Source organism: Paenibacillus sp. FSL R5-0912, assembly GCF_000758605.1.
Taxonomy (GTDB): domain Bacteria; phylum Bacillota; class Bacilli; order Paenibacillales; family Paenibacillaceae; genus Paenibacillus_AQ.
On record NZ_CP009282.1, the window covers coordinates 5,765,635 to 5,996,320 of the forward strand.

The 230,686-nt window shown below is 52.4% G+C and carries 176 protein-coding genes, 1 other RNA gene and 1 pseudogene (2 of these 178 running past the window's edge); 33 read left to right on the forward strand and 145 right to left on the reverse strand.

Going from position 1 to position 230,686, the window contains the following annotated elements; all coding sequences use genetic code 11:
• From murD to R50912_RS24555, 20 genes are all read right to left on the reverse strand, one after another.
• Positions 1-1,160 carry the 5' portion of a UDP-N-acetylmuramoyl-L-alanine--D-glutamate ligase gene (murD, locus tag R50912_RS24460; RefSeq protein ID WP_042238531.1) on the reverse strand. Its footprint begins 262 nt before the window's first position, so 1,160 of the gene's 1,422 nt are visible here — the first part of the coding sequence; it begins with the start codon at positions 1,158-1,160; its stop codon lies beyond the left edge, outside the window.
• A 3-nt stretch (positions 1,161-1,163) separates the two neighbouring features.
• Positions 1,164-2,129: a phospho-N-acetylmuramoyl-pentapeptide-transferase gene (gene mraY / locus R50912_RS24465; protein ID WP_039304257.1), complete on the reverse strand. Its 966-nt coding sequence runs from the start codon at positions 2,127-2,129 to the stop codon at positions 1,164-1,166.
• Between the two features lie 16 nt (positions 2,130-2,145).
• Entirely contained in the window at positions 2,146-3,558 is a 1,413-nt protein-coding gene (locus R50912_RS24470) for a UDP-N-acetylmuramoyl-tripeptide--D-alanyl-D-alanine ligase (RefSeq protein WP_042238532.1), read from the reverse strand.
• The gene (locus tag R50912_RS24475; RefSeq protein WP_042238533.1) at positions 3,555-5,042 is read right to left on the reverse strand and encodes a UDP-N-acetylmuramoyl-L-alanyl-D-glutamate--2,6-diaminopimelate ligase; all 1,488 of its coding nucleotides are present in this window, start codon (positions 5,040-5,042) and stop codon (positions 3,555-3,557) included. The genes R50912_RS24470 and R50912_RS24475 overlap by 4 nt, the downstream gene beginning before the upstream one ends.
• 36 nt (positions 5,043-5,078) lie before the next feature.
• Positions 5,079-7,004, reverse strand: coding sequence for a stage V sporulation protein D (locus R50912_RS24480; RefSeq protein WP_039304248.1), 1,926 nt, complete (start codon positions 7,002-7,004; stop codon positions 5,079-5,081).
• A gap of 92 nt (positions 7,005-7,096) precedes the next feature.
• On the reverse strand, positions 7,097-9,241 hold the full coding sequence (locus R50912_RS24485) for a PASTA domain-containing penicillin-binding protein (protein WP_231637708.1): 2,145 nt from the start codon (positions 9,239-9,241) through the stop codon (positions 7,097-7,099).
• Positions 9,242-9,383: 142 nt separating this feature from the next.
• Positions 9,384-9,779, reverse strand: coding sequence for a hypothetical protein (locus R50912_RS24490; RefSeq protein ID WP_042238535.1), 396 nt, complete (start codon positions 9,777-9,779; stop codon positions 9,384-9,386).
• 23 nt (positions 9,780-9,802) lie between these two features.
• On the reverse strand, positions 9,803-10,756 hold the full coding sequence (gene rsmH / locus R50912_RS24495; protein ID WP_042238536.1) for a 16S rRNA (cytosine(1402)-N(4))-methyltransferase RsmH: 954 nt from the start codon (positions 10,754-10,756) through the stop codon (positions 9,803-9,805).
• A 38-nt stretch (positions 10,757-10,794) separates the two neighbouring features.
• A complete protein-coding gene (gene mraZ, locus R50912_RS24500; RefSeq protein ID WP_039304237.1) occupies positions 10,795-11,232 on the reverse strand; it encodes a division/cell wall cluster transcriptional repressor MraZ in 438 nt (145 codons plus the stop codon).
• Between the two features lie 203 nt (positions 11,233-11,435).
• Positions 11,436-12,707 carry an adenosylhomocysteinase gene (locus R50912_RS24505; RefSeq protein ID WP_042238537.1) on the reverse strand — a complete coding sequence of 424 codons (1,272 nt, stop codon included), beginning with the start codon at positions 12,705-12,707 and terminating at the stop codon, positions 11,436-11,438.
• 403 nt (positions 12,708-13,110) lie between these two features.
• Positions 13,111-14,406: an IS110 family RNA-guided transposase gene (locus R50912_RS24510; protein ID WP_042234001.1), complete on the reverse strand. Its 1,296-nt coding sequence runs from the start codon at positions 14,404-14,406 to the stop codon at positions 13,111-13,113.
• Positions 14,407-14,526: 120 nt separating this feature from the next.
• The gene (bshC, locus tag R50912_RS24515; RefSeq protein ID WP_042238538.1) at positions 14,527-16,158 is read right to left on the reverse strand and encodes a bacillithiol biosynthesis cysteine-adding enzyme BshC; all 1,632 of its coding nucleotides are present in this window, start codon (positions 16,156-16,158) and stop codon (positions 14,527-14,529) included.
• Positions 16,159-16,345: 187 nt separating this feature from the next.
• Positions 16,346-17,266: an ABC transporter ATP-binding protein gene (locus R50912_RS24520; protein WP_042238539.1), complete on the reverse strand. Its 921-nt coding sequence runs from the start codon at positions 17,264-17,266 to the stop codon at positions 16,346-16,348.
• The gene (locus R50912_RS24525) at positions 17,263-18,258 is read right to left on the reverse strand and encodes an ABC transporter ATP-binding protein (protein ID WP_042243196.1); all 996 of its coding nucleotides are present in this window, start codon (positions 18,256-18,258) and stop codon (positions 17,263-17,265) included. Before R50912_RS24525 ends, R50912_RS24520 begins: the two co-directional genes overlap by 4 nt.
• Positions 18,259-18,271: 13 nt before the next feature.
• On the reverse strand, positions 18,272-19,219 hold the full coding sequence (locus R50912_RS24530; RefSeq protein WP_039304225.1) for an ABC transporter permease: 948 nt from the start codon (positions 19,217-19,219) through the stop codon (positions 18,272-18,274).
• Positions 19,220-19,221: 2 nt separating this feature from the next.
• A complete protein-coding gene (locus R50912_RS24535; RefSeq protein ID WP_039304450.1) occupies positions 19,222-20,154 on the reverse strand; it encodes an ABC transporter permease in 933 nt (310 codons plus the stop codon).
• Positions 20,155-20,382: 228 nt separating this feature from the next.
• A complete protein-coding gene (locus R50912_RS24540) occupies positions 20,383-22,107 on the reverse strand; it encodes a peptide ABC transporter substrate-binding protein (RefSeq protein ID WP_042238540.1) in 1,725 nt (574 codons plus the stop codon).
• 150 nt (positions 22,108-22,257) lie between these two features.
• On the reverse strand, positions 22,258-22,644 hold the full coding sequence (locus R50912_RS24545) for a DUF3397 domain-containing protein (RefSeq protein WP_042238541.1): 387 nt from the start codon (positions 22,642-22,644) through the stop codon (positions 22,258-22,260).
• Positions 22,645-22,650: 6 nt separating this feature from the next.
• Positions 22,651-23,631 (reverse strand): ketopantoate reductase family protein, encoded by a 981-nt coding sequence (locus R50912_RS24550; RefSeq protein ID WP_042238542.1) that lies wholly within the window; start codon positions 23,629-23,631, stop codon positions 22,651-22,653.
• A gap of 131 nt (positions 23,632-23,762) precedes the next feature.
• On the reverse strand, positions 23,763-24,410 hold the full coding sequence (locus R50912_RS24555) for an RsfA family transcriptional regulator (protein ID WP_039304213.1): 648 nt from the start codon (positions 24,408-24,410) through the stop codon (positions 23,763-23,765).
• 345 nt (positions 24,411-24,755) lie between these two features.
• Between R50912_RS24555 and R50912_RS24560 the strand changes: the two genes are divergently transcribed.
• Both R50912_RS24560 and R50912_RS24565 read left to right on the forward strand, forming a co-directional pair.
• Positions 24,756-24,992: a DUF2626 domain-containing protein gene (locus R50912_RS24560; protein WP_042238543.1), complete on the forward strand. Its 237-nt coding sequence runs from the start codon at positions 24,756-24,758 to the stop codon at positions 24,990-24,992.
• 247 nt (positions 24,993-25,239) lie between these two features.
• Entirely contained in the window at positions 25,240-26,370 is a 1,131-nt protein-coding gene (locus tag R50912_RS24565) for a coiled-coil domain-containing protein (RefSeq protein WP_052416666.1), read from the forward strand.
• Here R50912_RS24565 and R50912_RS24570 read toward each other — a convergent pair.
• Both R50912_RS24570 and R50912_RS24575 read right to left on the reverse strand, forming a co-directional pair.
• Positions 26,362-27,594: an extracellular solute-binding protein gene (locus R50912_RS24570; RefSeq protein WP_042238544.1), complete on the reverse strand. Its 1,233-nt coding sequence runs from the start codon at positions 27,592-27,594 to the stop codon at positions 26,362-26,364. The genes R50912_RS24565 and R50912_RS24570 overlap by 9 nt on opposite strands.
• Positions 27,595-28,071: 477 nt before the next feature.
• Positions 28,072-29,403, reverse strand: a complete 1,332-nt coding sequence (locus tag R50912_RS24575; protein ID WP_039304201.1) for a PhoH family protein — start codon at positions 29,401-29,403, stop codon at positions 28,072-28,074.
• Between the two features lie 105 nt (positions 29,404-29,508).
• Between R50912_RS24575 and R50912_RS24580 the strand changes: the two genes are divergently transcribed.
• Positions 29,509-30,081 (forward strand): YhcN/YlaJ family sporulation lipoprotein, encoded by a 573-nt coding sequence (locus tag R50912_RS24580; protein WP_042238546.1) that lies wholly within the window; start codon positions 29,509-29,511, stop codon positions 30,079-30,081.
• 61 nt (positions 30,082-30,142) lie between these two features.
• Here R50912_RS24580 and R50912_RS24585 read toward each other — a convergent pair whose 3' ends face one another.
• From R50912_RS24585 to R50912_RS24610, 6 genes are all read right to left on the reverse strand, one after another.
• Complete coding sequence (locus R50912_RS24585) at positions 30,143-30,595, reverse strand: PNPOx family protein (RefSeq protein ID WP_042139404.1); 453 nt, start codon at positions 30,593-30,595, stop codon at positions 30,143-30,145.
• A 99-nt stretch (positions 30,596-30,694) separates the two neighbouring features.
• Positions 30,695-31,816 (reverse strand): LCP family protein, encoded by a 1,122-nt coding sequence (locus R50912_RS24590; protein WP_042238547.1) that lies wholly within the window; start codon positions 31,814-31,816, stop codon positions 30,695-30,697.
• Positions 31,817-31,898: 82 nt separating this feature from the next.
• Positions 31,899-32,195, reverse strand: a complete 297-nt coding sequence (locus tag R50912_RS24595) for a YlaH-like family protein (protein ID WP_042139406.1) — start codon at positions 32,193-32,195, stop codon at positions 31,899-31,901.
• A gap of 160 nt (positions 32,196-32,355) precedes the next feature.
• Complete coding sequence (gene typA / locus R50912_RS24600; protein WP_039304185.1) at positions 32,356-34,200, reverse strand: translational GTPase TypA; 1,845 nt, start codon at positions 34,198-34,200, stop codon at positions 32,356-32,358.
• A 255-nt stretch (positions 34,201-34,455) separates the two neighbouring features.
• Positions 34,456-34,968, reverse strand: a complete 513-nt coding sequence (locus tag R50912_RS24605; protein ID WP_042238548.1) for a hypothetical protein — start codon at positions 34,966-34,968, stop codon at positions 34,456-34,458.
• Between the two features lie 171 nt (positions 34,969-35,139).
• Positions 35,140-35,799, reverse strand: coding sequence for a TerC family protein (locus R50912_RS24610; RefSeq protein WP_042238550.1), 660 nt, complete (start codon positions 35,797-35,799; stop codon positions 35,140-35,142).
• 189 nt (positions 35,800-35,988) lie between these two features.
• On the opposite strand from R50912_RS24610, the gene R50912_RS24615 reads away from it, so the two are divergent.
• Positions 35,989-36,690, forward strand: a complete 702-nt coding sequence (locus R50912_RS24615) for a TerC family protein (RefSeq protein WP_042238551.1) — start codon at positions 35,989-35,991, stop codon at positions 36,688-36,690.
• Between the two features lie 86 nt (positions 36,691-36,776).
• On the opposite strand, the gene thiI is transcribed toward R50912_RS24615, so the two are convergent.
• The 6 genes from thiI to R50912_RS24645 form a co-directional block, all read right to left on the reverse strand.
• Positions 36,777-38,003: a tRNA uracil 4-sulfurtransferase ThiI gene (gene thiI, locus R50912_RS24620; RefSeq protein ID WP_442950531.1), complete on the reverse strand. Its 1,227-nt coding sequence runs from the start codon at positions 38,001-38,003 to the stop codon at positions 36,777-36,779.
• A 72-nt stretch (positions 38,004-38,075) separates the two neighbouring features.
• Complete coding sequence (locus tag R50912_RS24625; RefSeq protein WP_042238552.1) at positions 38,076-39,227, reverse strand: cysteine desulfurase family protein; 1,152 nt, start codon at positions 39,225-39,227, stop codon at positions 38,076-38,078.
• A 204-nt stretch (positions 39,228-39,431) separates the two neighbouring features.
• Positions 39,432-40,145, reverse strand: coding sequence for a lytic transglycosylase domain-containing protein (locus R50912_RS24630; RefSeq protein ID WP_042238553.1), 714 nt, complete (start codon positions 40,143-40,145; stop codon positions 39,432-39,434).
• A 191-nt stretch (positions 40,146-40,336) separates the two neighbouring features.
• On the reverse strand, positions 40,337-40,738 hold the full coding sequence (locus R50912_RS24635; RefSeq protein ID WP_042238554.1) for a hypothetical protein: 402 nt from the start codon (positions 40,736-40,738) through the stop codon (positions 40,337-40,339).
• A gap of 11 nt (positions 40,739-40,749) precedes the next feature.
• The gene (locus R50912_RS24640; protein ID WP_042216770.1) at positions 40,750-40,971 is read right to left on the reverse strand and encodes a DUF1540 domain-containing protein; all 222 of its coding nucleotides are present in this window, start codon (positions 40,969-40,971) and stop codon (positions 40,750-40,752) included.
• Positions 40,972-41,150: 179 nt separating this feature from the next.
• The gene (locus tag R50912_RS24645) at positions 41,151-41,648 is read right to left on the reverse strand and encodes a YpuI family protein (RefSeq protein WP_042238555.1); all 498 of its coding nucleotides are present in this window, start codon (positions 41,646-41,648) and stop codon (positions 41,151-41,153) included.
• A gap of 281 nt (positions 41,649-41,929) precedes the next feature.
• Here R50912_RS24645 and R50912_RS24650 point away from each other — a divergent pair, with 281 nt between their 5' ends.
• The gene (locus R50912_RS24650) at positions 41,930-43,807 is read left to right on the forward strand and encodes a S8 family peptidase (protein ID WP_042238556.1); all 1,878 of its coding nucleotides are present in this window, start codon (positions 41,930-41,932) and stop codon (positions 43,805-43,807) included.
• A gap of 36 nt (positions 43,808-43,843) precedes the next feature.
• Here R50912_RS24650 and pdxR read toward each other — a convergent pair whose 3' ends face one another.
• Complete coding sequence (pdxR, locus tag R50912_RS24655; protein WP_042238557.1) at positions 43,844-45,286, reverse strand: MocR-like pyridoxine biosynthesis transcription factor PdxR; 1,443 nt, start codon at positions 45,284-45,286, stop codon at positions 43,844-43,846.
• A gap of 96 nt (positions 45,287-45,382) precedes the next feature.
• Between pdxR and R50912_RS24660 the strand changes: the two genes are divergently transcribed.
• On the forward strand, positions 45,383-46,597 hold the full coding sequence (locus tag R50912_RS24660; protein WP_042238558.1) for an aminotransferase-like domain-containing protein: 1,215 nt from the start codon (positions 45,383-45,385) through the stop codon (positions 46,595-46,597).
• Between the two features lie 115 nt (positions 46,598-46,712).
• On the opposite strand, the gene rnpB is transcribed toward R50912_RS24660, so the two are convergent.
• The 31 genes from rnpB to R50912_RS24805 form a co-directional block, all read right to left on the reverse strand.
• Positions 46,713-47,129, reverse strand: an RNA gene (rnpB, locus tag R50912_RS33785) — RNase P RNA component class A.
• Between the two features lie 72 nt (positions 47,130-47,201).
• Entirely contained in the window at positions 47,202-48,317 is a 1,116-nt protein-coding gene (locus R50912_RS24665) for a Nif3-like dinuclear metal center hexameric protein (RefSeq protein ID WP_042238559.1), read from the reverse strand.
• Positions 48,293-49,063: a tRNA (adenine(22)-N(1))-methyltransferase gene (locus R50912_RS24670; RefSeq protein WP_042243205.1), complete on the reverse strand. Its 771-nt coding sequence runs from the start codon at positions 49,061-49,063 to the stop codon at positions 48,293-48,295. Before R50912_RS24670 ends, R50912_RS24665 begins: the two co-directional genes overlap by 25 nt.
• A 5-nt stretch (positions 49,064-49,068) precedes the next feature.
• Positions 49,069-49,893, reverse strand: coding sequence for a hypothetical protein (locus R50912_RS24675; RefSeq protein WP_042238560.1), 825 nt, complete (start codon positions 49,891-49,893; stop codon positions 49,069-49,071).
• Positions 49,894-50,052: 159 nt separating this feature from the next.
• The gene (rpoD, locus tag R50912_RS24680; RefSeq protein ID WP_039304147.1) at positions 50,053-51,186 is read right to left on the reverse strand and encodes an RNA polymerase sigma factor RpoD; all 1,134 of its coding nucleotides are present in this window, start codon (positions 51,184-51,186) and stop codon (positions 50,053-50,055) included.
• 40 nt (positions 51,187-51,226) lie between these two features.
• Positions 51,227-53,062, reverse strand: a complete 1,836-nt coding sequence (gene dnaG, locus R50912_RS24685) for a DNA primase (RefSeq protein WP_231637709.1) — start codon at positions 53,060-53,062, stop codon at positions 51,227-51,229.
• Positions 53,063-53,086: 24 nt separating this feature from the next.
• The gene (locus R50912_RS24690; RefSeq protein ID WP_039304144.1) at positions 53,087-53,560 is read right to left on the reverse strand and encodes a YaiI/YqxD family protein; all 474 of its coding nucleotides are present in this window, start codon (positions 53,558-53,560) and stop codon (positions 53,087-53,089) included.
• Between the two features lie 178 nt (positions 53,561-53,738).
• Positions 53,739-55,820 (reverse strand): glycine--tRNA ligase subunit beta, encoded by a 2,082-nt coding sequence (gene glyS, locus R50912_RS24695; protein ID WP_042238561.1) that lies wholly within the window; start codon positions 55,818-55,820, stop codon positions 53,739-53,741.
• Entirely contained in the window at positions 55,813-56,700 is an 888-nt protein-coding gene (glyQ, locus tag R50912_RS24700; RefSeq protein ID WP_042238562.1) for a glycine--tRNA ligase subunit alpha, read from the reverse strand. The genes glyS and glyQ overlap by 8 nt, the downstream gene beginning before the upstream one ends.
• A 458-nt stretch (positions 56,701-57,158) precedes the next feature.
• Positions 57,159-57,914: a DNA repair protein RecO gene (gene recO, locus R50912_RS24705; RefSeq protein WP_042238563.1), complete on the reverse strand. Its 756-nt coding sequence runs from the start codon at positions 57,912-57,914 to the stop codon at positions 57,159-57,161.
• 36 nt (positions 57,915-57,950) lie between these two features.
• Positions 57,951-58,094, reverse strand: a complete 144-nt coding sequence (locus R50912_RS36045; RefSeq protein ID WP_076244089.1) for a YqzL family protein — start codon at positions 58,092-58,094, stop codon at positions 57,951-57,953.
• Between the two features lie 205 nt (positions 58,095-58,299).
• On the reverse strand, positions 58,300-59,193 hold the full coding sequence (era, locus tag R50912_RS24710; protein WP_039304132.1) for a GTPase Era: 894 nt from the start codon (positions 59,191-59,193) through the stop codon (positions 58,300-58,302).
• A 391-nt stretch (positions 59,194-59,584) separates the two neighbouring features.
• Positions 59,585-60,004, reverse strand: coding sequence for a cytidine deaminase (locus tag R50912_RS24715; protein WP_039304130.1), 420 nt, complete (start codon positions 60,002-60,004; stop codon positions 59,585-59,587).
• 331 nt (positions 60,005-60,335) lie between these two features.
• A complete protein-coding gene (locus R50912_RS24720; RefSeq protein ID WP_042238564.1) occupies positions 60,336-60,731 on the reverse strand; it encodes a diacylglycerol kinase family protein in 396 nt (131 codons plus the stop codon).
• On the reverse strand, positions 60,731-61,234 hold the full coding sequence (gene ybeY / locus R50912_RS24725) for an rRNA maturation RNase YbeY (protein WP_042238565.1): 504 nt from the start codon (positions 61,232-61,234) through the stop codon (positions 60,731-60,733). Before ybeY ends, R50912_RS24720 begins: the two co-directional genes overlap by 1 nt.
• Positions 61,206-63,485 (reverse strand): HD family phosphohydrolase, encoded by a 2,280-nt coding sequence (locus R50912_RS24730; RefSeq protein WP_042238567.1) that lies wholly within the window; start codon positions 63,483-63,485, stop codon positions 61,206-61,208. The genes ybeY and R50912_RS24730 overlap by 29 nt, the downstream gene beginning before the upstream one ends.
• Positions 63,486-63,502: 17 nt before the next feature.
• Positions 63,503-64,474 (reverse strand): PhoH family protein, encoded by a 972-nt coding sequence (locus R50912_RS24735; protein WP_042216800.1) that lies wholly within the window; start codon positions 64,472-64,474, stop codon positions 63,503-63,505.
• A 15-nt stretch (positions 64,475-64,489) separates the two neighbouring features.
• On the reverse strand, positions 64,490-65,671 hold the full coding sequence (gene yqfD, locus R50912_RS24740) for a sporulation protein YqfD (RefSeq protein ID WP_042238568.1): 1,182 nt from the start codon (positions 65,669-65,671) through the stop codon (positions 64,490-64,492).
• Positions 65,668-65,961, reverse strand: coding sequence for a sporulation protein YqfC (gene yqfC / locus R50912_RS24745; protein ID WP_039304110.1), 294 nt, complete (start codon positions 65,959-65,961; stop codon positions 65,668-65,670). Before yqfC ends, yqfD begins: the two co-directional genes overlap by 4 nt.
• 263 nt (positions 65,962-66,224) lie before the next feature.
• Positions 66,225-66,839, reverse strand: coding sequence for a YqfB family membrane protein (locus tag R50912_RS24750; protein WP_042238569.1), 615 nt, complete (start codon positions 66,837-66,839; stop codon positions 66,225-66,227).
• A 16-nt stretch (positions 66,840-66,855) separates the two neighbouring features.
• Positions 66,856-67,857: a flotillin-like protein FloA gene (floA, locus tag R50912_RS24755; protein ID WP_042238570.1), complete on the reverse strand. Its 1,002-nt coding sequence runs from the start codon at positions 67,855-67,857 to the stop codon at positions 66,856-66,858.
• An 85-nt stretch (positions 67,858-67,942) separates the two neighbouring features.
• A complete protein-coding gene (locus R50912_RS24760; protein WP_063840119.1) occupies positions 67,943-69,283 on the reverse strand; it encodes an NfeD family protein in 1,341 nt (446 codons plus the stop codon).
• Positions 69,284-69,657: 374 nt separating this feature from the next.
• A complete protein-coding gene (locus tag R50912_RS24765; RefSeq protein WP_039310385.1) occupies positions 69,658-70,101 on the reverse strand; it encodes a GatB/YqeY domain-containing protein in 444 nt (147 codons plus the stop codon).
• A gap of 15 nt (positions 70,102-70,116) precedes the next feature.
• Positions 70,117-70,290 carry a 30S ribosomal protein S21 gene (rpsU, locus tag R50912_RS24770; protein ID WP_005547957.1) on the reverse strand — a complete coding sequence of 58 codons (174 nt, stop codon included), beginning with the start codon at positions 70,288-70,290 and terminating at the stop codon, positions 70,117-70,119.
• Between the two features lie 138 nt (positions 70,291-70,428).
• Positions 70,429-70,788 carry a histidine triad nucleotide-binding protein gene (locus tag R50912_RS24775; RefSeq protein WP_042139435.1) on the reverse strand — a complete coding sequence of 120 codons (360 nt, stop codon included), beginning with the start codon at positions 70,786-70,788 and terminating at the stop codon, positions 70,429-70,431.
• 607 nt (positions 70,789-71,395) lie between these two features.
• Positions 71,396-74,905 (reverse strand): AAA family ATPase, encoded by a 3,510-nt coding sequence (locus R50912_RS24780; protein ID WP_042238572.1) that lies wholly within the window; start codon positions 74,903-74,905, stop codon positions 71,396-71,398.
• Entirely contained in the window at positions 74,902-76,089 is a 1,188-nt protein-coding gene (locus R50912_RS24785) for an exonuclease SbcCD subunit D (protein WP_042238573.1), read from the reverse strand. The genes R50912_RS24780 and R50912_RS24785 overlap by 4 nt, the downstream gene beginning before the upstream one ends.
• 368 nt (positions 76,090-76,457) lie before the next feature.
• Positions 76,458-78,023 (reverse strand): transposase, encoded by a 1,566-nt coding sequence (locus R50912_RS24790; RefSeq protein ID WP_052416668.1) that lies wholly within the window; start codon positions 78,021-78,023, stop codon positions 76,458-76,460.
• A 467-nt stretch (positions 78,024-78,490) separates the two neighbouring features.
• On the reverse strand, positions 78,491-82,681 hold the full coding sequence (locus R50912_RS24795; RefSeq protein WP_042238575.1) for a UvrD-helicase domain-containing protein: 4,191 nt from the start codon (positions 82,679-82,681) through the stop codon (positions 78,491-78,493).
• Complete coding sequence (addB, locus tag R50912_RS24800) at positions 82,678-86,214, reverse strand: helicase-exonuclease AddAB subunit AddB (protein ID WP_042238577.1); 3,537 nt, start codon at positions 86,212-86,214, stop codon at positions 82,678-82,680. The genes R50912_RS24795 and addB overlap by 4 nt, the downstream gene beginning before the upstream one ends.
• Before the next feature lie 745 nt (positions 86,215-86,959).
• A complete protein-coding gene (locus R50912_RS24805) occupies positions 86,960-88,360 on the reverse strand; it encodes a class I SAM-dependent rRNA methyltransferase (protein ID WP_042238578.1) in 1,401 nt (466 codons plus the stop codon).
• Positions 88,361-88,462: 102 nt separating this feature from the next.
• Here R50912_RS24805 and R50912_RS24810 point away from each other — a divergent pair, with 102 nt between their 5' ends.
• The gene (locus R50912_RS24810; protein WP_042238579.1) at positions 88,463-89,452 is read left to right on the forward strand and encodes a Na/Pi cotransporter family protein; all 990 of its coding nucleotides are present in this window, start codon (positions 88,463-88,465) and stop codon (positions 89,450-89,452) included.
• An 88-nt stretch (positions 89,453-89,540) separates the two neighbouring features.
• On the opposite strand, the gene R50912_RS24815 is transcribed toward R50912_RS24810, so the two are convergent.
• From R50912_RS24815 to R50912_RS24890, 16 genes are all read right to left on the reverse strand, one after another.
• Positions 89,541-90,368, reverse strand: a complete 828-nt coding sequence (locus R50912_RS24815) for an energy-coupling factor transporter transmembrane component T family protein (RefSeq protein WP_042238580.1) — start codon at positions 90,366-90,368, stop codon at positions 89,541-89,543.
• Positions 90,365-92,071 carry an ABC transporter ATP-binding protein gene (locus R50912_RS24820; protein ID WP_042238582.1) on the reverse strand — a complete coding sequence of 569 codons (1,707 nt, stop codon included), beginning with the start codon at positions 92,069-92,071 and terminating at the stop codon, positions 90,365-90,367. Before R50912_RS24820 ends, R50912_RS24815 begins: the two co-directional genes overlap by 4 nt.
• 97 nt (positions 92,072-92,168) lie before the next feature.
• On the reverse strand, positions 92,169-92,729 hold the full coding sequence (locus R50912_RS24825; protein WP_042238584.1) for an ECF-type riboflavin transporter substrate-binding protein: 561 nt from the start codon (positions 92,727-92,729) through the stop codon (positions 92,169-92,171).
• 183 nt (positions 92,730-92,912) lie between these two features.
• Entirely contained in the window at positions 92,913-95,165 is a 2,253-nt protein-coding gene (locus R50912_RS24830) for an Ig-like domain-containing protein (RefSeq protein ID WP_042238586.1), read from the reverse strand.
• A gap of 311 nt (positions 95,166-95,476) precedes the next feature.
• Positions 95,477-96,820 carry a tRNA (N(6)-L-threonylcarbamoyladenosine(37)-C(2))-methylthiotransferase MtaB gene (gene mtaB, locus R50912_RS24835; RefSeq protein WP_042238588.1) on the reverse strand — a complete coding sequence of 448 codons (1,344 nt, stop codon included), beginning with the start codon at positions 96,818-96,820 and terminating at the stop codon, positions 95,477-95,479.
• A gap of 3 nt (positions 96,821-96,823) precedes the next feature.
• Positions 96,824-97,588: an RsmE family RNA methyltransferase gene (locus R50912_RS24840; RefSeq protein ID WP_042238589.1), complete on the reverse strand. Its 765-nt coding sequence runs from the start codon at positions 97,586-97,588 to the stop codon at positions 96,824-96,826.
• A gap of 157 nt (positions 97,589-97,745) precedes the next feature.
• On the reverse strand, positions 97,746-98,429 hold the full coding sequence (locus R50912_RS24845; RefSeq protein ID WP_042139450.1) for a site-2 protease family protein: 684 nt from the start codon (positions 98,427-98,429) through the stop codon (positions 97,746-97,748).
• 2 nt (positions 98,430-98,431) lie between these two features.
• A complete protein-coding gene (gene prmA / locus R50912_RS24850) occupies positions 98,432-99,508 on the reverse strand; it encodes a 50S ribosomal protein L11 methyltransferase (protein ID WP_042238590.1) in 1,077 nt (358 codons plus the stop codon).
• 215 nt (positions 99,509-99,723) lie between these two features.
• A complete protein-coding gene (locus R50912_RS24855; protein WP_442950532.1) occupies positions 99,724-100,287 on the reverse strand; it encodes a DNA-3-methyladenine glycosylase I in 564 nt (187 codons plus the stop codon).
• 408 nt (positions 100,288-100,695) lie between these two features.
• Complete coding sequence (locus R50912_RS33525) at positions 100,696-105,234, reverse strand: S-layer homology domain-containing protein (RefSeq protein ID WP_052416669.1); 4,539 nt, start codon at positions 105,232-105,234, stop codon at positions 100,696-100,698.
• Between the two features lie 213 nt (positions 105,235-105,447).
• Positions 105,448-105,834 (reverse strand): hypothetical protein, encoded by a 387-nt coding sequence (locus R50912_RS24865; RefSeq protein WP_042238593.1) that lies wholly within the window; start codon positions 105,832-105,834, stop codon positions 105,448-105,450.
• A gap of 19 nt (positions 105,835-105,853) precedes the next feature.
• Positions 105,854-106,036 carry a hypothetical protein gene (locus tag R50912_RS35285; RefSeq protein WP_156123311.1) on the reverse strand — a complete coding sequence of 61 codons (183 nt, stop codon included), beginning with the start codon at positions 106,034-106,036 and terminating at the stop codon, positions 105,854-105,856.
• A gap of 169 nt (positions 106,037-106,205) precedes the next feature.
• A complete protein-coding gene (locus tag R50912_RS24875; RefSeq protein WP_042238597.1) occupies positions 106,206-107,117 on the reverse strand; it encodes a methyl-accepting chemotaxis protein in 912 nt (303 codons plus the stop codon).
• A gap of 304 nt (positions 107,118-107,421) precedes the next feature.
• Positions 107,422-107,796, reverse strand: coding sequence for a hypothetical protein (locus R50912_RS24880; RefSeq protein ID WP_042238598.1), 375 nt, complete (start codon positions 107,794-107,796; stop codon positions 107,422-107,424).
• Between the two features lie 175 nt (positions 107,797-107,971).
• The gene (locus tag R50912_RS24885) at positions 107,972-108,151 is read right to left on the reverse strand and encodes a YfhD family protein (RefSeq protein WP_042238599.1); all 180 of its coding nucleotides are present in this window, start codon (positions 108,149-108,151) and stop codon (positions 107,972-107,974) included.
• Positions 108,152-108,186: 35 nt separating this feature from the next.
• Complete coding sequence (locus tag R50912_RS24890) at positions 108,187-108,543, reverse strand: hypothetical protein (protein WP_042238600.1); 357 nt, start codon at positions 108,541-108,543, stop codon at positions 108,187-108,189.
• Positions 108,544-108,845: 302 nt separating this feature from the next.
• Here R50912_RS24890 and R50912_RS33530 point away from each other — a divergent pair, with 302 nt between their 5' ends.
• Positions 108,846-113,384, forward strand: coding sequence for a S8 family serine peptidase (locus tag R50912_RS33530; RefSeq protein ID WP_052416670.1), 4,539 nt, complete (start codon positions 108,846-108,848; stop codon positions 113,382-113,384).
• Positions 113,385-113,824: 440 nt separating this feature from the next.
• On the forward strand, positions 113,825-114,205 hold the full coding sequence (locus R50912_RS24900) for a GNAT family N-acetyltransferase (protein ID WP_269322119.1): 381 nt from the start codon (positions 113,825-113,827) through the stop codon (positions 114,203-114,205).
• 95 nt (positions 114,206-114,300) lie between these two features.
• Here R50912_RS24900 and dnaJ read toward each other — a convergent pair whose 3' ends face one another.
• The 4 genes from dnaJ to hrcA form a co-directional block, all read right to left on the reverse strand.
• Positions 114,301-115,425 carry a molecular chaperone DnaJ gene (gene dnaJ / locus R50912_RS24905; RefSeq protein WP_042139464.1) on the reverse strand — a complete coding sequence of 375 codons (1,125 nt, stop codon included), beginning with the start codon at positions 115,423-115,425 and terminating at the stop codon, positions 114,301-114,303.
• Between the two features lie 217 nt (positions 115,426-115,642).
• The gene (dnaK, locus tag R50912_RS24910) at positions 115,643-117,490 is read right to left on the reverse strand and encodes a molecular chaperone DnaK (RefSeq protein ID WP_042238604.1); all 1,848 of its coding nucleotides are present in this window, start codon (positions 117,488-117,490) and stop codon (positions 115,643-115,645) included.
• A gap of 111 nt (positions 117,491-117,601) precedes the next feature.
• Positions 117,602-118,192, reverse strand: coding sequence for a nucleotide exchange factor GrpE (grpE, locus tag R50912_RS24915; protein WP_042238606.1), 591 nt, complete (start codon positions 118,190-118,192; stop codon positions 117,602-117,604).
• A gap of 49 nt (positions 118,193-118,241) precedes the next feature.
• Positions 118,242-119,273 (reverse strand): heat-inducible transcriptional repressor HrcA, encoded by a 1,032-nt coding sequence (hrcA, locus tag R50912_RS24920; RefSeq protein WP_039309603.1) that lies wholly within the window; start codon positions 119,271-119,273, stop codon positions 118,242-118,244.
• 224 nt (positions 119,274-119,497) lie between these two features.
• Here hrcA and R50912_RS24925 point away from each other — a divergent pair, with 224 nt between their 5' ends.
• On the forward strand, positions 119,498-120,211 hold the full coding sequence (locus tag R50912_RS24925) for a hypothetical protein (protein ID WP_042238607.1): 714 nt from the start codon (positions 119,498-119,500) through the stop codon (positions 120,209-120,211).
• A 299-nt stretch (positions 120,212-120,510) separates the two neighbouring features.
• On the opposite strand, the gene R50912_RS24930 is transcribed toward R50912_RS24925, so the two are convergent.
• From R50912_RS24930 to gpr, 6 genes are all read right to left on the reverse strand, one after another.
• Complete coding sequence (locus tag R50912_RS24930) at positions 120,511-121,002, reverse strand: N-acetyltransferase (protein ID WP_042243219.1); 492 nt, start codon at positions 121,000-121,002, stop codon at positions 120,511-120,513.
• A gap of 92 nt (positions 121,003-121,094) precedes the next feature.
• Positions 121,095-122,267: a radical SAM family heme chaperone HemW gene (gene hemW / locus R50912_RS24935; protein ID WP_042238608.1), complete on the reverse strand. Its 1,173-nt coding sequence runs from the start codon at positions 122,265-122,267 to the stop codon at positions 121,095-121,097.
• Positions 122,268-122,643: 376 nt separating this feature from the next.
• On the reverse strand, positions 122,644-124,455 hold the full coding sequence (gene lepA / locus R50912_RS24940) for a translation elongation factor 4 (RefSeq protein WP_042216867.1): 1,812 nt from the start codon (positions 124,453-124,455) through the stop codon (positions 122,644-122,646).
• A gap of 225 nt (positions 124,456-124,680) precedes the next feature.
• Positions 124,681-125,196, reverse strand: a complete 516-nt coding sequence (locus tag R50912_RS24945; RefSeq protein WP_042238609.1) for a hypothetical protein — start codon at positions 125,194-125,196, stop codon at positions 124,681-124,683.
• A 33-nt stretch (positions 125,197-125,229) separates the two neighbouring features.
• Positions 125,230-126,642: a stage II sporulation protein P gene (locus R50912_RS24950; protein WP_042238610.1), complete on the reverse strand. Its 1,413-nt coding sequence runs from the start codon at positions 126,640-126,642 to the stop codon at positions 125,230-125,232.
• Between the two features lie 160 nt (positions 126,643-126,802).
• A complete protein-coding gene (gpr, locus tag R50912_RS24955) occupies positions 126,803-127,813 on the reverse strand; it encodes a GPR endopeptidase (RefSeq protein WP_042238611.1) in 1,011 nt (336 codons plus the stop codon).
• A 180-nt stretch (positions 127,814-127,993) separates the two neighbouring features.
• On the opposite strand from gpr, the gene rpsT reads away from it, so the two are divergent.
• Positions 127,994-128,266, forward strand: coding sequence for a 30S ribosomal protein S20 (gene rpsT, locus R50912_RS24960; protein ID WP_039309591.1), 273 nt, complete (start codon positions 127,994-127,996; stop codon positions 128,264-128,266).
• Between the two features lie 166 nt (positions 128,267-128,432).
• Here rpsT and holA read toward each other — a convergent pair whose 3' ends face one another.
• The 5 genes from holA to R50912_RS24985 all read right to left on the reverse strand — a co-directional run bounded on the left by holA (position 128,433) and on the right by R50912_RS24985 (position 132,909).
• Entirely contained in the window at positions 128,433-129,452 is a 1,020-nt protein-coding gene (holA, locus tag R50912_RS24965; RefSeq protein WP_042238613.1) for a DNA polymerase III subunit delta, read from the reverse strand.
• A gap of 319 nt (positions 129,453-129,771) precedes the next feature.
• Positions 129,772-130,998, reverse strand: coding sequence for an anti-sigma factor (locus tag R50912_RS24970; RefSeq protein WP_042238616.1), 1,227 nt, complete (start codon positions 130,996-130,998; stop codon positions 129,772-129,774).
• The gene (locus tag R50912_RS24975) at positions 130,995-131,546 is read right to left on the reverse strand and encodes an RNA polymerase sigma factor (RefSeq protein WP_039309588.1); all 552 of its coding nucleotides are present in this window, start codon (positions 131,544-131,546) and stop codon (positions 130,995-130,997) included. Before R50912_RS24975 ends, R50912_RS24970 begins: the two co-directional genes overlap by 4 nt.
• Positions 131,547-131,824: 278 nt before the next feature.
• Complete coding sequence (locus R50912_RS24980; RefSeq protein ID WP_042238617.1) at positions 131,825-132,067, reverse strand: hypothetical protein; 243 nt, start codon at positions 132,065-132,067, stop codon at positions 131,825-131,827.
• A gap of 200 nt (positions 132,068-132,267) precedes the next feature.
• A complete protein-coding gene (locus R50912_RS24985; protein WP_042238620.1) occupies positions 132,268-132,909 on the reverse strand; it encodes a bifunctional 2-keto-4-hydroxyglutarate aldolase/2-keto-3-deoxy-6-phosphogluconate aldolase in 642 nt (213 codons plus the stop codon).
• Positions 132,910-133,251: 342 nt separating this feature from the next.
• On the opposite strand from R50912_RS24985, the gene R50912_RS24990 reads away from it, so the two are divergent.
• From R50912_RS24990 to R50912_RS25000, 4 genes are all read left to right on the forward strand, one after another.
• The gene (locus tag R50912_RS24990) at positions 133,252-134,205 is read left to right on the forward strand and encodes a sugar kinase (RefSeq protein ID WP_042238622.1); all 954 of its coding nucleotides are present in this window, start codon (positions 133,252-133,254) and stop codon (positions 134,203-134,205) included.
• Positions 134,206-134,307: 102 nt separating this feature from the next.
• On the forward strand, positions 134,308-134,430 hold the full coding sequence (locus R50912_RS36270; RefSeq protein ID WP_269322077.1) for a hypothetical protein: 123 nt from the start codon (positions 134,308-134,310) through the stop codon (positions 134,428-134,430).
• 109 nt (positions 134,431-134,539) lie between these two features.
• A complete protein-coding gene (locus R50912_RS24995; RefSeq protein WP_042238624.1) occupies positions 134,540-134,968 on the forward strand; it encodes a hypothetical protein in 429 nt (142 codons plus the stop codon).
• A 127-nt stretch (positions 134,969-135,095) separates the two neighbouring features.
• Positions 135,096-135,320 (forward strand): hypothetical protein, encoded by a 225-nt coding sequence (locus R50912_RS25000; RefSeq protein WP_156123315.1) that lies wholly within the window; start codon positions 135,096-135,098, stop codon positions 135,318-135,320.
• 284 nt (positions 135,321-135,604) lie between these two features.
• Here R50912_RS25000 and R50912_RS25005 read toward each other — a convergent pair whose 3' ends face one another.
• From R50912_RS25005 to R50912_RS25020, 4 genes are all read right to left on the reverse strand, one after another.
• Positions 135,605-136,126, reverse strand: coding sequence for a phosphotransferase-like protein (locus R50912_RS25005; RefSeq protein WP_042238627.1), 522 nt, complete (start codon positions 136,124-136,126; stop codon positions 135,605-135,607).
• 348 nt (positions 136,127-136,474) lie between these two features.
• A complete protein-coding gene (locus R50912_RS25010; protein ID WP_042238628.1) occupies positions 136,475-137,500 on the reverse strand; it encodes a LacI family DNA-binding transcriptional regulator in 1,026 nt (341 codons plus the stop codon).
• A gap of 907 nt (positions 137,501-138,407) precedes the next feature.
• On the reverse strand, positions 138,408-139,523 hold the full coding sequence (locus R50912_RS25015; RefSeq protein WP_042238630.1) for a hypothetical protein: 1,116 nt from the start codon (positions 139,521-139,523) through the stop codon (positions 138,408-138,410).
• Positions 139,520-140,056, reverse strand: coding sequence for an RNA polymerase sigma factor (locus R50912_RS25020; RefSeq protein WP_052416673.1), 537 nt, complete (start codon positions 140,054-140,056; stop codon positions 139,520-139,522). Before R50912_RS25020 ends, R50912_RS25015 begins: the two co-directional genes overlap by 4 nt.
• Before the next feature lie 249 nt (positions 140,057-140,305).
• Between R50912_RS25020 and R50912_RS25025 the strand changes: the two genes are divergently transcribed.
• The 7 genes from R50912_RS25025 to R50912_RS25055 all read left to right on the forward strand — a co-directional run bounded on the left by R50912_RS25025 (position 140,306) and on the right by R50912_RS25055 (position 150,095).
• The gene (locus R50912_RS25025; protein WP_042238632.1) at positions 140,306-141,295 is read left to right on the forward strand and encodes a LacI family DNA-binding transcriptional regulator; all 990 of its coding nucleotides are present in this window, start codon (positions 140,306-140,308) and stop codon (positions 141,293-141,295) included.
• 72 nt (positions 141,296-141,367) lie between these two features.
• Entirely contained in the window at positions 141,368-143,104 is a 1,737-nt protein-coding gene (locus R50912_RS25030; RefSeq protein WP_042238633.1) for an ABC transporter ATP-binding protein, read from the forward strand.
• Positions 143,061-144,863: an ABC transporter ATP-binding protein gene (locus R50912_RS25035; RefSeq protein WP_042238634.1), complete on the forward strand. Its 1,803-nt coding sequence runs from the start codon at positions 143,061-143,063 to the stop codon at positions 144,861-144,863. The genes R50912_RS25030 and R50912_RS25035 overlap by 44 nt, the downstream gene beginning before the upstream one ends.
• A gap of 662 nt (positions 144,864-145,525) precedes the next feature.
• Positions 145,526-145,885 carry a class Ib ribonucleoside-diphosphate reductase assembly flavoprotein NrdI gene (gene nrdI, locus R50912_RS25040; protein ID WP_039309577.1) on the forward strand — a complete coding sequence of 120 codons (360 nt, stop codon included), beginning with the start codon at positions 145,526-145,528 and terminating at the stop codon, positions 145,883-145,885.
• Entirely contained in the window at positions 145,872-147,956 is a 2,085-nt protein-coding gene (nrdE, locus tag R50912_RS25045; RefSeq protein WP_042238635.1) for a class 1b ribonucleoside-diphosphate reductase subunit alpha, read from the forward strand. Before nrdI ends, nrdE begins: the two co-directional genes overlap by 14 nt.
• A 35-nt stretch (positions 147,957-147,991) precedes the next feature.
• Positions 147,992-148,951 carry a class 1b ribonucleoside-diphosphate reductase subunit beta gene (gene nrdF, locus R50912_RS25050; protein WP_042238636.1) on the forward strand — a complete coding sequence of 320 codons (960 nt, stop codon included), beginning with the start codon at positions 147,992-147,994 and terminating at the stop codon, positions 148,949-148,951.
• 307 nt (positions 148,952-149,258) lie between these two features.
• On the forward strand, positions 149,259-150,095 hold the full coding sequence (locus R50912_RS25055) for an alpha/beta fold hydrolase (protein WP_331281882.1): 837 nt from the start codon (positions 149,259-149,261) through the stop codon (positions 150,093-150,095).
• A 28-nt stretch (positions 150,096-150,123) separates the two neighbouring features.
• On the opposite strand, the gene R50912_RS25060 is transcribed toward R50912_RS25055, so the two are convergent.
• From R50912_RS25060 to R50912_RS36275, 3 genes are all read right to left on the reverse strand, one after another.
• Positions 150,124-153,021, reverse strand: coding sequence for a ComEC/Rec2 family competence protein (locus R50912_RS25060; RefSeq protein WP_042243228.1), 2,898 nt, complete (start codon positions 153,019-153,021; stop codon positions 150,124-150,126).
• 210 nt (positions 153,022-153,231) lie between these two features.
• Entirely contained in the window at positions 153,232-153,750 is a 519-nt protein-coding gene (locus R50912_RS25065) for a deoxycytidylate deaminase (protein ID WP_039300969.1), read from the reverse strand.
• Between the two features lie 573 nt (positions 153,751-154,323).
• A complete protein-coding gene (locus tag R50912_RS36275; protein WP_052416675.1) occupies positions 154,324-155,031 on the reverse strand; it encodes a helix-hairpin-helix domain-containing protein in 708 nt (235 codons plus the stop codon).
• A 147-nt stretch (positions 155,032-155,178) separates the two neighbouring features.
• Between R50912_RS36275 and comER the strand changes: the two genes are divergently transcribed.
• Positions 155,179-156,030, forward strand: a complete 852-nt coding sequence (comER, locus tag R50912_RS25075) for a late competence protein ComER (protein WP_042238640.1) — start codon at positions 155,179-155,181, stop codon at positions 156,028-156,030.
• Between the two features lie 209 nt (positions 156,031-156,239).
• Here comER and leuS read toward each other — a convergent pair whose 3' ends face one another.
• Positions 156,240-158,687: a leucine--tRNA ligase gene (gene leuS / locus R50912_RS25080; protein ID WP_042238641.1), complete on the reverse strand. Its 2,448-nt coding sequence runs from the start codon at positions 158,685-158,687 to the stop codon at positions 156,240-156,242.
• An 802-nt stretch (positions 158,688-159,489) separates the two neighbouring features.
• Positions 159,490-160,557 carry an AI-2E family transporter gene (locus tag R50912_RS25090; RefSeq protein WP_042238644.1) on the reverse strand — a complete coding sequence of 356 codons (1,068 nt, stop codon included), beginning with the start codon at positions 160,555-160,557 and terminating at the stop codon, positions 159,490-159,492.
• Between the two features lie 229 nt (positions 160,558-160,786).
• Between R50912_RS25090 and bglS (R50912_RS25095) the strand changes: the two genes are divergently transcribed.
• Positions 160,787-161,476, forward strand: coding sequence for a beta-glucanase (bglS, locus tag R50912_RS25095; protein WP_156123496.1), 690 nt, complete (start codon positions 160,787-160,789; stop codon positions 161,474-161,476).
• A gap of 191 nt (positions 161,477-161,667) precedes the next feature.
• Complete coding sequence (bglS, locus tag R50912_RS25100; RefSeq protein ID WP_042243232.1) at positions 161,668-162,396, forward strand: beta-glucanase; 729 nt, start codon at positions 161,668-161,670, stop codon at positions 162,394-162,396.
• A gap of 64 nt (positions 162,397-162,460) precedes the next feature.
• On the opposite strand, the gene R50912_RS25105 is transcribed toward bglS (R50912_RS25100), so the two are convergent.
• The gene (locus tag R50912_RS25105) at positions 162,461-164,041 is read right to left on the reverse strand and encodes an extracellular solute-binding protein (protein ID WP_042238646.1); all 1,581 of its coding nucleotides are present in this window, start codon (positions 164,039-164,041) and stop codon (positions 162,461-162,463) included.
• 125 nt (positions 164,042-164,166) lie between these two features.
• Between R50912_RS25105 and R50912_RS25110 the strand changes: the two genes are divergently transcribed.
• A complete protein-coding gene (locus R50912_RS25110) occupies positions 164,167-165,912 on the forward strand; it encodes a sensor histidine kinase (RefSeq protein ID WP_052416676.1) in 1,746 nt (581 codons plus the stop codon).
• Positions 165,890-167,497, forward strand: a complete 1,608-nt coding sequence (locus R50912_RS25115) for a response regulator (RefSeq protein WP_042238648.1) — start codon at positions 165,890-165,892, stop codon at positions 167,495-167,497. The genes R50912_RS25110 and R50912_RS25115 overlap by 23 nt, the downstream gene beginning before the upstream one ends.
• 5 nt (positions 167,498-167,502) lie before the next feature.
• Here the strand turns inward: R50912_RS25115 and R50912_RS25120 are convergent, their stop codons facing one another.
• The 8 genes from R50912_RS25120 to R50912_RS25155 form a co-directional block, all read right to left on the reverse strand.
• Complete coding sequence (locus R50912_RS25120; protein WP_156123320.1) at positions 167,503-170,472, reverse strand: GH36-type glycosyl hydrolase domain-containing protein; 2,970 nt, start codon at positions 170,470-170,472, stop codon at positions 167,503-167,505.
• A gap of 32 nt (positions 170,473-170,504) precedes the next feature.
• Positions 170,505-171,362 (reverse strand): carbohydrate ABC transporter permease, encoded by an 858-nt coding sequence (locus R50912_RS25125; protein ID WP_042238649.1) that lies wholly within the window; start codon positions 171,360-171,362, stop codon positions 170,505-170,507.
• Positions 171,359-172,339: a carbohydrate ABC transporter permease gene (locus tag R50912_RS25130; RefSeq protein ID WP_081956639.1), complete on the reverse strand. Its 981-nt coding sequence runs from the start codon at positions 172,337-172,339 to the stop codon at positions 171,359-171,361. The genes R50912_RS25125 and R50912_RS25130 overlap by 4 nt, the downstream gene beginning before the upstream one ends.
• Positions 172,340-172,413: 74 nt before the next feature.
• Positions 172,414-173,811 (reverse strand): sugar ABC transporter substrate-binding protein, encoded by a 1,398-nt coding sequence (locus R50912_RS25135; RefSeq protein WP_052416677.1) that lies wholly within the window; start codon positions 173,809-173,811, stop codon positions 172,414-172,416.
• A gap of 132 nt (positions 173,812-173,943) precedes the next feature.
• Positions 173,944-178,482 (reverse strand): carbohydrate binding domain-containing protein, encoded by a 4,539-nt coding sequence (locus R50912_RS25140; RefSeq protein WP_052416678.1) that lies wholly within the window; start codon positions 178,480-178,482, stop codon positions 173,944-173,946.
• Positions 178,483-178,867: 385 nt separating this feature from the next.
• Positions 178,868-179,077, reverse strand: coding sequence for a hypothetical protein (locus R50912_RS25145; protein WP_039300906.1), 210 nt, complete (start codon positions 179,075-179,077; stop codon positions 178,868-178,870).
• A 14-nt stretch (positions 179,078-179,091) separates the two neighbouring features.
• The gene (locus R50912_RS25150) at positions 179,092-179,613 is read right to left on the reverse strand and encodes a PRC-barrel domain-containing protein (RefSeq protein ID WP_042238653.1); all 522 of its coding nucleotides are present in this window, start codon (positions 179,611-179,613) and stop codon (positions 179,092-179,094) included.
• 88 nt (positions 179,614-179,701) lie between these two features.
• Positions 179,702-180,853 (reverse strand): cysteine desulfurase family protein, encoded by a 1,152-nt coding sequence (locus tag R50912_RS25155; protein ID WP_042238654.1) that lies wholly within the window; start codon positions 180,851-180,853, stop codon positions 179,702-179,704.
• Positions 180,854-181,092: 239 nt separating this feature from the next.
• Between R50912_RS25155 and R50912_RS25160 the strand changes: the two genes are divergently transcribed.
• On the forward strand, positions 181,093-181,950 hold the full coding sequence (locus tag R50912_RS25160; RefSeq protein ID WP_042238655.1) for a hypothetical protein: 858 nt from the start codon (positions 181,093-181,095) through the stop codon (positions 181,948-181,950).
• A gap of 104 nt (positions 181,951-182,054) precedes the next feature.
• Here R50912_RS25160 and R50912_RS25165 read toward each other — a convergent pair whose 3' ends face one another.
• Positions 182,055-182,534 carry a 2-thiouracil desulfurase family protein gene (locus R50912_RS25165; protein ID WP_042238656.1) on the reverse strand — a complete coding sequence of 160 codons (480 nt, stop codon included), beginning with the start codon at positions 182,532-182,534 and terminating at the stop codon, positions 182,055-182,057.
• A gap of 148 nt (positions 182,535-182,682) precedes the next feature.
• Here R50912_RS25165 and R50912_RS25170 point away from each other — a divergent pair, with 148 nt between their 5' ends.
• Positions 182,683-183,366 carry an SOS response-associated peptidase gene (locus R50912_RS25170; protein ID WP_042238657.1) on the forward strand — a complete coding sequence of 228 codons (684 nt, stop codon included), beginning with the start codon at positions 182,683-182,685 and terminating at the stop codon, positions 183,364-183,366.
• 7 nt (positions 183,367-183,373) lie between these two features.
• On the opposite strand, the gene R50912_RS25175 is transcribed toward R50912_RS25170, so the two are convergent.
• Positions 183,374-184,243 (reverse strand): hypothetical protein, encoded by an 870-nt coding sequence (locus R50912_RS25175; RefSeq protein ID WP_042238659.1) that lies wholly within the window; start codon positions 184,241-184,243, stop codon positions 183,374-183,376.
• A 551-nt stretch (positions 184,244-184,794) separates the two neighbouring features.
• On the opposite strand from R50912_RS25175, the gene R50912_RS25185 reads away from it, so the two are divergent.
• Positions 184,795-186,621: an alpha-glycosidase gene (locus tag R50912_RS25185; protein ID WP_081956640.1), complete on the forward strand. Its 1,827-nt coding sequence runs from the start codon at positions 184,795-184,797 to the stop codon at positions 186,619-186,621.
• A 488-nt stretch (positions 186,622-187,109) separates the two neighbouring features.
• Here the strand turns inward: R50912_RS25185 and R50912_RS25190 are convergent, their stop codons facing one another.
• The 18 genes and pseudogenes from R50912_RS25190 to R50912_RS25270 all read right to left on the reverse strand — a co-directional run bounded on the left by R50912_RS25190 (position 187,110) and on the right by R50912_RS25270 (position 207,744).
• Positions 187,110-187,385 (reverse strand): GNAT family N-acetyltransferase, encoded by a 276-nt coding sequence (locus tag R50912_RS25190; RefSeq protein WP_052416679.1) that lies wholly within the window; start codon positions 187,383-187,385, stop codon positions 187,110-187,112.
• Positions 187,386-187,694: 309 nt separating this feature from the next.
• On the reverse strand, positions 187,695-187,874 hold the full coding sequence (locus tag R50912_RS25195) for a hypothetical protein (protein WP_042238662.1): 180 nt from the start codon (positions 187,872-187,874) through the stop codon (positions 187,695-187,697).
• A gap of 121 nt (positions 187,875-187,995) precedes the next feature.
• A pseudogene (locus tag R50912_RS36510) lies at positions 187,996-188,091 on the reverse strand (hypothetical protein); the annotation flags it as partial.
• A gap of 200 nt (positions 188,092-188,291) precedes the next feature.
• Positions 188,292-189,131 (reverse strand): carbohydrate ABC transporter permease, encoded by an 840-nt coding sequence (locus R50912_RS25200; RefSeq protein WP_042238663.1) that lies wholly within the window; start codon positions 189,129-189,131, stop codon positions 188,292-188,294.
• 81 nt (positions 189,132-189,212) lie between these two features.
• Positions 189,213-190,148 carry a carbohydrate ABC transporter permease gene (locus tag R50912_RS25205; protein WP_081956642.1) on the reverse strand — a complete coding sequence of 312 codons (936 nt, stop codon included), beginning with the start codon at positions 190,146-190,148 and terminating at the stop codon, positions 189,213-189,215.
• Between the two features lie 17 nt (positions 190,149-190,165).
• Positions 190,166-192,079 carry a glycoside hydrolase family 32 protein gene (locus R50912_RS25210; protein WP_052416680.1) on the reverse strand — a complete coding sequence of 638 codons (1,914 nt, stop codon included), beginning with the start codon at positions 192,077-192,079 and terminating at the stop codon, positions 190,166-190,168.
• Between the two features lie 95 nt (positions 192,080-192,174).
• The gene (locus R50912_RS25215; protein WP_042238664.1) at positions 192,175-193,794 is read right to left on the reverse strand and encodes a response regulator transcription factor; all 1,620 of its coding nucleotides are present in this window, start codon (positions 193,792-193,794) and stop codon (positions 192,175-192,177) included.
• Positions 193,795-193,799: 5 nt separating this feature from the next.
• Positions 193,800-195,581, reverse strand: coding sequence for a sensor histidine kinase (locus R50912_RS25220; RefSeq protein ID WP_231637710.1), 1,782 nt, complete (start codon positions 195,579-195,581; stop codon positions 193,800-193,802).
• Between the two features lie 158 nt (positions 195,582-195,739).
• The gene (locus tag R50912_RS25225; protein ID WP_042238665.1) at positions 195,740-197,068 is read right to left on the reverse strand and encodes an ABC transporter substrate-binding protein; all 1,329 of its coding nucleotides are present in this window, start codon (positions 197,066-197,068) and stop codon (positions 195,740-195,742) included.
• A 268-nt stretch (positions 197,069-197,336) separates the two neighbouring features.
• Complete coding sequence (locus R50912_RS25230; RefSeq protein ID WP_042238666.1) at positions 197,337-198,905, reverse strand: response regulator; 1,569 nt, start codon at positions 198,903-198,905, stop codon at positions 197,337-197,339.
• A gap of 30 nt (positions 198,906-198,935) precedes the next feature.
• Positions 198,936-200,675, reverse strand: a complete 1,740-nt coding sequence (locus R50912_RS25235) for a cache domain-containing sensor histidine kinase (protein ID WP_042238668.1) — start codon at positions 200,673-200,675, stop codon at positions 198,936-198,938.
• Positions 200,676-200,747: 72 nt separating this feature from the next.
• Complete coding sequence (locus R50912_RS25240) at positions 200,748-201,584, reverse strand: carbohydrate ABC transporter permease (protein ID WP_081956643.1); 837 nt, start codon at positions 201,582-201,584, stop codon at positions 200,748-200,750.
• The gene (locus R50912_RS25245; protein ID WP_042238672.1) at positions 201,584-202,465 is read right to left on the reverse strand and encodes a carbohydrate ABC transporter permease; all 882 of its coding nucleotides are present in this window, start codon (positions 202,463-202,465) and stop codon (positions 201,584-201,586) included. The genes R50912_RS25240 and R50912_RS25245 overlap by 1 nt, the downstream gene beginning before the upstream one ends.
• An 85-nt stretch (positions 202,466-202,550) precedes the next feature.
• Complete coding sequence (locus R50912_RS25250; protein WP_042139513.1) at positions 202,551-203,900, reverse strand: ABC transporter substrate-binding protein; 1,350 nt, start codon at positions 203,898-203,900, stop codon at positions 202,551-202,553.
• A 15-nt stretch (positions 203,901-203,915) separates the two neighbouring features.
• Positions 203,916-205,376 carry a glycoside hydrolase domain-containing protein gene (locus R50912_RS25255; protein ID WP_042238674.1) on the reverse strand — a complete coding sequence of 487 codons (1,461 nt, stop codon included), beginning with the start codon at positions 205,374-205,376 and terminating at the stop codon, positions 203,916-203,918.
• A gap of 445 nt (positions 205,377-205,821) precedes the next feature.
• Positions 205,822-206,298, reverse strand: a complete 477-nt coding sequence (locus R50912_RS25260; protein ID WP_042238675.1) for a YhjD family protein — start codon at positions 206,296-206,298, stop codon at positions 205,822-205,824.
• Entirely contained in the window at positions 206,295-207,554 is a 1,260-nt protein-coding gene (locus tag R50912_RS25265; RefSeq protein WP_042238677.1) for a DNA polymerase IV, read from the reverse strand. The genes R50912_RS25260 and R50912_RS25265 overlap by 4 nt, the downstream gene beginning before the upstream one ends.
• Positions 207,547-207,744: a hypothetical protein gene (locus tag R50912_RS25270; RefSeq protein WP_081956645.1), complete on the reverse strand. Its 198-nt coding sequence runs from the start codon at positions 207,742-207,744 to the stop codon at positions 207,547-207,549. The genes R50912_RS25265 and R50912_RS25270 overlap by 8 nt, the downstream gene beginning before the upstream one ends.
• A 335-nt stretch (positions 207,745-208,079) precedes the next feature.
• On the opposite strand from R50912_RS25270, the gene R50912_RS33540 reads away from it, so the two are divergent.
• Positions 208,080-209,081, forward strand: a complete 1,002-nt coding sequence (locus R50912_RS33540) for a VanZ family protein (RefSeq protein ID WP_052416681.1) — start codon at positions 208,080-208,082, stop codon at positions 209,079-209,081.
• Positions 209,082-209,572: 491 nt separating this feature from the next.
• Here the strand turns inward: R50912_RS33540 and cymR are convergent, their stop codons facing one another.
• Positions 209,573-209,992 (reverse strand): cysteine metabolism transcriptional regulator CymR, encoded by a 420-nt coding sequence (gene cymR, locus R50912_RS25280; protein WP_042238682.1) that lies wholly within the window; start codon positions 209,990-209,992, stop codon positions 209,573-209,575.
• A 319-nt stretch (positions 209,993-210,311) separates the two neighbouring features.
• Between cymR and mnmA the strand changes: the two genes are divergently transcribed.
• The gene (gene mnmA / locus R50912_RS25285; RefSeq protein WP_042238684.1) at positions 210,312-211,433 is read left to right on the forward strand and encodes a tRNA 2-thiouridine(34) synthase MnmA; all 1,122 of its coding nucleotides are present in this window, start codon (positions 210,312-210,314) and stop codon (positions 211,431-211,433) included.
• A gap of 147 nt (positions 211,434-211,580) precedes the next feature.
• On the opposite strand, the gene R50912_RS25290 is transcribed toward mnmA, so the two are convergent.
• The 4 genes from R50912_RS25290 to R50912_RS25305 all read right to left on the reverse strand — a co-directional run bounded on the left by R50912_RS25290 (position 211,581) and on the right by R50912_RS25305 (position 219,421).
• Positions 211,581-214,469, reverse strand: coding sequence for a glycoside hydrolase family 48 protein (locus tag R50912_RS25290; RefSeq protein ID WP_042238685.1), 2,889 nt, complete (start codon positions 214,467-214,469; stop codon positions 211,581-211,583).
• 27 nt (positions 214,470-214,496) lie between these two features.
• Positions 214,497-217,187 carry a glycoside hydrolase family 9 protein gene (locus R50912_RS25295; protein ID WP_042243253.1) on the reverse strand — a complete coding sequence of 897 codons (2,691 nt, stop codon included), beginning with the start codon at positions 217,185-217,187 and terminating at the stop codon, positions 214,497-214,499.
• Between the two features lie 454 nt (positions 217,188-217,641).
• On the reverse strand, positions 217,642-218,952 hold the full coding sequence (locus R50912_RS25300) for a replication-associated recombination protein A (RefSeq protein ID WP_042238687.1): 1,311 nt from the start codon (positions 218,950-218,952) through the stop codon (positions 217,642-217,644).
• A gap of 187 nt (positions 218,953-219,139) precedes the next feature.
• Positions 219,140-219,421, reverse strand: a complete 282-nt coding sequence (locus R50912_RS25305; protein WP_039294537.1) for a CD3324 family protein — start codon at positions 219,419-219,421, stop codon at positions 219,140-219,142.
• 601 nt (positions 219,422-220,022) lie between these two features.
• On the opposite strand from R50912_RS25305, the gene R50912_RS25310 reads away from it, so the two are divergent.
• Positions 220,023-222,038 carry a methyl-accepting chemotaxis protein gene (locus R50912_RS25310; protein ID WP_042238689.1) on the forward strand — a complete coding sequence of 672 codons (2,016 nt, stop codon included), beginning with the start codon at positions 220,023-220,025 and terminating at the stop codon, positions 222,036-222,038.
• Between the two features lie 1,014 nt (positions 222,039-223,052).
• Here the strand turns inward: R50912_RS25310 and R50912_RS25320 are convergent.
• The 5 genes from R50912_RS25320 to hisS all read right to left on the reverse strand — a co-directional run.
• Positions 223,053-225,254: a HelD family protein gene (locus R50912_RS25320; protein WP_042238694.1), complete on the reverse strand. Its 2,202-nt coding sequence runs from the start codon at positions 225,252-225,254 to the stop codon at positions 223,053-223,055.
• 116 nt (positions 225,255-225,370) lie between these two features.
• The gene (locus tag R50912_RS25325) at positions 225,371-226,672 is read right to left on the reverse strand and encodes an NCS2 family permease (RefSeq protein WP_042238696.1); all 1,302 of its coding nucleotides are present in this window, start codon (positions 226,670-226,672) and stop codon (positions 225,371-225,373) included.
• A 253-nt stretch (positions 226,673-226,925) separates the two neighbouring features.
• Entirely contained in the window at positions 226,926-227,684 is a 759-nt protein-coding gene (locus R50912_RS25330; RefSeq protein WP_042238698.1) for a tRNA threonylcarbamoyladenosine dehydratase, read from the reverse strand.
• A gap of 76 nt (positions 227,685-227,760) precedes the next feature.
• Positions 227,761-229,539: an aspartate--tRNA ligase gene (gene aspS / locus R50912_RS25335; RefSeq protein WP_042238700.1), complete on the reverse strand. Its 1,779-nt coding sequence runs from the start codon at positions 229,537-229,539 to the stop codon at positions 227,761-227,763.
• A gap of 78 nt (positions 229,540-229,617) precedes the next feature.
• Positions 229,618-230,686, reverse strand: partial view of a histidine--tRNA ligase gene (gene hisS / locus R50912_RS25340; RefSeq protein ID WP_042238702.1) — the 3' portion only. It continues 185 nt past the right edge of the window; 1,069 of the gene's 1,254 nt are visible here — the last part of the coding sequence; its start codon lies off the right edge, out of view; it ends in the stop codon at positions 229,618-229,620.

A 230,686-nucleotide genomic window follows, 5' to 3' on the forward strand; every position in this document is an offset into this window, starting at 1 on the left:
CCTCCGAGGACAGGCAGCAGCTCCATATAATCAGAACCGCGGTCCAGACCTCCGGCAACGAGGATGACCGGCTTCTTGAAGGACCCCAGCGCCATGGCTGTAGCTTTGGAATTGGTAGCCTTAGAATTGTTATAGTAGGCGGCCCCCGCCTTGTCTGTCACATATTCCAGCCGGTGCTCCACACCGCGGAAGGAAGCCAGCACTCCGCCAAGCACAGCCGGGTCCGCGCCTGCGGCAATGGCAATGCCGCAGGCGGCCAGCGCATTCTCCACATTGAAGCGGCCCGGAAGGCCAATCGAATCCACATCGGCTATTTCAGTCTCGCTCTCCGTATAATCCCGGTAGATGATGACCCGCTTCAGATCATCTTCTGTCTCCGGCAGATAGGATGGACGGACAAAGATGCCCTGAACCAGCTCTTCGGTCATGGAGAAGGGCAGGATGCCTGCTTTGATATAAGGAACCAGCTCGCGGCAGACCGGATCATCCCAATTCAGTACAGCAGTGTCGCCCGGCCCCTGATTCGCGAACAGCTTGGATTTGGAGGCCACATAATCCTCCATCCCCCCATGATAATCCAGATGGGTCTCGGCAACATTCAACAGGGCAGCGACCTTGGGCCGGAAGGCCTCCGTCCCCTTGAGCTGGAAGCTGCTGAGCTCGACAACCATCCAGTTGTCCACGTCAGCCTCCTGAGCGGCCTGACAGAGCGGCGTACCGATGTTCCCGGCAACTATAGGACTCATCCCCGCTGCCTCCAGCATACGGCCAACCCAGGTCGTTGTAGTCGTCTTCCCGTTGGAGCCCGTAATACCGATCATAGGTGCGGCGCAGAGATGGTAAGCCACCTCTACCTCCGTTACGACTTCGATGCCAAGCTCAAGAGCCTGCTGCACCGGAGCCACGGAATAGGGAATCCCCGGATTCTTGACAACAAGTGCAACACCCTCATGAATCAGCCCCTCCGGATGCCCGCCGCATATAACATAAATTCCCAAAGATTCCAGTTCGGAAGCTTCGGGACTTTGATCTCTTTCCTTTTTATCATTGACCGTCACAACCGCGCCGCGCTCATGCAGCACCTTGGCCACCTGGACGCCGCTTTTGGCGAGCCCCAGGACGACCACTTCTTCACCACGGTACAAATCCGGATGCTTCATATGTTACAACCCCTTGATGAGATATAGTCCAACAGCCGCAAGCACCAGGCTCACCGCCCAGAAGGAGACAACCACACGCCACTCCGACCAGCCGCCCAGCTCAAAGTGATGATGGATCGGGCTCATTCGGAACACCCGTTTGCCGCGTGTTTTGAACGAAGCGACCTGAATAATTACGGACAGCATTTCGACTACGAAGACACCGCCGATCACCACGAAGAGCAGCTCGGTCTTCGTTACAATGGCAATCGCGCCAATGGCACCGCCGATCCCGAAGGAGCCGAAATCACCCATGAACACTTTGGCCGGATGGGCATTGAATACCAGAAAGCCAAGTACTGCACCAATCATCGCCGCAGCGCAGACACCGGCAGCAATGGAGGTTGCCTGCATGGCAACTACAGCAAAAGCAGCGAGCGCGATCGCACTGACACCGGACAGCAGTCCGTCCACACCATCCGTGAAGTTAACCGCATTGGTTACCGCCATCATCATCAGGACAATAAACGGATAGTAGAACCAGCCGCCCCAGTCAAAGCTCACCGATGTTCCCGGAATGCTGATGTTTGTATGATGTCCGCCGGAAATGAGCAATGCACAGAGAACGATACCGACCAGCAGCTGGCCGGCAAGCTTCTGGCGTGCCGTCAGTCCGAGTGAACGTTTGAAGGCAATCTTAATATAGTCATCCAGGAAACCGATCAGACCGTAACCCAGCGTAGCTACCAGAAGGACGTAGAAATCCGAATTAATCACTGAAAATTTCAGAAAAGACAATGTGAACGCCACCATGATGATAATTCCGCCCATCGTAGGCGTTCCCGCCTTCTTCAGATGGGTCTGAGGCCCGTCATCGCGAACCTGTTGTCCGAACTTCATCCGGCGCAGTAGCGGGATAATCAGCGGAGCGGCAATGACCGCAAGGATAAAGGATACAGCAATAGTCAGTAGAAGTAATTGATAATCCATGGGTACACCCCCTCCATTAGTTTAAGTCAGCTTCAGAATATTCTTTCAGGCGGTGAAGCACTTCCTCCAGACGCATCCCCCGGGACGCTTTGAAGAGTACTACATCCCTGGAACCACATTTGGTGTTCAAGGCCGTGATCAATGCTTCTTTGTCTTCAAAAGCAAATACATGTCCGGCCCCGAATCTCTCCGCCGCAGCCGCAGCAATATGAGCAGCGAGCGGTCCGTAAGTGTATACCGCATCCGTCAGTGCAGGATCGAGATAGCTGCCGATCTGCTGGTGGAACTGAACTTCATCAGGCCCAAGTTCCAGCATGTCCCCCAGCACCGCGATTCTGCTCCCGCTGCACTTCATGGACTGCAGCACATCTATCGCTGCTCTCATGGACGTAGGGCTGGCATTGTAAGCATCGTTCAGCAGCGTCAGCCCGTTCGCCGCCTGTATCACTTCAATCCGCATGCCGGTCAGCTTAAGCCCGGCTAATCCGGTCTCAATATTCTCATCAGTCACAAGGAAGTGGCGTGCAACCGCCAGTGCGGCGAGTGCGTTAATGACATTGTGACGCCCCGGCAGAGGCAACGTGAAGGCACGCTCGGCATGAAGATGCGAAGTGAAGGACATTCCTGCTCCATGAGTCATGAGACCTGTAGGATAGTCATCATTGTCTCCGGACTGCCCGAAACGGAAGCTGAGCATCCCTTCCGGCGGATTAAACCCCGGCTCTGCCATAACTTCTGCGAGCAGCGGTTCATCCCCGTTATAGATGAGCAGGCCGCCCGGCTTAAGTCCGTCCACAATCTCCAGCTTGGCCCGGGCAATTTCCTTGCGGGACCCGAGCTGCAGCAGATGGGATTCACCCACGTTGGTAATCATAGCCACATCAGGGGTAGCTATCCTTGACAGCAGGGATATCTCCCCGCGCGAGCTCATGCCCATCTCCAGCACAGCAATCTCAACATCACTGTCCATGGAGAGAATCGTAAGCGGCAGACCGATGTGGTTATTGAAATTCCCCTGTGTTTTGTGTACCTTGTACTGCACTTCAAGAAGAGCGGTAACCATATCTTTGGTCGTTGTCTTGCCGTTGCTGCCTGTCACGGCGACTACACGCGGTGCGAGCTCGCCCAGATATGCCGAGGACAGTCTCTGCAAAGCGGCCAGTGTATCCTCCACCAGAATGACAGGACCGCCTTCAGGCGCAGGCTCCTTATCCCGCTGCCAGAGCGTAGCGGCTGCTCCTGCCGCCAGAGAAGCAGCAGCGTAATCATGGCCGTCAAAGTTATCTCCGACCAGAGGAACGAACAGGCAGGCAGGCGTAATTTTGCGGGAATCGGTTACGACCCCCGCAATTTCGATATTGTTATCTTCAGCAGAGGACAGCTTTCCTCCGCACATTTGCGCGATAGTATACAGCGTTCTTGTAATCAATAGCTTCGGCCCCTTATCACTTCTTTGGCTACAATGCGGTCATCAAAATCATGAACGACTCCGCCGATTAGCTGATAGGTCTCATGACCTTTCCCCGCAATCAATACTACATCGCCGGGGCTTGCCATTTCAATAGCTTTTCTGATCGCTTCCCGCCGGTCGGGAATCATCTCATACCGTTCCTGTGACACGCCGTCCTCAAGAAGGCCCGCTTCAATATCGCGCAGAATCAGCAGCGGATCCTCTGTCCGGGGATTGTCGGAAGTAACCATGACATGATCACTGTATTTGGCAGCTATCTTGCCCATCAGCGGCCGTTTGGTCGTATCCCGGTCTCCCCCACAGCCAAAGACGGTAATGACCTTGCCGGCAGCGAATTCACAGACAGCCTTCAGCACATTCTCCAGACCATCCGGCGTATGCGCGTAGTCTACGATGACCGCGAAATCCTGTCCGGCATCCACAGACTCGACACGTCCGTCCACACCGGCTACGGACTCCAGACTGGCTTTGATTTCTTCCAGCGGCACATCCTCCAGCAGCGCAGCAGTAATGGCCGCTAGTGCATTATAGACATTGAACTTACCGACCATCCGGAGCGAAATATCTGTCTTCCCCTTAAACGTATCCACATGGAAAAAAGTTCCTTTGGACGTGATCGAAATTTGAGTGGCCCGGACATTTGCAGGGGTGTCGATACCATATGTAATCACTTCCGCAGCGGTCTGGTCAGCAAAATAGCTGCTTGCTGCATCATCCGTGTTGAGAACTGCATATTTACGTTCTTCCTTCCACGGAGAGATCACATTGCCAAGCCGCGAGAAGAATAGTGCCTTAGCCGCGCGGTACTCCTCCATCGTATGGTGATAATCCAGATGATCCTGAGTCAGGTTAGTAAATATTGCCGTGCGGTAATCCGTTCCCTTCACCCGTCCCTGCTGAAGTGCATGGGAGGATACCTCCATCACACAGCACTGCACGCCTTTGGACGCCATATCGTTCAAAGTACGCTGAAGCTCAAGCGATTCCTGCGTAGTACCGGACATCGGATAGCTTTGTCCGTCATAACGCATCTGAATCGTCCCGATCAGCCCCGTTTTCACGCCATGGTCCTGCATGATTTTCTCAATCAGATACGTAGTCGTGGTTTTGCCGTTGGTCCCGGTAATCCCAATCATCTTCATCCGGCTGCTGGGTGAGCCGAAGAACGCATTCGACAGCACGGACATCGCAAACCGGCAGTCATCTACCACGATCTGCGGCAGATCGATCTCCAGCTTCCGCTCACAGACTAGGGCAGCCGCACCGCCTGCGGCTGCCTGCGGTGCATAATCATGTCCGTCCACTGTATGACCGGGCAGGCAAATGAACAAATCGCCCGGCTTAACCTTGCGGGAATCCACCTGCAAATCCATAATCTCGGTCCCACCCTCCCCGTATAGACGCGAAGCGGCAAGACAGGATGACAATTCATTAATTTTCATAGTAATCCCTCACTCTACATTTGTCAGACTACCCTATTATTCACTGGAAGTTCCCATATAAATCCGGATGGTTGAACCCTGCTCCACTCTTGCCCCCGCTTTGGGTGCCTGATTAATCACTGTATTGCCTGATCCGGAGCGGGCCAGCATGAAATTCATGTTCAAATCCTCATAGATATCCTGAACAGTAGCTCCTGTTAAATCGGGAACTGTCACAATCGGAGTCTCCCCATATTTATAGGTCTTCGGCAGCTGATCCTTGCGCTGCGGAACCTTCAGATAATGAAGCGAATCCTCAAGAATATTCTGGACGATCGGAGCCGCTACCACACCCCCAAACTGAATTCCCTTGGGATTGTCAACTGCGGTGTAGACCACGATCTGCGGATCATCCGCTGGTGCAAATCCGATAAAAGAGACGATATGCTCCGTAGGAGAATATCGGCCGTTAATAACCTTCTGTGCCGTCCCAGTCTTGCCGCCCACACGGTAGCCGTCAATAAACGCCGGCCGGCCTGTGCCTTTGGCAACTACGCTCTCAAGGGCGGCCCGCACCTTCTTCGAAGTCTCCTCAGAAATCACCTGCCGCACTTCTTCCGGCTCTACCTCGGATACGACATTACCGGTATCCGGATTAATCCAGGCTTTGGCAACATGCGGAGTATACAGCTTGCCGCCATTAATCGCTGCAGACACCGCAGCAATCTGCTGGATCGGTGTTACGGATACCCCTTGGCCAAAGGCCGTGGTGGCAAGTTCGACCGGCCCTACCTGCGCCGGCTTAAACAGAATTCCGTTCGCTTCACCGTTGAGGTCGATCCCTGTCTTCGTGCCAAACCCGAAATCACGGATATACTTAAAAAGGGTATCCTTGCCAAGACGCTGGCCCAGGGCAACAAACCCGGGGTTGCAGGAATTCTCCACCACTTCAAGGAACGTCTGGCTTCCGTGTCCGCCTTTTTTCCAGCAGCGCAGCTTGGCCCCGCCCACTTCAATATATCCCGGATCGAAAAAATGCTCATGCTGCAGATCAACCTTCCCCTCCTGCAAAGCAGCAGCCAGGGTAATGATCTTGAAGGTGGAGCCCGGTTCATACGTCATCCAGATCGGAAGATTCCGGTTATATACTTCGGCATCGTATTCCTTATAGGAGCCCGGCTCATAACCCGGCCGGCTCGCCATGGCCAGTATCTCACCATTGCGGGGGTCCATCGCAATCGACCAGGCACCTTGCGCCTGATACTTCACCATGGCCTGATCGAGCTCGCGTTCCATGATTGACTGAATCTGCTTATCAATCGTCAGCTGCAGACTCAGCCCGTCCTGCGGCTCTGTATACTTCTCCGAGGAGCCCGGCATCAGCCGTCCTCCGGCATCGGACAGATACGATATATTGCCTGCGCTGCCCTGAAGCAGCTTATCGTAGATGCTCTCTATCCCGGTGATTCCTTGATTGTCGATGCCCGTGAAGCCGAGAATATGTGCGGCTAAATCACCAAAGGGATAATACCGTTTGTTATCCTCAGCCACAACGATGCCCGGCAGCTGCAAATCACGGATGCTCGCGGCAAGCTCCATCGTAATTTTGCGGCCGCCGGGCTGCAGTTTCACCGAGGCTTTCTTTTGGGTCAGCAGAGTGACCAGCTTCTCCTCGGTCATACCGAGCAGCGGAGCCAGCTGCTTCGCGGTCTGTTCCTTTTCCTTCACCTGCACAGGAATGGCATAGATCGTTGGCGAGCTGATATTATATGCCAGGGCAACGCCCTCTCTGTCCAGAATCTCGCCGCGTTTGGCGGTGAAGGGAATATTCCGCCGCCAGGATTCCTCAGCCTTGGCGCTCAGCTTCTCCCCTTGTGATAGCTGTACATAGGCAAGACGCACGGCCAGCGAACCGAACAACACGGCCAGTCCCAGCAGCGTCCACAGCATTCTCCGCCGAGTTACGACTTTCGAAACCTTCATTCCGTTCTCCCCGCTTTCGCTCGTATAGACATGATCTCTTATCTTCATGACTATTCGGGACAAACAGGGGTTAGAACAAGCCTGTATACGCGCTACTCCGCAGTCTCCTCTGCATCGGGGTCAACGTTGACGGCCACAGGGATATTCTCCCCGTATTCATTCAGGGGACTGAGCTTCAGAGAAATATGCGTTTTGCTGTTATTCTTGGTCTGCGTCTGCTCTGTGACATAACCTTCGCCCTCAACCGTAATCCCTACTTTGAGCAGATTGAGAATTTCCAGAGCATCGCGCAAAGATTCTCCCTTCAAATCGGGAATGGTCATTGCTTCATCCTGTTGGGTAAGCAGATAAATCCGCTGTCCGGCGGCAAGTTTTGTGCTCTTATCCGGATATTGGCTGATTACCTTTGCCCCTGTACCGACAATCTCGAAGTCAAAGCCTTGATTAAGGAGCAGCTGTCTGGATTCCTTAACCGTTTTGTTCACGAGATCAGGTGTACTGCGCAGCTCTGAGGAGTCTGCCGCCAGCTTGACTGACGTTTTGCTTCCCACTGCGTTATCTGATTCAACTGTTTTGGGTACGCCCATATATTGCAGGGACTGCGAGACAATCTCTTTGAAAATAGGTCCCGCTGCGGCTCCCCCGCCGGCAGCATCCGCAGGCTCATCAATTACGACGAATACCGCGATCTTCGGATTATTGGCCGGAGCGTAACCGAGGAAGGATGCTAGTACTTTATCCCGGTCATACCCGCCCTTGCCGTCAGGCTTAATCGCCGTCCCGGTCTTGCCGGCTACGCGGTACCCTTCGATATAGGCATGCCGTCCGGTTCCGATTACCTGGTCTGCCACGACCTGCTCGAGGTAGCTGCCGGTTTCGCGGGCGCTTTCCTCTGAAATCACCTGCCGTACAACCTCCGGCTGAGTCACCGTAGTCTTGCCTGTATTAGGATCGGTAACTTCCTTCACTACATGCGGTACCATCAGCTTGCCGCCGTTCGCAATCGCAGCCATCGCCGTGAGCTGCTGAATCGGTGTAACCAGCAGCTTGCCATGGCCATAGGCCAAGGTAGCATTCTCTATCGGCCTGTTCGGATTCGGGTTGACAATACCGGTGGTTTCGCCCGGGAGGTCAATACCCGTCTTTTCCGTAAAGCCGAAATCCTTGATATATTTCAGCAGCTTTTCCTGGCCCAGCAGCTCATAGCCAATCTTGACAAAGGCTACGTTACTTGAACGTTTAACCCCTTGAAGCAGGGTGATATCTCCATAACCGGCTCTATTCATATCATAGATCGGTTTGCTGTACCCTTTGATCCGGATAGAGCCCGAATGGACGGTCTCTTCCGGATTAAACAGCTTCTCCTGAACGGCTCCGGCCAGCGGTACAATCTTGAACGTGGAGCCCGGCTCAAACCTCGACATGATCGCGTGGTTATAGAAGCCAGCCGCATCCTGATTAAGGTCATAATATTCATTTGGATTGAAGGTCGGCATATTTGCCAGTCCCAGAATTTCCATCGTATTCGGATCGGCAGCAATGACGCTTATCGACTTCGGTTTGTACTCGGCATAAGCCTTCTTCATCGCCTCTTCGATATAATGCTGAATGGTGCTGTCGATGGTCAGCTTGTAATTGCTTCCGTTCACTACAGGCTGGTAGCTATCCTGTGAATCGGGCAGCTTGATTCCCTTGCCGTCACTCTGATAATTCAGCTTGCCATCCGTACCGGAGAGCTGTTTGTCGAAGTACTTTTCCAGACCCATGACCGCATTGCCGTCCCTGTCGGTGTAGCCCAGAATATGCGCAGCCAGCGAATCCTTCGGATAATAACGCTTCTGCTCTCTCACGAGGCCTACGCCCGTTTCCAGGGTATCATGCTCTTTCTTGAGTTTGTCCACAAAAGCCGTAACCTTATCGGCCAGCTCCTGATTAATCTTCCAGCCTTCGTTGCGGATCTCCCGGTTCTTGTAGTAATTGCCCTTATCGTCTTTGGCCTCTACCAGCTTCTTCAACTGATCTACAGGCTTGCCAAGCAGTTCATGCAGTCCCTGGATGACCTCTTGGCCGATCCCCTTCTCCGCAATGACCTCGGGGTCAACCACAACGGTATAGGCAGGAACGTCACTGGCCAGAACACTGCCGTTACGGTCTTCAATCACGCCGCGGACCGCCTTGATGGTTGAAGTATGTGCCCACTGCGTAGCTGCTTCCTTCTGCCACTTCTCACTCTGCATTACCTGAATCCAGAAAACTCTGCCGACTAAAACAAGAAAAAAGAGGGTAATACACCCTCCTATAAACAGCGTGCGAAGTTTTATTCTTTTTACCATAGCAAACCTCACAGATTCTATTATTGCGATTGAAGTCAATCGCTGATTATTTTCCAGCTTTGTCAGTGACCTGGTTGCTAAGCAGTACATGGATTGTTGAATCTACAGGAGGAGTCTTATATCCCATCTCTTCTGCCCGCTTGACCACCGTCTGTTCAAGCGTCTGCTTCTCCATCTGATAAATTGCAATTTGCTTCTTGCTCTTCGCGATCTCGCTGTCCAGCTTCTGTGCCTGCAAGTTCAAATCATAAATATGGACGTAACGCCAGATCAGGGCGGCAGATACCAGGATAAAGGCTCCCAGCGTCATCATATACAAAAGCTTCTCCTTCAGCGGAAGCACTCTCCGCCTGGTGACGACTTTTGTCTTCTCACGGTAAAGCGGGTTTACCTCTTCTTTTCTCTTGGGTTGAACTGCTAAATTGCCGCGGGTATAGGCCATCTCTGACTCTCCTTTATCGTCATTTACAATTTCTCTGCAATGCGCAGTTTGGCTGAACGGGCACGTGAATTCAGCTCCAGTTCTTCTTCTCCGGGTACGATGGGCTTGCGGTTAATCAGTTTCAGGGTTCCTTTGGCGCCGCACACGCAGTAGGGCAGATCAGGCGGACAGGTACATCTGCTTAAATAGCTGCTGAAAATCTGTTTGCAAATCCGGTCCTCCAGCGAATGGAAGGTAATTACGGATACTCTTCCCTCAGGTGCAAGGCAGCGTACTGCAGCATGCAGTCCATCCTCAAAAGCTCCCAGCTCATCATTGACAGCAATCCGCAGACCCTGGAAACTGCGTTTGGCAGGATGTCCTCCTGTCCTCCGCGCAGCCGCTGGAATGCCCTCTTTAATCAGCTCAGCCAGTTCTCCGGTACCTTCCACCGGGCGTTCTTCCCGGCGCTCCACAATTTTGCGGGCAATCCGCCGTGAGAACTTCTCTTCTCCATACTGAAAAAGCACACGGGCTATTTCCTGTTCGCTCCAGGTATTGACGATATCGGCCGCAGTCAGCTGTGCCGACTGGTCCATCCGCATATCCAGCGGAGCATCGTGATTGTAGCTGAACCCCCGCTCCCCTTCGTCAAACTGCGGAGAAGATACCCCCAGATCGAACAGAATCCCGTCCACTTGGGGAACTCCGTCCTTTTGCGGAACAAAAGGCAGTTCCTTCAGTACTTGCTCGAGGTCACGGAAGTTGGTCTTAACCGTAACCACTTTGTCTCCGTACTCGGCCATTCTCTCTTTGGCATTGTTCAATGCCCAGTCATCCTGGTCCAGACAGATCAGCCGGCCTTCGCCGCTAAGCTTGGATGCAATAAGCGAACTGTGCCCGGCTCCTCCGAGCGTACAGTCCACATATATACCATCCTTCTTGATGTGCAGCCCTTCTGTCGCTTCTTCCTTAAGCACCGTGATGTGGTGAAACAAGCTGCATCCCTCCAAGGCAGTAATTCGAATTGTATGTTTTATAGATCAAAATTGAAATCAACCAATTTCTCGGCAATCTCGTTGAACGATTCCTCTGACTGTTCGAAGTACTGCTCCCATAGCTCCTTGTTCCAGATCTCCACCCGGTTCGAAACGCCCAGAATAACACAGTCCTTGTCCAGCTTGGCATATTGCCGCAGATTCCCCGGCAGATTCACCCTGCCTTGCTTGTCCCATACACATTCGGTCGCTCCCGAGAAAAAAAAGCGGCTGAAGGCACGGGCATCCGATTTCATCAGTGATAGGCTTTTAAGCTTTTGCTCCATGATTCCCCATTCTTCCATGGGATAAACAAACAGGCAGGAGTCGAGGCCACGGGTCGCCACGAAGGAGGTTCCGAGCAATTCACGGAATTTAGCCGGGATAATGATCCGGCCTTTGTCGTCAATGCTATGCTGGTATTCCCCCATAAACATGATCTTTCCCCACCCTTAAGTACCGATTCCCCACTTTGCCCCACTTTTCACCACTTAAGCATAATAGATTCGCCATTAAAAATCAAAAACCTTTTTCCTAAGCAAGGTAATTTTTTCTTGTTTGTCAAGTGTCTCTGCAATATTCCGTAAAAAATAAAAACCCGGGCCAGTTGATTGGCTCCGGGCTATTGCAGATCCATTCCTTAGTCGTTCAGATTCCAGCTGTCCAGGTAGTCCACCTGTGCCTGCGTCAGGCTGTCAATGGCGATTCCCAGACTCTCCAGCTTATAACGCGCAACCTGCTCATCAAGCTCATACGGAACATTCTCCACCTTGACGCCGATATCTTTATAATTGTCATTCACATATTTGAGGGATAAGGCCTGCAGCGCAAAGGTGGTATCCATAATTTCTGCCGGATGGCCATCGGCTGCCCCCAGGTTCACCAGACGTCCTTCCGCCAGCAGGTACAGCTTGCGGCCATCCTTCAGCAGATACTCTTCAATATTCTTCCGCACCGTCCGCTGGGAGGTGGAGCGTTCAGCCAGTTCCGGCTTGTTCACTTCAACATCGAAGTGTCCGGCATTGCAGAGGATCGCACCATCCTTCATGACATCATAATGCTCGCCGCGGATAACATACCGATTTCCGGTTACGGTTACGAAGAAGTCGCCGCGCTTCGCTGCTTCCAGCATTGGCATCACATGGAATCCGTCCATGTGGGCTTCTACAGCCTTAATCGCATCCACTTCAGTAACAATCACGTTCGCTCCGAGACCCTTGGCCCGCATCGCTACACCTTTACCGCACCAGCCGTAGCCCACCACAACCACTGTCTTGCCGGCTACAATCAGGTTGGTTGTGCGAACAATGCCGTCCCATGCCGATTGGCCTGTGCCATAGCGGTTATCGAACAAATATTTACAATAGGCGTCATTTACAGCCACCATCGGGAACTTCAGCATGCCTTGCTTCTGCAGCGCCTTCAGCCGGATAATTCCTGTAGTTGTTTCTTCAGCACCGCCGCGGATATTCTCCATCAGGTCAGGACGCTCGGAATGCAGCAGGGTGGCGAAATCTCCTCCGTCATCGATAATCAGATCCGGCTTGCTCTCCAGCGCCTTGATGTTAAGCGCCTTGAATTCTTCAGGAGACGGATTATATTTGGCGAACACGGTGATGCCGTCCTCAACTAACGCGGCACACACATCGTCCTGTGTAGACAGAGGGTTCGAGCCGGTTATCGTAACTTCGGCCCCGCCCGCCTGTACTACCTTGGCCAGATAAGCGGTCTTGGCTTCCAGGTGAAGCGTGATCGATACCTTAAGGCCCTTGAACGGCTGCTGCGCTTCGAACTGCTCGCGGATACGGTTCAGTACCGGCATGTGCTGGCGAACCCAGTCGATTTTGAGATGCCCCTCGGGCGCGAGAGACATATCGGTTACGATACTATTTTCCTTGGACAATGAACTCATGTTATAACCTCCCACTATAAATTAATATTTTCTCTTGTTTGCTCACTCGTTCTTAGGTTTTCAGCCATGGACAGGTTGAGAGTTGGAGAAGTCATGTAAGGATGACATTATTTTCTTGCAGAGCCGGTGGCGGGAATAGAGGTTGGGGGGATTGTCCCCAGCCCATGGATCGTTCCTGTGATCGCACTTTGGATATCCACACCTGTCTCTTGACGGCTTACCCTCCCATGTCACGCGGGGTCTTTGCCCTTACATTCCTTCGTTCTGCCTCTCAAGAGGTGGACGCCGTTTCTTGCTCCTTTACAGGGTCGTTGCCCTTATGGAATTAGTTCCTGCGGCTGCTCCGTGCTTCTTTTGTCTTTGGTGAAACCTACTTCAATGAGCAAAATGAGTTTGGTTTTTCTTAGGCTGCCATCTGTAGCTGGGCCTGACGGACCGGCCCTAACACGCTGTTTGCATCGTATGGAATGTGCTTCGTCCCGAGCGTATGAAGCACGCGAATAAGTTTCCCGCACAACGCCACAAGGGATTGCTTTTTCTTCAGTGGATTCTGACTTCGTGTCGTAAAATACTGGTGCAGTGCCTTGAATTCGGCGTTCTTTGCTACCATGGGCATGACCGCCCGGAACAGCAGGGCCCTCAGCTTTGCACGTCCACGTTTGGTAATACTGGACTTGCCCTTTTTCTTTCCCGAACTATTCTCTTTGAGATTCAGTCCGGCCAGCCGAATAATCTGCTGTCCATGCTCGTAACCACTCAGATCGCCCACTTCCGCCAGGAATCCCGCTAACGTCACTACAGCCACACCGGGCACGGTAAGCATCTCTTTCGTGCCTGGAATTTGCCCTAGTAGACGTTCTACTTCGGACAGAATCTCTTCAAGCTGTCTGGCGAACATGTCATACTGCTCCAGAAGTGTTTTAATCTCGATCTTTGCTGCAGGAAGACCTTCGGTCAGACCGATAGAGCCTCTCGCCGTTTCGACCAGCAATTGGGCTCGCTTCGTTCCCACCGCTCGTTTCACGTCTTTCTTCCACCGCTGAGCGATGGCTTCTGCACCGAGTCCTACGATCTCACCTGGCGTCGGAAACTCGTCTAGAGTAATAAGCGAGGCTTTTCCTTCCCAGTCTTTAAACACCTCAGTGTATTCCGGGAAAAAGCGATCCTGCCAGTTCTGCACCCGCCTTTGCACCTGCCCGAGGTTCACCATGATCTTCTCCCGAAGATTCATGAGAATTCGCAGATCTGCGTAGATACGCGTTGGCAATTTAGGTTCGCTGTATTTCCCATTCCGCACTAAATCGGCAATGACTTTAGCGTCTTTATAGTCGTTTTTCGTGGGTGAGTTATCTTCCAGTTCTTTGCTTTTGTGTACATGATGCGGATTGACAATGACCAAAGGAATGCCGTGCTGTCCCAAATACTCGGCCAGGTTAAACCAATAGTGTCCGGTAGGCTCAATGCCAAAGAGGACGTCGCTCTTGGCATGCTCCCGCTGAAGCTCCTTCATCCACTGAACCAGTTGCTCCAGTCCGGTACGGGTATTTGAGAACACACAATCCTTTCCGAGTTCAATCCCCCGGTAGTCGATAGCGCGAGCCACATGGGTTTCTTTCGCAATGTCTGCGCCTACGACAAGGGTCTTGTCGGAAATTCGTGTAATCCGTTGATTCTGCTTCTTCGATTGTTTATACTTCATGTTGAGTGCCTCCTGTGCTGCAATTGTTCTTTGGCGGAACGTTTCCCAGTATACAGTTGGCGCTTTTTTCATTCAAACCTCAAATTAATTCATTACAGGAATGGCTCCTATAATATATTCCTACATATAAATAATGCGGTGTGTTCCGCTGTAATCGGCTGGTACAGCCATTAGTTCCTCCAGCCAGCCAAGGCCGTAACGGTTCAGATAATACATCATATTATATACTCTCTCCTGCAGTTTACCCAGAGGCATAACGGACAGCTCAATCCGTTCCCACTGACGCAGCGCCGCCTCATTCTGCTTCTCCATCGCATCCAGTGCTTTGCCCTGCAGGAAGGAAATCTGATCTATAATCTTGTCCTTATTGCTGTTCCCCAGCTTCAGCAGACCTGCCTGAATTCCGCCAAGCTGCTCAATCAGCGGCTCGTACATCGCGGAGAATGCGGCTTTGGTCTGTTCAAACCGTTCTTCAATCTTCAGCTCATCCTGTGCAGTTAACCACTCTTTGCGTTTATCATCCAGACCAAGACGCACATCCGTGAAGGACAGTCCGTATTTATCCATATGCTTGTTAAGCGTTCCCTCTATGACTGTAAAAGACATGCGCGGAATAATCAGCGGCATTTGTCCGCCCATTACCTTAAAGGCCTGATGCGGAATCGCCCAGTAAGCCATTTCTCCTTGTCCCAGCACCGTAGCCAGCACAGGCAGTATATAGTCCTGCATCAAGGGACGCGTCAGCACGTTGTTGCTGAACCGCTCAGGATGGCTCTCCAGCAGCTCCAGCAGCTCTGTACGGGAAAAAGATACCACGGATTTCCGGTCTGCGAATCTGTCCCCCTCCTTATGAAGCAGAAGCCGTGCGCCTTCATGTATATAAAAGAGGTTAGCATTCCCGGGTGTCACATCCGCCTGCAGCACGTAACCGCCCGCAGCAATACGATCAGCCGCTGCGGTGTAGGCAGCCTCGAGCTCGTCATTACGCTCGATCATTGCAGCAAACATTGGCATTTCAAGTCTGCGCAGCGCGGAATCGGCAGAATCCAGCAGAATCAGCCCGTATTGACCAAATAGAGAACCCATCAGCTTGGCAAAAGCGGCAGTCATATTGTCCGCACCCAGCGAAGCTGCTGTGACAAACTCCATCACCTGCGGCTTGAATTCGCTATCCTGCAGCAGTCCGTCCAGCTGCCCTACAGCCTGAAGCCAGCTCTCTGCTTCCACCTTGATTTCACTGACAGAAGAACGCGGACCTTCGCCTTTATCCAGCTTAATCCGCGTAATTTCGCCCGTCCGGTTCAGTACATACGTATGATTGACTTCATCCCAGTCATGATCTTCACCGGCAATCCAGAACAGCGGAACAACGTGGCGCCCAAGCTGGGCTGCTGCTTCCCGCGCAGCCTGAATTGTAGTAATTGCCTTATATACTACAAAGAGCGGACCTGTGAACAAACCGCTCTGCTGGCCGCCTGTGACCACCAGCGTATCCGGCTGCTCCAATAAGTCAAGGGAGCGCATTACCGCTCCATGGGCATTATGCTCTGCGTTATAACTGCGTAAGTATGAAACAACCGCGGTACGGTCTGCACGGAGGCTTGCCGTTCCATCAAGCCATTCCGCGCGCTTAACCCGGCTCTCCAGGTTGCGGAAATCCCCGCCGTACAAATGTCCTACAGTTTCATATTGATGTATATAGTCACTGGCGAGCGCAGATCCGCCCGGAAGTGGTTCCGGTACAACATTCATATGCATTTGCCTCCTGTTCTACTATAACCTGCTGTATGTAATCATAAATCGGTAAACCCTTTATGATTGTATCCAAAGTTAGGTGCGGCGTCAAAGAAGAAGCGCCGGCATGGAACTATACAAGCATATATTGAAAGAATAGACGAGAGCTAAACGCTCCCGCCTACGGTGATAATGCTGTTAAATTTTAAGCGAACTGTTTAGCAACAAAATGTCCCTTGGACACTTCGACCAGCTCATAATCGCTATCATTGGTTTTTTCATTTGCACTATAAATTGGGCTGCCCAGCTCATCATGCAGATGAATGCGTTTCTTGTTCGCTTCCACTTCCGGATCCGGAACCGGAATCGCCGAGAGCAGCGACTTGGTGTACGGATGGATCGGGTTAGCGTACAATTCTTCGCTTTCCGCAAGTTCAACCATTTTACCCAGGTACATAACAGCTACACGGTCACTGATATGCTTAACCATGGACAGGTCATGCGCAATGAAGAGATAAGTAAGTCCGAGACGATCCTGAAGTTCTTTGAGCAGGTTGACTACCTGTGCCTGAATGGACACGTCCAGTGCCGAGATCGGCTCATCGCAGACGATGAACTTAGGGTTAACCGCAAGGGAACGGGCAATACCGATACGCTGGCGTTGTCCGCCGGAGAACTCATGCGGATAGCGGGTGGCATGATCATGGTTAAGTCCAACCATATCCAGCAGCTCTTCAATCCGCTTCTTGCGTTCCTGCCGGCTTCCGGCCAGACCATGAATGTCCAGGGCTTCACCGATAATGTCCGATACCGTGAACCGCGGGTTAAGCGATGCATACGGATCCTGGAAGATCATTTGCATATCACGGCGCATCGCCTTCATTTTGCTGCCGGACAATTTGTAGATATCTACACCATTGTATTTCACGCTTCCTGCAGTCGGCTCGTACAAGCGGAGAACCGTACGGCCTGCAGTAGTCTTACCGCAACCGGACTCCCCTACCATACCCAGGGTTTCGCCTTCGCGAATCGAGAAATTAATATTATCAACAGCCTTAAGAACTCTTCCTTTACCTACATTGAAATACTTCTTAAGACCTTCTACTTCAATCAGATTCTTACTCAAACGAACTGCACCTCCTTGGCCATCGAATGCAGATTCCAGCAGCGCGCCATATGCGTTTCGCTGAACTCTGTGGCGCCGGGATCGATCTGTTCGCAAACATGCATTGCTTCGCTGCAACGCGCTGTGAACGGGCAACCGACCGGCGGCTTAATCAGATCCGGGGGAGTACCGATGATCGGAATCAGCGGCTCACCCTTCTTTTGGTCAAGACGCGGCATCGACCGCAAAAGACCTTTGGTGTAAGGGTGCTGGGGATTCTTGAAAATCTCCCAGCGTGTCCCTGTTTCGACCACTTCACCAGCATACATTACGATGACCCGGTCACACATGCCGGCAACCACGCCGAGATCATGTGTAATCAGGATGATGGAGGTCCCTAGTCTTTGCTGCATCTCTTTCATAACTTCCATGATTTGCGCCTGAATGGTTACGTCAAGCGCCGTTGTCGGCTCATCCGCAATCAGGAGAGCCGGGCGGCAGGCCAGAGCAATGGCAATCATTACGCGTTGGCGCATCCCGCCGGAGAATTCGTGGGGATATTGGTTAAAGCGAGCCTCCGCATTTTTAATGCCTACTAATTGCAGCATTTCAATACCTTGCTGTTTCGCTTCGGCCGCTGACATATTCTGATGTTTGATCAAAACTTCGGTTATCTGTTTGCCCACTTTGATAGTTGGGTTCAAAGAAGTCATCGGGTCTTGAAATATCATGCCAATATCTTTGCCGCGAATCGATTCCATTTGTTTCATGCTTAGGTCCAGCAGATTCTTTCCTTGAAAAACAATCTCGCCTTGCTTCACTTTGGAGAGCGGGGCAGGAAGCAGCCGCATAATCGACTGTGCAGTGACACTTTTGCCGCTGCCGGATTCACCGACAATAGCAACGGTCTCGCCTTTGCCTACTTCAAAGTTCAACCCGCGTACAGCCTGAACTTCTCCGCCTTTTACAAAAAAGGAAACTTGCAAATCCTTGACTTGCAGAATGGGTTCCATCATTGTTCACCTCCTATTTCTTCAGCTTGGGATCCAGTGCATCACGGAGACCGTCACCAAAAATATTAAAGGAAAGCATCGTTAAGCTGATCAGGATAGCCGGGAACAGGAAACGCCACGGATAATAAAGCCAGCCAGTCAGTGAATCATTAATCATCGATCCGAGGGAAGCTACAGGAGCCTGTACACCAAGTCCGAGGAAACTCAGGAACGCTTCAGCAAAGATGGCATTTGGTACAGACAGTGTAATGGTTACGATAATCGGACCAACCGCATTCGGCAAAAGGTGTTTGAACAACAGTCTTTTTGACCCTGCACCCATCGAACGCGAAGCCAGAACGAACTCACGGTTCTTCAGCTGCATAATCTCTCCGCGGACAATCCAGGACATCGTAATCCAGCCCGTTATCGTCAGCGCCAGGATGATCGTCCCAAGGCTTGGTTCAAGCACAACCAGGAGAAGGATAACAACCAGCAGGTAAGGAATGGAGTAGAGAATTTCAGATACTTTGTTCATGATATTGTCTACACGTCCACCGAAATAACCCATGATTCCGCCGTAGATAACCCCGATCAAAAGGTCAATGGCAGCGGCAGCCAGGCCGACAATCAGTGAGATACGTGCACCGTACCAGGTACGGACAAAGATATCGCGACCCAGATCATCTGTACCAAACCAGTGCTCGGATGAAGGAGGCTTGTTGGTACTGAGCAAATCATTGGAGTAGTAATTGTACTTTGAGAACAACGGAGCGATAAGCGCCGCAAGGATAATTAGTCCGAGAATACCCAGTGCTGTCATTGCCATTTTGTTCTGGCGCAGACGTTCCCAGGAATCCCGCCAGGCAGACAGACTTTCGCGCTGAATGACTTCAGCTTGCCGTTCATCAATTCCGATTTTACGGAAATCTTCCGGTTTCAGGTTCGCATCCTGCGATACCACATTTTTGTCAGAAGCCAATTTTAGCCCTCCTTTCCACCACTTAGTTTGATACGCGGATCTACAAACACATAAGCTATATCCGTGATAAAGCGTGCTAGCATGAGCAATACGCCATAGAAGATCGTAATCCCCATAATAACGGTATAATCACGCACGCCAATCGCTTCGACGAATTGCTTACCGATACCGCCGACTCCGAAGATCTGCTCGATAACTACAGAACCGGTTACGATGTTAGCCGTCATAGGTCCCATGTAGGTTACAACCGGCAGAATTCCGTTCCGCAGTACGTGACGGCTTAGGATTGCTGCCCAGCTTAGGCCTTTGGCCTTAGCCGTCTTGATGTAATCTGCATGCAGCACTTCCAGCATACTTGAGCGCGTTAGCCTCGCTATAAAGGCTATCGGCTGTGCCGAGAGTGCGGTTACAGGTAAGACATAATACAGGGGACCCTTAAATCCGGAAACCGGGAACATGTGGAACTTATAGGCGAACACATATTGAAGCAGCGAGGCGACTACAAAGCTCGGAACTGCAATCCCCAGCACCGCCAGCACCATGGCCGCGCTGTCAATAAACTTGCGGTGATAGAGTGCCGCCATCATGCCGAGAAAGACTCCGACAATAACCGACACTATAATTGCGATAACCCCCAGCTTTAGAGACGCCGAGAACGTTTGTCCGATCAAGTGAGTTACATCCTGATTCAGACGCTTCATAGATACACCCAGATCACCCTGGACAATTTCACCCAAATACTTGAAATACTGATGATAGAGCGGCTTGTCCAATCCATATTGCTCGTATAAACGCGCTTTTATTTCCGGCGGAACTTTCTTTTCAGAAGTAAACGGGTCCCCCGGAATGGCTTTCATCAGAAAAAAGGTCGCTGAAATTAGCACAAACAGCGAGACAAGCATATAGAAGAACTTATTGGCAACATAACGAACCATCCCCATCAACACCTCCTTCGACATTTTTTTTGAGACACATAATTAGATTTTATGAAAAAAATGGCCATTTGTCTAATTTCTTATTTTGTAAGTTCGTGAAATCTTTAACAAAAAGCCTGAAATGCAAAAAAAAGGGATATATATGGAATTCCACATATATATCCCGAAGTATATTGCTACCTTCAGACAACCACTATTCAGTTAAGCTAACCGAAGGTTCTACAATTCTTAGTGCTCAAGCAGGTAAGCACGAGTGAAGTCGATTGCACCGCTGAAGTCAAGAGTTACACCTTTGAGGTACTCTTTAGTCAGGGAGTTGTTTGTGTAGTAGTAGAACGGAATCAGAATCATATCATCTTCAATGATCATTTTTTCAGCTTTAGCAAACATTTCTTGGCGTGCTGCCAGGTCGGAGCTTGCTTTAGCGTCATTGATCAGCTTGTCGTATTCAGGGTTAGCGTAACCAGTATCATTGTTACCGCCGCCTGTTACCCACATATCCAGGAAGGTCATTGGATCATTGTAATCCGCAGTCCAGCCGGCACGTGCGATCTGGTAGTTCAGGTTTTGACGGTTGTCGATAAATACTGCCCATTCCTGGTTAACAGTGTTTACAGTGATACCCAGGGCTTGTTTCCACATATCAGCTACAGCCAAAGCGATTTTCTTGTGGCCTTCACTTGTGTTGTAAGACAATTCAACCGGTGGCAGTTCAGTCAGACCTTCTTCAGCTAGACCTTCAGCCAGCAATTTCTTAGCGGCTTCTGTATCTTCTGTGAAGTAGCTGTCTTTAACTGCTGTACGGAATTCACCGTCAGCGCCAGCGATACCCGGAGGTACAAAGCCGAATGCTGGAAGTTGTCCACCCAGTGTTACGTTGTCGATCAGCGCTTGACGGTTAACAGTCATCGCCAGGGCTTTACGGATTTTAACGTTGTCGAAAGGTTTTTCAGTGATGTTGAATTCATAGTAGTAGGTACTTGCGATACCTTTTCTCTGGAATTCGTTAGGAAGCTCTTTTTGTACAATTGGAATCTGTTCTTGCGGGATTTCACCGTGTGGTGCACCAGCACGGTCAAGCTCACCGTTCTTGTAGCTGAGCAGTTCAGTTGCGCCGCTGTTTACCAGGGAGAAGTCAATTTTAGCAAGCTTGATGTTAGCAGCATCCCAATATTTATCGTTCTTGCTTACTTGCAGGGATTGGCCGGTAGTCCACTCAGTCAATGTGAACGCACCGTTAGTGATCATAGTATCTTTGTTTGTTGCCCATTTAGTATTACCCTCAACGGATTTGTGTACAGGGTAATAAGTATAGAAGGACAGAAGGCCAAGGAAGTATGGAGTTGGTGCTTTCAGCGTAACTTCAAGAGTTTTCGCATCAACAGCTTTTACGCCCACTTCGTTGAAATCTGTAACTTTCTTTCCATAATATTCTTCAGCGTTCTTCAGGTAGTACAATTGGTAAGCATAAGGTGCAGTTGGATCTGTGTTAGGATCCAGCACGATTTTCCAGGCGCGAACGAAGTCAGCAGCTTCTACAGGGTCGCCGTTGCTCCATTGTGCATCACGCAGTTTGAATGTATATACCAGACCGTCAGGGGAAATTTCCCAAGATTCGGCAATTCCCGGCTCAGCTTGGCCAGTTTCGTCATTCATGCGGGTCAAACCTTCATACATAGTTTTCAGGACGGTATTCGCTTGGCTGTCCTGAGCTTGAGCAGGGTCAAAAGTAGGTGGTTCTGCAGTCAGGTTGACTCTAAGTGTCTGGTCAGCAGCCAGTTTCTCGTCACCGGTTGTTCCTGTGTTCGTGCTACCTTCATTACCGGCTGCATTTGTTGCTGCAGCATTGGTGCCGCTGTTAGCATTGTTATTGTTTCCGCCGCAGCCAGCAAGCACTGTGCCGATAACCAAAACTAATGCGAACATGAGCAATAGACTTTTACTCTTCTTCATCTAGCAGTTCCCCCTAAATAGAATGTGGTATATGGTTTATGATTATACAACCAGTGGTCAAAAAAATCTAGAGCAATATTTTCTGAAAACGACTTTTTTTTAATTCTTTAAAATTTTGTGACGTTGACGCTTCACCGGAGCAGTGGAACATTACATCGCTTGTGATATGTATCGTATGAGGCCTACAATCATAAATATTACGTAACTGGTCCCCATAAAAAAGAACGAAAGCCGCCAAACTGCCCGTAATAACCGTTTTCCGTCGACCGATCCCTTAAGCCGGTTTTGCGCGCCTCCAATCAGTCCAGCGGATATTAATACAATAAGTAGTATAAGAAAGAACCCGAAATTCGAATGAAAGATCGTATTAAATAATCCTGAAACTGACAGCAGTAAAAATAAAGTAGTCACGTCCATCGCCAGCAGAAAAGTTTTCCTCTTCTCTTGCTTAAGACCGATGCCCGCGAAATATACGATTAAAAAAGGAACAATCGGAATAACGCTTAATACGCCGAACGAATTCCGCAAAAATTCCAAACAGCCTCACCTCTCCCTCACAGTCATGCCCTCTACCAGTCCGCAGATCCAGCGGTGCAGCGGAACCTCCACCCCGTGCTGCAGCCCCATATTCACAATGCTTCCGTTAATCCAGCGGATTTCCGTTTCCCTTGAAGCAAGCACATCGGCCAGCATGGATGAAATATTGCCCGATGTAGCCCGGCAAACTTCAAGAATGGCCTCCCAGACATGCTTCTCATAGGTAATCCCGCAGGCATCATAGGTCTGTACAGCCTCTGTGTACAGTTCCTTCATGATCTGTACACGCTCAGGTGAAGCCAACAGCCCGCCGTTTGGGACCCGCCATATTGCGGTTAGAGGATTAATTACAGCATTGATCAAGAGCTTCCGGTAAATGATGGTATCCACTTCTTTCGACAGAGAGGCGTTGAATCCTGCTGTTGCAAGGGCCTTAGCAAAACTTATTGTGCCGCCATTACCCCAATCCTGTGCGTTTGATTCATTGTGATGTAGAGATTGATTGCTTTTCCCTATACAGATTTCCCCTCTACCTGCATGAATAACCTCTGTTAATGTTTTCCTCTTGGCAGCCTCAGTGGTTACCGCCACCCAGAGGGAGGATTCCGGCAGAAGCTCCTGCAGCAGCTCTAAGTGTCCACAGCCGTTCTGGAAACATATCATTGTAAGATTCCGTTCTTGAAGCGGCCGCAGAATCTCCGGAAGCTCATGATGCAGCACCGTTTGTTTGACCGTTATCAGCGTAACCTCTCCCGGATCAGCCAGCTGCCGTTGCGTATACTTACTCACTGGTTCAGCCGAGAAGCGGTCACCCTTAACGAATATTGCCTCTCCGCCGTCCTCATAGCTGACTGTTAGACCACTGCTTGCTAATTCTCTGCACTGCTGCTCACTCCGGCACCACAGTCTGACTTCGCTCCCCGCACTGATGAGCTTGCCGGCAAGCAGGAGGCCGAGCGCCCCCGCCCCTATGATATCAATCTTCATGCATACGCCTCCTCCTGCCGCCGGTAATTTTCCTAATTATATCCTGCACCTCCGCTCAAAGCAAAACACAAAAAATCCTGCAATGCCGGTGCCGTGAGGCACTGGGATGCAGGATTTGCGGGATTCATGTTCTATTCGATCCGTTCCAGGTTTCCATTCGCGTCCATTTTGAAGCGGGTTTTTTCCTCTTCTTCTTCATTTAGAAATGCGAGTCTGCGGGCCCGGTCCATAATCTGGATCAGCGCTTTGTAATCATCATTGACTACACGGTAATCGCTCTGGGCTAGATTAACTTCCTTGGATAAGCGTTCATTCTCTGCTCTCAGCTCCGTCAGTTCATCTTCCTTCTCTCGCAAATCCCGCTCCAGCATCTTCAGCTGCCGCCCAGCCTCCTGGAACGTGCCTTTCCATTGTCTCAGAAACCGGATTACCGCATCAATCGATAAGCTGTTCTCGCTTAACCCTTCGCTTCGTCCGTAATCCTCTTCAATGTCTCCGAGAATCAGTCCTGCTACCTGCGCACCTCTGGAAGCCGGCTGTTTCTTCAAATAACTTCGTTTCTGACGCTGGCCTTTTGCAATCCCGATAGCATCCTCGTAACTTTTGCGTACGCAGCTGTTCCAGCGGAAACCGCAGGCAGCCGAGGTTCTGCCGATTTTTTCACCCACCTCTTCAAAAGCAGCAAGCTGTGTGCTGCCCTCACGGATATGACGCAGCGTTATTTCTGCCAATATCAGATCATCTTCCGCACTCCAAGCATCCTGTCTAACGGCTGTCATAAAGCCTAACCCTCCTAACAACATCATGAAATAACCATCTTCAGAACCGGCAGCTCCGCCGGGTAGTGAATAGGGATAAAAGCTGCTTACTCCATTTCTATGCCTCTATTAGAGTTCATAGAATCTATTTGATACTAAATTGTATTGCCATTTTGGCTGAACATCATACTTACAATGCTATAAATTCTTTAATTCCACGAGAAAAGCTTGTGTCAATTATAAAAATCATAAATATTATGATTTCCTGCTTTTTTTTCAATGAATTCGTTTACAGTGTTTTGCCGAGCCGTTATAATGAAAGGTAAGCAGCAGTAGCCGGATTCATACTGGAAGGGGGACTCTCTCTTGGACCGCATGTTTCGCGTATTGGGATTTTTCACACTCGTTATCGGACTTATGGCTTTCGCCGGTGATCTTACAGAAATGGCCCTGCTATTCTTTTTACAAACCGCTTTTTTTGTGATCCTTGGCTACATGAAATTCACGGAAAAGACCTACATTCTGCTTTTCTGGGGTTATATGATCCTGACCTTCTCGGGCTTCAGCTATTGGACAGTCTTTCAGATGGGTCTGCCGCTGTAACGAATATACAGTACTGAAACGGATAGTGTTCCTTTATCTCAAGGAGCATACTCCGTTTTTTTATTTTGAGAATTGGGGTCCCCGCAAAGTACCTGAGTAATCCCCGAAGCTAGGCCCCACTTTGTGGGGTAATTTTGTTTGTCCGAATGTAGTTCCCGGATGCCGAAACAGGGTATGATATTTTAACAGGCAGAAACATATTATTAGTACATACCTATTACTCAACTCTGTTCAAGGTGGTGATGTGGTGTTATTCCGCAGTTCCTTACGCCGGTTATTTGCAGCTCTACTCCTTCTCACCTGCACACTTCTGCCGCTGGCTTCACCGGTATATCTGTCCGCCGACCCAGGTTCCGGCCTCAGTGCTTCAGCACCTGCCGTTCCGGATAATGAAGAAACCCGCAAGCTGCTCGAACAGACTCTGTCCTCAGGGGAAATTGAACGGGAGATTGTCCGGATTACGGCAGAACAACAAGCACTTGAAAGTGAAGTCGCCACGCTGACCCGGCAGTCGGCCGCCAAACAAACGGCCATTGCAGATCAGCAGGAACGCGCAGGCGCAGTTGTGCGGGCTTATTATATGGGGGAACGCGATGGATTGCTTGCAGCCTTACTGTCCGCCAAAAGCATCAGCAGAGTACTCGCTCTTTATGATTATTATGAGATTATTATGGGGCAGGACCGGGACACGCTGTCGCAGTATGAAACACAATACAAGGATTTGAAAAAAACAATTGCGGCCGTACAGCGCAGCTCTGAAGAGCTTGCCGGGCTCAAAACAGCACTCCAGGAGCAGCAAAAGCGTGTGCTTGCTTTGAATGAAGAAATTGAGGGCGGTATTCAGGCCAGTACAGATCCTGAGCGCATGGGGGTACTGCTGGAGGAATTCAGTAAATATTGGGAGAATATCGGAATACATGAGGTTAAGACTTATTTCAAGGCGTTATCCTCGGCGATGAAGCATCTGCCGCAGTTCGTCCAGGACCGGGACGGTGTGCTGGTACGTAAGGGGATGACTTATAATCTTGCGCTGAAGGAAAAGGATTTGAACGAATTCCTGGTCACGCAGAATACGCTGTTCAAGGATTTCGCTTTTCATTTCAAGGATAACGAGATTACAGCCACGGGCAAGAGCGGCGGGCTGTCACTGACATTGACCGGTCATTACACCATTCAGGAGGAACCGGTCAACGGATTAATGTTCCATGTGGACCATGTGGTCTTCAATGGACTGGAGCTGCCGGATACCACCCGTCAGGCGCTGGAGGAAGAGTTCGATCTGGGATTCTATCCGTCAAAAATCGTCTCATTCCTGCATGCCACGGAAGTATTCAGCTCGGACGGCGTGCTCCATGTCAAGCTGTCCCTCTCATTCTGAGGCTGCGGCCGCGGCTTGGTATCCCGCCGCATCCAGCTTGCCGGTCAAGAGCAGGATTGCCGCTTCCGCCTTGCGGCTCCACTCGCCCTCAGAGTCTGACTCGGGGGCATTGTCATCGGTGAGGAATAATTTGGAGTCGAACGGAAGCCGGGAGATTTCAGGCAATCCGGAGCGGTACAACTCATCCAGTGCAGGCAGATGGTCGGTATTCTCCAGCCATTCCAGCTGAGCCGAGCTTGAAGTCACATAAGCCAGCCATTTGACCGCTGCTTCAGGGCTGCCGGATTGTGCCGGGAGCGCAAAAAAGCGGCTATGGATTGCCTCGTAGATGTTGTAGCCCGTCTGTTCCAGCGGCGCTTGGACCGCCAGTGTGGAGTTTCCATATTTTTTCCATTCGGAGAGCGGCACTACGGCCACCGCAAGCTTACCATCCTGCAGCATATCCCAGATATTCTGATTAAACCGGCTGGTCAGAAAAAAATATCCTCGGGCAGCTTCGGTCCACGCCGCTTGCGCTTCACTCATAGACAGCAGTCTCCCTCCCATGCTATGCAGTACAGCAGCATAACCATAAGGATTCCGCGTATCCATTGCCAGCAGATAATGTTCCTTCGTCTCTTCCCCGTTCAGCCGGCCTAGCAGTCCATTCCATTCTTCCAGACTTGAAGGTGCCCCGGAAAGACCCCACTCCGCAAGCCGCTGCGGAGAATATACCAATACATAGGGATCAATATCGAGCGGAACGCCCCAGTCGTATCCGTTCCACTGCATTTGCTGGATCAGCATGGTAAGAGGGGTGCTCCCGGGAACACTCTGGTATATATCTACAGGCAGCAAATATCCGCGGGAAGCCAGATCAAAAATACTGTGGCCGTCCAGCATCACAATATCCGGACTATCCCCGACCGTCAGTTCCTCGCGTACCTGAGCTGCCCCGTCTTCTTCAGCATCCACATTGGTCAGCTGTACGCTGACCCCGCTCGAAAGGCTGTAATTTTGGCTGATCCGCTGCAGTACACTAAATTCCAAACTGCTGAGTGATACGCGGATGGTCAAGCTCTGCTCGTCCCCAAGTTCACCTGAAGGGGGGCGCTTCGATTGGTCCAGCGGCTGTCTGGGCGGATAGCTTCCCTCATCCGTGTCCAGCTCCATGCCGGGTGACAGGCTTGTCAGCGACAGCAGCAGAACAGCAAACAGCAGCCAATAGTTTTTGCGTCTCAGCACGTGCTTCTCTCTCCTCCCGCGATCCTCGTCTTCCTCATTTTAGCAGACATATACGTGCTTGTCTGCGTTTGTGAAAACGTTCTCTTTCTATTATATAGGTGTGAACGGCGTGAGGGGGTGAGTCTGATGAACCGGTCGCCGGTTGGGCGGTATTCGCACCTGCGGTGAATATTTGGACTTCCGGCCGCTGTTGTCTCCAGATTTCTTCGATTAGTCCGCTGTGCGCGGTTGAAATCCGGAGACAAAGGCGGACGCTCCCGCTCCTACAGTTCCAAAATCCCCCTCCGGTGCTCCCGCCATATCGGCTCAGCTCTTACAGCCTGACCCCCCACCGTTCCGGGGGCGGGGCAGACAAAAGCCGGGAGTGGTCATCTCCCGGCCGTGATTGTGCTTATCAACCGGCGGACTGCCGGCTAATGAAGCTGATAGAGCTGTAGTGCATAAAACCATAGTGCATAAAGAGTTAAAACTAAGCAGCTACAGCAAATCCGCAGCCAGCTGAGCCAGATGCGAACGCTCACCCTTCTCAAGCGTGATATGGCCGCTAATGCCCTGCTGCTTAAATTTCTCAACGATATAGCTGAGCCCGTTGCTCGCGGCATCCAGATAAGGATGGTCGATTTGCTCCGGATCTCCCATCAGAATCACCTTGCTGCCTTCACCGGCGCGGGAGACGATCGTCTTCACTTCATGCCGGGACAGGTTCTGCGCCTCATCAATGATGATGAACTGCGACGGAATCGAACGTCCGCGGATATAAGTGAGCGCCTCTACCTGGATGCTGCCCAGGCCCATCAATATTTTATCGATATCTCCGGCTTTTTTGGTATCAAACAGGAACTCGAGGTTATCATAGATCGGCTGCATCCAGGGACGGAGCTTCTCGTCCTTCTCCCCCGGCAAATATCCGATATCCTTACCCATCGGGACTACAGGACGCGCGATCAGGAGCTTCTTGTATTTATGTTCGTCCTCCACCTTGAACAGTCCGGCGGCAAGCGCCAGCAGCGTCTTCCCTGTACCCGCTTTACCGGTAATGGTCACCAGCGGAATATCATCATTCAGCAGGAGCTCAAGCGCCATCCGCTGCTGGGCATTCCGGGCGCTGATGCCCCACACCGCATCATTGCCGAGGTACAGCGGTTCGAGCCGGCTGGCATCACTGTTCACCTTGAGCAGTGCCGATTTGCCGCTGCCAATCTCATCCTTCAGAATGACAAATTCATGAGGGTAGAGCGGGTAGGACAACGACAGCTGCTTGATAGACAAGAAACGGTGACTATAATATTCATCGATCAGCGAAGGATGCACCATCAGCGACTGGCAGCCGGAATACAGCTCATTCAAATCTCCGGTTCGGTCGGATAAATAATCCTCCGGTGTTATGCCAAGCACATCCGCTTTGATGCGGACGAGTACATCTTTACTTACGAGTACCACAGGGCTGGGGTCAGCCTTTTCATTCTCCTCATGGAGATAATTGAGGGCAACAGCCAATATGCGGTTATCGTTCGAGACCTCCCCGAACATCTCCTGTACCTTTACGAAGCTGCGGTGGTTAAGCTCTACCTTCAGCGTGCCTCCATGTTCCAGTACCACACCACTGTGCAGGTGGCCCAGTTCCCGGAGTCCGTCTAACAAACGTGACACGGTGCGGGCGTTGCGGCCGATTTCATCGGCATTACGCTTCTTGGAGTCGATTTCTTCCAGGACTACAGCGGGAATGACAACTTCATTCGCCTTGAAAGCAAAAATCGAATTGGGGTCGTGCAGTAGCACGTTAGTGTCTAGTACGAATATCTTTTTCATGGTATCCCCTCCACAGCGCCTGGTTTGATTGATCATACATAACTCTATTCAGCAAGGGCAAGATAAAGTAAACCACTGAACTATGGCTGAAAGGAGTAAGCACATATGAGAAAATCAATGTGTCTGTTGCTGGTACTGCTGCTGCTGACAAGCTGCGGTATCGCTAATAAAGAGACATCACCCTCTCCTCAGGATAAACAATCGTCAAAGGCCTTGAGCAGCCAGGGGAATCGCGGAGTACGGACATTGTCCGAAGATGGTACAGCACTTGAACCTACAGCAGAGAACGGACAGCCTTCTAACGTTAAGGGCGAAAGCAATGTTGCACTTAAGGATTATTTTGAACAGTTAGCCAAAAGAGTTCCCGGTGTAAACGGAGCCCACTGTGTCGTAATGAACAACATTGCCGTTGTCGGCATTGATGTCGACGGATCGCTTACCCGCTCACGGGTCGGAAGCGTGAAATACACGGTAGCGGAAGCTATCCGCAAAGACCCGAGGGGTGTAAGAACGCTCGTTACTGCCGATATGGACCTCACCAGCAGGTTAGCCGAGATGGGAAAGCATATTACTAAGGGAAACCCGGTATCCGGCTTCGCCTCAGAAATGGCCGACATTATCGGCCGGATCATCCCGCAACTGCCAGAGGATATCAAACCGCAAGGTAACGGACAATAAGCTTGAACATTCCTGTACAAAGCACTGGATCTGGAGACAAAAAAAGCCTAGTGACGGCACACTAGGCTTTTTGCATGGCGGCAAATACTTGTCCGTCCAGCTTCTCAGCCGCACGCGCATCGTATACCTTCGCATATTTCGGAGCAGATTCCAGATGAGCGCCGTAGAACAGCGCATTGCGGACCGCTTCAATCTCAACATCAAAACAGCACATCTTAAAAGGAACATCCGGCAGAGGGTCCTGCTTCACAGAAGCACGCCCGTTGATGGCATGAACCGTTCCCTCACCAAACACAGTAATGGTTACCAGCGGATTGACCTTCATGTTGTTCACAAGTCTGGAACGGTGATCTACCGATAAGCGCACAATAGAAGGGCTCACTGCATAGATCCAGGAAATCGCAGTAGAGGTAGGGCCACCGGATTCAGCATCCACAGTGTTTAGAAGAACAAAGGTTTCCGACTGCAGCATAGCTAGCAGTGTTTCGCCCAGCTGAGCAACGGCTTCGGACATAAGTACAGACCCCCTATGCGGCGTGAGTGCATTCAATTTATTATATTATAGCACAGGATGAAACTTGCATTCAATTTGTAGATTCTTTCCTGCTGCTGCTTATGGACTGTCTGCGGCTGCAGAAGCAGCGGTGCCAGAGAGGCCGGATATCTGGTCCTGAAGGCTTTTCTTGGCTGCGTCCAGCTCTTTATCGTCAATATATACATAGGGACTGCGCCAGGTTCCTGTCACCGGCACAAATTCTACATTCTCCTTAGATATATTCCAGTAAGTAGCTATCATGCTTTTGATCTGGGCATTCTCAATATCGCTTGCCAGATTATCGTCCACGGCATCCAGCACCTTGCCGATTTTGAGCACCCCTCCGAGTGATTGCATCTGTGCGATCAGCGAATTAAGCACTTCATTCTGGCGTTTATTGCGGTCAAAATCGTCAGAAGGCTTCGTTGCCGGACTGCAATTGGATTTACGGTAACGTACATAATCAAGCGCCTTATCCCCGTTTAGCTGGGCTTGGCCTTTCTTGAGATTAATATCGGTTCCGTCCACACTGTCCGTGTAGCACATATTCTCGCTGATATTGACATCTACACCGCCGAATTCATCCACGATATCCCGGAAGCCCTGGAAATCAAGCACAGTGACATAATCGACCTGAATATCGAGATATTTGCTCATCATGGTCTTCATTTCATCCCCGGCCAGAATCCCTGAGGTCTTCTCCTTGCTCTTGAAGCGGGAGTAGAACGCATTGATTTTGGTTTTCTTATAGCCACTAAGCTCTACGTAAGTATCGCGCGGCAGTGAAACTACGGTTGCCGATTGGGTCTCCGGGTTCAGCGCCGCAACCATGATGACATCCGTCAGATTGGACGGGTGCTTCGGACGGTTGTCAGTGCCTAGCAGCAGCATTGTCAGCGGCTTCTCTGAAGCAGACTGCCCGGCCTGAACCGGCTGGTCCACGCCGAACCCTCCCTGATCAAACTTCCAGTACAAGTACCCTGCGTAGCCCAGCGCCGCAATTACGGCAACCAGGAGGAGGATCAGCAGCAGTCTCATCAGCCGGGCGAAAAACCCGCGTTTCTTAGGCTTCTTCTTACTAGATTTCGTAGATTTGGTTGATTTCGTTGATTTGGTTAAGGCAGCGGGTCTAGACTGCTGTCTGTTGGTTCCTTGCTGGCCATTCGATCTGGGTGGCAGACTGCCCTTGCTTGTATTCATAATTGAATTAGGTCCTTTTCATTCAGGTAGAATTAGATAACTTTATAATAACTTAGACGATCCGGAGCACTAAAAGTTGCGCCTAGTGCCGTTTCGCAGCAGCTGCAGCTTTCCGCTTCTGCCGGGCCTCTACCAGGTAGCGGACCCGCACGAGCAGCATTAACCCTACCGCCACCAGCAGGCACTGGATGATCGGAAGTTTATCATGCTGGAAGATGAGCAGCATCCCCGAGCCTATAGCCATCATAATATATAGTACGATCTCTTTGCCGATGGGCAGCTTCTGGTTGACGCGAAATACACGGTTATACACATAGGTCAGTAGAATAAAGATGACAATGTAAGCGACAATTGGATGCTCAGCGAACCAGCTCTGCACAGCTCGTCACTCCTCCCGGATATAAGTATCGTTTACATTATATCATCCTCAGCAGTTTTATACTTCTTTTAATCCCTGCAATTTGAACGATCTTCTGTCCGGGAAAATAAACAAGAAAAGCCGCCGGATTGTTCATCCGGCGGCTTGAATGGGTTACAGCTTACGCTTGGCTGGCTTGCGCCGCTTTACGCTGCTTCTCTACACGTTCGCGCTCACCCTTGTTCAGGATCTTTTTGCGCAGACGAACGGATTTAGGTGTAATTTCGCAATATTCATCATCATTCAGGTATTCAAGCGCGCCTTCCAGAGAGAACATACGCGGAGTCTTCATTTTAACAGTCTCATCCTTCGTTGCAGAACGAACGTTGGTCAGCTGTTTTTCTTTGCAGATATTTACAATGATGTCATTATCGCGGGTGTGCTCACCTACGATCATGCCTTCATAAATTTCAGTTCCCGGTTCCAGGAAGAGAATACCGCGGTCTTCTACGCCCATCATGCCATATAGAGTCGTATTGCCGGTTTCACTGGATACGAGTACGCCTTGGTGACGTCCGCCAACCTGTCCGCCAATCAGTGGAGCATAGCTGTCAAACGCATGGTTCATAACGCCATAACCGCGGGTCAGGGTCAGGAAGTAGGTGTTGTAACCAATCAGACCACGTGCAGGAATCAGGAACTCCAGTCGAACCTGGCCCGTACCATGATTAATCATGTTGACCATTTCTGCTTTGCGTGTTCCCAGACTTTCCATAACAGCGCCCATGCTTTCTTCCGGAACATCAATCATCAGGCGTTCAAGCGGCTCCATTTTGGCTCCGTCGATTTCCTTGACGATAACTTCAGGCTTGGAAACCTGCATTTCGTAACCTTCGCGGCGCATGTTCTCGATCAGGATACCCAGGTGAAGCTCACCACGGCCGGATACGACAAATGCATCAGGGGAATCCGTTTCATCTACACGCAAGCTGACATCCGTTTCCAGCTCTTTGAACAGACGTTCGCGCAGCTTACGGGAAGTTACCCACTTGCCTTCTTTACCGGCAAACGGACTGTTGTTCACGAGGAACGTCATTTGCATTGTAGGCTCGTCGATCTTCAGAACAGGCAGCGCTTCTGGATGCTGCGGATCGGCAATGGTCTCACCGATGTTGATGTCCTTGATACCGGCAATCGCTACGATGTCGCCTGCACCCGCTTCTTCAGTCTCAACACGCTTCAGGCCCTGGAAACCAAACAGCTTCTCGATACGCGCTGTTTTGCTCTTGCCGTCACGCATAATAACAGTTACGGACTGTCCCTGCTTGATTACACCGCGGTTAACACGGCCAATGGCAATACGGCCAAGGTATTCATTGTAATCCATCAGAGTTACCAGGAACTGCAGGGGCTCTTCAACTTTTTCAGTTGGAGCCGGGATATGTTCAACAATGGTTTCGTAAAGGGCAAGCATCGTTTCATCCTGCTTCTCAGGGTCCATGCTCGATGTGCCGTTAAGCGCTGAAGCATAAACAACCGGGAATTCAAGCTGATCGTCACTGGCTTCAAGCTCAATGAACAGATCCAGAACTTCATCAATAACTTCCTTTGGACGTGCAGCCGGACGGTCAATTTTGTTCACGACAACGATAGGTGTAAGGTGCTGCTCCAGTGCTTTGCGCAGAACGAACTTAGTCTGCGGCATGCAGCCTTCATAAGCATCCACAACCAGCAGTACGCCGTCAACCATCTTCATGATACGTTCTACTTCACCGCCGAAGTCGGCGTGTCCAGGGGTATCTACGATGTTGATCAGGAACTCTTTATAGGTAATTGCTGTATTTTTGGCTAGGATAGTGATTCCGCGTTCCCGCTCCAGGTCGTTCGAGTCCATGGCCCGTTCTTGCAGGTGCTCGTGAGCGCTGAAAATTCCTGATTGCTGCAGAAGCTGATCGACGAGTGTTGTTTTACCATGGTCAACGTGGGCAATGATCGCAATATTGCGAATATCTTTTCTTGAATGCATGATTTGTATCCAAATCCTCTCATTTATCAAATTAAAAATGTTTAAATTTATAGCATGTCACGGCAGTCTCACAAAAGAAGCGCCAGGCAGAAACCCGACGCTCCAACATATCCTTAATAGTATCGTGAAAGCACCATGAAAAGCAAGTCTTTTTCTGAAAAAAACGTTACCAACTTCGTTTAATTTTTCTAATTTTGCCTTAAGTCAAATTCTGCGGTGTCCATTCCCTCAATCGGTGCCGTATGCCCGGCTGTCTTACCAGCCGCCGTTCCACTTCTTGCGCCCGCCCGGTCTGCCCCGGCCCAGCATCAGCCATAGGCCTGCGGCAACCAGAACGGCACCCAGCAGATACAAGGCTCCGGTCCCGAGCAGGGTGAAGATGAACAACACAATGCTTAGCAGCCCCAGGATAACAGCGGTTGTTGTTAGTCCTCTGGTTCTGGCTGAAGAATACAGCGAATATTCATAAAGTCCAACCGCAATGCCCAGCAGCAGGATAGGCCATAAATGCCTCATCAGGTCCCAGCCCCATGTATTACATAATCCAAAGAGCAGACCGTATACCGTTAATATGCCCGCAGGTATTAATACAGATGCAGAAGCACGGCGGGTGAAGAATAGCACATGCAGGAACAGGCCCGGAACCAGAATTACGAGCGGCCACAAGGCATGTCCAAGAAATCCGAACACCCCCAGCTTCCCGAGCAGAATCACAATGCCGGCGGCGGCGATGAACACACCCAGTTTCATGTCGTTTTTGGAAGACATCTTTCACCCATCCCTTCAAAATTCGCGTCTTTTCTCTGGCCCTCGTCATTTTATATTTTATCTGAAATATAATTAAAACACCATCATTCTTCGTGCATTCGGGGGAACTGCACAAAAAAAGCTGAACCAAAGCTTTCCAGCTTTTGGCACAGCCTCTAGTATTGCCGCTTCTTATCCCGCAGATACCATCCTCCGCTTAAGCATACCTGTTGCTACGACAATAATCCCCAGCACCATCGGAAGCATGGAGTGGAATGTAGGCAGCATGAAGGAAATGACCGCACCAAACTTGGCATCCTGCAGCAGCATATTACCGGCCGTATACGCCAGAATATAGGCTCCAATGAAGACCAGCACAGGGAAGCGGTGCAGCCAGCCCACGATGATGCCGCTTCCCCAGACTACAATCGGAATGCTGATGGCAATCCCGATTACGATAAGTGCCAGATCTCCTTTGGCCAAGCCTGCAATCGCCAGCACATTGTCCAGACTCATGATGAAGTCCGCGAGCAGAATGGTGCGCACCGACTTCCATACGCTGGAGCTCCCCTCAATCCTAAGTTCCTCCTCCTCCTCCAGCAGCAGCTTAAAGGAGATCCAGAGCAGCAGTATCGCGCCTCCGGCTTCTATATAAGGAATTTTGAGCAGCAGCACTGCAGCAAAAGTCAGGATGCAGCGCAGACCCACTGCCCCGGCAGCTCCCCACCATACCGCTTGCCTGCGGTGCTTCTCCGGGAGATTCTTGCTGGCCATCGCAATGACCATCGCGTTGTCTCCGCTCAGCACCAGATTGATCATCAGTATTTCACCCAGCAGCAATAAAGAATCCATTCTCTTCAACCTCCCTGAACTCCATGTAAATACATGTATGCCTCAGGGTGACAAGCTATGCATTCTGTCCGGCTTTTTCAGAAACTACGCATGAGCGGGGCTGTTCCAGCGTATACAAAATTATAGCCTGCCTGCCGCATGTCAACAAAGCCCGTATATCTTTCCAACAAATTCGAGGAGTGACCCCTATTGAATCCATCCGTTACGGATTTCATATTATCCCTGCTGAATATTGTCTTCCTCGATCTGATTCTGGCCGGTGATAATGCCATTGTGATCGGCCTGGCCGCGCGGAACCTGCAGGGAAGTTCACAGAAGAAGGCGATCCTGCTGGGCACTGGCGGCGCCGTGGTGTTGCGGATTATCGCAACGATTCTTGTCGTGTGGCTGCTCAAAGTGCCCTGGCTGCTGCTATTCGGCGGATTGCTGCTTATTATGATCGCCTATAGGCTGCTGACGGGGGGAAATACGGAGGACACGGACATACAGGCCGGAGGAACACTGTGGTCGGCCGTACGGACGATCATTGTCGCAGATGCGGCGATGGGGCTGGATAATGTAATCGCGATCGCCGGGGCAGCCAAGCACAATATTACGCTTGTGGTGCTCGGGCTGCTGATCAGCGTGCCGATTGTGGTCTGGGGCAGCACGCTGTTCATCAAGCTGATCAACAGATATTCCTGGATTATCTATATCGGCTCAGCCGTGCTCGGTTTCACCGCAGCAAGTATGATTACCAGTGAGAAGCGGATTGCCCCCTTCTTCGAACAGCAGCCGCTGCTCCACTATCTGTTTATTGCTCTGGTGATTGCAGGCATCCTTACCGCCGGCCTCTGGCAGCGCCACCGCGCTCAGGGCAGAATTCCGCATAGCGGCAACTCTACCCGGTAATGCAATGCATATATCCCCATATATTAGAAAGAGGTGCCCCGGCCAACCATTATTACTGGCTGCAGGGCACCTCATCTATAGCTATTCTAGAACCATTCTTCCTGTAAACCTGCCTGTGCAGGGATCACATCACTCGGCTTCTCATCACCGTATGGTGTAATCGATACCGTCTCTGTTCCGGCAACCGCCGCTTCCAGGAGTGCCTGATACCCGGGCAGTGTAGCTTCAATCTTGTCCACAATCCGGATGTTCGGATTCGTCGTCGGCGACTTGGGCACGAACAGCGTGCAGCAATCTTCATAAGGAAGGATGGACAGGTCATAGGTGCCGATGCTCTGTGAGATTCCGACAATCTCACTCTTATCCATCATCACCAGCGGACGCAGCAGCGGCAACTCAGTGGCCCGGCCAATGACATTCATGCTTGGCAGCGTCTGACTGGCGACTTGCCCCAGACTATCACCGGTGATCAGGGCCAGCGCCCCTTCGCGTTCAGCAAGAGCGGTAGCAATCCGCAGCATGGCCCGGCGCATTAGTGTAATAATCAGATTATCCTGACCAATTCCGGTAAAAGACGTCTGGACCTCCGTGAACGGAACCAGGTGGAGCTTAATCACTCCGGCATAACGCGACAGTACCCGCGTCAGATCTACAACCTTCTGCCGGGCAAGCTCGCTGGTATACGGGTAGCTGTAGAAATGCACACATTCCACTTCAAGCCCTCTGCGCATGGATGACCAGCCCGCAACCGGGCTGTCAATGCCGCCGGACAGCAGCAGCATTGCTTTGCCGTTCGTACCGAGCGGGAACCCGCCGACACCGGCAATATTCTCACAGAAAATATAGGTATGCCCTTCACGAATCTCAATTCTCAGCTCCATCTGCGGAGATTTCACATCCACAAGCAGCCCGGGATACCCCTGCAGCAGAGGAGTGGCAATCAGCTTGCCCATCTCAATGGAGCCATACGGAAAGTCCTTCCATACCCGGCGGGCACTAACCTTGAAGGTTGTTCCTGCCGCCGGGGCAATAATATTCAGGAATATTCTGCTGGCTGCAAGAATCTCTTCAAATTCCGACCTGGATACCTTCACCGGGCTAATTGAAGCGATGCCGAATACATTCTTCAGTGCATCCGTTAACTCTCCCGCCGGCTCACCGTTCAGTTCTACATATATCCGCCCGAATTCTTTGCTCAGCACCACGCCGGGATAGGGTTTAACCATCTCCTTCACATGACGGAGCACTGTTTTTTCGAACCGGCTGCGGTTTTTTCCTTTTAAGATAAATTCTCCAAAGCGCAGCAGTAGCATATCCGCATATTCAATGCTGCTTCCAATTCCCGCAGCCTTAGCTCCGTTGTCAGACTCTATAATTGTCATTTATTATTTCACGCCTCCTTCAGCAATCTTCAAAGACTGGACAGCGGCAAGCAGCGCCTGCTCCAGCTGCTGCACCTCCTGCTTCGTATGGCTGTCACCCAGACTGATACGGATGCCGCCAAGCGCAGCAGCCCTGTCCCTCCCGATGGACAGCAGAACCCGGCTCGGTTCGGCCAGCCGTGACGAACAGGCGGAGCGGGTGGCAACGGCCATTCCCAGTTCCTCCAGCTTCCGGGCCATAACCTCCCCCTTCATTCCGGGGTAAGAGAAATGGACAATATGAGGCGCCCCGTCTCCGCTGCTATTCAGCACAAGCTCCGGAATTCCTGATATATAATCCTCCAGCTGTTTTTTTAGCGGTGTAATACGGCGGGTGAATTCCTGCCGCCGTTCGCCGCTCATGCGCACCGCCTTGGCTGTGGCTACAATATTCGGCACATTCTCTGTTCCGGCGCGGTTTCCCATTTCCTGAGAGCCCCCGGTAAGCAGAGGGAACAAGGTTACGCCTTCCCGTACATACAGGATTCCTGTTCCGCGCGGGCCGCGGATTTTGTGCGCTGACAAGCTGTACAGATCCGCCTGCCATTCCTTCAGCCGGGTCTCCAGCTTGCCATAGCCCTGCACCCCATCGACATGAAACAGTGTCCGGCGGTTCACAGCCTTGACCTGCGGTCCGATCTCTTGCAGCGGCTGCACCGTGCCAATCTCATTATTCACATGCATTACACTGACCAGCACGGTATCCGGCCGGACCGCAGCGGCAACCCGCGAGGGTTCGAGGACTCCGGAGCTGTCCGGTGCAATAAAGGTAATCTCCCAGCCCAACTGCTGCAGCTGAAGACAGCTCTCATAGACTGAAGGATGCTCCAGCTCGGTAGTTATTATATGGCGCCCTCTGCCCTGATATTGCAGCGCAGCTCCTTTGATGGCCAGATTATTGCTCTCCGTAGCTCCCGAAGTGAACACAATCTCCTGCGGCTGCACGCCAAGCGCTGCCGCACACACTTCCCGCGCACGCTTGATCAGCTTATCCGCCTCCGCCCCTGCACGGTGCAGAGAGGAGGGATTGGCAAAGTGCTGCCTCATGACTTGTTCCATAGTCTGAACTACCTCCTCATACGGCGGAGCAGCAGCGGCATAATCCCAATACAGCATATATCGGCGTTCTCCTTTGCTTATCGTTTCAGCATTCCCATTCTGCCAGGCATATACGGCTACGCCGTTCTTGGTGGACGGTAGCCTTTCAGCGAGAAAGAATAAGTATAGCAAAATTCATACTTTATTTATATGTTGCAAAAAGGATCAAACGGGCTGCTGCCGCCGGAGCGGCTTGATGCAGATTCCGTTTGATCCTTTATATTATACCGCGTATTGCGCACGGGCGCGTTCTATTTTGGCAATATAGGCCTGAGTTTCCTTCGGAAGCCCTGAGAGATTCGCCATAAGCTCTGCGTCGTTATTGACGCCCAGCTTGTTAACCCGGCCCGGTCCGGCATTATAAGCGGCCAGTGCCATATTCTCCTCACCATTGTAACGTTTGAGCTGATATGAGAGGTAACGCACGCCTCCGTCAATATTCTGGGCGGGATCAAACGGATCGGAGACCCCCAGCCCGTTCGCCGTTCCATCCATTAATTGCATCAGCCCTTTGGCCCCAGCAGAAGAAACAACATTAGGATTAAACGAGGATTCCGTATCAATTACAGCCTTGATCAAATCAACAGGAACGCCATATTTCGCACTGGCCGTCTGGATCAGCTCTTCGTAATCCGTCGGCACTGTGTGCGTTATTTCCCCGGAAATGCTGTCGTACGTTTCAGCTGTTCCACCGAGCTGCTGCCAGAGCAGATTACTTAGTGAAGAAGTATCCGTGAGTGAGGTTAAAGTGCTTCCGCTGCCGCCGCCGGTTGCGGATTGCAGGGCCGCCTGCTGTAGTAAAGCGGCGAATTCCGCTGCCGAAGAACCTGTTACCCCGGATGAAACCTTGCCGCTTCCGCCTTTCATGCTTGAACTCCTCAGATCAACCCATTTCAGTTGCCCGGTTCCGCTTGCTGCAGCGGGGTCGATTGCCATGCTCCCATTCCCTCTTCCATAATAAATCTATATAAATAAAATAAAGCATTCTATTTAAATTTGAAATACGGCTTTATTTTACAATTTATTTGCAGTAATTACTATATGCCAAACAGAAAAAACAGACCTCAGACCCGCATAGTTAGGTCTGAAAGCCTGTTTTGAAACCAAATTTCTGCATGCATTTTACTCTAACGGGCAAAAGGAATTAAGACAAAATAACTTAAGGTAGAGACAATTCCCAGTCCCATGGACCAGGCGCCAGCAGTTTTTTGTCCCCTGGCATAGGCATAATACCCGAGCACTGCAGCAATAGGCCCCATAATTATTGACCAGATAAATAAGGAAACCACACCAAAACCGAGGCCAATATAACCGATTGTCCGTTCATCACTTTCCTTTACACTGCCGGTTGTACGTTCTGTTTCCCTGTTGGCGGTACTGTGGACCTGCACGGGAAGCGGACTGATTTCAGCAGCATATTCCTCGTTGTGACTTCTGTCCCGCCGGGGGTAATCCACTCTGCGCGGACGCAAAATAATTTTCCTGCGTTCCGAACGGTCCACTTTGGGTTCATCATTCTGATTGTCCATAAGGGCCTCCTCTAAGCGTTCGGCTTGAACGTCAGACAACAGGTTGCAGACGAAGTTCCGGCATGATCATGATGATTGTTCGCCGTAAGCTCTTCAGCATATTCTTCTTTGAAGTGGCTGCCTGCATGCTTGTCAATTTCAATTACAATTTCCTCGGCACGGCACAGGTTCTGTTCTCCCCAATAATGACAGTTGCTCACACTGCATTTCACAAGCGGTTTTGCGTTTGTCATAATGATCACCTCGGCTTCATTATGTCCTCTCCGCTTTACTGCTATGCGGCTGAATGGTTTCCAGCTGATGAAACGGCGCCGTTCATATAGGCACACGCAAATGTGCACGCAAAAAAAGACCAGGCTGCCATGTTCCTCATGACAAACCCGGTCTTTACCAGAAACCTGCTGCTCCAGTCTTACACCTGATTCTGCATCCGTTTCTCCGTTAAATAATCGTTCTCATAATAAGCCAGATCATCGCGCAGCTCTTCATAGACCTTAGTAATCTCCATAATAATATCGCGCGCCGGACGAACCGGCTTCTTGCGGAAACGGATCGCATCCTGACCTGTGTAGGCATAGCGTCCATCTTCGGAGTAGCTTTCATTCTTAGGATAGAAGAAGTTGTTCACTCCAAAATGATATACATTATATAGCGCTTTTTGCGCGAAGGCTTCATCAAAAGTGGCGCGGCGCAGAGCAACCCCAAGCTTCTCATAAGACATCTCCGAGAACACCAGCAGATGGCGGAGATCGGACAAGAACCCTTGATAGAAATGCAGTGTTTCTTCACCCTCTTCGGCAACCAGTTGCGGCAGCGCATGCTCGTTCAGGAACAGTTCCATTTTTCCGATTACGGATTTAAGTTTTTCTCTCGTCGATACACACAATTTCTGCACATTAGCTGCTGACATGGCGATTGCTCCCCCTTATTAGTCCTTGCTTTGTAGTCGTTACGACATAATCATTTCGAATAGTTCTATCTTGATAGTATCACAAAACTTCACCGGTCTCCACCCACCGCAGGTGAGGAGAGTCATCCCGGTCCAGCAGACCGGATACAAGCCCCGGAAAGCGCTTATTTTCTGATATTAACATAAAACCCTGTACGGCGGTATCCTTTTCTCCGATGCATAAAACCAGCCCTCTCTTCTAAACCTAACAGGTATTACAATGCCAGGAAGGAGCGGAAACCATGTCACGAAAAAACTTAACCGTCGCCGGTCTGGTCACTGCTGCGCTGACGGTGGTGCTGCTTACTTTTGCCCTGCGGCCGGAAGACAGCGCCATAAGCAGTACCCTCAGACAAGCCTCTGTGCCGAATCCCTCTCAGGAGAAAATCATCAAGAAAACAGCCCTGGTACAGGATGTGAGTGCTACTGACCGCCTGAACCGCGTGGATGTAAGCAAACATCTTAGAACTATGCTATCGGATACCCACGGCGCTTCGCCTGAGGATATCTCAGCATATGCCAGGAACTTACAGCAGGGACACGGTCATATCACCATGCTGATGCTGATTGATTTCCGCACGCAGAAGACAACTACCTATAAATCCTCTCTTCCGGAAGGAACGGACCAGGAGAACAAGCAGCTGCTCAAATACCTGAACACAGCCAAGTCGGCCATCAAGGGGCATCAAGCCTATGAGTCCCCGTCTTTTGTAATCGGCAGCAAGAAATATTATTTCGTGGCACAGCGTGACCAGGAGGGCCAGCTCGGCGTCATTGCCCTGATCAATCAGAAGATTCTTGACCGGGTAGCCCAGCACCAGCTGAAGAATCTCCGTCTGATCCCTTACCCTAAGGAAGGCAAGTACCGCGTAGAATCCGTTCATGCCGATACGCTGCAGGATCTCACTGTCAAGACAGGCCATGACAATGAGAATGCCAGCCATTACTACGAGAGCGAGATCGTCGTCCGCTTCCCTAACGGGCATCCTACAGCAGGCCAGCTTCAGACCATTGCCGCAGATATTCAGTGCAAGGAGCCGCGTAAGCTGGGGTATGCCTATATTTTCCGCTCAGAGAAGATGAACTATTCCCAGCTCAAAACCTACTTCGCTTATAAATGGCACCCGCAATACTCCGAGCCTCACTATATGTATTTAACCAATGATACAGTGAGCGAAAATACAGGTGCCAATGTTATAACGCCTAATGATCTGCTCTTCTCCACCTATCAGTGGAATCTGCCGGCCATTGAAACAGAATTGGGCTGGAATCTGTCCAAAGGCAGCAAGGAAGTCGTTGTAGCCGTGGTGGATACCGGAGTTCAGGCGGACCATCCCGATCTGCAGGGCCAGCTGCTGGCCGGATATAATGCGATAACTAACGGTGGAGCGCCGGATGATGATGTCGGGCACGGCACGCATGTCTCAGGCATCATCGGAGCGTTGACCAATAATGAGGAAGGTGTGGCCGGCATCAGCTGGTATAACAAGATCCTTCCGGTAAAAGCGCTCGACAACTCCGGGGCTGGCACCACTTATTCTGTTGCCGAAGGCATTATCTGGGCTGCCGACCATGGCGCCAAAGTGATTAATCTCAGCCTGGGCAATTATGCCGACTCCCAGTTCCTGCATGATGCCATTAAATATGCCTATGACCGCGACGTTGTCATTGTCTCCGCTTCCGGCAATGACAATACCGAGCGGCCGGGCTACCCGGCGGCCTATGAGGAGGTAATTGCCGTGGCCGCAACCAATTCCACCGGAGAGAGAGCGTCTTTCTCCAATTACGGGGATTATATCGATGTGGCCGCCCCCGGGGAAAGTATCGCCAGCACCTATCCTGATAATCAGTATGCGGCATTATCCGGTACCTCGATGGCCAGCCCCCATGTGGCAGCGCTCGCCGGGCTGGTACGCTCGCTGAACCCCGGGCTGACCAATAAGGAAGTAACCGAGCTACTGACCTCAAATGCGGTGGATCTGGGTGATGCCGGACATGATAAATACTTTGGCTGGGGTCAGGTAGATATCTACCAGACCCTTCAGGCTGCCGGCGGAGGCCAAGTTCCCCTGCAGTTATTCCCTCAGAATGTCGGTAAACAGCTGAAATCTATGCAATGAGTTACACGCTTGTCCGCCCGGCCAGACGCGTGAGGCTTATTGGCGGATTGAACGCAGATGCCGGTCCAGCAGGCGCAGGAACTGTCTGAGCCCGCGCTCCATGTCTTCTTGCGTAAGCTGCGAATAACAGAGCCGGATATGGCGGGAAGGCGTGTCTCCGGCATAGCAGACATCTCCGGGCAGGAAGGATATCCCTTCCTGATCAGCCAGCGCATGCAGCTTGTCTATCCCGGGGGATTCGGGCAGCTGCAGCCATAAGTTCAGGCCGCCCTCAGGCAGCGTCCAGCTGACTCCGGCCGGGGCATACTGCTTCAGAAGCATCGCCGCCGCTTCCTTGCGAAGGCGCAGGGCGGTCCGCAGCTTCGCCGCGTAGGCCTCATACCTGCGGTCGATGAACGGCAATACTGCCCGCTGGGTCAGCAGCGGACTGCCCAGGTCACTCGACGACTTGGCGGCAATCAGCCTGGACAGGATATTGCCTTCAGCGGCAACGCAGGCGATCCGGCATCCGGGCGCGAGCACTTTGCTGAAGCTCTTCATATAGACTACATGCCCGGCGCCATCCATCGATTTGATCGACGGCGGAGGCGGCTGATGGAAATACAGATCACTGAACGGATCATCCTCCACAATGAGACAGCGGTAACTGCGGGCAAGCTCCAGCAGCCGCTGTCTTCTTGTTATGCTCATCGTAGCGCCGCTGGGATTCTGAAAGGTAGGGTTCGTATAGATGAGCTTCGGCGGTCTGCGGTCACACATTGCAGTAAGCCGGTCCACCCGCATCCCTTGCTCATCCATCGGAACGAAGATCATCTCTGCCCCCCGTCCGGCAAAAACATCAATGGCACCCGTATAGCTAGGCGCCTCCAGATATACGGTATCCCCGGGACCGACGAAGGTCCGGGCCACCAGATCGATTCCCTGCTGTGAACCGCTGGTAATCATTAAGTCATTGGACCCAATCGCTATGCCCCGGCTCTGCAGATGCCTGCGCATCACCTCCCGCAGCTCCTGATCGCCCTGGAAATTCCCGTAGGAGGCCATCAGCTCTGGCTCTTCTTGTACCAGAGCCGCCATAGTGGCACCAATCGGTTCAAGCGGAAGGAGGCTGCTGTGTATCGCTGCCAGATGGAAGGGATACTGCACTTCCGAATAATTGAAGTTGCGCCACAGCTGTGCCCGCGGCAGGTAGTCGTCATAAGCGTCCTGCCATCCGGCTGAAGTATCGGGCACATTCCGCTGCCGCTCCGCTACATAACAGCCTTTGCCCTGGCTGCAGATAATATGACCGCGGGTTTCCAGATCAGCATAAGCCTTGCTGACGGTTACCTGGCTTACCTTCAAGGAGGAGGCCAGACCTCTTACGGAGGGCAGCTTACTCCCCGGCTGGAGCAGTCCGGAAGTGATCCGCTGGGCTATGGTCTCACTGATCTGCTGTGGCAGAGATTTAGTGCCGCTGCGGAGTAAATCAATACGCATCCCGTTTCCCCCTTGACTGTTATATTTAGCGCTTTACTGTTATACTGCTATACCGTTATGATACAACAAAATTCAGATTAGCGGGGAGCATGAACCATGAAGATTAATTATGCTGAGATGACGAATCACCTGGGGTCCTCAGCTGTCCGTGACATTCTCAAAATTACGCAGGGCAAAGATATTATCTCGCTGGCGGGCGGCTTGCCTGCTGAGGAGCTGTTCCCTGTAGAGGCTGTCCGCGATGCCTATAACCGTGTACTCGCCAGTGATGTTTCAGCGCTGCAATACGGCTTAACCGAGGGATACCTTCCGCTGCGTGAAGCGGTCGCTGCAAGATTGGGACAGCAGGGCATTCCGGTGTCCGCACAGGAAATGCTCCTCACCACCGGTTCCCAGCAGGCTATAGATCTGCTCTGCAGAATACTTATTGATCCGGGTGATGCCGTACTGGTGGAAGCTCCTACTTATCTGGCTGCCCTGCAGGTGCTGGGAACTTACCGCGCAGACATCCGCGTGGTGGACAGCGATGAACAAGGTATGCTGCCTGAGCATCTCGAAGAACAGCTCCGTAAGCACCGGCCTAAGCTCCTGTATGCCGTCCCTACGTTCAACAATCCTTCAGGTGCGACCTGGAGCAAAGAACGCCGCGAACAGGTTGTAGGGCTATGCCGGAAATACGGCGTGCTGATATTGGAAGACAATCCGTACGGGGAGATTACCTTCGATGAAATTCCTGGAGCTTATCCGCCCACACTTGCCTCCATCGACAGAAATCTGGATGGTAGTTCCTGTGTGGTCTATACAGGCACCTTCTCCAAAATCGTGGCACCAGGGCTGCGCACAGGCTGGATCATCGGCCCTTCAGAGCTGATCCGCATCATCGCTAAAGCCAAGCAGGCTGCTGATCTGCATTCCAGCGCCATTGATCAGCGCGCCCTGCATGAACTTCTGCAGAGGTTTGACCTAGAAGAACATATCCGCCTGATCTCCCGTGAATATCAGTCACGGATGAAGCTGCTCTCGGCCGAGCTCTCCTCACGGAACTGGGAGGGGGCCAGCTTCCTTGAGCCGCGCGGCGGCATGTTCCTATGGCTGACCCTGTCCGGCCGCATTAATACTGCTGAGCTGCTGCCGCTTGCCGTAGAGCAGGGCGTCGCCTTCGTTCCCGGCGAGGTATTCTACTCCGCCGGGCCGCTGAAGAATGCGATGCGCCTCAACTTCACCCATACGCGGCCGGAGCTGCTGCCCCTTGCGGTGCAGCGGCTGGAAGTAGCCATGTCCCGGTATGAGGAACGTCTGCTTCCTATGTAGCCATTGCTCCGAAAGTTACCTATAACTATATACAAAAGGCGGCCCCCTGAGGAGGCCGCCGTCTTAATGTCTGTAAGTGTATTGAGTTACCGCACAGTGCTTATTCGTTGTCAGTTAGGAAAGTTTGCCGTAAGCCGGGTTCTGTGCTCGTTGTGGTTCAAACGGGAACTACCCTCCCACCATAAGCGACAATCATCTATCTAGGCCATACATTACTGCACAGCTCCAGCGACCAACCTAGACACGCCTCAGGCGAAGGCTGCTTCTCCCGGTTAGGGAAGATGCTGCGTCTCATTAGGTCTTGCTCCAGATGGGGTTTACCAGGAACGAAGTCACCAGCGTTCCTCGGGGTCTCTTACACCTCGGTTCCATCCTTGCCTGTGCTGCCCGAAAGCAGCCATCGGCGGTCCATTTCTGTGGCACTATCCTTCGGCTCGCGCCGACTGGACGTTATCCAGCATCCTGCCTTATGGAGCCCGGACTTTCCTCCCGCGGCGTTCTCACGCACACCGGCGATTGTCTGTCAAACTTTCCGGAACAACATTGTATATTATACAGACTTGCACCAGCGGACACAAGTGTTAATAATTTCAATTACAGCCGCTTAGAGGAAATTGAAAGGCTCGGTGTCCAGCTTGGAGGCATACACCACAGTACTGCACTTATGCTCTGTCAGCTTGCCGGTAAGAAACTCCGCAACTTTCTCCTTCATGATCTTCTCTGCATTATGCCCCGGGTCAATCAGTGCGATGCCTGCCAGGTGTGCATCCTGCGCCGTATGGTAATCGATATCACCAGTCACCAGCACATCCGCTCCTTTGAAGATGGCACTGCTGTAATACTTGGCACCGGACCCGCCCATAACAGCTGCCTTGCGGATAGGCCGGTTCAAATCACCAACGACACGCACATGGTCAACATCCAGACCGCTCTTCACGGTCTCCACGAACTCTCCCAGCGTAGTTGGCTCCTTAAGCTTACCCACTCTTCCAAGGCCGAGGCTGCGTCCCTTGAGGTCCATGGAATAGAGATCATAAGCCACCTCTTCATACGGATGAGCCTTCAGCATAGCCTGCACAACCTTATTGCGGATCGGATGCGGCACAATGGTCTCAATGCGGATCTCTTCAGCCCGTTCCAGCTTGCCTTGCTTGCCGATATAAGGGTCTGTTCCCTCCTGAGGAATGAAGGTGCCATAACCTTCGATGTTGAAGCTGCAATGGCTATAATTGCCGATCCAGCCCGCACCGGCATTCAGAATCGCATCCAGCACCTTCTGATGGTGATCCTTCGGCACAAAAACAACGAGCTTGGACAATTGCTCCGTATGAATATCCTTGATCGGTGCACCGTTCTCAATACCCAGCGCTTCCGCCATCCAGTCGTTCATTCCGCCTTCCGCCACATCCAGATTGGTATGGCTGATATAGACGGCAATGTCGTTTTTGATCAGCTTCTCATACAGCCGGCCCATGGGAGTGTCTGTGAGAATGCCTTTGACCGGCCGGAAAATAATCGCGTGATGGGCGATAATCAGATTACAGCCTTGGGCAATCGCTTCGTCCACGACACTGTCATTGACATCCAGTGCCACCAGTACGCCGATAATCTCCTTCTGCAGGCTGCCCAGCTGAAGCCCGACATTATCCCATTCCTCCGCCAGATGCTTCGGGGCAAGCTGCTCCATATATCCAATTACAGTCTGTCCTTTGGCAAACATTCCAGCACCTCCGCTATCCGCTTGATTTGTGCATTGATCTTGCTGCGCTTCTCTTCTGCCGCCTCCTGCTCAGAACGCGACAGTGAGGCCAGAATTCCTTCCAGCTTGGAGATTTCCCCCCGCCACTTCGCCGTGAACACTTCATTCGGCGCTTGCAGCAGCCAAGGCCCCATCTGCAGGAGCAGGGACTGATCAAGGACCACCCCGCCGCCGGCGAGCGCTTGTTCCCGGTATAGCTGTTCATTCGTCCGGCCAGCTTCACTGCCTTCAGGGACCGCTGTCAGGATCTCATAAGTTTTGCCGTCTTCCTCCAAAATATGCTCCGAGATCAGCACCCAGCCGTTACCAAGCAACCAGCGGCGCAGAATATCCTCGCCCACATTCGGCTGCAGCGCAAGTGTCTTCACCCCGGCCAGCTTCCCCTGCTTCTGACCGCGATCAAGAATAGCGGCGATTAGCGATCCGCCCATACCGGCAATCGTGATGCAGTCTGCTTCTCCCGGCTCCAGCACCTCCAACCCGTCCCCGCGCCGCACGGCAATCTTCCGGCTGAGGCCAGCTTCAGCTACGCCTCTGCCTGCTGCTTCATACGGTCCCAGGTTTACTTCCCCCGCAATTGCCGAAGGCACACGCCCGCTCTCCACTGCGGCTACAGGGAGCAAGGCATGATCCGAACCGATATCGGCAAGCCTGCTTCCTTCCGGTACCTGCTCCAGCAGAAGCTGAAGCCGGTCTGATAATTTTATATTGTTCATGAGGCCACCCACGTTATCCATTTTTTTCTGAAGATGAACAGCAGCGCTAAGCCAACAGCGATCTTCAGTATTAATACAAGCGAAGTCCATTCCGGGAATCCCGATCTGAGCCATAGCGCATCGATTTCCGGCATCAGCCAGAGTGAAGCGCCGACGCCCAGGTATACACCTGAGACCCCGCTAACCCGATGATACAAAAGCCAGCTTAGCCAGATCATCAGCACACAGAGCGGAAGCCAGAGCAGCTCCAGCATGAGAATGGAAGCATCCGGCCTCGCCTGGCCAAAGAATCCGGCATACAGCAGCGCCCAAAAAGCAAAACCGCAAAAATGAAGGAGTCCGATACGCAGAAAGAATCCAAGTACACACCATAGGAGACCGCAGGCTGCAATCAGCAAAGGTCTCCAAAAATCGGGATCCAGATCATGCAGTGCAATTAGCCACAACCCGAACCCAAGGGTTAACACGCTGCCGATTCCCGCCAGTACCAGACTAATCATCTTGTTACGGTCCAGATAAATAGCCGAATAGCCATAACAAACAATTAATACACAGAGCGCCGTGGCAAGTTGCAAAGGCCAGGGAAAAACGCTAAAATAAAGACTAATCAAGAAAATCAAGGAAATTATTCCAAAACCAAACAGCCATATTTTGATGCTTCCCTGCTGGAGATTCCGCAGCGACACCGGATTGCTATCCTTAATTTCTGCTTGATCATCATACAGGTTGGTCAGGAAATCACAATATTGCTCCGGCAGCAGCTTGCTTCTTCTCCAGTACTGAATTTCTCTTAAAATAGTGTCACGTTTCTCCAAATTCAACGGCTCATCCCTCTTTCCAGATCTTGCCTCCGGCCTGTTACAAAACTCCCCGCAAAGTGGGGCTTTAGCTTCGATGATGACTCAGGTACTTTGCGGGGACCCAGAATATACACAAAGGACCTCCTGCCACCGTGCAGCAGAAGGTCCGGCCCTATACGTCTATTCGAGGAAATCCTTCAACCGCTTACTGCGGCTCGGGTGACGCAGCTTGCGCAGTGCTTTGGCTTCAATCTGGCGGATACGCTCGCGGGTAACGCCGAACACCTTACCCACTTCTTCAAGCGTTCTCGTCCGTCCGTCATCCAGTCCGAAGCGCAGGCGAAGTACATTCTCTTCACGCTCGGTGAGCGTGTCCAGCACATCCTCCAGCTGTTCCTTCAGCAGCTCATATGCCGCTGCATCCGCAGGCGCAAGCGCCTCCTGATCCTCAATGAAATCTCCCAGATGCGAATCATCTTCCTCACCGATTGGTGTTTCCAGTGATACCGGCTCCTGGGCAATCTTCATGATTTCCCGAACCTTCTCTACGGTCAGTTCCATCTCAGCCGCAATCTCTTCCGGCGAAGGCTCACGTCCCAGTTCCTGCAGCAATTGGCGGGAAACCCGGATTAATTTGTTGATGGTCTCCACCATGTGCACGGGAATACGGATCGTCCGTGCCTGGTCGGCAATCGCGCGGGTAATCGCCTGACGAATCCACCAGGTTGCATAGGTACTGAATTTGAAGCCTTTATTGTGGTCAAATTTCTCAACGGCCTTGATCAGACCCATGTTGCCTTCCTGAATCAAATCCAGGAACAGCATGCCGCGTCCGACATAACGTTTGGCGATACTGACTACGAGACGCAGGTTTGCTTCTGCAAGTCTCCGCTTCGCTTCCTCGTCACCATTCTTGATTCTCATTGCCAGTTCCACTTCATCGTCAGCCGATAACAGCGGAACACGCCCGATTTCCTTCAGATACATCCGGACGGGGTCGTTGATCTTGATGCCCGGAGGCAGCGACAGATCGTCGTCGAAGCTGAAATCATCACTGTCTTTGTCCTCATTATCCTCACTGGGCCGGAGGCTGTTGACCTCTTCATCATTCTCATTGACAACTTCGATCCCCAGATCGCTCAGCTGCTCGTAGAATTCCTCCATCTGCTCGGGGTCTTGATCAAACGGCGATAATTTCTCCATAATATCTTTGTAGTTGAGTGATGATCTTTTCTTACCATGATCAATAAGCTGATCCTTAACCTGATCCAGAGTAAATTCCGCTTCCAGTTCAGTATGCTGATCGTTCGCCATAATTCGACTCCCTCCTCCCTAGGTACATCCTGTCAATGTCTCATTGTCTCTCTAGGGCTAAAATTTCACTTGCTATTTGTGCTGCACGCAAAAAGTCACCGGATTTTTCCGCCTGAATCATCTCTTCACGCTTGGGTTCGATTTTGCGCTGCAGAGGATACTTCTGCACTTCACGAATGCAATCGTCCAGAACCTGGGTATTCCAGTCCGGAGGGGTATCCATCATGGAGATCGCCGTAGCAGTCTTCTCCAGACGGTCATCCTGAAGCGATGATAGAAACCGGCTGATGCCGGGTGGTTTGCCTTGCGCATAATAGGCATATAGATAAGCAGCAATTGCCGCATGATCATCAATATTGAACTCTTCCCCGAGGCGTTCGCCCACATAGGCCGCCGCCTCCGGATCTTGAATCATCAGTGATAAAAGGCGCCGTTCCGCAACATGGTAAGCAGGCAGCAGCGTAGGTGTCTGCACCTGCCCTTTTTTATGCCTACCATTATTCCACCTTTTGTCGTTATTATCCCCTTCGGGAATGTTTTTTTGCATGGACGCCCGAAGTAAATTGCAATCCTGCTTCAAGCTGTCATAGGACAGCTCCAGCTCGGAGGCGATTTCCCTCAGATATACCTCACGCTCCGTCGAAGAATGGAGTCCGGCAATAATCTCCAGAGCCTCCTTGACATAGGCAATTTTGCCGTCTTCCTCTAGGAGTATATGGTTTTTTTTCAGATATATAAGCTTAAATTTTATGGAGGATACGGCGGAGTCAATCACCTGCTCCCTGAATCTGTCCCCGCCATGCCGGTTGATGAATTCATCGGGGTCCAGGCCGCTCGGGAGCAGCGCAACCTTAACTCTCAGCCCGCTTTCTTCGAGCAGCGGAATGGCCTTGAGTGCGGCAGCTTGTCCCGCCTTATCTCCGTCATAGGAGAGAACTATCTCATCCCCCAGGCTTTTCATCAGCGCCACATGGCCCTCGGTGAGCGATGTACCCATGGTTGCCACCCCGTTATGCACACCTGCATCCCAAGCCGAAATGACATCACCGTATCCCTCGAACAGGACGATTTGCCGCGTTTTGCGGATGGATGCTTTGGCCTGGTGCAAATTGTACAGGATCCGGCTTTTGTTGAATAACCGGCTCTCTGGGGAATTCAGATATTTCGGCTGCCCTTCACCGAATATTCTTCCGGCAAAGGCGATGGTCTTGCCCATGCGGTTAGCAATCGGAAAAATGACCCGGCCGCGGAAACGGTCCAGATAACCCTTGCCTTCCCCCCGGGCAGACAGCAGTCCGCCCTTCTCCATTTCGGCGAGATCAAAGCTCCGTTTCTCCAGAAACTGCAGCAGTGTATCCCAACGGTCCGGCGCATAGCCAATTTGAAACTGGTCAATCATTTTATCGCTGAACCCCCGGGTTCTTAAATAATCCATGGCGGCTGTGCCGTATTCCGTGTTCTTCAGCAGATAATGATAATACTTCGCCGATAAATCATACGCCTGAATCAGCCGATCCCGCTCTGGATCGGGTGGAGCGAGCGCTCCACCTCTGCCCTCGGGCACGGGTATATCACTTTCTTCCGCCATTATTCTGACTGCTTCGGGAAAGGATAATCCTTCGATCTCCATCCTGAACTTGATGGCATTTCCACCCATACCGCAGCCAAAGCAATGAAATACTCCCCGGTCAGGGGTGACGGTGAAGGAAGGGGATTTCTCCGAATGGAACGGGCAGAGGCCCCATAAATATTTCCCCTGCTTGGACAAATGGACAACCTTACCGACTGTATCGACAATATCATGCCGCGCCAGCACGCTTTCGATAACCTCTTCCGGAATATTACCGTGTCCGCTAGCCACATTAGCCACCTTCATCTCTTAACAAATAAATATAATTCGCTATAGCTGTACATTCTCCTGCAAAAAAGTTAAAAGTTTTGTCAGTTTATGTTGAAAATAAATTTTTTCCTCTGCGGTAATCGCTTTTGGACCCTTGGAATAGTGGCCGCGCCTGCGCTCTACCGCCCGGGCATGCCTGCCCTCCAGCATAAAATCCATTTTGGAATCCTCATACTCCTGCCCCCGGTTCGAGAGCACCCTGCAGCGTTTGCCCAGCGCCAGCGCCGCAAGTCCATAATCCTGCGTAATTACGACATCTCCCGCAGAAATATGATTGGCGATATACAAATCGGCACTGTCAGCTCCGCGGTCCACCTGGACAACCGTGACACCTTCTTCAGCTTTGAGCACATGGTCGTAAGAAGAAACCATCAGCACCGGTATGCCAAAGCTGCGGGCCACGGTATTAATCTCCTGTTTGACCGGACAAGCATCCCCATCAACGACGATCTTTCTTTCCTGGGACCTTACCATGATTCTCACCAAATTCCCGTGTAATATATATACGCTCCGCTTGGCAGAAATCCTTCTTTGTAAAGCATAAATACGGAACGAGTGTCAACTTACACATTGGCACCGTTCCGTATATTTATACCCTAAACCCTCGATCTATACCATAAGTTACAAACAATAATTGAATTTCAACCCTTGATTACCACACCAGCTTGCCGAAATCGGCAAATAATCTGGAATCTACGTTAATCGCAGACAAGAGTGCCAGACGGTTAGCGCGAACCGCCTCGTCTTCAGCCATAACCATAACGGAATCGAAGAATCCGGTAACGGCATCCTTCAGCCCCGACAGAATCTGCAGTGCTTCTGCGGCATGCAAGGCAGCCAGAGCTTCGCGGTAAGGATCATGAATACTCTGCCAAGTCTGATACAGCTTCTGTTCGGCTTCTTCTTTGAGCAGAGAAGGGGCGATTACCGTTCCCTCGGCTGCTTTGGCCGCCAGATTGCTGACGCGGGTCAGGGAATCCACAGTGATTTTGAAATCAGCTACGTCTGTTACTGCATTCATAAGCGCAAGACTTCTGCCTACCACATCAACGATATCATCGAAACCGGCAGCAGTAGCTGCATCCACAACATCATAGCGGACATTGTTGTCGGATAATAGGCGTTTGACGCGCAGACCAAAGAACTCGTAAAGGTTTATACGCAGCTCAGGGGTGAAATGTTTCTCTGAACGTAAACTTTCATGAACTTCCAGCGCTGCAGCAAAAATTTCCTGCAAACTGAGGCTGAGCTGATGCTCCAGCACCATCTGTACAATTCCTGCCGCCTGCCGGCGCAGCGCATAAGGGTCCTGGGAACCGGTCGGGATGATCCCGATCGAGAAACAGCCTACAATTGTATCGATTTTATCGGCAAGGCTGACTACCAGACCTGCCTCCGTTGAAGGAACGGCATCCCCTGCAAAACGCGGCTGATAGTGCTCGAAGATCCCTTTAGATACATTATCAGCTTCACCGGCCTTGCGGGCATAATCTTCACCCATTGTACCTTGCAGCTCAGGGAATTCACCCACCATTTGCGTTACCAGGTCGAATTTGCAGATATCCGCTGTCCGGCTGACTTCAGCGGCAGCACTTGCCGGCAGCGCAAGCTTCACTGCCAGGCGGTCGGCAATCGCGCGGATACGGCGTACTTTATCCCCTACGCTGCCCAGTTCTTCGTGATACACGATATTCTCGAGCTTGGCCAGCGCATCGTTAATCTGCAGCTTCTGATCCTCTTCATAAAAGAACTTGGCATCCTGAAGCCGGGCACGCAGCACCTTCTCGTTACCCTTGGCGATTACATCCAGCGATACGGCATTCCCGTTACGGACAGTTACGAAGAACGGAAGAAGCTTGCCGCCCTCCCCGAACACCGGGAAGTAACGCTGATGCTCGCGCATGGAAGTGATCAGTACATCCTGTGGAATATTCAGGAAAGCTGGGTCGAATGTTCCGAACAGGACGGTCGGTGTTTCTACCAGGAACAATACCTCTTCGAGCAGATCTTCCTTGATCGCAATCTTCCAGCTGTTCTCTTCTGCGAGCTTATTGATTCCGCTCAGAATCAGCTCTTCGCGTTCCTTCACATCTACCAGCACATGCTGGCTGCGCAGAGCTTCCACGTACCCGGCAGGCTCAGCAATCATAGCTTCCTCGCCCAGGAAACGGTGGCCGCGGCTCACGTTGCCGGCTTTGACTCCGGTAATCGTAAGGTCAATAATCTCCTGGCCGAAGAGCGCGACCATCCAGCGGATCGGACGGACAAATTTGAAATCATAAGCACCCCAGCGCATATTTTTCGGGAAAGTCATTGCACTGACAATACCTGTTAGCCCTTCAGAGAGCAGGGAGGCCGTTTCGATTCCGGTACTGCTCTTGGTTACATAGATATATTCTACGCCGGCCAGTTCCTTGAACGTAAATTGCTCCGGTGCTACGCCTTGGCTGCGGGCAAAACCAAGTGCCGCCTTGCTCCACTCACCGCTTGCGTCCACTGCGATTTTGCGGGACGGGCCTTTGACTTCTTCACTCACATCTTCCTGCCGCTCAGCAGCATCCTTCACCAGTACAGCAAGACGGCGCGGTGTTGCATATGCGGTAACGCCATTGTGGCTAATCCGCGAGGCTTCGAGCCACTTGGCTGTTCTATCCTTCAACTGTTCCATGGCGGCGCGGATGAAGCGGGCCGGTATTTCCTCGAGACCGATCTCGAACAAAATGTCTTTAGACAAGGTCAGCACCTTCTTTCTTCAGCAGCGGGAAGCCGAGCTTCTCGCGTTCCTCCAGATATGTTGCCGCTACGGTGCGGGCAAGATTGCGCACTCTTGTGATGAAACCCGTACGTTCGGTTACACTGATCGCTCCGCGCGCATCCAGAAGGTTGAAGGTATGCGAGCATTTCAGCACATAGTCATAGGCGGGGAAAACCAAATGGTTGTCCATCGCTCTGCGCGCTTCCTCTTCGTAGGTGTTGAACAGGGTGAACAGCATTTTGACATCCGAAACTTCAAAAGTATACGTGGAATGCTCCACCTCCGGCTGATGGAACACATCACCGTAAGTCATTCCGTCTACCCATTCCAGGTCGAATACATTTTCCTTATCCTGAATGTAGGAGGCAAGACGCTCCATACCGTAAGTAATCTCAACCGCTACCGGGCTGGCTTCAATTCCGCCTACCTGCTGGAAGTAGGTAAATTGCGTGATTTCCATTCCGTCCAGCCACACTTCCCAGCCGAGGCCCGCACAGCCCAGAGAAGGATTCTCCCAGTTGTCTTCGACAAACCGCACGTCATGCAGCAGGGGATCTACGCCCAGTGCCTTCAAGCTATCCAGATACAGCTCCTGAATATTGTCCGGGGACGGCTTGATGATGACCTGGAACTGGTGATGCTGGTACAAGCGGTTCGGGTTCTCCCCGTAACGGCCGTCTGACGGACGGCGTGAAGGCTCGACATAAGCGACCTTCCAGGGCTCCGGACCGAGTGACCGCAAAAAGGTCATGGGATTCATCGTGCCCGCCCCTTTTTCCGTATCGTACGGTTGGACGAGAATACAGTTCTGGGCTGCCCAGAACTGCTGCAGGGTCAGAATCATCTGCTGAAAGTTCATACTACCGACTCCTTCGCTTTACAAGTGTGTACTGCCTCTTTACTTATGACTGGCTCTTGCTGCTGCGCGATGGAGGCGGCATCAGCTTTATGTATCCCTGTAGCAGATTATGGAGAGTATATCCTTCATAAGTCCGCCGCAAGTCAAAAAAGCTCCCGCCCCCATGCCTGATTAACAGACATAGGGACGAGAGCCTATAATTCTTCTCCCGCGGTTCCACCCTACTTGATTACGCTACGCGAAATCCACTTTTCATACTGCCGCTTCCGTACTCCCGGGCGCCATGTTCATGAACGTTGTCCTGCCAGGCTTCCACTACCCCCGGCTCGCTGAAGCGACAACTCGATTCATTACTTTCCCGATCACTGCACTCTCTCCATGTCTGGAGCAATCACGGCATTCCTATAAATTGATGTAAAAAGAAACTGAACTTATAGTAACGGATAATTCGCATTTCGTCAAATATTGTATTTATCAAGCTGATCGAGGAAACTCTGCGATTTCAGCCGGAGCCCCAACTGCATATCCATAAATGCCCGCATAATGGCCTTGAGCTCTGCGCGTGTCTCTGGCTTCACATCCACATTGCCAAGTCTGGTCAGATCAAGTAGCGCGAATAGACGCAGCAGCTTCAGTGCACGCGGAGAAATCTCCATCGCGGGAGGATCATTATGCCGGCAGCTGCGGCAGATTACACCGCCAAGACGCGGACTGATTCTAAGCTCCTCATCCGGCTTGTCCATATCGCAGACTACACAGGTATCAAGCTGCGGGCCATAGCCTGCCGCCTGCAGCACTTTCATTTCAAAAACATTTATGATGATGCCGGGCTCTTTGTCTTCTTCAAGTGCATTCAGGCAGGCATTTAGTTGACGGAACCAAAAGCTTCCCGTTTCTTCATCATGCAGTACCCGGTCAAGCAGCTCGCAGGCATAGGATGCATACGCCGCTTTGACAAGATCCTCACGCAGCGGATGATGGGACTTCGTAATCTCCCCGGCATTCAGTGTTCCCAGTCCGCCGTTGTTGCGGAAAAACACAAACTCTCCTGTTGTGAACAACTGGATCAGGGCAGCATGGCGGCTTTTCACCTTCTTGGCGCCCCGTACCAGAACCCCTACTTTACCGGCGTTCTCGGTGCAAAGCGTAACAATTGCGTTCCCTTCGCCGTAGTCCATGCTGCGGATGACGATCCCTTCCACCCTGTATAGCATGCCTCTTCTCCCAACCACTCGGCAAGCAACCAGTCCTTATTGTGCTTCTTCATCAGTGACCATCTCTTCCTCCGCCGGCAGCGGTCCGCTGCTCTCCGGCGAATCCCCAGCTTCTCTGTACAGCAAATAAGCATCGACATCTCCAGTCATTGCAAAATACTTCCACGAAAAGTTCCGCATTCGTATTCATCCTTTCTTCGGAAACACGATGTCTCTTCAGAAGTAGGATGTACGAAGCTCAGGGATCTATCCTTGCAATTCCTGCCAAGTACAAGAGGCTTTGCTGTCCAGTTCAAGGACAGTACCGTTTCAGCGAGAAATATAAGGTTAACGTATAGTAAAACATATACTTTCTTATATTTCAATGCAGCAGCGGAGGGAAGGTTTATTGGTCTTTATGGAAGCCCAAATCCCGCAGTACGCGGTCCTGATTGCGCCAGTCTTTTTTCACTTTTACCCATAGTTCCAGGAAAATCTTCGAACCCAGCAGGTTCTCAATATCCGTCCGCGCACGCCGTCCGACTTCCTTCAGCAGGGCACCCTGCTTGCCGATAATGATCCCCTTCTGGGAATCGCGCTCCACAAAAATAACCGCTGAAATATGCACTACGCCATTCGGTTCAACGCTCATGTCCTCAATCGCCACCGCAATGGAATGCGGCACCTCTTCGCGGGTCAGATGCAGAATCTTCTCGCGGATCAGCTCCGCACAGACGAACTGCTCCGGGTGATCGGTAATCTGGTCGTCCGGATAATACTGCGGGCCTTCCGGCAGATACTTCTGCACCTGCTCCAGCAGCGTATTGACATTGCTGCCCATTTTGGCAGAAATCGGCACGATCTCGGCGAACTCATGCAGCTTGTTGTATTCGGTAATCATCGGAAGCAGCGCTTCCGGCTCGATCTTGTCAATCTTGTTCATCACGAGAATGACCGGTGTCTTGATGGAGTTCAGCTGTTCCGCGATATAACGGTCACCGCCGCCCATGCCCTCAGAAGCATCCACCAGGAACAACACAGCCTCCACTTCATGCAGGGTGCTCATCGCCGTCTGGTTCATGTAATCGCCCAGCTTCGACTGTCTTTTATGGATGCCCGGTGTGTCCAGGAATACGATCTGTGAATTATTAGCGGTATATACCCCGTGAATTTTGTTTCTGGTGGTCTGCGGCTTGTCCGACATAATGGCGATCTTTTGGCCAATCACCTGGTTCATCAGTGTCGATTTGCCTACGTTCGGTCTGCCGATAATGGCGACAAACCCTGATTTGAATTTCATATAATCCTCCTATTTATCTTACAACTTGGTCAAGCTGGAAACCTTGATACTAGGTCAAAAGCGCTTCGATCCCCCTAATTCCCCCTTCGCCAAGGGGGACCCCAAGGGCCCCGGCCCTCTGGACACCCGGAACTGGCGTGGGCACAGTGTTGGCACGGAGAAAGCGGGGTTGGAGCATGAGCGCTTACGTTCCCTGCGGGAACACGCTTGACTGCGGCGCTGGAAAGACTGGTTACTTGGACACCTAAACCTCGAAAACAAACTTAATTGTATTTTGTGCACTTATTCTGTTTAGACTCAGAACCATTACAGGTTTAATTGTACAAAATACAATTAAACTATGAATACAGGCATAATTAACCCCAACTAAATACTTCACCTGTCTTGCTGCCTACTCCGGAGCCTGGCCCTGCTCCAGGTCCGCGGGACCGAAAGCGCCGGGCAGCAGGTCACGCACGGTAGTCTCCACGATGTCGCCCTTCAGGTTGCCGAGAATGACCGGCATATCAGGGCCGCACAGCTCAACCATTACCTGGCGGCAGACGCCGCAAGGCGATACAGGCCCGTCCGTATCCGCGACTACAGCGATAGCCCGGAAGGTACCCGGCTTATGCCCGTCGGCAATCGCGCGGAACATAGCAGTCCGTTCCCCGCAATTGGTCGGGCCGTAGGCAGCATTCTCAATATTACAGCCGTGGTGAACATTCCCGTCCTGGTCCAGCAGTGCAGCGCCGACCCCGAAACGGGAATAAGGTATATATGCATTGGCTCTTGCCTTGATCGCTTCCTGAAGAAGTAGGGCTGAATCCATAGTTGTCCTCCTAAAAAGTTTTGTGAGCATATACTGCTTTGATTATTCTCCGTACAAAACTTGCTTCGTAAGCATAACCTTAGTTTTGTGAGTATACACTGCTTCGATTGTCCTCCGTACAAAACTTGCTTCGTAAGCATAACCTTAGTTTTGTGAGCATACACCGCTTCGGTTATTCTTCGTATAAAACCCGCTTTATAAGCATGCACCGCATCCATTATTCTTCGTACACTACCGGCGCTTAAGCATGGCCTGGTATTGTGGTTCTAAGTAAAGATGACGGAGCGCACAAAGCGGATCCGCCTCTCCCTAAGCTGAAGTTGTAAACTGATTATGACATAAGACTTGTGATCCAGTCCATCACGGGATGATAAAAAACATAGATTCCCGTAATAACAGCAAACACCGCCGTAAGCAGTACAGCTCCTGCGGCGGTATCTTTGGCCTTCTTGGCCAAGGGATGAATCTCCGGCGACACCAGATCAATCGTCGCTTCAATCGCCGTATTCAGCAGCTCGGCGGTCAGCACCAGCGTAATCGCCAGAAGCAGCAGCATCCAGCTTGACACAGGGAGCCTGAATGCAGCGGCGGCGGCCAGCACTATAACAGCAAGGCCGCTGTGCACCTTCATATTCAGCTCCGACCGGAAAGCCGCAGCAATGCCATGAGCCGCAAAGCGAAAGGAATGCCAGAATTTTTTGTGGCCGACCGCCGTGTTCTTGACCATTAGCGTGTCAACCCGACCTGAGCCAGAACATTCTCCTGCTTAGACATCATCTCGGCCTCAGATTCCGGATCCTGATGGTCATATCCCAGCAAATGCAGGAATCCGTGAACGAACAGGAAGCCCAGCTCGCGCTCCAGCGAATGACCGTACTCCAGCGCCTGCTCTTGCGCACGCGTTACGGAGATTATAATATCTCCGAGCACGTTAGGTACTTCCTCCAGTTCCTCCCCCTCACCATCGGGCACAGCATATATAATTTCCGGCTCATCTTCTCCGGTCTCATTCATCGCGAAGGACAGCACGTCCGTTGGACGGTCGATTCCCCGGTACTCCAGATTCAGCTCATGGATGCGTTCGTTATTAACGAAGGTAAGATCCACTTCCCCCTCATCGATCCCTTCAGCTTCACCCGCTTTCTGCAGAATAATCTCCAGCAGGGCGATCAGATCGCTGTTAATCTCATGCTCTTCCTGTTCATTGCTCCAAACGACGCTCAGGCTCATTTTTGATGGCCCCTTCCTCTTTTTTGGGCTTGCGCACATCCTCGGGATACTCAATCCGGGAATGGAAAATACCCATTACAGTCTCTTTAAGTGTCCGTGCAATAATGTCCAGCTCTTTGATGGTCAGGTCGCATTCATCGAACTGATGGTCATCCAGCCGGCTTTTGATAATCTTCTCGATCATCGTTTCTACCTGCACAACGGTAGGCTTGCGGAGGGAGCGGACCGCGGCCTCCACACTGTCGGCGATACCGACCACTGCAGATTCCTTCGACTGTGCCTTCGGCCCCGGATAACGGAAATCCTCCTCCGTGAAGTCAGGCTCTACACCCTTCTCCTCCGCAATCTTCAGTGCTTTATGATAAAAATAATGCAGGAATGTCGTACCGTGATGCTGCTCCGCGATATCCCGGATCGGCTTCGGCAGCTTGTACTCCTTCTGCATCTCCACCCCGTCTCGGGCGTGGGCCACAATGATGGATTTGCTCAGCTTCGGCTCAATCGAATCATGAGGGTTCTCCATATTGTTCTGGTTCTCAATGAAATAGAACGGCCGTTTTGTCTTGCCGATATCATGATAATACGAACCCACCCGGCACAGCAGGCCGTCCGCCCCGATCGCTTCAGCCGCAGCCTCAGACAGATTCCCGACCATAACACTGTGATGGTATGTTCCCGGTGTCTCCGTAAGCAGCTTGCGCAGCAGCGGATGGTTCGGGTTAGATAACTCGACGAGCTTCAGCGCAGACAGGATGCCGAAGGTAGCCTCGAAGAAAGGCATCAGCCCAATGACCAATACAGCGGTCAGCAGACCGCTTGCAAACGAGAAGCCAAGAGCGTACAACGTCTGGGTCTCATTCCAGACTCCCCCTCCCAGCATGGTCAGTATAGCTACCGTGAGAGTGCCAAACAGGGAAACCATAATTCCGCCTTTGAGGAGCGTAGAGCGCTGACCAGCACGGTGGGTGGCGAATATAGCAACATAGCATACGATCAGTGCAAAGAACCCGAAGGTGAAATCAAATAGGGTATTCTGCTGCACATTCAGAATAATACTGGCAAGAACACTGAATAAAATAGAACAGAAATAGGCCAAAGTCATATCCAGGAGCATGGTGATCAGCATCGCACCTATAGCTACCGGGGCCAGATAACCGATATATGAACGGACATCCGTCTGCAGGAACGCCGCCAACTTCATTGTAAGTATGGTAATTATAAATACCAGCACCAGCATAAGCAGCTGGGAGTTATTATACTTGAATCCCGAGGTACCGCCATTATAGCGGATGAATGTCATCAGCCCGAAGGACAGCAGCACTGAGAGCAGCAGCAGTCCAAATTGCGGCCAGTAGTTGACTTCCTTGCTCAAGAGACCATTCTCGTCCAGAAGAGCATACAGCTCTGGAGTAATCTCCTGATTCTTGGCAACCAGCACGTCCCCCTGCTCAATGAACACATCCGGTGTATTCTGGCGGGCCTGCACCTTCGCTTCTTTGGTCGCATCCTCGTCATAGAATTTGTTGGCGGTAATGACCAGCCGCACCAGCTCCTGCACCACCTCACGGGCGGTCCGCTGGCTCAGCGAACTGACGCTGACCTGCTCAGCCACCTTGGCGCGGGCGGTCTGGGCATCGGTTATCTGATCATTCATCAGCTTGGTGACAATATCCCGGGCAACCGGCTTCATTTCAATGATATCCTGAGAGGTCAGCCGCGGAATCTTAATATACGTCTCTTCCGGAATCACATACGTCTGATCCTTGATGACCGACTGCATTTCAGTCAGCAAATGCTCTGAATACGTTCCCGCTTTACTGCTGGCAGCAACAAAATTAAGTATAAAATCATTGGCACGCCGTGGAATCTCCTCGCGGTATATCTCCGTCTTATCGCTTTGGGATATCGTATCATCCTGATTCAGCCGGTCGATCCGGTCGAGCAGCAGGGTTACGAGATTCTCAGCCCGCATAGGAATAATTGCATACCGGTTGGCTACGTTCTCAGCCGCTTCTTCCTGGGCTTTCAGCTTGGCATTGGTGTCCAGGATTTGCTTGGGTGCTGTGATTTCCTTGGCACTGCGTGTTCCCTCTTTGATATCATACTTTTTGGGCAGCAGATCAGAAGACAGGCTGAAGTAGAAAACAAGCCCCAATAACAGGAAAAGAGCATAGCGCGAAACCGCGCTATACTTCCATCCGCTGGAGCTATATACAAATCCGCTTAATTTCGATGGTTGCTTTGAGGCCATGAAGACAATCCCCTTTTTTATTGGAGGTTTTCGGCAGAGCGGTCATAGGCAACGATAATTTTCTGCACCAGGGAATGCCGGACTACGTCCTGTTCTGCAAAATAGACAAAGCCGAGCTCCTCAATACCGGATAATATCGTTTTGGCTTCAATCAGCCCTGACTTCTTGCCGCGCGGCAGATCGATCTGGGTAACATCGCCCGTAATGACCATCTTGGAGCCGAAGCCCAGCCGGGTGAGGAACATTTTCATTTGTTCAGGTGTGGTATTCTGGGCCTCGTCGAGGATAATAAAAGCATCCTCCAGCGTACGCCCGCGCATATAGGCAAGCGGCGCGATCTCGATCAGTCCGCGCTCCAGCGCCTTGGCTACCTGATCAGGCCCCATAACGTCGTACAGGGCGTCATAGAGCGGCCGCAGATAAGGATCTACCTTCTCCTGCAAATCTCCGGGAAGGAAGCCCAGGTTCTCGCCTGCCTCCACTGCCGGACGTGTCAGCACAATTCGTTTGACAGAGCCTTCCTTGAGCGCCGTGACAGCAAGCACAACAGCGAGATAAGTCTTACCCGTTCCTGCCGGCCCGATGCCAAAGACGATATCACGCTTTTTGATCGTTGTCACATAATGTTTCTGGCCAATGGTTTTGACGCGGATCGGTTTACCGCGGAAAGTTGTTGTAATCTCACCTTTGAACAGGTCAAGCAGCTGATCGGCACGGAAATCCTTCGCCAGCTCTACAGCATACTGCACATCGCGTTCACTTAGTATGTAACCGCCCCGTACCAGGGACAGCAGCACATTGAACAACTGGCCCAGCATGTCCACTTCACGCTCTGCTCCGCGTATAGTAACCTCAGCTTCACGCGAGTCGATCACCGCCGGAATTTCTTTCTCGATAATTTTCAGGAATCCGTCCTGCGGGCCGAACAGGGATTGAGCTTCTCCCGCATTTTGCAAAGATATACGAATGCTTGCAGTCTGTTCTGACAAGTAGCCTCATTCTCCTCAATTGTTTACTATCGGAAGTTCTTCCGCGATTCTCTCTTCCACTTCAAACAGCACTTTCATATAAACTTTACCATTCTCTTTCTTCTCATGCAAAATTTTTTGACTTTTGATGACGCTGTCAGTGCCGTAACGTGCGAATATATCACGCTTGGCCCGGCTCAGTCCTTCCTCCCGCGCGGCCTCCGGAGTCAGCATTTCAGTGGTATATTTAATTTCCATTTCCTTCTCGGTCATCAGGCCCAGCGGCAGCTTAAAGGACCGCCAGGACAGCATATCGGGCTCCGTAAGCGTGCGTGACTTCTCAAAGCCGGAATCCCCGTACCCCCATAGCTGCACCGCCCATTTGCCGAGAACGAGATACGTGCGGTCTTTGCGTTCTCCTGTATAGGAACTGCCCGTTCTTTTGAGGGGCACCTCAAGATTATATTCATGCCATACCAGGCCTTTAACATCGCCTTTTGCTACTACAAACTCTATATTCTCCTCGTCCCCCAGTGCTCCGGAGATGAGGATGTCCCCTTTTTTGACGCGGGAGTTTCGGCTCACCACAGGTCTGCCCTGCTCCGCATAGATTTCGGTGACAACCGCATCCGTCCTGCTGATCAGATGGCGCTTGCTGAGTAGCGGCTTAGTCTCCGGGCGGTCGGCTTCGACAACCTGGATCGTAATGCTCGTCCCCGTCCGGTGAAACCCTGCCCACGTCAGCCCCGGAACAAGGGTGGTCAGCTCCCTGGAGAGCTTGTCCGACTCTTCCATCCGCCAAATCCACTGAAAAGGGTACACCCCCTCCTTGCGTGCGGCTTCGAGAATGTCCTCGGTGGGAATGCGGGTATTCCCTTCAACCTTGATGCTCCACACCATAGAGGACAGCAGCAGCAGCCCGACACCAAAGACCAGCAGTCCTGCGGCAAAAAACTTCCGCTTCCATAAGCGGGCCGCCCGGAAAGGAATTCCGTTACGGGCCGTAACATGCATGCGGCAGCCTGTCTTCTTAAGGAGCGGACGGAGTCTGAAAAAATCATCCAGTAGCAGGTTCAGCGAAGCGCCGTCCCCGGCAGGCCTCACATCCCAGATGACGATGCCTGCTCCGGTTACAGCGTTGATAAAGATCTCCACCTGCGGTCCCGTCACATGCAGTGTAACGAACCCCCGCAGCGATGACAGAGGCGGCTCTTTCATGGATTCTCCCCACTTTCCTTATACCTGATTTCACCGATAATACCTTCAACGGCAAGCTCCTGGCCCAGAATATTGCGGATGACCAGCCCTTCACCGGAAATCTCTAAATATCCTTTGGCCAACGCCAGCCTGAGCTGCTCCGATGAGAAATGCAGCACGCCGCGGTGGTTCTCAATATACAGTTCCTTATTGCCGATCAGGGTGATCCGGGGCATCTCCTGCAATACATCCTGCGGAAGATCCAGTACCCCGTTTGTCCATCCCCGCAGCCTGCGGCCAATACGGGTCATATATAGACGCTCCCCCTTCCTGCCTTCTGTACACCTTATGCGGAAGGGCGTTTTTTTATGAGAAGAACTCACATCATTTGTGCCGGGACACACCTGCGGCTCCAACCGCCCGGCAGCGGTAGATGCAGCAGATTCTGCAGGATAAGTCCACGGAACCACGCGGCAAAAAGCCCGGATCTGCTCCTCTTAAAGAGCAAATCCGGGCTTTCAGGCAGAGCATAGATATAACCGCAGTGCAGAGTAACCGCTCATCTGCCGGGGGTTCAGCCTTCCTTGCGGACAGAGGCATGCGGTTGCCGGGAACGGGGCGGTCCCAGAATCTCCGCCCATATCAGGCCGCTGCGCAGCGCCTCACGGTCCTGCGCCAGCGGATGCTGTCCTATACCCGTCTGAGACGGGCTGGCACCCTTTGCGTCACTCATTGCGCCTGTGGACGGCACTGCAGCCGCCACGCCGTCAAAAGCCGTCTGCAGCCGCTCCAGCTCCCGCTGCATGCGTTCTGTCCGCGCCTGCACACCGTCCATACTGCCGGTCTGCTCCAGAGACACCCCTTCGCCTGTCTCATAGTCAGGCGAAGGCAGCTCTGCCGGCTCCGGCCAAGCCGGCGAAGCGTCGTACTCCCGCTCTTCCGACGCGGAGTCAGGCCGACCCGAAGCCCCCCGGCGCCCGCCGGGCTCCGGAAATCCGCTGCCCGGGCGTTCAGGGCGTCCGCTATCCGCTGCCTCGGCGGGAACACGGGGGCGGCGCAGCGGATTGCCTTCGCCCCCGCCGCCAAAGGTAGGCATGCCGCCGCGCGTGGAGGACTTGCCTTTATTTTTGTTCCAGTTGGTGAATATCGCAATTACCGCAATGACCACAATGTAGATTATGCTGCTCATGGGGAATCACATCCCTTTATTTGTGGGGCGGACGGCTGTTGTCGTCCCCGTCGTTTAATTTACCGAGGGAGCCGCGCATCTGCGTATCGGCCTCAATATTTTTGAGGTTCATGTAGTCCATTACACCAAGCTTCCCGGAGCGCAGCGCCTCCGCCATAGCCAGCGGAACCTGGGATTCGGATTCAACCACCAGCGCCTTCATCTCCACCACCCGGGCCTTCATTTCCTGCTCATGGGCGACAGCCATGGCTCTGCGTTCCTCCGCTTTGGCCTGGGCGATGCGTTTATCCGCCTCTGCCTGCTCGGTTTGGAGGTACGCGCCAATATTCTTCCCAACATCAATATCCGCAATATCTATAGACAGAATCTCAAAAGCCGTACCGGAGTCCAGACCTTTGGACAATACCGTCCGCGAGATAGAGTCGGGATTCTCCAGCACATCCTTATGTGAATCACTGGAGCCCACTGTAGTTACGATCCCCTCGCCGACTCGGGCAATAATCGTTTCTTCACCGGCACCGCCGACGAGACGGTCGATATTGGCCCGGACGGTTACCCGCGCTTTGACCTTGACCTCAATCCCGTTCTTAGCCACAGCCGCAACAATCGGAGTTTCGATCACCCTTGGGTTAACGCTCATCTGAACCGCCAGCAGCACATCGCGTCCCGCCAGATCGATGGCTGCAGCACGGGTGAATTCCAGCGGAATATCCGCTCTCTGTGCCGCTATCAGCGCATTAACTACCCGGTCTACGTTCCCTCCGGCAAGGTAGTGGCTCTCCAACTGGTTGATATTCAGCCCCAGCCCTGCCTTGGTAGCCTTAATCAGCGGATTGACAATCCGGCTTGGCGTTACCCGGCGCAGCCGCATCGCTACCAGTGTAATAATGCTGATTCGAACGCCCGATGCCCAGGCCGATACCCACAGCATGACCGGGAAGAAGCTGAAGAAGACGCTTAGTACAATGATCACGACAACCGCGATCAGCAAAAAAGTAATCATAGATGCTTCCATCATACGCTTTACAACCTCCGTTATTTTTGGGATTAACCTTATTCCATACAGTATTACACGTTGCTGCCAGCTCATAACAGAGGTACAGCTATTTCACGGATTCCTTCACGACCACCCGGCCGCCTTCGACCTTTACCACCGAAATAGCGGTTTGCGCGTCGATGAATCCGCCCTCTGTCACCACATCAATCCGCTCGCCGCCAATGGCGGCAGTTCCGGCCGGGCGCAGCGGAGTTACGCTGATTCCGGAAGCTCCGATCAAACTCAGCTTCTCTGCCACAGGCACAAACCCCTGCTCCTTGGTGAGGCTATCCTGGAGAATGAACCTGTTCCAGATCCCCCGCTCCTTGAAGGCCACCGCCACAATCACAATCACCACTGCCGCTGCTGAAAAAGCAATCCCCAGACTGAACATCGCATGTGTAAAGCTGTAAGCAGCTCTTACAACACCAGCCACAAGGCTGACGGAGCCCAACAGCCCCAGAATACCAAAGCTGGGCACAAACAGCTCGAGCACCAGCATTACGAGTCCCAGAATGAACAGCAGCAACGTCTCCGCCCCAGCAAAGCCAGCCACATAGTTCCCGAAGAAATAGAGAGCGAACGCCAGCGTCCCAATAATTCCGGGCACCCCAAAGCCGGGTACCAGCAGTTCAATGAACACCCCGGCGATGCCGACGAAGAGCAGAATCGTCATAATAACCGGATTCGTCAGAAAATGCGACATTTTCTCCGCACCGGTATGCTCTACGCGAAAAATGTCATCTGTGGAATAACCCAGCCAAGTAATGGCCTCATTGGCTGTACCCGCAATACGGTCGGCATAACCTGCCTGGAGCGCTTCCTCACTGCTCAGAGCGATGATCTCCCCCTGCTCCTTGGACACGCCAAGCTCGGGCTTGTTCACCACCAGGTTGATGTCCATCATCCCTGCAGCCACTTCCGGATCACGCCCGTTCAGCGATGCGGCTCCTACCATCTTGGATTTCCAGTAGGATACCATTTTTGCGTCATCTACGCTCTTGCCATTCCTGTCTACCAGTGAAGCGGCACCGATCATACTGCCCGGCTTCATGATAATGGCGCCAGCATTAAGCGCTATGTAACTGCCGGCGGAAGCGGCGTCGCCTTTGATATAGGCCGCGGTAGGAATTTTGCTGTCCCTGACCATATTGCCGATTTGTTCAGCAGAATCCACCCGGCCGCCCGGTGTGTCAATCTCCAGCACAATCAGAACCGCGCCGTAATTGGCAGCCTCCTGAAACCCGCGTTCCAGAAAGCTCTGCAACCCGCGCTCAATCTCCTGATCCACCGGAATGATGAACACAGGCCCGCCCACAACCGTACCCGCAGCCGCAGCCGGCGCGCGGACCGCTTCATTATCTGCATGGACCCTGCCCGCTAACGGCAGAACCAGCAGAATCATCATCGCGGCAATGCAGGACAAGACCCCTATGCGTAACTTTTTCAAGCTTGCTGCCTCCCTTCTGCACGAATTAAAACCACCTGCATCCTTATCATATAATAAAACGCAGCATATAATCCTTAGTACGCCAGTTTCTGCACAGGCGTTTCAACAGCCTGTTGTACAACTATATTCTGCCGGCAAACCGTACAGGTAATTTAGGATGATAAATAGCGATGGCAAAAAGCGAAGAATTAAATGTATTTTGCTTTGATGAGGGAAGATAGGAGGGGTGATAGATATTGAGAGGCTGATATTTTCGAAGCTATTACTACGTGGAGTCGGCAACTCTCCACATAACGAAAAACACCCCTAATTAAAGGGGTGCTAGCGTTATATTATTGCAGAAATTGCTGAACCGCCTGGTTCACGAGTTTACCATCGGCGCGACCTTTGACCTTAGGCATCAGTGCGCTCATCACCTTACCCATTTCACTTTTCGAAGAAGCACCGGTTTCCTGGATGGTCTGCTGTACAATTACTTTAATTTCTTCTTCGGAAAGCTGTTCGGGAAGATATTGAATGATAATCTCGATTTCTGCCTTAGTACTCGCGGCAAGCTCTTCGCGACCCGCTGCTTCAAATTCTTGGAGGGCATCTTTGCGCTGTTTGATTTCACGACTAAGGATATCAAGCACTTCGTTGTCGTCTAATGTTCTCTTCAAATCTATTTCAAGATACTTTATTGTAGAACGAACCATTCGAATGGTGGAGAGTCTGAACTTGTCCTTACTCTTCATCGCTTGCTTCATATCTTCGTTTAATCGTTCGCTAAGATTCATGCGTGGGTAATCCTCCTAAAACTTTCTCTTACGAGCAGCCTCAGACTTCTTCTTGCGCTTTACGCTTGGCTTCTCATAATGCTTGCGTTTCTTCACCTCAGCCAAGACACCATCTTTAGCAATGGAACGTTTAAAGCGACGAAGTGCAGCATCAATTGTCTCGTTTTTGCGAACTTTCGTTTCAGACACCAGTTTTCCCTCCCTCCGACCAGACCGTCCAAGAGCATAACAACACGGTTCATCAAATTTCATTATAGGTCAAACCTAAATAAGGTGTCAACCTTCGTGCTATTATTTTTTAGCAGGTCTGTTATATTGAATTCCTGATTATGCGTGGGAAGCAGAATTCCCGACGAGGGCACCGAGTTTGGCTCCGCCCAGCAGATGATAATGCAGATGAGGCACCGCTTGTCCGCTGTCCGGTCCGCAGTTGTTAATCAGCCGGTATCCGGAATCAGCGATTCCCAGTTCTACCGCAATTTGCTGTGCTACAGCATGGATTTCGCCGATCAGCGGCAGATCTTCGGGCGTGACATCATTCATCGAAGCAATGAACTTCTTCGGGATGATCAGCACATGCACAGGGGCTGCAGGCTCAATATCGTAAAACGCCAGAATCCGTTCATTCTCGAATACTTTGCTCGCCGGGATAGAACCTTCGATAATTTTGCTGAACACAGTTTCCATACAACGCTTCCTCCCCAAAATTTGTAATGCAGAAGCTTGCATCCGGCACTTTCCGCGGTAAAACCTGTAGCACCGACAGTTCTTATGTTGTAAAAACAGGCGTATTCACGGCCATTTCCCTCCATAAAAATCCACCGCTCACAGGGGCATACCCTGTAATCATTAGCTCAGCTTTTGGCCGGCGGGGCACATTAGCCTGAATCTGTTGGTTATTCCGGCCTGATCCGCTTCGCGACAAATATTGTTTATGACTCTAATCATACAGGAAATTGAACGATAACGAAAGGCGGAGTCCAAGCATACAGGCTGCTCCAGGGAGAAGAAAATGAAATAAGGACAAGGAGGACAAGTCTGTATTATAACAGGCAGCATAATTCTGGTGCGGTGGAGTGAGGGTGTAACGCATAGGAATTTTCATTCAAAAAAAGACAAAAAAAAAGAAACACCCTTCACAGCTCATATGAGCTGCTTCGGCGGCGGACGTATGAGAAGGAACAAATTCCCTGTCATACGTCCGCCGAGGTGTTTCAAATGATGTCGGCTTAGCTGTATTATAACAGGGGGTTGAAAGTGTATCTGTGATCGTTGTCACATTCAACCCCGACTTTCACATTTTTTCCAAAAGAATGGTTGAACCCCCGCCGCCCTGCTCTGCCGGTACTACAATCAGCTTGCGCGGCAGACGGGCACGAAGCTCCGGAACATGGCTGATGATGCCTACGGACAGCTGGTCATTGTGCAATCTTTCCAGTGAGGTTATCACGGTATCGAGCAGATCCGGGTCCAAGGTACCGAAGCCCTCATCCAGGAAAAAGAATTGCAGCGGGTATTGTCCGCGCAGCTGAATCTGGGCTGACAGAGCTAACGCCAGCGCAAGAGAGGTCAGGAAAGTCTCTCCTCCGGAAAGCGTGGATACCGGCCGTTTCATCCCCCCATTCCCATCATCACGGATGACAAAACCTCCGCCGGAGTCCACTTCCAGCGCATAACGCTGCTTGCTCAGGAAACGCAGGCGCTGTGAGGCAGCCTGACATACCTGCATCAGCTGTTCTTCCGCTATATATTCCACAAAGGCGTTGCCGCGCAGCACCGTCTGCAGCTTGGACAAGCGATCCTGCATAGCAGCATGTCCTGCCCGCTGGCCTTCAAGCTCCATCCAGCGGATGTGCCGCTGCTGCAGATCCTCCAGATCACGCTCCGCACGTGCGCGGGCCTGAAGTGAACTCTCATCCTCTTCCCTGCACTTCTGCAGTGACTCCTGGCTCTCCTGCCACGCCTCACCGCTAAGCACAGCACCACCCAGCTTCTCCTCTATGCTCCTCAGCTGCAATGCACACTCCGCTTCCTCCTCGCGGTGAGCCCGCACCCGTTCAGCCGCCTGAGCCCGCTCAGAGGTCTCCAGCGACGCAGCTTCAACCTCAGCGGCTGAAGTAAACGCCGAAGTCTGCAGCGCCTCCTTCCACTGGGAATCGGCTGCCGTATAATGCTCATGGGCAGACTCTGCAGCCTGACGGGCAACCGCCGCTTCCCGGGTCTGCTGCTGGGCGTTGTCCGCCGCCTGGCGGTGCTCCTGCCGGCTGCGTTCAAGCGCAGTCTGAAGCTCCAGCAGCCTGCGCTCGCAGTCCGCCAGCAGCGCCGCCGGCGGACGTCCGCCGGTCCATTCCCGGAGCAGCTGCTCTTTGTCACGTGCGAGCGCTTCTTTGCCTTCAAGCTGGGCGTCCCACTGCGCGAGTTCCTTGTCGAGTCCGGCCAGTTGCTCCTGCAGCGTCTGTACAGCTAAACTCTTCTCGTCCAGGAACTTGACGCTGATCTCCAGCCGGCTTCGGATCTCCTCGGCCCGCTCATCCTTGGCGAGCAGCTCCTGATAGGCTTTCTCCGCCTCCTCAGACGCAAGCTCCGGAAAGAGCCCGTTCCATTCTTTCCTAAGCTTATTCGCCGAGGCAGCAAGTTCCTCCGCCTTGGCGGCCAGTCCCTGCACCCAGGTCTGCTCGGCTTCGGCACCGGCCGCTTCCTTGTGATACAGCTGCTCCAGCTCCTGCATGGAGCGCTGCCAGTCTGCGGCCGCACGCCGCAATTCTCCGGAGCGCGCCTTCAGCGAGGACAGCCGGGCATTCAGTCCGGATAATGCTGCCTCATCCGGAATGTCTGCGGCTGCAAGAGACTGATGGGCTCCAGGTGACTCGAGCGGTGCAAGCGAGTCACACACGGCTGAGGACTCGAGAGATGCAAGAGAGTCGCGGGCAGCTGTGGACTCGAGCGGTGCAAGAGAGTCGCGGGCAGCAGTGGCAGCAGACTGGTTCATCGCCTCTTCAGACGCTGCTCCGCCCAGTTGGGCAAGCCATGATCCGTCCTGCTCCAGCAGGCTGCGGAACAGATGGCGCGTCTCCAGCGCCTGTCGGGCCAGAACGCGGACATGGCGGAGCCGTTGGTCCAGCTCCTCATGTTCCCCCTGCTCCTGCTTAAGCGCAGGGGAGGGATGGTGCTGGCTGCCGCACACCGGGCAAGGCACACCCTCCTGGAGTTCACGGGCGAGCGCCAGCGAGAGCCTGTGAACCTCCTGCTCCTTCAGCGCAGCTTCAAGCGCGCTGGTGTGCTGCTCCAGGCGGCCGGCAGCGGCTCCCGCTGCACCTTCGGCCGCCCGCAGCTCTTCCTGGTGCAGGGCAGCGGCGGCCAGCAGCTCCCCGCGCCCTGCCCCAAGCGCCTGCCGCTGCGAAGAAGCAGCGGCCAGCCGAGCCTGCGCCGCAGCGAGCACCGCTGCGCGCTCGCGGTGCTCGCGAGCTGCCGACTCCCGCTGGAGCTCGGCAGAACGCAGTCCCTGAAGTCTCTGCATGGCTTCCTGCAGAGACTGCCGCTCCTGGGAGCGGACCGCGAGCGGCTGCAGGCTCTGCTGCAGCTCGTGCTGTTTCTTTTGGCCACGGGCCAAAAGCTCACGCTCCCGGGCCAGGCTCTCCCGCCCGGCGGCAAGGCCCCGGGCGGCTTCGTCCCCCCGCGCCTGCAGCGCCGCGCGCTCCCGGCGCAGCCCGCCGAGCTCGGCTTCCAGCTCGAGCGCGCGGCGGAACAGGCCCTCCTCCTGACGGAGGGCCGGCTCCCCGGCGGTAAGCGCGGCCTGTGCCGCTGCTTCCGCCTCCGCCTTTACCGCCGCCTCCTGTCCGGCGGCGGATGCCAGAGCCTCCAGGCCCTCCGCGCGGGCATGACGGCTCTTCCAGGCCTCTTCCGCGCTTCGCCAGGCCTTCAGCGCGGGCAGTCTTTTCTCGGCATCGTCAGCCTTGCCGAGCTTCTGCTCCAGGAGGAGAATCTGCTCCTCCTGGGCCTGTAGAGCCTGCCGCTGCTGGCCCCGGCGGGCTTGCTCCTCCTGCAGCTCACGGATGCGGGCGAAGCGCTCTGCGCGCGCCGCCGCTTCCGTGAGCCGCTTGCGGCATTCCTCCGCATGCCGGACTGCCTCCTGCACCCGGACAGCTGCCGCTTCCACGTCTGCCTGGCCCGCGCTGCCCAGTCCCTGCTGCTCGGCCTCCAGCGCGCGCAGTGCCGCCTCGTTCTCTTTGACGCGGCGGCTGAGCTTAAGGGCCAGCCCGTCCCCGTATTGCTCCAGATGGAACAGCCGCTGAAGCATCTGCCTGCGATCTACACCGCGCAGGGACAGGAACTCGGCGAATTTGCCCTGCGGCAGCACCACCGCCCGGGTGAAGTCATCCATCTTCAGCCCGATATGCTCCTCCACACAGCGGGTAACATCCGCAAGCTTATCGGCCATCACAACATAGCCATCATCCTTAACCTCGATGAACCGGCTGATGGTATTACTGACCGATTGCTCTCCGGTCCGCTTAAATTTGCGTTCCACCCGGTAACGCCGCACTCCGGAAGAAGAGGTCAGCTCGAAGGTGAAGGCTACACTGAGCTGGTCCTCAGAATGGTTCATAATGCCTTGAGTCCCGTTTACTGCGCGCTCCACTTTCCCGTACATTGCCAGCGTGATCGCATCCAGCAGACTGGATTTGCCGCTGCCGGTCGGACCAAAGATCCCGAACAGCCCGGTCTCGGTAAGACTGGTAAAATCTATTTCCTGCTGCTCTCTATAGCTTTGCAGTCCAGATAGTTTCAGTAGTATCGGCTTCACTTCAGCATCTCCTCCCCTTCCGCAGATTCCTGCTGTTCTTCTTCAGCGAGCTCCAGGAACAGCTCAATCAGGCTGTCGTCCGGTTCCGCACCGCCCGTCTGGCGCTGGTAGAACTTGCGGAACAATTCCTGCACAGGCATGCGTGAACGTGCCATCTCTTCCAGCTCCTGCTCCATCTGCGGATAAACCGGACGGATATGTACGATGCCTTCCCGTGACTTGCGCAGCCGCTGGATATCGTTCATCGACATCGCTTCCGTCAGACGTAGCTCCAGATCGATGAAGGCCCCCGCATCCCTGCCTTCATCCAGCCAGCTGTAGACCTCCTGCAATCCGCCGGTTGACTTCCAATTAACCAGCGGACGGCCGCAGCTCAGATAGATTTCTTCGAAGACCGGCTCCCCGCCGGGCGCAACATCTATCAGGGCAACAGACTTTGCCTGCCCTGCCTCAGAGAAGCTGTAGGCGAGCGGCGATCCGCTGTAGCGGATCATTCCGTCGCCCTTGACCCGCTGGGCCCGGTGAAGATGCCCGAGTGCCGTATACTGTGCACCGCAGGAGAGCGCCGAAGGATCTACGGTATAGGCACCGCCTACCTGGATCGGGCGTTCAGAGTCGCTCTCCACCCCGCCCAGCACATAAATATGGCTCATCGCCAGATTGACGGTCTGCGGCGTAAACTCCCGGCCGAGCAGATTCATCAGCCTGCCGACTCGTGCGCTGTAAGCCAGCCGCAGTTCAGCCTCTCCTCCGTCACCGGCGAGCAGCTCGCCAAGCCGGGCTTCGGAGGGGTAAGGGAGCGCAGCGATTTTGGCAATCTCACCAGTCCTTGCAGCATGCACCGTCACCGGCTCTGAGGTCGGCATCCCTACAAGTGTAATCCCCTGGCTGCGGACAAGCGGAGACACGGAAGCTACACGCTCCGGCTGATCATGATTGCCCGAAATGACAACCAGCGGCCTGCCGCCTGCCGTCAGTCTGGCCGCAGCCTCGTAGAACAGCTGCTCCGCCGCAGCTGGAGGATTGACCGAATCATAGACATCTCCCGCCATCAGAATCAGATCCGCCCCGGAGGAATCTGCAATCTCCACCAGTTCATCCACGAACTGCTCCTGCTCCTTCTGCCGACTTCTGCCCTCCAGCGTCCGCCCCAGATGCCAGTCCCCCGTGTGCAATATGCGCATTTCCGCCCTCTTTTCCCCGCCTATCCGCGGCAATCATAGATTTAGATATAGATGTTTGGATTGCCTGCTGCTGTAGCCAGAGCAATTTCGGATAATCTGCCGTTTGTGTTGACCATCCGCGTATTTTGTTGAAATCCTGCACGAAATACAACATTTTCCTCATAATATCGATCCTAATCCGGAATTGTTGTATTAAAGACAATTCTGCTTCTCCAAGCGGATCAGCAGGACAATTCTTGTATTACGTACAACAATCTTTCGAATAGTTGTGAATATAAGAATTCAAGTTGTATAACGGAGTCAATTTCATAATTCAGTTTGCTGAATAGTTAGACTCGGCCCCAAATCTGAGGTCATTTTTTAGAAAATTAGGCTACTTGCTGGGATTTGCTCAACTGTTTGTTCAACTTGTCCAATGCAAACTTACTAAGATTGTAAGCTAGTGTACTGAGCTGGAAATCGACACTTGCCCGTACGCCGCGGTGACGTGTGCGTTTCATGCCGAAATACTCTTTGAGATAGGCAAAAACACGCTCCACTGCCGTACGCTTTTTGTACAGCTCTGTAAAGCTTTCGCTCCCTCTTGCGGGATAGGTATGCTTACGCAAATCCGTTTGGATGCGGATTTTAAACACCTTTTGGCATCCGGAACCCAGTAGTGGGCAGCCTTTGCACTCGCTCGGCTGGGTATACTTCAGCGTTTCGTACTTGGCATCAAAACTGTCGTAGCGGTAGGCATGTCCTTGGGAGCATACCGGCGTGTAGTCCACGTTCATTCCCTCGGGCGGATCTTTGCGGTGAATCATGGGAATCGCCGGATAGGCACCTAACGAATGAATCAACTGGTAGATAGACGCGCAGTCGTACCCTTTGTCGCCCAAGATATGCTTTACCTTCAGTGTGGGAAACTTCAGGGGCAGGCCTTTGAGAAGAATAACGGCCATGCGCTGGTCATTCGGATTCGCCGAACTAAAGAGGCCGCTCAAGATATACTGGCAGTCCGTATCGACGAGCAGATTCGCCTTGAACCCGTAGTAGCTCGTCATTCGACCCTTCGTATTTTTCTTGTCACAACGCGCGGCATGCCGGGGCAGCGCGGCCAGCAGTTCGTCATACGTGTAAGGTAACATCGCTTCAATGGTTTTCTGAAACGGTCCGAGACTTTGGTCATACGCTTCCTGTTCCTGACGCCGGCGTTCCCTTTCCGCATTCGTTGGACGTCCACGCTTGTCGTAGACGGGTTTCTTCGGTGGTTCGTTCACAGCCGCCTCAGGCTCAGGCTCGGGAAGTTTGAACTGAAGTTGCTGGACTCCTGGAGCCTCGTTTGGCTTTTGCCCTCGGCGAGCCGCACGGCGCTTGGCGGCCGATTCGCTAAATTGGCAATCCCAAGCCTCGACCATGGAGGAATCCACGGCAAGATGTGTGCCGGTTACAAAGCCTTCTTCTAGGGCAGAGGTCACCAAGGTATCCTGCAGTTTTTCAAGCATCCCCGTTTGCTCCAGCGCATGAATCAAACGGGAATACGAAGATTCGCTCGGGATATTATCGGAGCCGGTAAATCGGCACTGCGCCCGAAACTCTTCGCTATGGGTAAGACGCCAGACCAGGGAAGAAACAAACTCGATGTTCTCCATTTTAGCGATGAGCAAGGAATAGATCATGGCAGGTACATTCAGTTGTTCGGGCCGGCCCCGGTTGTTCTTTTTCCGAAGAACGTGCAGAACCTTGGCGAGATCTAAGTGTTCAAAGATTTGGCTGTATTTATCTTCCGGGCGCATCAGGAACAATTCCTTGAAGGAAAACAGTTCTTCTTGTCGAATGGAATAGATAGGGATTACCTCTTTTCGTTCTCGGGTGTTGGTTTGGTCGCCTATATCTTCGAGAACTTGGGGAGGTACTCCTTTTTTTATGCCTAAAAAAAACAGTCCCAGCAAGGGTTTGGAATTATGAAATTGACTCTAACGTACAACATTTGCTTGTGTGTAGCGTAAATATAAAGATCTCATTGCTGCCACCTGCAAATCAAGTATAAGAATTGAAAGATTCGGGGTGACAGATCATCGGTGGCCGGTTACTTGTTTGTTTACAGACTAAGCGTTGGTTATATAGATACTCTTTGTCAGTCTATCAGGTCAGTCTATATCGTGACTCCAGAGAACCCTTGGCTCTCCGGCCGTTACCCGTCTGCAGATTTCTTGAATTAAACCGCTTTTCACGGTGGAAATCCGCAGACAAGCCATACGCTGACACTTCTATGTTCTCAAAATTGTCCCTGCCACGTTTGCCTCTATCTATATATTTTCAGGTTCAAACTATATAGGTTCTTAATCTCTTAATCTCTTAATTTCTTAGTCTCTTAGTCTAATTTCATTCTTAGCCTCTTAGCCTCTAATCCATATTCTCACAGCCTCACAGCATGTCCGCCATCGAAAAAGTACAACCAGACCTCGCTGACCGGCTCGCCCAGAATATCAAGCAGCGCCTTGCTGTACAGCTCCAGCTGGAAGCGGTATTTCTCAGTCAGCGTTTCGAGCCCTCCCTCTTGCACCGGGACGAAATCTGTTTTGTAATCAAGCAGAATCAGGCGCCCTTCCTCACGGAACAGACAGTCGATTACCCCTTGAATCAGAACGGTCTCATTGAAGGCTCCGCTGGCGCCGTCAGCCGGGAGTCCCGCTGCCGCTTCGTCCAGGTATGCAAGTCCCTGGTAAGCCTCGTCTGCAGGAACGCTATAACTGAAAGGCTGCTCTCTGGTCTTCCAGGAAGACTTAAAGAGTCTGCGGCCCAGTTCACTAGTACAGAAATCCTCTACTTCGCCCAGTTCAACCGCGTCTGCCTGCTCCTTGCTGAGTATGGCAAGCCGTTCAAGTCGTGCAAGCGTGGCCTCGAGAACAGACCGGTCCACCGGCTCATCCAGCGGAATATGCTGCATAACGGTATGATACGCGGTTCCGCGCTCAGCAGAGGTAAGTCCCCGCTTTTCCATAAATTTCGGGCGCTGCAGATGCAGGCTGTCACCATATCCGACACCGCCGCTTCTTGCGTTCTGCTCCCCATGAATATAGGTATCTTCCAGCAGATCAAGGGAGGGCTGTTCCTGCATGGACAGCAGTGCCTTCAGCTCGGTCACTGATGTTTTGGCGGGAATGCCTGAAGCAGCCGCATACGGATAGGTCCACTGCAGCCTGTCTGCAATCTCCCCTGCTGAGGCAGTTCCCAGCGAAGGCACAGTCCTGCCCCGGCGGAGCGCCTCAAGCGCCATACGGCGTTCTTCATTCTTGTCACTGTCACCGTCTGCTGCCAGAAAAGCTCCGGAGCCAAGCTCCGCAGCGCCGAGCACCGAAATGCTCCAGTTGGACTCATCGCCGTGAAGTACCGTAGACACCGTGCCCTCACTTCCCGCAACCTTGCGCAGAATAGCTGCTGCGGGATGGCGGATCAGCGCCGGTCCCACCCAGTCCAGATAGCTGCGGCCCCGGGCCAGCAGATGGTCTGCCAGGAGCAGCTCCTCCCGGCCTTGCATAGCAGTCCAGCCAGATACTGTGCGCGGCAAATCGCGGACCGTGCCTACCAGGATCATTTTGTCGCGCGGACGGGTCAGTCCGACATAGAGCACGCGCATCTCCTCAGCCAGCAGCTCCAGCCGTGAACGGCGGTTAATGGCCAGGTATGGCAGCGTCGGGTAGCTGACCCGTGTCTCCCTCTCCACGAAGCGGGGGCCGAAGCCGAGTTCCTTATGCATCAGGAACGGGGAATGCAGATCCTGCCGGTTGAACATTTTGGCCATGCCTGCCAGGAATACAACCGGGAACTCCAGACCCTTGGACTTGTGGATCGTCATAATCCGGACGCCGCCAGCCTCCTCGCTGCTGCCCCCGGCAACGCCCAGATCCCCGCCGTTCTCTCTCAGCCGTGAGATAAACACAAGGAAGCGGAACAATCCTCTGGCTGAGGTCTCATTCTCGAACTGAACAGCCCGGTCATACAATGCCTTCAAATTGTTCTGGCGCTGAAATCCGCCGGGAAGTCCGCCAACCCATTCCAGATATCCGCTTTCCCGATAAATACGCCAGATTAGTTCGCTTAAGCTTCCCTGCCGGGCGGCGTTTCTCCAGTCCTCCAGCATGTCCCGGAAGGTCTTCAGCTTCATCCGTAGCTGCGGATGAATAGCCGTCAGCGCTGCAGAGGCTTCTGTCTCGGCAGCCCTGTCTTCAAGCAGAGTCTCTTGCTCTGATGTTGTGACAAGATCATACGCTGCAGCAGTCTCTGCCGTTAAATCACCGCCTGCATCGCCTGCTTGCTCCACCCGCAGGGCAGCACCCGCTGAACCCATCGCCGGAGGATTGTCCCCCGGTATATCCGCAGCTTCTGATGCCGCAACCAGCGCATCATAGAACGTTCCGGTGCTGCATAGGCGCACCTTAGCCAGTTCCTCCTCGCGCAGATTCACCACCGGCGAGCGCAGTACACCGGCCAGCGGAATATCCTGGCGGGGATTATCGACAATCTGCAGCAGCGAAAGGGCGATCTCCACCTCGGTAGCCTGGAAGTACCCCTTGTTCTGGTCGCCGTATGCTGGAATGCCTTCATTCCGCAGCTCTTCAATCATCAGCGGCGTCCACACACGGGCGGAACGCAGCAGAATAACGATATCGCCGTATACTACCGGACGCATGATGCGCAGCGCCTTATCATAGATCATCAGCGGTTCCCCACCGGTCATTCCTGTCATCTGCGAGATGCGCCGGGCAATGGCCCGTGCTTCCAGCTGTGCAGTCTCACTCTCTACTGCCTCATTCTCCTGCTGGGGCAGCTCATCGTCCTCCCCGGCTTCCTCGGGCTGTCCGGATGCAGAGGTCCCCTTATCGATCAGCAGCAGCTCCGGCGCAAAATAAGTATCCGGCCCTTTCTCCGCCGTTCCCGGGAAGTTGGCTCCATAGACCAGCTCTGCACGCTCGTCATAGCTTATCTCCGCAACATTGCTGTCCATGATCTGCCGGAAAATCATATTTACGGCATTCACGACTTCCAGCCGGCTGCGGAAATTGCGGGCCAGATCGATGACTGAGCCGCCGGCATTATAGCTCTGCCCGGGACTTGCTTCAGTCCGGGCATCCGCTTCACCGGCAAGCAGGCTACTGCCGTTACCTTCAGCAGACGGCCCAGCGTTGAACCTGCGGTATTTGTCCAGGAACAACCCCGGTTCAGCCAGGCGGAAGCGGTAGATACTCTGCTTCATATCCCCGACCATGAAGCGGTTGCCGGGGAACTCACGGGAGATCAGCCGGACGATCTCCTCCTGTACGCTGTTGGTATCCTGATATTCATCCAGCAGCACCTCATCGAACTGGCTGCGGTATTCCATCGCCGCATCCGAGGGCAGGGAATGTCCCGGATGCGAGTCCGGATGGCGCAGGATCTGCAGGCAGTAATGCTCCAGATCACTGAAATCCACCAGCCCCCGGCCCGCCTTCTCCAGCCGGTAACGTTCACCGAACCCGATAACCGTCTCCGCCAGCTCGTGCATCAGCGGTGCCGCTTCATGGAGTTCACCCAGGAAAGATTCCGCCGGGCGCCCGAATAAGGATTTCTGCAACTCCAGCAAGCTCTTCTTCACTTGATCACGGGTTGCCTTAACACTCTCCTGCAGGCCGGGATCAGTGGAATCCTTCTTGCAGGGCTTCAGCTTGCCGAAAGAGATTTCCATGAAAATATCATAGAGATCAGCCCATGGCTGCGATTCTACCGCATCCCGTAACCCCTGTGCCATATCCAGATCGGCCGTCAGGTTATCCGCATAAGGAGCCGGTCCGCCGGGTTGAAGCGCGATCTCGCGGGCCTGCAGCAGCTGGCTAATGGCACCATCCAGCGTCAGCCTGGCTTCGGCAAGAATGCTCTGCACCCATGGCGTATGGCTCAAGGCCTCCGCATCCGGCAAAGAGAAGTCGGCAGCGGTATCCCGCAGCCACTGCGCCGGCCAGGGATGGCTGCGCGCGAAATCATGCAGCCGCTGAATCAGCGAATGCACCGCATCATCACTGCGCTCACCGCTGAACCAGTCCACAAGCCGGACAAATACGCTATCGTCCCCGTCTTCAGTGACCTCACCGTATTTCTCCTCCATCAGCTCTTCCAGCAGCTCCTGGCGCATCATTTCCGCCTCATGCTCATTGAGTATACGGAAGCCCGGATCAATCGGAATCAGCTGATAATACCGGCGGATCACTTCAAGACAGAAGGAATGCAGCGTAGTAATAGAGGCTCTGCCCAGCAGAGCAAGCTGGCGGCGCAGATATTCGTTCTCACCGCTTGTGTCCTCTTCCAGCTTGCGCTCCAGCGCCTCCCGGATCCGCTGCCGCATCTCGGAGGCTGCAGCCTTGGTGAAGGTCGCTACCAGCAGCCGGTCCACGCTGAAGCCTGCTTCCTCATTGCTGATTTTGCGGATAATGCGCTCTACGAGTACAGCTGTTTTACCGGAACCTGCTGCTGCCGCGACGAGAATATCGCTGCCGCTCTCGGCAATGGCGCGCCACTGGTCGTCACTCCACAGACTCCCTTCCGGCTTCGCTTCCGTTACAGGATGTATGCTCACAATTTCTCTCCTCCTTTGCGGGACAGCAGATCCCAGATTACTTCTTTGCCAGGCTTACTCAGATTATTGTAGCCATTGCCCTCCACAGCCTCGTCGAACTGGCAGACCGGGCGGAAGGAGCAGAAGGTACAGGCGGTCTCCTGCTGGATGCGGTAAGGCTGAATGGCCACATCGCCTTCCGTAATACGCGTACCGATATCCGAAATCGTGCTGCGCACTGAAGACAGCAGCTGACCCCATTGCTCGGGGGTAGCTACAGACGCGCTGCTGTAAAAGCTGCCGTCGCTCTTTAGCGCTACCGGAACAATTGAGGAATACCCTTTGTCGAGTGTGGTATCCATCAGTGAGACCACTTCACGGTCTGCCGTCAGCAGACCCTTCATCTTGAAGCGCTTCATCAGTTCCTGCTCCGCCTGCTCCCGGTTCATCCCGTTGGCCGAGGTCAGCAGCGGATCATGAACATGGAAATAGAGCGCGCCTGCCGGGAGTGCAGCCTGACCAAGCCATTGCTCGGAATAGGTGAGCAGCACATCAAGATAGGTCAGCATTTGCAGCGACAATCCATAGTAGACCTCATGCAGCTTGAGATCCTTCTGGCTTGATTTGTAGTCGATGACCCGCAGAAGTATACCCTGCTCGCCTTCAGCCATATCCACACGGTCAATCCGGCCGACCACCTCCATTACGCAGCCATTCGGCAGTGTAATTCTCAGTGGAGGCAGATCCTTTCCCGGGCCAAAATCCAGCTCCAGCCCGATTGGCTCGAAGCTCCCCCTGCGCGAATGCTCGCCGAGGATCACTGAAGCGCGGCCGACAATATTCTTCAGCTTGCGTGAGATATAGCTGTAACGCTTGCTGCTCATCAGAATTTCGCCCTGCAGCAGCGGGGACAGACGGTCTACCGTCTCGCCCGCCTCACGGCGGCATTCTTCGGCCGTCATACTGCCCCAGCTGCGGCCCTCCTTCTGCAGCCGCTGCGCCATTTGGCTTAGAGCCGCATGGAACAGCTGCCCGATATCCGGGGCCTGGAGCTTATAGAGCTGGCGTTCCTTCAGCCTTAGCCCGTAAGAAGCGAAATGAGAGAAGGAGCAGGCGACAAATTTCTCCATGCGCGACACGCTGCCGCGCAGTGTGGAGCCGCCATACAGCCGCAGACTGGTCTCCCGCTTCAGCCTGATCCCTTCGTTGCGGTAGAACAGCGAGCCCAGCAGCCGTTCAAGCTGCAGCTTCATTGAGACTTCCTCCTGCTCATCGGCCGCAAACCAGTTATAGACATCCCACCACAGGCGGGGAATCTCCACCCCCTGGCGCCACTGCCGGAGCTGAAGCATCAGCATGCGGAGGGTTTGCTCAGGATGGCCGATAAATTTCATGTGGACCGCTTCCGCAGACGCGCATTCATCAGCTGCCTCCCCTCCCTGGGGGAACCCTGACAGATACTTCTCATCCAGCCCTTCAGGGAACATGCCCTGCAGCTGGCGGATAATCTCCGAGGGCAGCAGCGCTTTGCCTTCATCATCAGCCGTTGCGTAACTAATCCACAGTTTCCTGCTGGCAGTTGTAAGCGCATTGTAGATCAGGAAGCGCTCATCCAGCAGCTTGCGGGATGAACCGGGGGCGAGCTCCATACCGGCATTCTCCAGCAGCAGACGCTCTCCCTCGGACAAGATCCCGTCTTCCTTGAACTGTGCCGGAACCACACCTTCATTGAAGCCCAGCAGGAAGGCATACTTCACTCCAGACACCCGCGTACGGTCCATCGTTCCCACCAGCACCTGATCAAGGGCAGGCGGGACTAGCCCCATCTTGAGCTCAGCCAGCCCTGTTTCCAGCACGCCGGAGAACAGTTCAAATTCCATTTTTTCCCTGCCCATCATCTCGGCAATCTGATCGAGCAGGTCCAGCACAGCACCCCACAGCTGGTTATGCTCACGGGCAGCTTCCGGGCGTCCCTGTTCCAGAGACTCCGCCCCCATCCGTTCCAGCTTACGCGCTGCCTCTGTGTCCTCAAGCAGCAGATATACTGCTCTGCACAGCTCCAGGCCGCTGCGGCTTGATTTGACCCTCTGCTCAAAAGCCTGCAGCGGTCCTGTGATCGCGCTCCGGCAGGCTTCCATTCTGGCCAGCATGGCTTCATCTACGGCCTCACTGCCCTCCAGCGAGAGACGGGGAATGCCTTTCCAGGAACGGCCGTCAGTCCACCGGTACCCGTGAATACCGCAGGCCAGCACATAATTCTCCAGTTCATCCATATTGGCGCGCGTAATACTTCCGTCCAGCGGAAGCAGCAGCTCGGTCTTCACGCAGCGGAACACATCCTCATAGCGCCAGCGGCGGCGGACTACATCCAGAGCGGAACGGATGAATTCCACCAGCGGATGATGCAGCTCATTCAGCTTCTGGTCCAGGAAGAAGGGAATGCCGAAGTCCTGGAACAGCGGAGCAATCAGCGGCCCATAATCCGTCATATTCCGCATGAATACAGCCATCTCACCATACTTGGCCCCTGAATCTCTGGCCAGGCTCAGCATCTCGCGCAGCACGCCTTCAACCTCGGTCCGGCGGGAGGCCGCAGCCCGGATACTGACTGCCTCCTCCACTTGCCCGGCTGCTCCGTTCCAGCGCAGCCGGCGCTGGAATCCGCGCTCCAGATGGGCGAGAGCCGGACTGTCCTTGAACCTTGGAAGTACAGGCGGGGCCAGAAGCTGGTCCCAGACTGTAAGGCCCATCTCCTCAGCCATTCCCCGCAGCTTGATATACGTAACCGCAGCCGGGTGAAACAGCTCCAGCTCATGCGGTGCCTGGCCCGAAGGATAGATCCGGTCCAGCGTCAGGGCAATGTTGACCCCCGAGGCATATTGCATAAGCTCACGCAATACGATGAATTCCTGATTGGTAAACCCGTGGAACCCGTCTACCCATATCTCGGATCCCCGGATATAGCCGGAATCCTGAATATGCTCAGCCAGCTCAGCCAGCCTGTCCTCCTGATCCATGTAGAGCTGTGACATTTCCTGCTCCAGCTCACTGAAGACCAGGTGCAGATCTTCCAGCTTGCCGGCCAGAATCGGACTTCCTCCCAGGGCATCCCGCATTCTGCCGAGCTGTTCTTCGAGGTCACCTGCTCCAAGGCAGCAGCGCTTGAGCTCCGTGTGCAGGTCGCTGAGCCGTTCCACGAATCCTGGCCGGTCCGAGGAGGCGCCGAACAGCTTCAGTTCCTCCTTGCGCCGGTTGACGATCTTATAGATCAGCATCTTCTTGCCTTCCTCGCTGATCGGCAGACTCGCGCTGCCGCCGGTCTCCTGCTTCACCCGGTAGGCCAGCCGCGAGAAGCTGAGTGTCTGGGCGCGGATGCTGCCCTTCACGTTGCCCGCAGCCAACAGACCGCGCTCCGCACCGAATGATCCCTGTTCAGGGACAAGTATAATTATCGGCGCTCCAAGCGGCTCTGTCTTCAGCCGTGAGGATACCGTCTCCCATATTGTAGTTGTCTTGCCGCTGCCCGAGCGTCCGATCAAAAAGTTAACCGTCATATCAGCAGACTCCTTCCGTGGCGGAGAATTAGAATGCAGGCCGCCCTGCTGCTGCACACACAGAAGCGGATTGCCTGATGAATATCAGAATCTATGAATAATCTCGTCCCAATAGTATAGCATACCTCCACCGCGCGCTCCAGAACGTACGTTTGCCATTGTTTGCAAATACCTGCCGCTTTTTTTCAGGCCACGGCTACCTGGCAACAGCAAAGAAGACTCTCCCGAAGCCATGGATCGGCTGGTTGGGAGAGCCTGGATGAAGGATAAACCGGATCATTAAATGGAGAAAATCCAATAAAATCAGCAGAGTCACTCCTCCGCTGATTCCATAACCGGGCGTACAGCCCTTTAGCAGCCAGCAACTCAGCAGCACTTCGTACCGTCTTATTCGGCCATTCTTGCAGCACTCCGCGCGGTTCCTCTGCTTTGTTCATGATCCCCACCCCGGGAAGCGGACTGAAATTCCGTTATATGAGCAGATCAGGCGGATTCGCCGGGCAGACGGACTCAGATTCCGCTAAAGGACAAGTCAGAGCTCCTAATGGAATCCAGCAAGCAACATAACGGAATTCCAGTCCGCCTAGACCCCATTCTGAGGTTTTTTGGAGAAATAGAGGCCCCTCAGTCCGCTTCTCTCTGCTGACGGCTCCCTGCTACAGTACCAGCAACTTCTCTGTAAGAAAAAGAGAGCCTCAGTAGCTGAGACTCTCCCGGACAAGCCCTCCGGCTTGAACTAACATCATTATTTGCTGCGCACTTCGAAGATGGCAAACTTCAGATAATGCCCTTCGTCCACGCCGAGGATCTGCGGGTGATCCTTGCCTGCGGCCCGCCACTCGATCAGCCGGAGCACTTTGCCGGCATCCTTGGCCGCTTCCTGAATGGTCTCCAGGAACAGCTGCGGCTGCATATGGTACGAGCAGCTGGCCGTAACCAGATATCCGCCTTCGTTAACCAGCTTCATGCCGTGCAGATTGATATCCTTGTAGCCGCGGACGGCGCCTGCTACAGCACTTTTGGTTTTGGCAAAAGCGGGCGGATCAAGAATAACCACATCCCACGTGCGTCCGCCGCCTGCCGTCATCGGCTTCGCGGTATCCGCCTTGGCAGCCGGTTTAGCGCCGGGTTTGCTCTCTGCCGCCGGGCCTGTCGCCCGCTCGGAGCGTTCTTCCAGCCCCTTAACCTGATTGCGCAGGAACGCAAACGCATCATCCACTACAAATTCCACCCGGTCGCTGAATCCGTTGATCTCCACATTGGCTTTTGCACTTTCAATCGCATGCGCGGACACATCGAGGCAGGTTACCTTCTTGGCGCCGTATTTGCAGGCATGCAGGGTGAAGCTGCCGGTATGCGCGAAGCATTCCAGCACGGTTGCGCCGTCCCAGAATGGGAAGGTGACCGGCTTGCCGCTTTTATTGACCGGCAGCATCTGGAGCGTACCGTCCTGTGCCGCTACCTCCTGCAGCGTAATTCCGCTGCGCCCGCCCCAGCCCTTCATGAGCGGAGCGATGGAAGCTCGATTCTCCCGCTGATCGAAGAAATAACCTGTCTTCTGGCCTTCTTCAATATCGACAATGACCTTCAGTCCATTCTCGCTCACCGTGATGTGGCGCGGGCATTCCCCGTAGAGTACGCCTGTGGTCTGTTCAAGGCCTTCCAGTTCGCGGACGCTGACATCACTGCGCTCATAAATGCCGCGCGGAGCCATTACCTGCACCAGCGCTTCCACGATCTCGGAGCGGTGCTGATCCATGGCCAGGGTCAGGAGCTGCACGACGAGAACCTCCCCGAAGCGGTCGATGATCAGCCCCGGCAGGAAATCCGCTTCCCCATACACCAGGCGGTAAGCATCCGCACCCGGCAGGAAACGCTCCCTGTGCTGCAGGGCGGTTGCGAACCGGCCGGCAAAAAATGCAGTATCCATCGCTGCAAGCTTACTCTGCGACAGAATTCTTACCCGGATCTGCGAGGCCGGATTGTAATAACCCGTGGCCAGATAACGGCCCTGGTGATTCAGCACATCCACAATTCCCCCTGCCAGCGGCTCTCCGTCTACCGAGGCCACTTCGCTGGCGTAGACCCACGGATGTCCCTGTTCCAGTCTTTTCTTACGGTTTCGTTCCAGAATTACCGATGCCAATGACTTCAACTCCCTGTTCTTGTTGCTGGATTTGTATACATGTCCTATGCAATGCCTTCATATATTGGTGTACAACCCCCGTCCAAAAAGGAGCCTGTCCTTATGATCCGTGACCTGCTGTTCCCTGTCATTTATGGCCTTGTCATATTTCTCGCCGGCATGAAGGTGATGGAAGCCTCCTTGTCGAGGCTCGCCGGCCCGCTGCTAACCCGGAGTCTGCATAAGGCAACCTCTACACCGGCAAAAGGCCTGATTGCCAGCAGCCTGCTGTCCGCACTGCTGCAGAGCAGCACGGCCGTAACCGTGCTGACCATCGGCATGGTTAATGCCGGGCTGCTGACGTATGCCCGGACGCTTGGCATTATCCTCGGCAGCAACATCGGCACCTGCCTGACTACAGAGCTGATCAGCCTGCAGATCAGCACACTGGCAGCGCCGCTGCTGGCCGCTGCATTATGCCTCTGGGCGGCCGCAGTGATGGCCGGCGAGCTATCCCCGCAGGCATGGCGGCTGGTTGAAGCCTGCCGCCGGATCTCGGGGCCGCTTCAATTCATCTGCCTGGCGGTAGCCGGCTTCGCCCTGGTCCTGTGGGGCATCGCGGTCATGCAGTCGATCGGCCCCTCCCTTGAAGGCAGCGAATTGTTCAGCTGGTTCCTCGGGCATGCCGCCACCAGCGCACTGTGGGGACTGGCAGCAGGTGCCGTGCTGACCGCGATGGTGCACAGCAGCGCGGCGGTGATCGGCATGGCGATGGGCCTCGCCACCAGCGGCGTCATGCCGCCGGAGCTGGGGATCGCCATCGTGCTCGGCGCGAATATCGGCACCTGCGTCACGGCCGTAATCGCCGCCATCGGCAGCACGCCGTCTGGCGTATTCGTTGCCTGGTCGCATGTGGCGCTCAATGTCGGCGGCGCCCTGCTGTTCCTGCCCTTCATCGGGCCGCTGCAAAGCCTGTCCTCCTGGATCGGCGGCGGGCCTGCAGCGCAGCTTGCGCATGCCCAGACCATTTTCAATGTCGTGTGCTCGCTTGGGGTACTGCCGCTATGCTACCTGCCCGTATGGACCAGGCTGGAGCAGCGGCTTCAGCGGTAATCCACAACGTCCGGCCAGGATTACAACTGTCTTATTATACTTCAATCCGCTCCGCAGTTCTACGGAAGCTCCACTTCCAGCATCCCCCTCAGAAAATACTATAAAACCGCGAGCCGTCATAAAAAGTAATAATCGTCGCGGCTGCGGCTATCCCCACCATCAGACACAGCGCAGTATAATCGCTGCGGGTAAACAGCCGGGCCTGGTACCAGGTCCGGCTGCGGCCTGTTCCGAAGCCGCGCAGCTCCATTGCAGTGCTGATCTTCTCAATCCGCTCGATACTGGTCAGAATCAGCGGCAGCAGAATGGATACGATGTTTTTCAGCCGCTTTGGCAGCTTCTCCTTACGGGAGATATCAATGCCCCGCGCCTGTGCCGAGAATGAGATGTTCTCATAATCCTGCTGGATGTCGGGAATATAGCGCAAGGCCAGCGAAACGGAATAAGCGATCTTGTAATTGACCCCGACCCGGTTCAGCGAGGCGGCGAATTCACTCGGATCTGTCGTCAGCAGGAACAGCAGGGCCATCGGAATGACCACGGCATACTTCAGAGCGATATTGAATTGGTAGAAAAGCTGCTCCGCAGTCAGTGTATAACGTCCCGCGAGATGCAGCAGATCATGCCGGGTGCCGTAGATGCGTGTTCCTTCCAACGGTGAGAAGGCAAAGATCGCGATGTGATTCAGCAGGAAGAAGAGCAGAATGAAGTAGAGCACAAAGGCATAGTCCTGAAACCGGACCCGTGAAATGCGGAATACGGCCAGGCTGAAGAGCAGCATCAGCAGCAGGCAGCGGGTATCGTAGGTAATCATGGCAGAGACCGACCATACGGCAAAAATAATCAGCTTCGTTGCCCCCGTCAGCCGGTGCACCGGTGAATCCTGCCTGGTATAGGTTAGCATCTTAGCTTTCATCTGCGGCGGTTCCCCCTGTCAAATTCTATAAACCGCCGGACAAATTCTACCGGCTGGTCAATTCCGGCCTTCACAGCCAGCTTGAACAGTGAAGTCTCCTTCAAGTTAGCGCTGCTCACAATATTCCTGTCCGTCAGAATCACCTCCGGCCGGGCATCCGCCAGCTTCCTGCCCTCCGCCAGCACAATCGTCCGTTCCGCGTACTCCAGCATCAGGTGCATATCATGGGTAATCATAATCACCGTGATCCCGGAGCTGCAGAGTCCGCGCAGAAACTCCATAATCTCGTTATAGTGCCGGTAATCCTGCCCGGCGGTCGGTTCATCCAGAAGGAGCACCTCCGGCTCCAGCACCAGGATGGAGGCAATGGTCACCCGTTTCTTCTGCCCGTAGCTGAGCGCTGAAACCGGCCATTCGCGGAACTCATACAGTCCGCAAACTTGGAGCACCTTATGTACCCGCTCGCGGATTTCTTCTTCCGCGAAGCCCCGCAGCTTAAGTCCGAGGGCAACCTCGTCATACAGCAGCGTCATGGAGATCATATGATTCGGATTCTGCATTACGAAGCCGATATGCTCTGCCCGCTCCTTGATCGTATCCGCTGCCAGATCCCGCCCGTTCAGCAGAATACTTCCCGCTGACGGCCGGTAGAACCCGCAAATCAGCTTCGACACCGTTGATTTGCCCGCTCCGTTCCTCCCGGCAATGCAGAGCATCTCGCCGCGGCGGACGCTGAAGGACAGTCCCTGCAGCACCGGAGCCTGCTTGTCATAGCCAAAGGTAATATTCCGCAGCTCTAGCAGCACAGGTGCTGCTTCCTCCTCCTGCGGCACTTCGCTGGCCTCATACCAGGCAAGGAGCTTGGCAGCTCCTGTCTCCAGCTTAATCCCGTCCAGATGCTGCGGGTTCATCTCCGGCGTAATTTCGCAGCCGGCATATTTGAGCGCGGTAAGATAGAGCGGCTCCCGGAGGCCTGACTCTGCAAGCAGCGGTGAACTCAGCAGCTGCGCAGCCGGCAGGTCCGCCGCAATCATTCCTTCATTCATGACAATGATCCGGTCCACCGGCCGGTGCAGCACTTCCTCCAGCCGGTGCTCAATGATAATGACCGTATTGCCGGTCTCACGCTGCACCCGGTCGATCAGCTCAATCGCCCCGGTTCCCGTATAGGGGTCCAGGCTGGCCAGCGGCTCATCGAACAGCAGGACATCCACATTGCTGACCAGCACGCCGGCCAGCATGGTCTTCTGCTTCTGTCCGCCGGACAGCGCCTGCGGAGAGGCTGTCAGCAGGTCCTGAATATCGACCGCTCTTGCCGCAGCTTCCACCCGCTCATGCATCTCCCGCACCGGAACCGCTGCGTTCTCCAGACTGAAGGCAATATCCTCGCCTACGGTCAGGCCGACAAACTGCCCGTCCGGGTCCTGCAGCACAGTCCCCACCACCTCCGACAGGCCGGCAATCCCCAGCTCCTTCGTGTCTCTGCCTTTAACGGTCAGGGTACCGCTTATTTCACCGGGATACGCAAAAGGAATCAGGCCATTGATACAATGGGCCAAGGTGCTTTTGCCGGAGCCGGAGGGCCCGACAATCAGAATCTTCTCACCTTCATGAATCTTCAGGTTAATTTTATGCAGTGTAGGTTCCTGCTGGGCCCGGTATTTAAAAGTGAAATCGGAGAATTCTATAACCGTTTTGCTCATGGGTAACCTTCCTCATATGCTGATTTACGTATCATAACTGACCCGCTCAAACAGAAAGGCCGGTGACGGGCACCGGCCTTTCTGTTTGAATTATATATTATTGCAGTCTTTTCAGGCTACCCTGTTTCGTTCTCGTCTTGGAGTAGGCTATAGCGAGCAGTGTTCCGATGACCGCCACCGTTACAATGTTGGACGCTCCGGCGATCAGCCCTTGGGTGAAGACCTTGTTAGCCGGTTCCGCGTAGATAAGAATATCCAGCAGCGGCGCTACCACGAACCAGGCAATGGCGTTAGCTGCAATCTGCGCAAGATTGAAGGCTATGATCTCTTTCCGGCCGAATTGACCGTCCCTGATCAGGATTCTGGCCACCAGCAGCCCGATAATCAGCCCGACTAGTCCCGAGGAGATGACCCAGCTGAACCAAGGCGAGCCATAGAAGATCGCATCCTTCAGTGTGTGCCCGATCAGTCCGATGAAGAGCCCCGCAACCGGTCCGTATAGTAGCGCAAACAGCGCCAGAAGTGCGTATGTAGTCTCAATGTTGGTATTCGGAATACCTGAAGGAATGGAACCGAACCTCCCCAGTATTACGAACAACGGCGAACCGATGCCGATTGCCACAATCGTTTGAATGGATAATGCCTTGCGCTTAGTCATCTGCTTCATCTCCCTTAATGGACTTTATTGTACGCTTTTTCCGAATTATACATTGGTTTACTCGGGATTACTATAGTGGAGAAGAAATTATCTGATCCACCAATACGTTAAAAAACCTGAACACCGCCGCAGAGGCCATGTCCAGGTCTAATGATCTTACTTATAGCAGCAGCCAGTACAATACTATTTCACTGAAACAGATACCGTAACTGTCTTGGTGCCCAGCTTACCTTTAACCGAAGTGGTTCCCTTGCTTACCGCTGTAATCTGCCCGGAGGAATTCACTTTAGCCACAGAAGGTTTGGAACTGGTCCAGACTACGCTTCCTGTGACAACAGCGCTCTTGCCTGTATCATACAGCGCGGTTACAACTACGTTTTTACCTGCACCCGGTGCAAGAATCAGCTTATTCTCACTGACCGTAATCTTCATCAGCTTCGGCACCACTGAAATTTTGACAGTAGCAGGAATTCCCTGGTAGGTACCACTCAAGGTTGCTGTGCCTTCAGCGATCGCTTTGACCGACGTCCCCTTCACTGAAGCCACATCCGGATTAGACGATACCCAGTTCATTCCACCCGAGAAGTTCGCAGTTTTGCCATTTGAGAAATATCCGGTGACCTTAATCGTCTTGGAGCCTTTGATATTCATCTCAAGTACAGCCGGTTCCACAACGAGCTTCACAACCTTCTGCTCAATCGTTACCGGAACACTGATTGTCTTATTGGAATACGTACCTTTGAGTGTTGCCGAGCCTTTGACCAGACCTTTAATGGTCTTGGCAGCTGCCGATTGCTTGAGAACCGCGTTACTTCCGCCCAGTTCCCAGACAATGGTGTCTGTCACATCGAGCTCATCACCGTTCTCCAGTACGGCCTGAACCGCAGGGAGCGGCGTTTCTTCACCGATGACCAGACCCAGCGCATCCTCCGGTCCAATCAGCACAAGCACTTTATTCTGAACGGTTACTTTGTATTCAACGGTCTTGGAGCGGATCGCAGTCGCAGAACCTGCAGTTACTGCACCTTCCTTGATCTTGCCCGTCAGGGTAGCTGTGCCTGCCTTGCCGCCGGTAAGCTTCCCGTCCTTAATCGAGACAATCTCTTCATTGGCCGAGGTCCACACGATTTCATCGCTGATATCCAGCTTGGTTCCGTCATATTTGGTTCCGTTTACCTTCGGCAAGCCGGCAGAGTCTGCTGTGTATATTTCCTGTTCCGTCTTCTCAAGGGTCAGCTCTGTCAGGGTTGGATAGACCGTTACCTTGAAGGTTTTGCTGATTCCGAGGTGATCTGCTTTGATGACAGAAGATCCTACCGCTTTGCCTGTCACTGTAGCAAAGGCTTTGCTGGCATCCGCAACATTTGGAGTCACCGAAGCTGTCATCAGGTTATCAGAGGTCCAGATAGCCGATGCCGTCTGGTTTGTGGTCGAATTGACCGCATTGCGCATCGTTGCTGTTACATTGAGGCTTTCTCCCAGGAAAATGGACTGGTCGCCGGATGGTGTCAGTAGAAGCGCTTCATAAGGCGCCCGCACATAGACGTCAACGGACTGGTCCACACCCAGGTAGCTTGCTGTAATGACAGCCTTACCCACGCCAAGAATAGTAATCATGCCGTCTTTTACTGTAGCTACGCTCTCGCTTGAGCTGCTCCAATCTGCCTCTTTCTCGATAGGGAGCTCATCACTCACCGCTGTAGCTTTGGTTACTGCTTTCAGCTGCACCGGGTTGTCTCCAACCAGCATTTCAAGCTCTTTGACTTCCACACCGCTCACTTTGTCTTTAAGCATGATTGCCGAATACGGAAGCTCCACATCCGCCTTGAAAGTCTCAGTTAATCCCTTGTACTTGGCAGTAACTGTCGCCGTCCCTTCGCCAACCAGCGTAATCTTACCCGCTGTAATCGTCAGTACGCCTGAATTCGAGCTGCTCCAGTCGGCATCCTTCGTCACATCTTTCTCTTCAGTGGCGGATTCGCCGCCCTTGGCCGTTGCGGTAACTAGGAGTGAGGCTTCTTTGTCTCCCAGTTTGTAGCTGCCCTCCGTGCTGCGTTTCAGTTTCAGATCTTTATACGGATACGTAACAGATACCTCAACAGTATCAACCGCATTATTACTGTAAGTAGCTGTAATCATTGCCGTCCCGTAAGCAAGCGGCTTGATCTGACCGTTAATTACGCTGACAACTTCATTCTTGGAGGAGGTCCATGTGGCGGCTGCCGTCACATCCCTCTTGGAAGAAGAACCTTCAACACTGGCATATACCTTAAGCTGCTTCGGTGTCTGGCCCACGGTTAGCTCTATTTTGTCAGAGCTGTCGATTTCAATAGAGTTGATGTCTCCAGCAGCGGCAAAGACGTTTACCGGAAAAGCTGCAGCAACGAGCAATATCATAATGAGGAGCGTTTTTGTCATTTTCCTGTACACGGTCATCTGTTCTCTCCTTAGACGGTCTTATTATCGGTGGCCTTTTACCACACTCTTCCACTATATCGACAAATAGAGCCCAAGTCTTTACCCTATTTTCAGTTTCAGCCGAATTCAGGTCTTTATAACTATATAAATTGCGCTCTATATCTATACATTTAGTTCCAGCAGGCAGAACTGAACTGATGAGCCTCTGCCGGCGGGCGGTAAGCCTGTAGACTTATCCGCTATAGATCAGGAAGCCAAAAAGGGAACCCATAGAGCCGTTACCGGCTCCTAAAGGCATCCCCCTTGGTGTTGTTTATCCTTGTGTACGCTTACGCGCGGCGCGGTTCTGCTGCAGCTCTGCTTACGCTGACAAGCTCACCGCGGCATTCATTCACGCCAGCTTCTGTCACCTTCACCTCGCAGAGCTCGCCCTGAAGCGAATCATCCCCGCTGAACAGAATCTGCAGATAGTTGTCGCTGAAGCCGTGCTGAATGCTGCGTCCCGGTGATCCCTTGGCTGCACGTTCCGGAATGACGGACAAGGTCTTGCCGACGAATTTCTGCGCATAAGCCAGCTGCATCTCCTCAGAAAGATCAATCAGCTGCTGGACACGCGCATTCTTGATCTCTTCATCCACTTGGTTCAGCATCCGTGCTGCAGGCGTACCGGTCCGCTTGGAATACGGGAACACATGCATCTCAGAATAGTTGACCGCCTTCATGAAGTCATAACCGGCGCGGAACATCTCCTCGGTCTCGCCCGGGAAGCCGACGATAACATCGGTTGTAATGCCTACATCCGGCATCGCCTGGCGGATCAGCTGCATTTTGGCATAATACTCTTCAGTCGTATATTTACGGCGCATCGCCTTCAGCACGTCGTTATGTCCGGCCTGCAGCGGAATATGCAGATGGCGGCACATCTTGGAGCTGCGGTTCAGCACCTCAAGCAGCTTCTCATCAATCTGGCTGGCTTCAATCGAGCTGATGCGGACCCGCTCCAGGCCATCCACCTGATCCAGCTCCCACAAGAGATCGGCCAGACGGTAATTCTCCAGATCATCGCCGTAGCCCCCGGTATGAATCCCGGTCAGGACAAACTCCTTATATCCCGCCTCCACAAGCTGATGTGCTTGGGCGACAATCGATTTCGGATCACGGCTGCGCGATAGCCCGCGCGACCAGGGAATGATACAGAAGGTGCAGAAGTTATTGCAGCCGTCCTGAATCTTCATGAATGCACGCGTCCGGTCAGCGAATCCGGGAACGTCCAGCTCCTCGAACTCCCGGGTCTTCATAATGTTGCGGACCGCATTCACAGGCTGGCGCGATTCCTGAATATTCTTCACATGGGTCATGATATGCTCGCGGTCCTGGTTACCGATGACCAGATCGACGCCGGGGATATCGAGTATCTCTCCGGGCGAGGTCTGCGCGTAGCAGCCGGTTACCGCAACGATGGCTTCAGGATTGCGGCGCACCGCGCGGCGGATCATCTGTCGGCTTTTTTTGTCACCCGTATTGGTAACAGTACATGTATTGATCAGGTAGACATCGGCGGAACCTTCGAAATCCACCTGCTCGTACCCTTCATTTTTGAACAGCTGCCAGATGGCTTCGGTGTCGTAGAAATTGACTTTACAGCCTAATGTATAAAAAGCTACGGATGGCATTGTTTAAGCTCCCCCCATTTCTCCGGATTCATATAGAATGCAGGCGGCGGCGACCATACCTGCGGTTTCACAGCGCAGAATGCGTGCTCCCAGACCTACGGAGACCGCACCGGCCTCTTCGGCCGCGCGGCATTCCTCCGGACTGAAGCCGCCTTCCGGTCCGACAACAATCATTACCTTGGCAGTAGAATCCTGCGGCAGCGAGAACAGCCAAGGCGCGGCTGCGCTGCGGAGCTGCAGCCCTTCTTCTTTTTCATAACAGAAATACACCGCGTCATACTCACTGAAGCTCTTCAGCAGCAGCTTCCAGCTCAGCGGCGAATGCACTTCCGGAACGATATTCCGGTGGGCCTGTTCAGCGGCCTCCTTGCAGATTTTGCGCCAGCGCTCTACCCGCTTGCTCTCCTTGCGTTCATCATACTGCACAATTGTCCGCTCGGAGAGGAACGGGGTGAAGGCAACCGCACCGATCTCGGTACATTTCTGGATCACCGTCTCCAGCTTGTCCCCCTTCGGCAGGCTCTGGGCTACAGTAATCTTAATCCGCGGCTCGTGGGTCATGGCCAGATTCTCCAGTATGCTCACGGTTACGAGGCCAATCTCTATTTCAGCGATCTCAGCCAATGCCTCGCGGGAAACGCCGTCGCTGACAATCAGCTTATCCCCTGCCTTGCCGCGCATTACCTTGGCGATATGCCGGGCATCTTCGCCGTCAATGCTTACCTTGTCTTGGCCGAACTGCGCCGGTGTTACGAAATAACGCTGCATCTTTTATCATCATCCTGTCTCTTATTCAGCGTAAAAGCGGCGGCGTTCCCGTCAAATCAGGTCCCGGCCGCCGCTTCACTCACATGATTAAACCTCGAAAATACCACGTTATATTGTACAACGTTTAGAGCTGCATGAACATCCCTCAATCTGAATTCTAGCCGCCGAATAATCCGTAAAAGAATTGCACGGCTCCGGCGCTCATTTGATTGGCCCAGTTATCCAGCGGTGTAATCGTGTAGGCACGCAGACCCGGGATAAACAGAATCAGCAAGAAGATGAAGACTGCCCACTGCTCATACTGTTGCAGTCTCCCGCGGATCGGACGAGGAGCCAGATCCTCCACGATCCGGTAACCATCCAGCGGCGGCAGTGGAATCAGGTTGAACAGGAACAGGAAGAAATTAAGTTGAATGAAAATGCCGAAGAACCAGTAAATAGCCTGAAGCACGCGGTCATTGCTGATAGATTCCAGCACTCCGGTCGCCGCCAGAGCCGAATAAATCATTGCTCCGAGGAACCCCAGCAGCAGATTGCTGATCGGACCGACAGCAGATACGATAACGCCCATCAGACGGGGGCGGCTGAAATTGTCACGGTTGACCGGAACCGGCCGCGCCCAGCCGAATCCGGCGACCACAAGCAGGATAATTCCGAAGAAATCGAAATGTACCGCCGGGTTCAGGGTCATACGGCCGAGCAGGCGTGCTGTCGGGTCACCGAACTTATTCGCAAAGTAAGCATGGCTAAACTCATGTACTGTAAAGGCGATCAGCAGGGTAATAAGCAGGAACGGAAGCTGTTCCAGCGGCATTCGTATAAAGCTCTGCAGAAATTCCATCTCTACCTCTTTCCGGCTGTGAACGCCACCCAATCTTCTTCACGGGTTACTTCTATAATCTCGAAACCGGAAGACTTCAGCGCTTCCGCCACAAGTCCTTCCTTATCCTTGTAAATACCGGAGGTGATGTAGATTCCTTCCGGCTGGAGTGCACGGTACACATCATCCGTGAACAGCACAATAATCTCGGCCAAAATATTCGCTACGACAACCCTCACCGGCAGGGTAACTCCCAGTCCGCCGGCAGCCGGAGCAGCGGCAGGAACAGCTTCCTGTCCAGCCTGTCCAGCCTGTTCAGCAGTATAGCCTGGTCTGGCCGAAGGCCACATATCTCCGGCTGTGGTATCTGCCGCCCGTTCACCGCCGAGCAGGGAGAGCAGATCGCTCTCCTTAACCGTGATGGCAGCTTCAAGCCGGTTCAGTGCCACATTCTCACGGGCGCTCTCCACCGCCACCGGGTCCAGATCCAGGGCCAGGACGGATTTCGCGCCCAGCAGCACCGCGCCTACGGCAAGGATACCGGAGCCAGTGCCGACATCAATTACTTCATCGCCGCTGGCGACATGCTTCTCAAGTGCGCGCAGGCACAGCGCCGTCGTAGGGTGCGTCCCCGTTCCGAAGGCCATACCGGGGTCGAGCTCGATAATCTTTTCATCCGGGGAGGCCGGGGTATACTCTTCCCATGTAGGCTTAATGGTCAGCCGTTCCGATACGCGCAGCGGCTTGAAGTACTGCTTCCAGGCATGGGCCCATTCATCCTCATCCACCGTCTTCCAGGAGATCAGCGCTTTGCCGGGATCGATCCCGAACCCTCTCAGCTCTTCCACCCTTGGCGTTACCTCCGCCACAATCTCGTCCATTGCCACGGTTTCGGCATAATAGCCCTTAATTACCGCTTCCCCCTCGGGGATGTCATTCAGCGGCTCATCGTATAATTCACCATAACGGGTATCCCGTATTTTATTCAGCGTCCCGGATTCCTCAATGGAAACACCGCCCGCACCGGCCTCATACAGCAGATTGGATATCATCTCCTGTGCTTCCTCCGTTGTATGTACCGTCAATTCGTGCCATAGCATGTTAGTAAATCCTCCTGAAAGTTTTGTAGCATATGCTCCGTTGGTTCTGCTTCGCAAAACTTGCTTCGAAAGCATAAGCTTAGTTATGAGAGCCCAGTCTCCCTGAAATCACTCCGCGTAACTGGATTCGAAAGCGCGGGCCTAGTTGTGTGAAGCATATCTAGGATAGTATAGCATTTCTTACCCGTGCAGCGCCAAACTGCGGGTCAGATCCTTTAATCCGTCACACCGCTGCGGCAAAAGCAATCCAGGACATGGTCGTCCACCATCCCCGAGGACTGCATGAATGCATAACAAATGGTTGAACCGACAAACTTCATCCCCTTGCGCTTCAGCGCCTTGCTCATGTTGTCAGACTGCGGAGTGGTAGCGGGAACCTCCGATCTGCTCTTCCATTGATTCACCACCGGCGTTCCGCCTATGAAGCTCCAGAGATATTCTCCGAAGCTGCCTTCGTCCCGGCCAATCTGCATATAGGTCTCCGCATTGCGGATGACCGCATTAATCTTCAGCCGGTTGCGGATAATCCCCTCATTCTGCATCAGCTCGGCTATCTTGTCCTCCCCGTACAGCACAATCTTCTGCGGATCAAAACCGTCGAAGGCTTCGCGGAAATTCTCCCGCTTCTTCAGTACCGTATACCAGCTCAGTCCGGCCTGCATGCCCTCCAGCATCAGCAGCTCGAACAGCTTCAGATCATCATATAGCGGCTTGCCCCATTCCTCGTCATGATAAGCAATATAAACAGGGTCCTCATTCACCCAGGCGCAGCGTGTTATCGTCAAGTATTGTTCTCTCCTTATGCATTGAAATGGAAATTCAGGATAGTTGTATTATGTACAATTAAAAACAGCGAAAAGGGATACTTGCCACTTATAAGTGTAGTCTGTACAACTAAATATGCCCAATGGCCGAGAACCCGCCACATAGAGCCGTTTAATTGTATGAAATACAACTAAACGGATAATCGGTTGTAAATCAGACGTTCTAGTTGTACAAAGTGCAATTCAGTATACCGCATTTCCCGTAATCGGGTCACTGCCAACCCACTATATATATCTACTGCGAAATCCATCCACTAGATGACGCCTGAGAGCCTTCAGCATAAAAAGAGCAGCCCCGGCCGGGCTGCTCTTCCTGTTGGACTTGGACTTGTCTATTCCTATACTCGCTATAAAATGCGCCGATTATTCCATGAGCTTATCCATAAGGCGGAGGATCATCACTACCGATTCGGCGCGGGAAGCCGGTTCCGCCGGCTTGAACTGTCCATTGCCTTTTCCTGTTACGATACCTGCTCCAGCAAAGGCATTGATTGGTCCTGCCGCCCAGCCCGCTGTGACATCGGAGAATGGAGCACTAACGCTGCTCACATAATTCGTCAGACGGGACAGCATCGTCACCATCTCCGCCCGGGTGATCTCCTGCTTGGGATGGAAGGAGCCATCAGCGTACCCGGTGATCACTCCATTGCCTTGAAGGGCAATAATAGCTTCCGAAGCCCAATGCCCCTGCGTATCGGAGAAGCCGGTGCCGCCCGCAGCGCTCAGACCAAAGGCCTTGAACAACATCGCTGCAAACTCAGCGCGGGTTACTTTGGCGTCAGAGCGGAAGGAACCATCCGCATAGCCGGTTATAATCCCCATCCGGGCCGCACGTTCGATGAATGCGGCACTCCACAGAGCCACAGGGGTATCCGGGAATGTAACTGCAGGAGCGGTTTGCCCTTTTGCCATGATCGCTTTTACCTTATCAAGATCTACTCTGTCGTTGAACACAGGCTTCGTCACGGTTGGCAATGTTGGCCCCGTAGTTACAGCCGGTGTAGGCGTTGCTGTTGCAACTGGTGTCGGCGTTACCGTTGCCGCCGGAGTTGGCGTTGACGTTGGCCTTGGAGTTGCTTCAGGTACCGTTCCTCCTTCATTGTTGCCTGTAGCCGCCGTTACGGAGACCTGAATCTCCTTGCTTACTCCTCCGTATGAAACTGTGATCTTTGCCGTTCCTGTACCCACTGCTGTGACTACCCCCGCTTCGCTCACAGCTGCAACCGAAGGATTGCCAGTGGCATATTTCGCTTCCAGGGTCTTGAGGGTGCTAGAAAGGTCAGAATACTTTGCCGTTACCGCTAAGCTCTGCGTTTGACCTGCCGTCAGGGAGAGCGAAGCTGGAGTCACCTCCAAGTCTACCACTGCCGGAGCGGAAACCTCCGTAATCACAATCGGAACCGCTACGGACTTGCCTCCGAACGAAGCCGTGACCGCTGCTTCGCCTGCCGCAACGCCTGTAATAAGCCCCTTGTCCGATACAGAAGCAATCGCAGGGTCAGAAGATACCCAAATGACTTGATCCGTAACTACCAGATTCTCTGCATGATCATATACTGCCGTTATTACAGAAGCTGCAGACTGGCCCACTTGGAGCCTATGAGTGCCTGGATCAGCTGTCAGTTTCAGCAGAACAGGAACCGTGCTTTCCGCCTGAACTGTTACAGCAATGCTGACTGCCGGCAAATTTCCATATTGTGCCTCGATTGTAGTACCGCCTGCTGCTACCGCGTGAATCACGCCTGTGGCATCTACCGTAGCCACATTGTCATTGGAAGATGTCCAAATCGCTTCATTCGTGACCTCTGCCGTGGACTTATCGCTATACGTAGCGGTGAGAACTGTCGCGCGTTTCTCCCCGGCCTGCAATGTCAGCTCCGTAGGCGATACCGCCACGGAAGTCACCGTAAGCTCATCCTTCTTCTCAATAATATAATTATCTATTAATGCATCGCTTTCTGTAGTACGGGCCTGGATGGTGATTTGGTCATGGCTGACTTGAATGGCAGAATACACCGGAACGTCCTCGTCAAACATGAAATTAAGATACTCATACTGCTTACCATCGTAGAATTTCCAGCCGGAGGCGCCCCCGTCCAGATAGACCGTCCCGCGCTCGCCGTTTAGTAGCGGCTTTCCTCCATTCATCGGATAGGTGCGCGCATACACATGGTCATGGCCTTCCAGCACCAGATCTACTTTCAGTTCCTCCAGAACAGGTGCAAAATACGTTTGCGTGTATTCAATTACATTCCCGCGTCCATCTTCGGTATGATAAGCAGGCTTATGGAACATCACAATCTTCCATTTCTTATCACTTGCCTGAAGATCCGCACGCAGCCATTCGGCTTGCTTAGCCATGGTTACTTCGTCCGCCTCAGAGTTCAGCACAATGAAATGTACCTCACCCGAATCGAAGGAATAGGCGTACTCCTTCTGAACGTCCGGGCCGTTCTCCGGCAGATCAAGTCCCTTGGCAAAAATCTCCTTGCCTGCACCTTTAACATCATGATTCCCCATCGTGTAGCCTGAAGGAAGGGAGGAGGCATAGACTGAAGAAGCTTCCCAGAACTGGTTCCACTCATTCAGGATTCCTCCGTCGTCAACCATATCGCCGCCATGCATAATAAACTGGGTGTCCGGATAACGTGTTAAGGAATCACTGATCAGCTGCTGATAGATTTCAAGCCCGTTATCTCCCTTGGTATGCGAATCGGTTACGAATACAAAAGAAACAGGGGTGTCCGGAGCTGCAGCCAAAGTTTTGTATTCATACCAGGCACTCCAATGACCTTCATAGCCCACCCGGTAATGATAAGCCGTACCCGGCTCCAGGCCGGTAACCAATGACTTGTGGAACTTAATTTCACCCAGCGGTCCGCCCTCCACTTCATGGATGACCTCCACTTCAGTAAGCGCAGACTGCTCTACCGCCTGTTGCTCAGCATTGCCCAATCCTTGGTCTACCAGGCCGCTGTCCTTCACATATTGAATCGAAGTTGCTTGAACTCTGGGGGCTGTCTGCCAGCCCACGCTCAGCATCGTACTCATATCTTCGGTAACAAAGGTCTGGACATATTTCGGATCATCTCCGCCGAATTGGGTTACAACGTTCATGCTGAAGCTCTCACTGGTACCGCCATCCTTGACCGCCTGCACTTTCCAGGTGCCGATCGCGAGATTGGCCAGCGAAGTATGAATTTCGCCCTTGGCATCCGTCAGTCCCAATCCTTCGGTAAGACTCTTCTGCTGTACATCAGCAGAGGCGATGTAGCCTGTCCCTGTTCCATCCGGAAGATATACCTTGACGAATCCGGCGTTGCTTCCTGCTGTAGCGAAGAATTGCCCGTTGTTCTCTGCTGTAAGCAGCACAGCGGACGAATGATCAGCGCTTGTATATATATTGGAGCTGGCGGCTGTTACCGTCACATAGGTCTGAGGGCCGCTTGCATCGGTAAAATCAATCTCCGCCCCTTCAACCGGAGCTCCCGCATGGGTAGTAACGGTAATGATATTCTTCGTTTGCAGGCCCGATCCCTTGACGGTTAAGGTATACGGGAATCCAATCTTATAATTAACCGGAGAGGCAAAAGAGCTTACGGCAGTCCCGCTGCCATACCCAAAGCTGCCTTCCGCCATGGTGAACTGCTTGTAGGTCTCGCCACGTTCCATTTTTGCGGACCGGCTCACGGCGAAATCGATGCTGGCCAAAGCATCCGCAGAATCTCCCTGCAGTCCTTCTGCGCTAAATTCAACGTAGCCGCCTATATTGTCGATGGTGCTCTTGACGTTGCTTAGACCGTCACGTGCATGCACATTGTCAGCCTGAAGCGTGTGCGGGTCGAACTTAATCTGGGTCAGCACGCTGGTTGCTTCACCGACACCCTTCGCCGCCAGCTTCAACCGGTAAGGCTCGTTGCTGACCGCTTCCTCCGGCCCATCCAAGGTGAGCATCGCCCCATGCTCAATAGTAAAAGCATACTCTGCTGAAGCCGGATTGCCGGCCAGATCCTTCACTTCGGCAACCACTTGATGATAACCGCCATCCAGCGGCACCTCCGGGTGATAAGTAATTGCCTTAGTGTCCAGATCGTAAGCGTAAGCGGCCGGTGCAACGGACTGGCCATCCACAGTTAATTGGATCGAATCTGGATCAATACCCGACTTCGCATCATCCGCCGACAGGATGATATCGGATACGGGAGCAGTCAAGGTTTGATCTGGTGCGGGTGAAACCGGAGCCAGCACGGGAACATCCATATCCTCATCCGCTGGCTCATCATAAATAAGTCTGACATCGTCGATCCAAATCGAGCCTTTGTTCTTTTTGCTCATTTGCCGTTCTTTCATCTGGAAGTAGAACGCCACGGTACCGGGCAGCGTCAGATCACTTCCTATTTCGGCCTCAACATACTTCCAGCCGCTCCAGTCTATCCCTGTCTCTTCGCTCCTCATTTCATACGTCTTGGACTTCCCGGTGGCTGAAATATAGAACTTGGAGGTTAGACCATGCCCTTCGTTATTGGCGTAAATCCACATGCCGATTTTGTGGGGCGTTCTGCCTGTTAAGGCTAACTGCGTTGCAGGCCCGACTGCAACCTGGGAGGGATTATCGGTTATGCCGATAAAGTCATAATCAATCCGCAAGGATTTTGCCCCGTCACGGACGTATTTCGGATCACTTTCAAGCGCCATATTGCCGCTGTAGATGCGCGCACTGTCAAACTTCAAGTCTGCCAGACTCACATTTTCAAAATCCTCCAGCATAACAACACCGCCAGGCTCAACTGGATCCCCATACACGGTCGATGAAGAGAAGGAAGGTGGAATGAACGGAATCAACACCGACATTGCCAATATCCCGGTTAATACTCTCTTTACAAGCGGATGCTGCTTACTCACTGCCTGCCACGCTCCTCGTTGTCTGTTCTTGTTCACCTCTAAATCGCAATTTTAAAATTTAAATTTTAAAGGAGAAGTTATTCCAGCATAACGCGGCAACGTATTCGTGAGATCATCGCAATGTAAGCACAATAAATATTTCAGCTATATTATTCTCCGGGCTTCTCCTATGAAAAAAAAGGCGTCCGCCCCTTTTCAGGTTTGGACTGCCTTTTAAGGCTGCAATTGCACCCGCGTCTCTTTGTCCGGCTCGTTGGTGGAGTAGAAGAACATGTATATAGAAGCTTCTGTTCCTTTGAAGTCCTTATACACATCAATGCTGTGGTTTTTTCCTTCTCCCCGGAAGTTCACTGTCACTATTTTACCTAAAATCCGGTCTTTCCCTATGCCGATATGAGTCTGATTCACGCCGCCAAAATGGGGATCAACGCTCTTCGTCTCCACATAGAGATCCGCCCCCTGCATATAGTAGGTCCACTGTACCGGATAACCGCCGGTTTCCCGGATCAGCGTCTGCTTGTCGCTGGAGATGTTGGTCAATTGGAGTGGTGTCTTATCATCCTCATGCCGGGTAACCTTATATTTCCCTACAAGCGTCATTGGCGTCGTCTTTGAAATCTCAAGATCTGCCGGTCGTTCGAACCGCAGGGTTGTCAGATCTCTGTCCCCGGTTGTCGAATACCAGCTTCTCTACCGGGGGTTCCGGACTCCCCTTGAACAAATGCAGATTAGCCATCAGCTTCTGCTGCAGACTGTTCCTGCGTTTCAAGTGATTCAGGCAGGTATTAACCGTGACTTTCATAATCCACGCCTTATTGTTTGGAATACCTTTATAACAACCGTGGGCTTCAAAAGGTTCATTTTCTACTAACAATAAGCAAAAAAAGCATGTCTCCACGTAAATACCCGGGATACATGCTGTAAAAGGAAATTCTATGTTGAACTGGAACAGCATTCGGAGAAAGCCACCGTCAGACGATGTTCATTACTTCACGCGCCTGATTGTCCAGTTCCTGTGCGGAGGATGCAATCAAAGTGAATTCATTCAAGGCTACCTGAATCTGCTGCTGGCTCACAGCCACATTCTCCTGAACCAGATTAAGTCCGTTAGATATTTTTCCTACTTCCTCTGTAATGGCCTGGACACTGTCGCGAACCTCTGTGATCTGATCCTGAACCATTGCGGACAGCTTTCTTACTTCTTTGGCCACTACGTCGAATCCCCGGCCGAACTCACCGGCATGGGCAGCCTCAATTGCCGCATTAAGCGCAAGCAGGTGGGTCTGTGACGCAATATTACGGATCGTCTGCACCACGCCGTGAATGGCCGCTGCCTGCGTCTGCAAATTCAGCAGCGTATCCGTATTTTCGCTCGATACTTCAGCGATTTTATCAATACTCACCAGCAGCTCCTGACTCCGCTCAATTCCTTTTTCTGCACGCTGATTCAGGCTGTCAGCCATTTCCTGCAATTGTTCCACTACACGGTTCATATTATTCTGTCTGCCAGTGATATTGGTCGCCACCTTCGACACGCCAATGACATGCGTATCTGTCTCATCAAACACCGGCATATACGTGGCTTCGAGCCAGACTGATTCCCCGTCCGCGTCCATCCGTTCGATTTTATCCTGAAAGCTCCGGCCGGCAAACAGATTCTGCCAGAATATCTCATAATCAGGGCTGTTCACGAACGAGGGGAAACACAGCTGCTTGTGCTGCATTCCGTACATATCCTCCACCCTATATTTCACCGAGCTGGCAAAGACCTCATTTACATAGGCGACACGGCGGTCCAGATCAAATCGGATCATAGCGAGATTCTTTTCCAATGCTTTGACAACCAATTCGTCTGTAACTAATTGGGCTGATAGATTCTCCATTATGACTACTCCCTATAAATCTCAATTTTTATTTTATCCGGCTTTTTTATTGGTTTTGGTATTATTCACTTTACTTATATTAACGGATATCCGGGCAGTTTGGATTATACTAATGAATTAAAAAAATCAGCGTAAATGAAGCAGCTGCACAAGGAAAGCCTCCCGATGCCAGTCACGGTCCAGCTACACAGAAAGCCCCGCCCCCCGGCTGGCGGAGAATGGGACTATCTTTCTTAGAATGGGCTTATGAGTCTATTGAGACATTAACCGATGTGGCCATCCGCATATATGTACAGATTCCGCACTATTTCCTGGGTCCGTAATCCCCGATCTTAATTCCCCATACACTATCCTTGTGGTACGCAGCCGCTTCCTGCAGATCCGGGAGTCTGGCATCCTGGGGATAATGGCGCTCCAGATACTGGACGAAAGCCCGGCGCAGACCGATCTCATTCTCCAGCTTATTGAACTCATTAGGGTGCTTCTCCATTTCGGCAAGTGAAGTCTCCCAAGCTTCCAGATCAGCAGCCTCCGATTGCCCGGTGCGGACTTTCGCAGTAAGCTCCCGAAGCTCCCGGTAAGCCTTTTTTACTTTGGAAGAATAGACTTGCTTCTGGTTCAGGAAGGTTAGCAGCGCAACCAGTAACGCCAGTCCAACCCATAAAATAACAGTATCCACGTAAGTAACCCTCCCGGTTTGGCATATCTCTTCATTATACACGGCTGAGCACAAAAATACCCCACTTCTGTGGGGCACCCGCTACAACATTTACATCATGGCCTGACCAAATTATATGCTGGAAAAAGCTCCTGTTTAAACTCGCGCCAAGTTCACATTTTAAGGAAGATTTCCGCTATTCCTTCTTCAGAATCTCCTCCATCTGTCTTTTATCAGCCTCCCGGGAGCGATCCATTGCCTCTATATCATCGTGATCCGCTTCAGCCGCTGAGAATTCAACATCCTCTGCCTTTGCCTCATAGAGCATCTTCAACTTTTCCGTCTTGGAGAAAATTTTCGAGTTTTCTCTGTCCACTATTAATCAGCCTCCCAAGTAGTGTTATCTGACAATCAAATCATCCCGCCGGCTTCCTCAATGAGTGACAGCGCCTGATCATAAATGGTCGAATCTACAATTACAGTCAGCAAAATATTTCTGCCTGTCGGTCCGCCATCCCCGCCGTGACTCATCCCGCTGCCGCTCGTATGCGATGCAGAGAGGATGCCCGTATGCTCACTGGCTGCGGTCATGGAATCCATACTTGCCAAATTGCCGGTAACCGGATTCACTCCGGACTGCAGCCCGCTTCCGCCAAATCTGCTGAACCTGTCAATGGAGACCTCTTCTACCCGCAGCGCCTGAAGCTTGCGGGAGACCCCTTCCGCTTCTTCCGGAGCCCTAAAGTACGCCAGTATATATCTTTCCAAGACCGTATCCCCGCTCTCTTGAGATTCAAGCTCTTAGTTGTACATGTTTATGTTGTCTTGGCAACGCCATTTTTATGCTTTTATTTCAATAGCCGAGTATATGAATCGGATTTCGACAATTTATTCAGCACTTTACCGTAATATGGTACTAAAGTAGTATATTCCAATCTGTAAATTGACTGTAAAATAAATGTAATTTTCACTATTATTTTTCTTCAAAGCAGTTAAGCCACTCGGAAGGGAGAGAACCGGTTTATACGGTTGCTGAAATGAAAATCAAATACTACTGGGGAGGATATTAAATGTTCAGACGCTCCATTCGCAAATTTGGCATAGCCACTGCAAGTTTTAGTCTAGCGGTTTCCCTTCTGCTTCCTTCCGCATCTTTCGCAAGCAGCACTTCGTTTTTACCGGCAGCACCGGATCTCAAGAATCATATCTCTCTGCTTAACTCCAGGCTAGGCAACACCCCGGACTCCTTAAAATCATCCATCCAGAATTACACTTCAGCATTAAACTCCAAACCGCAGAATTATGCGGGCAACATCACTACTTCAGCGCCTGTAACTTTCATTGTCCAATTGCAGAATGACCCGGTCAAAGTAGCTGAGAATCAGGGCGCCAAGAGTAAGACACCTGCTTTGCAGCGTAATATTCTCCGTACGGAGCATAACAGCTTCGCTGCCGCTGCCGCTGCGATTGGTGCAAACACCGGCCATGAATATACGGAAGTGTTCAACGGCTACTCCGTAACTCTGCCAGGTAATCAAGTGGACAAGCTGCTCACCTTGCCGGGCGTGAAGGCGGTCTTCCCGAACCAGAAGGTTCATGCGCTGGAGACTGCAACAGATTCCTCCACTCTTACTGAGACTCTCAAGGATACCGTGGATGCCACTAAGGTCGGCAACGGGGATATCTTCGGTTCTGATGAACTGAATGAGGATGGCATCACTGGTGAAGGAATTCAGGTTGCCGTAATCGATACCGGTATCGATCCCACTCATCCTTACCTTGAGGATTTTTATGAGGATGGTCACGGTTATGATGTCGTCGATGGTGATTCTCAGCCATACGAAACAGAACCTGACCCTGCTTACAAGCCAATCAACGGCAATCCTTATGAGACGGCTCACGGCTCACACGTATCTGGTATTATCAAGAGCGTAGCGCCGGATGTTGAGCTTTATGTATACCGCGTACTCGGCCCATATGGAAACGGCAGTACGGACGACGTTATTGACGGCATTGAAAGAGCCGTTGCTGACGGTGCTGACGTTATCAACCTCTCGCTCGGTTCAGATGTGAACCAGCAGTATTCGCCTGATGCCATTGCAGTGGATAACGCCGCTGACGCCGGTGTCACCGTTGTACTGGCCGCAGGGAACGCCGGTCCCGAGGCTGAAACTGTCGGAACACCTGGTAGTGCACACCGCACCATATCAGTCGCCGCTTCTACGACACCTGCTGATGTTACTTTTATTAAGGTGGGTGTTACCGACATTGTCTATGGTATCCAGGCGTCCGAAGCTGGATTTCCCGAAGAAGCCAACGGCTTGGAAGTTGTCTATGCCGGACTTGGACTTACTGTAGATGATTATATGAATGCAGATGTAGAAGGTAAGATTGCTATCGTTGACCGCGGAAGCAACACCTTCGTGAACAAATCAGCAAATGCCCGCTCAGCAGGGGCTGTCGGCTTGCTGATCGCTAACAACAGAGCAGGTGAGCTCAATGCCGCTACTGATGCTACCGGAGTCCCTACTTACGGCATTACCCAGGACGAAGGCAAGGCGATCAGGGCTGAACTGGCAGCGGGCCATAATACGCTCTTATTCTCTGTGGGTCCAGATAAAGACAACCTCATCGCCGGGTTCAGTTCGCGCGGACCTGCACTTCCGGACTTCACCATCAAGCCGGATGTATCGGCTCCGGGTGTAGCCGTGAATTCATCAGTACCGGTATGGGAAAGCGAAACCGGCTACGCCAAGTTCAACGGAACCAGTATGGCCAGCCCCCATGTGGCCGGGGCAGCTGCGCTGCTGCTGAGCTCAGGTAAAGAGGCTAATGGACAGGCGTTAACCCCGGATCAGGTTAAAATCCTGTTAGCCAATAATGCCACTTCGCTTACAGACCGTAATAATAAATATTACAGTGTATACGAGCAGGGTGCCGGGCTGATTAACCTGCCTAAGGTGCTGAAAGCTTCAGCCATCGCACGTGTCCCTGAGGTGCTTGACACTAAGCGTCCGGAAACAGAAATACCTAAGGTTAAATACGACACAGGTTCCTTGTCCTTCGGACTGGTGACTGCGGCGTCCACTGTGACTAAGACCGTGTATGTAGACTCCCTGGCTAAGGAACCCAACACTTTCACTATTGGTGTGGAATGGCGTACTCCAACCCATAAAGGTATTGAGTTTGCCAATCTTGAAACCTCTGTTGAAGCAGATGATTACTTCCAGGTACCGCTAACGGTAGCTGCGGAAGCTGTAAGCGGAAAGTACGAAGGTGTACTGACGCTAACTTCAGGTACAGAGACTCTGACTCTGCCGTTCAGCGTGGTAGTAGGTGTGCAGTACAAACCTGATACAATCACGAATTTCGAAGTCGGTGCAGAGAATTTCGAGTTCATCTCACCTAACGGTGACGGACTTCTGGAGAGCACCTACCTGACCTTCTCTGTAAATGAAACCGTAGAAAACCTAGCGTTAGAAGTTGTTTCATTGGATGGTTCTACAACCGTTGTCGGAGACGTATACGCCACAGGGCAGAAATTCTACCCCGGCCTCTATGAAGAACCTGAATGGACTGGCATCGTTGATGTTCAGGGTGAGTCTTATGTATTGCCTGACGGCATATATTCCATAACCCCTGTCCTGGACGGCGGAACGACCCGGTTCGATGATCTATCTGCTATTGTTATTATTGACCGGGAAGCACCGGAAGTCAGCGGTACAACAATAACGGAGCACGCCCGGACGAATGAGCAGGAACCACGAGGTGCAACCATTAGTGGCGTCATTGCTTACGATCTGATGTTCGAGCTGATCGATGAAGAGACGGATCCGAATGAACTGCTTGCAGTATCTGCAGCCTATGAAGAACCGGATGGCACTGTAAAAGAAGCGGATGGCTATATTGATTCCAACGGTTATTTTGAAATTGAGGTTCCTTTGACCGAGGGCTTGAATCAGTTCTATCTGTACGCTTACGATTACGCTTCAAACGGTTGGATCGATTATAACCAGCTTCTGCGCTACAACACAGATCAGACAGTTGCTACGGTCTCACCTACAGCTTCCAGTGCAACTGTAGAGTTGGGCACTTCAATCACCATCGACGCTGGCTTCTCCGTAACTGAGAATGTGTACGGTATCTACGGAGCCACTTTCAATTTGCTCTACAGTAATAGCCTGGCTCAGCCAAATATCAAATCAAGCGTACAATTAGCAACATATCAGGAAACTCATTTTCCTGGTGTACCATTGCTTGAGTATACGAACCTGATTCATTTGGAGGATGGACGCGATGTCCAGCAGTATGGCGTTCATGTAACAGACGGAGCTTATGATGGAATTGGTACCGGATCATTAGGACAGTTCACATTTACTCCGACTAAAGCCGGAACTTACACCTTTGAATTATCGGATATCAAGCTTTGGAGCGACAATTACTCGGCGACAATTCCGGCAGGTTCATCGACTGTGAGTGTTGTCGTGAAAGAACCATTATCAAGCTCAAGTAATCCATCACCATCTCCAAGTACAATAGCAGCAGCTTCAGGCACAACTGCGACTTCCGGACAGCTTACTGTAACAGCTGATCCTGCAGGTGGTAAGCCTACAGCGAGCCTGGCTGTTTCCGACTCCATTCTGGATGCGTCATTGAAGAGTGCGGTGAATAACAATGTCGTACTGAGCATCACTGATGTAGACTTCTCCAAATACGGACAAGTAAGCATTGTGCTCACATCTGCCCAGGCGGACAAGCTGAAGAGTTCCGCAAGTGCACTCAGTCTGAACGGTAAGGGATTCTCCTTAACCATTCCGGCTGGCACACTTCCGGACTTCATTACCGCCACAGGCCTAACCGTCACACTCGGTTTGCATGAGGAAGCGGATACCGCTCCGCTAAGCGGCATTACCGGAAGTATTGATATCGGCTCCTCCTCACTGACCCTCAAGAACGGCTGGACCACAAGCAAGCCTGTATTTGTACAGCTTGCCCTGAACCCTGACGGCTTGAAGGATGCCCGCAAGACAGGGGCTTATAAAGAGTCTGCTGAAAACTCTTGGAGTTATCTGCAGTCCGGAACTATTCCGGCAGACGGCCTGCTGCAGTTCAGCATTACCGGTGACGGTACCTACACTGCTGCCGCCCGTAATACCAGCTTCTCCGATATAGGGATACACTGGGCCAAGGATGCCGTCGAAGTTCTTGCCGCTCACAGTATCGTAGCCGGTAAAGGAACTACCGCTAGCTTCAAGCCTGCTGACAGCCTAAATCAGGCTGAGCTGTTGACTCTGTTCGACCGTTTGCTCGGCAAAGGTGACACCTGGACAACACACATCAAGGAAAGCGGCTCCCGCGATGTCCTGACCCGCGAAGAAGCAGCGGTAATTCTGGCTGAGGCACTCGGTGCCGATGTTACTTCCTCAACGCTGACCTTTAAGGATGCAGGTTCTATCTCGGCTAACGCCAAGAACGCAATCGCTTATGCAGTAAGCAAAGGCTACCTACAGGGAGTGGGTAACAACACCTTCAACCCGAAAGGTACCCTGACCCGTGCCCAGGCTGCTGTCATCCTGGAGCGTGTGCTCGAGGATCTACGTAATCAGTAAGACAAGTAATCTGTATCGTAACTAATATGCCCTATTAAAGCGGCGGCAGCATCCTGATTTGTGGATGCTGCCGTCGTCTTTGTGCTAATTTCAAATCGTTAAGGTAAACAAACCCGAGTTTGCCTGCCCCTTTATGCCAGGTGACTTAGACAATAAATTCAGCCAACAGGCAGTAATTTTTAATTATAGACAAATTATATCGACCCTATAGGATAGGATCCAATTAGAATAATATCAGGATGTTTTGGAGCAGCCGGGATACTTAATTGAAAAAAAACGGCCTAAATCACACCATTGAAAATACTGCTTACCAGAAAGCTAAGCTAACGGAACAATAGTTAATTTATGAGGAGGAAATAACTCTGCAAATCATAACTGAACGGCTAATCATTACTGCATTTGACCAACAAAATTACAAGAAGGTATCTGAAACGTACCCTATCGGGAAGCATACCGCCGGATATTTAGCTCATCTTGAGGAAGACCCTGAACTGCTGGGCTGGGGAGTGTGGTTTGTAACATTAGCTGATAATAACCAAATTATCGGAGACATTGGATATAAAGGGAGACCGGATATTCAAGGAATTGTAGAAATCGGATATGGAATAATTCCGGACATGCATAATAAGGGGATAGCTACAGAGTCGGTGAAAGCAATAATGGAATGGGCATTCTCTTCAGGACAAGTGAAGAAAATTGTGGCAGAATGCCTTATAGATAACCTTCCTTCCATTAAAGTTCTGGAGAAATTGGAAATGACCAGAGTTAGAATAAAGGATGGAATGATTCATTGGGAAATAACAAATAACCGGCATCGTTGAATTAAAGGAGAAAAAAAACGCCCGCCTCCAATTCCCTGGAGGCGGGCGCTGCTATGCGGCTCCGTAGGGCCGCAGGATTGATACAATTATGAAGATCAGTCCCCGCGGAACGCACGCTTCACGCGGTCAAAGAACGATTGCTCCTGCTCATGAGTGTTCTCCCCGTTGTGGGAGGCGAACTGGCGGAGCAGGTCTTTCTGCTCATCGCTGAGCTTGCTCGGCGTGACCACGATGACACGGACATGCTGATCGCCGACTCCGCTGCCGCGCAGATGCGGAACACCTTTGCCTTTGAGGCGGAAGAACGTGCCGGTCTGTGTGCCTGCCGGAATCTTGAGCTTCACTTTTTCGGTAAGTGTAGGGATTTCGATCTCGTCACCAAGCGCCGCCTGAGCGAACGTCAACGGAACCTCGCACATAATATCATCGTTCTCGCGCTCGAAGAAATCGTGATTCTTGACGCGGAAGACAATGTACAGATCTCCGGCCGGGCCGCCGCGTGTGCCGCCTTCGCCTTCACCGGTCATGCGCAGCTGTGCGCCGTCATCGACACCGGCAGGAATGCGCACATGAATCTTGCGCTGTTTCTTAACCTTGCCCTGGCCTGCACATGTTGTACATTTTTCTTTGATGATCTTGCCGGTGCCGCTGCAATGGGAGCAGGGACGGCGGTTACGCATCTGTCCAAGCGGTGTATTCTGCACGAATTCCTGCTGGCCGCTGCCGTGACATACGGAACAGGTCTCCGGCTTCGTTCCAGGTTTGGCACCGGAGCCAAAGCAGGTATCACAGGTCTCCGTGCGCGGAATGGTAATATCGGTTTCTTTACCGAATACCGCTTCCTTGAATTCAATGGTCATCGTATACTGCAAATCGCCGCCGCGCTGCGGTGCATTGGGATCACGCCGTCCGCCGCCGCCGAAGAACATGTCGAAGATATCGCCAAGACCGCCGAAATCTCCGCCGCCGCCGCCAAAGCCGCCGCCCATGCCCTGGTTAGGATCAATATGTCCATATTGGTCATAACGAGCCCGCTGCTGCCCGTCACTGAGGACGTCGTAAGCTTCCTTAACCTCTTTGAACTTGGCTTCTGCATCGCCCGCTTTATTCACATCCGGATGATACTGGCGCGCCAGCTTACGGTACGCTTTCTTTACATCTTCGTCTGAAGCATCTCTTCCGAGGCCCAGTACCTCATAATAATCGCGTTTATCTGCCACTGCTTTCACCTCCGTACATCGTTATTCTTCTGCCCTTAACATGGCAAGTAGAAACGGCTAACCGTCCCGCGGGGACGGCACCGTTTCTTCGAGAAATGTAAGAAGAAATTTATGACGGGAAACCCATAAATCCTTACATTTTAAAGGGAAAGCCAAAACACGGGATGCCCCGGTTTTGACCTTCCCCTCTCACCAAATAGAAACTTATCGTTTAAGGTTAACCTTGATTCTTCTCATCGTCAACCACTTCATAATCAGCGTCTACCACGTTGTCTTTCTTGGCATTGCCTTCAGAAGCTCCCTGGCCGCCTTCAGCGCCTTGCTCAGCTTGTGCAGCCTGTTCATACAGCTTCACAGACAACTGCTGTACGATCTCATTCAGCGCCTCTGTAGCGGCAGTGATTTCTTCCAGGTTGTCGGTTTCAAGGGAAGCCTTCACTTTGTCTTTGGCTTCATTGGCTTTCTCGATTTCGGAAGCATCGACTTTGTCAGCCAGGTCCTTGATGACTTTGTCCGTGGAGTATACGAGCTGGTCAGCGTTGTTCTTTGCTTCTACCAGTTCTTTACGCTTACGGTCTTCCTCAGCATGCAGCTCGGCATCCTTCATCATCTGTTCTACTTCAGCATCGCTCAGGCCGCTTGAAGAAGTGATAGTGATCTTCTGGCTCTTGTTGGTGCCTTTATCCGTAGCAGATACGTTAACGATACCGTTGGCATCGATGTCGAAGGTTACTTCGATCTGCGGTACACCGCGCGGTGCCGGTGGAATCTCGTTCAGCATGAAGCGTCCCAGTGTCTTGTTGCCGTTCGCCATCTGGCGCTCACCCTGCAGCACGTGGATTTCCACGCTTGGCTGGCTGTCAGCGAAGGTCGAGAACACCTGCGATTTGCTTGTAGGGATCGTAGTGTTGCGCTCGATCATCTTTGTGAATACGCCGCCTGCAGTTTCAATACCGAGGGACAGCGGAGTTACGTCAAGCAAGACTACGTCTTTAACATCACCAGTCAGCACACCCGCTTGAACAGCAGCACCAAGGGCTACTACTTCATCCGGGTTAACGCCTTTGTGAGGCTCTTTGCCTGTAAGCTTCTTGATTGCATCCTGTACGGCAGGAATACGAGTGGAACCGCCGACCAGCACGATTCTGTTCAGATCAGCAGGCGTCATACCGGCATCGCTAAGCGCTTGACGGGTTGGTCCCAGCGTACGCTCTACCAGGCTTGCAGTCAGTTCGTCGAACTTGGCACGGGTCAGGTTGACCTCCAAGTGCTGAGGTACTCCGTCAACAACCGTGATGAACGGCAGCGATACAGTAGTTGTCAGTACGCCAGACAGCTCTTTTTTCGCTTTTTCTGCAGCGTCTTTCAGACGTTGTACAGCCGCTTTGTCCTTGCTCAGGTCAATGCCTTGCTCTTTCTTGAATTCAGCCACGAGATAATCCATAACCAGCTGGTCAAAATCATCCCCGCCCAGACGGTTGTCACCGCTGGTAGCTTTGACTTCGAAGAAGCCGTCGCCCAGTTCGAGGATCGATACGTCGAATGTACCGCCGCCAAGGTCATAGACAAGGATCGTCTGGTCTTCGGATTTCTCCAGACCGTATGCAAGTGCTGCTGCCGTTGGCTCGTTGACAATACGCAGAACTTCGAGACCGGCAATCTTGCCCGCATCCTTCGTAGCTTGACGTTGGCTGTCATTAAAATATGCAGGAACCGTAATAACCGCCTGGGTTACTGTCTGGCCCAGATAGGCTTCGGCATCGGATTTCAGCTTCTGGAGAATCATCGCCGAAATTTCCTGTGCGGAGTAGTCTTTGCCGTCAATGCTTTCTTTGTGGTTCGTACCCATGTGGCGCTTAATGGAAGCGATGGTACGGTCCGGGTTCGTAATGGCCTGGCGTTTCGCTGTTTCACCGACGATACGCTCGCCGTCTTTCTTGAAGCCTACCACCGACGGGGTTGTACGCGCGCCTTCCGGATTCGGGATAACGACGGCTTCGCCGCCTTCCATAACGGCAACGCAAGAGTTGGTGGTTCCAAGGTCAATACCGATAACTTTACTCACTGTAATTTGCCTCCTCAGACATAAGGTGAAGCCCCGGGGCTTCAACCATTCATATTGTTATTGTGGTGTAACGTTGTTTTCATAAAATAATGCTCACTTATATAGACAGAACTACATGCTGACTTTGACCATGGCCGGACGAAGAACTTTATCTTTCAGGAGATAGCCCTTCTGGACTTCTTCTGTCACGATGCCTTCCTCGTGCTCCTCGCTCTCCACCTGCATGATCGCCTGATGATATTCAGGGTTAAAAGGCTGTCCCACCGTTTCCATAGCTGTAAGTCCTTCAGACTTAAGTACCCCGTCCAGCTGACGGAAAATCATATTGATGCCTTTGGTGAACGCCTCGGAATCTGCGCCTGCCGGAGATGTAGCCAATGCACGCTCGAAATTGTCGAGTACCGGAAGCAATTCAGTTACGAGCTTGGAAGTCGCATATTGCGCCAGCTCTTCCTTTTCCTTCTGTGTGCGGCGGCGGAAGTTATCGAAATCAGCCTGTACACGCAGTGCGCGCGCCTGATGTTCATTCGCAAGCTCCTGCAGCCGTCCGAAATCCTCTCCACTGCCTGAAGCCGCCTCGCCGGCCTCTTCAGCCGTAAATGTGCCAGTGCCTTCTGCAGCTTCCGCCTCATCAGCAGCCTGGTTCTCATTTATGGAGGGATCATTCTGTTCTTTCATTTCCTGAACCTCTTCCTCTTTCAAGTTGTCTTCACCTCCTTATCATCATTCACCGTAATCAATTACGCTCTGTTCACTTATACCAGTGTGCCAGCATCGCTGTCAAATCCCGGGACAGAATCCCCAGAATGCCCATTACGCGCGCATACTCCATCCGGGTCGGACCCAGGATACCGATGCTCCCCAGCGCCTTGCCATCCAGCGAATAGGTAGCGGTAATCAGACTGCAGTTCGCAAAAGCATCATGCTTATTCTCTGTACCAATGCGCACTTGCATCCCTGTTCCGCCGCTTGCCGGGGTCAGCATTTTGAGCAGGGTTGGCGTCTCTTCCAGCAGGTCCAGAATATTCTTCACCTTGTCGACGTCCTTGAACTCCGGCTGGGTCAGCATATTCGTTGCTCCGCTGAGATAGATGCGCTGTTCATGGTCACTTTCGAGCGCCGTGTCCAGCACCTGCATTAATTCTTCATAGTGGGAGATGTGACGCTGCATTTCCTCACCCAGCTCGGAATAGAGCTGGCTCTTCAGCTTATAGAGCGGTACATTCACCAGCTTGCTGTTCAGCAGATTGACAACCTTCTCCATCTCGGATACAGAAATATCCGGAGGAAGGTTGACGATCTTGTTCTCCACCTGCCCCGTGCTGGTAACGATAATCGCCACCGCAGTGTTGTCATCGAGCGGAAGCAGCTGAAAGTGGCGCAATGAAGTATGAAAAACCTCCGGTCCCAGCAGGATGGAAGTATAATTCGTCATATTGGAAAGAATCATTGCCGCATGTTGGATAACCTGCTCTGTCGCATTCAGCTTCTCGGCGAAAAAAGCGCGGATCGTGCCCAGTTCGGCCGTTTCGGCGGAATTCCACGGTACCAGATGGTCCACATAATAGCGGTAGCCCTTATGAGAAGGGATTCTCCCTGCCGAAGTATGAGGTTGTTCCAGGTATCCCAGGTCCTCAAGATCAGCCATTTCGTTGCGGATCGTTGCAGGACTGTAGCCTACATCGCCGCGTTTCGAGATACTGCGCGAGCCTACCGGCTCAGCGGAAAGAATATAATCATCTACGATTGCATTCAGTATCATTCTCTGGCGTTCAGTTAACATGTTATTCCCTCCTATCGGCTGTGGCTCCGATTCGTTAGCACTCTAGTCAGATGAGTGCTAACCACTATTACAAAAATACCAAACTGACCTTGGCATTGTCAAGTCAGTTTCACAAATCACAAAGCACTGCCGGATGCATTTTTTTCAAGATAAAACCATTATTTCGGATATGCCCCCGCAACCATTCATCCGCTTCATCGTCAGATAGAACAGGGGGTGATGAAATGCGCTTGATGAAATCATGGTTATTTGCCATATCCGCAGTGATCCTATGTGTGCTGTTGCTTACGGCCTATACAGTGAAAACTACTCAGAACAAGTGTTACTTTGGCGAAGTGGATTATGCATCCGTCCTGCAATGGAATGGTGTCCTTTATGGCGGTGATACGGATAGTGATCTCAGCGGACTGAGCAAAGGGAAGGCTATCGGCAAGGTTACCTACAGCAAATCCGAGCACAGGTGTCCCCGTAAGAAGATGCAGGATGGAGATGCCACGAATCTGAAGACAGGTACACAGCTCTATGAAGCCGTGGGCTATAAGGTGTCGGCAAGAATCTGGGCGGGGGACCAGCTCTATGAGGCGTACAGCAACCCTACAGCCAGAACCCTCAACGATCTGCTGGATGCTGAGGGCAAAATACAGACCGTCCGTTTCATCAGCGGCAATGACGGTTCTGACCTGATGGACTTTACTCCGGAGGCCAACGCCATATTTATCCGTGAATTCCCCAAGCTGAAATACATCCCGCAAGAGGAATTATCCAAGCAGACGAAAAGCTGGGTAGGCAATCTGTACTGGATGGAAATTGAAATGAAAGACGGGTCCACCAGAAGGATTACCTATAATACAATGTTTCCTTCATTTCACTCTGCATATGCCACTCCGGAGCTGGCCGAGCTGATAGAGCAGCAGCGCAAGCTTATTTATGCCAGGTAACCGGTCAACAGCATGTGTGTGCGAAGCAGAATTGTTGTATGTTATACAACTTGAATGCTTAGATAGGCAGGTGTTCAGGCGGATTATGGGCAAGAATATAAGGTAAATGTTGTATAATGCGCAGGATTTCTCATCGAGAAGTTCTTGCGACAACAGCAGCACAGATCCAAATATTCACTATACAGAGTGAAGTGTGACGTCCTCTTATCCGCGCAAAAAAACCACTCCCCCGGAGCTTCCGATCCGTAGGGCAGTGGTTTCTTATTATATAGGTTGCCGCAGAACCTGTGGCCCCCGGATTAATCCAATCTCTTCAGCACAGCGATTTCATCGCAGGCATGCTGCTTCTTGCAGTGCACACAATCAGTCCAGACCTTCTCCGGGAAAATCTCCTTCTCCACCACATCGAAGCCGTTTCTGAGGAAGAAATCCACGGCATAGGTCAAAGCCATAATCTTCGGGATTTTCTGGCGTCTGGCTTCTTCCGTCAGCTTCTCCAGAATCATCGAGCCTACGCCTTTACCCTTGCCTTCATCGCGCAGACCGATCGAACGCACCTCTACGAGGTCGCTTCCGAGTCTGAACAAGGATCCGCAGCCGACAAATCTGCCGCCGATTTCGGCAATCACGAACTGATCAATCTGGCGGGCCAGTGCTTGCCTGGAACGGGGCAGCATAATTCCGCGCTGAGCGTATTCCTCTATCATCAGATACAGCGGCTCTACATCCTCCACTGTAGCATTTCTGCATATCACTTGCTGATCTCCCGCAGGAGATGCCTTGCGGAACATATCCGTTTTGACAAGCACTTTGACTCACCCCTCGTTGTTAATATGAATAAATATACAACAGAGTGAATTACAATTCAAGGGGTATTTTAAAATTAAACTTCTGTCAAAGCACCGACAAATTCTCCAAATACATCGTTGCCGAATAGGATTCCCTGCTTGCTCAGACGATAGGTGTCCCCGGCCTGCTCCAGCAGTCCGGCCTTAAGCATTTTATGCAGCGATCCCGCAAAAATATCCTCCAGCGACTTCCCGAATTGTGAGCGGAATGCCGTATCCGACACCCCTTCGCGCATCCGCAGGCCAACCATCATGAAATCCTCCATCGCCTCCTGCTCGGAGATAGGGAAGCTGTCCAGACGCGGCAGCCCGCTGCGCGTAGCCTCATTATACGGGTTAACGCCCTTGATATTCATATGCCGCTGCCTGCCCACATATCCGTGCGCTCCGGCACCGAGGCCATAATAATCCTCGTTGCGCCAGTAGGTAATATTGTGGCGGCTCTCCATCCCCGGCTTGGCGAAGTTGCTGATCTCATATTGCGTATATCCTGCAGCTTCCATGGTGGACATAAGCAGCAGATACATCGCCAGCTCATCCTCTTCATTCGGCAGGGGAAGTTTGTTCTTATTGAATAGAGTGTGGAACAGCGTGTTCTCCTCAACCTTAAGACTATAGATAGAATAGTGGGGAAGATCCAGTGCCAGCGCCTTGTCGATGCTCTCTCTCAGCATATCCACCGTCTGGTTCGGCAGGCCGAACATCAGATCCAGCGAAAGATTATCCAGCCCGGCCGCGCGGGCATTCTCCAGACTGCGGTAGACATCATCCACATCATGAATGCGGCCAATTCCGCTCAGCAGCTCATTCTGGAACGCCTGAACGCCGAAGCTGACCCGGTTGACGCCGCCTTCCTTCATTACTCTGAGCTTATCTATATCGGTAGTGCCGGGATTAGCTTCCATAGAGAACTCGATATTCTCATCCCACTGCGGGAAGTGTCTGCGGACCGATTGCAGGAAATATGCCATCTCATCAGGTTTTAGCACAGTAGGCGTACCGCCGCCGACAAAAATGGTCTTGATTATACCGGGAGGCGTGTTCTTCACGGTCAATTCCATCTCACGGTCAAGGGCATACAGATACTCCATGACCGGCTGGTCCTTCAGGACATAGGAATTGAAATCGCAGTAGAAGCACTTATTGGTGCAAAAAGGGATATGAATATATACGGCCTCAGGGGGACGGCCATTGTTTGCTGGGTTCATAGCTGTCTCCTTTGTTCTATTAAATGTAAAACTGTTTGCAGCCTCTGCTGCTGAAAAGCAAGTGGAAACGGCTTTGCCGTCCTCTGTAAAGAGCTTACGCTTCCGGAGCAGCGATACTACGTATCGCTTTCAGGTACCGTTTCAGCGAGAAATAGAAGGATACGTTATCATGTGAAACATATACATTCTTATAATTTAAGAAGAAACGGCTGCGCCGCCCTGCTTAGGGCGACACCCGTTTCTGCGAGAAATAAGCGATAATTATATTCTTCATCCTGTTTCTCCGGGAAATACAATATTTCCAGAAAAGGGAAGCCCTAAGGCTTCCCTTGCAGGTCTATAACCCAGCTGTCAGCTCCAAGGAGCTGACACGCTGCTACTCAATCTGAAGCACAGCCATGAACGCTTCCTGCGGCACCTCTACGCTGCCGACTTGCTTCATGCGCTTCTTACCTTCCTTCTGCTTCTCCAGCAGCTTCCGCTTACGCGAAATGTCACCGCCGTAGCATTTAGCCAGTACGTTCTTGCGCATCGCCTTAACAGTCTCACGCGCAACCACCTTCGTGCCGACGGATGCCTGGATCGGCACCTCGAACATCTGGCGCGGGATTATACCGCGCAGCTTCTCGCAGATGACCCGGCCGCGGTTATACGCGCGGTCGCGGTGAACGATGAAGGACAACGCATCGACCTGTTCATTGTTGAGCAGGATATCCATCTTCACCAGATTCGACTGGCGGTACCCGGAAATCTCATAATCGTAGGAAGCATAACCCTTTGTTCCAGATTTCAGCTGATCGAAGAAGTCATAGACAATCTCGGACAGCGGAATCTCATACGTGATGGTTACACGGTTCGTATCCAGATACTCCATGTTAACGAATTCGCCGCGTTTGTTCTGGCAAAGCTCCATAACTGTACCTACGAAGTCGTTCGGTACAATAATTCCTGCCTTCACATATGGCTCTTCAATGAAGTCAATCGTCCCGATCTCCGGATAATGCGACGGATTGTCGATCTGAATGGTCTCACCGTTAGTCAGCTTGATGCGGTAAATAACGCTTGGTGCTGTAGTAATCAGCGGCAGATTGAACTCGCGCTCAATCCGCTCCTGAATGATCTCCATGTGCAGCAGTCCAAGGAAGCCGCAACGGAAGCCAAAGCCCAGAGCACTGGAGCTCTCCGGCTCGAAGCTAAGTGAAGCATCGTTCAGCTGCAGCTTCTCCAGCGCTTCACGCAGATCATTATAATCAGAGGTCTCAATCGGATACAGACCGCAGTAGACCATCGGATTGATCTTGCGGTAGCCCGGCAGCGGTTCAGGCGTCGGATTCTTGGCATCCGTCACCGTGTCACCGACACGCGTGTCGCCTACATGCTTAATCCCGGCCACAATGAACCCGACATCGCCGATGTTCAGTTCAGGCACAATGGTCATACGCGGCATGAATGCTCCGACTTCGATAACTTCAAAGGTTTTGTCGGTTGCCATCATCTTAATCTTGGAACCGGCACGGATACTTCCGTCCATAACGCGGACATAGACGATAACGCCTTTGTACGGGTCATAGTGGGAATCGAAGATTAGAGCCTTGAGCGGTTCTTCGGAGTTGCCTGTCGGCGCCGGAACCTGCTTAACGACCTGCTCCAGAATCTCCTTGATGCCGATGCCTGCTTTGGCCGAAGCCAGAACAGCTTCGCTCGTATCCAGCCCGATTACATCCTCAATCTCCTGCTTCACCCGGTCAGGATCGGCATTCGGAAGGTCAATCTTGTTGAGCACCGGAAGAATCTCCAGATTGTTATCGAGTGCCAGATACACGTTAGCCAGGGTCTGGGCTTCAATTCCCTGTGCTGCATCCACTACCAGCAGTGCGCCTTCGCAGGCGGCAAGACTTCGGGATACCTCATAGGTGAAATCGACATGCCCCGGTGTATCAATCAGATTCAGATAATAATCCTGTCCATCGTCGGCACGATAGGTCAGGCGTACAGCCTGCAGCTTAATGGTGATACCGCGTTCTCGTTCCAGGTCCATTTGATCGAGTACCTGCTCCTGCATTTCACGCGAAGTGAGCGCACCTGTATACTCCAGAATACGGTCAGCCAGTGTCGATTTGCCATGGTCTATATGTGCAATAATCGAGAAATTGCGGATTTGTTGTTGTCGTTTCTGAACGTCAGTCATTCCTTACCCCCACAGACAGCCTAATGTTAATCCTCTTATTATAACAGTACGGGCTTCACCCATCAATCCCGCCAGCTGCAGGAAAATAAAGAAACACCCGGGGCAGCCAAAAATCACAGGAGAATCCGTAAAAAAAGAACAGCTGCACGCTCCAACTTAAGCGGCAACCGTTGCATAATGGCATATTTACTTTCGAAGTCTGTCCGGCAGCATACATACACCTCTTCACTCCTCCGATGAATCGAAGAGGGAGACCACCCAGCGGATGCTCTTCTGCGAAGCCTGCTGCAGCAGGCCGGCCGTCTTGTCCGCGAGCACATCTACGGTCGGCTTCTGTTCACCGGGAATCAGAATCTGCTCAGGACTGAGGGTGGTATAGTCCTTCACCTCCTGCTGCGGAAGGCTCCCCGTCCCGGCAGCTGTATCCGTACCAGCTGCAACCGGCTGCTGCACAGGCAGCACCTTGTAGGCCCCGGTAGCCGGATCAATGACAACCGGCACATACACATAGGCTTGCCCGCCCGGAGTTGTACCCGCGGCCGGAAGAGACGCAGCTCCTGCTGCGTTGCTCTGCCCTGCCGGGAGTTGTCCGCCGGCCGCAGTATTCCCGGCTACTGTGTTCCAGCCCGGCAGCACGCCGGAGACTCCTGAACCGCTCCCGCCGCCGAATTGCAGACCCACCAGAAGCCCGACTCCCGCCCATATCCCGACCATGACCAGCTTTTTTCCGAACCGAGTCATATTCTCCGCTCCTTTTTCAAGTGAATTAGCAGCTTAGGAAGCACCGCCTGCGGATGTCTTCGCGCTGGTGCCCTCCAGTTTGACATCGCCCTGTTCAGGCGCCGCCGCCTTCTCTGCATCCCGGCTGGCCCAGTACACATCAGCGATGGCATCTGCCAGAATATCTGCTGTCCGCTTCAGCTCTTCGGCAGAATTATCGATTCCGCCTACCTCAATCAGCACGCTGTTCGGGGATAGTGTCTGGTTATACTCCCCATTATTCCCGTTTCCTGAGGATTTCCCCCATATACCACGGGATACTCCCGGATAATTTTTCTCCAGCAGCTGATGAATCTGATTGGCGAAGGCCTCATTTTGCTTCCAGTTCTTATTCGCATGCCCGAGGATGAAATACACCTGCGCATAATTTTTACCATTGATTTCTGCTGTGGTTTTGCCATGCCGCTGCGAGTCGCGGTGGATATCGATCAGCTCACTCATTTCCTGATTGGCGGCCATCGCCGATTTCACAGTCATGCGTGAATATTTATAGGAGAAGTTCCAGTTATAATCCGGCACCTCCGTCGCGTAATCCTCCTGGGCATGGACAGTTCCTATCCCGCGGGCTTCCAGCCGCTTGGCAATATATGATCCTACCAGCATTACATTCTTGGAAGGAACCGCAGAGCTTGGATTATCACTTGCTGCGCCAAGCAGAGGATTATAGGCCTCGCGGGGATGGGAATGATAGATTAGGATACGTTTGATCGAGGTATCCCCGGTACCGTTCTCCGCATCTCCGCTCCCGGAATAACCTTCGCTCTCACCAGGGTCTGTAGCCGTACCGCTTGAATCCGGTGCAGCCGTAGCAACCGGCTGCACAACTTCTCCGCCCGGGTTGTCCGTTTCCCCTCCGGCAGGCGGATCACTAGTCCCCGCCTCTGTGCCTGTGCCCAGGTCCGTTCCCGGATCAGCACCGGTTCCCGATTCTCCACCAGCCGCTAACTCATCGACACCGGGATGATAATCCGCAGGCGCACCTGCCGTACCTGTCCCCCCGGAGCCTTCCCGCAGCAGAAAGGGATCATCTGCCGCAAGGCCGGGCATCTCACGCGATACCAGACTTTTGGGATCGCCCGGGTCGACGCTGGTGAGCAGCCGGAATACGAAGGAGGTAACCTTGTCGCCCGAGAATGCTGAAGGCTCCTCACCCTGCGGCAAATGCGGAACCTCCATGCCCAGCAGTTCCATGAAGAATCCGCTGGAGAGTGAAGCAGCCAAGCCCTTCATAGAGGGAATGGGTGAAGAGTTCAGCTTCTGTCCGGCCAATCCGCCGGCTCCAAGCAGCATGAAGAATACAAGTGAACCTCCGGCCAGCAGCAGCATCGTTCTCCCCAGCGACAGAACATCCAGCAGCCTTCCCCGCAGCCGGCCAATATTCCATAGCTGAAACCATTTTCTGTTCATGATTGTTATGTCCTCCTCTAAGCCCTCTGTAATCTCTCATACTCCAAATCTATGAGCGAAAGAGTAATGCTAGAACCTTAGAATGAGAGGACATAGAGAAGACCCGCAGGGCAGTACTGCCTTGAGGCAGACTGTGCGGGCCTGTGAAGAACGGTGAAGATCAGTGCGTGTAGGCACCAACATTGCCAGGATCTACCGCTTCATGCAGTGCAGCGTTGAGTCCGCTGGCGACAATATTGGCAATCTCTTCAATAAACTCATCGATTTCCTTGGGAGTAACGATCAGGTCATGTCCCAGCGGTTCAAGCACTTCCTTAACCAGCGCCAGCCGCTCCTGCTCGGAGATATCATCCAGCAAGCCCATAATCTCTTTGGTATGGGCACCGCCGCCTTCCATCTTCCCGAAATGATTGCTCATCATCTCCAGCACGTTGTTGACGATCGTGGAGGCGTAGCAGACAGTAGGGACACCGATGGCGATACAGGGGACACCCAGCACCTCCTTGGTCAGACCCCGCCGTTTGTTGCCGATGCCTGAACCCGGATGGATGCCGATATCGGCAATCTGGATCGTTGTATTGATTCTCTCCAGCGAACGGGAGGCCAGGGCATCAATGGCTATAATCACATCCGGCTTCGTACGGTCTACAATCCCCTGCACAACCTCACTGGACTCAATGCCGGTCAGGCCGAGCACACCCGGGGCAATCGCGCTCACATTCCGGTAGCCGGGGGAGACCTGATCAGGAACCAGCTCATAGAACTGCCGGGTAATCAGCGCATTCTCCACGACCAGCGGCCCAAGAGAGTCCGGAGTTACATTCCAGTTGCCGAGCCCTACAATAAGTACGGAGGAGTTACGGTTAATGCCGATCCTGTCCAGAAAATGCTCAAATTCACGGGCAAACACAGTGGAAACCTTCTGCTGCAGGCCGGTATCCCCTCCGCGCAGTGCCGGAACCTCCAGCGTCACGTAGTTGCCGATGGCCCGTCCGATCGCCTGGGAACCGGCATTGTCTGCTACAGCAAGCCGGGTAACCTTGATGCCATCTGCTTCTTGCACCTCTTCATTGACGCCGGGAATGGGGGCATTGGACCGCGCCTGAGCCATTTCCTTTGCTTCCACTGCCAAATCCGTACGTACCGAATACAGCTGAAGATCCAGTTCCATTATTAGTTCAGCCTCCTTAAGCATATTGCCGATAGTGTGCGAGAGAAAGCCGCTGTTTATACAATCCCTGGTGCTATAATTCAAAAGCTTTTAGTGTTGCTTTTTGCTACCCTTCATGCTAAACTATTTTAAGTTGTGAATCATATGATGATTTCGAATGTCTTCCAGGAGGTGAATGCAATGCCAAATATCAAATCCGCGGTTAAACGCGTCAAGACGATCGAGAAACGCCGTGCACTGAACGCTTCCCAGAAGTCCGCGCTTCGTACAGCTGTGAAAACTGCTGATGTAGCACTGACAGGTACGGAAGTGGAAACTGCTCACGCTGCTTTCCAAGCTGCTTCCAAAAAGCTGGACAAGGCTGTAACTAAAGGCCTGGTTCATAAAAATGCGGCTGCCCGCAAAAAATCCCGCTTGGCTAAGAAATTGAACGCTCTGAAGGCTCAAGCTTAAGCCACGGGCGACAATCATAACGAGCACTTGAAGAACCTGACCGCTATGCTGCATACGGTTAGGTTTTTTTGTGCTCTTTTTTCTTATACCGGAATAGTCCAAGAGCCTGCCCACCCGCATGGATGCGGAGCAGACAGGCTCTTAGGCTACGCTAACCTGTACCTGATTACACGCCAAGGCGAAGCATAAACATCTCCAGCCCCAGCACTTTATCGATTGCGCCTGTCTTCATCTGATAATCAAGATCGGCCAGTATGCTGAGAATCTGCCGCAGACGCTGGCTGCTGAACTTATGGGCCTGCTCTCCCGCAAGCTTGACCGCATACGGATGCAGCCCAAGCTGGGAGGCAATCTGCCCTTGCGAATAGCTCAGACCGGACAGATCCTTGACCTGCAGGATGATCCTGAACTGCCGCGCAATCAGTGCAGCGATCTTGATCGGCTCCTCCCGCTGCTTCAGCAGCTCATAGAGCGTATTCAGTGCCTTATCGAGACGCAGATTCGCGATATCCTCCACCAGCGTAAATATGTTCTGCTCCGTGCCGCGATGGACCAGACTCTCTACTGCCGCAGCATCCACCTTACCGCCAGTACCGGCGAACAGACACAGCTTGTCCATCTCTGCCGACAGGCCCTGCAGCCCGGTTCCGGCACTTGCAATGAGCACCTCAGCTGTGCCCGGAGCAGCGCTGCAGCCGCGTTCCCGGAAGCCCTTTTCCACCCAGCGCAGCAGCTCCTCCGCACCCAGCGGATTGAAGGCTAAGACGGTGCCGGAGGCCTTGGCTGTTTTGACGATTTTTTTGCGTTCATCCAGCTTATCGTTGTTCACCATAAAAACAATCACGCTGAATTCAGCAGGATGCTGCATATAATCGCTTAGCAGCTCTACACGGTGTTCAATCTTGGCGTTCTCCTTGCCTGCCGTGAACAGGGCGGCATCCCGCACCAGCAGCAGCTTGCGCTCTACCATAAACGGAACCGTCTCTGCTTCTTCTATGACGGCCTGCACCGGCGTTTCGGAGAGGTCGAAGGGAATCACCGCGAAGTCACGGTCCTCTTTGGCTATCAGGTGTTCCTCCAGCATGGCCGTGAATTCATTCATCCGGAATTTCTCGCTGCCATACAATACATACAGCGGTGAAATTTTCCCCTGTTTGATGTCTTTGGCCGCCGTTTTGGCATCCATCCCGCCACTTCCTTTTCCATTTCATTGCCTGGTTGCGTACAACGTACAACACATACATTCATACATTTTAACAAAAAAACGCCTGCAAACATAGGCAAAAACGGAGCAACCTCGGCAGCCAGGGCCAAAGTTGCTCCGTTTCAGCGGCGCATCTATATAAACGACGGAGAGGGAAGCTCTAGAAACTTACCATCCGGCGGTCATACCGATGATACTCGCAAATCCTGTAATTCCTGTCCTCATACCCTAGCATATTCCGCAGGTGCTTAAAAAGTTCCAGTTCGCGATTATTTATTGGACGTTGCCGCGTCCGGAGTAATCACGGGGCTGGACTGGGGGAAACGGAAGCTGATGGAGCAACGGAAGGAACCGGTGCTGATGTCTCTGCCGGAACCGTATATGTCTTCGTTGCCTGCGTACCATCCTGCAGCTCTGTTACATAGGTGAACTGGCTGCTATCCTCCGACCACACGCCGGAGACCCACGTCCCTTCTATGGGCAGAGAATTCAGCGCAACCCGTTCTCCCTCTGCACCGCCTGCCGGAGCGCTGTAGATCACAACCTGCTGTCCTGCCAGCTCTGCCGTATAACGTCCATCCGGAGAAGACCATGAAGGCTGGGAAGCTACCAGCGCAGGCAGCAGACCCATTGCTCCAGGCTCCGCTGCGTTCGGGTCCTGCGGAGCACCTTCCTCCGGTGCTGCGGTATCAGCCGCTGCATCCTCCTGGACCATGCCCATGAATATCTGGCTCTGGGCAGCCGGATCAGCAGCACGGTCATTATTCCCGCTGCTGGCCTTCCGGGAATTCTCTGCCGGCGGTGCTGTGGCATTGCGTTTGGCGGAAGGAGCTTGCGTTGCCGGAGGCTCCTTGGCCGGAGCCGGACCTGCGTCTGCTCCGTCAGCATTGTCTGCAACATCCGCACTATCCCCGGCAGCAGGCCCTGTACTGTTCAGAGGAGCACCTTCTTCAGCATTCGGCTCCGCCGTGGCTTGTTCTGAGAAGAAGATCTCAGCGCCGCCGTCAGTGCTGTTGTTCTGTCCTGCATCTGCCGGAGCTGCATTGTCTGCGGCTCCCGTTATCATCTTAGAGGAAGCTTCACTTCCTGCTGCATTATACGCCTGATCCATATCCGCACCCGGCATGCTCTCCGGCAGGTTGAAGATAGCGAATAACAGAATCACCGCTGCCGCAGCAGCGCCGATGCCTGTCCGTGTTGCTATTGAAGCGCCCTTGGGCTTCTTGCCGCGGGTGCTTTGGCGTGTAAAGGGAACAATCTTGGGATCTTCAGATCCCACCATAACAGGCTCCTCCCGGACGCCGCGGTCCAGCTGTTCAAGCTGCGGCAGGATAGAGTCGACCAGACTGAAGGGCGGCTTCACATCCGGTAGCTCCTCCAGTTGCCGGGAGAGCATCGTCAGCCGGTCAAAGACTTCCGCGCAGGAAGGACAATCGTCGATATGACGGAACATTTCAATCATTTCTTCCTGACTGAGATCATGATCTAAATAGCGGTGCATCCATTCCATCACCTCCGCGCACTTCATCCTGACACACCACCTTTCTGATACTCCTGAAGTCTATTCTGCAGCTGTGCCCGGGCCCTGAACAGGTAGGATTTCACCGTGTTTAAAGGCAGATCCAGACAGTCTGCAATCTCGTTGTAAGAAAAATCCTGTAAATACCGGAGTACAATCACCGTCCGGTGATGCTCAGGAAGCTGATCGATTGCCTCGCGTATATCCTCCGCCAGGTACCCCGACATCACTTCGCGCTCTACGTTATGCTTATTATCCTGGAACACCATTTCGTGCTCATCGATAGAAACAGTAGGCTTCGTTCTCCGGAACTTGTCAATACAGATGTTCGTCACAATCCGCTGAACCCATGTTTTGAACTGGGCCTTCTCCTCATAGGAGCCGATCTTGGTATACACCCGGATTAATGCCTCCTGGGATGCATCCAGAGCATCCTGTTCATTATGCAGAATGTAGAAGGCCGTCTTATACACATGTCCTTCAATTTCTCGCAATAGGGTGATTAGAGCGTCGCGATCGCCCGCTTGAGCGGCTCTGATGAGTCCCTGCTCCACCACGAAGGTTCCCCCTCTCTATGCAATCTTACTGACGCGCAAGACTGCGAATTTGTTGCAAGCCTGTAATCAATATTTTTGGAATACCAAACTTGGATAATAACGCCATAAGGAAGACCTGGTTTCCGTTTCCTGCGGCTGCCGCAGACCGGTCCATAATCCTTACTAAGCATACAGGGGATGCTTCAATCATTCAAATACTCTTTTATAGAAGTTTGTTACAAAAATGACATGGAAAACAGGCAGACCCGCGCGATAACCCCCCGCGAATGAAGACTGCCCTATAATTTATAAAGTGTAGCTGCGCACAGCAGGAGGACGGCATAATTCTCTCTGGAATCATCATCAAGCACATATACTTCACCCTGCGTAAAAAGTTGCGGATGATTATAGTTCCGGTGCAGCTTATAAAAAGCCCCTGCAGTCACCCTGCAGCCGTGTACAGCGGAGCGGATTTCTATATACTCCGCCTCTTCCATATTCAAAGTGGGATACAGCTTGCTACGAATATCGTCGCCCGGCATGGCATCACCTTTCAGGAAAGCTCATCAATTTCGGCAGGTGCTTCAGCACCCCAGTCCTAGATGTAAGTATTGCCCTGATCAGCCTTTTTCCATCATTTACACATCCGGGAAATCAAGTAAACCAAAAAAATGCCCCACCCAATAGAGGCAAGGCATTTCACATGGTATAAAGCTTCAGATACGCGAACGGCTCTGCCAGCTTACAGACCCTGGATCTCTTTGAATTTCGCCACATACTGCGCAGCCAGTTCTGTGATTTGGTCATAACGGCCTTCTTTGGCCGGTGCAGTCAGGTTACCCCCGATGCCGACAGCGATACAGCCGTTCTTGATCCACTTCTCCATATTGTTCAGATCCACGCCGCCGGTAGGCATAATGTTCACATGCGGCATCGGGCCCTTAACTGCCTTGACATAATCCGGTCCGAACGCACTGCCAGGGAACAGCTTCAGTACATCCACGCCCAGCTTCAGGGCTTCCTTCATTTCATTCAGCGTCATGCAGCCCGGCATATAAGGAATGCCGTAAAGATTACACATCTTGGCGGTATCTTCTTCAAAAGAAGGGCTGACTACAAATTCCGAACCGGCCAGAATAGCGATTCTTGCGGTAAGCGGGTCGAGTACTGTACCTGCACCGATCACAGCGCGGCTTCCATATTCGGCAACGAGGCGCTTGATCGCCACATCCGCATCCGGAGTCGTGAAAGTTACTTCAATGTTGTTCAGTCCGCCTTCAATACAGGCTGCCGACATTTTATAAGCATCATCGGCATTATCCGCGCGGATAACGGCCACAACGCCAACAGACGTGATGTTCTGCAATACTTTGATTTTCTTCATTTAGAAACTTCCTCTCTGGGTACATTCTGATAAGAATATTTATTTAGATAAACTAATTTATCTAATTTACTAACAACAGGCTTTATCCTTCTAAGAAAATAGTAATAATATTGTTGCCATCAGTCAATATATATTTATGTGAACAACGGAATTACACTCTAAGGAAACGTATAAAAAGCTTATATATCAAGGAATTATGGCTTAAGGTACGCAACTTCCTAATAAAATAGGACCGCTGAATGAGTAATGCCATATTGTACAAAACCGTTTTATGTGATAATTTCAATTTATATTCTATCCCAAACCTTTATACGGGGTTCATTCTTTTAGGAGGAACTATTAATGAGTAAACAGCTGGATGCAGTCACATTCGGGGAGCCTATGGCCATGTTCTACGCTAATGAAGCCGGCCCCTTGCATGAGGTTACTTCTTTCTCGAAAGCGCTGGCAGGCGCGGAGAGCAATGTGGCCATCGGATTGTCACGCCTGGAGCACCTGACCGGTTATGTGACCAAGCTTGGCGAAGACAACTTCGGCCAATTCATCGCCTTGGCGCTGAATAAAGAGAAAATTGATACGGACAGCATTACAACAACCAAGGAGTTCTCCACCGGCATGCTGATCAAATCCAAAGTGCTGACCGGAGATCCCAAGGTTGAATATTTCCGCAAAAATTCCGCCGCCTCCAAGCTGAGCCTGGCTGACTTCAACGAGGATTATTTCGCTTCTGCAGGTCATTTGCATGTGACCAGTATCTCTTCCGCCCTCTCGGCTTCCTGCCATGAGTTCTCGCTGCATGCCATGGAATTCATGAAGCAGCGCGGCAAAACCGTCTCGCTCGACCCGAATCTGCGCCCGACCCTCTGGCCGGACAAAGAAACCATGGTCAATACCATCAATGACCTGGCGACCCGCTGCGACTGGTTCCTGCCGGGACACGGTGAAGGCAGAATCCTGACCGGCCTTGATACTCCGGAAGAGATTGCCGGTTATTATCTGGAACGCGGCGTATCCCTGGTTGTCATCAAGCTCGGTCCTGAAGGCGCTTATTACAAAACGTCCACCGGTGAAGAAGGTTATGTGGACGGCTTCAAGGTGGAGCAGGTTGTGGATACAGTCGGCGCCGGAGACGGCTTCGCCGTTGGCGTAATCAGCGCCATGCTGGAGAAGCTGAGCGTAGCCCAAGCTGTGAAGCGCGGCAATGCGATCGGCGCGCTCGCCGTAATGTCGCCTGGTGATATGGATGGGCTTCCAACCCGTGACGGGCTGGAGAAATTCATGAACGCTGGCGTATAATAGGCAGTTATCTGAAGCTGCCAGAACAGCCTCCCCCAGAGAAGTGTGATACAGCAAACAAGGGTGCCCAGGAGCCAGGCTAATGGCTTGGGGCACCCTTGTTTGGCAGAGCGGGATTGCGGCAGCTGCTATGAAATGGCGGCATCACGCCCAAGCAGTATCGTTGCGGACTGGAGAGACGTTATTCCGGCGATTCCGGCGATTCCGGCCATTCCGCTTACCTAACGGACTCAGTGCAGTTAGAATAAAATATGTCAAGGTACCGTTTTATTAATCAACTAACAGGAAACGTTTGTTCAATACATTTATTCATTCAATTACCTTGGAGGTTACCATGATAACTAATGAAGCGATGTCTACACTATTGCTTAAAACCAAACCTTCAGGGGCTAGTAATAACCATGAATACGCCCATTTTGTTGAATGGAATGGCTGTATTTTAATTAGTTGTTTTGCAAGAGATTTACCGAGTAGTTTCGATAAAACAACTTACTCAGACCGTACAGACTGCGAGACATCGATAAACCACTTGCACTTGGAGAACCTCTCTATAGCATTAGAATTAATTGACGTATGGGAAAAGATACTCCGTCGTAACTTCGCAGGGGAAGAATTTAATATTGTAGTTACTTGTGAACCTGATGGTAAAGAAGCTGTTGCTCGTTTTTATCAGCTAAGACCGGAGGAAGTTACCTGGTTGAATGAAGAAAATGATCTCGAGAATTATAACCATGAAGCAATACTTCTTCTAAAGGTGCATTAACCTAAAGGGAAACGAGAGCACCACGACATGATGGCAACGTCACTTTGGGGAGAGATATGCGTTGGTTCGATTTCATTTTAAGACAACCCAAGAATCAGAAAGTTTCTGTTTGGAAATAGTCTGCTACATGATTGAGGAGTTTGGTATCTCGGAGGAAGAGGCTGTCGACAGGATAAATGATATGTGGGAAGGAGTCAACTGGAATGATGATATCGAATCCGAAAATTATGATTTAAGATATCATGAGCATCCGAAAGACTGGGCGTGTATTATTTATTTTGGACATGAGTCACAATGGTGGAGAAAAGAGAAACCTGAATTAACTCCACGACCCTATAAAAAGTTGCGCTAACGGAGAACGATAGCTCAATAATACCAAGAAAGCAGCTGATTCATGTGATCGGCTGCTTTTGTTCAATTAAAGGGCAGGACATTTAGTTGAACAAGAGAAGTGGAGGTTTTATGTCGCATTTGACGCATATTGCTCACTAGTGATTTCCAAAAGAGAGCTCGTTTTGAGGGACCCAATATAATAACCAACAGCTGTCTTAAACTGATACATAAAGTTTAGACAACTGTTGGTTTATTGAAATAACGTTTCCCTTTAGTGGAATGTGCGGCTCTGAGTAAAGAAATTCATATTTTTTCTGCAAATATACTTTTTAATATCAAATCTGCACATTCTTCGGAGGTGTTTAAATGAGTGTTGACAGTACAATTATATTGGATATCTTTTGCCATGATTTTATGTTGCCACTCAGATTGATCTTCAGTTCTATTTTCTCTTACAATATTTCTCTGACGGCAAATATCTAAAGGGCAAAATACTTCAACAATGAATAGTGGGTGCTCAGAAAATATATTCTTCACTTTTTCATAATGTGGTTTCAACTCAGGTCTTTCTACCATAATGCCATCAATAAGAACATTTTTCCCATGGTCAGAAAATAATTTAGCTGTATGATACATCATGATAATTGCTTCACTTAAATACTTCCAATAATCTTCACGGAGATAACGTTCACCTATCATTTCTTCAAAAAGGTCATTAGCAACAACATAAAAAAATTCGTTCGATTTTAACTGTAAAGCATCTACTATTGATGTTTTTCCAGCACTTGTAACACCGTTTAAAAATACGATTTTACCTCTGTCCATTCTTTCAATACTCCTTAGTAGTTAAATTAATTCCATTTTAACATTGAAATCAAAAGTTTGGAAATAAAAAACAAATAGAATATAACTATACTCCCCGTTCGCTAAAGAAGATCTTTCATCGACTCGAGAGTCATAGTGATCGTTGCACAGTACGAAGATATTCTGTAATAAAAGAAAGCGTGCTTATTCAACGGGGAACGATAGCAATAAACCGCCTTTTCAACGAAGGCGGTTTCTTATGGTTAAATATCAACATTAGAATTTAACATAGCCAATAAAAAAGGAGCGCCCCATGAAGCCACAGGGCTTAAAGGACGCTCCTTTTGGTACAATCGTTTATAAACCGTTTTATTTCTTCAGCACTGGCGGGCGGACCGACTGGCCCTGCTGCAGCGAAGGCGGAAAACGGTAGGTAATCGGCACAGAGCCGTCCGCATCGTTGATCAGGGAGAGCATAATCTTCGCAGCCTGCATGCCCATCTCATAAGCCGGCTGGCGGATCGTAGTGATGTCCGGATTATAGATCCGGGCGAACTCAGCATCGTCAATCCCGATGACGGACAGCTGGCCGGGAATGGCAATGGCATTACGGTTCGCGTACTTAAGGATCTCGCCCAGTACAAGATCATTGGCGGCAATCAGCGCTGTCGGCGGCTGGGGAAGCCGCAGCAGCTCATCAAGTGCGGTGGCGATTTCTTCCCGCGGCACACTGCGCATATAGGTATCCTGCAGCGGCAGGCCTGCTTCCTCCATAGCCTTTTTGTATCCGCTCATCCGCTCTTTGCGCGGGGTAATAGCGTTCAGGCCAAGCGGCAATGACAAAATGGCGACTGCTTCATGCCTGTGCTTGGTCAGCTCCCTGACCGCTGTCTTCACCGCCATCTCGTTATCGAGCAGCAGGCTCTGGGTCGAGATCCCGTCTACCAGCCGGTCCATGAAGACCAGCGGGTATTCCGCTTCAATCAGCTTAATGTATGGCGCAGGCTGATCTCCGGTCGGGAAAATAATCAGACCGTCCACCTGGCGGGCGACCAGGGTCTCCACATAAGTATTCTCCTTATCCGCATTCTCGTCAGCGTTGCAGATAATGACCTGAATTCCGTGGCGCTGCAGCTCATTCTCAATCGCCCGGATACACTGGATGGACAGCGAGTAATCAATATTGGCCACAATAATACCCACCATATGCGTACGGTTCTGCTTCAGGCTGCGGGCCAGTCCATTCGGCTGGTAGTTAAGCTCATCAATAACCTCAGCGATACGCTGTCTGGTCGCTTCACTCATATATTTGAACCGTTTATTCAAAAATTGCGAAACTGTGCTTTTCGATACGCCCGCTTTCTGGGCCACATCTTCTATGGTCAGCTTTTTCATTTACCCCGCCCCACTCTTCTATATAGAACCAGATCTAGTTGTTACATTACCACTAAGATTACCTAGTGATAAACGGAGAAAAACTTTACTTTCTGATATTACCAAAAAGTATAGCTTTTTTTTAGTAAATTATCTAGAGGAATTGAGCTGAGGGCGCGAAAATTGGAACTATGCGGTGTCGAAGGCTAGGGAAAGGCGATTCGGGATTGGGTGGATAGTGCCGGGGCATTAGCGGCGGGCAGGCGATGGCGATTGGCTAAAGAGAGTGGGCTAGCAGTGAAACATTACGATTGTGATTGCGGGTAGCAGATGGTGTGATATTGGGGTCGGCGGCCGGTATGGGCCAGTGGCGTGATATTGATGATCGGCTTGAGGTAGAAGACAAAGGGCGAACTTACTAAAAAGCGCAGCCAGCATGATAGGATCGGACTGAGATGCGCTTATATTCTCAAAAATCATCATTTCGCCGTGCTTGCGGACTCCATGGCTCTTATTCACTGTAAGTCACCCAAAAACTGCGCAATTGGGAAACAATAAGCGCACTCCAGTCCGCAAGAGTGGTCAAATGTGCCAAATAGAGATAATAAGCGCTTTACAGTCCGTAAGGGATAGGAGTTTGGGAGCAAACCGCAGAATGTGAGAAGCTGGGGTGCTGAAGTGCTGGGGGCTAGAAATCTGAAAATCCGGATATCAGGAGTTGGGGCTTGAAAATTTGGATAATTTAGGAAATTAGGGGTTTGGGAGCAAAAAGAAGAGGTCCCCCGTAATCTCACCGGGCTTCCTCCTGCATCTCCTCGCATGCGTCAGCTCCGGAGCCTCGGGCAGCATCAGTCGACATCTAAGGCAGCACCAAGCTCCAACTCGCGCAATTCATAAATGCTCAATTTCCTTTTTGGGCTGGTGCAACTCAATGTCCGTACACCATGCTCTGCCAATCGGAGTCGGAATACCACTTCCGGCCGAGGAGGATCGCTACTTCCGCTTTACGTTTTGTCCCGTTCACTTCATAAGTAGCCGTCTGCTGCTGCCCCTGAATGTCCATGCCGATCTTGCTGTCCACGTCCTGAATTCCGCCTGTTGCCATGTCGTATAGCCGGCCATGGACGTCGTAACCGTTATGACTATTGTCGCTATAATAGACGAGCAACATATTATCATTCACTTTATCGATTGCAAGATAAGATCTGTATTCGAAGTGTTCATTCTTCAAAGTAAACAGATCAACCGGCGTAACGGTCTCACCGGCTGCGGCCGCAGTTACGTTAACGGCTGAGAGTTTTACCGGGGTTCTGATTCCGCCCTTGCCTAACGTATATGTGCTGCTGGTCATAACCACATGATCGCCGCCGGCAAAGATTACGCCTAATTCGTAATAGCTCTGCGAACCTCCCGCATAGAGCGGAAGGGTATAGATCCGCTTTGCCGTAGCTTCTGATAGCTCAGGCTGACCCTTTGGAGACAGATATAATGTGTAAGGCTCAGTAGGATGTGTGTATTTGGGCTTACTGTAATTTACCATTGGCGGCGGAGGCGACCAGACAATTCCGGCTGATGTCTCGATGGCATGCGCTTTTGTCTTATCTCTGTTCGAAGGCAGCGGCATGTAATACTTCATCCCGCCAAACTCAAATTCCACAGAGCCAATCGGCGGATTGTAAGATTGCGGCGATGCGGAAGAAGTGGCTGCAGGAGATGCCGAAGGCTGAACTGCCGCTGCACCAGAACTTTGGTTGAAGATCGCCGCCAGCTGCCCCATCGGATTGCTGTCCCCCCATTGTCCGAACGGCCAGAGCAGCACGCCGAACAGCAGGACCGCTGCCAGTCCTCCCAAGCCTGCTATACGCCCGAACCGTTGGCGCTGCCCGCTTTTTCCCGAAGAACGCTTCTCGGCAGCCTGTTCGATCCGCGCCATTAGCTGTGGTGTAAAGCCCGGCTCGGCCAGTGGGTTGCGTCCAGCTTTGTCATACCAGTCCTTCGTCCCGCTCATCACATGTACTTGTTCGTCCCCGTACTCTCTCTTCACAGGTCTTCCTCCTTTATCGCCGTTCTCACTTTATTTCTGGCCCGGCCCAGCCGGGATTTGACGGTCCCCTGCGCGATACCGAGCAGAGCGGACATTTCCGCTACTGATAAGTCCTGCTGAATATCCAGCACAAGCACCTCTCTGTACTTATCCGGCAGCTCCATAATGATCTCCCAGATACGGCTCACATATTGATTGCCGATGGCCTCTTTTTCAGCAGACAGGGCTGCTCCAGTATTCTGATGATTACCTAGCGGAGCAAATTTCCGCCAGAAGCTGTTCCGCCTCCAGCTGAACGCGGTGTTGCGCGTGATGGTCAGCAGCCAGGTTTTCAAAGTGGCCTGGCCCCGGTACTTGCCGACACTCTTATATGCCTTAAGGAATACCTCCTGACTGATGTCACTCGCCTGCTCCCGGCTGCGGGTCAAGAAAAAAGCATAGTTCCACACATCCGGGCCGTAAGTCTCCATCATTTCCCGCAGGGTCATGGACGGAGCGATGGTCACGCTATAAGGCATCTCTCTACTTTGCATGCTTCACTCTCCCCTCTCGCCCAATTAGACTCAGCAGATCAGAAACGGTTCCCAGTAAACCCCATATTCATGCAAAAAAATTATTTGTACATAAGAGATGCATACGATTGTCCTCAAATTTACGTTAAAAAAATTTATTTTTTACGTTGTTTTTTACGTTTTTTATCGTAGATTCCTATGGAATGGATGATTATAATAACAGTGCCGGAAGCGATATACTGCGGCAGCACGATAAAGCGGGGGATTCTTTTGAAGACTAAAAAAGTAACGATCACACATATCGCCCAGGCCATGGGCCTCTCACCTGTATCAATCAGCCGGGCACTCAGCAATCAAGCCGGAATCAGCGACGAGCTGAAGGCAGCCATTGTACGGAAAGCAGCGGAAATGGGCTATATTAAGCCCAAAAAGCATACGCCTGCCCGAATTCTGGTGCTGCACCAGAAGCCCTATTCGCATGATAACAGCAATTTCAGCTATATGGTACAAGGGATTGAGCTCGCTTTGCAGAAGGCGGAGACCGATTACAGCATCGAATTTCTGGATAAGGAGAATCAGAATAAGCTGATTCTGCCTTACCGCCTGAGCCGGGGGTTCAAGTTCGACGGGGTTATTCTGATCGGCCGGTTTAATCTGGAATACGCCTCATTTATCCATGAGCAGATTCCGAATCTCATTTTCTATACCGGTTATTCGCCGGCCTATGACTACGACAGTGTATGGTTCAGTTTTCTGGGCGCCGGCTATAAGCAGTGTAAATATCTGCTGGACCGCGGGCACCGCCGGATTGGTTTCATTGGAGATCCCAATGCCTACCGCAACAAGGAAAAGAAAACAGGCATTACCTCTGCATTGGAAGAGCATGGGGTGCCGGTGGATGAGAAGCTTTTTCTGGGGCGGGATGAGACTCTTCACCTGAGACTGTCCGGCCTTATTGCGCACGGCCTGCTGCCCAGCGCATTCATCTGCGATCATGATTTCACCGCGGTGGAGCTCATTCGCGTGCTTCAGGAGCAGAACATCAAAGTGCCCGGAGAGGTGTCGGTGCTCAGCAGCGGCAATACCGAGGTCTCGGCCTTCTCGCTGCCCGCTTTGACCACGATGGATCTCAATATTGAATATTCATGCCGCACAGTTGTCAGCACGCTGCTGAAACGGATCGCTGAGCCCGGCAAGCCTGCCGAGAACATCGCCATTCTCAGCACACTGGTGGAGCGGGACTCCGTGCGTGAGCTGTGATTTTGTAAACCCGGGCTCTTTATTTAACATGCGCACTATCTATAACAAGGGTATTGTAAAGGTGGGAAACCGATGAATTCATCTGTATTACTGCGGTTCTTCAAGTCCCGCAAGCTAAGCTACATTATAGGCTTCGCCTTCATGTTCGCCGCCTCCTTCATTCAAACGCTGTTCCCCAAGGTGCTTGGCAGTGCGGTCGATCTGATGAAGGATAACGGTTTTGAGCCGGGGCAGGTTCTAACCCAGGTCTTCTGGATGGTGCTGATTGCCGCTGTCGTCTTCCTCTGCACCTTCCTCTGGAGAAACATTATTATCGCGAACGGGCGGAACCTCGAATGCTACATCCGGGAGGAGCTGTACCGGCATTTCCTGAAGCTCTCTCCCGGATTCTTCAGCAGCCGCAAGACCGGTGACCTGATCGCTTATGCCATCAACGACATTTCAGCGGTGCGCATGACCTTCGGTCCGGCTACGGCGATGTCTTTTAACGGAATTGTTATCTGTATCTCCTCGGTCTATTTCATGTTCGCGTCAGTCAGCCCCAGCCTCACTCTACTCACATTGTCCCCGCTCCCCTTCATCATCCTCCTGATGCTCTTCAGCGGCCGCAAGGTTCAGACCCGGTTCAGAATCGTACAGAATCAGTTCGGCGCCGTCTCGGACAGGGTTCAGGAGAACATTTCGGGCATCCGCGTCATTAAGGCTTATGTACAGGAACGCTCGGAAATGGAGAAATTCAGTGAGTTGAGCAGCCGTATGAAGCAGGCCAACCTGGATCTGATCAAAGTCTCCGCCGCACTTCCTGCGATGATTGAATTCGGCTTCGCCGTCTGTTTCGTCATGAATCTGATGTTTGGCGGCCGAATGGTGCTGCGGGGGGAGATCAGTATTGGTGACTTTGTCGCTTTTAACGGCTACCTCAGTCTGATTGTAAGTCCCATTGTGTCGATCGGACGGATCGTGACGATATTCCAGCGCGGGTTGGCTTCCCTCGGAAGATTAAATGATATTCTGCGGGTTCAGCCTGAAATCATGGATCTCCCGCACGCTCTCCCTATTCAGCCGGAAGGATCTATGGAGCTGCGCCAGCTGACTTTCTGTTACGAAGGTTCCGATGTTCCGGCATTGCGGGATATTTCACTCGTTCTGCCAAAAGGACACACGCTGGGAATCATCGGCAAGACCGGCTCCGGCAAAAGCACCCTGGCCTCCCTCCTCTTCCGCTTCTTTGGCGTGGAGCCTGGTCACATTCTGCTCGATGGGCGGGATATCAACGATTATGCCCTGGACCCGCTGCGGGAGGGGCTTGGGGTTGTGCCGCAGGATACCTTCGTATTCGCCGCCTCCGTGAAGGACAATATTGTTCTGTTCAAAGACGGCTACACAGACGCAGATGTGCAGCATGCCGCAGCGCTCAGCCAAATTGCCGGAAGTATCGAGGCGTTCCCGGAGGGCTATGATACTCTGCTGGGTGAACGCGGTGTGAACCTGTCCGGCGGACAGAAGCAGCGGCTCGCAATCGCGCGGGCACTGATCCGGAAACCGGCCATCCTGATTCTGGACGATGCGCTGTCAGCGGTGGATGCGGTAACGGAAGGACAGATTCTGAACAGCCTGCGGCAGACCCGCAAGGGGAAGAGTAATATCCTGATCTCTCACCGGGTATCGGGCATCATGGAAGCCGACGAGATCATCGTGCTGGATAAAGGTCGTATTGCCGAACGGGGCACCCACGAGTTGCTGCTGAAGAAAGGAGGCATGTATTATGACATCTATACCGAACAGCTTGAAGAAGGAGAGGTCTGCTAGACGGGACAAATCCGAAGCTGGTGCAGTGAGGCTGCTGCTGCGGTTATCTGCCCCTTACAAGTTCCAGCTCCTGCTTGCCTGTCTGTGCGTGGTGATTGTAAATGGCGCTTTTCTAATCCAGCCGCTGATTCTGCAGCGCGTGATCGACCACTTCCTGATCGGAGGCGCCGCTCAGAGCGGACTGAATTCGATTGGAGGCTTAGCCCTGCTGTATGTGACCGTAGCTGCGGCTGGCGGGATCTTCTCGTATCTTCAGGCGCTGATTGCCGGCAAAGCGGGACAGAGCCTGATCCATGAGCTGCGGGTCAGAGTGTTCTCCATCATTGAACGGCTCCCCCTACCTTATCTGGACCGGACCTCCTCCGGGCGGCTGATTACCCGGGCCACCAACGATACAGCTGAGATCAGCGAGCTATACACGGATGTGGTCATCTCGCTGGTCAAGGATGTGCTGCTGCTGCTGGGGATCATCTACGCCATGCTGCTGCTCAGCCCGTCCTTAACGCTGGTTTCTTTTACCGTCATTCCGGTGATGACCTTCCTGGTCCTCTTCATTAAGAACCGGATCAAAAAGAACTTCTTCCATATGAAGCACTATATCGGACAGATTAACGGTTTCTTTGCCGAGAGCCTCTCCGGGATGCGGGTCATTCAGAGCTTCCGCGCCGAGAAGGAAAAAGAGGATCAATTCCTGAAGCTGAACGGGGAGTATTTCAGAACCACCCTGATACAGGTGCGCCTCAACAGTGTGCTGAAGCCGGCTTCGGACATGTTCCAGAGTCTTGCCGTAGCCATCCTGGTATGGTACAGCATCAGCCGGATCTCCGGCGGCACCCTGCAAATCGGTGTACTGTTTGCGTTCACGACCTATATTAAGCAGTTCTTCAATCCGATCTCGGATCTGGCTGACAAATACACCTCTATACAATCTGCGCTCGTATCCACGGAACGTATCTTTGAGCTGATCCGGGAGGAGGACCGCCTGGAGCAGCCGGATAGCGGCTTGCCGATGGAACGCCTGCACGGAACCGTTGAGTTCCGCCATGTCTGGTTCGCCTATAACGACGCCGACTGGGTGCTGAGAGATGTAAGCTTCGTGATCGGTAAAGGACAGACCGCCGCCTTCATCGGGGAGACCGGGGCGGGCAAAACGACCATAATCAGTCTGATCAACGGCTTCTACCGCGTGCAGAAAGGCGAGATTCTGATCGACGGTGTCAATGTGAACGATATCCGGCTGGATGATCTGCGGCGGAATATTTCCGTTGTGCTCCAGGATGTCTTCCTGTTCTCAGGCACGATCCGTGACAATATCACCCTCGGTGACGATATTGCCGAGGAGAACGTCCTCGAGGCCCTGCAGGCCTCCTGCGCTGAAGAGTTCGTGCTGGGCTCTCCCGGAGGCATCGAGGGGCCTGTTACCGAGCGGGGTGGCACCCTGTCCGCTGGCCAGCGCCAGCTCATCTCCTTCGCCCGGGCCATCGCCCATGATCCGGCGATCTTCGTGCTGGATGAAGCCACAGCCAACATCGATACACATACAGAGAAGCTGATTCAGAAAGCGATCGACAATGTGGCCAGCGGCAGAACGACACTGATCATCGCCCACCGGCTGTCGACGATTGCCGGAGCCGATCTCATCATCGCAATGAAGGAAGGCCGAATCGCCGAATCCGGCCATCCGCGCGAGCTGCGGCAGCGGGGCGGCTATTATGCCGAGCTGCTGGAGGAGAGCCGAAATCATATTATGAGTTCGTGAGACATTCGTAACCTTCGGAGTCTGCTAATTGCACTTTCTGCAATAGAATCCGCAATTTGCTAAGCTAGATCTCATTCTGCTGTATTTCGTACAACTGAATTCTGGAATTCTGTCCAGGAGCCCCTCATTTACTGAATTCTTATGTACAAAATGCTACAGATTCGATTTTCCTGCGGATTCCGGGTTCATCTAATGTATGAAGTGCAACAGAATCAGAATCCAGCCTTGTCCGAACTCCATTAGCCAACATCAGCATTTGAAAAACTCCACGCCACCAGTCCCCCGGGCGGCTTACCGCCCGGGGGACTGGTCTGCCCACTTGTCCGCTGCCGGGGCAGCCAAAAATCAGCGGCTGTCACGGGCAGCTCCCCCTCCTTCAGGTACAATTTCCGCCGGATACAGGCGCAACAAAATACTTAAAAAAAATACTAATAAATTATAAGAGAATAGAATGCAGGCGGGGCTTGGTTTTATCCCTTTTTAACCAGCTAATCAGGGGGTTAGAAGGACCTGTGGGTCTATTGACTTTTCAATATATGGTAGTAAAATGATTAAACGTTACTAAATATAGTGTATATAATAGAAAAGCCAATAAATCTAGTGAAATGGCCCATCATCATTTGTCAAGTAGAAAGAGCTAATGTTATAGGAGGTTAGGGACCATGTTGATTGCTTACGATTCCAAGACCGGCAACGTTAGAAGGTTCATCAATAAGCTGAAGCTTCCCGCTGTTCAAATCGAAGAGCATATGACGATCGACGAGCCTTACGTGCTTGTTACATACACCACGGGATTTGGACAGATTCCAGAGAAGGTATCCTCATTCTTAGAGAAGAACCATTCCAGGCTCAAAGGCATCGCCGCGAGCGGCAACAAAAACTGGGGTGAGCTATATGCGCATAGCGCAGATTTAATTGCACAGCGTTACAACGTACCGGTGGTCGGCAAGTTTGAGTTGTCGGGAACATTTGGTGATGTACAGCGCATAAAACAGGAGGTGGACCGGGTTGCGGCATATTGAACTGAACAACATGTTGATGAAGAGAGACGAAAGCGGCTTTTTCCAATTGGATAAGGACCAGGAGGCAGTAGCCGAGTTCATGCGGGATGTGGAGCGGCGCAGCCTGACTTTTAAGGATACGAAATCCAAAGTGGATTATATGATTGCCAATGATTACTACGAGGACCTGTATGACCGTTATTCCGCAGCTGAGATGGAGGACGTCTACCGGATTGCCCACGAATATAACTTCCAGTTCCCTTCCTATATGGCGGCTTCCAAGTTCTACACAGACTATGCCGTCAAAAGCAATGACCGTAAGCAATACCTTGAGCATTACCCGGACCGCGTAGCTGTAGTGGCCCTGCATCTGGGACGCGGCAACGTGGAGACGGCCCGCACGCTGGTCCGCTCGATGATGGAGCAGCGCCTGCAGCCGGCTACGCCGACCTTCCTCAATGCCGGCAAGAGCCGCCGCGGTGAGATGGTCTCCTGCTTCCTGCTGGAGATGGACGACTCACTCAATTCGATCAACTATGTACTGAACACCTGCATGCAGCTGTCGAAGATCGGCGGCGGTGTGGCCGTCAATCTGTCCAAGCTGCGCTCGCGCGGCGAGACGATTAAGGGCGTAGAGGATGCGGCCAAAGGCATCATGCCTGTCCTGAAGCTCATGGAAGACGGCTTCTCCTACGCGGACCAGATGGGTCAGCGCAAGGGTTCGGGCGCGGCTTATTATAATATTTTTGGCTGGGACGTACTAGAATTCCTGGACAGCAAGAAGATCAACGCCGACGAACGGACACGCCTGAAGACGTTGTCCATCGGCCTGATCGTGCCTAACCGCTTCTACAAGCTGGCGCAGGATAATCAGCCGCTGCATGTATTCGCTCCTTATACTGTATTCCAGGCATATGGAACGCATCTGGATGACATGGATCTGGACGTGATGTACGATACCTTGCTAGCAGATTCACGCGTGAAGAAGAAGGTTGCCATGAGCGCACGCGACATGCTGACCAAAATTGCCATGATCCAGCTCGAATCGGGCTATCCATATATTATGAACAAGAGCAATGCCAATAACGCCCATGCCCTGCGTAATGTGGGTCAGATCAAAATGTCGAACCTGTGCACCGAGATTTTCCAATTGCAGGAGACTTCCGAGATTAACAACTACGGAGAGCAGGACGCGATCCGCCGTGATATCAGCTGCAACCTGGCTTCCCTCAACATTGTGAATGTGATGGAGCACGGCAAGATCCGTGAATCCGTTCATGAAGGCATGCTCGCACTTACTGCAGTCAGCGATATGACTACGGTATCTAATGCTCCTGGCGTGGCTAAAGCGAACAAAGAGATGCACTCCGTCGGCCTGGGTGTGATGAATCTGCACGGTTACTTTGCCAAGAACAAGATTGCTTATGAGAGTGAGCAGGCCCGCGATTTCGCGCGCACCTTCTTCATGACGATGAACTTCCATTCGATTGAAAAGAGTATGCAGATCGCTGCTGAGACGGGTGAGACCTTCCACGGCTTCGCAGCATCCGATTATGCGTCCGGCGTGTATTTCGACCGCTACCTGACCACAGACTACCGTCCGGTTACTGCAAGAGCGCAGGAGCTGTTCCAGGGCATCTACATTCCTACAACCGAGGACTGGAAGCAGCTGCGTGATGACGTTATGAAGAACGGCCTGTACCATGCCTACCGTCTGGCGATTGCACCGACTGCGAGTATCTCTTATATCCAGAATGCCACGTCCAGCGTCATGCCGATTGTAGAACAGATCGAGACCCGCACTTATGCCAACTCGACGACCTACTATCCGATGCCTTACCTGCGTCCGGACAATGTGTTCTTCTATAAATCCGCGTACCAGATGGACCAGTTCAAGGTGATTGACCTGATTGCGGAAATTCAGCCTCATATCGACCAGGGTATCTCAACGGTCCTGCATGTGAACAGTGATGTAACGACCCGCGAGCTGGCTCGCTCTTACCTGTATGCGGCACACAAAGGGCTGAAATCCCTGTACTACACCCGGACCAATAAACTGTCTGTCGAGGAATGCCTGTCCTGCTCCATCTAAGAGCGAGCGCAGGTACAGAAAGGGAGAATATACGAATGAGTGCTATCAAAGCCGTGAACTGGAACCGTCCGGACGACGACTACTCGCTGATGTTCTGGAATCAGAATATTATGCAGTTCTGGACCGACGACGAAATTCCATTATCCGATGACAAAATGTCCTGGCTCACGCTGAGTGAGATCGAAAAGGACTCCTTTATGAAGGTGCTGGGCGGACTGACCCTGCTCGATACCATTCAGGGCGGCGTAGGCATGCCGCAGATTATGGAGCATGTGGACGGCTTGCAGCGCAAGGCGGTCCTCGGCTTCATGGGGATGATGGAGCAGATCCATGCCAAGTCTTACAGCAGTATTTTTACGACACTGGCTTCTACTGAGGAGATTGACGGCATCTTCCGCTGGGTGGAGGACAATACGTTCCTGCAATTCAAGGCAGAGACCATCTCTGAATATTACAAGAAGATTGAGTCGCCCAAAGACCTCTATCTCGCGATGGCTGCCTCTGTTCTACTGGAGAGCTACCTGTTCTACAGCGGCTTCTTCTACCCGCTCTATCTGGCCGGCCAAGGCAAAATGACCTGCAGCGGCGAGATCATCGACCTGATCCTGCGCGATGAGAGCATCCACGGCGTCTATGTCGGCGTACTCGCCCAGGAGATCTTCGAGGAGCTGTCCGAAGACGATCAGCGTGATGTCTATCAGACTATGGTCGGACTGCTGCGTCTGCTGCATGCCAACGAGGAGCAGTATACCGAGCAAATCTACGCACAGATCGGGCTTGTAGATGAAGTGAAGGCCTTCCTGCGCTACAACGCCAACAAGGCGATGATGAACCTGGGGCTGGACCCGCTGTTCGAAGAGGAAGAGATCAACCCGATCGTCCAGAACGGCATCAGCACCCACACCAAGCAGCATGACTTCTTCTCCAAAAAAGGCAACGGCTACGTCCGCGCGATGAACGTGGAGCCTTTGCGGGATGAGGATTTCCGGTTTTAAATAGATCGAACTTGTAATTTTTCTATCCTAGGATAGTCATGGCTACAGAGAATGTTTGGACTTCCGGCCGCTGCCCGTCCCCAGATTTCTTGATTAATACCGCTGCCCGCGGTGGAAATCCAAACCGAGCATATGCTTCCGATGCGAGCTTTCAGGCGGACGCTACCGCTCCTACAGTTCCAAACTTCTCTTTCGCCATTCATCCCTTATTTTTTTATTTTAAAAGTTCAATCTATTATGTTGTATGTAAGAAAAGCACCCGTCAGCAGAGACAAGCTGTCGGGTGCTTTTTTTTGAGACTAAATCCATGCAGGAACGTACCAGTAGAAGTGAATTTGATTTTGTCGAAAAGGAGTGTGCCGGTGTGGCCTTGCATGTTCAGGAGTATGGAGATCAAAGCGCATCTTATCTGATGGTATTCTTACACGGTGGCGGAGTGAGCGGCTGGATGTGGGATAGACAAGTGGAATATTTCGCCCATTATCATTGCATGGTTCCAGACTTGCCCGGACACGGGTTAAGTAATGATGACGTTATATTTTCAATTCAAAGCAGTGCAGAACAATTAAACCAAATAATCGGAGAACAAGCAGGCGGAAAGAAAGTCGTCCTGATCGGATTCTCTTTAGGTGCACAGGTTGCTGTCCAGATGGTTAGCCTGAGACCTGAGCTCATTGATTTTGCCATAATAAACAGTGCTCTGGTCAGACCCATGTCGTATGCTAAAAAGTGGATTCGACCGGCAGTCAGACTAACCTTCCCTTTAATTAAACAGAGATGGTTCTCCAGGCTTCAGGCTAAGACACTATATCTAGGCGATGAATACTTTGAACGATATTATGCCGAGAGCTGCCGGATACAGCCTGTCGCCTTGATCGCAGTGCTGGAAGAGAATATGACGTTCACTATTCCATCCGGTTTCAGTGAGGCCACAGGCAAGATACTGGTTACAGTAGGTGAGAAAGAAAAAGCTGTGATGAAGCAATCCGCTAAGGATCTTGTTGCTGCGAGCTCCAATTGTAATGGCGTGATCATCCCTGGCCTTGGACATGGGGTCTCTCTGGCGATGCCTGACTTCTTTAATCAAATGGTCGACATGTGGGTGCATAAAGGTGACGTACCCAAGGAATGTAAAAGGGTTTGATGTATTTGTTTTGTTCATCGTAAATAGTTTATTCCGTATCCTTCATATTAAGCTTATGTCTCATTATTATCGCTTCCTTACCCACTCTGAGCTGAATCTCCCCCTGCTGATCGGTCCGGTATACCTCTGTATTTGCGTCCTCCAGCCGGGCTAGTACATCGCCATTCGGATGCCCGTACAGGTTGTTCACCCCTGCTGAGATTACAGCCGCTGCCGGATTCCAGAAGGAGAGCCAGTCCGCACTGGTGGCGGTTTTGCTGCCGTGGTGGGCGACCTTGAGGATGTCGGTGGGCTTACCTGACTGTATTCCAGCCTGCTGTGCGGATTGCAATATCGCTTCCTCCGCCGCCTGGTCCATATCGCCTGTGAAAAGAAAGCTGCGGCCGTTCATCTCCAGCCGGAACACGACCGATTCGTGGTTCTGATCCTCTACCTCGTTTAGCAGAGTCTGCCCGTCCGCAGGCGGCTCCGGCCAGAGAAAATGCAGCTGCGCCGCCTCATCCGGAGTCAGGACCATGCCCTGCTGTACCGGATACAGCCGGACTCCTGCGGCAAGCGCTGTAGTCATCAGCTTAGTGTATGGTTCCGTATCCGCCAGCGAGCCGTTGAACAGCAGCGCCGACACCGGCATTCCCTCCAGCACCGCCTGCAGCCCTCCGGCATGATCCTGATCGCCATGTGTCAGGATCACCGCATCCAGCCGGTGGATGCCCCGCTGCTTCAGCAGCGGCAGCAGCGTCTTGGCCCCGACCTCGAACGGACTGCGGCGGATTCGCCAGGCCTCCTTCTTTCCGAAACTCACCGTTCCGCCGCCGTCCACCAGAATATGGGCTCCGCCCGGCGTGGTAATCAGGATGCTGTCTCCCTGCCCCACATCCAGGTAGCTGATCGCTCCCGTCCTGTTCAGGTCCTCCGCATTGTAGCCTCTGTACAGCAGAAGCGCCAGACTGGCAGCGCACAGCACAGCGGCAAGGCTGCTCCAGCGCGTAACGTCTGAATGCGGAAATGCCTGGAGGGCCAGCGCGGCTCTTCTGCTGTTCGCAGCTGCCGCTGGGACCGCCTTGTTGCTGCTGGTATTGCCGGCCTTACCGCGGCTGTTTCCCGGCAGCTCCAGCTCGGCCAGCGGCCGGGTCTCATCCTCCATATACTGGGGAACAAGCGTAATCTCTGTCCGTCTCTTCAACGCATACAACAAGCCGTAAAGTAGCCCGTAGTATAGGCAAATCCACAGTAATGAAGGTGAAGCCCAGATCAGCACACCTGCCGTAAACCCGTTTACCCACTCTACCGCCGCAAACGTAGCATTATTCAGCAGCTCTGCAAGCTGCACAGTTAAGAGGGCTGCAGTATTCCAGAACCGTCCAATCAGCAGCGCCAGCGTACCAAGCGGCAGCACCAGGAACGTGATGAAAGGCACCAGCAGCAGATTGGCGGCAAAGGACAGCAGCGAAAATTGGTTAAAGTAATAAATAGTCAGCGGGAAAGAGACCAGCTGTGCAATAAAAGTAACCGAAAGCGCACCCGCCATCCAGGAAGGTAAACGTCTGAACAATGGCGCGGCCAGCGGCGTATATACCATGAGACCTGCTGTCACCAGAAAGGACAGCTGAAAGCTGACGCTGAGCAGCAGATACGGGTTCCAGACCAGCATCATCAGTGCGGCAGCAGCCAGAATGTTCATTCCATCCTTAAGGATACCGAGCCTTGCGGCAAGCAGAGCAATCATGCTCATTATCCCGGCGCGAACCACTGACGGTCCGGCACCGGACAGCAGTACGTAGGCTGGTACAAGCAGTAATGTTACCGTGAGTGCTGTTTCTCTCGTGAAGCGGCAGCGGCGCAGAAGAAATAAGATCACCCCGACATAAACCGCAACATGCATTCCCGAGATCGCCAGAATATGAGTCAGCCCCAGCTGTGAGAACTGCTTGAAGGTCTCCGGGTCCAGATCCTCCTGGATACCGATGACAAGTCCCTTCATATAACCGGCATGCGGCTCCTCGAATAAGCGCTCCATCTCTGCGCCGAGGGTGGCGCGCATTCTATCATTCCAGCGCAGAATGCCGGATAGCTGCCACGATGCCGGAGGTTTAGCCGTTACACTCGCAGTTCCGGCCCCTTTCAGCAGCCAGTGAGTCTTTTTCGCGAGCAGATAGGCCTGGTAGTCGAATCCGCCGAAGTTACGCGCTATCTGCGGCTGGGCCAGCTCTCCTTCAATGACTACCCGGTCTCCCCGCTGCCATAGGGCAGCTACAGCGATTTCGCTTTCTTCCTGAAGCTTGATTTGAACGGCAACCAGTTCCCCTTTTGCTTCCTCTTCTGCTCCTGTTGCGTCTGCCCCTACTCCTGTTTCAGCTTCTGCTTCTGCTTCTGCTTCTGCTTCTGCTTCTGCATCTGTTTCAGCCCCTTCAGCTGCTGCGCTTCCTCCTTTTTCTGCATCTGCTGCTGCATCTGCTGCCGCCCCTGCCGCTACCACGACAGCTACTTTTTCTTTTGTAGCTACTTTAGCTCCCGTTTCTACATTCGCCGCTGTTTCGGTCTCCTGACTTCCCTGCCGCTCCAGTCCGATCCGTGACAACTTCAACGTAAAATCAACCCGGTCCCCGTCCCGCTCCACCGGGGAAGCAATAACGCCTGCGGCTGTAACGTTAGCCTCATTCAGTTCGGTTGCCGATCGCCCCAATTGCTCCGGCAGCAGGCTCACGTTACGCGCTTCACTCCACTCCCAATACAGGACTGCCGCAGCAATCGCCAGCCCGAACACAGCAGCCGTTCTCCAGCGTATGCCGCCGCTGACCGCCCAGATTGCAGGCAGCAGCAGTAGGCCTGCGAGGTAGAACAGCAAGCTGCGGCCGGAAAACATACAGCCTGCCGCACTTCCGGCAATCCAGCAGATCGTGAAGCTTAAGAGCGGCCTTCTGTTCATCTGCATCTCTCCTTTAATCATGGATCTACTCTCTTCTTCCGTCAAAATGGAGCTCTTTTCCTGTCCCGCTGCCGCAGCAACGACAAAGAACCCCTGCAAACGCAAACACATGCGTAAGCAGAGGTTCTTCCCCTGAAGATCTGAAGCTATCCATAACACTAACCTGTCCCTATTCTGTGTGGTGATGCAAGTCCTCCGGTATGCTTCCGGTTATTCTGATACCGAGATCATCGTTTCCTTCGGCGGCTCATAGTTCTCCAATTGGCGGAACACAATTCCTTTGGAGGAAAGCATGGCCTCCACCTTCTCCATATCCTTGCGGTACGGACGCAGATAGACAATCTCTACAATCCCGCTGTTGGCCAGCATATTGGCACAGGTCCAGCAAGGTTCATCCGTGACGTAGACGGTACTGCCTTCCCGGTCACTCCGGTCTGTGAACAGCAGCAGATTCTGCTCGGCATGGATCGTGCGGATACAGCGCTGCTTTTTCACCATGGTCTCTACGCCGTCAATAATCTCACGCTCATATTGCTCGGAGACCATACAGCCTGCTTCCGAGCAGTCCGGAACACCCATCGGTGCGCCGTTATAGGCGGTGCCCAGCAGCTTCTTGCCCTGCACCAGCACAGCGCCGACATGGCGGCGGGGACATCGCGAACGGGTGGAGACCATGCAGGCAATATCCATGAAGTATGTATCCCAGTTCTTGCGGTAAGCCACAGTCATCAGCAATCTCCACTTCCTCTTAAATAGTTGTTCATTATTGTAACATAATGCAGCAATCTTTCACTATACAGCTTGTCCTAAAACTACCCTGTCCAGCTGTTCTCGTTACAGCCTCATGCTGCGTAAACGGCAATTGCTGATACAAACGTCGATTCTGGCGTTAAGCTCAGTTCTCCGGCAGCCTCAAGCTAGGCCTGTTACTAGTCCTTTTCGGTTTCTGGCCTTAACTGTATTCTGTACAACTAAAAAGACCGAAATTCTGATAAAAAGCAGTTTAATTGCACTTCGTACACTTATATCTCGATCTGCTGAGCTAAAATCGCCACAACGTATTTTAATGGGTCGAAGTGCAACTAAATTTAAGAAATTAGTAGTTTTACTGTTTTTAGTTGTACCCAATATACTTATCTGACTGGCGGAGCATACGGTTGGGCAGGGCAGGGTAGACTCGGCTCAATCAGACAACCTTGTGTAACAAAACAACCCCCCCGGCAATTCCCTGTCAATTGTAGTGTATACAAGCTTCAGTATGAATGCTGCCGCCCGCTCGAATCATCCAGCGTGTCCCTGGACTCAAAATGCCACCAGCGGCTTCAGCTGCTCCAGCAGCTTCGGCCCGATTCCCTTGACCTTGCCCAGATCGGTCAGGCTGCGGAACGCTCCCTTGCTGCTGCGGTACTCGATAATCGCCTGCGCCTTCTTCTCTCCGATACCCGGCAAGTCCATCAGGGCTACGGTATCGGCAATGTTCACGTTGACCCTGCCGTCAGCAGCCACTGCTGCACCTGCGGCACCTGCTGGTCCCGCGCCCCCTATTGCACCAACAGTCCCTCCATTAGCGGTTCCATTCTCAGCTACTCCTGCGATCCCGCCACCAACCGCCGTTCCGTCCTTACCATCCGCATTTCCGTCATTCCTACCTGCCACTGCCCCGGATGTCCCCGCCGGAGCAGTAATCCCGGCGCCATTAACCACTCCGGCGTTATCACTTGCAGCACCGGCCTTATCACTTACAGCACCAGCCTTACCAACAGCCGCTCCATTCACATTGCCGCCTTCCCCCTTTGCCTTCACCCCGGCTTCCCCAGTCATAGCACCAGCTTCACCACTCTCCCCTGCTGTTCCCGCCCCGCCATCCGCCACCCCCAGCGCCTGTGCCATCCCGGCGTTCAGGGTCTCCCACCCGGCGATGCCGTCCTCCGCCCTGTGGTCTGCAGCCCAGACTAGAGCGCCGCCCAGCAGGGCAGCGGCAATAGCGCAGCCGATCATTCTTTTGCCCATGAAGCTGTCCTCCTTCAGTAAACTGGAATTTTATTCAAAAACAAGCTTAAAACCTGTCATTTGTCCAAGACTGCCGTGCATACATTGAACGAAGAGTATTCCTGTAAGCCCAGAACCCAGCAACATTAGAAAGGAGGCAACCACAGGATGAAAGTGGGATTTATCGGAACAGGCAGCATGGGCGGTCTGCTCATCGACGCCTTTCTTCGTTCGGGAGCCCTTGATCCGTGTGATGTGCTGGCCAGCAACCGCAGCCCGGGCAAGCTGAGGGAGCTGAAGAAGCTTCATCCCGGAATCACTGTATGCTCGGGCAACATCGAAGCCGCGTCCGAGAGCGATATCGTGTTTCTGTGTGTCAAACCTTTGCAGTTCAAAATGTTAAGCGATGAGATTGCCCCTTACCTGCGCAGCGAGCAGATTGTCGTATCCATTACTAGTCCAGTTCAGCTGTACCATCTTGAATCCGTACTGCCCTCCAAAATTGCCAAGATTATTCCCAGCATCACCCATTCCGTCAAAAGCGGGACTTCTCTGTGCATTTTCGGAAGCAGATTAAATAAAAAAGACAGGCTGGTCCTGCTCCGGCTATTCTCATGTATTGGTGTTCCTGCGGAAATCCCGGAGAACCATACGAGGATTGCCTCTGATTTCTCCAGCTGCGGCCCGGCGTTCATCAGCTATTTCCTGGAACGGTGGATCGAAGCGGCTGTAGAAGCAACCGGCATTGATGAGGCCCTGGTCAGCCGTCTGGCCGGTGAAATGCTGCTTGGTACAGGCAAGCTGCTAACGGAAGGCTCCTTCACCCCGCAGGGGCTGCAGGAACGGGTTGCCGTCCGGGGAGGCATTACAGCGGAAGCGCTGAACCACCTGCGCACGAGCCTGGAAGGGGTGTTCGAACGCCTGATCACCACTACGCATGACAAATACGATGAAGATGTGGAAAAGCTCGACGAGCTGTTCGGGCGCAGCAGCATCGTCCAGAGCCCTCTTGACCGCTAAGGCAGCTGCGGCTATAGCCTGCTGCCAACGTCCATTGACCATAGCTTATTGCAAGGGCCGTATGCCTTGCCATCGTCCTTCCCCTCTTGCCATTCCCGCCTTAAGCTACGCTCTGCCGCTCCATTCTCCGCTTCCGGAGCACTGCCGGAAACCAATAAAACCCGCAGCACGGAGTCATCCGTTGCTGCGGGCACTGTTGCGTTCTTCGCTTAACCCACTACTATATTTACCAGCTTGCCGGGAACGGCAATAATTTTACGTACAGTTTTGCCTTCGACGGCCGCCTTCACGTTCGGCAGAGCCAGTGCATGATCCTGCATTTCCTGCTGAGTCATATCCAGCGGAATCAGGGCGCGCTGAACGATTTTACCGTTAACCTGCACGACGATTTCCACTTCCGCGTCTACGGTCCAGGCTTCATCATAAGCAGGCCAGGCGACATAGCTGATGCTTCCTTCGTGACCCAGCAGCTGCCACAGCTCTTCGGCAATATGCGGTGCCAGCGGCGACAGCATCTGGACGAACTGTTCTGCTGCTTCCGTGGACAGGCTCTCCTGCTTGTAGGCATCGTTGATGAAAATCATCAGCTGGCTGATCGCCGTATTGAACCGCAGATGTTCAAAGTCTTCGGTTACCTTCTTCAGTGTCTTGTGCCAGGTCCGCTTGAATTCATCGGTTCCGCCATCTGCCGAGATCTTCGCGCTGATGCTGCCGTCTTCGTTCACGAACAGGCGCCATACGCGGGAGAGGAAGCGGTGGATGCCTTCCACGCCTTTTTCGTTCCAAGGCTTGGTAGCTTCCAGCGGCCCCATGAACATTTCGTAGACACGCAGTGTATCTGCGCCGTACGCTTCTACGATCTCATCCGGGTTGATGACGTTGCCGCGGGATTTACTCATCTTCTCATTGTTGTTCCCCAGGATCATCCCCTGGTTCACCAGCTTGTGGAACGGTTCCTTCGTATCGACTACGCCGATATCATAGAGAACCTTGTGCCAGAAGCGGGCATACAGCAGGTGGAGCACCGCATGCTCGGCTCCGCCGATGTACAGGTCAACCGGCAGCCATTCCTTCTGCTTCTCCGGTGAACACAGCTCCTGATCATTGTGCGGATCAATATAACGCAGGTAGTACCAGCAGCTGCCGGCCCATTGCGGCATGGTGTTGGTCTCGCGGCGGGCTTTCATGCCAGTCTCCGGATCAATCGTTTCGACCCATTCGGTTACATTCGCCAGCGGGGATTCACCTGTGCCCGAAGGCTTGATCGCATCCACATCCGGCAGTACCAGCGGCAGCTGGTCCACAGGAACGGTCTTCATGGTGCCGTCTTCCAGATGCAGAATTGGTATCGGCTCACCCCAGTAACGCTGGCGGCTGAACAGCCAGTCGCGCAGGCGGTAGGTTACTTTGCCCTTGCCGCTCCCCTTCTCTTCCAGCCAGGCAATCATTTTCGCAATGGCTTCAGTATTGGACAGGCCATCGAGGAATCCGGAATTCACATGCAGGCCGTCGCCGGAATACGCTTCCTCTTCAATGTTGCCGCCCTGTACGACTTCCACAATGTTCAGGCCGAACTGCTTGGCGAACTCCCAGTCACGGCTATCATGACCCGGAACAGCCATAATCGCTCCGGTTCCGTAGCCGGCCAGCACGTAGTCGGCAATCCAGATCGGCACCTGTGCGCCGTTCACCGGATTGATTGCGTAAGCACCGGTGAAGACACCGCTTTTCTCTTTGGCCAGATCCGTACGTTCCAGATCACTCTTGCGGGAAGCCTTGTCGCGGTAGTCCGCAACGGCAGCCTTCTGCTCTTCTGTTGTAATTACATCAACCAGCTTATGCTCCGGTGCCACAACGCAGTAGCTTGCTCCGAACAGGGTGTCCGGACGGGTGGTGAACACTTCAAGCGTAGCCTCATGCCCTTCAATGGCAAAAGTCACCTCAGCGCCGGTCGATTTGCCGATCCAGTTGCGCTGCATATCCTTAATGCTCTCTTCCCAGTCCAGCTCATCCAGATCCTCGAGCAGACGGTCTGCGTATTCGGTAATTCTCAGAATCCACTGGCGCATCGGTCTGCGGACCACGGGATGGCCGCCGCGCTCGCTTTTGCCGTCGATCACTTCTTCATTCGCCAGGACGGTCCCCAGCGCTTCACACCAGTTCACGGAAACCTCAGCTACATAAGCCAGACCGCGGTTGTACAGCTGGATGAAAATCCACTGCGTCCATTTGTAGTAACCCGGATCAGTCGTGCTGATCTCGCGGTCCCAGTCGTAGGAGAAGCCCAGCGACTTGATCTGGCGGCGGAAATTATCAATGTTCTTGAAGGTAATGTCACGCGGATGCTGTCCGGTATCCATCGCATACTGCTCAGCCGGAAGTCCGAAAGCGTCCCAGCCCATCGGGTGCAGTACATTGTAGCCGCGCATCCGTTTGAAACGGGAGACGATGTCTGTAGCGGTATACCCTTCCGGATGGCCTACGTGCAGCCCTGCGCCGGAAGGATACGGGAACATATCCAGTGCGTAGAACTTCGGTTTGCCTGCTTCTTCACTTGTCTTGAATGTCTTGTTCTCGTCCCAGAATTTCTGCCATTTCGGCTCGATGGTCTGGGCGCGGTAGCCGGCTTGGGCCGGTGTGCCAATGTTGTCGCTCATCTTATGCTCCTCCTTGGAGTGTTGCTGTCTTAGATCGTACTATTGTCTTTAAAAAAGAGTTAAGAGATAGTCTCCACTGCAAAAAGTTTTGGGCTTCCACCCGCTGTTATACTCGGATTTCCTGATTGGAACCGCTTATCGCGGTAGAAATCCGAGTATAAAGGCGGCCACTACGTTGCTCCAGCTCCAAAATTTTCTCCGTTCCGTTCTCTGTAACTTTTATAAACCCCATCTGTTCTCCTGGCGGACCAGCAAAGTCCAAGAACCCACAATGATTAGCTGGGCCGTTAGGGCCTGCAAAGCCTAAATACGCGGTTAATTCGCCGGGACGGCAGAATCCGCAAGACCCATAACCCGCTTCCGATTCGCCGGTCTGCTGGAACATCCTTGATCCCGCCGTCCGCCAAGCTAACCGCAAAAAAACCTCCCATCCCTAGCGTATTATCGCTAGGGACGAGAGGTTTGAATTCCCGTGGTACCACCCTAGTTAGCGGCGGACATTCTTTGTCCGGCACTCACTTTGACACCCTTTAGCGGGGGTGAGGCGACGACGGTTCACACGCCGGTCCCCTTATTAATGAAGCTTAAGGAACCCTGCGGCTCGCGCCATTACTCCGAGGTGAGTTCACTGCGGTCCGTTAACCGGCTCGCACCTGGGGTGCCGGCTCTCTGCAATAACGGTCTCACGAATTAATACTCCTCTTCATCGTACTGCTATGTGCACTGCTCTTTACTCGTAATATTCACCACATTATAACCAAAAGATACATGTACAGTCAATGATTTAACGATATATATCCCTTTATGCCGGCCTTCTGCGGATATAATAGGCGACGATATGCTGAATGACCACTTTGCCGGCTGCGAAAAACGGCACCGCTAGAATCAGCCCGATCATTCCGGCGATCTCCCCGCCGACCAGCAGCGCGAAGATAATCAGCAGCGGATGCAGATGCAGCTTCCGCCCAACGACCTGCGGAGAAATGACGTTGCTCTCCAGCATTTGGCATAGCGTATTTACTACTGCTACCATCAGGACAAGGCGCCATGAGAGGGTCGAGGCCATCACGATGGCCGGAGCTGCGCCCAGAAACGGACCCATATAAGGAACTATGTTGAATACCGCTACTACACAGGCGAAGAGCAGCGCATAGGGCATGCCGATAATGGCATAACCGATATAGGCCAGCACACCAATGATAATACAGACAAGAAATTGCCCGCGGATATAATTGCCAAGTGCCTCATCAATATCCTTGAGCAGGGTGACAATCGACTTACGGCGGGACCGGGGAAGGCACGACACAACGGTCCGTTCGAACACATCGAAGTCCTTCAGGATGTAGAACACCAGAAATGGCACAATGAACGCATTGAACAGGATGCCAATGGTTGAAGCAATATTATCAAGGAAGTGGGAGATGCCTTCGGCCAGGCGGTTTTCCAGCTGATAGAACCAGTTATTCATTCCCGTCTCCACACCGGGCGGAATCAGTCTGGAATTCATGCCCCGCATCAGGCCCTGCGCATGCAATGTCATCTCCGGCAGATGCTCGTTAAGCTCCTCCAGCTGCTCGATGAACATTGGAATCAGGTTGATCAGAATGACCGCCAGTGAGGTGAGAAATACGGCATAGATCAGCAGGACGGCCACGCTGCGCGGCATTTTTCTCCTGGAGAGCATGGAAACCACGGGATTCAGCACATATGAGATGATCATTGCCGCCAGGAACGGGGCGAGGATCGCTTTTAGAAACAGGAAGATTCCCTCCAGCATGGGGCGGAGCAGCCAGACGAAATACAGAATGATCAGGGAGAGCAGCACGCCGATCATCCAGCGGAACCATTTATTTTGGGACCATTGCTCCATAATACCCCTCCTGAACATGTACAGCCCTCTAACAGTCATGCAATATTAGTATGTGTGAGAGGGTAATGAAATACTCTTGCCTGCAAAAAATTGGTTTTTTGTTATTTGAGTTGGAAAGTTGGTATAGTGGCCGGCATCAAGGTCCGCTAAAATCATATTGTAAAACGCTTTCATTTCGAGGAGGGGTACTTTTATTATGAAAAGGTTAAAACGATTATGCGGTGCAGGTATGACGTTGCTGCTTGCCGGATTGCTCGCTGGAGCTCCGTCTGTTTCGGCAGCCACCATCTTTGATGAGCCTCTGACCTACTTCAATTCCGCCACCTGGCAAAAAGCCGACGGCTATTCTAATGGCGGGATGTTCAACTGCACCTGGCGCGCTAACAATATCTCATTTACAAGTGGCGGACAGCTTCGTCTGGCACTGACCAGCCCCAGCAATAATAAATTTGACGGTGCAGAAATGCGTTCAGTCTACAAGTACGGCTACGGTAAATATGAAGTCAGCATGAAGCCTGCCAAGAACAGCGGAATCGTCTCTTCCTTCTTCACCTATACCGGACCCTCCGACGGCACGCCCTGGGATGAAATTGATATCGAGTTTCTGGGCAAGGACACCACTAAAGTTCAATTCAATTATTATACAAACGGGGTTGGCGGTCATGAAAAGATCGTGAATCTGGGATTCGACGCCTCCCAAGGTTATCATACGTATGCCTTCGATTGGCAGCAGGGCTACATTAAGTGGTATGTGGACGGCGTTCTGAAGCATACGGCCACCAGCAATATTCCGTCCCATCCCGGTAAAATTATGATGAACCTCTGGAACGGAACGGGAGTGGACTCCTGGCTCGGTTCCTATAACGGAGCCAATCCGCTCTACGCTTACTACGACTGGCTGAAATTTACAGGCAACTAAAAACGAAATTTGGACTCCGGCGGCGCACAGAGCGCACCTGCCGGAGTCCTTTTACATCTGCCCGGAAGCCGTTATCTTCAGAATTTGTTATCCGGATTGACACATTGGTATAGCGGCTAGAGCCTGGGTTCTGTACGATAAAAGCAAGAAACATCATCACAGGAGGAACAGAATTGATACGCAACAGGTTAATCAAAGCATCCGTAGCCGTAGCTGCTCTGTCAGCAGCAGTATGGGGCCTATGGGCCTTCACTTCAGCACCCCGATCCGAAGCAGGAGGTGCGAAGGACAATTTTACAGAATTCAATTCGGAGTTCTGGAAGAAAACGGATGGCTATTCCAACGGAGACATGTTCAACTGCACCTGGCGAGAAGATAACATCTCATTTGCCGGGGATGATCTTATGACCCTGTCTCTTACCAGCCGGTCCCCCGGCGAGTTCGACGGCGCAGAATACCGTTCGCTGCAAAAGTACAGCTATGGCAAGTATGAAATCCGTATGAAGCCGGCGGCCAATCCCGGTGTAGTCTCTTCTTTCTTCACGTATACCGGCCCTTCGGAAGGTGAGCCCTGGGACGAAATCGATATTGAATTTTTGGGTAAAAACACCCGCCAGATGCAGTTGAACTACTTCACAGACGGCATCGGAGGACATGAAAAGGTGATTGACCTCGGCTTTGACGCGTCAGCAGAATTTCACTGGTATGGTTTCGAATGGAAGAGGGATTCCATTACCTGGTATGTAGACGGCCGCCCTGTTCATACTGCGACCGAGAGTATCCCCCTTACTCCGGGCCGTATTATGATGAATCTCTGGAACGGAACAGGCGTGGATTCCTGGCTGGAGGCTTATGACGGCAAGGCTCCGCTACATGCTTATTATGACGAATTCCGCTATACGCCAGCCCGGGGCGAGTAAGAAGCTCCAGCGCCTCTCCGACAAGAAACCGCCTTCAGCAAGGCGGTTTCTTGTCCCTGTGGACTCATCGGCGGCTGCGGTCCCAGGCATTGACCTCCGAGGTTTCGGACAATCCCCCGTACGCCTTCCATTTGCCGACAAACTCGTCAAATTCCTCGATACCGCTGTCCGCAAAGATTATGTTTTGAAAGCTTTTTTGTTCCAGCTTCTTCAGCAGCTCACCGTCGCTCTTCATCGTCTTGGTGGGAGGTCCCGTGAACTGTTCCTTACGGGAAGCCTCCTTCTGGCCCAGCAGCACCGGGGCAATATCCTCCGGAATCTCCTTAATGACTTCGGAAGGAATTCTCGCCCCGTCGAAGGTCAGTGTGTAGGAGGCCACCCGGATCACGCCCATCGGCAGCGCAGAGGGCTCAATGGTCGCCTTGCCGCCCGCCATTGCCCAGTCATAGCCCTCTGCAAGACCATTAATGAACTCGCCGGTGGAGGTAGCATAGTAATCAAACATATAATTCTGATAGGTAAAAAAGATTTCGGGGTGCTTCATTTTCTTGTTAATCAGTATGGCTCCGTTAACAGGTAAGGTGCCTCTTCTCATAGCGGTACCTTCCGGTCCGGAGGGTATCGCAACAGCCTTGACAGACGCCTGCGGATCTGCGGCAGTCAGGGAAGACAAGGGCCAGCCGCGCATCCAATACGGGCCGGCAATCATGCCGGCCTTGCCGGAGACGAAACGGTTGGCGGCGCCCTCTTCATCAAGCCAGGCACTGTCGGTCGACAAGTACCCCTGCTGAACCCAATGCTTCATAAGCGCGACAGCCTTCCGGGCGCCGGGCTGCACGGAGCCATATTCCAGGGTTCCGTCACTCCGGCGGTTCCATTGCTCGGGAACCGTGCCGAACGCTCCAAATATCCAGCTGCTGTCCCCCATCCAGGTACTGGGACCGTTACGGAAACCTAAAGCAAGGCCGTAAGTGTCCTTTAATCCGTTGCCGTCCGGGTCCTGGTTGACAAAAGCGTCCATGACCTGTTCCAGCTCATCCAGCGTCCGCGGTGTTTCCAATTTCAGCTTGGTAAGCCAATCCTGGCGAATCCAGAGCAGCGGATCGGAGTTGTATTCGTAATCCATGATGGGAATTGCATACTTATGACCGTCCCGCACGAAGGCATTCCATGCCGAAGTGTCCTCGGCAACAGCCTTCTTCCACACCCGGGAGGCATATTGTTCAAATAAACTGCCGACTTCCATGAATTGCCCGGAGTCAATCAGCTCCTGAATGATGGCTGCATCCCGTGTAGTGACAACATCGGGCATATTGCCTTTGGCCAGCTCAAGCCTCAGCTTGTTGGCATAGTTCTCGGAGGTTCCGGAGATAGTCCAGAGATAACGGATACGGATTCCCAACCGTTCCTCCGCCCAGGCCGTATGCACATTATGCTCAAGGCTCTCGCCTTTTTTAAAAGTCAAATTGGGGTTCACGGAGCCCACTGTGTACAGGTCTATGGGCGGATTATATTTACCTGCTTTGACTTCAAAGTGAGGCGCCGTGCTCTCCGGGGAAGCTGCCGGGAGAGTGGCCCCGGAACTGCGGAAGGTGCAGCCCGATAAGATCAGGACCAGCGCGAACAACGGCAATCTGAATTTCATGGAACCACCTGCTTTTCGTAATGTTCTGGAGGGCCGGACAACTTGTATCATAAACTTCTTCCGCATCCCATGGTACACTTCTTTTATTACGGCTAACAGTGAAAGCTTCTGAAAAGGATGATTTTATGGCCTGGCGTCCGAGTTTGTTTATTAAAATGGTTGCTATCCTGCTATCCCTTATATCAACCACACTCTTATTCTACGGATTATCCTACCGCAAGGATATCGGAGTCATCACGAGTCAGATCAAAACAACTGATTTGAATCACCTGGAGTTCCTGACCCAGCAGATGGACAACAATATCAATCAATTGGCGGGCAGCATGTATGCTCTTCAGAGAGACCCGACCATCCGTGACTACGAGCAGATCCGGCAATTGGGCCATCTTATTGACCCCGCCCAGACCATTATGACCGTGCTGGAGAAGCTCTCCCTTCAGACCAGCTCCAGTACGTGGGAGAACCGGATTGTCCTGTACAAGCCGCACAGCGGTGAGACGTTGGGGTCTGATTCCTCACTCTCCTTTGATTCCTCCGTACTGGAGAAACCGCTCCCGGCCGGCTGGGAGTATATTTCAGAGGACAGGGGCAGCACTGAAGCGGGCTTCCGCCTGCTGCTGTCAGATCCCGCTACAGAAAGCAGCCCTCCAAGAGAGGCGGAACTGCTGTTATCGATGTATTTTCCAGTATCCAACATTGAACGAATGTTCGATGCCTACCAGTCGCAGAACAAGGGCGATACCTTCCTGTTCCATCCGGTTTTCGGGATGATCCTCTCCCGCAATACCGACCGGGAAATGGCTGAACGGATCACCGCAACGCTTGATTCCGCAGACGGACAGGGCATATCGGAGATCCTCAACCTTAAGAAGGGCAGCTTTCTTATCAGTTCGGTTCCTTCATCGGCCATTAACTGGCGGGTCGTGCATTATTCGCCGCTGAAGCAGATTCTTCAGCCGATCCGCAGCAGCCGTTATTTCTTCCTGACCGGATCGGCTTTTCTCCTGGTCATGAGCCTGTTGTTCTCTTTGCAGCTATATCGTCAAGTGCAGCGTCCGGTTAGCCTTTTATTGCGTTCGCTCAACAGGATGAAGGAAGGACGATGGTCTACCCGTATTCATACCAAGTCCAATCCTGAGTTCACAATGCTCAACGAAGAATTCAATGAAATGGCAGAAAAAATTCAATTGCTGATTGAACAGGTCTACCTGGAGCAGCTCCGGGCCAAGGATGCCCACTTGAAACAGCTTCAATCGCAGATTAATCCGCACTTCCTCTACAACTGCCTGTTCTTTATTAAGAGTAAGGCCGTTGTCGGCGACACCGATTCGGTGGAGGCTATGGCGCTTAACCTCGGAGAATATTACCGCTACATCACCAAGACAGACCATTCCCTCACTACGCTGCAGGACGAGCTGAAGCTGCTGGAGAATTACCTGGAGATTCAGAATTTGCGGAAACAGCGCATCAGCTATGAGATGGATATCGCGGAAGATCTGCTGGGTCTGCAGATTCCCCGGCTGCTGATCCAGCCCTTGGTGGAGAACAGCATCATTCACGGTATTGAGAAAAAGATCGGCCCAGGCTCCATTCGGATCACCGCCTCCCATACGCAAGAGAGTGTCATAGTCACTGTTGCAGACAACGGAGCTGGCATGACGGATGAGGCAGTTAACGCTTTGCAGGCCCGAATTTCCGAAACGGCGCGTGAGGACGGAGGCTGCGGGCTATGGAACATCCAGCAGCGCCTCAGGTCCCATTATGGTGATTCATCCGGCCTTCTGATCGCCCCTTCACCTGAAGGCGGCTTAAAAATCACTCTTCGCATGGAGAAGAAAGAGGAACCCTATGCATCAAATTCTTCTGATTGACGACGAACCTTATGTCGTTGACGACCTATCCATTTCGCTTCCTTGGACGGAAATGGGATTTGAACAAGTTCACACGGCTTATTCCGGATACGAGGCACTGGAACTGCTTCAGCGTTATCCTATCGACATTGTTGTCACTGACATCAACATGCCTGAAATTTCAGGCATCGAACTGATCGCCTCCATCCGTAGCCGCTGGAAGCACATCCGGGTCGTTATGCTGACCGGTTATGCCGAGTTCGAGTACGCCCGCAAGGCGATAGAAGAGCAAGCCAGTGCCTATCTGCTCAAGCCAATTGCCAATGACCAGTTGATTGCCGTTATTGGCAAGCTCCAGGAAGAGCTGCGCGGCGAATGGGAGACTCGGTCCTCCTATCAGCGGACAATGCAGACCTTCCGCGAGCATCTTCCGCTCCTGCGGGACCGGCTGCTCGGCGAGCTCCTGCAGGGGCGGAAGATGTCCAGGCCGCAGCTGCACGAGCGGCTCTCCCAATTCGATCTGCCGTTCTCCACCAATCTGCCGGTATGTCTTGTAATCGTCAGACCGGAGGAATTCTTCCGGCGTCAGGACATGGGCAGCATGCTGCTGTTCGAATACGCCATTATTAATATCGCGCAAGAGCTGTTTCAAGACCGGTTCCACATCTGGTCAAGCAAGGATGTCCATGATTATCTTGTATTTCTGCTGCAGCCCAGGGAAGACATTGAACCCCGCCTGAATCTCGCAGATGATATCACCCAGGCCGCCTATCAGCTGCAGAATCATGTCAGCACGCTGATTGGAGGCGGCCTTTCTGTGGTCACTACGGGTTGGGGCGGATTCCCGGATCAGGTGTACACTCTCTATCAATCCGGCATCTCCGCTATCCGCCAGCATATCGGCAGCGAAACAGGCATCTATCTGGATGCCACAGACAACAGCAGCTTTAACCCTGTAGAAATTCTCCAGCCGCTCTACGAGCCTCCGCTTTTCTTTCATTTATTTGAGGCGAACAACTGGCAGGGGATCGAAGACAAGCTGAATGCCATCGCTACGGAGCTGGCCCGGAATCCGGACCACTCTCTGGAGCATATCCATGAAGCCCGTCTGCATCTGGAAACGGCTTTCTATTATTTCGCCCATAAGAATAAGAAGATGCTGGGCGAGATCGTGGGCAATCCGCTGATGAAGCAGGCCCCCTTCCAGACGGCTGACAAGCTGCGGGAATGGGCGCTGGAGATGGTTACGCTGCTGAAGGAGCATTTTGAGTCTGAGCGGCGGGACAGCCGGACAGTCCTGATTCGGAACGTACATGAATATATCGACCGCAATATACATTATGTCTCACTCCAGGCCATCGCCGATCATGTCCAGATGCATCCGGTATATCTGTCCAAAATGTACAAGCTTGAGACAGGCAAGCGGATCAGCGACTACATCAGTCAGGTTAAGATGGAAAAAGCGGCGTATCTGCTCATTCATACGCCGCTGAAAATTTATGAGGTTTCCGCCGAGCTGGGCTATTCCAATGCCCATTACTTTATCAAGCTCTTTAAGGAGTACACGGGGATGACCCCGCATGAGTTCCGTGACCGGGCATTATAACATCTTTACTCTTCAAATCGCAGCTCCACCTCGTGGGTGAGCCCGTCATCCGGAGTCGGAATAAACCCATCCTCTAGCGCCCGGCCATCCAGTGTCAGACGGGCATCACCGCCGTTCATCCGGCGGAAGCCTTCCGGTTTACTGATCCGGATACAGTACGAAGATTTGCCAAGCTTCAGAGTGTAAGAGAATTCTGTCTGCTCTTCCCGCAGGATCGGACTCAGTGCGATGCCCTGCGCCGTATATTCAATGCCTAGCGCTTCCATCAGCGAGAGGGTGAGCCAGGTCGAGGTGCCGCTTAGCATCGGACCGATATTCTCACCGGTCTCGCTGTTATTATATTGAGTGCAGAATCGCGGATTTCCGCAGACTGCAAACGGATCTTCCATCGTCTTGAACGGCATGATCCGGTCCAGCAGCCAATAGCCGAGGCGGCCCAGCTCGGCAGCAAGCCCTGAATCCGAGACTTCCTTGGCACCCTTGAACATCGCAGCTGCGGCCATCATGCAGGCATGCTTGAATACGCCGCCGTTCTCCCGGTCACCCGGGAAGTATTCGTCCGAAGCTGTGTGGGTAGAGACCCGGCCCAAAGCAACCGGGGAAACCAGCTTCAATCCGAAAGGAGTCATAAGATGCGACTTCATAGTGTCCAGCATCACCGAGATCTGCGACTCATCGGCACAGCCCGACAGGATGCTCCAGCTGAAGGAATTTAAGAAGTAAGAACCCTCGGATGCCGGATCTGCTGACAGACCGTCTCCGGCAGCTCCCAAATAAGTATATTCGCCATTCTGGTACCGGTTGAAGAGCACGCGGGCGAAGAAATCGCCCTTCCAGGCATGCTCCTGGATACGCTCGCGCAGCTTGGATCCGAAGCGGTTCAGCTCATCGGCATCATCCTGCTCCCCTTTGCGGGCAGCCAGGGCGGACAGTTCATCTACTGCTACCTTCAGCAGGAAGGCGTTCATAACGCTCTCGGAATAATCGCTGTCCAATGAATCCCCGAAGACCCCGCCTGCCTGCAATTGCTCCCGGTAGAGCTTTTCCTTAGCTGGACCGTTCAGATACGTGTCATCCAGCTTAAGACAGTCGTTCCAGTCTGCGAAGTCCAGTAAGGGCAGACCGTGGCGGCCGATTGAAATCTTCCCTGAATAGACAATAATCGCCTTGAGTGTCTCGAAGACCGGCCGGCTGGCTTCTTGTCCCGCTACCGGACAAGACTCGTCCAGGAACTCGAGATCGCCGGTAAGCATTACATAGCGGTAGACGGCTTGAACAAGCCATAACGCATCGTCGGACCATTTGCCCGGCTCCTTGCCGGCCCAGAAGAAGTTATGATAGGCATAGCCCAGTTCAAACACCATACCGGTCCATTCTTTAAGCAGACTTTTCACCAGAGCGCTTTGTCCCATACCGACAAAATAATACATCGATGCGTATAAATCCTGGATTTCGCGGAAGCCAATCTCCCTGTAGCCCTTCTGTGTCTGGCAAAAGGAACGGGAGACAAAGCTTTGATAGAGCACCTGAAACGGCAGATTGCGGTTGATAAATACATCGAAATTCTTGTCATCGGAGAATACCTGCAGGAACTTGCTGTAATCCCGCACGAACCCGGCTGATTCCGCCAGCGCTGATTCCGCCGCGCATGGGTCGGAGAAACGGGTGACCAACGCCCCCACTTCATCCGCCAGCACCGTGTCATTCCAAGGCGCCCCGCTCTTGTCGGAGACTAGGCCGGTCAACTGGTCAACAGCTGTCTTAGCTCCCGCAGCCACTTGAATTTCCCCGGCTACTGCGAAGAACCCTGGCCCCTTACGGTGCAGAATGTTACTCAGTCTGAGCGCGCCGGACGGACGGTGAAGCGAACCTGTACCGACAAATTCATTGTAGCTGACGCAGTATTCACGCGGCAGCACCGGTCCTTCTGCCCCGTGAACGATCATTGTGTGGAAGCGCAGATCATGACGGCCGCCTTCGGGATAATAATCCGGACTGATGGCTGCCACGGCTCCCGTATTATCCTGGAGCACGCCGCCCTGCATAATGACGTTGCTGTACAGCACATCCTCGAACAGCGCCCCCGGAGCCGCTGAGCCGAACATTCCCGTGTAGACGATCCGCAGAACTCGGTCGGCTTCTCCATGGTTCTCAATCTCAATCCGCTGTAATTCGGTAGCCAGAGGCAGGCCCTCGTATTGAGGCAGAATAGAGATGATTCGTGTAATCTCCAGTCCGCAGCGCGTCCGGCAGGTGATTCGGGTTACATTCTGCGAATGCCGGCAGACCGCCGACTCTATCCCTTCATCTCCGGGGTCCGCGGAATAGAAGATCTGCTTCCCGTCCTCGAACAGATAGAATTGCCGGTTAGCCGGGAACCCGTTCTCCTCCTGACGCATATCCCAGCGGGTGGCCAGCACCTGGGTGGCCGCATGTGAACGGAAGCTGCCGCCGCCCAGCCGGTCAACAACGCTCTTCGGGGTAGTCTGAAGCGGATGGGGAAAGCTCAGACGGTTGCCCATAAGCAAATTGACCGCGAAATGCGGACCCGGCACAGGTGAACGCAGATCAATTACGTGCTCGCCCTCAGCGTTAAGCGCCCCTGCCCAGCCCGGAGCGGCCTGCAATTGCGCCAAAGCCAGGCTTGCGGTAGCCTCCGGTACGTCAACAGTCTGCTCCTGTCTTCCGGCGTGCCGGATATACAGTGACAATTCCGTGGCTTCTTCGTTTACGGCGAACAACGCGGAGGCACCCGCTTCACCCGGCAGCAGCGCTGCCACAGCGGGGAGCTTGAGCAGCTCCTGAATGGCAGGCAGCCGAAACGGCAGACCGGCTATGCCTACGGCCCCCCGTCGTTCCGAATCCGTAAAGAGGGCACTGATGTGCGCCCCGGGGCCAATCCGGTCTGCGAAGGCTTGTCTCAGGATCTCTTCAGCCGAAGCCATCGCTTCTCTTGCGGTAGTAAATTTCAGCATGATTGCTCTCACCTTTCCTGGCATGCTACGGGTCAGCCCTTGACGGCCCCCGCGGTCATACCGCTGATAAAGTATTTTTGGGTCATGAAGAATATGACCATGACTGGCACGGTTACCACCGTGGAGGCTGCCATCAGCAGGTCGTAGCGGGTATTATATTGCCCGACAAACAAGCGGATACCGACCGGAATCGTCTGTACATCAGCGCTGGTTGTCAAAACCCAGGCGAAGAGGAGCTCATCCCACGCCGTAAGGAAGATGAATATGCCTGTCGCAATAATGCCGGGCAGAGACAACGGCAGAATGATTTTGTAAAAAGCCTGAAATTTCGTACAGCCGTCAATCGTGGCCGACTCTTCCAGGTCTCTTGGAATTGAGACAAAGAAACTTCGCATAATCCAGATACTGATTGGGGTGTAGAACGCCGTATAGACGAGAATCATTCCCCAGTACGTATTGATCATCGGCAAACCGAACGTATTCTTGATCCACAGGAACATCAGGTAAATCGGGAACAGGAACATAATCCCCGGGATCAGCTGGGTGGATATGATACTCATGCTGAACAGCTTCGATCCGGGAAAATCAAACCGGGCCAGCGCATATCCGGCCAGAACGGCAAAGGAGCCGGCAAGCAGGGTTGTCGCACCGCAGATCAGAAGGCTGTTGCGGAAATAGGTGGCAAAATTCACCGTATCCCACATATTGATATAATTGACCCACTGCGGCTTCGGCAGGCTGAAGGTAGTGATCCCGTTCAGAATTTGGTCATTGGAGTGCAAAGAGGTGAAGATCATCCACAGAATGGGAAATACCGTCAATACAACGATAACCCAGGTCAGTGAAGTCAGCAGGAACGAACTGACGGAACGTTTACGGTGTGTACTCATTGGGCATTCAACTCCGATCTAAAGACGCGGTACCAGACACCGACGACCATCAGCATGGCAAACATCAGCATGATTGAAGCGGCAGAGCCCGAACCGAAGGACCAATAACCGAAGGATTGGCGGGTCAAGGCTGTCATCAGGAGGTCTCCCCATTCCCCCGGATATCCGGCACCGTTGCCGAACATCGTGGAGACGATGTTGTAGGAGTAGACATTGTTAATAATCTGGAATAAAAGCTGTACCGCAATAACCGGCTTAAGCATCGGCAGCGTCATGTTCCAGAACTGGCGGAATTTGCCCGCACCGTCAATGGTTGCAGCTTCATAGATATCTTCGGGAATGGTCTGGAGTCCAGCCAGGAAAATGACCATCAGGAACGGCCAGCCGCGCCAGATGGTTGGGATAATGATCGCCCAGATCGTATTCGGCCCCAGCAGCCAGAAAGGCTTCTCATTGAAGAGATGCAAGACATCGACCAGGAAATAGTTGATAATGCCTTCCTTCTGCCACATGAAACCCCAGAGCACACCGACCACATAAGACGGAACGACCCATGGGAGCAGCATGGCTGTGCGGGCAATGCTGCGTCCGGGAAAATCACGGTTCAGCAGCAAGGCCATCATCAGGCCCATGATCATTACACCGATCGTCACAATGACCGAATAAATCGCGGTGTTGCGGATGGCAAAATTGAGCCCCTGGCGGACCGGGTTATCGGTGTTGAACAACAGGCCAATATAATTGTCGATCCCCACAAACGGCGCCTTGAGATATTTGCCCAGTGTAAATTGGTTCAGCTTCAGGAATGACATCCAGAATCCCTGAATCATAGGGAGCAAATGCACCAACAGCATGAAAATGATGGTCGGCACCATCAGCATGTAAGCAAATTTATTCTCTCTGACCCGTTTGCGCCATAGTCCGCGCTTGTCGGAAGCAGCCTTCGCAGGCAGATTTTTTTCAGTATGGAGCCCCATCTCTTATCCCTCACTTTACTAATGGAAGAACCGCCGCACCCTATCGCGCGGCGGCATCCCCCTAATCCTCATCATTATTGGTTAATAATTGCTTTGACTTCGGCCGCTGCAGAATCCAGCTCTTGCTTGACGGTTTCTTCACTATATTTGCCCTTCACACCGGCAACAATATCCCAAATGTTGGCAAAATGCTTTTGCAGCGCCGTTTCCGTAGGTCCCCATTGGGGAATGGATGGATAGGTTCTTCCGTATTTCGTGGCTTCCGAGAATGCTTTCATGCTGGCATCCAGATCAGGCGATTCCAGAAGTGACAGTCGAGCCGGGAGCTGGCCGGATACGGCAGCATAAGCCTTCTGCGCTTCATCGCCGGTCAGGTACTTAATCAAATCCCAAGTCGCTTCCTTGTTCTTCGAGCCGCTGAATACGGTCAGCTCGCTGCCGCCGACGAAGGTAGCTTGTCCGCCCGGACCTGCAGGAAGCGGAGCCACCGCGAAGTTCTTGGCCGCTTTCTTGTCATCCATACCGCCGTTTGCTTTCGGTGTCGCAAAGTTCTTGGCGAGCCAAGGGCCGGAGATAATGACCGCCGATTTACCGTCGCCGAAGTCGCTCTCAATCTGCGACGAATTCTTCTCAAGCGAAGATTTATCCACAAGGCCTTCAGCGGCAAGTCCGGTGTAGAACATCACGCCGTCAAGCCCCTTCTCTTCGTTGAAGGCAACATTTTTGTTATCTTCCGAGAGAACATCGCCGCCTGCAGCCCAGATCCAAGGGAAGATATTATGCACTACGTTCCAGTCGTTTTTACCTGGAAGTCCGAGTGCAGCGATCTTTTTGCCGTCAACGGTCTGTCCGTTGACCGCTTGCAATGCGCTTTTGAAGGAATCCCAATCTTTAAAGGCTGTTGCTGTGTCCACACCGGCTTGCTTGAATACATCTGTCCGGTAGTATATTGCCCGCGCATCCACGAACCACGGCACCCCGTATACCTCGCTGTCGCCCGCGATAGAGGTAGTCGTCCAGATGGCCGGCAGGAAAGCCTCAGCACCGCCTACATCGGCTACTTTGTCCGTCACTTTGTCAATGCCGCCCATGCTGGCGATTGCCGGTACCCAGGTTGATCCAAGCTGCAGCAGGTCCGGACCTTCCCCGCTTGTAGCCGCTGTCGTAATCTTGGTCCAGGCAGAGCCCCAGTCAAGTACCGTTACCTTCATGGTGACATTCGGATGCTCTTTCAGGTAAGGTTCAAGCGTCTTCAGGAAGTCTGCATCCGGCTTGGGACTGTTCGGCATCACCCAGGCGTTCAGGGTAACAGGGTCTGTGCTTGGCGTAGCAGGAGCGGCAGTTGCACTGGAATCTTCTTTCTTTCCTCCGTTGTTAGCCGAACTTGATTGGTTGTTATTGCCTCCACATCCGCTGACCACTACTGAAAATGCCATGAGTAGTGCGGTGATGGATACTGCTGTCTTTTTCACAATAAATCTCCCCCATTGTCGTTTGAAAATCATGGAGAACGGCTGCCCGTCCTCCATGTACTGATTATAAAAGTGTTTCTTGCCGGTCTAAATACCAAATCGCAAGCCTGGATAACAAATTCTAAAGCTTGTTCAAGGTGCAGCTACGGTTCCGTTGTTCGTCAGCACAATGTCATCGACGTCCACCGCAAGATGGCCTGTACCGCCATCCGTTATATTCCCCAGCTCAAAAGAAATCCGGCCGATGGAGGTGCTGCCTCCGGCAACATCGAATTCCAGGGTATATTCCGCGTATTCCGTATCAAGATCTACCACCTTGCTCGTATACCCGTTCCAGGTGTAATTGTTCGCGACATCCAGCCAGCCGATGCTGATGTTCATTTTGCGCGCTGCTTCTGCCTTAGCTTTGAAGGTAAGTGTATAATGATTGCCATCGTTGTAGGCTACTCCCTCGTAATAGACCTGCCGGTCCCAGCTGTTCGTCCCTGTGGAACCGACCTGGATCTGCAGCGCCCCATTCACATTGTCAATGGACAGCTCGCCGCTGTCGGAGGAATAGCTGCTCCAGCCCTTAAGCGGAGCCGAGAAGTCTCCGTTTGGAATCAGATTCTCCCCATACGCCTCACCCGCCATGACCGGGCTCACCTGCAGCAGGGAAATATTGCTCAGTCTAACCGTATGCTCTCCCAGCAGCCCGTTAACCTTGCCCAGACTGAACTGCAGCACAGCAGCGGGATCGCTTGCCGGAGCAGTGAACAGATATTCATAATGTCCGCCCGCTTCGCTCAGACTTACTGTCTCGTTCGTATACGGGGTCCAATTATTGTCCGAAGTACCGTCATGCTGAACAAGCACCCGGATATCTCTGGCTATTGATGCCTCCCCATCGAAGCGAAGCAGGTACTTCTTGCCCAATTCTACCGGTACTCCCCCTTGCTTCACCTGTACGTTCCAGTCTTCATCACCGGTGCCGCCAAGGTCAACCCGCAGTGCACCATACACAGCGTTCATTACGGTGTTCTTCACCGGATTACTGTCCCAATCCCTCTTGTACAGCGTCCAGCCTTCGGTAGAATCGCCCTTGAAGCGGCCGTTCACCACCAGCTCGCGGGTCAGATCCAGCCAGGCCAGATTATAGCCGCTGCCGCCAAGACGGAAGTAATAGATTCCGGCAGGCAGCTCAAGCGGTGCCCCGATGATTGCGCGGTAGGAATGAAGTCCTCCGGTATCTCCGATTGCCGTACTATAGACAGAGGTCGTCACTACACTCTGTTTGCCGGCATCCAGAACCGACAGCTCCAGCCCGGAGTCTGCCTGTATACTGGATACCCGGGCCACGGGAACAATGCTGGCAGCCTGAGGCAGCACCACTTTGTATTCTACATAGTCGCCCTGGTCCATATCCGTGATGTCCTTGCCGCCTTCGCCGCTCGGAATCAGGCCGGTACCCGATGATCTCCAGTTCTGGTCCCCCCGCAGATGCAGGTAGTTAGTGAATACAGGCGGATCAATCATCCTTACCAGACGTACATTGTCAATCTCGGTCTGCCCCGGAGCCTGGCCCAGAAGGAACGATAATGTACCTTCAGTTCCGGACGCGCCGGACAGCTCTATTTCCGCTGTATAGCTCTTCCACTCCGGCGTCAGAGTGAATGTTGCCCCGTCAGGATAGACGGTCTTCCCATCGCCGCCGTCCAGCTTGATGCCGACCGGCTGCTCCTGCTCCGATCTCGCCTCGAACGTAAGCTGATAGACTCCCCCGGCTGTCACAGGGATTCCTGTCTGGATCAGCGTCACATCCTCAGCCGAGCCTCCGGCTGTCTGGACATCTGCCTTGAATTCACGCTTCATCAGCGGCAGTTCCAGAGCATTGGTTACACTGGCTTTCGCAGCAGCGCCCGATTCCGGCTTAACGGCGAAGGTCCAGTAGCCCAGCCGCCCTTCTCCCAGCTCGAATCCGCCATTATAGATCAGGTTGCCGTCAGGCAACGGAGTACGTACCACTGGCAGGGGCTCCGTCTCTACCACCCTGACATTGTCGAAATAGGCTGCAATGTCGTTCAGACCAAGATTGAACTCGAAACGGACATTGTTATCGGAACTCTTCGACATGTTGAAGGTATATTCATACGATTGCCAGTTCGGCGTAAGCTGGAAATTGCGTTCCATGGAATAAGCCGTCCATCCGCCGCCGAATTCGGTCAGCTTGCTCATCAGCGGTCGGGCCGCATCCGCCTTGGCATCGAATGTGACTTTGTAGGACTTGCCCTTCTCCAGCAGAAGCGGCTTCTGAGCGAGCTGAATGGAATAGTTCTGGGTTCCAGCTTTGCTGACAGCCACCTTCACCGCCTTACCCTTTTCTATATCGTCAACGACGGAAGCTGTTCCCTCACCCCCCGCATTCTCGATCAATTCCCAATATTCCGGCGGGCCTTGAACCGCTTCTGCACCCGTAAAGTCACCGTTATAAATCTGGTTCCCGTCGGCAAGGGCAGGGCGCTGCGGAGTCGACAGCTCCGGCTTTGTCGGCCGTTGTCCTGTTACGTCCGGCCATTGATCGAGCTTGTTGTACTTGTAGACCCGGACATAATCGACATACATTTTGTCCGACTGGAAGTCAGCTGCCGGGTTACCCGGCCAATCGCCGCCCACTGCCAGATTAAGAATCATATAGAACGGCCGGTCAAACGGTGCGGGATAGGTATAATAATCCGGCTGGCCTTCAGCCTTCGTTCCCCAATCGCTTGTTTCAAAATACATTTTACCGTCCACATAATACCGGATCAGTCCCGGGAGCCATTCCAGTGTGAAGTCATGATAAGCATCAGCGAACGTCGTGCCCTCCGGCAGAATGTAGGTCTTGGACTGTGACGTATGCGGGATGTCGTAATGAAGCGAACCATGAACCGTTCTCGGGTACAGATCAGCCTTCTCTGCATCACCGGCCACCGGTCCCGTTAATTCCATAATGTCCATCTCGCCGCTTCCCGGCCAAGGTCCGTACTGCTTCTCTTCGTCGGTTGGCATCATCCAGATGGCCGGCCACATGCCCTGCTGAATCGGCAGCTTGGCGCGCACCGTGAATTTGCCGTAAGTCCAGTCGCCCTTCAGCTTGGAGGTCAGCTTGCCGGAAGTATACGACTTCCCGCCGTATGCTTCCTTCCGTGCTTCCAGTGCCAGCACACCCTGTCCGCTCTCGGTTTCGAGCGAAGCGTTGTCCGGATGATAATATTCGAGTTCATTGTTGTATACCGTTCCGGTATCCTGCACATTCCATTTGGTCTTATCTATGGAGCTACCGTCGAATTCGTCGTTCCAGACCAGCTCCCATGGATTGTCAGGGGTTGGCGGAGTAACCACCGGTGTTGCAGTCGGCGTTGCCCCAGCTGTCGCTGTTGGGGCAGGTGTCATAAGTGCAGGCGTTGGCATCGCTCCGCCTGAATCCCCTCCGCTCCCCGTAAAGGTGGCGGCTGCGCTTGCCTGCGGCAAAGCTCCATTACCGGACAAGCCCCGAAGCGTCTCACCAGCCTTGAGTGCTAGGCCGTTGAGCAGCACACGATCCGCTTGGGTCTCCAGCAGGCCGATGTCCCCCCGGTTCATAATCTCTGATCCGGCAGCGCCGGGACCGATAATCAGTGCTTCCACCCTTGTGCCGGCCCCAATCTCAACCTTGGCCGGCTGGAGCAATTCAATCCGGGCTACGGAGCTGCTATCCTCCAGCACGAGCCGTACCGGGGCTTTGGGCTTGTTCAGCTTGATCTGTCCCAGTGAAGATTTACGGAAAACTACCGAATGGTCACCACCTCCCGAGATATGAGTGGTTCCCTGCACCTTGATTCCCGAGAACGATACCTCTCCCTCTCCTACTCCGGCAGTCACATAGAGATTCCCGCTAACCGGTCCGCCTTCGATCTGTACATTCGCCCGGTTCACAATTACATTGCCGGACACCCCGCCAATCGAATAGCTTCCTTCGCCTGAACTGATCCACCCGATCATCCGGCCCAGGAGCTCCGCCAGTTCAGCCCGGGTCATCTGCGTCTGCGGATTCAGCTTGCCATCCGGCCCGCCGTGCAGGTAGCCTGCGTCAAGCATGGCACTCACTGCTTCCCGGGCATAGCCGCTGACCGCTGATCCGTCAGGCTGCGCGGCCAGCGTAGTTGGCGAAGCCGCCTCCAGGCCGAAAGCCCGGCTCAGCATCGTCATGGCCTCCTGCCGGGTTACAGCCGCTCCCGGCTGAAACCGTCCGTCCGCGTAACCTTGGATTATGCCGGCTGCACTAATCCCGCCCACATCCTTGCCATACCAGGAAGAAGCGCTTACATCACTGAACACAGCCGTTCCCGGAGCTGAGTAACGAAACACACGGCCCAGGATAACCGCTATCTCTGCGCGCGAGATTGCACGGCTTGGTCCAAATCTTCCCTGCCCATTCCCCTGCAGGATTCCGGCGGCTGCCAGCCTGTCCACCGCTGGCGAAGCCCAGTGCTGATTCATATCGGCAAATGCTGCCTTTCCGGCTACAATAGCGCCGCTTGTGCTTGTGCCTGCGGCTGATACGGGAAGCTTTTCCAGTCTCTCTGCTCCTGCCACTCCCGTGTTTCCCGGAAGCTGAATCCCTGACAGCAGCATACCGGCAATCAGCAGCTTGGATATTCCTTTACGGTACATTCAATAATCCCCCTTATGCAGAACCTTGCAGAATCCGGCGTTGCCGCCAGTCGATTTCAGTATAGAGCCCGTATCCCGGAGGCGACATACCAATTCGTTAGCACATATAACAAAGATGCAACTTCCTCATTTATAGGAGAAGTTATCCTGTAAACAGACGCTGTCCAGGGTCCACACACAACAAAAACCAGCTCATCCTGGACCAGGATTGGCTGGTTTTTGTGTTGTAGAAGATTGAAGACCCGTTTCGTGGAACATCCACCGCAGGCTTGCGGATGAACTGCTTAAGAGCAAACAAGGCTGACCCAAGCATCCATTCGATGCTTTGAGGTCAGCCCCACGGCGAATCTATGTAACTTTATCCGGGAATGAATCAGGCTAATGATCAGGAGGATGCATGGATCTGCGGGAAATCCTGTGCAACATCTTCACCCGAGAACAGATCGTCAAGCGAACTGAGCGTGCCATCTTCTTCAACCTGATAAACCGACATTTTCTCGCCGTTGACCGTAAGTTCGATGAAACAGCCCCAGCAATAGAACTGGTGGGAACCGATCTTGCCGATATCCTTGGAGTTGCAGTTTGGACACTTCATATAATACATTCCACCTATCCGTTAACAATATTAATGGCTTTTTGAAGCCGTTCTTCGCTCATCGCAGGAACCAGTACCGAATTCTCCCCGATAGACATTCCTTCAGAACAAGGCAGCCATTTGCGGCCTTCGATCAAATCAGTTACAAGCCCGTCACTGATTTCCAGCGCTACTATTGTGTTTCCCATCTTTTGGTCAAAATAAACATCGGATATTCGTCCAAGTATCGTTCCGGATGCTGTAAGCACCTGCAAATCCTTCAACTTGTTCTTTCCCAAGAGGAAAGTATACGGTATATGGTCAGCGTCGGTCTTAACAATCGACTCTTTGTTGCGGATCATGACAGCATCTTCGCCATAAGCGACAATATCATCCCATGCCACAACTTTCACATGACTGGAGAAAAAAGTTTTGCTTTCCAGTTCAATACCCGTAATGTTCCAGTTTGAATCCAGTCCAATATCGATTATTTCACCGACTTCAGTACCTTCTTCAACTTCATATACGGTGAGGCCAATCATATCTTGAAGTTTCATGGCGTTCAAAGTCCCCTCACCTTAAATAGTGCTTACGAGTTCCCTGAAGCTAGAAACCTTCCAAGCGGATGCCAGACCGCAAAAATGCCTAGTCTTTAGTACGCAGCCGGTTTAAGATGGTTCCAACTTTTTGGGCAACAACCTGCATTTCTTCATTAGTATTACCCAAACCTGTACTAAAGCGAATCGCCGAGTTCAAAAGTTCTTCCGGAAGCTTCATCGCCTGCAGGACATGCGAGATTTCCAGAGAGCCCGAGGTGCAGGCTGAACCACTGGCGGCCGCAATCCGCTCCATATCGAGATTCATCAGCAGCACATCTGTCTTCGCACCCGGGAAGCTTACATTCAGAATTCCGGGCACCGTCTGCTGTTCATTCCCGTTAATTACATATCCGCCGGCTCCGGCATGCTTGTCCAGCTCCTGCAGCAGTGTACTCCGCAGTCTGACAGCCTGCTCATGATGCTCCGCAAGTCCGTCTACCGCCAGCTCTACTGCTGTGGCGAAGCCGGCTGTACTTGCCAGGCTCTCCGTACCCGCGCGTCTGCCGCGCTCTTGAAGTCCGCCATGTTGTCTTGGCTGCAGCGGCGCTCCCCGCCGGACATACAATCCGCCAATCCCCTGCGGACCGCCAATCTTGTGGGCCGAGAAGCTCATATAGTCGACAGGCAGCTCGCGGAGCACCATAGGCAGCGTGCCCAGGGCTTGTACAGCATCCACGTGAAAAAGAATGCCCCGCCCGCCCGCTAATCTGCCAATCTCTTCTATAGGCTGTACAGTTCCCACTTCATTATTCACAAACATTACGCTAATCAATACTGTATCCTCACGCAGGGCAGACTGCACATCCTTGAGAGAGACAAGTCCTGTGGAATCTACGGGAAGATAAGTAACCTCGAAGCCCTGTTGCTCCAGTTGTCCGCACGTATGCAATACCGCATGATGTTCTACTGCTGTGGTAATGATATGTTTACCCTTATGAATAGAAGCATAGGCTGCGCCGAACAGAGCGAGGTTATCGCTCTCTGTACCGCCGCTGGTGAACACCCACTCATCAGGGGAACAGCCCAAAAAGCCCGCGATCCTGTCGCGCGCTCCATTTACGATTCTTTTGGCCGACCGTCCGAACTGGTGCACACTGGACGCATTGCCATACTGGTTCAATAACATATTGTACATAACCGTTGCCACCTCCGGATGAACCGGTGTTGAGGCGGCGTGGTCCAAATAGATGGGTTTCATGACGAGATTCTCCGCTTCTTGAAATTCAGGATTTTCTTACAGGACTACTCGATTATACTGCTGAACGGTTTCTTTTACCACCTGTTAATAAACACAATATTGTAACATTTGTCCATGGACCGGATCTTCATTTTCAGCTGGGATTCAGCGTATTTTCAGCCTGCACTCAGCTTTCTTTCCGATGATGTAACGTGGGCTTTTGAGAAAATAAAGAAACATATATTGAGAGGAGACGCCAAATGTCGCTATCGATTAACAATTATTACAATAAAAAGTACTATGACAACTACGATCTCACCAGTGGCAGCACAAGCGCTGCCCGCAAAAGCGCCGCCTCCAACCAAGAAGCAAGCAGCTCAAGCCTTACAGATGCTGCGGATTTCAGTGAAATCGCCAAGCTGTTCTTCAATCTGGAGGGAACAGATGATGCCGGAGAAGACGAATACACGGAGCTATATTCGCCAGCCTCGCTGGGCTCCGCAGCGGGCTCTCAATACGGCGGGGATATGAAGTCTCTGCTGGCCCAAATTCAGTTGGGCCTTGGGCTTACCGAGACGGATTCAGCAACAGGGGTTACCGGTGAATCCGGCAGCAGTCTGGGCTCTTTACAGAGTCTGCTCGGCAGCAACGGCCTCTCCTCTTTAAGCGGGGACGGGCTCTTCTCCTTGGTTCAGTCCGTTACATCTGATTCTTCCGCGGCTGGATATGCCGGAATTAACTCTTTGGATACAGCTAATGAGACTACGGGACTTCCTGCAATGCTGCAAGCCATGGGCGGATTCCCCCCTCCTTTGGGCTGGAGTTTGGATAGCCAGGACAACTCAGACAGCTCTGTTAGCACGGATAGTACAGACCGCGCTAACACGCTCAACGAACTAACCTCTCTTGAAGCGGGTCTCACTTCGGAGGATATGATGTCCGTGCTGGCCCAGCTGCAGAGAAGTCTTGGAGCATCTGCAAGCAGTTCAAGCACAGCTGACAGCAGCAACAATCCGCTCGCTGCAGTTCAAACCATGCTATCCGCGAAGAACTTCTCTACGATGACCAACATTGAGCTGTCCAGCTTGTTCGGCAAGGTCCTCGGGACGCTCGCCTAAACAGAACCGGTTTGCATTTCATAGGAAGCCCACAACTCACAGAAAAAGCTGTTGCAGAGGTTCGAAACCCCTGTAACAGCCTTTTTGTGCAAGCCGCTCAGCAGCTATTGCACCGGAGAATCCGGTTGCTTCAATCTGGAAGCGAGCTGGTCCTCCGATATCACTTCAATCCCGTGCAGCCGCAATAGAGCGGAAGTCACACCCTCACCGGGTATTTTCACACCGGCAAATGCTCCGTTATAGATCATGGAACTGCCACAGGACGGGCTATTTTCCTTAAGCACCACAAGAGTCGCCGCTAAGCTCCTTGCCTGCTCCAGTGCCGCATAGGCTCCCTCTATATACATGGCAGTTACATCATTACCTGTTCTGCCGACCACCCGGGCCCGGCCCTCCAGCACATCCCTGCCGCTGCCGCCTACGATCTCGGCAGGCTCCCGCGGGGTAGAGAAGCCTCCCATCAGCTCGGGGCATACAGCAACCGCCTGATGACTGTCCAGCAGATGCCGGATGCTCTGATCCAGACAATCCGTGCCGTTATATCTGACCTTCATCCCGGCCAGACAGGAACTTACGATAATCATAGCAGCCGCCTCTCCTTCGCAATCCTCAGCTTCATCCTATATAATGCTATACAAGATGTTCTAACATGAGAAATATAGGGGAGCATAGCACGAAGCTGCAATACTGTAAATGCTGTAATCATTGATTACTCAGGGGGGCACGGGCAATATGTGCGGAAGATATACCATTACCGTAACACTGGATGAACTGATGACAAGGTACTTTATCGGCGATACTTCCTTCGACCAGTATTCACCGAAGTTCAATGCGGCTCCAATGCAGTATATTCCGGCGGTCATTCATGACGGCAAACAGAATAAGCTTGGTCAACTGCGCTGGGGACTTCTGCCTTCCTGGTCCAAGGAGGACAAGAACGCCGCCAGGCTGATCAATGCCCGCAGTGAATCGCTGCTGGAGAAAGCCTCCTTCAAAGGGCTGGTCGCGTCCCGCCGCTGCATCATTCCGGCAGACGGCTTCTATGACTGGAAGGTCTATGAGGGCGGCAAGCAGCCGATGAGAATCACCCTGCGGGACGGGCAGCTTTTCTCTATGGCCGGCCTGTATGATATTTGGGTCGACCCCAGCGGCAAAAGAATCGCTACCTGCACCATCATCACCACCGCATCGAACAGCCTGATGGAGGAGATTCATGACCGGATGCCGGTCATTCTGAGCAGGGAAACAGAAGCACAGTGGCTGGACCGCAGCAATCAGGACATTCCCGCACTAATGAAGCTGCTGCAGCCTTATGACGCAAGGCAGATGCTTGCTTATCCGGTCTCATCAGCCGTAGGCAACGTACGCAATGACTACCGGGAGCTGATTAACAGAGCCGGGGCAGATGCTGTATAAGCGTGGCTTACAGCACTCTGTCTGGGATAGTCTCCAGTTCCTCAATCTGCCACCCGGCATCCGTTTTGACCAGATGAAGATGCATGGCATGCTCCTTCTTTTGCTTATCGCCTTCTGTATACGTCAGCGAGGCTTCCGCCTCCAGTCCATCCTGTTTAATATCAAATTGGATCTCTGAATGATACCCCTCTAAGGCTTCCCTCCAGCCGGCAAGATCCTCTCCGTTAATCTTAGCCCCGGCGTTATCGATGCGAAGCCGGGCCAGACGCTCCTCCGTTTCCGGTGACTGCTCAATCTTAAGTACACTCAGACTCAAATACTGCAGGATCACATCCTGAATTTCCTGCGGGTACTCTGGAATAACGACTTTCGTCGCTCTCAGTACCGCTTCTCCCTTCTCCAGTATGTAAGTACGGTCCAGGGAATAATAAAAAGTGCTATAGTCATTTCTGTACTGCTTATAACCGTCATATTGACCGTCCCGGTCATTGTCTGATATATAATCCTCGCCCTGCCCGGTCGCCGCAGCACTGTACACCTTCCGCACCACCTGATCTCCGGAAATCTCCAGCACCGCGAAGCCTGACATTCCGCCACCATTGGTAAGGCCGCAATAAATGAAGGTCTGCGGCAGATCCTGCAGCCGGATCAGCCTGAATCCCAGCTTCTGATATCCGCCCTCTAAATCGTGTGTCAGCTCCTCGATCTGTCCATCCCTGTCTCTCAAAACATGCAGCTCCGAAACGATGGAATATTGCGGATCCGCCTTATCAAGCTCCCCGTATCCAAGTACAATTTCATCATTTCCATCGAGATCCAGATCTTGTTTGGCGGAGAACAGCAGCTCTCCCCTCATGTCCCCATGAACAGCATCCATGTATTTCTGGAGCGGCTGTGCTTTTCCTGGGAACCAGGGGCTGGAAAGAACGCAGCCGCCGGACTGGAAGCTGGCTGCCCGGTCTGTCCGGGAGCGGGAGCTCGCGCCGGCGATAGCACGGGCTGCCCAGAAGCCGCGGACACCGGCGGTTCAGAAGATTCACTTAAGTCTGGCGCTTCCGGAGCAGCCGGTGAGACCGCAGCAACGGAAGATTCCGCCCCTGCAGAAGTTCCTGCTGGAATCAACTTGTCCGCAGAACATGCCGCCAATAACAAACTTAAGAAGAATAATGAAGCAAGTTTCCATAGCTTGGTATTCAGAACTAGCCACCTCAAATTTCTCAGTATGCAGGAAGTAAGGGATCCCTGCTGGTAAAATATTCTACATCACTGTTTAGAATCCCTTTTCTGGGTAATCCACCCACCAGCCTGAACCCCGTCTCTATAACCGTTCATCTGGTGTTTAAGTCCTATGTACCCCGGGTATTAACTAAAGCTCATTCATTTGTTCATAATTCAGTATCCACCACATTAATCCCAGGAGGAATAGACATGGCTCTTAGCAGACAAGCACTGACCACAACACCAGGCACATCCATTGAGCTGGAGTGTCTCTACCATTCTCCGCAGGGCAAATGGGCGTATCCGTATAGCGAGAAGATCTTCCATTTAAGAGTCCGCAGTAAAAAGAACAATGTGGAACGGGTTTTTGCGCTGACGGGAGACAAATACGACTGGGAGCATCATCATCAGGAGCTGGAAATGCTCAAGGTGGCAACAGATGCGTATTTTGATTATTGGGAGGCTGAGATCGTACCTGAGCGTAAACGTTTCTCTTACGGCTTCAGGTTCGAGTCGGGGAAAGAAACGGTATGGATGGTAGAATCCGGCTTCCATACGAAAGAGCAGCCTGCACCTCCCGGAGGCTATTATGAAATGCCTTATATCCATGAGGTTGATCTGCTGCATGTTCCCGGGTGGGCTGAATCGGCTGTATTCTATCAGATCATGCCGGACCGGTTCGCCAACGGAGATCCGGGGAACGATCCGGAAGGAACGCTTGAATGGGGCGGCACACCGACGACCGACAGTTATTTTGGCGGGGATCTGCAGGGGATCATTGATCATCTGGATTATATTCTGGAGCTTGGAGTGACCGCGCTGTATCTTACTCCGATCTTTGAGGCACCCAGCAACCATAAATACGATACGGTAGACTACGGAACGATCGACTCCAGCTTCGGAGATGTGGAGCTGCTGAAGCAACTGGTCAGCCTGGCTCATTCCAAAGGGCTTAAGGTAGTGCTGGATGCCGTCTTTAACCATACAAGCGCGGAGTTCCCGCCATTCAAAGATGTAATTGAACATGGGGCAGACTCCAAATACGCCAATTGGTTTCATATCTATGATTATCCGGTTAAGGCGGAAGGTAACACCCCCAATTATGATACGTTTGGCTTCTTCGGCGGGATGCCCAAGCTGAATACGGCCAACCCGGAAACCAAAGAATATCTGCTGGACATTACCCGCTTCTGGCTCAGTGAGGTACATATCGACGGCTGGCGGCTGGATGTGGCCAATGAGGTAGACCATGTATTCTGGCGCGAATTCCGCCAGGCGGTCAAAGAGATTAACCCGGAGGCGTTCATCATCGGTGAGGTATGGAGCGATTCCCTTAGCTGGCTCCAGGGGGATCAGTTCGATTCCGTAATGAACTATCCTTTCTCTGACCGGCTGCTGGAGTTCTTCCAGGGAGATGAGATGGAGCCGGAGGCCTTCGCCTCCCACATCTACGGATTGCTGATGCGTTACCCGCGGCAGGCAAATGAAGTACTGTTCAATCTTCTCGCCAGCCACGATACCCCCAGAGTCCTTACCCGGCTCGGCGGGGATACCCGGAGACTGAAACTGACAGTCACCTTCCTGCTTACCTTTACCGGAACGCCGTGTATCTTCTATGGAGATGAAATCGGACTTACGGGAGAAGATGACCCGGATTGCCGTAAATGTATGATCTGGGAGGAGGAGCGTCAGGACCGTGAGCTATTCAGCTTCTATCAGCGCATGATTGCCCTGCGCAAGAACCATGAGGTACTGCGTACCGGCCACTTCCGTTTCCTGCAGAGTGATGCAGATAGCCGGGGCCTCGTGTACGAACGTTTCAATGACAACAGCCGCTTTACCGTCTGGATGAACAATTGTAGCGAACCGTTAACCCTTCAGCAGTCATTCACCGGGGGCAACTGGCAGGATGCCTTCAGCGGTGAACCAGTGGCGATGGATGGTGAAGGAATCAGACTTACGCTGGAGCCGCTGGGGTTCAGGATACTGCAGAGCGTGGTTGAGGCTGCGGATGACAGTGCGAAGCCTGAGAATTAATTGATCTGGGCAGCCTGCCCAAAAAGGAGGTGCTCCTGAAGCCATTACTGGCTGTCCGGGACACCTCCTTTGCGTGATTACAGGTAAGTATGCGGCTATGAACGCCTCCGCACTGTAATCGCAGGGACCTTCCGACCGCTCACGCCTTCGTCTCCCTACTCGCGCACACTATTCGGTTGCTCACTTTGTCGATTCTCCTTACTGCCTGGACAATCATATAGTCGCCTTGCACTTCGTATACCGTTTCGCGACTCAAGTTCGCCGTACGCACCGTAGACACTTGTTGGTCGCCAGTTTTGCCACACTGCCCGAAATAAGTGGATTTTCAGCATCTATTCATCTCTTGGAACTCACTTTACGGGTAACAAGTGGATTAATTCCACTTATTTCCATCCCATTCCCTGTTATTAGGCAGCGCCAGTGAATATAAGTGTCGTTTATCCAACTAATCCTGCGCAAACAGCAAATCCCCCAACTTTAGATGTCGTTTATCCACTTATTTCCCCGGCGCAGATAGCGCTACTTATATAAACCCCATCCGCGCTATTGATCTCCGGTCTCGCGGTATAACCCAGGCTCTCATAGAAGCCTACGACCTGCTTTTGGCTGGTAATTACGCTCCGCTGAATGCCTAGCTTCCTGATCCATTGCTCGGCGGCCCCGATCAGCTTCCGGCCATAGCCTTGGTGCCGGAGGAGAATGAGCACGCTGTCGCCACCGCCCGGATTAATCTGAACCATTGGAAATACGCCAAGATCGTCCATGACTGTCATCCTTCCGCCAATGCCGGGGGATGCGGAGCATTTCTTTCGTTTTCCTATAGGCGAATTTAACGAATTGGAGATTCCAGGCGGGGACGTTCTCCCGCATGCAGCAGATACAAGCACAAGCCCCTCAATTGCGGGTAACTATATTCTTGTCCTATATTGTTAAATGAAAAAGCCGCAAATAAGCGGCTTTTGATTTTCGGCTTATGCCTAGTGAATTGTAATTACAGGTTGATCTTTACGATGAAATTGTCATAGCTTTATGCACGCTAAATCTAAGGTATGAGGAAGCTACCCGAAGAAAGGCTATGTGCTCTGAGTGGGTTTCTTACGTATGCTTGTGAGTTCAAATGCCTCTTTAGGAATTCCCAATTCATGAGCCTTCTTCTTTTTAATCACCATGGCTTGTTGTAAGCTTGTAGCTTGAAATTCAATTGTAGTGCCAAGCGGATCCGCAAATGCATAGTAGCTTTTTTTATTGGACATTAACTTAGGGCCTCCTCATCTTATTCTCTAATGATTGTGCAATTCAAAGCCGCTCACCGAGTTTCCGGGTAGCCGGAGCTTATCTGTAACTGCTTGCAATGAGGCTGGATGGCAAATCACCCTAATAGTGTGCGTCTCCTCTTAGAGAACTATTCGCGAAGACGGCCTTTAAACAAGCCGCCCTTTCAGTTTCTTGTTTCACGCGTTTCACGCACTCAACTGGCTAAAATCACAAAAAGAAACCGTCCTTTGGAAAATGGAGTTGGGGACCACAACCATTTCAAAGGAGAGGTTTCTTTTGTACGTTCAATATACTAATGGAGCAACTTTGGCCGAGACTGCTGAAATATGAGCAATACCAAACCCATTAACCGAGCGCCACTGTACCGTATTTCATCGTTATTCCCATTCCTTTCATTACCCTTTCACACCCGACATCGTAATCCCCTGAATGTAATAGCGCTGCAGGAACAGAAACAGGATCAGAATCGGAACCGTGGAAATGGTACTTGCGGCAAGAATCTTAGACCAATCTGTTCCTTCCACCGAGGAGAACGTGGCAATGGCTACCTGGATCATCTGTTTCTTTTCGTCATTGATAACGATTAGAGGCCACAGATATGAATCCCAGTTGCCAAGAAAGGTCATCAGCGCCAGGGTGATCATCGGCGGGACAGCCGCAGGCAAGACAATACTGGAAAAGGTCCGGGACATCGAGGCCCCGTCGATTTTGGCCGCCTCCAGAATCTCATCTGGAATTTCCGCGAAGAACTGCCGCAGCAGAAAGATTCCGAACACAGACAGCATCGAAGGAATCACCAGCGCCTTATAGGAGTTAAGCCAGCCGAAATAATTCATCAGCAGATAGTTTGGGACCAGCGTTACTTCACCGGGAATAATCATCGCCGACATGAATAGTGCGAAGACAACCGCTTTTCCACGGAAACGCAGCTTGGCAAAAGCAAACGCCGACATCGAATTCACTAGCAGCACCAGCAGGGTTACAATCCCAGCAACAAACAGTGTATTAGCGATATAGCGGAGAAAAGGGTTGCCCTCACTGAAGATAACCTCTTTGAAGTTAGCCAGCGTCGGCTGGACAGGAACGAACAAATGAATATTCAGGCTGGAGGAGTACTTGAACAATTCCTCATAAGGGCGTAGTGAACCCGAAATCATCCAGAGGATCGGGATAATTGAAATGACAGCCAGGACGGTCATAACCGTATACTTGGCAATGCTTGCAAAGCGGTTCATGTGGATTCCTCCTAGTAGTTTTACGAACAGCCGCTTCCTTAAAATTCCCCTGCAGCAAAATTGACTACAGAAGCGTCTCCATTAATGTTCTGCGTTCCGGAACAGTCTCATTTGCACGAGCGAGATGGCTAGAACAATCGCGAACAGAATAAAGGCGGCAGCGGTGCCGTAGCCCATCTGCATCTGCTGGAAGGCCATTTTATAAATATAATAGACTGCGGTTTCGGTAGCCCCGTTGGGTCCTCCACTGGTCAATACAAACACAAGGCCGGACAGCTTAATGGCATCAATTGTCGTCATAATCACAACAAAGGCCGTGGTACGATTCAGCAAAGGAAGCGTAATGCGGAAGAACTGCTGTATTTTTGTAGCACCGTCTACCCGGGCCGCCTCGTATAAATCTTGCGGAATGTTGTTCAGTCCGGCCAGGAAGATAATCATGAAAAAGCCTACGCCTTTCCATATTCCCAGCATGATCACGCCGTTCATCGCCGTATCCGGGTTGGACAGGAAATTGGTAGTGGGCAGATGAAGCGTCTTCAGCACATTGTTCAGAATCCCAAATTCCTTGTTGTAGATCAGTTTGAACACCGTTGCGGCCACTGCCGTAGAAATGACAACCGGAATGAAATAGAGTGTGCGGAACAGACCGGTAAGCTTGAACTTTTTCTGGATTAACAGTGCTAGGCCCAGTGAAATCGCGGTCTGAATCGGAATAACAATGATGGCAAAATGAAACGAATGCCTGAGACTGGCCAGGAAATCCCTGTCCGTCACCAGAGACCTGTAATTGTCCAGCCCGATGAAGCTGCGGGTCGATCCTACCAGGTTATAATTCTGAAAGCTGATCACAAAGGCTTGCAGCATCGGATAGAACACAAAGATGAGCAGCAAAGCAAAAGAAGGCAGCACGAACCACCAGGCGGTTATTTCTTCTCCCCGCAGAAACCGGCGGGGCTTTTTGCTTGATGGGGCAGTTTTGGAGGCAGGCTTAGCTGCCGCTGTAACGCTTGTCATGATCTTTTCACTCCATTTCAATCCGGTTTATAGACGTACACGTTCATTACGGCATATATTTGCCCACCCGGGGCAAGAGCTTTAATCTCCGTCTGGCCTTCCTTCAGCCCCTTTACGACCGCGGTTGTTCCGGAACGGCTCTCCACCTGTGCAACGGCCTCATCACTCGACACCCAAGTAAGATCCTGGGGAGCTGCTAGCGGAACGACCGCCGCTGCCGCTTCCATAGTGCCGCCAAGCGGAACATCCACACTAGATTGGCTAAGCAGGACGCGAAGCGGTTCCGAGCTATCCGGATCCTCATTCCGCCATACACTGGCCATCGGATAAAAGACGGCCTTGTCCAGCGTCACGTCCCCCTTTTTCACATACAGCTCCAATCCATTGCTGGTAGCCCCCGGGAAAAGAATACTGGAAACCACAGTCTCGCCGTCTGCGCCGAACACCTCCAGCGTCGATTCATCTACATAGATATGCAGCCTGATTTTACCGTTTACCGCTCTTAAGGGTGCCTGAACCGTTTCGGCAAACCCGGCTTCAAATGAACTGTCGCCGGACTTAGTTCGATCCACCGTCAGTGTTGAATTAACGTTGTTATAAGATATAATTGTCGCCTGATCTCCGCCTTTTCTCAATTTGAATCCGAATTCCGCCTCTCCCTTCACGGTGAACTCGGTATCGATTTCATAGGAAGTCCCGTGCAGACTGGCCAGGGGATTGTTGCCTGGCTCGAGCCGCTGGGTTCCCACCTTGACCGCTTGGCCACGCAAAGCTCCCAGCTCTTGCACCGGCTGCTGGACGAGGCGTAATCCCTCACCGGGAATGTCGCGCAGCTTCAGCTCCCGTGGCAGCGACATATTCCCTTTCCACGGAGCGCTTGGCATAGAGAACGGATAGCGCCAATTGGACATCCAGCCGACATAGATCCGGCGCCCGTCCGTCTGCGGAATATCAGAGTAGGACACTGCGGCGTAGAAGTCTTTTCCGTAATCGGTCCACAGCACTTTGGAGGGCTCATTCTCGTTCTTGAATGTCTGTCCGTCAAAGCTACCAATAAAATATTGCGCCGCCGAGCCACGGGTTGAGCTGTTATTGCCGATGCTGAGCGCCAGCACCCACCGGGTCTCCTTGCTGCCTTCCACGGGAAGCTCAAATAGATCCGGACATTCCCAGACGGCGGCATGTGAGCCCTGATCGGCGCCGAATTCGCTGGCCAGCTGCCAGGTCTTCAGGTCTGGAGAGGTATAGAATCTCACACGGTTGTCCACCGAGACAACCATCACCCAAGCGTGTGAAGGCTCATGCCAGAACACCTTGGGATCTCTGAAATCCTTGAGTCCTGAATTAGGAATCACGGGATTGCCCTCATATTTGATCCAGGTGCGTCCTTTATCAGAACTGTACGCCAGGCTCTGCGACTGCATTCCTCCTTTGAAATGGGTGAAGATCGCAACCATTCCCGCTTTTCCGCCAAAAAAACCGCTCGTATCCTTCCAGTCCACCACGGCACTGCCCGACCAAATCTCCCCGAGCGAATCGCGCAGGAGCGCTACCGGCAGATGCTGCCAATGGATCAGATCCGTGCTGACGGCGTGACCCCACTGGCCGCTGTTCTGGTAGAACTGGTGATATTCACCTTCGAAATAAACCATTCCATTCGGATCGCTCATATTCCCGCTTTCCGGCGACAGATGATACTGCGGACGGTATAGCTCCGTGTAGTAATTGGGAATCGCAGAAAACTGAAAGGCCGCAGGTGCAGTATTAGAGATAGCATTGGACGGAGTTTTAGAATCAGAAGTATTGCTGGTATGATTGCTGTTGCCGCCAATATTGCACCCAGCGATAACCAGCAGTACAACAGCCACACCTGCCAGTTTGCTTGTAGTTTTGATCTCTTTATGTGCTTGCTTCTCTCCAGAAACATTCATACTGCATACTCCTATTCCTTGTTTAGTTGACCCTATTGTAGCTGAACGGCTAGAGAAATCATTTCAATATGATCGGCTCAGAAGTTGTGATGTTTTCAGGGGTGATTCTTCAAATACCATTCACGGTAATCTTTGGGACTTTTGCCGCTGTTTTTCTTGAAAGAGGTGCTGAAATAGCTAGAGCTGGAATAGCCGACAAGCATAGCGATATCGGTCAGCTTCAGTTCGTTCTCTTGCAAAAGCAGTTCCGCCTTGGCCATTCTCAGCCTGGTGACATAGTCGCTGAACGTAATGCCCACATGCTGCTTGAACAGCCCGGATAAATAGGTCTCATTCAGATGAAACATTTCGGCGAGGGAAGAAAGCGTCAACTCGTAGGAGAAATTCTCCTCCACATATTTTCTGACCGCTTCGACCATATGCTGTCCGCTGGAGAAGCGGAGCTTCTTCACTTCATCCATGACAAGCTGCGCCAGCTCATCGATCTGCCCCCGTACGCCTTCACGCGACTGGTAATCGGCAATGGTCATCTGACAGTTCCACAAATACTTCTGCAGGGCGGAGCCGCCGAGCTCGAACTTTTTGGCGATGGAGCTGAACATCAACAGCATCCGCAGGGCCAGAAAGGTAAAAGCAAACATCGGCGTATCTCTTTCGCTACTGAAAATGGTGTCAAGCTGCTGGCGGAAGGTGCTCATGTCCAAATTTTCAATCGCCTGTACCAGCTTCCGCTCCATCTCCGGGGTAAACGCCTGCGTAAGCTCCATCACCCGGCTCCGTTCGCCCTCTCCATCTTTATACACGGTGCTTTGGCTCCAGGACAGCATGCACGAAGCATAACCGTTCTTCAGCCGCTTGAGTCCCTTCACTTCCTCGCCAATCCCCGTTACACATTCCAGCTTCAGGTAACTGGCGATGTTTCGTTTCAGTTCTTCTACGAACCGGTCCGTTCGACCCGCATGCTCCGGCCCCGGCTTCATAATAACCAGAAAATACATCATCGCAGAATTGGCGACATCGCTGAATGGATAGATTCCCTTCCGCTTAGCAGCCGTCTCCCGGCATAACATCTGAAAAGCCAAATTGAGCAGATCCCGGCGCTCCTGCCGGTCCGCCATCCGCCCCGCCGGCACTCTCATCTCCACAGCAACAAACTGCAGCTTCAGATCATCCGCCGTCAGCGGGGTCAGCTGGAGCTGCTGCAGTCGTTCCCTGATAGCCGCCAGGCTGTACCACTCGTCTTTGACCATTTGCAGCAAGAAATTCTCCTGCAGCAGCCGCAGCTGCTCATTTTTCTGCAGCAGATCCTGCCGGGAGGCCTGCAGGTTTTTTTGCTCCTGTCTAATTTCTTCACCCAGCTTGCCAAGCAGCTCATTCAGTTCTGCGCGGGCTACCGGCTTCAGCAAATAATCCTTCACTCCAAGCTGTATGGCCGATTTCAGATAATCAAAGTCGGAGTATCCCGACAGCACAACCGTCCTCAGCAGCGGATACTTCTTTTTACAGATGCGGATAAATTCAATGCCGTCCAGCTGTGGCATACGGATATCGGAGATGACCAGCTGCGGCAGCGGTCCCTGCTCCAGCAGCTGCAGCGCTTCATTGCCGCTTGAGGCCTCCGAGACAATCCGGAAGCCGGCGGCTTCCCAATCGATTTTGGCTTTGATGCTGTTGCGGACCCCCTTCTCGTCATCCACCAGCATAATCTCATACATGATTATCACCTCTCTATCAGCGGCAGCTTCAGTGTAATGGTTGTTCCTGTATCTAGCTTCGAATCAAGCACGGCTTCAAACTGCTCGCCGTAATACAGGCGGCAGCGGGAGAGCACATTGCGCAATCCGATGCTGTCCCCTTTATGATTTAAGATTCCCACACTGTTCCTAAGCTCCGTATCGGCAAGAATGCTGGCGATCAGTTCCGGTGTCATTCCTGGACCGTTATCCTGTATCTGCAGGTGCAGGCGCTCTCCACACACACTGGAGGTGATCGCCACCTCGGCGACCCCCCCTTTTTCCAGGCTGTACTTCACCGCATTCTCTACCAGCGGCTGCAGAATAAACTTGGCGATCAGCAGCTGATCCGCGGCGGAATCCTGCCGGACCGTCACCATCAGATGATCCTCATGCCGCAGCTTTAGGAGGAACAGGTAGTCACGGATGTAGCCCAATTCCTCGCTGACTTGTACCAGATCCGTATCGAGACTCAGCGAATAACGCATCATTTTACCCAGTGCTTCCGTGGCGTCCATGACCAGATCCTCTCGTTTCATCGCCGCCAGACCGCTGATGATCTCCAGTGTATTGTTGTAAAAATGTGGATTTATCTGCAGCAGGAGTGCTTTGTATTCGGCATTTTTCCGGCGCAGATTGGTCTCGAATTCTGTCTCAATCAGATACTTCAGCTGATGGGTCATCTGCTCAAATACACCGGCCACATAGTCCACTTCGCTCTGCCGTGATCTAACCTTTGGCATATCCTTCATCGCCAGCTCGAACTGCCCGTTTTTGACATGCCGCATGGCCCGGGCCATGGCACTTAGTGGCTTCGTTATGCCGGTGGAGAGCCACAGCGCGACAATAATCACAAGGATCAGTAGAACAAAGCTGGCAAGGAGCAGCGTTTCTTTGAGCTTGGTGATGGTGGCATACAGCTCCGCCTCCGGCACCTCGCCGACGATCAGCCAGTTCTGTGCAGGCAGCCTGCGGTAAAAGAACAGATAGTCGGTCCCCCCTTGGCGAAGCGGAAAAATGCCGCTGGTCTCACCTCCGCTATGTTTCTGCAAAGCAGCAAGTCCGCCGCTAAGCACCTGCTCAGCTCCTGTCAGATCCTGATGGAGTACACTGAGGCCTTCCGCCGTCAGTAAAAAGGCTTTGCCGCTTTTGCCGAAGCTGATTTTATCCATATCCTGGCGCAGCAGTTCCGTAGGATAATTGATTTTGATCACTCCGACATCCTTAAGGGACTGGAGCTGCACCAAAGGGAGCACAAGGCTATTGATCTCGCGCGAACGCATGCTGTCGTCGGCCTGATCCCTGTCCTGATGAGCCTGTGTCCAGCGTACGTCCTGCTCCTTGAACTGACTGTACCAGCTGCTCTTCAAATAGCTCAGGTCCTGTGTCCATAACCCGCCCTTATCCTTCGCAAAGGTGGAAATGGAAATCACATTCGAATTATTGATCGCATAGGAGGATAACAGCTCACGCAGCTTTTGCTTGGCCAGATACTTTTCACCCTTAGTGCTCTCATCGTTCAGATCGGCGGTTATCCATTCCTGTGTGATGTTGCTGCTCAGCACCTGGTTGCCCATATCCTCAATTTGCGTCAGCAGCGTGCTGACATGGGAGGCAAATTGGTCTATGGTCTGCAGAGTCGAAGTCTGGGTAGACTTTCGGATCTGCTCCGCCGATTCCTTGCTGAGGATAAAGACAACCGCCGTAATCGGAAGGATCAGCAGGATCGAAAAAGCCAACATTAATCTGCTGCGTAACGAGTAGAACATGACAACCGCGCCCCTTGCTATCATTATGGTCCAAAAATTCAAAAGTACCCCACAACGTGGAGCTAAATCTTGAAGCTTCTTTAAGCTGAAAGAAGAAACAGCTATACCGCCCTTTTTATAAAGGGCGGCTGCCGTTTCTACAATGTTTGGTAATTTTATTATTTTTGCGGTAGATCTGCATACGCCTTGTCAATCTTTTTGATGGCGTCGGCAACGGATGCATCCACGTTGCGTCCGGCGATGGTCACTTCCTCAATCATCTTGTTTACCGCTTCGGACATTTGCGGGAAGATCGGTGTAATTGGACGCGGTCTGCCGAATTTCTGATTCTGTACGACAAAGATATTCTTCGGATATTGACCTAGCTCAGGGAACTCCTTGGCTACTGAATAGCGGGCCGGAATATCTTTTGTGATAGAGCAATAGGTCTTAGCCCCTTCAGAACCAGTCACCCAGTTTACAAACTGCCAGGCAGCTTCGGCATTTTTACTCTTCGAGGAAATGGCCAGCGACCAGCTTCCGTTCGCGACAGCCTGCTGGGTTTCCTTCGGAAGTGGCGCGATATCATAATCTTCGCCTAATTTGAAATTAGGAAACTTGTCGGCATAATTGCCCAGTGACCAGGAGCCGTCAACCGTCATCGCCAGCTGGTTGTTCGGGAACGGATCTGGCGGGTATTCCAGAGAGGACACTTTATCTTTATTATACAGGTCGGAGAAGAATTGCAGCGCCTTTTTGGTCTCTGGCTTATCCAGGTAGCCTTTGGAGGTTGTTCCATCCGGGCTCATGATATCGCCGCCAAACTGCCAAATAATCGGATATTTAAAGTATGCTGTTGCTCCAGCATTACCGAAGCCTTGTGCCGGATCAATGCCGTACACGCCTTTGGCCGGGTCGTTAAGCTTTTTAGCTGCATCCAGCACCTGATCCCAAGTCCAAGGCTCTTCCGGGTTCTTGGAGGGAAGAGGAATTCCCTTCGCTTCAAACATTTTTTTATTATAGAAAAGAGCAATGGAGGATTCGGTGAGCGGAGCCATGTAAATTTCATTATTATAGGTGTACGTGGCAATGGTCGATTCCGGAATATCCTCCAGGTTACCGTCCTTCTTGAAATAGGTGGTCAGCGGCTGTAAGGCACCCGCCTGGGCGTAAGAAGCCATATTCGGGCCGTCGATGGCCATAATATCAGGCGGATTGCCCGAAGCAATAGATGTTCTCAGCTTGGTGTCGTAATCGGCATACGGAATCGGACTCATCTCAACCTTGATATTAGGATGCGCTTCATTAAACGAGGCCACCAGCTTGTCATAGGCTGAATTTTCGGTGTCATTGCCCGAGTTTCTCCAGAACGTCAGAGACACCTTCTCTTCTTTGGGGGCTGACGAAGCTCCCGCCTCCGGCTTCGCGTTATCCCCTTTGCTTCCACATCCGGCGAGCAGTCCGCATGCCAACATCGCGCTTAGTACCACTTTACTCTTACTGTTCAATAATGCCCTCCCCTTTCTTCTACTGTCTGCGCTTACAACTGAATATTATCAGACATACCCGATGATAAAATTCATTATCCTCTGCACTAAACTTTCAAAATGTTCGGTATTTCTAGCACCTGAGTGGACGCTGCGCGAACGGACCGTTGTTCCAATCGCTGTTTAAACGAGAAATGGACAATATTTATAAAAACGCAAAGCAGCGATCCTCTAAATACCAGGAGAATCGCTGCTTTGCTGAGATTTACCGTTTAACAATGAAGGTTTGCTACGACTCTTCACTTTTCATCATATGTTCTTCTCTATACTGGCCGGGACTTACGCCCACAACCTTCTTGAACACCTGGCAGAAATACCGCTGGTTATCATATCCGACATTTTGGGATATTTTGAAGATTTTGAAGCTGCTTTCTCTCAGCATCTTTTTCGCTGTCTGAATGCGCAGCAATGTAACATATTCCAGAATGGTCTGTCCAGTCGACTTGGAATACAAGTTGCTTACATAGGAAGAATTGAGCCCGAATCGTTCTGCCAATTGATCCAGCCCAATATTTTCATGGTAATGGGATTCAAGGTACGCTTTGATTTCTTGAACCACTTTTTCCTTCATGGTAGTCTTGGTTACACTCAAATAAAATTGCACACTCTTCGTTAAATTCAGCAACTGTTGCTGCAAAGACGCCCAGTCCGGCGTTTCCAGTATCCTGTCCATCAGCTGCGTGCGGGCTCCGATCACTTTCTCAATCTTGATTCCATAGTCCTGTTCAATCAGATCGAGCATCCGGTTTCCCCACTCTATGCCTGCCTTCTTCAGCAGAACAGGAGCCATCAGCCGTCCCGTCCCCCATTCCGTCCAACGTTCAAGCATCTCCTCGAACTCTTTCTGTTCGTAACGGACGAAGGATTGGATGTTCTCAGACCAATGGGTCAGCCACTGCTCAGATACGCGGGTAATCTCCTCTAAGCCGCTCCCCTCCATAACCGGAACCCCAAAGAATACCCCCATTTCACATGCCTTATCGGCTGCCGCAAAAGAGAGGTTTGCCTGTATGATTCCTGTTACCACCGGCCCCAGTCCAAACGACAATGAAATATCGTCCGCTGAGCTGTCATTCGAGAAGGCTTCGGCTGCAGCCAGCAAAATTTCTGTTAATGGCTCATTGTCCTCCATGGCCGCCATGCATAATAAGATGACTTTCTGCTGCTCGTACAGCAGCTCCACAACGATTCCGCGATTCGTCAAAAAGCTAAGGAGAGCATCCGTAGCGCCATTGTTCTTCATTCGTTCGAGCCACAGCGTCTCCGTGCTTCCAATCACGAGGACCGCAAACTGGTTATATCGTTCGTAGGGGGTCTGATCAAACGATGGGCGTTTGGCATGGACGATTAGATCTGTAAACGCCGCCCGGTCCAAGGCTGCCACATTCCGAAGCTCAGGGCGATTCTCCGTTGCATCCGCTTTACGCTCCAGACGCTTGAGCGCTCTCGAGACAGTCTTGGCTACTTCCTCCAGCTCTGCCGGCTTGATCAGATAATCCACCGCCTCCAGCTCAATGGCTTCTTTGGCGTATTCGAACTCGGAATACCCGCTAATGATGATACATTCCGCCTTACGGCCTTTCTCCTTCAAGGCACGGATCAGCTCCAGCCCATTCAGGCCGGGCATCCGAATATCTGTCAGCACAATGTCCGGATCGGACTGAAGAATCCGTTCCAGGGCTTGCTTGCCGTTAGTTGCCGTCCCCACGATCCCTATCCCATAAGCATTCCAGTCGATCACGGCCGACAATGTCTCCACCACCAGCTGCTCATCATCCGCTATAAAAAGTTTATACATGATGTAATCCCACCTTCATATAGCCCGGTCTTAATCCATTATTCCGATCCTTAGGGTAACTTTGGTTCCGATGCCTGGAATGCTGTCTATGCGCAGCCCGTGGTTCTGGCCATAATGCAATTGAATTCTTTCCTGGATATTCCTTAATGCATAGCCCTTAGGCTTCGTAACCGCAGGATCAAAGCCTACTCCGTCATCCTCGACTTCGAATACAAGCGTATCTCCTTCGATTCGTCCCCGAATGTAAATATTCCCTTGGCTCTCCTTCAGCTCAATTCCATGAAAAATCGCATTCTCCACCAGCGGCTGTATCAGGAGCTTAAGCATGCGGATATGTTCAATTTCCGGTTCGAGCTCAATGGTCACCTCGAATTTTCCGTTATAGCGGATATTTTGAATCTCCAAATAATTTTTCACCTGGTCGATCTCATTGCGGATAGTGGTAATATAGTCCCCATTATTCAAGCTTAACTTAAACATGTTAGACAGCGACATAACCATTTTCGAAATGTTTTTGGCACCGATTCGTTCGGCCATTAGATATATGGAATTCAGCGTATTGTACAGGAAGTGAGGGTTGATTTGACTTTGCAGCGCGTGCAGCTCTGCTTCCCTCTCCTTCAGCCTGGCTTCTATTAATTTGTCTGATAATTCGGAGTTGGTGCGGAAGGTCCTCAAGAACTGATTGCCTATTTTCCCAATTTCATCTTCCTCCTGAAAGAGGATTCCTTCGATCATCTCCCGTTTGGCCGCTTTTCTGGCGACGGAGGACAGTAAAGTCAATTGCTTCGTGATACGCTTCGAGATCAAATACGAACCATAAGCGGCCAGCAGGAAAGCCACCATTGTCAGCGTGAGCGTAACATTACGTATCCAGACAATCTCCGAATTGATGTTAGAATAAGGGATCATGCTGACCACTTTCCACTGGGTTACCGGATTGGTATCGAAGGTGATGACATACCGTTCTCCGCCCATCGTTTCGATGCGGGTGCCCCGTTCAGGCAAGCTATAGAGCAGATTCATTTCTTTGGGAGGAAGCTGTTTCAGGCCGGCAGTGCGGGAATTATAATAAATGACTTTATTTTGCTCCAGGATCATCAAATTCCCGTTTTCCGCATTGGAAATATTTCGAAACATTTCATCGAAGACCCGCCTGTCGATTGAAATAATTAACATGCCGATCGGTTCGAGCGTCTCCAGGTTGTTTAACTGTTTACCGTACAGCAGCAGGTTAGGACTGTCCTTGACAAGCCGGACTTCATCGCTGTTCAGCCACAAGCCCCGCCCGCCCATACCTCCCACCTGTTGATACCATTTCGTCCGTGAGACCGCCTGGTAGATATTGTCGTACGTTAACCTGTCCCATTGGTTCGTGGTAATCAGTTCCCTTTGCCCGCTGCCTACGTAAACGTAACGTATATAGGATTTGTTGTTGGTAATATTGACGATCAGACTGCGGGTCGCATTTTGAAGGTCATAGATCTCCTTGAAATCATTTTTAGTATAGGAAAGGAAATTCTGAACGTCACGGGAGGACAACATCAGCTTCGAGATCGCCTCCACATCATTCACGAACGTCTGGATATTCCAATTGATGGAGCCCAGCAAATTGGAGGTAGTATCGGACATCTTGTTTTCGATCACTTTGCTTAAATAGACGAAGGTTAAGGAAGCAATCAGGACAAGCGGCAGCAAGGAACAGGCGATGGACAGTATAATGATTTTGCTTCGGATGCTGATCGACAGGAACAGCCGGTGTATTTTCATGAGATCCCCCTGACCCAGCAAAGTTGCAGCCTGGTACTTTCAGTATACCCTCTGGCCAAGGGATGCGGGAGATCAACCTTTCGTTGCTCCTGCGGTCATGCCGGAAATAACGCTCTTGTTGAACATGAAATAGACCACCATCGTCGGAATGGTCGTGATGCTGATGGCAGCAAAGGTCGCTCCCCAATCCGTCAAACCGTACTGTCCAATATAATCCATTAAGCCAACTGGAATGGTCCGTGATTTCAGATCATGAATAAACGTATTGGCGAATATAAATTCATTCCAGACGAATATCAGATTCATAACGACAACTGTAACTATCGTATTCCGGGATAGAGGGAAAATCATCCGCCAGAACACCTGGTACACACCGCAGCCATCCATTACAGCGGCCTCCATGATCTCATTCGAAATGTATTTATAGAAGCTTACGAACAGATAAATCGAGATCGGCAGGGCAAAACCTACTTGTGGCAAAATAAGAGAAGCGAGCGTATTGATAATTCCTATTTTGTTATAAAGAATGAACAGCGGGATGAGCACGACCTGAATCGGAATCATAATGCCGCACAGAAATAAGAACAACACACTTTGGCTCCATTTAAAAGACATCTTCTCGATCACAAAAGCGGCCATGGCACTGAATAAGATCACAAGCACGATGGTCGTCACAGCGACTATGAAACTATTGGAAAAATAAGTCCCCAGGTTCCCTTTGCTCCACACATTGAAATAATTATCGAAAGTGTATTGGCTTGGCAGACTGAGCGGATTATCCCCTGAAAAATCATTAGGCCCTTTAAAACTGGAGATGAACACCCAGACCAGCGGATACACTTGAATGACAAGCAGAGCAAAGGAAACAACTAGAAGAACCGCCTTGGAATAGCCAGAAATTTTCATCATCAGGTCTCCTTACTGTCCATCATCCGTCTGATAAAGGCAACTGCAATGAGGCTTTCAATGACGATAAATACAGCCATCGCGCTGCCATAGCCGAAGTCCAGACTGGAGAATGCGGTTTTATACATATAGGTTGGCAACAATTCTGTTACGCGGCCAGGCCCCCCGTTTGTCATGATATACGGGATGTCGAACCCTTTCAGCGCCCCCGTAGTCGCCATAATGATTGAAACCATCAGAACTGGCTTGATCAGCGGCATTTTGATCGAACGAAACAGATTCCACGAAGAAGCTCCATCAATTCTGGCCGCCTCCTCGATATCGGCAGGAATGGAAATTAATGCACTATACAGAATAATCATATAAAGACCGATATAACGCCAGCCTTCGGGTACCGATACCGCACTCAGAGCCCAGTTGAGGTCGGACAGCCAAGGTTTGCTCCAGTCTCCAAGACCTATCTGCTGCAGACAAAAGTTCAGGATTCCGACCGGCTCAAACGAGTACACATTTTGGAACAACTGTGCTATCGCTACTGAGGTGATGATGGCAGGGGCAAAATATAAGGTTTTGAACAATTCTCTCCCTTTGGTGATATTGGTCAGTAAGATGGCAACCAACAAACCGAGCAACACCTGCATGGCTACAATAATGGAAACATAGATCAGATTGTTGCTGAATGCCTTCCAGAATGTCTTGTCGCCGCCGAACATCTTGGTGTAATTGTCAAAGCCGATATAGAGCATATCTGAAACTCCGTCCCAGGAGAAGAAACTGAAATACATCGACCAAAGGATAGGCGCCAGCACGGTGAGCAAATACACCAATAATGCAGGCAGCAGAAAGACGAGAGCGGCTTTGCGGTTGCGCAGGACTTTATCCATATGCTTGCTCATTCCCTAATTTTAGTTTTTTTATTGTACTTACAGCAGCCAACCGGCTTTCGGTTGGCCGCCATGTTTAGTATCGCTATTTGAAGTATTTCGGCGCGTTTTCTTTAATCGCCTGATCCATTAGTTCGGCAAACTCTTCCGGAGTATGGGCTCCCAGAGCCAGGGCATTCAATTCATTGCCGAGCAGCTCATTCGTGGCCGGATCAAGGCGCGTATCCCACGGGACCGCAAAGACGTTGCCGGATTTCGCGATTTCGTCCTGAATTTTATAGAAGAGCTCCGGCATCCCCTGCTCTTGATCCAGTGAATAATTGAAAGGCGAGAATTGGCCTTTTTCCGTATAGGCCTTCGGGTATTGCTCCAGAAGGAATTTGACGAATTCCTTCATCGTATCATCGAAGGTCTCCTGGTTGAAGGCAACGCCGATACCCGAGTTGATAAAATAATCATTGTCAGCCGTTGTGGCACCTTCCATCATGGGAAGCCGGAAAAAACCGATATTGTCCTTCATTTCTGCGCTTACTTTATCATTTACAAAGTTCATAGTTTCCCATGAACCCATGTAATACATCCCGGCTTTGCCGCTCAGGTACAAATCGCGCGCTGCGGTGTAATCCGTTGCAGTGAATCCTTGCTGAAAGTACCCTTTGGTGCCCAGATCGTGAACGAACTTAATCCCTTCCATGCCGGCCGGGTCCTTGAAGGATGCTTTGCCTTGCTTTACATTTTCGATAAAATCATTGCCTGTCATGCGGAACGGTTTGTACGCCAGGTACCGGAGAACCGGCCATTTATCCTTGCCGTCGACGGCAATCGGCGTAACCCCGCTTTGCTTCAGCTTCTCGGCAACCTCCATGAACTCATCGAACGTCTTCGGCGGCTCCAGGCCAAGATCCTTGAACATCTTGATGTTGTACCAGAATACCTCGATTCCATATTCTAGCGGGAAAGTATACATGCTGCCGTCTGCGAACTGCTGATATTGCAGGGCCACCGGACGGAAATCTTCATATTTCCCCAGCTCCTCCAGCAGTTTTTTCATATCGACCAGTTTGCCTTGCTCCACGAGCTTGGAAGCATAGGCATCCGGATCTGTATCAAACATGGCGGGCATCTCATTGCTCGCAATCAATGTCCGCAGCTTCTGCAGATAGGACGGGCGATCACCCGTGCCCTCCAGAACCAGCTCGAATTCCGGATGCGTCCTTGAGAACTCATCTGCAATCTCCTTTACAGTAACAGCCGGAGGGCTGTCTACGCCGCGGGCCACGAACCACTTGTATGTTTTCTTGTCCACCTTCTGCGGATTCGCCGATCCGGTTTCTGAAGCGCCGTTATTAGTATTTTTGCCTCCGCATGCGCTCACCATCGCCGCTAGGACAACCAGTGATAACGAGAGAGTCAGCCATTTGACATAACGTTTCATTTATAAGACCTCCTGTTAGTTGGGAACCGAAATGGATGCCTGTTCAAAATTCGCCCGGCCTTCCTGAACAAAACAGCCCCAGTTGCCGGTTTTTAAATTATACAAACGTGTAGTCAAGGCGACCTGGTCGGCCAAGTATACGACGCAAACCGAATTCTCCACAACGATCTCGATATTATAATCCGTATCGGCATGCAACTCTATGGGTACTTCCAGCTCTACCGCATGCGGGTGGTCTCCTTTGATATGCCACTGCATCTCACCCTCTATCCGGCGAGGCCACATATCGAACACCAGGCGGTTATGAATGGGTTCAAGGCGAACATAATAGGCATCGTCGTTGTCCTCGCTAACACGAAGCATAATACCGCAGCTTCTGGTTCCTTCGGAGAAGGATAACCGGGCCGAAATTTTGCAGATTTCCGGCATGGAACCCGCAGATACGCAAGAGAAGGTCTCGTCAGCCACCGCCGCTATGCCTCCCTCTGACTCCTTCCAATCCCCAAGCCAGGAGCCCCACACGGCAGCCTGTTCATTTGAAAAATGATGGGAGACTGTCTCCGGGATACGAACCGTTAATGTTCCATCCTGTTCCTGAACAAGTTCGTGCACGACCAAATTCCCCGCCCATTGCCAATCACCGTAGTCATCCTCGTTTTCCTTGCTGGGGTCCCAGCCAAAAGCATATCGCTTGTTCCCGTCACTCCATGTTTTGGCGGCATAGAACGCCCTGGCGTCAAACGCATCGTTTCTCGGTGCCGTCCAAGGACCGCTTAAAGATTTACTCATGCGGTAATGGGTGACAAACCGCTCCGAGAACGTGGAGTAAACCAGATACCACCATTCCCCGATTTGAAATAAGTCCGGGCATTCGTGCGTCACGTACATTTTCGGATTCCAGAACGGTTCGCGGATTTCCCATTGCCTCAGATCCTTCGAAGCACAGAGCCCGATGCTTCCCCGGCGCCGGGAAGGACCTTCTTTGTTCCTTGCGGCGAGAAGCATCCAGTACTCCCCCGCCTCTTCGTTCCAGAATACAAAGGGATCGCGCCAGTCATGCCTTTCATATTGAATTCCGTCGGAATAGAAGGTATCCTCGGGGATTTTCCGCCACTGCTCCATATCTGTGCTCACGGCGTGCATGACGCATTGGAGCGGCACCCCGTTCTCTACGAATTCCGGATTCGGATTGAGGCCGGTGTAGAACAGATGATATTCTCCCTGGGCTTCGATGATCGAGCCGGTGTAACAGTTGAGATCCTGCTCGCTCACACTTCCATGCTTCAGCATTTCGCCCATTTCTTCATAGTGTACAAAATCGCTTGTGCGGAGCTCAAACCAGGAAGTTCCCTCCCCATGAATACTCCTATTCTCCCTCCAGTCATGAAGATAGAACAAACGGAATGTACCGTCTTTATAGTAGGGAATGAGATCTCCCACCCAGGCTCCTGCCGGCCTGTAAAACAAATTCGACAATGTTTGCAACCCCTTTCTTTTAACGTGCCTTGAGTATATAACATTAAGAAAGCGCTTTATATTCCAAGTTCTTTATCCTGTGTTCAATATTTTTGGTTTTAAAAAAAACCTCCGTCTGCCATCACAAAGTGGCAACCGGAGGTTCTTTTGAATTATTATTTTAAAGTGTTACCTCAGACGAAAATAGTGTGACAACCAATACTGTTCTCATGGAAGCGCTGCTCCAGATTGCCCACGATGCCTTCAAAGGGTCTGACGACAAAATTAATGGGCAAGAAAAAAAGGCCTCCTTAGAGACCTGTAATATAACATGAGATTACTATACTCGAAGGAGGCAGGGCTTCAGTATACAAGAGTTTCAACGTGCAATGAAGTGGCAAAAAGACTGTTCTGACTCCTTGGGACCTAAAAACGTTGGAGCACCACAGCACCGACTAAGCTGCTGTTATAATTTCTGATAATCCTTCAGTGCTGCCCCGAGCTCCGCTGTATATTTGGTCAGCCGTAAGCTGATCTCAGTGCGCATCACATCACGCGTAAGTCCGAACCGTTCCTGATATCCCCGGCAAAAGATTTTGTGATACACCAGGAACTCCTCCTGCTCGTCGGGCAGCACTTTGATATTGCGCTGCTTCAGCTCTTTTTGCAGCTGGTAGGTATCCTGCATGATCCGGCGCTGTATCGCTTGCCCCGCTATCACAAAGGCGCGCTTAAGGATGCTGCCGGACAGCTCGATCTCCTTCAGGCTCCGGCTGACCATAGTATCTATGTAGGGGAGCAAAATGAGGTCACGCACCATCGTCCGCTCCTCGACAGTGATCATTTTTCTGACCGTATCCTCCTGCTTCTCCTCAAACTGATCCACATGCTCACTCATCAACATCTTAGTTTTCCACCGCTCATTTCCGTTTAATTTGCTCATTTATAATGGCCCCCAATCTGCTGCGCCCGTTCCAGTGCAACCCCGGATTCCAGCAACGAGGATGCGCGGATAAGCGCCCGGCTGCCGTATCTGGTTTTGATCTGATCCACTGCCCGTTCTCTGCTCAATGTGCGGATGCGGTCATCGAATAAGGTGAGCTGCATGACACTGTCATCGGTCAGCTGGGAGATAGAGATCGCTAACCGGCTTAACGGCATCCCCGTCCAATGATCCACAAATAAGCGGTAGGCAGCCGCTGCCACCTCATGCGTTAAAGACGACGGCTCCGGCAGTGTCATTTGTCTGCTGTAGGAGTTAGATTTGTTACCGTCCGTCTCTGCCACCACGATAGACACCACCGACCCCATATACCGGTATTTCCGCGCCCGCTGACACACCTCGATCACCAGTTCCAGCAACACAACTTCAATCTCCGGCAGCCGGGTATAGAGGTTCCAGCGCAGCGCCTTCCCGTGTCCAACCGACTTGATCTGGTGCCGAATCCCGGTAACAACCGGGCTGGGATCGATCCCGCGCGCCGTCTGCCAATAATATTCCGCTTGAATATCGCTCTGCTTACCCATGGTTGTGCGCATTCTCCGCTTGAATTCCCCCAGCTCCATCCGCGCAATATCTCCAATCGTAGTAATCCCCATACGGTAAAAATTCTTGGTCATCCGTCCAGCCACCATAAACATTTCATGCACCGGCAGCGGCCAGAGCTCTGTGTCTATATTGCTGTAATCGAGCCTGAAGACCCCTCCTTCCTTCTTCTTGGCAAAGTTGTTAGCCATCTTGGCCAGAATTTTGGTCGGTCCGACTCCCACCCGGGTCCACACCCCCGTTGACAACAGGACATGATGCTGGATGGAGTGAATCATATCCGGCAGATCTCCTCCAAAAACACTCAAGGAACCGGTCACATCCAAAAACTGCTCATCAATGCTAAAGGCCTCAACCTGGTCGGTATACCCCTTGTAGATTTCTGAAATCATCAGCGAGACCTTGATATACGTACTCATCCGCGGGCGGATCACTATGAGATCCCGGCATTTGGTCATGGCCTCACCCACGCGTGAAGCGGTGGTTACACCATGAGATTTGGCGATGGGGCAGGCAGCCAGGACAATACCGTTCATCCGCGTGGGATCGCCGACTGCGACAGGCTTATCTTTATACTCGGGATGCGCAGCCTTTTCGACACTTGCATAGAAGGATTGGCAATCCGAGAGCAGAATGATCCGGTCTTTAGGCATACTTCTGCCCCCGTACCGGGTGCCAGGACAAGATGCTGTCTGTCAGGAAAACACGGGGCAGGCCGGTGCTCAGACAGGTAGCCCGTATGCGGCCGTCACGAATCCCGTGCACTTCAATCTTCCGCTGCGTAATCTTGCCCGCTTTGTCCAGGTATATCATTTCAATCGTTTGGCCGATGCTCATTTTCATGACTGATCGCCTCCGGTAGAATAAGAACATTTGTTTGTATTATAACCAGGATTGAGATTTTTAAGCAATGGTAAAATAGAACATTTGTTCTTATTGGAACAGTATATGCAGCTAAGGGGAATCGGTAGAACCGGGAAGGGAATTTAGAGGTAAAAAAAGCCGGAGAGGGTCAACCCTGTTTGCAACGGCAGCTATTCCAGTCTCGGCTAATGGATGAATTACAAGTATGTTGACCTGCACGGCCGCTGCCCGCCTTGCTGGACCGGCGAGGATCGCTTATACTATGTTATCCTGCAAGGGACACTAAACTGTGTGATAAAGAGAGGTCAACCATCATGCTTCAAGGCAAAAAAAGGTCTGCCGCCTGGATCGGCTTGGGCCTGTACACGGGCCTCACCCTATTTTTCTTGTTTGCCGGTTTCAACCGTTCTTCGGCTCTGCCAAAGACGGACTTACGGTATCACCTGGTCTTTGACGGGATTCCGTTGCAATTTCCGGGCGGGGGTTATTCGAATCTTTGGGTCTTCAATCTGGGTAACTATCTGGCGTTCGTACCGTTCGGCCTGGTGGTTCCGCTACTGATCCGCTGCCGCTTCCTGCCGTTCCTCTTAGTCTTCTTAGCTGCCATTACCGGGGTTGAGCTGATTCAGATGGTAACGCATTTGGGTGCGTTCGATATCAACGATATCGTCATTAATACGCTCGGTGCGACTGTCGGCTACGGCGCCCAGCGGCTGATCCGCCGCGATCGGACAACGCCAAGAGGTTTACTCAAGCTCCTGTCCTCCGGCGCGGTCTTGACGTTGATCGTCTACTCCGCCGTGAGCGGTCTCAATTATTATCTGGATCATGGCCGCGGAGAGATCAGGGCAATGGACCGGCTTACCCTTGAGCGTGGTGAAGTACGGTGGGAAAAGAAGCTAAACAGTTTCACTGTAGCGCAGGAGCAGATCGAACCGGCGATCAACCTGTATAGCCCGGATAATCCGGAACGCCACGAATTCTCACTGCGCCTTGACGGACAGTATAAGGAGCTTGCCGGGAATTTCGGCATCCCTGACGATGCTATATTTGCTAAGAGCAAAGGCGGCAGCAGCGTCATTATCAGTGCCGACGGAGAAGAGCTTTACTCCCTGAATGTGAATATCGCACCGGGCGAGAATCCGCCGCTGTCTTTTCAGGTGCCGCTTGAAGGCAGACAGGAGCTGACCATTGCAGTCATCACCGATGCTGCCGACCCCCGAACCCATGCGGTATTGTGGGATCTTACACTCATGGAAGCCAATGCAGGCCAAAAGCTGGCAGCGCGGCTTCATCGGTTGCTGGGCGGGAGATAACGCATGTCAAGCATGTTCGAAAAAAGAACAAAATCACCTTATCCATAGCAGACGAAAACTATAATTTCCTAAACTAGAGTAAAGGGCTGGATTCAACCACCCCCTCCTCATCAAACCGTACGTGAGGTTTTCCCTCATACTGCTTTCCGATGTCTGTCATTCATGGGCATGCAGATTACAATAGCGTTTATAGTCCATATTGTCTGGCAATATACTTTACCTCGGATAATGAATGAACCCATCCACCTTCTTGTCGATGCGCTTTTACACACAGATTTCGCCATGCGCAAGCATCCTAGCTACAAAGGTGGCTTGGTCCCTCCTTTGGTTGGACTTTCACCAACTAGATAATGCGTGCCTCTGGGCACGCCAACAATAAAAAACAAGTCTCTCCAAATTTCTTGAAAAGACTTGTCAGAAGCTTTTATCCAGTTGAGTGAGCGATTAAGTTTTTCAACAATCCCTTTGAAATCAACACATTTTAGCTCCTGTTAAATATAAAACATATAATTATCCGCTTGACTCTCTTCCTTGAAGTTGATCAGGTCGGATAAAGTGGTGGAATCCAGCACATCGGCGATGCTGTCGCGGATGCGCAGCCACAGGTCGCGCTTGGCCGGGTCATCTTCTTCTGTGAAGTCCACAGGAGAAATCGGGCCTTCGAGTACGCGGATAATGTCTCCGGCAGTAATGGTGCTGGTCTCGCGGGACAGAATATACCCGCCGTATGCGCCGCGGATACTTTTTACAAGTCCGGCATTACGCAGCGGGGCGATCAGCTGCTCCAGGTAATGCTCGGAGAGTCCGTTTTTCTCGGCAATGCTCTTAAGTGATGTTGGCCCTTCGCCAAATCTCAGGGCAAGCTCCATCATAATGGTTAATCCGTAACGTCCTTTGGTTGATATTTTCAAAGGGGCACCTCTTTCGGTTTAGTTGCTGGTTCTGTGGTTCCTGTTTCGCTGGTTAGACATGAGATATGTCATATCAACGTATTCCGATGTTTGCTCTCAGCTTATGTTATCATATCTTTGGACACATTTGGAACACCCAACGGGAATAATTCGCGATTTTGTTCACCAGTGGTGGACAAATTGTCAATTTTGAACCGTTTTTCGCTATATTTTATAACAGCCTTCTCCTGTTTGGGGTAGACAGGTATGTTATAATACACAATGAGCCGGGTGTTCAGTCAGAACGCCGGTATTTTGTGCATAGAAAATGGTGATCACGATGACAAAAGCTAATCAGGATATCCGTGTCGTCGTCGGTATGTCGGGTGGGGTCGATTCCTCTGTTACAGCGCTTCTGCTGAAGCAGCAGGGTTATGACGTCATCGGCATCTTCATGAAGAATTGGGATGATACCGACGAGTTCGGCGTATGTACGGCAGAGACCGATGCCGAGGATGTGCGCCGCGTGTGCGAGCAGATCGATATTCCTTACTATACCGTTAATTTCGAGAAGGAATACTTTGATAAAGTCTTTTCCTATTTCCTCGAAGAATATAAGGCCGGCCGGACACCGAATCCGGATGTGATGTGCAACCGCGAGATCAAGTTCGGGGAATTCCTGAACAAAGCGCTGCAGCTTGGCGCAGATTACGTGGCTACCGGACATTACGCCCGGGTCATAGAAGAGGACGGCATGTTCAAGCTGCTGCGCGGCGTGGACAACAACAAAGACCAGACTTATTTCCTCAACGCACTGAACCAGTATCAGCTCTCCAAGGCCATGTTCCCGATCGGGCATCTGCCGAAGCCGGAGGTGCGGAGAATTGCCGAGGAAGCCGGACTCTACACCGCCAAGAAAAAAGACAGCACTGGCGTCTGCTTCATCGGAGAACGCAATTTCCGTGAATTCCTAAGCCAATACCTGCCTGCACTGCCTGGCAATATGGTCGATATCGCCACCGGCGAAGTTAAGGGCCGTCACGACGGACTCATGTATTACACGCTGGGCCAGCGTCAGGGCCTTGGTATCGGGGGCTCCGGCACAGGCGAACCCTGGTTCGTGGCCGAGAAGGATCTGGCAAGCAATACCCTGTATGTTGTGCAGGGCGAGAAGCATGTCAGCCTGTACTCCACCAGCCTCACGGCTTCAGGCGTGAACTGGATCGATGCAGCTACACTTGGTGATACGCCGCTGAAGTGTACCGCCAAGTTCCGTTACCGCCAGCCGGATCAGGGCGTTACGCTGACGAAGCAGGCAGATGGAACCGTGCATGTTGCTTTTGATGTTCAGCAAAAGGCGATCACGCCGGGACAGGCTGTGGTGTTCTACCTTGGTGAAACATGTCTCGGCGGCGGAACCATTGAGGCTGCCGAGAAGGTCGTGCCGCTGCCGCAGGCGTAACTGCATCACCTGCCGGAGACGAGCCCCTAATGCATACAGAAGAACCTTCAACACCACTGGATCGTGGAGCTGAAGGTTCTTTTAGTTCGTTATTGTACGGAATAATGCTCAGACAGAATTACCTTAACTTTACCGGATTTCAGCTTATTACGGCTGAACCCCCCATACCCTTACGCCATTCAAGTACAGCGGTACCCGGTTCCAGTCTGTATAAGCCGTTTTGGTTGAATCATAGGAATAATCATCAGCCTCATTGTAATTGCTCCAATCGGATTTGTTGATGCGCAGCTGAATCTCACCGGTGTTCGCGCCGGGTGCCAGGCTGCCTGCGCCGGCACTGAAGGCAATCTCCACGTAATAGTCCGCTCCTGTAGCCGCAGGATCGAGCTTCACGAAGCTGCCGAGCACATTGCTGCCGCCGAGTGTTGCATAATCGACATTGAACTGCTGAGGTTTCTCTCCGTCAATCGTGTAATAGTAACGGAGCTTGACCTTGCTGAGATCTACCGCTGTCGTCCCGTTGTTGACAATCCGCAGCTGCGGGCGGAACTGCGAATCGGTGGCGTTCGTATCCGTTGTACGGTATTGAACCACCAGGTCCGCTGCAGCAGGCGTAGCCGTTGGCGTGACCGTCGGCGTAGCCGTTGGCGTCGGCGTAGATGTTGGTGTGGCCGTTGGTGCAACTGTCGGCGTGACCGTTGGTGTAGCTGTCGGTGTAGCCGTTGGCGTTGCTGCCGGTGTGGCCGTTGGCGTTGCTGTTGGCGTGGCCGTTGGCGTTGTAGTCGGTGTAGCTGTCGGTATTGGACCGCTGCCGTTATTGATTAGCCGGTCGTATTCCGCATAGGCTGTAGCGATGTCCACCTGTGACCAGAAGCGGTGGTAGGTGAACTCAGGTGCGCCATTATCCCATGTTTTGGTTGTTTTGTTGTACGAGCTATTGTACTTGCCTTCCAGGTAACTCCACTTGGGATCATTTGTAATATCGGGAAGCACATCGGTATAGCTCGCATAAACTCCGTTTCCGCCTTTGGCCGGATCAGAAGGTACTGTCGCACTGCCCGGTATAGTGTTTCCTTGGCCGAAGGTCCCCGTCCAGCCCGCAGGGAAATAGACCTCTTTGGTGAAGAACCGGAAATAATCTGCACGCTTCTCCAGTGTGGTAATGCCCACTCCGTCATTGTAGCCCCAGGCCGTATCCAGCAAGGACTTGGCTAATTGTGAAGCGGTTCCGCCGAGCGCAGTATTGCTGCCATGCTCCGCTTTATTCCCTGCGGCAAAGAAGGTGAGCGCTTTAATGTAACTGCCCAGCACGCCGCTATCCTGTCCCGGATCTTTGGTCACTGCCTTCAGGCCGCTGTTGCCGTTAAACGAGCTGAATCCGCTCCAGGTATCGGGTTGTCCGTGCCACTCCACATTGCCCGGAATCCAGAACTCGCCGGGTGCGGATACGGTGGCAACCTGCGGATCATCTCCGCCCAGAATCCGGTTTCCCTGCTGATCCAGATAATAACCGGCGGCATCGGATACCGGACGGCTGCCCACGAAGGCATAATCTGTAGACCAGTCAATCCAGTTCTCAATGGCCCGTTTGGCCATTGAGAAATTAGCCGAGGTGGTATCCCCGCTGGAAGCCAGGATATAATACAGCTCTGCTACCCGTTCCATGCTCCAGGACTGCATCCCGAACCAGTTGTTGGATGGCGGGTCATGATAGACAGGAGCCTCGTCGTAGGCCATGCCGTAGAAGGTGCTTGTGCCGGCTGGATAAGCGCTGTAGGAGCCGCCATAGCTATTGGTCGCTCCGCCCGCAATGGCCCCTTCAGAGGATTGCAGCCAGTTGTAGAATTCCAGCTGGCGGGTCAGCGATTTGCCCCAGTCCGTTCCGGCTGTTGCCGAAGACGGAATCAGCCCTCCGGCTGCGGTCGACAGCGCATAGGCTGCAACTACATTCTGATACCCCTGGTGCGCATGGCTGGCGCCGATTCTCCAGGCCCAGTCTCCTCCGGTTCCCAGGCCGCCGCCCCAGGCCGTATACCAGGCCAGCAAATACTGGCTGGAATCCTTGCCCGTTCCCGCTTCAGGTGTGCCGTCAGCAGCACTGCCGACCTTCTGGAAGTACTTATCGTACATGCCGTAACGCAGGAAGTCGCCCATTTTCTTAGCTTTGTTCAGATAGACCGTATTGGTGTATCCAAGGTCCTTGGCCCAGTACATCGCTTGCACAGCGCGTGCATCCGCGTCTGTAGCATTCGTATAACGCCACTGGGCGGAAGGTGTACTATTTTCCTTGGTGAACAGGCTCATGAAGCCTTCATTCGTCTTGCCGAACGATTTGTCATCCTGTGAAGGATGCGCCACCGCTTCCCAGACGGATTCCTGCACTCCGCGCTGGAAGGTATTCACATAGGCAGCGGTATGCGCAGGATTCAGCAGATTACCGAAGCCATACCAGTTGTCCACATCCACCAGCCAGTGCATCAGATAGGTCTGGTTATTGCCGTAGGTGGACTTCAGCTCCGCATCCAGCGGGTCCTTGCCCGGGGTGTACTTGCCGTTCAGCGCACTTGGATACAGATCCGGCTGGGCATGCTCCGAGGCGTAGGTTGCCGGACTGTTCGGGTTGTAGCTGCTCATTGTCGGCTGCTCCTGCACACCGTCGCCTTCATTAACCGGGATGATGTATTTCTCCATATTATCCCAGGCGGCTTCAAGCTTGCTCCAGTCTCCGGTATTATAGCCATACAGCACTTCAAGCCACATCCAGTAGCTGTAGGCCTCGGAGGTAGTCATATGCCCATAGTTGGGCGCCTCGCTAAGCAGGGTCTCCACCGCGTGATACGGGATACCTTCAGCCGAGAAATAGCCGCTTGCCGGGTTTTTCAGCTGGTCATATAATTGCAGAAATCTTGTCTTCTCCACCGATGCCGCCTTGGCTGTCCCCGGGTTGAAATTGAAGATCCCGCTGGTGAGGGAAAGGGTCAGAATGGCCGTCATAACTATGGAGGCCGGTTTCTTGAATGAACTTAACTTGATCATTTCGGCATACTTCCTCTCTGGAATGATTTAGGGTTCCAAGCCCCATACGAGCGTTCCTGCACGGTAAAGTGTAACTTTCTCCCAATCCGCGAAGGTCTGCTGGGTTCCTCCATAGGAATAGTCGTTGCTCTCATTGTAGGCCGTCCAGTCTGCCTTGTTGAACCGCACCTGGATCTCCCCGCTATCCGCCCCCGGAGCCAGGCTTCCTGCTCCTGCGGCAAAGGAAATCTCAACATAAGAATCAGCCAGGGACACCGGCGTGTCCAGCTTCACAAAGCTTCCGCTCAGGTTCCCGCTGCCGATGGCAGCATAGTCACAGTGGAATTCCTGCGGCTTGTCCCCGTCCACGGTGTAATAATAGCGCAGCTTCAGACCGCTGAGCGCAATGCTCTCGGTTCCTGTATTGACAATCCGGAACTGGCTGCGGACCTGCGAATCGCCAGGACTTGTGTCATTGGTGCGATACTGCACACGCAAGGCTCCTGTCGTCGGCGTGGTGGCCTCGCGCGGCCGGGCCGTGGCCTGTGCAGACGCCGTACTCTCCCCCACACTGTTCGATGCGGTCACCACGTAATAGTAGTCCACTCCGTTCGTCAGCCCGCTGTCGCTGTAGACTGCTCCGTTTGCCGTGCCAATCACCGTGTACGGTCCGCCGCTCACCAGAGAGCGCTTAATCGTATATTGTGAGGCGCCGCTGACCGCATTCCAGCTCAAGGCCACGCTGGCATTGCCGGGTACCGCCTGCAAGCCGGACGGACGGCCCGGAACCTGGGGTTCGCCGGGTGTTCCGCCGCCAGTGGGCAGCTCCCCGTATACTTTGACACCCGCATCAAATACAGGTATATACGGATTCTTTGTCGCCGAGGAAGCACCTGGTGCCACTCCCTTGAACGAGAAGTCGTTGCTGTTATCCCAGAAGGTGGTGTTCAGCGGCCCGGCAATCCGGAACTGGACCTCCTTGCGGTAAGCGGATTGTCCGCCTGGATAAATCGGTGTGCCGGAGAAATCTACTTTGGTGTAATAGATATGATTGGCTTCATCGTAAGGCAGCAGCTGCGAGACGGTTGCACCCTGGTTGTAGCCTCCCGCCTTGACGGTGATATCTGCTGGCCCATACCCTGCAGCCACAGCCTCACTTATGTCCATATAGTAGTTGAAGGACATTTGACTGCTGGAGCGGGCAGGCCATCCCGAGCGGTTATTAAGTATGGCCCGGATTTCCACAAAATTGCTGCCGCTGGCGTTCACAGAAGTCTCAGTGAACATTTCATCCTCACGCGTTTCGGCGGGAGGGAAGCTCGCAAGCGGCTGCTGGCCCTGTCCGTGGAGCAGCATCATTTTGGCCAACGCGCCGGTAAAGGCTGAATTGTAATCAGTCGCAACCTCATTGGAGACATAATCGCTGATCGTATCGGTGTAGCTGTCTGTCTTGGAAGGTCCTCCGACCAGTGCGCCGTACAGCACATGCCGGTGGTTCGCAGGAGTGGTCTGGCTGTCACTCCAGGAGCCGTGCGAGGTGCGGTGATGAGGATGCTCAGGCGAATTTGCGCCGAAGCCGATCACATAGCTGCTATTGCGCGGATTATCACCCAGCATATAGGTAATCTGCCGCTCCGCAAAGGTCTGGGCTGTGCTCTTCTTCACCGGGTCAGTAACCCAGTCCGCATAGACAAAAGCCATAAATGCCTGGTTGGCCGCATACCGCAGCGCCCCCCATTGGTCCAGATGGGCCAGCCCCCCGGGAGTGTAAGCTACCCGGTCAGAGGTACCGTTCACCCCGGTAGTCCAAAACTGCATATTCCGTTCAGTGGATTGAATGAATTTGGGATCACCCGTAATGCGGGACAGCAGGAGCTGCGCACCGTAATGCTTGTCATCCCAGGATTGGGTCCATTGGTAACCCCAGTCTCCGGCTTGGTTGGTGCCCCACAGATCACTTGCGGCAATCGCCTTGTCCAGATAGGTCTGCTCGTCGGTCGCTAAGTATAGCCAGATACCGCCCCAGCTTAATTCATCGGCGTAGCTGCTCCACGAATTGTAATACTGCTTGGCGTCAGTGATTGTATCGGAGTAAGCTCCGCGGTACGTATCGGCAAAATTGTATAATTGCTTGGCATGGAGCAGCAGCTTGTCCGCATATGCGGCATCCGAATCCCTAAAAATAATGGAAGCTGAGGCAAGTGCGGCAGCGGTCTCCGCAGCCAGATCAGAGCCTGGATGCGCGGCATCAATCTTATAGGAAGGACGTGCCATCTGCATGACCTCCGCCGGTCCCCACCAGTTATGATCCGCCGTGCCGTTGCCGACCTGTCCCCATAGCTCATTAGGAGCGGTATGCGCTTTCACAAAATAGTCTGTTGCCCAGCGGATATTGTCCAGAATCTCATCCAGCTGCCCCGATTGCACGTAGCCATCCTTGTATTCATAGACCGACCATGCCAGCATAGTGGAGGTGTACGCCATAGGAAAACCGAATTTAACATGATCCCCTGCGTCATACCAGCCTCCCGTCAGATCGTGGCCGACATCCGCACCGTCCTGCAGCCCCGAATCTCCCCGCCATTCCACACGATTGTTCGCCGGCAGATCACCCGACCGCTGGGTCTCATAGAAATAAATAGATTTCTGCAGTGCCTCTGCATAATTAATCCCGGCGGTTGCGGCTTTGCTGACTTGCGGATGAATAACAGTCCCTGAAGCAACAGTGCAGGTTAGCATTAAGCTCAGTGCTGCGATACAGCCTGTCTTCCGTCTCGTTTGCTTCACCTTAACTCATCTCCCTTCGATTTTTACATTTCAGCCCGATCGGGTGACTCACGCGCAGATACCTCCCCAGCGTCCATTGAAGACATTTCATAAGACATTCTATTCAGTACGTTCCATCCCCACCCCCACTTACAAATTAAGGAAATAATCTTCCTATCTACACATATACCACATATAGTAATTTAATTCTATATATTTACAATTAATTTCACCGAAAACAAACTCATTTTGTCAAATAATTTCCATTTTTATCATATTTACCGTGCCCTCATCCGAAAAATACGCTAATGTATTTCAGATGCACAAGCGGATACGCAAATAAAAGACCACCGCCATGGAGTGCAATGCAGTGGTCTCCCTTTACTTCTCTTCATTTATTGGTCTTCCCATGCATCTGAGTGAGGCACTATTGCCCGCGCCGCAGCTGCTGGTTATGGCGGATCTTCGCCTCGTTGCCCTGCTCGGTCGCCTGATAGAACACCCTCCGGGAGATCGCCTTCGGAAGATAGTCCTGCTTCACATAGTGACCAGGGAAATTATGGGGATACTGGTATCCCTCATGCCCCAGCTGGGCTGCGCCTTTATAATGTGTATCCCGCAAATGCAGCGGCACCTCAGCCGACTTCAGATCCTCCAGGCTATCCATGACGTTCGCGATTGCCATCACCACGCCGTTTGATTTCGGGCTCTCCACCGCAAACAGGATCGCCTGCGCAATATTCAGCTTCGCCTCCGGCCAGCCGTTGTTGCGGTAGGCATCCAGCGCACTGACAGCCTGGACCATCGCCTGCGGGTTAGCCAGGCCAATATCCTCGCTGCTCGCGGCGATCAGACGGCGGATGAAGGTCATCGGGTCCATGCCGAGCTTCTCCACGGCGTAGAGGAACCAGAACAGGGCAGCGTCGCTGGAGCCGCGGATGCTTTTGTGAAAAGCGGACACCACATCATACTGCGTAGACTCGTCCGCTTTGACAATCGGCCGGCGGATGGACTCCTCCGCCACCTCCAGTGTGATATGCACGCTGCCGTTGCTCTCCGGGGCAGTGGTCATCGCCGCCAGCTCCAGCGCGTTCAAGGCGCGCCGGATATCGCCGTTAGCCATCGTGGCAATATGCTGCAGCGCGTCCTCATCCGCCTTCAGATCCATGAACCCCAGGCCCCGCTGCTCATCGGCGAGCGCCCGCTTCATGGCAATCAGGCTGTGCTCGCTGGTCAGAGACTCCAGCTGGAACAGCGTGGAGCGGCTCATAAGCGCCCCGTTCACATAATGGAACGGATTCTCCGTCGTTGCGCCTATGAAGGTAATCGTTCCCTTCTCCACCGCCGGCAGCAGCGCATCCTGCCGGGAGCTGTTGAAACGGTGTACCTCGTCCAGAAACAGAATCGTCTTCGATCCATACAGCGCCTTGTTGCTCTGGGCGCGTTCAATAACCTCGCGGACATCCTTCACCGAGGCTTCCACCGCGTTCAGCCGGACAAATTCACCTTGGGTATGATGCGATATGATATGAGCCAAGGTTGTTTTGCCGCAGCCCGGAGGCCCATACAGCAAGATGGAAGACACCTGGTCAGCCTCTATGGCTCTGCGCAGCAGCTTGCCGCGGCCTACAATATGCTCCTGTCCAATATATTCATCGAGATTCACGGGCCGCATCCGGTCTGCAAGCAGCCTTCCGCTCCCATTCCCGTTATCTTCACCCAGCGAGAATAAATCCATAACTCCACTTCCTTGCTAGTAATCTGGTATTTTGCTATTTCTTCGATAGAAATAACTGGCTGCCTTCTATCATACCATACCCGCAGCTTTCATTAAAAAGAGCATGACCTCGCCATCACCGGCGGGAGCATGCTCTTTGTTCTATTCTTAGAACTTATATGTTGTGGGGTTGTTTCAAATATTCAGGCTAGCTGTTCAGCGCCAGCCGCATTTTTGAAATGATTTTGCGGATGCTTTCTTCGGATAAATGATATCTCTTCTGCAGCTCGTTCACCGAGCAGCCACTGCTGTGACTACAGAAGATCTCTTCATTGCGGTTCGCAATTTCTTGCCGGGAGCCGCTGTTCTCGCCCCATCGTACCCGCTCTTCCGTCTTCTTCGGGATGTATAGCAATTCACCCTGGATGTAGCCCTGTAGCTCTTCGAGCAATCCCGGGGGGAGCACATCCTTTCCATTTACGTAACTCACGTTCTGGTTCCTCCTTCAACAGGTGTGTTCCGTTAAGTCCGATCACTGCGCTGTTCTTGATAATCATGCCACCTGCCTCCTTTCTTCTCCTCAAATTTGGTAAATAACCTAAATTCATTATATTAAACCCTGCGGTTAGCGTCTACATTCATTGTTTATCAGTACCCTATCAGTGGTTTGTCAGTGTACTTCTATATATTTTAGCTAAGCCTGAAATATATAGCCGCTATCTATACATAAGGAGGCCTCGCGGCCTCCCCTTAAACAGGCTTCCGTCTTAGACGGAAACCACCTCGTATTCTGAAAACATTGCCATCAGCCTCCTTCCAGAAGTAATCTTGCCCGGCCGGACACTTATTATTAAGCCACAGGTATCCGCAGGTTACAAGTTCAAGAATAGTTATAATCGTTCTCCACCTTGAGCTCACGTTAATCATAACTTTCAGGAGGAAGGCATAGCGTTAATTTCAGTCAAAAAAATTTTGACGAAAAACTAATTTTTAGTCGATTAATGTCGAAATATATATTAAATTATCTATTTACTTCGAGATATGGAACTTAATTTAACCCCATCCATTCAGAAATTCAGGAGGAACCTTCTATGACAACCCCACGGAATCCCTTAAAGCGTGTATTTCACATCACCAAGCTGAGAACTGAATTGATGCTGCTAATCATCATAGCTATTGTGCTGCCCTCACTTGCCCTGGTTGTCATATCCACGGAAACCTCAGAGTCGGCATTGCGCTCCAAAATGGAAGAAACCACAAACTCAAGCATCCATATTCTCGATAAAACCCTCACGCAATTAATTCAGCTGGAGAGCGCAGGCGTCAACGAGCTCGCCTACCAGATTAGCAGCACTGATCTCACGGGCAACCCTGCAAAAGCACGCAGTCTGCTCGACAAATTCAAGCTGGAGCATCCGGAAGTGGATATCATAGCTCTGGGCAACGACCAGGGTAAATACATGTTCGCTCCGGATTCACAACCGGAGGATTATGATCCCCGTACGCGCGACTGGTACATAGATGCACTAAAGACACCGGAGAGCACATCGGTTATTGACCCTATTTTCTCCAAAGTGACAAACAGCTATATCCTGCCGGTTTCCCGGGCTTTGCCGGACGGTAAGGGGGCCGTTACAATCAGCATCAGCATGAACGAGCTCATGGAGCTGACCAAGAACGTCAGTCTGGGTGACAGCGGCTATGTATATATTCTAGACGGCAATAACAAGGTAATCTATCACCCCACCATGGAGGTGGCCTCTGAAGCAACAAGCCAGATGCTGGCTGAAATGGGCAAAGGCCCAGCAGGCAAAATCTCCTACAAGGACGATACAGCCAATACACAAATGGACGGCTTCTACATTACGAACGAGCTGACCGGATTCAAAATGGCCGGCGTGCTGCCGGAGAATGAATACACCAAGGCTGTATATCCGATTCTGTACAAATCAGGTATCGTCCTTGTCGTCTCTCTGCTGCTTGCTTCGATCGTAACGTTCCTTATCATCCGCCGCATTACCGGCGCTGTGGAACGCTTGAACCGTTCAGCCAAACGGGTAAGCGAAGGTTATCTGGATGAGTCTGTGGAGACAAACCGCAAAGATGAGATCGGTCAGCTGGCCGGCAATTATAATGAAATGGTGTCTTCGCTCCGCAAAATGGTTCAGGAGGTCGCTGAAACGTCTGGCCACCTGGCGGCAGCCAGTGAACAGCTGACAGCCAGCACCGGCGAGAACAGCAAAGCGGTCGAATACGTGACCGAGCTGGTCGAGGAATCCACCCGTGGTGTGGAAACCCAGGCTTATGCTTCCGCCGAGGTGGCCATAACGATGGATGAAATGTCAACCGGCATTCAAAAAATCGCCTCCGCCTCAGAGATGATTGTCAGCGCCGCAGTACAGACGGAACAGGATGTCTCCACCGGCAGTGCCAAGATGCAGCATGTCGGAGAACAGATGAAGACGATCCGCGAATCCGTACACCAGTCCGGTACGCTGATTGCTGAGCTTAACGGATTAAGTGCCAAGGTGGCGGAGACCAGCACGGCCATCTCTGCCATTGCCAAGCAGACCAATCTCTTGTCGCTGAATGCGGGCATTGAAGCTGCACGGGCCGGAGAACACGGCAGAGGCTTCGCTGTAGTCGCCGGTGAAGTGCGCAAGCTGTCCGAAGCTTCCAATGTCAGTGCAGGACAAATCCAGGAGACGATCTCTGAGATGGTGGACCTGATTGCCAGTGCCTATGATGTGATGCGGCATAAAGTGGTTGGGGATGTGGAGCAAGGAATGGAGCTTACACAGGAAGCCAGCGAGGCCTTCCGCCAGATCGAGCAGTCCACCCGGCATGTAGGCGAGCAAATTCATGAAGTATCCGCGATCACCGAGCAAATGTCAGCCAGCAGCGCAGAAGTAGCAGCGTCTGTTCAGGAGATGGCCAAGATCGCCCAGGCGGCGCTCGAATCCTTCCAAAGTGTCACAGCAGCGACGGAAGAGCAGCTTGCTTCCATGGAGGAGATCACTTCATCTTCCGCTGCGCTCTCCGCCATGGCATCGGATATGCAGGGACAGGTGGAACGGTTTCACTTCGAGCCGAAGGGCAAGGCTTAAGGGCATACGGCGTAATGAGGAGCACTTATGCCCCTCATTTGCTCATTCGGCCCGCTTCCAGTGAATTCAGGGGCACTAATGCTCCTCATTTGCTCATTTGGCCTGCTTCCAATGAATTCAGGGGCACTTATGCCCCTCATTTGCTCATTCGGCCCGCTTCCAGTAAATTCAGGGGCACTTATGCCCCTCATTTGCTCATTTGGCCCGCTTCCAGTGAATTCAGGGGCACTAATGCCCCTCATTTGCTCATTCGGCCCGCTTCCAGTGAATTCAGGGGCACTAATGCTCCTCATTTGCTCATTCAGCCCGCTTCCAGTGAATTCAGGGGCACTAATGCCCCTCATTTGCTCATTTGGCCTGCTTCCAATGAATTCAGGGGCACTTATGCCCCTCGTTTGCTCATTCGGCCCGCTTCCAGTGAATTCAGGGGCACTAATGCTCCTCATTTGCTCATTTCGCACCCGTCCAGTGAATTCAGGGGCACTAATGCCCCTCGTTTGCTCATTCGGCACCCGTCCAGTAAATTCAGGGGCACTAATGCTCCTCATTTGCTCATTCGGCACCCGTCCAGTAAATTCAGGGGCATTAATGCTCTTCATTACTCTCCTTCAGCCACACTCGGCAAAATCAGAAGGATTGATCCCTTTGATCTTACCGTGTGCCGACTCCCGGCGGCTTCCGAATAATTGATGGAGTGAAACAAATAAATCCTTATATATGTACAAAAAAACCTCTCCTTTGAAATGGTTGAACACATTTCACCAAAGAGAGGTTTCTTTTTTGCGTTTATTAAGATTGCACACGTTTCCCGCTTAAACAGTGGATCGGACAGGACGACCCTCGGAAAAGCGTTAGCGGTCGCCTTGTGTATGGATTTTCACCGCTAAGGGAATTTAAAAAATCTGGACCAGGGATCGACTGGAATAACGTTCCGTTTGCCGAGTGTTCTCACCAAGCGCAACCCTCTATCCCATTCCAAAACAGGGGCTGCCCTTACCCAAGATAATGTAAACCTTAATTCCCTTCGGGTACCGGCCAGCCGGAGACCGTCTCGTCTCCAAGCAGCTGCACGTAAGCCGGAAGCCCGCCATTATGCAGCAGCCACAGCTCATGCAGGGCACGTGTACAGCCTACATACATCAGCTTGGCGTCCCAGGCCGCCCCTCCATAATGCGCGCTATCCGCGTCCGCCAGGATGACGGCATCGAACTCCAGTCCCTTGGACAAATATACAGGCAGTATGGACAAGCCGCCGCGGTATTCGGTGATGCTGCCGTCAATGAGATGAATATCCTCGAACTGTCCGGCAAGCTCAGCGTACAGCTCAGCGGCTTCCCGCAGGCTACGGGTCAATACAGCCACAGTGCGGTATTCGCGCCCGGAGAGCGATGACAGGGCGCTTCTGACAGCGCTGAGCCGCTGGCTGCCGCCTGCAGCCGGTTCCGGCTGCGCATCCTCATAGGAAATCAGCCGCACAGGATTACCGCTGCGGAAGACCGGCACGGCCAGCAGCTCGCTGCCGACGCCAGCGGACAGAATGCCGTTGGCGAATTCAATAATCTCCATCGTTGAACGGTAGCTGCGGGTAAGCGCGTGATACGCGGTATACTCCTCGGCAAACAGCGTCTGCATTTCTTTCCACTCATGTACCCCTTTATAGGCATGAATCCCCTGGGACAAGTCACCCAGAATCGTGAAGGAATGGCCCTTCACATACAAATCCAGCACGGCAATCTGGAACGGGGAGAAATCCTGCGCTTCGTCAATAACAATATGATCGAAGCGTTCGGTTCCCTCATTGCCGTTCAAAAGATAATGGATATAGAGCAGCGGCGGAAGATCCTCTTCGCGCAAAATGCCTTTCTTCAGCTCTTTCACCGTTTCCTTCAATACAGCCTGCGGAATTTCTTCCGGCGCCTCAGCCGGCCAGTCCTCCGGAGTCTTCGCCGCGCGGAATATCTGCTTGTAGATAGCCAGCGGATCATATTTCGGCCACTTGGCGCTGTACGCCTTCTCGCGGGCCGCGCCTTTTTTCTTGCGGTCCTTCAGCGCAGCGGCCGACGGGCTCTTCTTCAGCTCCATCTCGATCCAGCGGTGAATCCGCGCCATCACACGTTCCTTGCGTTTGGCTGGCGGATACGGAGCGTATTCTTCATTATGCCAGCGCAGAATCATCGAGCGGCGCAGCACAGCCCCGTCCCACGGGCTGAAATCCCCTTCAGGCACGGCGCTGGTCTCCAGCAGCTTAATGCTGGATTCAATGACACTCATCAGCACCGTGGAGCCTTTGAAGCGCCCCGGAGTCTCTTCCGTAATAACAGGCATCGCCCCCGCTGTTTCGAACCAGCGGCTCACCGCTTCCGAAGCATCCTGCTCCGGCAAGGTCACACCCAGAACATCCGCAGCCCAGTCCGGGAAGGTGCTCTGGGCAATATTGCCGACACCGAGCTCCGGCAGCACATCTGAAATATAATCCAGGAACATCCGGTTCGGAGCGAAAATAATCATTTTCTCCGCCGAGACCTGATCCTTGTATTGGTACAATAAAAAAGCCAGCCGGTGCAGCGCGACGGTAGTTTTACCGCTTCCCGCTACCCCTTGAATAATCAGCGCCGTGTTCTTCGCTGCCCGGATAATCTTGTCCTGCTCCTCCTGGATCGTCGAGACGATATCACGCAGCCGGTTGTCCTTGTTCTCACCGAGCCGGTACACCAGGAATTCATCCGACACCGCCGGTGCATCACTGTCGCGGTTATACGTATCCGCAACCCGCTCCAGAAACTGCTTGCGGATGACCACGTTGCGTTTGAGGTAGACGAGCCCTTCAATCAGCCCTTCCGGTGCTTCATAGGAGGCCGCTTCTGTCCCTCCTGTAAACGAATAGAACAGGCTTGCCACCGGTGCCCGCCAGTCAATGACCAGCGGACGGTCGCTTACCTGCTCACGGTCTACGCCGATTTTACCAATATAAAGTGCCTTGCGTTCTTCCTCGTCATTGCCCTGAAAATCAAGCCGTCCGAAATAAGGCTCCTGCCTAAGCTTGGCAAGATCTTTGCGCCTCTGTTCCCTGGAGTCCTCCAGCACTTGTTCCGTATACTCGTGTCCCGTGTACACCGGAGTGCTGCGCAACCGCTCAAGGGTAGAGTCAATCTCTATAAGCGCATGGTTCAGCCTGTCTTCTTCCTCTTGATAGGCACTTTGAAAGTTGTCTTCCAATTTCAGTTACCTCCTAAAAGTGATGTGAGCAGTACATCATATCACAAGAGGACAGGGAAAGCCATATATTTCAAACTGCCTTATAGAACGGCCCACCTGCCCTATATGAGGCGCATTTAGCCCATTAGCGCATGGAGCACAAAGTTCGCTACGAACAGCCCGGCAATCCCGTACAGCGCCGGCGGGACGTCCTTGCCTTTGCCTGTAGCCAGCTTCACAACCGGGTAAGTGATGAACCCAAACGCCATCCCGTCCACGATGCTGTAGGTGAATGGAATCATCACCATAATCAGAAATGCGGGGAACAGCTCCGTCATGTCGCTGAGATCCATCTCGCGCACACTCTGGACCATAAGTCCGCCGATCACGATCAGAATCGGCGCAATTGCGCTGTCCGGCACATAAGCCAGCAGCGGAATGAACAGGAATGTCGCCCCGAACAAGAGACCGGTGACGAGCGAGGTTAAGCCGGTGCGTCCGCCGGCAGCGATGCCGGCTGTAGATTCGGCAGCGGCTACTACGGGACTGCTGCCGAACAGGCCTGCCGCGATGTTTGCGATGGATAGCGCCCGCAGACTGCTTTTGAAGCGTTCCGGACGGCCTATCATCAGCGTCTGCGAGGAGATCAGGCCGATGTTCTCGAAGACAACGATCAGCAGCAGCAGGAATATGGCGATCCAGAAGACAAGGCTGATGAATCCGCTCCATTGCATACTGGCGAACACATCGCCATATCCGCTGAACACATGTCCGGATTCGGTATTCTCAGGCCCATGAGCCGCTCCCAGCAGGTAGGCCAGGCCTGTCCCCGCCAGCATGCTGATCAGCAGGCCGCCGCGCGTGCCGCGGATGAACAGGACCAGGGCGAGCAACAGCGTCACCACCGAGGTAATGACCGCAGGATCGCTGAAATGCCCGATGGCGACAAATGTCGTGGCATGGGCAATGACAATCCCGCTTTTTTGCAGGCCGATAAACGTCAGAAACAGACCGATTCCGACAGTAATCGCATGCTGCAGATTATGGGGTATGGCATCACTCAGTATGCGGTAGAGCGAAGTGAACGCTACAATGGCGAACAACACCCCCGTCACCACAACAACGGCAAGCGCCTCACGCCAATCCAGCTTCATAGAATGTACCAATGTATAGGTGAAAAAGGCATTGATGCCCATGCCCGGGACGACGATAATCGGCGTTTTCCCGCCAAAAGCCATCAGCAGACAGCCTGTAATCGCTGTCAGCAGCGTGGCCACCATTCCTGCACGCAGCGGCATGCCTGCATCATGCAGAATCGCCGCATTAACCATAACGATATATACCGAAGCGAAATACGATAGGATACCCGCCGCCCACTCCCGTTTCCAGTTGTCACCCGGCTCAAGTCCCACGCTATTCCGCCAAAAATTCGATTTCATTTAAAAACCTCCACTAGAGAACGTGAACTTAAGAATGTTATACAGATGCTTCAATAATGCCTTAAGATCAGGTATTAATTGCAGCCCCACTGCTCCATTCTTAAGTTTTCTTATTATGATGTTAAGTTCCGCTGGCTATTACCCCCGTTTGTCTGATCTGTAATCAGCCATCTCACGAGTATGCTGCTCCAGGCAGCAATAAAAGGGCATGCAGCGGGGAATCAGCTGCACGCCCTTGAATCCTGTCAAACCCTTATTCAAACGTGATACCGCCGGTTTCCAGCAAATCACGTACCGTAACACTAACCATAATCAGACCGACTACCGGAGGCACGAAGGACGTACTGGCCGGAGGCTGCTTCGCTTTGCGCCGGTCCGGCGCATTGGCAGGAACAATCTGCTCGGTGACATCCTCGCGCGGCTTCACAGGCTTTTCGGTTGAAAATACTACCTTAACGCCTTTCTTGATCCCTTCCTTGCGCAGCTTTGTGCGGATCACCCGCGCAATCGGGTCCATACTCGTCTTGGAAATATCGGCTACCTGGAAACGGGTAGGGTCCATCTTATTCGCCGCTCCCATGCTGGAGATCAACGGGATCTTCCGGGTCAGACATTCCTTGATCAGATGTATTTTGTAGATAATCGTATCCGAAGCATCAATGACATAATCCAGCTTGTATTTGAACAGCTCCTCATAGGTCTCTTCGGTATAGAACATGTTTAGGGCAATCGCTTCGCAGTCCGGGTTGATCAGCTTGACGCGGTCCACCATCAGATCGGTTTTGTTCTGGCCGATCGTCGTCGTCAGCGCATGGATCTGGCGGTTAATATTGGTGATATCGACCGAATCCTTATCAATCAGGATGATACGTCCGATACCAGTACGGGCGAGGGCCTCTACAGCCATCGCTCCCACTCCGCCAATCCCCAGCACAGCCACTGTGCTGTTCTTCATGATCTCGAGACCTTCCGGTCCGATCGCCAGTTCCGTACGCGAGAACTGATTCAGCATGATGTCAGCCTCCTTTAACAAGCCTGCGGGGCATAGTCGCTTAAGTCCGCTCTATGCCCCGTCAGCCATTTATGTTTTATTTCTTTTCTTTTTCCGGTTTTGGCGCCAATTTGATATGCAGCTGCTCGAGCTGTATAGCATCTACCGGGGACGGAGCGTCCATCAGCAGGTCGGTTGCACTTGCGGTCTTAGGGAAGGCAATGGTTTCACGCAGGTTCGTGCGTCCGGCCAGCAGCATGATCAGACGGTCGAAGCCGAAGGCAATCCCGCCGTGCGGAGGCGTGCCGTATTCGAAGGCATCCATGAGGTAGCCGAATTTCTCATACGCGAGTTCCTGTGTGAAGCCGAGAGCTTCGAACATTTTCTCCTGAACCTCACGTTTGTAGATACGCTGGGAGCCGCCGCCCACCTCGTAGCCGTTAAGCACGATGTCATAAGCCTGTGCGCGGATCGCGCCCGGATCCGTATCGAAGAGATGGAGGTCTTCATCCATCGGGCGTGTGAACGGATGATGCTCCGCCATGTAGCGCTTCTGGTCTTCGTCATAGCTGAGCAGCGGGAACTCTGTAACCCAGGCGAATTTGAACACACTGTCGTCGATCAGGCCAAGCTGACGGCCGATCTTCAGGCGGAGTGCGCCGAGTACATCGGCAACGACCTTCTTAGTGTCGGCGGAGAAGAGCAGCAGGTCGCCTTCTTCAGCACCCGTGCGTTCCTTCACGGCGGCAATTTCTTCTTCGGAGAAGAACTTCACAATCGGTCCTTTGAACTCGCCGTCTTTCACTTGAATCCAGGCCAGGCCTTTGGCGCCGTAACGTGCAGCGTAAGGTCCGAGATCATCAATTTCCTTACGGGTCCAAGTGCCGCAGCCCTTGGCGTTAAGGCATTTCACTTCTCCGCCTTTTTCGATCACGGAAGCGAACACCTTCACACCGCTGGCAGCAACGATATCGTTCATCTCTACCAGTTCCAGGCCAAACCGCAGGTCAGGCTTGTCCGAGCCGTATTTGCCGATAGCTTCAGCATAGGTCAGCCGCTGGAACGGAGTAGCAACCTCGACACCAATGGTTTCCTTCAGCAGTCGCTGCATCAGGGTTTCCATCATGGACAGCAATTCATCCTGCGGCATGAAGGAGGTCTCGATGTCGAACTGGGTGAATTCAGGCTGGCGGTCTGCGCGCAGATCCTCATCGCGGAAACAGCGGGCCATCTGGTAATAACGCTCGATGCCGCCGACCATCAGCAGCTGCTTATAGATCTGCGGAGACTGCGGAAGCGCGAAGAATTCCCCTTCATGCACACGGCTTGGCACGAGATAATCACGTGCGCCTTCCGGTGAGCTTTTGGTCAGAATCGGCGTTTCCACATCGATGAAGCCTTCGCTATCCAGGAAGTCGCGGAAGATCTTGGCCGCTTTCGAACGGAGCAGCAGCGTCTTGTGCATTTCCGGACGGCGCAGATCCAGGTAACGGTATTTCATCCGCAGCGATTCATCCACTTCCACACCGTCTTCGATGAAGAACGGAGGCGTCTTGGCAGCATTCAATACTTCAATATCTGTAATCTGCACTTCAATCTCGCCGGTCGGCAGGTTGCGGTTGATGGTTTCATCATCCCGTTTAACCACTTTGCCCGTTACGGCAAGCACGTATTCACTGCGCACCTTATCGGCAATCTGCAGCGCTTCTCCGGAATAGTCGGGGTTGAATACAATCTGTACAATCCCTGTGCGGTCGCGCAGGTCAATAAACAGCACGCCCCCAAGGTCACGGCGGGTCTGCACCCAACCGTTCAGTGTTACTGTCTCGCCGATGCTCGCCGTTGTTAATTGTCCACAGTTATGGCTTCTGGTCATCTTTTATCCTACCCCTTCATGGTTAAAATTACATGTAATTGACTGCCGCTTGCTCGCGGATATATCCATACTTAAATTCTATTTCAGCGCCTGCGCCAGCTCTTCCAGCTTGACGGTCCGCTGCTCGCCGGTTTCCATCGACTTCAGGGCGATCACGCCGCTGTTCAGCTCGTCTTCGCCAAGAATCGCCGTATACCGGGCCGACATGCGGTCCGCCGACTTCATCTGTGCCTTCATCTTCCGCCCCAGATAATCGCGTTCTGCGGAGAAGCCCAGGCTGCGCAGATGGAACAGCTGCTTCGTGATCTCCAGATCTGCGGCTTCACCAAGTGCGACAAAGTACACATCCAGCGGCTTCACTGCTTCCAGCTCAACCCCCTGATTCTCCAGAATCAGCAGAATACGCTCAAGGCCGATCCCGAAACCGATACCCGGCTGATCCGGTCCGCCGATCTCTTCCACTAGGCCGTTATACCGGCCGCCGCCGCCCACCGTGTCGATGGAGCCGATGCCTGCCGCTTTATACTCAAACGCTGTATGCGTGTAATAATCCAGGCCGCGTACCAGACGGGGGTTAATGCTGTACTCCACGCCCATCACGTCCAAATGGCCTTTCACCTTGGCAAAATGCTCTGTGCACTCCTCATCCAGACTGTCCAGAATTGACGGGGCACCGCCGAATTTATCCTGATCGACCTTGCAGTCCAGCACGCGCAGCGGATTACGCTCCATCCGGCGCTGGCAGTCGCTGCACAGGCTCTCTCTCATCGGTCTCAGGAAATCCAGCAGCTTCTCCCGGTACGCCGCGCGGCTAGGCGCGTTGCCCACGGAATTCAGCTCCACTCTCACATCCTTCAGCCCCAGATCAAGATAGAACTGGTACCCGAGCGAAATCACTTCCGCATCGATTGCCGGGTCCACTGCACCGAAGGCTTCGATGCCGAATTGGTGGAACTGGCGGTATCTGCCTGCCTGCGGACGTTCGTAGCGGAACATCGGGCCGATATAATACAGCTTGCTGACATCCGGCTCACCATAGAGCTTGTTCTGCACGTACGCCCGTACGACACCTGCTGTCCCTTCGGGACGCAGTGCCAGATCGCGGTCGCCTTTGTCCTTGAAGGTATACATTTCCCCTTCTACAATA

Bases quoted from the DNA above. Each gene is read 5' to 3' on its own strand.
- mraY (WP_039304257.1), bottom strand. From the start codon at position 2,129: ATGGATTATCAATTACTTCTACTGACTATTGCTGTATCCTTTATCCTT.
- R50912_RS24475 (WP_042238533.1), bottom strand. From the start codon at position 5,042: ATGAAAATTAATGAATTGTCATCCTGTCTTGCCGCTTCGCGTCTATAC.
- R50912_RS24480 (WP_039304248.1), bottom strand. From the start codon at position 7,004: ATGAAGGTTTCGAAAGTCGTAACTCGGCGGAGAATGCTGTGGACGCTG.
- R50912_RS24485 (WP_231637708.1), bottom strand. From the start codon at position 9,241: ATGCAGAGTGAGAAGTGGCAGAAGGAAGCAGCTACGCAGTGGGCACAT.
- R50912_RS24490 (WP_042238535.1), bottom strand. From the start codon at position 9,779: ATGGCCTATACCCGCGGCAATTTAGCAGTTCAACCCAAGAGAAAAGAA.
- mraZ (WP_039304237.1), bottom strand. From the start codon at position 11,232: ATGTTTATGGGGGAATACCAGCATAGCATTGACGACAAAGGCCGGATC.
- R50912_RS24505 (WP_042238537.1), bottom strand. From the start codon at position 12,707: ATGAGTTCATTGTCCAAGGAAAATAGTATCGTAACCGATATGTCTCTC.
- R50912_RS24510 (WP_042234001.1), bottom strand. From the start codon at position 14,406: ATGAAGTATAAACAATCGAAGAAGCAGAATCAACGGATTACACGAATT.
- bshC (WP_042238538.1), bottom strand. From the start codon at position 16,158: ATGAATGTTGTACCGGAACCACTTCCGGGCGGATCTGCGCTCGCCAGT.
- R50912_RS24525 (WP_042243196.1), bottom strand. From the start codon at position 18,258: ATGGAACCCATTCTGCAAGTCAAGGATTTGCAAGTTTCCTTTTTTGTA.
- R50912_RS24535 (WP_039304450.1), bottom strand. From the start codon at position 20,154: ATGGTTCGTTATGTTGCCAATAAGTTCTTCTATATGCTTGTCTCGCTG.
- R50912_RS24540 (WP_042238540.1), bottom strand. From the start codon at position 22,107: ATGAAGAAGAGTAAAAGTCTATTGCTCATGTTCGCATTAGTTTTGGTT.
- R50912_RS24550 (WP_042238542.1), bottom strand. From the start codon at position 23,631: ATGAAGATTGATATCATAGGGGCGGGGGCGCTCGGCCTCCTGCTTGCC.
- R50912_RS24555 (WP_039304213.1), bottom strand. From the start codon at position 24,410: ATGACAGCCGTTAGACAGGATGCTTGGAGTGCGGAAGATGATCTGATA.
- R50912_RS24575 (WP_039304201.1), bottom strand. From the start codon at position 29,403: ATGAAAAAGATATTCGTACTAGACACTAACGTGCTACTGCACGACCCC.
- R50912_RS24580 (WP_042238546.1), top strand. From the start codon at position 29,509: ATGAGAAAATCAATGTGTCTGTTGCTGGTACTGCTGCTGCTGACAAGC.
- R50912_RS24585 (WP_042139404.1), bottom strand. From the start codon at position 30,595: ATGTCCGAAGCCGTTGCTCAGCTGGGCGAAACACTGCTAGCTATGCTG.
- R50912_RS24590 (WP_042238547.1), bottom strand. From the start codon at position 31,816: ATGAATACAAGCAAGGGCAGTCTGCCACCCAGATCGAATGGCCAGCAA.
- typA (WP_039304185.1), bottom strand. From the start codon at position 34,200: ATGCATTCAAGAAAAGATATTCGCAATATTGCGATCATTGCCCACGTT.
- R50912_RS24605 (WP_042238548.1), bottom strand. From the start codon at position 34,968: ATGTCTTCCAAAAACGACATGAAACTGGGTGTGTTCATCGCCGCCGCC.
- R50912_RS24610 (WP_042238550.1), bottom strand. From the start codon at position 35,799: ATGGATTCTTTATTGCTGCTGGGTGAAATACTGATGATCAATCTGGTG.
- thiI (WP_442950531.1), bottom strand. From the start codon at position 38,003: ATGCTACTGCTGCGCTTTGGAGAATTTATCTTAAAAGGAAAAAACCGC.
- R50912_RS24625 (WP_042238552.1), bottom strand. From the start codon at position 39,227: ATGCTGTATTGGGATTATGCCGCTGCTGCTCCGCCGTATGAGGAGGTA.
- R50912_RS24630 (WP_042238553.1), bottom strand. From the start codon at position 40,145: ATGGCAATCGACCCCGCTGCAGCAAGCGGAACCGGGCAACTGAAATGG.
- R50912_RS24635 (WP_042238554.1), bottom strand. From the start codon at position 40,738: ATGGACAATCAGAATGATGAACCCAAAGTGGACCGTTCGGAACGCAGG.
- R50912_RS24640 (WP_042216770.1), bottom strand. From the start codon at position 40,971: ATGACAAACGCAAAACCGCTTGTGAAATGCAGTGTGAGCAACTGTCAT.
- R50912_RS24645 (WP_042238555.1), bottom strand. From the start codon at position 41,648: ATGTCAGCAGCTAATGTGCAGAAATTGTGTGTATCGACGAGAGAAAAA.
- R50912_RS24650 (WP_042238556.1), top strand. From the start codon at position 41,930: ATGTCACGAAAAAACTTAACCGTCGCCGGTCTGGTCACTGCTGCGCTG.
- pdxR (WP_042238557.1), bottom strand. From the start codon at position 45,286: ATGCGTATTGATTTACTCCGCAGCGGCACTAAATCTCTGCCACAGCAG.
- R50912_RS24660 (WP_042238558.1), top strand. From the start codon at position 45,383: ATGAAGATTAATTATGCTGAGATGACGAATCACCTGGGGTCCTCAGCT.
- R50912_RS24665 (WP_042238559.1), bottom strand. From the start codon at position 48,317: ATGTTTGCCAAAGGACAGACTGTAATTGGATATATGGAGCAGCTTGCC.
- rpoD (WP_039304147.1), bottom strand. From the start codon at position 51,186: ATGGCGAACGATCAGCATACTGAACTGGAAGCGGAATTTACTCTGGAT.
- dnaG (WP_231637709.1), bottom strand. From the start codon at position 53,062: ATGAAGGTGGCTAATGTGGCTAGCGGACACGGTAATATTCCGGAAGAG.
- R50912_RS24690 (WP_039304144.1), bottom strand. From the start codon at position 53,560: ATGGTAAGGTCCCAGGAAAGAAAGATCGTCGTTGATGGGGATGCTTGT.
- glyQ (WP_042238562.1), bottom strand. From the start codon at position 56,700: ATGAACTTTCAGCAGATGATTCTGACCCTGCAGCAGTTCTGGGCAGCC.
- recO (WP_042238563.1), bottom strand. From the start codon at position 57,914: ATGCTATACAGGGTGGAAGGGATCGTCATCCGCAGCATGGACTACGGC.
- R50912_RS36045 (WP_076244089.1), bottom strand. From the start codon at position 58,094: ATGCGGAACTTTTCGTGGAAGTATTTTGCAATGACTGGAGATGTCGAT.
- era (WP_039304132.1), bottom strand. From the start codon at position 59,193: ATGAAATTCAAATCAGGGTTTGTCGCCATTATCGGCAGACCGAACGTA.
- R50912_RS24715 (WP_039304130.1), bottom strand. From the start codon at position 60,004: ATGGATTCAGCCCTACTTCTTCAGGAAGCGATCAAGGCAAGAGCCAAT.
- R50912_RS24720 (WP_042238564.1), bottom strand. From the start codon at position 60,731: ATGGTCAAGAACACGGCGGTCGGCCACAAAAAATTCTGGCATTCCTTT.
- ybeY (WP_042238565.1), bottom strand. From the start codon at position 61,234: ATGAGCCTGAGCGTCGTTTGGAGCAATGAACAGGAAGAGCATGAGATT.
- R50912_RS24730 (WP_042238567.1), bottom strand. From the start codon at position 63,485: ATGGCCTCAAAGCAACCATCGAAATTAAGCGGATTTGTATATAGCTCC.
- yqfD (WP_042238568.1), bottom strand. From the start codon at position 65,671: ATGAAAGAGCCGCCTCTGTCATCGCTGCGGGGGTTCGTTACACTGCAT.
- yqfC (WP_039304110.1), bottom strand. From the start codon at position 65,961: ATGACCCGTATTGGCCGCAGGCTGCGGGGATGGACAAACGGGGTACTG.
- R50912_RS24750 (WP_042238569.1), bottom strand. From the start codon at position 66,839: ATGAGCAGCATAATCTACATTGTGGTCATTGCGGTAATTGCGATATTC.
- floA (WP_042238570.1), bottom strand. From the start codon at position 67,857: ATGATGGAAGCATCTATGATTACTTTTTTGCTGATCGCGGTTGTCGTG.
- R50912_RS24760 (WP_063840119.1), bottom strand. From the start codon at position 69,283: ATGATGATTCTGCTGGTTCTGCCGTTAGCGGGCAGGGTCCATGCAGAT.
- R50912_RS24765 (WP_039310385.1), bottom strand. From the start codon at position 70,101: ATGAATCTTAGCGAACGATTAAACGAAGATATGAAGCAAGCGATGAAG.
- R50912_RS24775 (WP_042139435.1), bottom strand. From the start codon at position 70,788: ATGGAAACTGTGTTCAGCAAAATTATCGAAGGTTCTATCCCGGCGAGC.
- R50912_RS24785 (WP_042238573.1), bottom strand. From the start codon at position 76,089: ATGCGCATATTGCACACGGGGGACTGGCATCTGGGGCGGACGCTGGAG.
- addB (WP_042238577.1), bottom strand. From the start codon at position 86,214: ATGACGGTTAACTTTTTGATCGGACGCTCGGGCAGCGGCAAGACAACT.
- R50912_RS24810 (WP_042238579.1), top strand. From the start codon at position 88,463: ATGATCCGTGACCTGCTGTTCCCTGTCATTTATGGCCTTGTCATATTT.
- R50912_RS24815 (WP_042238580.1), bottom strand. From the start codon at position 90,368: ATGAAAGCTAAGATGCTAACCTATACCAGGCAGGATTCACCGGTGCAC.
- R50912_RS24820 (WP_042238582.1), bottom strand. From the start codon at position 92,071: ATGAGCAAAACGGTTATAGAATTCTCCGATTTCACTTTTAAATACCGG.
- R50912_RS24825 (WP_042238584.1), bottom strand. From the start codon at position 92,729: ATGACTAAGCGCAAGGCATTATCCATTCAAACGATTGTGGCAATCGGC.
- R50912_RS24830 (WP_042238586.1), bottom strand. From the start codon at position 95,165: ATGACCGTGTACAGGAAAATGACAAAAACGCTCCTCATTATGATATTG.
- mtaB (WP_042238588.1), bottom strand. From the start codon at position 96,820: ATGCCATCCGTAGCTTTTTATACATTAGGCTGTAAAGTCAATTTCTAC.
- R50912_RS24840 (WP_042238589.1), bottom strand. From the start codon at position 97,588: ATGCAGCGTTATTTCGTAACACCGGCGCAGTTCGGCCAAGACAAGGTA.
- R50912_RS24845 (WP_042139450.1), bottom strand. From the start codon at position 98,429: ATGGAATTTCTGCAGAGCTTTATACGAATGCCGCTGGAACAGCTTCCG.
- prmA (WP_042238590.1), bottom strand. From the start codon at position 99,508: ATGCTATGGCACGAATTGACGGTACATACAACGGAGGAAGCACAGGAG.
- R50912_RS24865 (WP_042238593.1), bottom strand. From the start codon at position 105,834: ATGACGCTTGTAGGGAAATATAAGGTTACCCGGCATGAGGATGATAAG.
- R50912_RS35285 (WP_156123311.1), bottom strand. From the start codon at position 106,036: ATGAAAGTCACGGTTAATACCTGCCTGAATCACTTGAAACGCAGGAAC.
- R50912_RS24875 (WP_042238597.1), bottom strand. From the start codon at position 107,117: ATGGAGAATCTATCAGCCCAATTAGTTACAGACGAATTGGTTGTCAAA.
- R50912_RS33530 (WP_052416670.1), top strand. From the start codon at position 108,846: ATGTTCAGACGCTCCATTCGCAAATTTGGCATAGCCACTGCAAGTTTT.
- hrcA (WP_039309603.1), bottom strand. From the start codon at position 119,273: ATGTTAACTGAACGCCAGAGAATGATACTGAATGCAATCGTAGATGAT.
- R50912_RS24925 (WP_042238607.1), top strand. From the start codon at position 119,498: ATGCGCTTGATGAAATCATGGTTATTTGCCATATCCGCAGTGATCCTA.
- R50912_RS24930 (WP_042243219.1), bottom strand. From the start codon at position 121,002: ATGTTCCGCAAGGCATCTCCTGCGGGAGATCAGCAAGTGATATGCAGA.
- hemW (WP_042238608.1), bottom strand. From the start codon at position 122,267: ATGAACCCAGCAAACAATGGCCGTCCCCCTGAGGCCGTATATATTCAT.
- lepA (WP_042216867.1), bottom strand. From the start codon at position 124,455: ATGACTGACGTTCAGAAACGACAACAACAAATCCGCAATTTCTCGATT.
- R50912_RS24945 (WP_042238609.1), bottom strand. From the start codon at position 125,196: ATGACTCGGTTCGGAAAAAAGCTGGTCATGGTCGGGATATGGGCGGGA.
- R50912_RS24950 (WP_042238610.1), bottom strand. From the start codon at position 126,642: ATGAACAGAAAATGGTTTCAGCTATGGAATATTGGCCGGCTGCGGGGA.
- gpr (WP_042238611.1), bottom strand. From the start codon at position 127,813: ATGGAACTGGATCTTCAGCTGTATTCGGTACGTACGGATTTGGCAGTG.
- rpsT (WP_039309591.1), top strand. From the start codon at position 127,994: ATGCCAAATATCAAATCCGCGGTTAAACGCGTCAAGACGATCGAGAAA.
- holA (WP_042238613.1), bottom strand. From the start codon at position 129,452: ATGGATGCCAAAACGGCGGCCAAAGACATCAAACAGGGGAAAATTTCA.
- R50912_RS24970 (WP_042238616.1), bottom strand. From the start codon at position 130,998: ATGAAGTGCGCGGAGGTGATGGAATGGATGCACCGCTATTTAGATCAT.
- R50912_RS24980 (WP_042238617.1), bottom strand. From the start codon at position 132,067: ATGCCGGGCGACGATATTCGTAGCAAGCTGTATCCCACTTTGAATATG.
- R50912_RS24985 (WP_042238620.1), bottom strand. From the start codon at position 132,909: ATGAAGAAAATCAAAGTATTGCAGAACATCACGTCTGTTGGCGTTGTG.
- R50912_RS24990 (WP_042238622.1), top strand. From the start codon at position 133,252: ATGAGTAAACAGCTGGATGCAGTCACATTCGGGGAGCCTATGGCCATG.
- R50912_RS24995 (WP_042238624.1), top strand. From the start codon at position 134,540: ATGATAACTAATGAAGCGATGTCTACACTATTGCTTAAAACCAAACCT.
- R50912_RS25000 (WP_156123315.1), top strand. From the start codon at position 135,096: ATGATTGAGGAGTTTGGTATCTCGGAGGAAGAGGCTGTCGACAGGATA.
- R50912_RS25005 (WP_042238627.1), bottom strand. From the start codon at position 136,126: ATGGACAGAGGTAAAATCGTATTTTTAAACGGTGTTACAAGTGCTGGA.
- R50912_RS25010 (WP_042238628.1), bottom strand. From the start codon at position 137,500: ATGAAAAAGCTGACCATAGAAGATGTGGCCCAGAAAGCGGGCGTATCG.
- R50912_RS25020 (WP_052416673.1), bottom strand. From the start codon at position 140,056: ATGCAAAGTAGAGAGATGCCTTATAGCGTGACCATCGCTCCGTCCATG.
- R50912_RS25030 (WP_042238633.1), top strand. From the start codon at position 141,368: ATGAATTCATCTGTATTACTGCGGTTCTTCAAGTCCCGCAAGCTAAGC.
- R50912_RS25035 (WP_042238634.1), top strand. From the start codon at position 143,061: ATGACATCTATACCGAACAGCTTGAAGAAGGAGAGGTCTGCTAGACGG.
- nrdI (WP_039309577.1), top strand. From the start codon at position 145,526: ATGTTGATTGCTTACGATTCCAAGACCGGCAACGTTAGAAGGTTCATC.
- nrdF (WP_042238636.1), top strand. From the start codon at position 147,992: ATGAGTGCTATCAAAGCCGTGAACTGGAACCGTCCGGACGACGACTAC.
- R50912_RS25055 (WP_331281882.1), top strand. From the start codon at position 149,259: ATGCAGGAACGTACCAGTAGAAGTGAATTTGATTTTGTCGAAAAGGAG.
- R50912_RS25060 (WP_042243228.1), bottom strand. From the start codon at position 153,021: ATGAACAGAAGGCCGCTCTTAAGCTTCACGATCTGCTGGATTGCCGGA.
- R50912_RS25065 (WP_039300969.1), bottom strand. From the start codon at position 153,750: ATGACTGTGGCTTACCGCAAGAACTGGGATACATACTTCATGGATATT.
- R50912_RS36275 (WP_052416675.1), bottom strand. From the start codon at position 155,031: ATGGGCAAAAGAATGATCGGCTGCGCTATTGCCGCTGCCCTGCTGGGC.
- comER (WP_042238640.1), top strand. From the start codon at position 155,179: ATGAAAGTGGGATTTATCGGAACAGGCAGCATGGGCGGTCTGCTCATC.
- leuS (WP_042238641.1), bottom strand. From the start codon at position 158,687: ATGAGCGACAACATTGGCACACCGGCCCAAGCCGGCTACCGCGCCCAG.
- R50912_RS25090 (WP_042238644.1), bottom strand. From the start codon at position 160,557: ATGGAGCAATGGTCCCAAAATAAATGGTTCCGCTGGATGATCGGCGTG.
- bglS (WP_156123496.1), top strand. From the start codon at position 160,787: ATGACGTTGCTGCTTGCCGGATTGCTCGCTGGAGCTCCGTCTGTTTCG.
- R50912_RS25105 (WP_042238646.1), bottom strand. From the start codon at position 164,041: ATGAAATTCAGATTGCCGTTGTTCGCGCTGGTCCTGATCTTATCGGGC.
- R50912_RS25110 (WP_052416676.1), top strand. From the start codon at position 164,167: ATGGCCTGGCGTCCGAGTTTGTTTATTAAAATGGTTGCTATCCTGCTA.
- R50912_RS25115 (WP_042238648.1), top strand. From the start codon at position 165,890: ATGCATCAAATTCTTCTGATTGACGACGAACCTTATGTCGTTGACGAC.
- R50912_RS25120 (WP_156123320.1), bottom strand. From the start codon at position 170,472: ATGCTGAAATTTACTACCGCAAGAGAAGCGATGGCTTCGGCTGAAGAG.
- R50912_RS25125 (WP_042238649.1), bottom strand. From the start codon at position 171,362: ATGAGTACACACCGTAAACGTTCCGTCAGTTCGTTCCTGCTGACTTCA.
- R50912_RS25130 (WP_081956639.1), bottom strand. From the start codon at position 172,339: ATGGGGCTCCATACTGAAAAAAATCTGCCTGCGAAGGCTGCTTCCGAC.
- R50912_RS25140 (WP_052416678.1), bottom strand. From the start codon at position 178,482: ATGTACCGTAAAGGAATATCCAAGCTGCTGATTGCCGGTATGCTGCTG.
- R50912_RS25145 (WP_039300906.1), bottom strand. From the start codon at position 179,077: ATGAAGTGTCCAAACTGCAACTCCAAGGATATCGGCAAGATCGGTTCC.
- R50912_RS25150 (WP_042238653.1), bottom strand. From the start codon at position 179,613: ATGAAACTTCAAGATATGATTGGCCTCACCGTATATGAAGTTGAAGAA.
- R50912_RS25155 (WP_042238654.1), bottom strand. From the start codon at position 180,853: ATGAAACCCATCTATTTGGACCACGCCGCCTCAACACCGGTTCATCCG.
- R50912_RS25160 (WP_042238655.1), top strand. From the start codon at position 181,093: ATGTCGCTATCGATTAACAATTATTACAATAAAAAGTACTATGACAAC.
- R50912_RS25165 (WP_042238656.1), bottom strand. From the start codon at position 182,534: ATGATTATCGTAAGTTCCTGTCTGGCCGGGATGAAGGTCAGATATAAC.
- R50912_RS25170 (WP_042238657.1), top strand. From the start codon at position 182,683: ATGTGCGGAAGATATACCATTACCGTAACACTGGATGAACTGATGACA.
- R50912_RS25175 (WP_042238659.1), bottom strand. From the start codon at position 184,243: ATGGATGCTGTTCATGGGGACATGAGGGGAGAGCTGCTGTTCTCCGCC.
- R50912_RS25185 (WP_081956640.1), top strand. From the start codon at position 184,795: ATGGCTCTTAGCAGACAAGCACTGACCACAACACCAGGCACATCCATT.
- R50912_RS25190 (WP_052416679.1), bottom strand. From the start codon at position 187,385: ATGGACGATCTTGGCGTATTTCCAATGGTTCAGATTAATCCGGGCGGT.
- R50912_RS25195 (WP_042238662.1), bottom strand. From the start codon at position 187,874: ATGTCCAATAAAAAAAGCTACTATGCATTTGCGGATCCGCTTGGCACT.
- R50912_RS25200 (WP_042238663.1), bottom strand. From the start codon at position 189,131: ATGAACCGCTTTGCAAGCATTGCCAAGTATACGGTTATGACCGTCCTG.
- R50912_RS25205 (WP_081956642.1), bottom strand. From the start codon at position 190,148: ATGACAAGCGTTACAGCGGCAGCTAAGCCTGCCTCCAAAACTGCCCCA.
- R50912_RS25210 (WP_052416680.1), bottom strand. From the start codon at position 192,079: ATGAATGTTTCTGGAGAGAAGCAAGCACATAAAGAGATCAAAACTACA.
- R50912_RS25215 (WP_042238664.1), bottom strand. From the start codon at position 193,794: ATGTATGAGATTATGCTGGTGGATGACGAGAAGGGGGTCCGCAACAGC.
- R50912_RS25220 (WP_231637710.1), bottom strand. From the start codon at position 195,581: ATGTTCTACTCGTTACGCAGCAGATTAATGTTGGCTTTTTCGATCCTG.
- R50912_RS25230 (WP_042238666.1), bottom strand. From the start codon at position 198,905: ATGTATAAACTTTTTATAGCGGATGATGAGCAGCTGGTGGTGGAGACA.
- R50912_RS25235 (WP_042238668.1), bottom strand. From the start codon at position 200,675: ATGAAAATACACCGGCTGTTCCTGTCGATCAGCATCCGAAGCAAAATC.
- R50912_RS25240 (WP_081956643.1), bottom strand. From the start codon at position 201,584: ATGATGAAAATTTCTGGCTATTCCAAGGCGGTTCTTCTAGTTGTTTCC.
- R50912_RS25245 (WP_042238672.1), bottom strand. From the start codon at position 202,465: ATGGATAAAGTCCTGCGCAACCGCAAAGCCGCTCTCGTCTTTCTGCTG.
- R50912_RS25250 (WP_042139513.1), bottom strand. From the start codon at position 203,900: ATGAAACGTTATGTCAAATGGCTGACTCTCTCGTTATCACTGGTTGTC.
- R50912_RS25260 (WP_042238675.1), bottom strand. From the start codon at position 206,298: ATGAGCAAATTAAACGGAAATGAGCGGTGGAAAACTAAGATGTTGATG.
- R50912_RS25265 (WP_042238677.1), bottom strand. From the start codon at position 207,554: ATGCCTAAAGACCGGATCATTCTGCTCTCGGATTGCCAATCCTTCTAT.
- R50912_RS25270 (WP_081956645.1), bottom strand. From the start codon at position 207,744: ATGAAAATGAGCATCGGCCAAACGATTGAAATGATATACCTGGACAAA.
- R50912_RS33540 (WP_052416681.1), top strand. From the start codon at position 208,080: ATGCTTCAAGGCAAAAAAAGGTCTGCCGCCTGGATCGGCTTGGGCCTG.
- mnmA (WP_042238684.1), top strand. From the start codon at position 210,312: ATGACAAAAGCTAATCAGGATATCCGTGTCGTCGTCGGTATGTCGGGT.
- R50912_RS25290 (WP_042238685.1), bottom strand. From the start codon at position 214,469: ATGATCAAGTTAAGTTCATTCAAGAAACCGGCCTCCATAGTTATGACG.
- R50912_RS25295 (WP_042243253.1), bottom strand. From the start codon at position 217,187: ATGCTAACCTGCACTGTTGCTTCAGGGACTGTTATTCATCCGCAAGTC.
- R50912_RS25300 (WP_042238687.1), bottom strand. From the start codon at position 218,952: ATGGATTTATTCTCGCTGGGTGAAGATAACGGGAATGGGAGCGGAAGG.
- R50912_RS25310 (WP_042238689.1), top strand. From the start codon at position 220,023: ATGACAACCCCACGGAATCCCTTAAAGCGTGTATTTCACATCACCAAG.
- R50912_RS25325 (WP_042238696.1), bottom strand. From the start codon at position 226,672: ATGAAATCGAATTTTTGGCGGAATAGCGTGGGACTTGAGCCGGGTGAC.
- R50912_RS25330 (WP_042238698.1), bottom strand. From the start codon at position 227,684: ATGCTGAATCAGTTCTCGCGTACGGAACTGGCGATCGGACCGGAAGGT.
- aspS (WP_042238700.1), bottom strand. From the start codon at position 229,539: ATGACCAGAAGCCATAACTGTGGACAATTAACAACGGCGAGCATCGGC.